This is a genomic window from Polaromonas sp. (assembly GCF_016185115.1).
Classification (GTDB): domain Bacteria; phylum Pseudomonadota; class Gammaproteobacteria; order Burkholderiales; family Burkholderiaceae_C; genus Polaromonas.
On record NZ_JACPOF010000004.1, the window covers coordinates 232,169 to 459,026 of the forward strand.

Here is a 226,858-nt window from a genome sequence, read left to right on the forward strand (position 1 = left end):
AGCCGGCAAGGGCATCAACGAGATGCTGTTGGGGTCTGAGGACCTCTGAGCTCTATCCGCAACATCCATTCAATCTCCGTCACCTGACGAATCTATTGCCTGCCAAGCCTGCGCATTACCGTGCGCAGGGGAGGGCAGCGAAAAGAGGAATCTTCTATGAAACACATCATTGCAGTTTTACTGGAAAACGAGCCTGGTGCTCTTTCCCGGGTCGTGGGCCTGTTTTCTGCCCGTGGCTATAACATTGAAAGCCTGACGGTCGCTCCGACGGAAGACCCGACGCTGTCGCGAATGACGATCCAGACGAGTGGATCCGACGACGTGATAGAGCAAATCACCAAGCACCTGAACCGCCTGATTGAAGTGGTCAAGGTCGTTGACCTGACAGAAGGTTCATACACCGAGCGCGAGCTCATGATGGTCAAGGTCCGCGCGGTTGGCAAGGAGCGCGAGGAGATGAAGCGCATGGCTGATATATTCCGCGGGCGGATCATCGATGTGACTGAAAAAAGTTACACCATTGAGCTGACCGGCGACCAGTCAAAAAACGATGCTTTCCTTGAAGCAATTGACCGCAGCGCCATTCTGGAAACTGTCAGGACCGGTTCCAGCGGGATCGGCCGCGGAGAGCGAATCCTCAGAGTCTGATTTTCAGTTGTCCGTGCGCGCGTTTCGACAGGCTCAACGCGAACGGATTGGAAGAGTGGCGATAAGTGTTTGCCGTTCGCCCTGAGCCTGTCATGGGGCATTTCGCCAGAACCTTTTTTGAATTATCCGGAGAGAAAAATGAAAGTTTATTACGACAAAGATTGCGACCTGAGCCTGATCAAGGGCAAGACAGTGGCCATCATCGGTTACGGCAGCCAGGGTCATGCGCATGCACAGAACCTGAACGACAGCGGCGTCAAGGTCCTCGTCGGCCTGCGCAAGGGTGGTGCATCGTGGGACAAGGTCGGCAAGGCCGGCCTGACCGTGATGGAAGTCAATGATGCCGTGAAAGCTGCGGATGTCGTGATGATTTTGTTGCCTGATGAACAGATCGGCGAGGTGTACACCAACAACGTCGCTCCAAACATCAAGCAGGGTGCCTCGCTCGCGTTTGCCCATGGTTTTAACGTTCATTACAACCAGGTCACGCCACGTGGCGACCTCGACGTCTGGATGGTAGCGCCCAAGGCCCCGGGTCATACCGTGCGTAACACCTACACGCAAGGCGGTGGTGTGCCACACCTGGTTGCCGTGCATCAGGACAAGACCGGCAAGGCCCGTGATTTGGCCCTGAGCTACGCCATGGCCAATGGCGGCGGCAAGGCCGGCATCATTGAAACGAATTTCAAGGAAGAAACCGAGACTGATCTGTTTGGAGAGCAGGCCGTTCTTTGCGGTGGTGCCGTTGAACTTATCAAGATGGGTTATGAGACATTGGTGGAAGCTGGCTACGCCCCTGAAATGGCCTACTTCGAGTGTCTGCATGAGCTCAAGCTGATCGTGGACCTGATCTACGAAGGCGGCATTGCGAACATGAACTACTCGATCTCCAACAACGCGGAGTATGGCGAGTACGTCACCGGACCTGAAGTCATCAACGACCAGTCCCGTGCAGCCATGCGTGCGGCGCTGAAGCGCGTTCAAAGTGGTGAATACGCCAAGATGTTCATCCTGGAAGGCCGTACCGGCTACCCGAGCATGACTGCTCGTCGTCGCCTCACAGCCGAGCATTCCATTGAAAAAGTGGGTAGCCAGCTGCGAGCCATGATGCCCTGGATTGCGAAAAACAAGCTGGTTGACCAGACCCGCAACTAGTCATATCGCGGGTTTTGTCCTGCAAAAAGCCGCGCAGCCCTCCTGCGCGGCTTTTTTAATGCCCTTGCAACAATCAAACATGCGGTTTGTTATCCTTGGATGCGTCAGCCTTTGTTTACTATCAATTCGATAGCATATTGCGCGCACAAAGTTTGAATCGGGAGTACTTTTATGCATGATGGTCATGAAGCCAGTCCAGCGTCCGAAGAGGTCGTTGTGCGCAAGCGCCGCAAAGGCATATACATACTGCCCAATCTGTTTACCCTGGCCGCGCTGTTTGGCGGTTTTTACGCGATCGTCATGGCCATGAATGGCCGTTTCGACCAGGCTGCCATCGGTGTCTTCTGCGCCATGGTGCTTGACAGCCTGGACGGCCGCATTGCGCGCATGACCAACACGCAAAGTGCCTTTGGCGAGCAAATGGACTCTCTATCGGACATGGTGTCGTTTGGTGCGGCGCCTGCGCTCATTGCATATGTGTGGGCATTGACCAGCCTGGGGCGCTGGGGCTGGATTGGCGCATTTGTTTATTGCGCCTGTGCAGCCTTGCGTCTTGCGCGCTTTAACGTCAACACCGGCGTGGTGGATAAAAGATTCTTCCAGGGCTTGCCCTCTCCGGCCGCCGCCGCGCTGGTCGCAGGGTTTATCTGGCTCATGACGGATGCGGGGATTGCGGGTTCGGAGGTGCGCTGGGTGACCTTCGCCCTGACCCTGTATGCCGGCCTCACCATGGTCACCAACGTGCCGTTTTACAGTTTTAAGGACATCAGCATGAAACGCAGCGTTCCGTTTGCCGTTATTGTGTTGATAGCACTGGGCATAGCCGTGATCAATATTCACCCGCCGACGGTGATGTTTGGCCTGTTCATCCTGTATGGCCTGTCCGGTTATGTGGTGTATGGCTACAGAAAAGCCAAGGGTTTGCAAACCAGCGTGATCTCTACTTCAACCGATGAACCGGACGAGCGTGGACTTCACAAATAATTGTGATAGTATTTAAGGCATGAACAAGATTTCGCTAGCACTACTGCTATCTGCCAACGGGCGGAGACGGTAGCGCACGCGTTCACCAGATTCAACGGCCCGTATGCACCAGCAGCGGGCCGTTTTTCTTTGGGCTGCTGGTTTCTTTCCACCACCCAGCCACTGAGAGACAAGATCATGTTGAAAAATCCATCCAGCAAATATCGTGCATTTGCGCCAGTGCACCTTGCAGACCGTATATGGCCTGATGCGGTGCTGACCCGGGCTCCCGTGTGGTGCAGCGTGGATCTGCGCGATGGCAATCAGGCGCTGATAGAGCCTATGGATATCCCGCGCAAGCTCAAGATGTTCAAAGCCCTTGTGGAGATTGGCTTCAAGGAAATCGAAGTCGGTTTCCCGTCTGCCTCGCAGGTCGAGTTTGATTTTCTCCGCAAACTGATTGATGACGGGCTGGTACCTGATGATGTCACCATACAGGTGCTGACCCAGGCCCGCGAACCGCTCATCCGCCGCACATTTGAGGCGCTGCAGGGCGCACGGCGAGTGATCGTCCATTTGTATAACGCCACCGCGCCGGTTATGCGAAAAGTGGTGCTGGGCCTCGACGAAGATGGCATTGTTGGACTTGCAACCAGCCAGGCGCGGCTTTTCAACGAATTGGCTGCCGGGCAGCCTGAAACACAATGGACTTTCGAGTATTCACCAGAGATGTTTTCGGGGACTGAACTGGCTTTTTCCAAGCGTGTGGTTGATGCAGTCACGGACGTTTGGCAGGCGACACCCCGTAAAAAATGTATCGTAAACCTGCCATCGACGGTGGAGCACTCAACGCCCAATATCTTCGCCGACATGATCGAGTGGATGCATCGCAACCTTGCACGCCGTGATTCCATCGTGTTGTCTGTCCATCCCCACAATGACCGCGGTACCGGCACTGCTGCTGGCGAGTTTGCAGTCATGGCTGGCGCTGACCGCCTTGAAGGCTGTCTCTTTGGCAACGGCGAACGGACTGGCAACCTTGACCTGGTCAACGTTGCCCTCAATCTTTACACCCAGGGTGTAGACCCCCAGCTGGACTTCTCTGACATTGATGAAATCCGGCGCACGGTGGAGCATTGCAATCAGTTGCCCGTACATCCCCGCCATCCCTATGCCGGCGATCTTGTCTACACCTCGTTTTCCGGCTCTCACCAGGACGCCATTAAGAAGGCCCTTGCAGCCCGCAAGGATGGCGACATATGGGATATGCCCTATCTGCCGGTTGACCCGAAAGATCTCGGACGCAGTTATGAAGCCGTCATCCGCGTCAACAGCCAGTCTGGCAAAGGGGGAATCTCCTACCTGCTCGAAAGTGAATACGGCCTTGAGCTCCCGCGTCGCCTGCAGATTGAGTTCAGCCAGGTCGTCCAGGCGGTGATGGATACCACGGGCAAGGAACTGACGGCGCAGGACCTGCATGACCTGTTTGAGCGCGAATATGGCGTGAGCACAACGCAAACACCGGCTCACCAGATTGGGACCTCCAGCGCGTCGCCGGACAAACCGGTCACACTGACGGCAGATGTGGATCTGGCCGGTCGCGCTGTCCGGATTCAGGGTTCCGGTACCGGTCCGATAGATGCATTTGTGGACGGCCTGGGCAAGGCCACTGGTGAGACGGTTCGCGTACTGGACTACCATGAACACGCCATTGGCTCTGGTGCCCATGTGCAGGCTGTGGCATATCTCGAACTGCGGGTCGGTCAGCAGACGGTTTTTGGCGTTGGGCGTGACGCAAATATCGTGTCCGCTTCATTGAAAGCTATTATTTCGGGCCTGCAGCGTGCCCAGCGCGCTGGCACAACAACACGTACCCCACAAACACAGGAGTCAGCATGTCCGACAAATTAATCATTTTTGACACGACCTTGCGTGACGGTGAGCAGTCTCCCGGCGCATCCATGACGCGTGATGAGAAACTCCGCATTGCCCGGCAACTGGAGCGTCTGAAGGTTGATGTGATTGAGGCCGGATTTGCCGCCAGTTCCAACGGCGATTTTGAGTGTGTCAAAGCGATCGCCGAAGCCATCAAGGAGTCCACCATCTGCTCACTGGCCCGAGCTAATGATCGTGATATCTCGCGTGCCACTGATGCCCTGAAGCCGGCAAGATCTGCCCGGCTTCACATCTTTCTTGCGACCAGTGCGCTGCACATGGAAAAGAAGCTGCGCATGACCCCCGATCAGGTCTTTGAGCAGGCCAAACAGTCTGTACGCTTTGCGCGCAACCTGCTGGATGACATCGAATTCAGCCCCGAAGATGGCTATCGTTCAGACCCGGACTTCCTGTGCCGTGTGCTTGAGTCGGTCATCGCAGAAGGTGCCACGACGATTAACGTGCCCGATACGGTTGGTTATGCGATTCCGGAGCTTTATGGCAATTTCATCAAGAATCTGCGGGAACGTATTCCCAACAGCGACAAGGCCGTATGGTCAGTGCATTGCCACAACGACCTCGGTATGGCCGTGGCCAATTCACTTGCCGGTGTCATGATCGGCGGTGCGCGCCAGGTGGAGTGCACGATCAACGGCCTCGGCGAGCGTGCCGGCAATTGTTCACTTGAAGAAATAGTGATGGCAGTCAAGACCCGCAAGGACTATTTCAATCTCTCCCTTGGCATCGATACCAAACACATTCTGGCCACGAGCCGCATGGTCAGCCAGACAACCGGTTTTGTCGTGCAGCCGAACAAGGCGGTGGTGGGGGCCAATGCTTTTGCCCATGCATCGGGCATTCATCAGGACGGCGTGCTCAAGGCTCGTGACACCTATGAAATCATGCGTGCCGAAGATGTAGGCTGGAGCGCCAACAAGATCGTGCTTGGCAAACTCAGCGGCCGCAATGCCTTCAAGCAGCGCCTGCAGGAACTCGGCGTTGCCATGGAAAGCGAAGCCGATGTCAACAGTGCCTTCATCAAGTTCAAGGACCTTGCCGATCGAAAGAGCGAGATATTTGACGAGGACATATTGGCGCTCGTCAGCGACGAAAGCATCAGCCACGACAACGAGCAATACAGTTTTGTTTCCCTGTCCCAGCACAGCGAAACCGGGGAGCGCCCCCAGGCGAGTGTTGTTTTTACTGTGCTCGGCAAGGAGGTTAGAGGCCAGTCGGATGGAAACGGACCGGTGGATGCGTCACTCAAGGCGATTGAGTCACACGTGAAAAGCGGTGCCGAAATGGTGCTTTATTCCGTCAATGCCATCAGCGGATCGACGGAAAGCCAGGGCGAAGTAACAGTCCGGTTACAAAATAGCGGGCGCGTTGTGAATGGCGTGGGCTCGGATCCCGACATTGTTGTGGCTTCCGCCAAAGCTTATCTCAGTGCTTTGAACAAGCTTCAAAGTAAAGCTGACAGGGTCGCTGCCCAGGGTTGAGTTACAAATTTTGAAAATTAAGCTTTTAAATTCAAGTACTTGGCGATATCTCATGCCAAAACCTATGGTCAGGTAGGCCAAATCCCACTCATTTGACCCAGTTTTTAGAAAAGTCACGCAAGTTTTTGATATTGCGTGACTTTTTCTATTTGTATACACTCCAGCCCATGCGTTTAATTGCAACTACCAACAGGGGCGCCCATGTCTAAATTCGTTTTTAGTCGCACATTTCAAGTTTTTGGCTTGGTGGCTCTGTTTGCGGCGCTGAGCTTGCCATCGCCAGGGCACGCAGCAACAAAACGTGGTGCCAAGAAGGTGCAGATTACAAAAGTTGCAAGCTCCAAGAAAGTTGTGACACCCCGTAAGACGGCGCGCTTTGTGGTCGGCGCGAAACGCGGATCTGTTATCAGGGTTTCTGCGCCGGCTGTGCCGTCTTATGGACAGATGGCGGGCCTTCATTCCGCGCAGGATCCACTGGACTTGAAGTCAAGCGTGGCGTTGGTGATTGACCAGGACACGCGTGAAGTCCTTTTCAGCAAGAATGACCGTGCCGTCCTTCCCATTGCATCCCTCACAAAGTTGATGACGGGCGTGATTGTCAGTGGTGCCAAGTTGCCGATGGACGAAGTCATCACGGTCACGCAGGATGATGTAGATACCGAAAAACACAGCAGTTCCCGATTGAAGGTGGGGACCTCGCTGACGCGTGGAGAACTGCTGCATCTTGCATTGATGTCCAGTGAAAATCGTGCTGCCCACGCCCTGGGCCGCACTTATCCCGGCGGCATGTCAGTGTTTGTGAGTCTCATGAATGCCAAAGCCAAGCTGCTGGGCATGAATGACACAAGCTATGCAGAGCCTACGGGGCTGTCCAGCCGCAATCAGTCGAGTGCCCAGGATCTGGCGACGCTTGTCGGCGCTGCCCACGGTGATCCCATGCTCCGCGAACTGACGACATCTCCCGGTTACCAGGTGGCGGTTGGAAGCCGTACCCTGCAGTACAACAATACCAACCGGCTGGTCAAAAATCCTGAATGGGATATCGGCCTCCAGAAAACCGGCTACATCTCCGAAGCTGGCCAGTGCCTTGTCATGCAGACCAAAATTGCGGGTCGCAAGCTGATCATGGTGTTCCTGGACTCCGCAGGTAAATTAAGCCGTCTCGGTGATGCCGAGCGTGTTCGTCGCTGGGTCGAGGCCAATCCGGTTGCGGGCAAGGTCAATCTCAGTGCGTCGGCCAAGCAGGTCAACGGCTGAAAAACAGGCCACGTCCCATTAAAAAACCGGCTGAGGCCGGTTTTTTTGTGTCCTGATCGCGCTATCGCGGTTTGTACCCCAGCGCGGTAGATATCTCGGCGGCGGTTGCCTGCAATTTCGGTAACCAGTGCTCGTCAAGCCGGTCTGCGGGCGCGGAAATCGACAGGCCCGCCACCAGATTGTTCTGGTCGTCATAGATGCCTGCAGCCATGCAGCGAACGCCCAGCTCAAGCTCTTCGTTGTCCCGGGCAATGCCGTATTGCCGCGCCTTGGAGAGTTCGCGTTCAAGCACCGGCAATTGCGTGATGCTGTTTTTTGTTTGCCCTGAAAGTCCGGTACGCGTTGCATAAGACCTCAGGCGCTGAGGATCGTCAAATGCGAGAAACAGCTTGCCGACCGATGTGAGGTGTAGCGGTGCCCGCCCACCAATGGCGCGCACGACCTGCATGCCCGAGCGTTCACTGAAGGCGCGCTCTACGTAAATGATTTCATCGCCCTGGCGCATGCTGAGGTTCACCGGCTGCTGCGTCAGCTTGTGCAGTTCACGCATGGGCGCCAGCGCAGCGTCGCGCACATTAAGCCTCGCCTTGACCAGATTTCCAAGTTCCAGCAGGCGCATCCCCAGGCGGTAATTTCCTGCAACCGGTCTATCAACAAACCGGCCTGTTGCGAGGTCGTTAAGTATGCGGTGCGCGGTGGACGGGTGGAGGCCGGATTTCTCGCTGATTTCCTTGAGCGACATCGCTTCTTCACGATGGGCCAGAATTTCCAGCAAGGTAAACATCCGCTCTATAACCTGGACGGTGGGGGTTGCAGGAAGTGCACTATCAGACTTTTTCATATGCAGGCTTTCTGCTTATGATTTTATCCTATGAAATTACGCTGCACCTGCTGGTTGGCGGCTTTCACTGCTGTGTGCAAGTGGTCAGTCCTCGCGGGCCGCTATCCATTCATCATTAACCCGTATCTGGTGCGGCCTGAATCCCGCCTTGTAGTTCATTTTCTGGCTTTCAGCGATCCAGTAACCGAGGTAAACATAGGGCAGTTCCAGCCGTTTGGCCTGCTCTATCTGCCACAACACGCCGTAGTTGCCATAGCTGGCCCTGGCATCCGGCTCGTAGAAGGTGTACACGGCAGAAATCCCGTCTTCAAGCACATCCAGGATGGACACCATTTTCAGGGCCCCGGGTTCGCCGTTGGAAAGCGTCTCGCGAAATTCCACAAGCCGTGAGTTCACCCGGCTTTGCAGCAGGAACTGCGTGTACTGGTCAATACTGTCGTGGTCCATGCCCCCACCGGCATGCCGGCCGGTCTGGTAACGCAGGTAAAGCTCATAGTGTTCAGGGATGAAGCAAAGCTTGAGCACCCTTGCCGTCAGTGTCTTGTGACGATTCCAGGCGCGGCGCTGGCTGCGGTCTGGCTGGAAATCATTCACCGGAACCCGCAGCGGCACGCAGGCCTGGCAGCCATCGCAATAAGGGCGGTAAGTGAACATTCCGCTGCGCCGGAAACCGTTGGCAACCAGTTCTGAGTACGCGTCGTTATGAATCAGGTGGCTGGGGGTGGCGACCTGCGACCGGGCCTGCTTGCCCGGCAAATAACTGCAGGGGTAGGGCGCTGTGGCGTAGAACTGCAGGGTTTGCAGCGGCAGGTCTTTGAGGTGCGTCACGGTGGCTTTGTGGTCTGCTTTGTAGTCCGTATTGACAGTAATTCGTTCCAGTATACGGGGTCAAATCGCCAGACAGGGGCGGCTTTACCGACCGTATTACCAAGATGCGTGACGAAATCCCCGCGGTCCATTTCCGCAGCCCCCAGCGATGCAAGGTGTCTTGTGTTTTGCTGGCAATCAATCATGGCTATGTCACTCACCCTGCAAAAGGCGACCAGCGCCGCCAGGGCGATTTTTGATGCATCGGTGCGGTGCGCAAACATGGATTCACCAAACACCATCCCGCCGAGATTCACGCAATACAGGCCACCCGCCAGTTCGCCATCGATCCATGTTTCCACGCTGTGCGCATGGCCGGTCTTGTGCAGGGCGATGTAGGCGTCCACCATGGAGGGCAATATCCATGTGCCGGGTTGCCCCTCGCGCGGCTTGCTCGCGCAGCTGCGAATGACCTCACCAAAGCAGCTGTCAAACCTCACCTCGCAAGCTGCGTCGTTACGGAAATTGTTCAATGTCTTGCGCAGTGAGCGATGCATCCTGAAATGCCGTGTTTCCAGCACCATGCGTGGGTCGGGGGACCACCAGAGCACGGGCTGGCCTTCACTGAACCACGGGAATATCCCGCGTGAATACGCGTCAACAAGGGTCGGCACATCAAGTATTGCGCCTGCAGCAAGCAACCCGGGCGCAGGCGTGGTGTGGCCCCATGCCTGGTTTGTGGAGGGGAATTCTTGCCCGGCATCAAGCCAGGGCAGAGGAGGTGTGGGCTTTGCCATTGATTTGCCGCAAGGTGCCATCACACCAGCGAATGCAAATGGTAGTCGAGCCACTGAGGTTTGGCCTTGCCCAAATGCCGTTCCCAAGTAAAAAGGCCCGTGCAGCAATGCACGGGCCTTCGTCTTGTTGGTGGCTCCTCAACCTGGGCTCGAACCAGGGACCTACGGATTAACAGTCCGGCGCTCTACCAACTGAGCTATTGAGGAATACAGCCTAAGATTATAGCGTTTATTTCTTCACTTCCCGGCTTGCCTGGGTTGTGCGGTTGATCCTCGCAGAATGATCGTCGGTTGCAGCACCACTGATTCGGGTGCGCGGTCCGGTGACGCAATATGCTCGAGCAGCACGCGGGCAGCCTGAGCGCCCATCTCGCGATGCTGTATGCGCACCGTTGTCATGGGTGGTGACACCATGTCCATGAGCGGCATGTCGTTGTGGCCTATCACGGACACATCGCGCGGACATGAAAGGTTCATGCCCTGTAGTGCGTCGTAACAGCCAAGGGCCAGCAGATCATTGGATGCAACGATGGCGGTGATATCGGGTGCTTTTGCGAAAAGCTTTTCACACCCCGACTTGCCGGCTTCGCGCGAATAACCTGTGCAATTGACGATGCTGCCTGCGGGCAACCCGGCCTCACGCATGGCCGCTACAAAACCGGCGCGCCGTACAAAACCGGTTGACAGGTTCTGGGGGCCAGCAAGATGCGCAATATGCCTGTGCCCCAGCGAGACCAGGTGCTGTACTGCCAGTTGTGTACCCAGCCGGTCATCGTTGACGACCATTGACAGCTCGCGTGCGTCGGCTCCGCGATTAACCAGAACAAAGGGCACACGTTGCTCGATGCAGCGTGCCACCAGAAGGTCGTCCCGAGCGGCAGTCGCAATGATGAGTCCGTCCACCCGCCGGGCCAGCATCTGCTCGAATACTTCTGCCTGCGAGGCCGCATCGCCGTCGGCATTGGCCACCAGAGCCACACATCCGGCTGCACGCAATGTTTCCTCTATGCCCTTGACGATGGGGGGGAAGACCGGATTGGTGATGTCAGGCAAAAGAACGCCTACCGCACCCGATCTGCGCGTGCGCAAGGCAGCGGCCAGCTGGTTGGGCCTGTAGCCCAGAGCCTGCGCCGTAGCCTCGACACGCTTGACCACGGCGTCGCTGATGAGGGCGCGTTTTTTGGGGTCGAGTGCCCGCGAAACGGTAGAGCGGTCTACGCCTGCCTTCAGTGCGACCTGTGTGATGGTGACGTTTTTGCTGGGGATGTCGCGCATGGTCCTATTGTTACAAGAATCAGATGCTGCTCCTTTGCGTGCCGTAGGGCCACTTTCTCATGGTTCCGAAATGCATGCGGGAAAGCACCAATCCCGCCAGTTAAAAAATCTTTGCAATCGGTTGCATAAACGGATATATTCTCATCATGAACAGGCCTGCGGTAGGTCGTTCGCTGAAAAGAAATCATTGGAGTGATATGACACAACGTATTGGATGGATAGGTCTGGGCCGCATGGGCGAGGCCATGGCGAAGAAGCTGGTGAAGGCCGGGTATGACGTCAATGTATGGAACCGCACGGCGTCCAAAGCAGAGCCGCTGGCTGAATACGGTGCAAAGATTGTGGGCAGCAAGCAGGACCTGGCTTCCTGCGACATGGTCTTCACCATGGTCTCCACGACAGATGACCTGAAGCAGGTGCTGTTTGGCGAGGGTGGTCTGGTGACCGGCAAGGTCAAGCCCAAAGTTGTGGTCGACAGCTCCTCCATTTCCGAAGAAGGCTCTGCTGAAATTCGTGCCCTGCTTGAAGCCGCAGGTGTCGGTTACCTCTGCACGCCGGTGTCAGGCAACGCCAAGGTCGCCAAAGCCGGCAAGCTGCTGCAGGTGGCTTCGGGCCCCAAGGCGCTGTACGTGCAGGTCGAACCCCTGCTGCAGGCGATGGCTGCCAAGGTCATGTGGGTAGGCGAGGGCGAACTGGCCCGCGTCTGGAAGATCGCCCACAACACCATGTTCGGCGTGATCATCCAGAACCTTTGCGAGATCACCGTCATGGCCGAGAAGGCCGGCATTCCGCGGCATGTGTTTTTGCAGAGCATCAACGATTCGGTGCTGGGTTCCATGTACACGCGCTACAAGACGCCGATGTTGACCAACCTCACGTTTGACCAGGTCACATTCACACCCAAGCTGCTGCTCAAGGACATGGACCTGGGTCTGGGCGCCGCCAAGGCTTATGGCGTGCCAATGCCCTCTGCTGCGGCAACGCGTGAGTCGGTTGCGCGCATGGTGGGCCGTGGTTATGGCGAAATCGATTTTGCCGTGCTCCTGCAGGAAACCGCCAGTGACGCGGGCCTTGTGCTCAAGTCCGAAAACGTCAAGGTCAGCGACGGCCTGGAGGCTTGAGGGATGAGCGCCGCGCCTGCAAGAACCTTACTGCGCGGCGCATCCATCATCACGATGGATGCGCAGGGCGACCTGCCTGTGGGCGACATACTGGTAACGGGCGACACCCTGACTGAGATTGCGCCGGCCATCAAGGCTGATGACGCGCAGGTCGTTGACGCCACCGGCTTCATCATCATTCCAGGCCTCATCAATGCCCACATGCACACCTGGCAAACCGCCCTGCGCGGGCTGTCTGCCAACTGGACGCTGCTTGAGTATTTCCAGAAGATGCATGCGGGGCTGGCGACGGTCTTTCAGCCAGAAGATCTGCATATCGCCACGCTGGTCGGTGCGCTGAACCAGATCAACTGCGGCACCACCACACTGGCGGACTGGTGCCACAACAACCCGACGCCCAGGCACAACGATGCGGCGATTGATGCCCTGCTGGCCTCAGGGATTCGCGCTGCCTTCTTTCACGGCACGCCCAAGCCCGACCCCAAACCGGGGCAAACGCCGTTCTGGGAAGTGCCGCATCCACGCGCCGAAATCGAACGCCTGTTGAATGCGCATCAGGGCCAGCCGCTGCTCACCATTCAGGCGGCGGTGCTCGGACCGCACTATTCAACACTCGAGGTGGCGATGCACGATTTCGCCATGGCCAGGGACCTGGGACTGATCGCTTCGCTGCATCAGGGCGGTGGCCCTGCACGCACGCCTGATGGCTGGGAAAAGCTTGAAGCTGCAGGCCTGCTGGGTGACCACATCAACATCGTGCATGGCCATGCACTCAATGATGCACAGCTCAAACACTTCTGCGAACTGGGCATGAGCTTTTCAGCCACGGCTGAAAACGAAATGACACAGGGACATGGCTACCCCATCACCGGCAGGCTGCGTGCTTTCGGCCGGGCGCCGTCGCTGGGCGCTGATCTTGAAAGCGTGGTCAGCGGCGACATGCTCACCCAGGCGCGCGTGGCGCTGGCCATGCAGCGCAGCCTGGACAACTTTGCCTTCCGCGAAGCGCATGGCAGTATTCCCCCGACATCAACTGTCACCACACGTGAAGCCCTGTCGTGGGTGACGATTGAAGGCGCGCGCATGCTCAAGCAGGCGCACCGCGTTGGCTCGCTCGCAGCCGGCAAGCAGGCCGACCTGGTGATGATCCGCGCGACCGACCTCAACATGCAGCCGGTGCACGATGCCGTGAATACCGTGGTCATGCAGACCTCACTTGCCAATATCGACAGCGTGATGATTGCCGGCCGCTGGAAAAAGCGCCATGGGCAGTTGCAGGATGTTGACCTCAAGCCGCAGCTTGAAGCCTTGAGGGCTTCCGGGGAAAAGATTACGAAGGCAATGGCCCTATGACGTAAAAAGCCTTGATCGTATGCAGATGGTTTGATATTAATTACAGGAGACAAGACATGAAAAAACGCATCTTTATCGCGACAACCGCAGCGCTGCTGGTCAGCAACGTATGGGCCCAGGCCCCTGCAGGTCAGGACTACCCCAACAAGATCATCAAGATCGTCGTGCCTTTCACGGCAGGCAGTGCCACCGACATCATGGCCCGCATCGTGGGTGAAAAGCTCAGTACCAGCATGGGCCAGGCGGTGGTGGTAGAGAACCGCCCCGGCGCCGGTGGCACCCTGGGTGCTGCGCAGGTGGCCAAAGCTGATCCTGACGGCTACACGCTGCTGGTGGTGTCAACCGGCCATGTGGTGAACCCTGCGCTCTACGGCAGCCTGCCTTACGACACGGTGGCTGATTTTGCCGGCGTCACGCCGCTGGCCGCACTGCCCAGCGTGCTCGTGGTGGGCGCGGGCAGCCCGATCAAATCGGTCAGTGAGCTGATCGCCACGGCCAAGGCCAACCCCGGCAAGCTCAACTATGCGTCTGCCGGCGTAGGCAGCGCCACCCACGTCAATGCCGAGAAGTTTCGTGCTGTGTCTGGCATACAGCTGACGCATATTCCGTTCAAGGGTACGCCGGAAACGATTGTCGAAGTCAGCTCCGGCCGGGTTGATTTCATGTTCACGCCGGTGCTGGCGTCCATCCCGTCGATTCGCGACAACCGCATGCGCGCACTGGCCGTCAGTACGGCCAAACGCTCCACCGCCTTGCCTGACGTGCCAACGGTTGCAGAAGCCGGGGTGCCGGGTTTTGTGTTTGATTTCTGGATAGGCTTGCTGGCACCCGCGAAAACGCCGCGCCCCATCGTCAACAAACTCAATGCTGAAGTGCGCAAGGTCATGGCCCAGCCTGATGTGATAGAACGCATGGCCAAGCTGGGTGCAGAACCCATGCCGATGGCGCCTGAGCGTTTTGATGCCTACATCAAGGAAGAATTCAACACCCTGGGTGCGATCATGAAGGCAGCACCGAAGTAAATGGCCCCCACGCTTGCCACTTCGTGTGCTGCGCTGCCCCCCCAAGGGGCTGTGCTAGCTTGGGGCGGCCCGGCGCGGCGCACCATGGCCACCACGCTTGTCACTTCGTGTACCGCGCGAGGCCTTGCAGGCCGCGACTCGCGAGACGCTTCGTCCCTGTCGCCTGTGGCCCGGCAGAGCCGGTTCCACGGCTCGACTTGCGAAGATGGTCGCTTTTGTATTCCCGCTCGTCCTGAGCCTGTCGAAGGATGCTTGAGGCGGCCCGGCGCTGGCGGCCGTCTGTGTCGACATTGTTTGAAGGCGTTTTATGGCTACCCGGAAGTTTGACCTGCAGATAAATGGTGGCAAGCGCACCGTTGAAGGCGACGAAAACACGCCGCTGATCTACATCCTGCGCAACGATTGCGCCCTCAAGGGCACGCGTTTTGGCTGCGGCGCGGGGCAGTGTGGCTCATGCCATGTGCTGGTCGACGGCGTGTCGGTGCCGTCCTGCGACACGCCGCTTTGGGCGGCAGAGGGCAAGCCCGTCACCACGGTTGAGGGGCTTGCTGTCGGTGATGCCTTGCATCCGCTGCAGCAGGCCTTCATCGACGAGCAGGCTGCGCAGTGCGGTTATTGCCTCTCCGGCATTCTGGTGCGGGCGGCGGCACTGCTCAAAACCAATCCTGATCCAGCCGAGGCTCAGGTGCGCGAGGCGCTTGACCAGCACCTGTGCCGCTGCGGTACACACAACCGCATTGTTCGAGCGGTCTTGCGTGCTGCGCACACCATGCGGGTTGCAGCATGAGCGGCGTACCTGTCGCCCTGCCGGGCAGCCTGAACCTGAACCGCAGGCTGTCGCAATGGCTGGCCATTCATGCTGACGGCACCGTGTCGGTATATACCGGCAAGGTTGAACTCGGGCAGGGCATCCTGACGGTACTGGTGCAAATCGTTGCTGAAGAGCTGGATATCGGGGTGTCGCGTGTACGCCTTGTCGCGGCAAGCACGGGGGCCGGTCCGCATGAAGGTGTCACGGCGGGCAGCATGTCCGTGCACGACTCCGGCGGTGCCTTGCGCCAGGTGTGTGCCGAGGCGCGCGCCATCTACCTTCTGGCGGCTGCCGGCCGCCTGAACCTGGCACCTGATGCCACTGCAAAGCTTGAAGTCAACGATGGGCAGATCAGCGCGGGCGACGGCAAAGTCACCAGCTACTGGGATCTGGCCAATGATTCGCTGCTAGATTGCGAGGCTTGCGGCGTGGCAGTGCCCAAGCCTGCAGGGCGTGCGCAGTTTGCGGCGCAGCGTGTGGACATTCCTGACAAGGTGATGGGGCATGCGCGTTTTATCCAGGACATGCATTTGCCCGGCATGCTGTATGGGCGCGTCCTGCATCCACCGTCGCCGGGCGCAGTATTGCAGCCCATCGAGCTTGAGACCATCAATGCCTTGCCGGGTGTGGTGACGACATTGCGCGACGGCAGCTTTCTGGGCGTCGTTGCAGACAACGAATACGCTGCGGTAAAGGCGCTGGCCAGGCTGGCACGGCTTGCGACCTGGGCTGAAATATCAGCCCTGCCCGACATGAATGCCATGCCGGATTTTTTGCGTTCGCAGCCCGCAGAGACGACTGTATTTGCCGAGAAGAAGGGCGCAGACGCAGCGGCCGGTGCACGTGCGTTTGCAGCTGCTTATTCGCGTCCCTTCCTGGCACATGCATCCATCGGTCCTTCCTGCGCTGTGGCGCTTTACCAGCCATCAGCGCTGCAGATCTGGACGCACAGTCAGGGTATACACAACCTGCGGGCTGACCTTGCCGTGATGTTTGACATCCCTGCAGACAACATCGCGCTGCAGCATGTGGAAGGCGCGGGCTGTTACGGGCACAACGGTGCTGACGATGCGGCTTCAGACGCCGCGCTGCTGGCGCGCGCCGTGCCGGGTCGGCCGGTGCAACTGCAGTGGACACGTGAAGATGAATTGGGTTGCGCGCCCTATGGTGCGGCCATGGCTGTTGACCTCAAGGCAACAGTCGATGCCAGCGGCCGTATTGCAACCTGGCAGCATGACGTGTGGTCTACCGGCCACAGCATGCGGCCCGGGCGCAGCAAGATACCTGTGCTCATGGCAGCCAGCCTGCTTGAGAAGGGCTTTGAAAAGCAGGTGGCCATCAACATGCCCACCGCGTCAGGCGGTGGTGCAGAGCGCAATTCAGCGCCGCTTTACGACTTTGAGCAATGGCGTGCAACCAGCCATCGCAGTCTGGTGATGCCGCTGCGGACATCGTCCCTGCGCTCGCTGGGCGCGCACTGCAATGTGTTTGCCGTCGAGTCCTTCATGGATGAGATAGCCGTTTCGTTTCAGCTTGATCCGCTGGACTTTCGCCTGCGCCACCTTTCGGACCCCAGGGCGCTCGAGGTGCTCAACGCCGTGGCTGAGATGTCGGGCTGGCGCAATCGTGCCGAAAAGAAGGCCGGTGGCGAGGGCCGCGGCATGGGCCTGGCTTTTGCCCGGTATAAAAGCACCGGGGCCTGGTGTGCAGCGGTGGCCCTGATTGATGCAGGCCAGGAGCTCAAGGTTGAAAAGTTGTGGCTGGCTGTTGATGTGGGCCGCGTGGTCAATCTGGATGGCGTCGTTAACCAGATTGAAGGTGGCGCCATCCAGACTGTGAGCTGGGTACTCAAGGAGCAGGTGCAGTTTGACCGCACGCGTGTGCTCAGCAACACCTGGGAGACCTATCCTATCCTTCGTTTCTCCGAGGTGCCTGCCGTCGAAGTGAAGGTGCTGGACAGGCCCGACCAGAAATCAATAGGTGCAGGCGAACCCACACATGGCCCGGTTGCCGCCGCCATAGCCAATGCACTGGCCGACGCACTCGGCGTGCGGGTACGCAACATGCCGCTCAGCACAGACAACATCACGCAGGCCGCGCTGGCTGAAGAAATTGCATAGAACTGAATCAGGACAACAAATGAAGCTTCGCGTCAATATCTTCAACACGTCCAGCAACCTGCCTTTGTTTGCAGCAGTCGCCAACGGTGCTTTTTCACGCCGCGGGCTGGAGATAGAGATACAGAACACGCCCAATTCGGATGAACAGCGTTCAGGGCTGGCAGGGGGAAAGTTTGAGATTGCCCATGCCGCGATAGACAACGCGGTCGCCATGATCGAGTCCGGCCAGGATGCAGTCATTGTCTGCGGCGGCGATGCGGGCATGAATGATTTCATGGTGCGCCCAGAGATCAACGCCATGGCCGACCTGCGTGGCAAGCTGCTGGCTGTCGATGCACCCAACACGGCCTACGCACTGGCCGCCAAAAAAATACTCAAGCTCAATGGCCTGCTTGAAAACCGCGACTACAGCGTGAAGCTGGCCGGCGGCACCGGCCCGCGTTCTGCCGCCATGGTGGCTGACCCCTTGCTGGCCGCCGGCATGATCAACCCGCCGTTTTCATTCACCGTGCGCGAGAAGGGCCTGAAAAGCCTGGGCACGCAGTTTGATCTGCTGGGCCCATACCAGGCTACAGGCGCTTTTGTGATGCGCAAATGGGCAGAAGCCAACGCCCAGGCGCTGACCGACTACCTCGCCGCCTATATCGAAGGCCAGCGCCACGTGCTCAACCCGGCGCTCCGAGCTGACATGATTGCCTTGCTCGCAGAGCGCTTCAAGCTGTCGCCCGCCGTGGCCGAAGGAACTTATGAAGCCGTGGTTGCGCCTGGATCGGGACTGGCCACGGACGCAGCTTTCAACAACGAAGGGTTTGTGACGGTGCTGGCCATACGCGCCGAGATGGAGGGCATGTGGGGCGGACAGCCGCCATCGCCGAGCCGTTACCTTGACCTGTCGCATTACGCAAAAGCGCTTGCCCGGATGCAGGCCGGCTGATACGCCAGTCAACCCCAGGAGAATTTCATGGATCAACCACAACGCCTTCCGTATATCGACCCGGCCCTGATCACCGACCCGCGCATGCTGGCCGAGTTCGAGCGCGCCGCACGTGAGGGCGCGCCCAGGCCCGAAAGCCATGCCATGCGCGCCAATGTGCCGGCGGTGTTCTGGGCGTTTACGAACGCGTGGAACGACACTTTCGTCAACGGCGTCTGTGACCACGCGATCAAGGAGTTGTGCCGGCTTTATGTCTCGCAGGCGGTCAACTGCAACTACTGCGGTAACCAGCGCTCGGTGAAAGCGCAGGAGCAGGGCCTGCTGGAAGCCGACGTCAAGGACCTGCTCGACTTCGACAAGTCGACGCGATTTACGCCGCGCCAGAAAGCCGCGTTAAGGCTTGCTGAAGCCATCACCTGGGGGCTTGAGTCCACCGATGAACTCTGGCAGGGCCTGTATGACAACTTCGACACAGGCGCCATCGTCGAGCTCGGCTTCTTCATAGGCCTGACCATGGGCCAGCAGCGCTGGAACCGCCTGATCAATATGCAGCACAACCAGTTCATGCCGGGCACTGCAGGCGGGTTGGCGCCTGCTGCGGCACTGAAGGCCGCATGAAGATCCATTTCATCGGCGTCGGCAAGATGGGCCTGCCCATGGCCACACATTTCCTTGCTGCAGGACATGCGGTCAGCGTGTACGACCCCAGCGATGAGCGCCTGGGCATGGCGCGTGTGCATGGGCTCGAAATTTCAAGCAATACAGCAGATGCCGTAGCCTCATCCGACGCGGTTTTTTCGTCACTGCCCAACGACAAGGCCTTGCGCGAGGTGGCCAGCGAGGTCACGGCACTGGCCACGCGCGGCGCTGTGTTTGTGGATACCAGCACGGTGTCACAACAGGCATCAAGGCACGTCGCAGACCTGTGCCGCGCTGCAGGCGTGCATTACCTGCGCACCACCGTCTCGGGCAATAACAAGATGGCCGAGGCCGCGCAACTGACGGTGATGGCTTCCGGCCCGCGTGCGGCCTATGACAATCTGCTTCCTGTACTGCAGCTGCTGGGGCCTAACCAGTTTTACCTGGGTGATGGCGAGCAGGCGCGGCTGATGAAGCTGGTCGTCAACCTTATGATCGCGCAGACCAGCGCCATGCTGGCCGAGGGCCTGGCGCTGGGCCGCAAGGGCGGGCTGGACTGGCGCGACATGTGGCAGGTGCTGGGCGCGAGCGCTGTGGGCTCGCCCATCCTCAAGGCCAAGGCTGTGCAACTCAGTGAGCGCGACTTCACGCCCACCTTCACGGTGCACCAGATGATCAAGGACCTGGACCTGATTCTTGGCGAGGGTGAAGCCCTTCATTCACCTTTGCCGCACACCGCGCTGGTCCACCAGCAGATGCATGCCGCCGTGGCACAGGGTGATGGCGAGGACGATTACGCGGCCATCATCAAGGCGCTTGAGCGCAGCGCCGGGCTGGACATTCCTGAACGCTGAAAAGTGTTTATGCGCTTGTAATCGGCAGATTTGCAGCGAACCCCTCATCATTTTTTAGTCTTGGCTTGTTCTCAACCTGATCGGGTGTGAGCATGCGAAACTGAATGATGGAGGGCTGAAATGAAACATTATTTTTTATCCGTTGCTCTGGCTTTGCAGGTTTCAGGCATTTTCGTGCCGGTAATTGCGCAGCAAGAGATTCCCGCACTCAGGAACATGAAGGTCTACTCACCGAATCTGATCTCCAGCGGGCAGCCCGATAGAAATAACTTTGACGCGCTGGCGAAGGCGGGTGTTCAGCTTGTGATTAATCTGGCGCCTGCACAGGAGCGAACATCAATAAAGGATGAGGAGCAGCTTGTGCGTGGAAACGGCATGGAGTATGCGTATATACCTGTGGACTGGAACAAGCCTGATAAAGAAGGGTTCAAAAACTTTATGGAGGTAATGGACCGTAGCAAAAACATGCATGTACTTGTTCACTGTTCATTCAACTCAAGGGCATCTGCGTTTGTATATTTGTACCGACGGTCAGCTACGGCGGGAAGTAAGGATCAGGATTACCAGGTGATGGAAGAGATCTGGGAAAGGAACCGTGGGTATGAATTGCGTAGCAGTCCTCAATGGATCAGCTTCATCAACGAAATGTCCGTATCCGGAGTCAAATAGGCAAAACACGCATTCACCATATTTGATCTCTGGTTTGGGTATTGCAGATAGCATTGGCGCATGACAAACCAGGTTTTTGAATTCGAATACCCGCGCGTGCTCAGCATCGCGGGCTCAGACAGCGGCGGCGGCGCGGGCATACAGGCTGACCTCAAGACCTTTGCGGCGCTGGGTTGCTACGGCATGACGGCCATTACCGCGCTGACGGCACAAAACACACTGGGCGTGCGCGCCATCCACGGCGTGCCGCCGCAGATGCTGCGCGACCAGATTGACGCGGTGGTCGAGGACATCGGCGTTCACGCCGTCAAGATCGGAATGCTGCACGCGCCCGAGATTGTTCATACCGTTGCAGAAGCCATAGACCGCCATGGGCTGCAGCACGTGGTGCTGGACCCCGTGATGGTGGCGACCAGCGGTGCCGTGCTCATCGACAACCCGGCGATTGCCGCGCTGGTCAAGGAACTCTTTGGCCGCGCCGTTGTGGTTACGCCCAACCTGGATGAAGCGTCATTGCTGGTGGGCCGCAAGCTGAACAATGAGGATGATATGGAAGCCGCCGCGCATGAGTTGCTGGCCAAGGGTGCGAACGCCGTGCTGCTCAAGGGCGGCCATCTGGCCGGTGAAGTCGTCAGCGACCTGCTGATGGGCAAGGACGGCACACCGCACTGGATGCGGGCAGCGCGCATCCACAGCGCCAATACGCACGGAACAGGCTGCACGCTGTCATCGGCGATTGCAGCCCACCTGGCGCTGGGCCATACGCTGGTCAATTCTGTGGAAGCTGCGCGCAGCTACATACGGCTGGCGCTGGAGGCGGGTGCCAGGGTCAGGACAGGGGCGGGAAGCGGCCCGCTGAACCACAGCCACGCGCCGCACGCCATGCTGCTGACCCCGCTGAAGGCGTGAGACAGCTCAGGCGGTAGCTACAGTCCTGACCGGTGTGTCGCTGGTAAAGCGTGCCAGCACAAAGGTCAGCACCAAAGTCGGCAGCGCGGCGCCCAGGCTGGGCATCAGCTGCGCGCAGAGGTGGTAGCAGAGCACACCGGTAAACCAGATCGCCACGGCGCTGTAGTTCACCTTTCTTTCGCCCACCAGCCGGGCGATGTTGCCCCGACCGGTCAGACGGGCGAGGATCACGCCATACAGCGGCACAAACACGGAGCTCAGCATCAGCAAAAACGGCTCCAGGCTGTGCATGGGCAGCACCATGGCCAGGGCGGTGCACACCACGGCCATGAGCACGCCCCAGCGGCGTACCGTCCAGCCCGGCTTCAGGCTGTGGCCGGCGACAGAGCCCGAGTACAGATCGCCATAAGCGTTGTCGACCTCGTCGATCAGGATCAGGCCGAGCGCGATCAGCCCGCCTTGCGCCAGCAGCAGTGCGGTGACCAGATCGGTGCTGGGCGTGGTGATGGCGACCAGCACGCCGAGGCCATAACACCAGATGTTGGCAATCGCATAACCCAGCCAGGTGCCGCGCAAGGTGTTTTTGCCGTCGCGGCCGTGGCGCGCAAAGTCCGCCACCAGCGGCAGCCATGACACAGGCATGGCGATCACCAGGTCCAGCGCCGACAGGGTGCTCATGCCGCCGTCGCCGGGCTTGTTCCAGAGGGCGCCAAGACCTTGTGCGTTGGCTTTGGCAAGAAACTGCCAGGTCAGCCAGAGCAGCGACAGGATCACGAGCGGCAAACCGAAGCGGCCTATGAACTTGCGCACCAGGCTGACCATGGAGCCCGACAGCAGCGCAATCAACACGCCACCCCACAGCAGGGTTGCCAGCAAGGGCCAGAGGCTGGAGGCAAAACCGCCTGACTGGCGCGCAATCGCCACCGTGCCGTCGCGCATGACGACCAGCTCGAAGGTCGTCCAGCCGACCAGTTGAACCATATTGAGCAGCACTGGCAGTTTTGCAAAACTGCTGCCGTAAGTCGCGTGCATGAGGCCGGAACTGGAGAGCCCGCTGTCGCAGCCAAGCTTTGCCGTCCAGGCCAGCAAACCTGCACCGAGGATGGAGCCCAGAACAATCACCATGGCCGCCTGTTTTGCGCCCAGCGCTGGCACCAGGTAAGCGCCTATCTGCATGACCAGCAGGCCTACGCCCAGGCTTAGCCACAGCGATGCATGGTCGCGAAAGCCGAAAGAACGTTCGCTGGCGGGCAGCGGAGTGAGCGCGGTGTTGGCGCCGTCGGCATTTGGAGATGTGTGGGTTGTCGCCATGTTCTGATCTTTGATTTTTGATTCACGCGACGCTATCAATTCAGTAGCTGCCCACGTGCGTATCTATTGGTCTGGAGGCCGATTTGATGCCTGAAACTGGCCTTTTTGAAGCCCTTTTCAAGCATTTTGACACTCGGTACGCGTCACTGGATGCCCGAAAACAGCTGTAATAGCTAATATAGCTGTTTTGACGCCTGCGATGCGCTTGTCAGGCGGGCGGGGTATCGGGCGCAACGCCCAGCAACTTGTGCAGGCGCGGGCTGGTAGTGGTGTATTGCAGCAGGGTTTCCTTGCCGGGGAAGACAATCTCTGCCGCACCGAAAGCAGCCAGCGCGCTTTCATGAAAACCGCTGAGGATGAGTTTCTTTTTGCCGGGGTAGGTGTTGATGTCACCCACCGCAAAGATGCCCGGAATGCTGGTGGCAAATGTGGCAGTGTTGACCTTCACCTGCTTGCGTTCCATGTCCAGGCCCCAGCCAGCGACCGGCCCGAGCTTGGGCGACAGGCCCTGCATTACGAGCAGCGTATCTGCCGGCAGCGGGGCGATATTGCCGTCGACATCAGTGACCAGGGCCGCAGTCAGTTGGCCGCCTGACTCTTCATACGCCGTCACCTGGCCGACCTTGAACTGCAGTGCGCCGCCTTCGCGCAGCGCCTCGATCATCAGCACCATGTCGGCATCGGCCTGGAAGACATCGCGCCTGTGCAACAGCGTCACGCTTTTGGGCTGGTCGGCATCGAGCGTGGCCAGGCGCATGGCCCAGCCGAGGGCGGTGTCGTCACCGCCGACAACCAGCACATCCTTGCCCGCAAAATCGCTGGTGTTCCCGACGCGGTAAAGCAGCTGGCTGCCTTCAAACCTGTCCAGGCCTTCGACGCGCAGCTTCTTCGGCTGGAAGGCGCCTACGCCGGATGCAAGGAAGATGGTTTTGGCGAGGAAGTGCGTGCCACGGCTTGTTTCCACGTGGAAGCGACCATCGGGCTGCTTTTCAACAACGCTGACTTCCTGCTCCAGGTGAAAAGGCGGGGTAAAGGGCGTCAGCTGCCTGAGCAGGCTGGCGACCAGTTCGCGCCCGGTGCAGTGCGGCGTGCCGGGGATGTCGTAAATCGGTTTGTCGGGGTAAAGCTCGATGCACTGGCCGCCCACATACGGCAGTGAATCAACCACGTGGGCCTTGATGTCCAGCAGACCCAGCTGGAAAACCTGAAACAGGCCAACTGGCCCCGCGCCGATAACCAGTGCGTCGGTGGAGATCATTTCGTGTTGCCAGCGGACACCGCGGAACCGGCTTTGCCGGGCCGCTGGTGTCGCCCCCTGCAAGGGGGGTAGGTGCTACACGAAGTGAGCATCCGGAGGGGGTGTTACCGGACAAGCTCGTCGAGCTTGCCAACCTTGTCTTTCCAGTCATCAGCGTCAGGCAGTGGGTCCTTGCGCTTGGTGATGCTTTTCCAGCCATCAGCGCGTGCCAGATCGGCATTGATCTTGATGAAGTGCAACTGGTCTGCAGGCACATCTTCTTCGGCATAGATGGCGTTGACCGGGCATTCGGGGATGCAGACCGCGCAGTCTATGCACTCGTCCGGATCGATCACCAGCATGTTGGGGCCTTCGCGGAAACAATCCACGGGGCACACGTCCACGCAATCGGTGTATTTGCAGCGGATGCAGGCGTCGGAAACGATGTGAGTCATGGTGTGTCTATCGGGGCGGATCGGTGGAAACCCTAGATTTTAAGGGCTTTCCGTTGGCATTTTCTGAAGGGGTTAAACCAGGATCAAAGAACGAGCAAAGCGCCCGAGGTCTTGTGCGACGCGGTGTCTACCAATACCAGCGATCCCAGCACGCGCGATTGCTTGTAGGGCAGGGCGGCAATCGGCTCCAGCAGCGCGAGTTCAATCACGCCGATGGCGTTGGCATCGAGCTGGGCGGCGTCATGGCTTTCCAGCGTGTTGATGTTGATGTGGCTCACGATGCGTTTGACCTTGGCCTTGACCCAGCGGTGCCCATGCAGCGCAAGGTACATGCGTCCCGGCACCAGCGGTTCTTCGTCCATCCAGGCCACAGTGGCGGTGATCTGGTTTGAGCCCAGCGCGGGTTCGAAACCACCTGCAGCCAGCAACCAGTCGCCGCGCGAGACATCAAGCTCGCGGTCCAGGATGATGCCTGCGCTGTGGCCGGCCTTCACGTCCTTCGGCTGGCGTGCGTGGTCCAGCACCTGCGCCACTTTGGCGGTTTTGCCGCCCGGCAGCACGGTGATCTCCTGGCCTGGTTTGACATCACCACTGGCTATGCGGCCCCAGAACACGCGGCGGCCCTGCGAGGTGTCCGAGCTTGAAGAAAACTTCTCGACCCACTGCACGGGAAAGGCAAACGGCGCAGTGTCTGCCGGCGTCGCAGGCAATTGCTCAAGCAGCTGCAGCAGGCCGGGGCTGTTGTAGCCGCACCAGCCGGGGTTGGCATCGACCACGTTGTAGCCGATCAGCGCCGACACCGGGATGATGGCCTTGACGGGGATTTGTGCTTCGTCTGCAAACCTGTTGAGTGCCGCGCTGATGTGGGCGAAAGCGACGTCCGGCTTTTCAACCGCATCCAGCTTGTTCACGGCGAACACGATGGAGGTCACGCGCAGCAGGTTGACCAGCAGCGAATGGCGGCGGGTTTGCGGCAACAACTCTGGCAAGGCAGATTGCCAGTCGAGCTTGGTCGCATCGACCAGCACCACGGCGGCGTCGGCGCTTGAAGCCGCGGTGACCATGTTGCGGGTGTACTGCTCATGGCCCGGCGCGTCGGCAATGATGAACTTGCGTGCGGCGGTGTTGAAGTAGCGGTAGGCCACGTCAATCGTGATGCCCTGTTCACGCTCGGCCTGCAGGCCGTCGGTGAGCAAGGCCAGGTCGGTCTGGCCGCCGCGCTGAACACCGGCCAGCTGATCCTGCAGCACGGTCTTGCTGTCAACCAGCAGGCGACCGATCAGCGTGCTCTTGCCGTCATCGACGCTGCCGCAGGTGACAAAACGCAATGCTGCGCGGGTGTCCTGCTCGGTGGCCGCGGCGGTATTCTGTCGTTCGTCGAGGACTGCTGCTTGGATAGTCGAAGTGTTCATGTTGATCTCAAAAAATGCGGTGTCTTCGCCAGTGGGGGCCGAGGGTCCGGCTTTGCCGGCCCCAGGCGCCGCCCCTGGGGGAAGCGGGCATAGCCCGCTACGGGGAGAGCCTAAAAGTAGCCTTCCTTCTTGCGTTTTTCCATGGACGCATCGGACGTCTTGTCGTCCATGCGCGTCGCGCCGCGCTCGCTGACATCGGCGGCCAAAGTTTCGAGCACCACATCGGATGCATTGGCGGCGGGGCTGTCCACAGGGCATGTGCAGGTGATGTCACCCACGGTGCGAAAACGCACGGTCTTTTCGACCGCCACTTCGCCGTCTTTCAGAGGCGTGAGTTCAGTCACCGGGACCAGCAGGCCCTTGCGCTCGACGACCTGGCGCTGGTGCGCGTAGTAGAGCGACGGCAGTTCGATGTTCTCGCGTTCAATGTATTGCCACACATCAAGCTCGGTCCAGTTCGAGATCGGGAACACGCGGAAATGCTCGCCGGGCTGCAAACGGGTGTTGAACAGCGTCCACAGCTCGGGGCGCTGCGCCTTGGGCTGCCACTGGCCGAAGGCGTCGCGGTGCGAGAAGATGCGCTCCTTGGCGCGTGCTTTTTCTTCATCACGGCGGGCTCCGCCAATCAGCGCATCAAAGCGGAACTCGTCGATCGCTTCCAGCAGCGTGACCGACTGGTGCACATTGCGCGACTCGCCCGGGTGGGCCAGGCGCACGGTGCCGCGCTTCATTGAATCTTCAACACTGCGCACGATGAGGTTGGCGCCCAGTTGTTTGGCACGGTAGTCGCGGAAGTCGGTCACTTCATGGAAGTTGTGGCCGGTGTCAATCATCAGCAGCGGGTAGGGAATGCGGCCTTCGCCAAAAGCTTTTTCCGCGCATTTGAGCAGCACCAGCGAATCCTTGCCGCCCGAGAACAGCAGGGTGGGGCGCTCAAAGGCGGCTGCCACTTCGCGCAGGATGAAGATGGCTTCTTCTTCCAGCGCGTCGAGGTGGGCATTACTCAGGTGATTGAGGTGGCCCAGCAATTGGGGTTCTGTTCTGGCGTTCATAGGGGGGCTTTTCGGTAGGAGCAGAAGGTCAGTGCTGGACGTGCAGGCCGCATTCGCGGTTGTCTTCGCCCTTGGTGGGGTCCACGTAGTCAAAATTGTTGGGCAGACCGTGGGCCGCGCAATACTCGTAAAGGTCTTTCGAGGACCAGTGCAGCAGCGGCGCAACCTTGATCAGGCCGTCGGGGTTGACGCTCACAGGGTCCATCTGCGCGCGCACGGCGGTGTCGGTGGCGCGCAGCGCGGTGAACCAGACCTGAGGTGCAGTTTCGTGCAGGGCGCGGGTGAAGGGCTCGAGCTTGACTTCTTCGGTGAAGGCCGCGTGGCGCGGGTCGTCCAGCGCCGGGGTCGCACCTTCGACTGCTTCGCGGTGCGCACGCGAACGGCGCGGCAGGTAGATGTGCAGGTCCAGATTGAGCAGCTTTGTCACTTCGTCGGCGAAGCGGTAGGTGGCTTCGGTGTTGTAGCCGTTGTCCATCCAGATAACCGGAACTTTCGGATTGGCGCGGGTCACCATGTGCAGGATGACGGCCTCGAAGGGACGGAAGTTGGTGGTGACTATGGTGGGCTTGTGCAGGCCGACAGCCCAGTCCACCAGGCCCTGCGCATTGCGGCCCAGCTCTGCGTTGATGTGTGCGAGGTCCATTGGCTTTTCAATTACTTCGGTCATGTCATGCCTCCACAGGATGGGCAAAGTGGGGTTCGGCCTGCACCGCATCGCCCTGGTATTTGCCGGCCTGGTAACCGGGGTAGTTGCGCAGCACGCGCTCGGCGACGGCCAGGTCCTGGTCGGCGCGCAGCACAGCGGTGGTGAAACCGCTCCGTTCCATTTGTGCGAGCTGGTCGACCAGTACGTCGCCGGTGGCGCGGATCTCGCCCTTGAAGCCCAGGCGGCGGCTCAGCAAAAAAGCCTGGCTGAAGGCGCGGCCGTCTGTGAACTTCGGAAAGTGCAGGTCAATGCGCGTCACGCCATCAAGGGAGACATCCCTCGGGTCTGCGTCGTTGGCGATCTGCAGGCTGTTCTGGCCAGCGGCGGCTTCGTGTGCTGAAGAGGCAATCAGTTTCATGATGTTGTGTTCTTTCAGGCGGCCTGTTCAGCCAGCTCGGCGTTCTTGCCGGTGACGGCAAAGCGCGCACCATTGGCCGCAGCCTTGAAGGGTTCGACACCGACGCGGCGCAGGGTGTCGATAAAGGTTTCCTGTTTGTCGCCGGTGGCAATGCGGTGTTCACGGTAGGTGTCCAGCACGGCCTCAATCACTTCAGGCACTTCGGCTGCAGAGAAAGACGGGCCGACAACCTTGCCGGTGGCAGGCGCGCCCGACAGCGTCGAGCCATCAGAGCCGCCCAGCGTGATTTGGTACCACTCCTTGCCGTCCTTGTCGACGCCCAGGATGCCGATGTGGCCGCTGTGGTGGTGGCCGCAGGAGTTGATGCAGCCGCTGATGTGCAGGTCAATCTCGCCCAGGTCGTGCAGTTCATCCAGGTCCTGGTAGCGCAGCGTGATGGCTTCGGCCAGCGGCAGCGAGCGCGCATTGGCCAGCGAGCAGAAGTCACCGCCGGGGCAGGCGATCATGTCGGTCAGCAGGCGGATGTTGGGGCGTGCAAAACCGGCCTTGCGGGCGGCTTTCCAGAGCTCGGGCAACTGGTCGCAGCGCACCCATGGCAGCACCAGGTTCTGGTCGTGCGTGACGCGCACTTCACCGGCGCTGTACTGGTCTGCCAACTGAGCGGCGAGCTCAAGCTGGTCGGCGGTGGCGTCGCCAGGCGCCTGGCCCAGGCGCTTGAACGACAGCGTGACGATGCGCAGGTCGGGGTTTTTGTGCGGCGCCACGTTCTGCTGCAGCCAGCGGCCGAACTCAACGTCGTCCTCTGCAGCGGCGCGCAGGATGTTGGCAATCTTGGCTTCTGCATCGGTACGGTTGCAGCTCAGGTCTGGTGCTTCAAAGGATGCTGAGACGCGGTCCAGCTCGGCCTGCGTGATGGTGTGCGGCGCACCGTCGAGCTCGATGATGTCCTTGTACTCGGCCTCGACCTGGTCGGTGAACTTCTGGCCTTCGGCTTTGACCAGAATCTTGATGCGCGCCTTGTACATGTTGTCGCGGCGGCCAAAGCGGTTGTAGGCACGAACCACGGCTTCGAGGTAATTGAGGATCTGGTTCCACGGCAGAAACTCGCGGATGACCGTGCCCAGGATGGGCGTACGGCCCATGCCGCCACCGACCATGACACGAAAGCCCAGCTCGCCGGCGTCGTTCTTCAGCATGTGCAGGCCCACGTCATGCCAGGCCGTGGCGGCGCGGTCTTCAAGGGCACCGGTGATGGCGACCTTGAACTTGCGCGGCAGAAAGGCGAACTCGGGGTGCAGCGTGCTCCACTGGCGCATGATTTCTGCGTAGGGGCGCGGGTCGGCCAGCTCGTCAGCAGCAATGCCTGCACGCTCGTCGCTGGTGATGTTGCGTATGCAGTTGCCGCTGGTCTGTATGCCGTGCATGTTGACGCTGGCCAGCAGGTCCATCACGTCGGCAGACTTGTCGAGCGGGATCCAGTTGTATTGCACGTTCTGGCGCGTCGTGAAGTGGGCGTAGCCCTTGGTCAGGTGGGTGTGGACCGATTTGCCTCCGGGGAGCGGTATGGCGCCGAGCTTGTCCTGCGCGGCCTGGGCTTCTTCAAACAGCGCGTTGTTGGGCTGGTCATAGTCGCGGGCAATTTTCGCCAGCACACGCAGTTGGGCGGTGGATAGCTCGCCGTAAGGCACGGCCACGCGCAGCATGGGCGCATAGCGCTGCACATACCAGCCGTTTTGAAGGCGCAGCGGGCGGAATTCATCTTCGGCAAGGGTGCCGGCCTTCCAGCGGGTGAGCTGGTCGCGGTACTGGTTGGCGCGCGCCTGCACAAACTGGCGGTCAAATTCTGTGTATTGGTACATGGCTATCGATATTTCAAGCAGGGATACGAGAAAATTTTGCTTTTAATTAGATGGAAATCAGTTTCGCGCCGGCGTAGGCCAGCAGCATGGACAGCAATGAGCGAATCACCCTGTCAGGCGTTTTGTGCATCAGGAATGTGCCCAGCCAGATACCGGGGAGCGATCCGGCCAGCAGCTTGAGCAGCAAGGGCCAGTCTACCGAACCTATGGACGCATGACCCAGGCCCGCGACCAGCGTCAGCGGCACGGCGTGGGCGATGTCGGCGGCCACAATGCGCGGCAGCGGCAGGGCGGGGTAAAGCAGCATCAGCACAATCACGCCTATGGCACCGGCGCCCACGGACGTCAGCGTGACCAGCGTACCGATCACGGCGCCAAAAGCGATGGGCAGGGCCCAGTGACGCGCGCGGGTGGCCTGATCCAGCAATTCGGGTGCAATGCTGGTCGGGGCGGCCTTGCCGCGCAGGGCCTTGTAGAGCGTGGCGCCGGCCGTCAGGATGAGCGCAATGCCCAGGGTTGTGGTCATTACCGCCTGCGTCGCCGGGTTGGCGGGGCCCACGCGGTTGAGGATGTAAAGCGTGAGCAGCGTGGCCGGAATGCTGCCGGCAGCCACCTGGCCCACGATGCGCCAGTCCACCACTCTGGACCTGGCCAGGCTGACCGTGCCGCCAAACTTGGTGGCGGCTGCAAAAAGCAGGTCGGTGCCAATCGCCAGATGCGGTTTGATGCCGAAAAAGAAGATCAGGATGGGCGTCATGAGGGAGCCGCCGCCAACCCCCGTCAGGCCAACGACCAGGCCCACGGCAAAGCCGGCAAAAACAAAGGCAAACTCATGCATAGGCAGTGAATGTAGGGGTATACCTTATGGGAACAAACTACAAATTTGTTCTGCCGTTATGTGGATAAGCTTATTCACCAGTGTTCATGCGGGTTTGCGGCCGCTGGATGGCCTTGCCGGGCGGGGTTGTCCGTGAGGCCGTTTCACGGATAAATATCTCCCGCATAATCCAGACCCATGCAAAACACGGGTGGTGGGGACGTCAGGCGGATTTTTGTCAAGGTGTTCGGGTTCAGTGACGTCGAACGCCACGCCCTCAACACGGTTTTTCGCCTGTCCGAATCCCGGCCCGTGGTCTATGCCCACTGGAACGAAGACGCCCCCGAAAAAGCCCAGGTGGCGCTGGTCGATGGTGACAGCTGGGAGGCCACCATAGAGCTGGCCAACCCGGGCAACGACAAACTCACACTGATCTGGGTCGGCGAGCGGCCAGCCAGCAACGCCGCACTGGTTTTTGAGCGCCCGCTGCAGTGGGTAGCCATTCTTGAAGGTCTGGACGGTATTTATGCCCCGGCGGCCGCCCTTGATTTTGACGTTTCGGCACCGGTGTTGCGGGATCTGGACTTTGATCTCGACCTTGATGCCATACCGGATGGCCATGGCAGCGATGCCGACACGACGACAGAACCGGCCCAGCTGGAGGAGGCCGCGCCAGAGCAACTGGGCGAACGCGTCCTGGTGTTAGAGGCCGATCCGGATGCCCGGCTCTACCTGCGCGCCAAGCTGGCCAATGCCGGGCTGCTTTTTGTGGATGAAGCCGTCACCGGGGCCCAGGCGCTGGCTTTTTTGGCCACCCACAGCTATGTACTCGCCCTGATTGATGTGGGTGTCGCCGATATGGACGGATGGCAGCTGGTGGGCAAGGCCAGCGGCAAGCTGGAGGGCACAGGGCATGTGGTCGTGATGCGCGAGAAACTCTGGTTTCTGGACAAATGGCGCGCCCATTTCGCTGGCGCGAAGGCTGCGCTGGTCAAGCCTCTGCATCCGCGCGAACTCAAGCGCCTGCTGGCAGACATCGGGCGGCCGGTGCGGCAGCACTGAAGCTCCTCAAGCGCCCTGTACACCGCTTGCCGGGCGACACACCGGATAGTGCGCGCATCTCAAATGCTACAAAATCAATAGCTGCGCACGTGCGTATCCATTGGCCTTACGGCACTTTTGACCCCTAAAAATGACTCTTTTCCGGCTTTTTGATCGCCGGCAGACCTGTTTTAGGCGTGTCTGGACAGTATTTAAAGATAATGCATCATGAATAAAGCCTTATCGATTAATGATTTATATTTGACTCATTAAGTCGATGAGGCCATCACCGCGCATACCTGTGGCTCAAAAAATGGCAAAAAATCGGCTCCAAAGTGCCATTTTTGAGTGCCATTTTGGCCTCCAGCCCTTTAAATACGCACGTGAGAAGCTATTGATTTTGTAGCAATTTCGGGCCGGACCGGTCAACCCGACACCCCTGTCAGGCCCTATCGGGCGCGGTTTGCAGCGCTCTGGCCAGCCGCAGCTCCAGCGGCAGCGGTTCACCATGCAGCCGGGCGGCCATCAGCTCCGCGCAGAGGTAGGCAAAGCTCAGGCCGCGAGAGCCCATGCCGGTGCAGAGCCAGACCTGCGCCTGATTTTCTGAAGCGATGGGCGACAGCACCGGTAGCCTGCCGGGCGTTGCGCAGCGTACGCCTGCCCAACCCTGAACATCAGCGGGCTGGGGCAAATCCAGACCCGGGAGCAGCTCGCCCAGTTTCAGCAGGTTGTCGATGTGATCCTGCGGTTTGAGGTCTTCGCGTTCTTCGTCCCGCTCGAACGTCGCGCCAAACATGGACACCATTCCCTGCGCCAGCGGCACGGCGGGGATAAAACTGCCGTGGCCATTGACCGGCATCTGGCCTGCGCCAGCCATAGCGTCCGACCACGACACCTGGCCACGAATGGCCTGCAGGGCGGGCGGCTTGCCCGTCACGCTTGCAGCAAGCCCCAAGGAGCCGAAGCCTGCAGCGATGACCACCAGTTCTGCTTCTGCCAGGGTATGGCCGACTTCGTCCTTGAGCTGCCAGCTTCCCTTGTCTGAAACAAGACCCGCCACTTTGGCCTTGCCGCGCCAGCTCACACCGGGCGTTGCCAGCCAGGCTTTGACCAGGCTGGCAGGCTTGACCCACGCTGCGGCTGAATGCCTGAAAGCCTTGTCGCTGACCGTCAGGCCGTTGGCAGCAAGCTCCCCGGCATCAGCCATGCGGCTCCAGTCGCTGGCTGCTTCAGGCCAGGCCTGGGTGAGGTCTGTGGGCAGGTGTTTGTCCGCATCGGGCATCACGCGCTGCAGCACGCCGGTGTGCTGCCAGTCTTCTTTATCAGTGAGCAGTGCCTTGCATTGATGCAGTGTCATGCGCGCACCGTTGCGCGACAGCCGTGACAGCAGGCTGTCGTCGGGCGATACATGCGGCGCCACCAATCCTGCAGGCAGGCCGGATGCGCCTGCGGCCGGGACGTCGGCCTCATCGAGCACATCCACACGCCAGCCGCGCCTGGCCAGGCTGGCGGCGACGGCTGCACCTGCAAGGCCGCTACCCACGACCACGCAATGTCCGGGTTGAAGCGTCGCAATCGGGTGGGTGTCGGCCGGCAGTTTGGGTTCCCACGCCGGGTTGTATTCACCCTGCAGGTTGTCGCGCTTGGGCGGAATGCCCGGGGTCTTGCGCACCACAAAACCGGCCTGCGACAGCGCATCGCGCACGGCGCGTGCAATCGTCCAGGTGGCGATGCGTGTACCGCGCCGGCAGCAGCGCGCAACGGCCTTGAAAGTGTGTATGTCCCAGATGTCCGGATTCTTCTGGGGGCTGAAACCGTCCAGGTAAACCGAATCGGCTTCAAACTGCTGCTGTTTCAGCACGGCCTTGGCGTCGCCTATGCAGAGCGTCAGCAACACGCGGCCTTGCTCAAAACTGAGGCGGTGAAAGCCCGGCAGCAGGCCCCACAGGTGAGAGTGCAGTTCGGTCGCAAACGGAACAAGGTGGGGGTGGGCCTGCGCGCTGCGCAGCACATCGTCAGCGCTGGCGGGGAAGGCCTCTGTCGACACGAAGTGCAGCATGCGCGGCCGGTCAGGGTCGGCCTTCCAGGCCTGCCAGGTGACCAGAAAGTTCAGGCCCAGGCCAAAGCCGGTTTCAAGAATGCGCCATTGCGGCTGGCCCTTCCAGGCTGCAGGCAACCCGCAACCGGCCAGAAAAACATCACGCGCCTGCTCCAGGCCGCCCAGTTCACTGCGGTAGCGGTCGCCAAAACGGGGGCTGTAGGGTGCGCCGCTGGCCGTGCCGTCTTCCAGCCAGTCGATCACTTCAGCCATGGCTGATCAGTATGAGATTAACTTTTGGCGACGACGCTATTAACTTCAATCCGAGGCAAGCAGGGGCCGCGGAACCGGCTTTGCCGGGCCGCAGGCGCAGCGGCCCCCTCGGGGGGCAGCGCAGTACGCGAAGCGACAAGCGTGGGGGCCTTATTGTGGAGGAGGCACGTAGCCTTGGACAGCGTCGGCCCCTTCGCCGAAAAAGTGCTTTTCCATCTGGCGGGCCAGGTACTGGCGGGCGCGCAGGTCGGCCAGGTTCAGGCGGTTTTCATTGACCAGCATGGTTTGCTGCTTCATCCACTCTGCCCAGGCCTGCTTGCTGACCTCTTCCCAGAGGCGTTTGCCCAGGGGGCCGGGGTAGGGCGGAAAGTCCAGTCCTTCGGCTTCTACGCCGAGCTTGATGCATTTGACCATTCGTGCCATGTGGGGTCTTCTTTCTGCTGTTGCGCCGCTTGTAGGCGCTTATCTTAGGATGATTTAGATATAAAGAACTGAATATTTATTCGTTCCAGTTTTCAAGTCCTGCTTTCAGAATCCAGTTTGTTCGCTAATAAACGTATCACCTGGAAGAAAGAACAAGCCATGACTTCACGCCGCCACTTTATCAATGTTTCAGCCCAGACCGCCCTGACCGTCGCTTTGGGCGCATCGCTGGCAGGGTCTGCCTTGCCGGTTTTTGCACAGGCAAAGCCGCCAGTAACGCTGCTCAATGTGTCTTATGACCCGACACGCGAGCTGTATGTCGAGTACAACGCCGCCTTTGCCAAATACTGGAAGGCCAAGAGCGGCCAGGACGTGACCATCAAGCAGTCGCACGGCGGCTCGGGCAAGCAGGCGCGCTCCATCATCGATGGCCTGGATGCCGACGTTGCAACGCTGGCCCTGGCAGGTGATACCGACGCGCTGGTAAAAAACGGCGGCTGGCTGGCTCCCGACTGGCAGAAAAAACTCCCGCACAACGCGTCGCCCTACACCTCGACCATCGTGCTGGCTGTGCGCCAGGGCAACCCCAAGGGCATCAAGGATTGGGATGACCTGATCAAGCCCGGCATCACCGTCATCACGCCCAACCCCAAGACATCCGGCGGCGCCCGCTGGAACTACCTCGCCGCATGGGAGTTCGCCAAACGCAAGTACGGCAGCGATGCCAAAGCTAAAGAGTTTGTCGCCAAGCTGTACGGCAACGTCTCGGTGCTGGACACCGGCGCACGCGGCTCCACCATCACCTTTGCACAGCGTGCACAGGGCGATGTGCTGATCGCCTGGGAGAACGAAGCCTACCTGCTCGAAAAAGAGTTCGGCGCCAAGTTCGACGTGATCGCACCGTCACTGAGCATCCTGGCCGAGCCTGCAGTGGCCGTGGTCGACAAGAACGTCGACAAGAAGGGCACACGCGCAGTGGCCGAGGAATACCTCAAGTACCTGTACTCCGAAGAAGGCCAGGACATCGCCGGCAAAAACTTCTACCGCCCTGCGGTGTCGCAGAAAGCCATTGCCAAGTACGCCAAGCAGTTCCCCAAGCTGAACCTGTTCACCATAGACCAGGCCTTCGGTGGCTGGACCAAGGCTGACAAGGAGCACTTTGCAGACGGTGGCTCCTTCGACCAGATCTACACGAAAAAATAGGCACGCCCCGTAGCGGCCCCTGGCCGCTTCCCCCTTGCAGGGGCGCCAGCTGCGGCCCGGCGAAGCCGGTTCCGCGCTGGCACTTGCGAAGACGGGGGAGTGGGTCAATGGAACGTCAAGACAAATCAGGGAGAACAATTAAATGAGTACGCAGCCCACCGTGCTGCTGATTGCAGGCAGCCCCTCCGAGCCTTCGCGCTCGGTGGCACTGCTTGATTCGGTAGGGCAACGTTTGAGTCGTGTGCCGGGGCTGTCGCTTGACCGCCTGAACATACGCACGCTGCCTGCTTCGGCCTTGCTGCTGGCCGACTGGAAACACCCGGCGGTCATCTCGGCGATTGAGCAGGTGGCCAGGGCCCAGGTGCTGGTGATTGCTACGCCGGTCTACAAGGCCGCCTACAGCGGCTTGCTCAAGGTGTTTCTTGATCTGCTGCCGCAAACCGCGCTGGCGGGCAAGACGGTATTGCCGCTGGCCACAGGCGGTAGCCCCAACCACATGCTGGCGCTGGACTACGCCTTGCGGCCGGTGCTGCAGGCGCTGTCGGCACGCCACATACTGCCGGGCGTGTACGCCACCGATACGCAGGTGCCGCAAGCCGCCGACAAGACTTACGCCATAGGTGCGGACATCACCGCGCGGCTCGACGATGCGGTGGTGAACCTGATTTCCGAAGGCCTGCGTTTGCCGGCCACCACGGGCTTTGAACCTGTGCCGTTTTCAAGGGTGCGATGTAGCGTTTAACGCTTTCTGCAGCGCACCGCCGGGTGCCTGCGCCACTCCTCCCGTTCACTGAATATTTTGCAAGCGCAAGAAGCATACGAAGCGCAGCAGGGCAGAGCCTTGCCGGCACCGATTGAAAACACAAAAAGGAATCGAAAAAATGACACGTACATCCAACCCTTACAGCCCCCTCGGCAATGAGCCGGCAAGGCGCACCCGACTACAGGCCCTGAAAGACAGCGCACTGGCCGTGCTGCTGGTGGGCGCTGCAGCGCTTGCGGTCAGCCTGCTGTCCATGCCTGTCGCCCGGGCACAGGACAAGGTCGAGCTGCGCATTGGTTACCAGAAGTCTGCCAGCCTGTTTGTGCTGCAGAAGGCGCAGGGCACGCTTGAAAAGCGCCTGCAGCCGCTCAATGCCACGGTGAAGTGGGTGGAGTTCCCCGCAGGTCCCCAGCTGCTTGAAGGCCTGAACCTGGGCGCGGTGGATGTCGGGTATGTCGGCGAAGCACCGCCCATCTTTGCCCAGGCCGCAGGCGCCAAATTTGCCTATATCGGCTACGACCCGGCAGCGCCCGAGGCGGAAGCCATCCTGGTGCCCAGGGATTCCACCATCAAGTCGGTTGCCGAACTGAAGGGCAAAAAAGTGGTGCTCAACAAGGGCAGCAATGTGCATTACCTGCTGGTGAAACTGCTTGAGAAAAACAGGCTCAAGCTCAGCGACATCAATGTGGTCTACCTGCCCCCTGCTGATGCCCGCGCAGCATTCGAAAGCAAAAACGTCGACGCCTGGGTGATCTGGGACCCGTTCTCAGCCGCAGCTGAAAAAGCCATTGGTGCACGCGTGCTCGCTGATGGCACCGGCGTGGTCAACAACTACCAGTACTACCTTGGCGAGCGCAACTTTGTGGGCAAGAACCCCAAGGTCATACAGGCGCTGTTTGACGACTCTGTCGAGCGCGGCAAGTGGCTCAAGGCCAACATCAAGCAGGCGGCTGCGCAGATTGCGCCGCTGCAGAGTCTGCCGGTCGACGTGGTGGAACTCAGCCTCAAGCGTTACGAGTTCAACGTCAAGCCCGTGCCCGACAGCGTGATCGCTGACCAGCAGAAGCTGGCCGACACCTTCTTCGACCTCAAGCTCATTCCCAAGGCAATTGCCGTCAGGGATGCCGCATACAAACCTGCGCCCTGAGCGCCTTGGCTTAAAGGGAAATCACCATGAGCAACATCACACCGTTCCAGTTACGCCGCCGCTTCCTGAAGATCGCAGCGACTACCGCCGGCCTCTGGGGCCTTGGCCTGAGTGGCGCGAAAGCGCAGACCAGCAAGGCGCCAGAGCAGCTGCGGATTGGCTACCAGAAGTCAGCCGTCAACCTGGTCATCCTCAAGCAGCAGGGCGCGCTCGAAAAGCGCTTTCCCAATACCAGAATCACCTGGGCGGAATTCCCCGCCGGCCCGCAGTTGCTTGAAGCACTGGCCGTCGGCAGCCTTGAGTTCGGCCTGACAGGCGATTCGCCCCCCGTCTTTGCGCAAGCCGCCAGCAAGGAACTGCTCTACGTGGGCGCTGAGCCGCCCAAGCCCGACAGTTCGGCCGTGCTGGTGCTCAATGATTCGCCCATCAAAAACCTGGCCGGGCTCAAGGGCAAAAAGATTGCCTTGCAGAAAGGCTCGAGCGCGCACTACCTGCTGGTGCGGGCGGTTGAAAAGGCCGGCCTCACCTGGAACGACATCCAGCCGATTTACCTCGCACCGGCCGATGCGCGTGCCGCATTCGAGCGCAAGAGCGTGGACGCCTGGGCCATCTGGGACCCGTTTTATGCAGCAACAGAACTCGCCATCAAACCGCGCGTGTTGGCAACCGGGCGCGACCTGTCGAGCAACAACTCGTTTTATCTGGCATCGAAACCGTTTGTCACGCAGCACGAGTCGACCTTGCTGGTGCTGCTGCAGGAGCTGACGCGCGCTGACGGCATCGCGCAAAACAACCGCAAGGAGGCCATCAAGCTGGTCTCTGATTTCAGCGGCCTGGATGCCGGTGTGGTCAGCCTGTTCATTCAGCGCAGGCCGGCTTCACCCGTTGGGCCGCTCAGCGCCACCACGGTGGCAGACCAGCAACGTGTGGCCGATGCGTTTTTCAAACTTGGGCTGATTCCCAAACCCGTCAAGGTCGCAGACATCGTGTGGCGAATTGGGGTTACCCCCCGAAGCGGCCTGGCGGCCGCCTCCCCCTCAAGGGGGCGCCACCTGCAGCCCGGCGAAGCCGGTTCTGCGGTGGCACTGGCGAAGTCCCCTGTCACCGCTACATCAAGGAGTCTCTGATGCAGGTTTTCTGGTTTATTCCCACCCACGGCGACAGCCGGTATCTGGGCACGGGTGAGGGCGCACGCCAGGTCAGTTTTGACTACCTCAAGCAGGTCGCAGTCGCTGCAGACACCCTGGGTTACGAAGGTGTGCTTATCCCGACAGGCCGCTCGTGCGAAGACCCCTGGGTGGTGGCATCCAGCCTGCAGGCAGTGACCAAAAACCTGAAGTTCCTGGTGGCGGTGCGGCCCGGCCTGCACCAGCCCGCCCTGGCGGCACGCATGGCGGCCACCTTCGACCGGCTCTCGGGTGGCCGCCTGCTCATCAACCTTGTCACGGGCGGTGACAAGGCCGAACTCGAAGGTGACGGCGTTTTCCTGGATCACGCCGGGCGCTACGAACAGTCGGCCGAGTTCATCCGCATATGGCGCGAGATCATCGCGCGCAGCCATGCGGGTGAGAGTTATGACTTTGAAGGCAAACACCTCAGCGTCAAGGGCGCGAAGCTGCTGTACCCGCCCTTGCAGCAACCGTACCCACCGGTGTATTTCGGCGGATCGTCCGAGGCTGCACATGAGCTGGCGGCAGAGCAGGTCGATGCCTACCTGACCTGGGGTGAACCTCCCGCAGAAGTTGCCAAAAAGGTGGCTGATGTGAGGGCGAGGGCCGCAAAGCTCGGCCGCACCATCAAGTTCGGCATTCGCCTGCACGTCATCGTGCGCGAAACCGATGATGAGGCCTGGAAGGCGGCTGAAAGCCTGATCAGCAAACTCGATGACGAGACGGTAAGCCGCGCGCAAAGCGCATTTGCAAAGATGGACTCTGAAGGCCAGCGGCGCATGGCTGCCTTGCATGCGGGTGGCAGCAAGCGTACCCGCGCTGACCTCGAAATCAGCCCCAACCTGTGGGCTGGTGTCGGTCTGGTGCGCGGCGGTGCCGGCACTGCGCTGGTGGGCGACCCCAAAGCCGTAGCCGCACGCATTGAGGAGTACGCGGCGATTGGCCTGGACACCTTTGTGCTGTCGGGCTACCCGCACCTTGAAGAGGCCTACCGCTTTGCCGAGCTGGTGTTCCCGCTGCTGCCGCGCAAGCTGCAGGAGAAATTGCCTGGTACAGCCCTTAACGGCCCGTTTGGTGAAGTCGTCGCCAACAACTACCTGCCACGCAACATCGCTACCGCGCCCTCGCTGCGTGTGTCGCAAAGCTGAACTGAAAGATCACCATGACAGAACACGCAAGAGAGCTTCAGGTCACGCCGTTGCCGGACGCGGTCGATGCACCCGGTCTCGGGTTTCTGACAGCCGGCACTGTCGCGCCTGGCTACACGGTGTCGGCATTCCTGCGCGACTTTTTCCAGCGCGCCTTGCCCTGGGTCGTACCGGTGGGCCTGATCGCGCTCTGGCAAATTGCTTCGTCGCTGGGCTGGCTTTCAACCCGCGTGCTGCCCGCGCCATTGGAGGTCATCAAGGCCGCATGGACGCTGGCCGAATCGGGCGAACTCTGGACGCACGTCAAGGTCAGCGCCGGACGCGCGCTCGCCGGCCTCGCGATTGGCGGCGGCCTTGGCCTGGTCGTTGGCCTGCTCACGGGATCGGTCAGGTTTTTTGAAACCCTGCTGGATTCCACCATCCAGATGGTGCGCAACATTCCCGCGCTGGCGCTGATCCCACTGGTCATCCTGTGGTTCGGCATTGACGAGACGGCCAAGCTGTTTTTGATCTCGGTGTCGGTGTTCTTTCCCATCTATATCAACACCTTTCATGGCATACGCAATGTGGACCCGGGGCTGATCGAGATGGGCCGTACCTATGGGCTCACGCGCTGGCAGCTGTACCGCGAGGTCATCCTGCCGGGCGCGATGTCGTCCATTCTGGTGGGCCTGCGCTTTTCGCTGGGCCTGATGTGGGTGATCCTCATTGTCGCTGAAACCATCTCGGCGCAGGCCGGCATTGGCTACCTGACCATGAATGCGCGTGAATTTCTGCAGACCGATGTGGTGCTGGTCGGCATCCTGCTGTATGCGCTGCTCGGCAAGTTCGCCGACGTGTTTGCCCGCGGGCTTGAGCGCTACTGGCTGCGCTGGCACCCCGGCTACCAGAACCCCGGCGTTTAAGCGTTACAGGAGCCATCATGAGCATTGCTGAACTTAAAACCCCGCACCGGCAGTTTTCGCCATTTGAGGCAGAGGTCGCTGAAGGGCTGGCCGATACGCACAGCCCTGCGCCCACACGGGCTGCCAATGCAGGCAAGGGTGTGCGCCTTGAAATTCGCGGCCTGTCCAAAAAATACGGCGCGCGGCAGGTACTGCAGCACACCGAGCTGGTGATCGAGCCGGGCGAGTTCGTGGCCATCGTGGGGCGCAGCGGCTGCGGCAAATCAACCCTGCTGCGCCTTGTGGCCGGGCTTGAAGAAGCCACCGCAGGCACGATTCGCCTCGACGGCAAGGATGTGAAAGGCCTGAGCGACGACACCCGCATCATGTTCCAGGACTCGCGCCTGCTGCCGTGGCGGCGCGTGATTGACAACGTCACGCTCGGCCTCACCAAAGGCAGCCACGCCGCTGCCGCCGATGTGCTGGCCCAGGTAGGTCTCGCAGAACGCCAGCCCGACTGGCCAGCCAAACTCTCGGGCGGCCAGCGCCAGCGTGTGTCGCTCGCGCGTGCGCTGGTACACAACCCCAGGCTGCTGCTGCTGGACGAACCGCTGGGCGCGCTTGATGCGCTGACCCGCATAGAGATGCACCAGCTCATCGAAGGCCTGTGGCAGCGCAGCGGCTTTACCGCCTTGCTGGTCACCCACGATGTGCAGGAGGCCGTCGCCCTTGCTGACCGCGTGATATTGATTGAAGACGGCCGCATTGCGCTTGATGAACGCATCAACATCGCGCGCCCACGCCGCCATGACGACCCGCGCTTCGGCGAACTTGAAAGCCGCATCCTCAACCGTGTGCTGCAGCGCGCCAGTGACGACCTGCCTGAGCCCGACCGCTCATGGCCCGGTCCTGCGGCAGGTGGTCTGCGCTGGGCTGTCTGAACCTAAATTCGATTTTTTAAACCAGAGTTCAAGGAGAACCCTTCATGTCCATTCAAGCCATCAACGTCCGCAACCAGTTCCGCGGCAAGGTCAAGGAAATCATTCGCGGCGACGTCGTCTCCGAGATTGATGTCGAAACGCCATGGGGCATCGTTACCTCTGTCATCACCACCCGCTCCGTCGACCAGCTTGAGCTGGTCATAGGCAGCGATGTCGTGGCGCTGGTGAAATCCACCGAGGTGTCCATCGCCAAGCTGTAAGCGGCCACAGGCCTGTGGATTTGCGGCAGGCGTGGATGTGTTTTTGCCCGCACGCGACACAAAAAGGCCTGCTATTTCCTTGTTTCATGAGTGAAACTTCTTCGCGTGTACGCCTGATCAGCGTCACCAGCTATAAAATGGATAGCGATAACCCCCACGCGGGGACTCCCGGGAGCGGGTAAAATGGAGGTTGCAGCGCTTGAATTTGGGGCTAAAACCCCCAATTGCTCTCCATGACCGCTACCCACACACCCACCTCCACTTCAGGCCATAAAGCCGATCTCACCAACACTTTTGTGCTGGCGGAGTTGCTTGAGCGCCTGGACCACAGTGCAATCCCGGTGGATGCTGCGCAGTACCGTATCGTGGCAGAGCACCTTGCAAGCGAATTCAGTGAAGTCGAGCAGGGCGTCGAGCTACGAGCGCTGCTGGACACGCATCCCGCAGCCGCCGAGCTGTATGAAAACCTCAACTACCAGTACGCAGGGCTTTGCCGCTCTGCGCTGGACGCTTCGCTGGCTTCAGAAAAGCTGGCGAAACAGGCCATAGCCAACGCCATGCGCCAGAACCACCGTTCAACCACCCAACCCAAGGAAGATCCACAACATGGCAAGAGCTGACGCAAAAACCGCTGTACTCGCTGACGGCCTGCGCTACAAATCCAAGGTGTCGGGCTCACCCTTTGCGGCTACCACGTCTTTTGGCGCTGCCACCATGTCCTGCTTCATGTGCGGCAAACACCGCGCACGTTCGCTGATGGGCACACGCAAGGTGCTGGGCAAGTCCCAGGCCGTTTGCTCGCCTTCATGCAAGGAGCTTGACGCACAGCTGGAGGCAGCAGCCAAGGGCTGATCTGCCTTTCCAACATGGCAAACCGCTTCACGCCGGACCCCACCGACCATGTCGATGGCCCGGCGTCAGCGCGAGTCACACTGCTTGAATACGGCGATTACGAATGCCCCTCGTGCCTGCAGGCGCAGGGCGCACTCAGGGTCTTGATGCCGCACTTCGCCGGGCGCATCCGTTTTGCCTTCAGGCATTACCCCCTGCGCGAAGTACACCCCCATGCCGAACTGGCTGCCGAGGCGGCTGAAGCCGCCGCCGCGCAGGGCAAGTTCTGGCCCATGCACGAGCTGCTGTTTGCCAATCAGCACCAGTTGAAAGAAAAACACCTGCTCGCCCATGCGGCGCAAATCGGCCTGGACATCCCGCGTTACCAGAACGAAATGAAAGACCACGTCTACCTGCAGCGCGTGCAGGAGCACCTGCAAAGCGGCCAGGCGGCGGGTGTGCGGTCAACGCCTTCGTTCTACGTCAACGGCACTTTTGTGGATGTGTCCTTCGGCCTGCAGCACCTGCACGAAGCCTTAGACAGGGCATTGGCAGCCAGCGCCTGAGCAGGCCGCAGCTCCCTGCGGCTTCAGGCCATCGCGCCGCTTGCGCGCAGTGAAGCAATCCGTTCATCACTGAAGCCGGCTTCTCTTAACACTTCATCGCTGTGCTCGCCAACGGTGGGCGCATGCCGCCTGATGCTTTGGGGTGTCTCGCTGAAGATGGCGGTGGGGCGCATGGAGGTGATTTCGCCCTCCGTCGGATGTTGCATGCGGCCGAACAGGCCGACCTGGGTGAGGTGGGGGTCCGTCAGCAGTCCCTCGACCGATTGCACCGGAACGTGGGGGATGTCCAGTTCTTCGAGCATCACCACCCATTCGGCATTGGTGAACATTCGCGCGACCTCATCGACAAAGCCATAGACCACCGTGATGTTGTCCGAGCGGCTGCTCTGGGAACTGAAGCGCGGGTCGGCCAGCAGGTCGGTGCGCTTGAGTCTGGTCAACAGCTTTTGCCAATGCTGGTCGACATAGGGAATGATGCACATGTAGCCGTCTCTGGTGGCAAAGGGCCTGCGGAACTGAGTCATGATGCGCGCGTAACACATGTCTCCCTCATCGAAGTCGTAGGTGCGCCAGCCCAGGTGGTCGCCAAGCACAAAGGTGGCCATGGTTTCAAACATTGGTACTTCCACCGACTGGCCCTTGCCGGTGCGCACTTTTGCCACGACGGCGGCGAGGATCGAACTCAGCAGGTGCAGGCCCACTACGCGGTCGCACAGATTGATGGGTGCATAGCTCGGCTTGCCGTTGCCGTAGGCGCGTGATGCGAGGTCGGCCAGGCCGCTCGCTGCCTGGATCACGTCGTCAAATGCAGGCCGCGCGGCATAGGGGCCGTCCTGCCCGAAGCCGAACGCGCCTACATAAATGATGGATGGGTTGACCGCCTTGAGATCTTCATAGGTCAGCCTGAGCCTCGCCATGGCCGCGGGGCGCACGTTGTAGACCAGGATATCGGCGGACTTTGCCAGTTCGAGCAGCGCTTCACGTCCGTCGGCTTTTTTCAGGTCCAGCACCAGGCTGCGCTTGTTGCGGTTGGTGTTCATGAACATCGGGCCCATGCCGTGATGACGTGCGGGGCCCGGGAAGCGGAAGGTGTCTCCGCCTGGCGCTTCGATCTTGATGATGTCCGCGCCATGGTCGCCCAGTATCTGCGTGGCGTAAGGCCCCATCAGCACGGTGGTGAGGTCGAGCACGCGCAGGCCTGCGAGGGCACCTGCGGCTTGTTGCACCGTGTCTTGCGGTGTTGCGGAATGGTGATGTTCAGGCATGGCGAATTGAGGGTTTACGTTGAGTCACTATACCTTCATTGACGATAACATACCGCACGGTATGGTGAAAACCCCGGGCAGATTATTCAGGCTGCACGGCATGCCAGTCTTTTGATATTTCGCCCTTGTTGATATCCACATGACCCAGGAGACCCCATGACCTTCCGCAGATCATTTCTTTCGATACTGGCGCTGAACGTGGTGGCGGCCGTGCCCGCCCTCGCGCAGGTCGAGGCGGGCTATCCGTCACGCCCCATCAAAATCATCGTGCCCTACGCGCCGGGCGCCACCAACGACATCCTGCCGCGCATCATTGCGCCGCACATGGCCGAAATCCTCAAGCAGCCGGTGATTGTCAAAAACAAGCCCGGCGCCGGTGGCGATATCGGCGTGGCGTTTGTCGCCAAGGGCAAGCCCGACGGCTATACGCTATTGATGACTTCCAACGTTGCGGGTGTCAGCGCTGCCACCAAGCGCACGCCGCCTTACGACATTCCCACAGAGCTCATGCCTGTCGGCCTGATCGGCAACCAGCCCATGCTGCTGGTCAGCGCCAACCCTGCGCCTTTCACGTCGCTGCAGGATTTTGTGCGCCAGGCCAAACCGTCGCCCGAGAAATTCAGCTACGGCACGCCCGGCGTCGGCACGCTTCACCAGGTTGCTTTCGAACAGATGGGTGCTGCTTACGGCATCAGGATGATTCATGTGCCTTTCACGGGCATCACGCAGGCGCTGACTGAAACCTCTACAGGCCGCGTCACGCTCACCTTCGGCACACCGGCATCAGCAGGCGCGCTGCTGCAGAAAGGCAGCATCAAGGTGCTGGCCGTGACCACGAAGAACCGCTTGCCCGCCTATCCCGATGCACCCACCTTGACCGAGTCTGGTGTACCGGGCATGGAAGCCGGCTTCTGGTACGGCTTCACCATGGCGGCAGGAACGTCGGCCCCCATTGCGGCAAAACTGCAGGACGCGTTTGCAAAAGCCCTGGCCAACCCCGAGGTGGCTGCTGCCGTTCGCAAGCTGGATGTGGACGTCATGCACATGACGCCTGCCCAGTTCGGTGACATGATGGTGGCCGATTACCGCAAGTGGAAAAAGATCGCCACTGATGCAAACCTGGTGAACTGAGGCCCTTGCGACCGGGGGTGGCGACTGAAGGCCGGCCGTCAGCCGGGCTGCGGACAACAGGGCGGGTACGGGCGGTTCAGGGCAGTTCAGGTTCGGTAAGAGCTGCGAGCCGATAATGGCGTGTTAAGCGGTGCCGTCTTCGGCTTTCGACCGCATGTGCACATACCCAGGCTCCCATGAAAAAAACCTACCAGCTCAACATCGAAGGCAAAAACCGCGACCGCCTTCTTGATGCCGCCAAACACGACATCCGCAAATACGCCAAGCGCGAGCGCGCCAAGGCCCTGCCCAAGGGCGTGGACTTCTGGGACTTCGACTGCAAGGCCGGCGCCAGTGATGCGACCGCTGCGCCCGTGCACTTTGCCGAAATCATGGGTGCGGTCGATGCGCTGGTCAAGGACGGCGCCGATCGCTTTTACGTCGAGATCACCAGCAAGCCCGGCCATCGGGCAGCCCGTGCAGACAGCGCACCAGAAGCGCAAGCCCTGCGCGACGACGGTTTTGCGGATGACGGCGAACAAGCCTGAACGGACACACTTGACCAACGACCCCTACAGCGCACTCGAAGACACTCTCAAAAGGGAAGGCCTCAAGGCCGGCCTGGCGTGGCTCAACAGCCGCGTTCCGCATCGTTTCACTGCGGTGTACCTGCTCGACAAGCTGGTGCTCAAGAGCAGGGCAGTGGTCGACAAGGACGGCGAAGCCGCCACCCCGCCCGTGCTGGCGGAGGTGCCTCTGGAAACCAGTTTTTGCCAGTATGTGCTCAGGGATGGCCACTTCATCACGGGCGAATCAGGCCAGGACAAGCGGCTTGACGGCCACCCCTACCAGGGCGTGATGGGCAGTTATGTCGGCCTGCCGCTGCAGGGCGGCGGTGACAGCCTCATGGGCACCTTCTGCCATTTTGATTTTGAAAACCGCCAACTTCCTGAAGACGAGTTTGCGTTCCTGCAGCGCGTTGCGCGCTTGTTGCCGCGCTACGTGTAAGGCGACTTGCGCTGCGCGGACGGTTTTAGTAAAGCCCGGTACGCGCGGCCAGTGACTCGACTGCCGCACGGCTGAGCACTTCAAGCTGCTCGATCTGATCTTTTGACACCTGCCTGGGAACGGTATCGTACACACACAGCGTTCCTACCGTGTCACCTTTCACCGCCAGGCGCGCAGCCGCGTAAAACCTGACCCGGGGCGGGCCAACAACCAGCGGGTGGCTGGCAAAGCGCGGGTCTTTGGTGGTGTCCTCAACAATCACGATGTCTTGCGGCGACGTTAAAAACACCTCGCAAAATGACGTTTCTGCAGGGGATTCACTGAACGGCAGCCCCAGGCATGACTTGAACCAGTCGCGGTCTGCATCCAGCAGGTTGACCATGGCAATCGGCACCCCAAAGGCCCCGGCCACGGTTCTTGTCAGGTCATCAAACACAACCTCCGGCGCCGTGTCGAGAATGGTCAGTTGCTTGAGCGTGGCGAGGCGGGCAGTGTTGTGGCGCATGGATGGCAGTTTAAGCGCCGCACCCCGCGTTACCAGAAACCTTCCTTGACCTGCAGCTTCGCATGTTCATAGGCATGGTCACGCGCCTCTTCCATCGTGCTGTAGATGCGGTCGTCAATCGTGTGGGTCAGCTCCATCTGCTGGCCGTTTTCAATCCACTTGCGGGTCACGCCTGCCTTGAAACCGCCACCTTCATGGCTGCCCGTCACGTTGGCCACAACGTCGTATTTTCCGATTTGCATGGCTTGATCCTGTGCTGTTTGCGTTGATAAACCACTTTGTACATCGCGCCCCAGGCCATGAAAGCGGGCCGGCGGGCAGCATTCCTGTCAGTATTTGACGCCATCAGGCACTGAATTTCTGTATTTGGGCCATCAATTGCGGAGATACCTGTGTTTTTAGGCCCCCAGTACACATTTCAGGGCGCATAATCCGGAGGTGCGGTAATTTACCTGCACATGTTGGTGATCGGTCAGTTTCGCGCGCTACGGCGGTACTTTTGAGTTTGTTGTGCTTTCGGGACCCCATCGCTTTGTGTTTTATGTGTTTTTGAGGAGTCCTTAATGGGCAACAAACTTTACGTCGGCAATCTGCCATACACCGTCCGTGACGAAGACCTGCAACAGTCCTTCGGCGAATACGGCTCTATCACCAGCGCCAAAGTCATGATGGAACGTGACACCGGCCGCTCCAAAGGCTTCGGCTTTGTGGAAATGGGCAGCGATGCTGAAGCGCAAGCTGCTATCGCTGGCATGAACGGCCAGTCCCTCGGCGGCCGCAGCATCACTGTGAACGAAGCCCGTCCGATGGAAGCTCGTCCTCCACGTACCGGCGGCTTCGGCGGCGGTGGTGGCGGTTACGGCGGTGGTGGCGGCGGCGGTGACCGCTCCGGTGGCGGCGGCTACGGCGGCGGCGGTGGCCGTTCCGGCGGTGGCGGCGGCTACGGTGGTGGCGGCGGCGGACGCGGCGGCTACTAAGCCCTCGTAACCCCCAATCTTCAGCTTCGCGCTGAAGACGCTTTAAAAGGCTTCAGGACTTCGGTTTTGAAGCCTTTTTGCTTTTTTGGGTAGATAACATGGAGTTTTAGTCAGAATCAAGTTGCTAATGCTGGACGCTTTTATATCCATTTAATATCCACGGTGCCGTTCGCTTGGCCTTGTCACTACCGCTCCATATTGCATTTAGTAGTTCCTAAAAAGATGCTGCTATTACCTGCATAGCTCAAATGCCAATGGTCGCAGTAGAGTGCCCTTAGTTTGTTTGCTGCGACTTGGCCTTATACTTACCTCAATGATCGAAGTTTCATAATATGAGAAAAATCTTCAAGGCAGCTCATGAGTAAAGGCATGCTAAGTTTCTGGAGTGCTGATCACTTCCGGATTTCTTTGTTTAGCAATGAAAGTTGGAGCATAAACTCGGATCGAATTTTTTTCGAGATTACTAGCAGTGAGCCCAATTCGATAAGCGAGAGGAAATCGGTTGGTGAATCGATTTCCACTGGGGCTTGGGATTCACTTACGCTCGAAGTCAAAAGATCTCTAAACAGAGTCGACTTTTTAATCCGACCGGTGCCTGATCCACAACAGGATTCGCCTGTCGCAGTCATCCTGGATATTGAGGCTCGATTTAATAAATTCCTACCACTTGTAAAAAGGTGGATGCTCAACCAGTCGGTTGCAGTTAATCGAATAGCAATTGGATGCGGGGCATTGTTGCCCGCTACTGATGTGGAAGATAGCTATAAAAAGTTGAAGCAATTCATAAAAGTTATAGACATTGATGCATCGCGATTTCGTGAGATGCAATTCCAGGTCAACTTGCCTATTCCGTCGAAGTCTGAGTCGCCTATGGTGCTAAATCGAATTACCAGTTGGGCATCCATAGGATTCCAGTCTGGAACTATCGGAAATATAGTTGACCAAGGACCTGCCATCGCCTCTCATTTCGCCGTATGTAATATTGATGTCAGCTCCGATGCGGCTCGCAAAATACCAATCTCAACTAGTGTCTTGGAAAGCTTGTTATCGGAGGTTTCCAGTGAAGTTCTAGGTATTCTCGATCAAGGTATTTCCTAAGTGAATTATTTAGATACTCTTTGGTCTCGAAATCGCTCTGTCATTTCGGATGACGGCAATCCAAAACTGAGACCTCGATTGGACAATGTTGCTACGGGCGACTTGTGCAGAAACATGAATTGGACCGCAGCGTCCGATGCTGCCTTAGAGCCGCCTGCATTCATATGTGTGGTCGCCAATTCATCCTCCACCAGTATCCTATTTCAATCTGCACTGCAACGGCTACAGGCAACCCAAGATGCGGAGCTACACACTGCCGTTGAGAAAAAAGAAGCTGCCATTTTGGCTACGTTAACTGGCGTATATGAATTAGACGCATCTGGACAGAATCGATCCGCTGCGAGGGAAATGATGCTGTTCATCGAGACCAAACTTAGCAAAAATGCTTTTTCTGATGCTAATCAGTTATTGGCGGACGTTAAGGTTACGCATCTGAGTAGCAGAAGTATGATAGGAATGATTCGATCTACATACCGCGTAAAGAAAAGCCTACCTGCTTGGAAAAAGGCTTATCGTGACTCATGGGATCAGGTGTTAAAGCTAGGAAAAAATCCTAAAACTCTCTTTATTGGAATGCCGAGTGCTGTAGAAGATGACGCCGCTTCAGCTTCCAACTAGTACTCCACTTGACACGCATTCATCAATTGCAATCGGTATAGCCGGTTCCAATGTGACTGGCGACAAAAAGCAGAAACATGTCGCTTTTATTCATCAGAATCCCCTTCCCAATCCTTGGTTGCTACATCTTGCTTGGCACCGTAGGTTGTTTCACCATCCTTGGGATGGGCAATACTATTGGATAGGGCTCTCCAGAATTGATTCCGAGGTTCAAGAGGAGTTCTCTGACTGGGCTCGAATTGTTGCAGGCCGCTCCAAAGACTTGGAAATACCCTACAGCGTATTTTTTGTTCCCGATGGTAACTTCGACGTTGACGGTCAATTCATCGACAGAGGGGATGGCAGTGGACTGACCTGTGCAACATTTATTCTCGCTATGTTTGCTGACTACGGGTTACCTCTGCTACGGATAGATTCTTGGCCAAAATCTCGACCTGGTGATTTCAGCTGGATGAGAAAGATACTAAAAGCTCTTCGTCCAGTGTTAACTCGCTCGGAGTTTTTGAGTCAAATAGCAAGGCGCCATGAACTAAAGCGTTTTCGTCCAGAAGAAGTAGTTGCGGCGGCTTCAATTTTTGAAGGGGTGCCACTTGAGTTCGATGAAGTTGTGCCAGTGTCCAAAGTAGTCCTCACTCAAGTTCCACGTTAACGGTGGTCGATCCCATGGGTATCGCACCTGTGTTGGGCGGAGATCTCCATATAAATGATGAGCCGTTAGTCGAAAAGCCATGCGAGTAGATGTTCATCCACAACTTGGATGCTTCTCGTTTTAATACATTCAAAATTACAAAACGAATTGACGTCGCGGCTAGGTCTCAGTTGTATATGGTGGCTCTTAACAGAGTTGGACTTTGAGCTACGGATTAACAGCCATCTACTCACATTGACGTCGCAGCCCGCAACTTATCCTTCTTGCTAGGCCGCTTCCCCTTCACGCCCCCAGTCCCCAACGGGTCAGCCGCATTCACTGGCGCGACTTCCACAGGCTCAAAGCCAGCCACCTGCTCCATCACCATCTTGATGGCATGCCGCTTCTCAATCAGTTTGAAATGCGCTCTAGTGGCAGCACTCACAAAACTGATGGCGATGCCGCTTTCGCCTGCGCGGCCGGTTCGGCCTATGCGGTGGGTGTAGTCGGTGGCTGAGCGGGGGAGGTCGTAGTTGACGACCACTGGAAGTTCCTTGATGTCTATGCCGCGGGCTGCGACGTCTGTGGCGACGACCACCTGAACGGCCTTGGCCTTGAAGTCCATCAGCACCTGGGTACGTTTGCCCTGGCTGAGTTCGCCGTGAAAGGGCTCGGCGTGGATGTCTGCCTTGCGCAGCTTGTCGGCGACGATTTCAGCGGCGTGTTTGGTGGCGACGAAGACGAGCACGCGGCTCCACTTTTCAGTTTGAATCAAATGGCGCAGCAACTGCGTGCGCCTGGGCGCATCGACGGCGATGGCGCGTTGGGTGATGTCGGGTTCGCCTTCGGGCTCTGATGTGATTTCTACCCGCAGCGGGTCACGCAGCATGCTGCTGGCCAGCGCTTCAATCGCAGGCGGAAAGGTTGCCGAGAAGAACAGGGTCTGGCGTCTGGCGGGCAGCAGGGCGAGGATGCGCGCGAGTTCTTCGCCAAAACCCAGGTCCAGCAGGCGATCGGCTTCGTCCAGTACCAGCATCTCGACCTCGCCGAGTTTTACGGCCTTGTGTTCAATGAGGTCTATCAGGCGTCCGGGTGTGGCGACGACGATATCTGCGCCGCTGCGCAGGCCCATCATCTGCGGGTTGATCGATACGCCGCCAAACACCACCGTCACTTTTGGCAACTGCGGCATGTATTTGCCCAGAGCCAGCAGCGATGCGCCGACCTGCGCGGCCAGCTCGCGCGTGGGCGCCAGCACCAGGCCGCGCACGGTGCGCGTTTTGGTGAGCGGTGCGTCTGCCAGCGACTGCAGCATGGGCAGCGCAAAGGCTGCTGTCTTGCCCGAGCCGGTTTGTGCGGAGCCCAGCACGTCGCGGCCCTGCAATATGGCCGGAATGGCGGCTGACTGAATGGGCGTGGGCGTGGTGTAGCCTTTTTCTTCAAGCGCACGCAGCAGGCCGGGCAGCAGGGGCGGCGTGAGCGGGGGCGAAAAAGCGGAGGCAAAACCCGGTGAAGTAGGAGTCATGGCGTTGGGTTTTGTGAAGGGCGCTTGCCGGGAGTGGCGTCGCAGGCTGGTGCGGCACCTGAGCCCCCAAGTTTAAGCCCATGCCCCTTCGCAGCCGCCAATAAAAAAGGCCTGCAAAAGCAGGCCTTGGGTTCAGGTCAGCCGCAGGGCAAGCCTGCCATGCCTTGCCCAATCAGATGGCGCTGTTGCCGCCCAGGTTGGCGTGGGCAGCCAGCACGGCTTCGTTGCGCACTTCAGCGCGGCTGACGTTGCTGGTGGCTGGCTGGTTCTTTTCAAACGCTGCTGCAGCGAATTCGCCGTTCTGGCCAGGGTTGGTGATGGCGCTTTGCACTTCGGCGCGGGTCAGGGTGCTGACGGAGACGTCGGGGCGAATGGCCAGGGCAGCTTCAGGGTTGAGGCTGGACTGGGCAAAAGCGCTGGCGCCGGTCAGGGCGGAGAGGGCAACAACGGCAGAGGCGATAAATTTCGAGTTCATGATGATTTCCTTGTTTCAGTTAAACAAACGGTCCCAAAACATTCAGGGCCGATACCTGTCCAGTCATCGTCGCTTTGGGGTTTGTGCCCCTGGCTGTCCAACTGGCCTCGGTGAGTCGCTTGTTTGGTTTCGGCTCATCGATGCCTGTACTTTAGGGTTTACCCGCAAGAAGAAAAACCCCAAAACCGACAATGCATAGTTACTGTTTACGCAACAATGAATCCGCTGGATGCCAGGAGTTGCGAAAGCGGGAATATTCCGGCCAGTCGGCGGCGTTGTGTCCTACGCGCCCAGCGTTGGTCGGGAATATTTTGGGGGATTTGTGGGCCCTAATTGCTATCGAATAAATAGCTGCTCACGTGCGTATTTATTGGCCTGCAGCCGATTTAATGCCTGAAAACGGCCTTTTTTGGGCCCCAAAAGCACCCCTGAACGGATTCTGAAGTGCCCAAAAGCCCGATTGATACGACCATGGTTGCAATAAGGTCGCTATCGATGTTTTTGAGCGTCACTCTTACATGCTGCGTAATAATGGCTTTATGGATCTTGTCAAATCAATGCAGATATATGTGGCGGTTGTGGATGGCGGCAGCTTTGTGCATGCGGCGGAGAGGTTCGACACCTCGACGGCCTCCATTTCGCGGCAGATTTCTGCGCTGGAGGAGCACCTGGGCGCACGCCTGCTGCAGCGCACGACGCGGCGGCTGTCGATGTCGGAGCCGGGCCGGGCTTTTTACGAGCGCGCCCAGCAGATATTGACCGACATTGCAGAAACCGAAGCCGTCATCGGCCGCGAAGCCACCCAGCCCAGTGGCCTGCTGCGCGTCAGCGTGCCGCTGTCGTACGGGCTGCGCGAGTTCTCCCGCATATTGCCGGGCTTCCGGGAGCGTTACCCCGGGTTGCGGCTGGACATTGACCTGAGCGACCGCACGACAGACCTCGTCAATGAAGGCATAGACGTGGCGGTGCGCATAGGCGCCTCGCCCAGCCAGAACCTGATCGCCCGCAAGATCGCGCCTATACGCATCCTGGTCTGCGCCGCGCCTTCATACATCTCGCGCAAGGGTGCCCCCGAAACGCCTGAAGACCTGGCGGGCCATGACACGCTGGCTTATTCGCTGCTGGCGACGGGTGACAGCTGGACCTTTCGCGACGCCAGCGGCGGCGAACAGACCGTGCGCATCGAACCCAAGGTGCATGCCAACAATGGTGACCTGTTGCGTGAGCTGGCCGTCGCTGGCGGCGGCATCATTTCCCAGCCGGATTTCATCATTGCAGATGGCCTGGCCAGCGGCGCGCTGGTGCCGCTGCTGACCGACTGGCAGCGTGACGAGTCGCATATCTACGCGGTCTACCTGAGCCGCAAGTTCCTCTCGCCCAAGGTGCGTGTGTTTATCGACTACCTGGTTGAGACGCTGGGCGGTACAGGCAGCGCTGGCGTGCCTGCGCTCTAACGGCAGCGCCAGTTTCAGTTCCAGTTCCAGTTCGGGGCAGGCTGCAGCGCTGCACGCGTCCCCTGTTGTTTTTTTCACAAGCTGGTGGCGCAAGGGCATTTGTCTGACACGCCCATGTCACTGCCTCGCGGCAAGATGACAGCCATGATCCGCACCCACACCATCGTCCCGCAGGAAGCCGCGCTCGTCGCGGTTTCGGCGCTGGACGAGCTGGTGACGCATCTGGTGAAGGCCTGCCCCATCAGGCTGTCGTCGCAGTTTCTTGACTGGGTGGCAGACCACGCCACCCCGCTGGTTGAAGACAAGGTGCAATCGGCTTTCGCCCACCCTGCATTCGCAGCCACGCTCAGGCAGGGTGATCACCGCATTGCGCTGTCGCGCTGGGTGAACCACTGGGTGTGCCCGCGCATCTCCGCAGGTTTTGCGCAACTGGCCGAACATTTGCCCAGAGATGTTGCAGCGCCTGCCGACCTGACGCCGGTGTACGTCGTGACCGTGCCCGCCCGTGTGACACAACCGCAGCGCCCCGTACGTATTGCGCCGCACCCGGTAGCTGCTGCGGTGCAGGCGGCTTTCTAAACCTCCGTTCGGGCAGAGCCTGTCGAAGCCTGTATCAGGAGCCCTTAGACAAGCTCAGGGTGAACGGTTGGCAGGCGTAGCGTGTCCGATTGCGGCCAGCACGTGCGTTGCCTGATGCGTAAGCTTCGGCCATGCAAGCATCTAACCTGGAACAACTGCAGGTCCACGGCAGTACCGTCATCCCGCAATTGCTGACCCCGGCGCAATGCCTGGCGTTGAGCAGTCTCTATCCGCAGAGCACAAACTTCCTCAGCCGCGTGGTGATGGCGCGGCACGGCTTTGGCAAGGGTGAGTACCAGTATTTCAGCTACCCGCTGCCGCCGCTGGTGCAGCAGCTTCGCAGTGCGCTTTACCCGCAGCTCGTGGATGTGGCTAACCGATGGAATGGGGCCATGGGCATTGACGTGCGCTACCCGCAGACACACGAAGAATTCCTGGTGCGCTGCCATGCCGCAGGGCAGCTCAGGCCAACGCCACTGCTGCTGCAGTACGGCGAAGGTGATTACAACTGCCTGCACCAGGACCTGTATGGCGAGCATGTGTTTCCGATCCAAGTGGCGGTGCTGCTGTCGCGGCCGGGCGAAGATTTCACCGGCGGCGAATTTGTATTGACAGAGCAGCGCCCGCGCATGCAGTCACGGCCCGAGGTTGTGGCGCTCAATCAGGGTGATGCCGTCGTCTTTGCGGTGCACCACAGGCCTGTGCAGGGCGGTCGGGGGTTTTACCGCGTCAACATGCGGCATGGCGTCAGCACCTTGCGTTCAGGCCGCAGGCATACGCTGGGTGTGATCTTTCATGACGCGCAGTGACCGAGAAGGCTTAGAGCTGTGAGTGCAAAAGGGACGTCATGCGCTCATGCAGCTTTTCGCTCAAGGGTCTGGCTTGCCATTGCTCAAGCGTGATGCGCTTCGCCCGGGTCAGGTCCTGCTCGAAGACCCCGGTTTGCCGCGTTGCAAACGCCGCGTCGTAGATGTTGAGGTTGGCTTCGTCGTTGAGCCGGAAGGAGCGGCTGTCGAAATTGGTGGAGCCGACGGAGACCACCAGCTTGTCAACAATCATGACCTTGCAGTGGTACATGGTGGGCTGGTATTCATGAATCTCTGCGCCGGCCTGAAGAATTTCGCCCCAGGTGGCGCGTCCGGCGGCCCTGACGGTTTCGGTGTCGGTGATGGGGCCTGCGGTGATGATCCTGATGCGCACGCCGCGCTTGAGGGCATCACGCATGATGCGCAGGCTGAGCTCGTCGGGCACGAAGTAAGCCATCGAGAGGTCAATGCTGCTTTGCGCCGCCGTGAGGGCCATGTGGTACATCAGTTCCATGCTCTCGGCGCCGCCCGAAGGCGAACTCGAAAACATCTGCGCAGCACTGTTGCCGGCGGGCGTGATGGCGGGGAAGTAGGGTTCGCCATGCAATACCTCGCCAGTGACCTTGACCCAGTTGTCCAGGAAGGTGGCCTGCATCTGCGCGACAACCGGGCCTTCGGCGCGAAAGTGCGAATCACGCCAGTGCTCTGCGTCCTGGCCGGCGCCCGTCCATTTGGGGGCGATGCCGACGCCGCCCGTGAAGCCGGTGCGGCCGTCCACCACCAGCAGCTTGCGGTGGGTGCGGTTGTTGATGCGCGCCAGGTTGTACCAGGCGGGCTTGTGAAATTTTTTCACCTGCACGCCCGAGGAGGTCATCTGCTCAAGCAGTGCGTCGTCTATCTTGCCGCTGCCCACCCAGTCGAGCAGCACATGCACCTTCACGCCGGCGCGTGCCCGGTTCGAGAGCGCATCGGCGAACTGTTTGCCAATGTCGCCGGCCCAGTAGATATAGGTCTCGAACGTGATGGTCTGCTTCGCGCTGTTGATGGCTTCCAGCATGGCGGGGAAAATCTGCTCGCCGTTGAGCAGTTCTGTAACCTTGTTGCCGCCCACAATGCCCGGCCCCAGCAGGCCGCCCATGGCGCGCATGAACTGCGGATCGGCCGTGTTGTAGAACTTTGTCAGTTGCTGCGAGACATGCTTTTCGCCGGCCGTGAGGTTCAGGGTCAACAGGACTGCCGCACATGCGGCACTGAAGGATGCGAGGGCGACAAGAAGGGTGCGGCTGCGTTTTTGCATGAGGCATTGTGGTTTGGGCGCGCGGCCATCGAGGTAGGCGGGGGCCGCTTTTTGCGCGAGGCATTTGGAGGCCTGAGGAACCCGGGGATGGATTCCGGATCGAGTCAGGGATGACAGGTACGCGGAATGTCATTGCGGACCTGATCCGCGTCCATCCGGGTGAAGGTGATCGCCTGTTACCGTATGGCGTGGATCCCGGAGCGGGCCCGGAATGACGACCCCAACATATGACCGCCGACCTTTTTGACGACCAATCGCCCGAGCGCATGGCCCAGCCCATGGCGCCGGGCGCCATGTTGCTGCACGGCTTTGCCCTGGACATGCAGGCTTCTTTGCTCGCCGCTTTTGAAGAGGTGATTGCGCAGGCGCCGCTGCGGCATCTCGTCACACCGGGCGGCTACACCATGTCGGTGGCCATGACCAATTGCGGCGCGCTGGGCTGGGTGTCTGACAGGCGGGGCTACCGTTACCAGGAGACAGACCCCTTGTCGGGTCAGCCATGGCCGCAAATGCCTGACGCCTGGCGTGAGCTGGCGGTGCGTGCCGCCACAGAGGCCGGGTATGCAGATTTCAAACCAGATGCCTGTCTTGTCAACAGCTACCAGCCGGGCGCAAAACTCTCATTGCACCAGGACCGCGACGAGGCCGACATGGCCGCACCCATCGTGTCCGTATCGCTTGGGTTACCCGCGACATTTCTCTTTGGTACAGAACGCCGCGCAGACAAGCCGCAGCGCTATCGTTTGCTCAGTGGTGATGTTGTGGTGTGGGGCGGTGCATCGCGCCTGGCCTATCACGGCATTGCGCAGCTGCCTGATGGCGGCCATGCGCTGACCGCCAGGCGGCGTATCAATCTGACTTTTCGCAAGGCTGTTTAAGGCGCGGCCTGGTTTGCGGGCTGTGCCAGGTGCGGTGACTCCAGTAATTGCCTGGCGGTGGCCTTCAGGTGGGCTGTCATCAGGTTTTGCGTCTGCAGGATGTCGTGGTTGAGTGCGGCGTCGAGCAATGCCTTGTGTTCGGCATTCACGTCGCGGTCACCCCCCTTGAGCGGCGCAGTCAGCTGGCGGTAACGCTCGCTTTGCTGGTAGAGCGTTTCGTGCATGCGCAGCAGCCAGCGGTTGGGGCAGCCGATAACGACTGCGCGGTGAAAGTCGGCATGGGCTGCTGCCCACTCGGGGTTGAGCAGGCCTGGTTCGCCGGCCACACGTTCGGTCGTGCGTGACAGGCGGTGGTAGGCCGCCACAATGCCGCCTTCCCATTCAAGACCGCCGTTGCGTATGGCTTCGGCGATGCAGAGTTTTTCAATTTCAATGCGGGCCTGCACCAGTTCCTGAAGCTCGGCCAGCGAGACCGGGCTCACGCGGTAACCGCGTGCGGGTTCTGACACCACCAGCGCCTCGGCCTCAAGCATGGCCAGACCTTCGCGCACGGCGCCCGCGCTGACCTGTATGTCTTCAGCCAGTGCCGCGATGTTGAGCTTGGCGCCCGGCGGCAATTTGCCGCCCAGGATGTCGGCGCGCAGGCGCTCGAACACATGGCGGGTCTGTCCTTTTGTTTTTGATGGGGTGCTTAGGTATTCACCCATAGATAGAAACCCTTAGAAGATTTGATTTTCTTGCTTATATAGTATCGTACAAATAATATATTCTTTCAACCCACCAAGCTGGAGAGAAAAATGAGCACTCAGTTTAGAACCGAAAAAAGCCAGGGGCGTGCAGCCTTGCATGGCGTTCACTCGCTGGACCGCTTTGTATTTACCGTTCCCGACCTTGACGAGGCGAAGCGCTTTTACGACGCTTTTGGGCTGGATGCGCGTAGTGAAGGCAGGCAGCTCGACCTGTACACCTTTGAGCACGCGCACCGCTGGGGCTCCCTCTTCCAGGCGCCCGGCCCCAAGAAGCTGCAGTACCTGCGCTTTGCGTGTTTCGCCGATGACCTTCAGCCGATTCGTGACCGCATCAAGTCTCTGGGCATTGCCGAGCGCGCACCGCACCCGTTGGGCAATGACGAGGGTTTCTGGATCACGCACCCCGATGGTTACGCCATCCAGGTGGTGGTCAACTACAAGAGTTCACCAGACACCGAGTCCGTCCCATTGCCCAAGCGTCAGGTAGAAAAGGGTGCCGGCAAGGCCTGGAACCGCAAGATTGCACCGAAAGTGCGTCCGCGCCGCCTGTCGCATGCACTGATGTTCTCGCCTGACGTGATTGCCGCCACGAAGTTTTATGAAGACACGCTGGGCCTGCGCCTGAGTGACCGCTCTGAAGACGTGGTGGCATTCATGCACGGCGTGCACGGCAGCGATCATCACCTGATTGCGCTGGCCAAATCGAATGCCGGTGGCATGCACCACGCCAGCTGGGATGTGGGCAGCATTGATGAGGTGGGCCTGGGCATGGAGCAGATGCTGTCTGCCGGCTACACGCGCGGCTGGGGCGTGGGTCGCCACGTGCTGGGTTCCAACTACTTCTACTACGCACGCGACCCATGGGGCAGCTACTTTGAGTACTCCTACGACATTGATTTTGTGCCCGGTGACTTCGACTGGAAATCATCCAATAGCCCCCCGGAAGATTCGTTCTACGTATGGGGCCCTGCGGTGCCGGCCGACTTTGTGACCAACTTTGAAGTGCAGCCCGCAGCAGAGCTGCCGCCTGATGAGGCGAAGAAAGTTTCACAGGCCGTGGCCTCTGCCTGACTGTTTTTTTATTTTCTGTTTTTCTTTTTAACTTTAGCGACACCACAACATGCGACTTATTGCTTTCAGCCACAATGGCAAACCCGCCCTCGGCATGCGTATCGGCCAGGAACTCGTCAACCTCACCGCAGAGGGACAACCCGCCACGCTGGACGAACTGCTGCGCGGCGGCGCTGAGGCCATGGCCGCAGCAAAGCGTGTCGGTGAGGCGTCAAAAAACCGCATCCCGCTGGCCGGCATCAAGTACCTGCCGCCTGTGCAGGCACCTTCAAAAGCGATTGCCGTGGGCCTGAACTTCACCGATCACGCCGCTGAAAGCAAATTTGCAGCGCCGACTTACCCTGTGCTGTTCCACCGCTTTCCCAGCTCATGGGTAGGCCACAACGTGGCGCTGGAGCGCCCGCATGTGTCGACCCAGTTCGACTATGAAGGCGAACTGCTGGTCATCATCGGCAAGGGTGGCCGCTACATCAGCAAGGACAAGGCGCTGGACCATGTCGCCGGTTATTCGGTGTTCAATGACGGGTCCATCCGCGACTACCAGATGAAGTCTGCGCAGTGGATGATGGGCAAGAACTTCGACCGCTCGGGCTCCTTCGGCCCCGAGTTTGTCAGCGCCGACGAGCTGCCACCGGGCGCCAAGGGCCTGAAGCTGCAGACCCGCCTCAACGGCGAAGTGCTGCAAAACGCCAACACCAACGACATGATTTTTGATGTGGCCACGCTGGTGTCGGTCTGCTCCGAGCCGTTTGAACTGCAGCCGGGCGACATCATCATTGCCGGCACGCCTGCCGGCGTGGGCATGGCGCGCAAGCCGCAGGTCTGGATGAAGGCTGGCGATGTCTGCGAAGTCGAGATCGAGAAGATCGGCATTTTGTCGAACACCATCGTCGACGGCGCCTGAGCCGTCAGTGTGACCTTCAGTCCTTGATGGGTGCGCCAGTAAAGAGGGGCGACAGCACGGGGATCTGCGCCGGCATCAGCAGCTTGCTGTCCCAGGCCTGCACGCTGGCGGAAATGCTGTCCACGAAGCTGGCCCACTGCGGGTTGCGGGCAAGGGCGGCACGCTGTTTCTGGCGCGCATCGAAGTCCGTGAAGTAGCGGTACATCACGACCTCATGCTGCCGGCCGACGAGGGTGTTGAAACAGGCGATCAGGCCGGAAAGTGCATCGTCGCCAGCGGCAAGACCTGTTTTTTCCCAGGCTTCCCAGTAAGCGGGCAGGGTGCCGGGGTTGAGCCTGATGGTGGTTTCCTCTACGAGGATGTTTTCAGTCAGTTTGGGAAGGCCTGGATACGCGCCGTTGGCGGGCAGCCAGTCCTTGTTGTCACCCCAGACAGGGTTCAGGCCCTTGACGGGTGAGAGGGCGAGAAATTTGGTCTCCTGCATGAGGAGCATGGGACGGACCTTTTTGAAGTAGTCACCCAGCTGCGGGACTTTGGCCAGGCCATGAAGGCGGGTGGTCCAGTCTTCGTAGTTGTTGTAGCGGTAAACGTGTACGACCTGCTGGTCGGCGCCGGAGACAGTGGAGAAATAACCGAACATGCGTTCAAGGATGGGCCTCATCAATTCGAATCCGCGGTCATGCTGGGCTTGCCAGAAGGTCTCAAGTGCACCGGGTTTCAGGGTGTAGGTGCGTTGCTCGAATAACATGTTTTTTCTTTCTGCCTGTGAGGGGCGTTGACGGGCTGCGGCGTGGCGGCAAGCGGACCCGGGCGAATATAGCGACAAAGAAATGGATGCGCGTATAGGGTAAGTACTGGCCGTGTGACGCATCAAGCAGCTTGCGGACATGAACTTTTTTTAACGCAGGGAGACACCTTCCAATGACAGACACCAGAGCCCCGCCACCAATGAAAAATGCGCTAGTGAGAAACCCTTGCGTATTTCTACACCTGTTAAAAATCGCCGTGATTCTGTAGAGTCACGGAACCCTTGTTCGCGCTTCGCGCGATACGGGTTTCAGTTTTCGTTCGCACTATAAATATTTGGCCAAAAACCAGAACTCAGGAGACAAGCATGACCATTGATCGTCGTTCATTCGTTACTGCCGCGGGCGCCATCGCCAGCGGCGCCTTGTGGTCGTCCGGCGCAAATGCGCAGACGCCTTCCGGCGCACCCATCAAGGTGGGCGGCTCGCTGGGCCTGACGGGGCCATTGGCTGCGACCGGCCTGGTCCATAAACTGGTGGGCGAGATTTATGTCGAGTCGCTCAACAAGCGCGGCGGGCTGCTGGGCCGTCCGGTTGAATGGGTGCTCAAGGACGACCAGTCCAAGCCCGACATGGCCCGCACGCTGTACGAGCAGCTGGTGACCACCGACAAGGTGGACCTGCTGATCGGGCCCTATGGCACCGGCACCATCCTGAGCGCCATGGGCGTGGCACAGCGCTACAACCGCACGCTGGTGCACCACACCTTCGGCATCCCGAGCCTGGCCAAGTATGACCAGCAGTTCCCGTCATGGTCCATGGGCCTGAACCCCGAGGTCAGCACCCCCAACCTGGTGTTCGATGCACTGGCATCTGCAGGCAAGACGCCCAAGACTGTGGCCATCGTGACCAGCAAGTTCCCGTCAGTGCATTTTGTGTCGCTTGGTGCGCGCGAAGTCGCCAAAAAACGCAACATCAAGGAAACGCTGTTTCTTGAATGGGATTTCGGCAACCGCGATTACGGCCCCATCGCCGGCCGCATCAAGGAGGCCAATGCCGACTTCCTCTGGGTCGGTTCGCTCGGCCTTGAGGGTGTGCAGTTGCTCGATGCACTGAAGAAGATCGACTACAAGCCCACGACGCATGCCTACCTATATCCGGCGCCCGGCCCCATACTGAAAGTGCCTGAGGCCAATGGTGGCCTGGCGATGACGGTGTTTGAAGACCACCCGCCGTTTACCAACAGCCCCATCGCTGCGGAATTCGTCAAGACCTTCCGTGAGCGCGCCACCAAGGCCAACCTGCCCGACACCTCGGTAGAGACACAGGCCGCTGCATCGTTTGCTGCCTGGCAAATCATCGAAGCCGCGGTCAAGGCGACCAAGTCGACGGACGACAAGACCCTGGCTACCTGGATCAAGGCCAACCAGATCGACACCATCGAAGGCAAGCTGCGCTTCAATGAAGCCGGCAACTACGGTGCCGACCTGAGCAAGGTCAAGCAGATCCAGAACGGCAAGTGGGTCACGGTCTGGCCCAAGGAGTGGGCGGCGCCGGGCGCCAAGGTGCAGTAAGTCTTTTTAAAAACAACAATGAAAGGGGAGGGGACTGCCGATGTATTTTCCCAGTGCCACATTGCTCGCCCAGGCTGTCCTGGCGGGCCTCTTTACGGGGGCCCTCTATGGTTTGCTTGGGCTGGGCCTGAGTCTTTCGTGGGGAATGCTCAAGCAGATCAACCTCGCCCATTTCGCGCTCGCTTTCCTGGGCGCCTACCTGACTTACCAGCTCTCGACATACAACGGCTTCGACCCGCTGATGACGCTGCTGCTGATCGTGCCGCTGTTCTTCGTGCTGGGCGCGGCCCTGCACTGGGTGCTGGCGCGGTTCAAGGTCAATGCTTTCAACTCGATGCTGGTGACCTTCGGCGTCACCGCCATCATTGAGGCACTGCTGCAGTGGATCTGGACGGCAGACTTCCGCAAGCTGGAGTCGAGTTATGGCGAACACAAGCTCAAGATAGGCGCCCTGTATTTCCCCCTGCCTGAAATGATTACCCTGGGGTTGGGCGTGGGCATCGCAGTGGCGGTGTGGTTCGCCCTGCGCCGCACAGATCTCGGCAAAGCCATGCGCGCGGCAGCAGAGGATGCGCCGATTGCGGCTGCCTTCGGTGTCAACCAGAAGGCGCTGGCGCTGATGTTGTCGGGCCTGAATGCGGCGCTGGCCGGCATAGCCGGCGTTTGCCTGGCGCTGACTTACACGCTCGCACCTTCGCAGATCTACACCTGGATAGGCGTGGTCTTTGCCTGCGTCATGCTGGGCGGGCTGGGCCGGCCGCTTGGACCGCTGATTGCGGGCTGCATCATTGGCGTGACGGAGGCTCTCACCATGGCCATCACTGCACCGGCCTGGGCGCCGCTGGTGTCCTTCTCGCTGTTGATCGTCGTGCTGCTGGCACGGCCCGGGAGAGCATGATGCGCCGCTCCATCATCATCGTGCTGCTCGTGGTGCTGGCCCTGGCCGTCGTGCCCTGGCTGCGCCTGCCGGCCTTCTATGAAGCGCTGCTGTACATCATCCTGCACTGGATAGCGCTGGCGACGTCCTGGAATTTGCTGTCCGGCTATTCGGGGTATTTCTCTTTCGGTCACGGTGCGCTGTTCGGCATCGGCATGTACACCACGACGACGTTGACGGTGCAGATGAACATGCCCTTCATGTGGACGCTGCCGTTTGCGGCTATTGTGGCGGCGCTGTTCGGCACCTTGCTGGGCGCCATCGCCTTCCGGGTGCGCAGCGTGCGTGCCGAGTTGTTCTCGCTGCTGACCCTGGCGATGGCCTTTGTCATGGCGACCATCATCCTCAACACGCGCATAGACGGCGGCCCCGGCGTGTCCATGGCGGGGGTGGCTGTGCCCGTTTTTGCGCCTACGGCCTCGGGCACCTTTTACCTGCTGGCGCTGGGCGCCACGGCGATCACCATGGTCGCCGCCATCTGGGTGTTTTATTCACGTCTGGGCACAGGCCTCTTTGCCATTCACGATGATGAAGATGTGGCCGAGGTCATGGGTGTGCCGACCTACCGCTACAAACTGCTGGCCTTTGCGTTGTCGAGCGCGTTGGCCGGGCTGGGCGGCGGCATTCATGCGCTCTTCATCAACTACGTGACGGCAGGCGATGTCTTCAACATCTCGCTGCCGCTGACTGTGATCCTGATGACTGTGCTGGGCGGTACGCGCCACTGGGCCGGCCCGGCGGTGGGCGCCACGCTGATCACGCTGCTGCTTTATTCCTTTACTGGCGGCGACAGCGCCGTCATCGGCAAGGCGGTGACCGGTGTCGTACTGATCGCCGTGATCCTGTTCATGCCGGAGGGCGTGCTGGGTCAGGCGCTCAAGTGGTTTGGCGCGAGGCGCGACAAAAAAGCGGCCGGCAAAGTCGAGGCCGGCGAAGCTGTCGCCCCTGTCACCACAGCACCTGCTTCCGCGAAGACCGTGAGTTCGACGCCTTCTTCGGCATCTGCGGTTGCTGCCGGTGAAGTGCTGCTCAAGGCGCGCGGCGTCGTCAAGCAGTTCAAGGGTGTGCGTGCCCTGCGTGGCGTTGACCTGGAAGTGCGGCGCGGGGAAATCCTGGGCCTGCTGGGCCCCAACGGCTCTGGCAAGTCGACCTTCATCAATGTGGCCAGCGGGCACTTTGCGGTGACCGAAGGTGTGATCGAGTTCGGCGGACAGCGCATTTCTGATGCGCCAGCCCACCTCATCGCACACGGCGGCATCGCCCGCACCTACCAGATCCCCCGGCCGTTTGCGCATTTGACTGTGCTGCAGAACGTGGCCTTGCCTGCCATGTTTGGCGCCGCCTCTCTTGACCGCAAGACGGCTGAAGACGAGGCCTGGCAGTGGCTGGAATTTACAGGCCTCACCAGCCGGGCACACGCCTTGCCAGACGCCCTGAACCTGCATCAGCGCAAGTTTCTGGAACTGGCGCGCGCGCTGGCTGCAAGGCCGCAGATCTTGATGCTGGACGAGGTGCTTTCAGGTCTCACGCCATCAGAAATTGACGAGGCTGTGGCGCTGATACGGCGCATTCGGGACCAGGGCGCGACCATTGTGTTTGTCGAGCACGTCATGCGTGCGGTGATGGCGTTGTGCGACCGCATCGTGGTGTTTGAAAGCGGCTCTGTGCTCGCGGAAGGCGCGCCGCATGATGTGATGCAGCGGCCTGAAGTCGTAGCGGCCTACCTCGGCGATGCAAAAGCTGCAGCAAAAAACAAACCTGGCCATGCCGCGCCTGGAAGGGAGGCGGCCCATGCTGCTTGAACTTGACAATATTCGTACCAGCTACGGCCAGGCGACAGCGCTGTGGGATGTGTCGCTGTCGGTCGCCGAGGGCGAACTGCTTTGCGTGGTCGGCCCCAACAGCGCCGGCAAAAGCACCCTCATCAACACCATTGCCGGCCTGCTGCGCATCAATGCAGGACAGCTGAAGTTTCAGGGCGAGGACATCTCCACATTGCCGTCGCACAAGTTCTGCGAACGCGGCATTGCACTGGTGCCCGAAGGCAGGCGCCTGTTCACCGAAATGACGGTGCGTGAGAACCTGGAGATGGGCAGTTACCTGCCTGCTGCCAAACGCGAACGCGCGCGTTCGATGGAGCAGGTGGTGTCGCTTTTTCCGGTGCTGACTGAAAAGCTGGACCACGCCGCCGGCACGCTCTCGGGTGGGCAGCAACAGATGGTGGCGATTGGCCGTGCGCTGATGGCCAAGCCGCGCGTGCTGCTGATGGACGAACCCTCACTCGGGCTGGCGCCCAGCATCGTGCTGGACATGTTCAGCGCCATTCGCGAGATTCATTCGCAGGGCATTGCCGTGCTGCTGGTCGAGCAGAACGTCTCCATGGCCATGGAGGTTGCAGAACGCGCTGCCGTGCTGGAGGAAGGCCGCATCGTAGCCATGGGCAGCCCTGAAGACCTGATGGCGCAACCCGTTTTGCGCCGTGCCTATCTGGGCGTGGACACCGAGGCTGCAGCCCACTGACGCGCTGCGGTTGAGGTGTCAGTGGCACATGCCGTATGCGCCGGTTTCGAGGCGGAAGTGGTCCCTGTGCACGACTTTGCGTGCATTGCGTCCACGTCAGTTGCTGCGACGACTCCAAAAACAAACAGGCCACCCAACACCACGCAGCCACCGGCCACGCGGTGATCCGCTCACTTGAGCCGGGTGAAAGCTGGATGTGGTGCTACGAGCACGAGCTGCAGGTGGGTTAGCGCCGCTGCGATAAGTCTTTGTGGGGCTTCGTGAATAAACACGGTATGTCCACTTTCCGTTGGGAGTGCACTACTTGGTTTTATCCAGAAAAACATCCGGTTAACAGACTAATCTCTGGCGACCTCGAGGCGCCACAGAACGCGCAAGTTTAAAAACGTAGCGCACTAAGATTTTGTTAGATCGATTTCAAGTGACTTCCAACGTATTGCAATTTCCTCGCACGCTGCTTGCAAAGCGGTCATCCTGGCCTTCGAGGCCTTTGGAGCAAAGACGACTTGCTTCGTCGGAGTCGAAATAGAAAGGCACCTCTTGTGTTCAACACCGACGCCGTACTGCTCAACCAAATACGCTCTAACTAAAGTCGCTACAAACTCGCACCCCTCTTCAGACAGGGGTTGCTGCTTATTAAAGGAAAATTTCAGTCCTCCACAAACCATCCCAGCTGAATCCAAGATGAGAAATTCCGGTCGCACTGAAACTCGGACGCCGGCTAGCATCATGGGATGTGTATCGCTGCTCTTGGGGGTTGGGACTATCTTGACATCATTCGTGTCGATCAGTTCGATGATGTCTGCGCAAGCTAAAAGTGCATCGGCTGAAAGATTTTTATCCTGCAGTGACCATTTGGTACCACCTTTGGTGTTCCGTAGCTCTAGTGCACGCTCATGAAAGAATGAATCTGACGGTTCCGCAAAATATTCTTCCAGTGCGTGATGAACGTCCCTGTAACGCGCAACAATCATTTCGCCGGGGGGGGCGATCTGGGCCTTTACTATCGCCCGGCGGCGACTTGCGCTTGCGTCCATGTATTCGGCGAGTTTGTTTACAGAAATACGCGGCTGTTTACTTGGCATTTCGGATCCTTTTGAAGCGTTGAACAAAAAGAACCAGACGACGTAGACAGCACAACGTACGCATGACAAAATCACGCTACCAATACTGGTCCAGTCTTAACCGCCTGGCAGGTCGGTCAATCAGTGGAATGGTTGGCCGACCTTTTTTCTTTCTACTTGTCGATACCTGGCTGGTCAATCAACCGAGCAGATTCTAGGACTCCCAAAATATTTGACAAGTCCACAGCTGGATAAAAAGCTAGCTATTTCTGTGGATTTCTGTGGATAACTTGTCAAAGACCACGTAAACAGGAACTTTGGAGGGGTGATAATTTTTACGGTACCAGAGCCGACGTCGAGCTTATCAACAGTTTTTAACACATGCACGCAAGGAGGCTAGTTAAAGAGGTGAGTTTGAAATCTCGTATAACTCTTTGATAACGTTATGGTTTGGTCTCGGACCGTGTTTTGGCTGGCGATCAACCTTTCAACTCGCATTTTCGCTAAATTTAGATGCGAGCGTTTCGCATCTGATAAATTTGTAACAATTTGAAAATTATCAAATTATCCCAATATGCGTTGAGCAAGCGTTGATCTAAACCAGCCGCCGAATAGACTTCTTTTTCCAAACCAGCCGGTAATACGCCGTCTGCAACCCCAGCATGGCAATGAAGGCGGCGGGATAGGCAATCCAGATGCCGTTGATGCCGATGCGGTGGCTCATGAACCACGCCACCGGCACTTCGACCAGCGCGATGCAGAGTATGGAGATCGCTGTCGGCACCAGTACCGAGCCACTGGCGCGCATGATGCCTGACAGCACCGAGGCCATGCCGAAGATGATGCTGCTCCAGAGCATGATGTGCAGCAGCGTCTGGGCCAGGTCGATGACCGGGCCGCTGGTGATGAAAAATCCCATCAGGTGGCGTGAGAACAAATAGCCGAGCACCACCAGCACGCCCGTCAGCGCCAGGTTCATCAGCAGGCCCGTGCGCGCAATGGCGCCCAGCTTGTCAGAGCGGCCGGCACCAATCGCCTGTGCCCCAAGGATGGAAGCAGTGATCGCAATCGAGATCGCCGGGAACTGCACATAAGCCACCACCTGGTTCACCGCACCGTAGGCCGCCGTGGCATTGGAGCCATAGCTGTTGACCATCGAGAGCAGGGCGACTTCGGCCAGCGAGATCACGATCATCTGCACACCCGTCGGCACGCCGACCTTGAGCACGGTTTTCAGTATCGGGAGGTTGATACGCAGCTTCTGCACAAACTCGGCATCGGGTGCCAGCGGGCTTTTGATCTTGCGCAGCCGGAACGCCAGCCAGACCATGGCGACCAGCATGGACAGCACAGACGCCACTGCACCGCTGGCCACGCCGAGCTGCGGCAACCCGCCCCAGCCGCGTATCAGCGCCGGTGTGACCAGAAGGCCGACCACGGTAGAGATCAGCAGTGTGTAGAGCGGGGTAACGGTATCGCCCACACCGCGCAGCATGGCGGTTGAGAGCAGGAACATGAAAAGCCCCGGGCCGGCCAGCATCATGATGCGGGCATAGAGCGTGGCTTCAAGAAGGATGTCGGCGGGCGTGCCCAGTGCCTTGAGCATGGGGCCGGTGAAAGTGCCGCCAAAGATGGCGACCAGCACGCCGAAAGCCACGCCCACGGTCAGCGTGGTGCCGGCCACCGACTTGACCTTGCCGATGTCGCGCGCCCCCCAGGCCTGACCGATCAGCACAGACGCGCCTGCGCCCAGGCCTATGGTGAAGGCGATAAAAAAGAACAGGATGGGGAAGAAGCTTGAGACCGCCGCCAGCGCGCCCACGCCAATCATCTGGCCGACATAAACGTTGTTGAGCGTGCCTGACAGTGACTGCAGGATGTTGCTCAGAAGCATGGGCGCCAGGAAGGCGATGAAGGTTTTCCACAGCGGTATGCCGTCGGACATGGGCGGGCGCCTGTGCGCCGAGGCGGGCGGCGTGGCCAGCGGCGGCACAGGGTCGGCCACGGTTGCCGGCGGCGCTGCAATCTCGCCAGCCACGCGCACATCTTCTTCGCAGACATCGGTTTCCAGTTTGTGGTCGAGTGCGCTGATGTCGGCGCCCAGGGTTTGGTTTTTCATGTTGTTTGTTTCCAGCTGCCGGCGGCTAATTTGCCCAGGTAATTTTTTACGTCTTCAGGCCACGCGGCCACAAGCGACGCAAAGCGCGCCTCGTCGTCGGCGAACAGCGCACGCGTGGCTTCTTCAAAGCCCGGCAGGTCGCCCGCCATTTCGGTCATGAAGCGGTAGGCCGCCTCACGCGAGGCCCGCGCCGCATCGCGGCCTTCGTTGCTGCGGCGGGCATCTTCAACCAGCTTGCGCAGTGCGACCGACGCGCCACCCGGCTGGCTGGCCAGCCACTCCCAATGACGCGGCAGCAGGGTGACCTCACGTGCGACAACGCCCAGTTTGGGTCGGCCTACGGCTCGGGTGGCCGGGCTTGCCTGCGGATCTGAGGCGGGTGCGTTGCTGTCGGTCGCATTGGCTTCGTCGACTGCTGTATCCGGTTCAACGGCTTCCGGCCGCAGGTCGAAGTCCAGCCGTGAGCCCGTAGCGTCATCGAAAACGCGAACAAGGTCCTGGGTTGGCGGCAGTGCCCGCAGCATTTTGAGAACTTCGGCGCGGGGGCCGGCGGTAATGCGCTGGAAACCGGCAAATGCGGTGAGCAGGGTCGGGGAGGGCGTAGATGCGTGCACAGAGGCTCTCGTTAATTCATTAAAACCCAATATTACCCGGGTTAAATTGTCGCGTCAATTAAATCCGGGTAAAAATACAAAATTCCATGTTTTAACTACATAAAAATCTAAACTATCAATTTAATATTCTTTTGGGTTTTAGAAAAATGACTTTACATTCCTTTCCTGTTCAAAAAGAGCTGGTTACTTCCACAAGAAGACACCGGCCACATCAAGGTCTGGCTGGTTCGCATGATTGAGCTCAAGGGTATTTTTCAAACTTACAAGGGGCAGTCCGGCCCGGTCGAGGCCCTCAGGGACGTCGATCTGCACATCAGGCCGGGGGAGGTCTTTGGCATCATCGGCCGAAGCGGCGCCGGCAAAAGCTCGCTGGTGCGGGCCATCAACCTGCTGAACCGCCCGACGGCCGGGCAGGTGATCGTCGGTGGCCGCGACCTGACAACGCTGGACGGCGATACGCTGCGGGTTGCCAGGCGTGACATCGGCATCATCTTCCAGCACTTCAATTTGCTGTCTTCGCGCACGGTGTATGACAACGTGGCCCTGCCGCTGGAAATCGCCGGGCTCAGTGCTGGCGAGATCAAAACCCGCATCACGCCGCTGCTCGACCTGGTCGGTTTGTCTGCGCTCAAGGACCGCTACCCCGCCCAGATCAGTGGCGGGCAAAAGCAGCGTGTGGGCATTGCGCGCGCCCTGGCCAACCGCCCACAGGTGTTACTGTCAGATGAGGCCACCTCTGCGCTTGACCCGGAAACCACACGCTCCATCCTGGCACTGCTCAGGCAGATCAACAAGGAGTTCGGCCTCACCGTGGTGCTGATCACGCACCAGATGCAGGTCATCAAGCAGGTCGCCGACCGTGTGGCCGTGATCGACGCCGGGCGCATTGTCGAAAGCGGGCCGGTAATCGATGTGTTTACCCGTCCGCAGCATGACACCACACGCAGCCTGATTGACGAGATCCTGCCGCAGGACTTGCCCGAGAGCGTGCTGGCGCGCATACGCACCTTGCAGCAGGCTGAAACTGCCGTGCCCGGGCACGAAGGGCGGCTGTTGCGGCTGTCGTTTGCGGGTGATGACTCTGACAAGCCGCTGCTGTCGGATGTGATCCGCAACTTTGGCATTGACCTGTCCATCGTGCATGGCCAGGTCGACGAGATCCAGGGCAAGCCCTTCGGCTCGCTGGCGGTGTTTGCGCGTGGGCACAACGAGCAGCTTGATGCGGCGCTGGTGCATCTGCGCGCGGCGGGTGTTCATGTCGATGAAGTGAATGATTTGTCAGCCAAAGTCCTGGTGGGAGCAGTGCGCAGCGCCGGGCCGCCCCAAGCAAGCACAGCCCCCTCGGGGGGCAGCGCATTACACGAAGTGAAAAGCGTGGGGGCTATTAGTCATGTTCGGTAATTTTTCAGAAGCCCTGCTGGCGCTGTTTGCGACCTCGCTCTGGGAAACCATCGTCATGGTCGGCATCTCCGGTTTTGTAGGCGCGCTGCTGGGCATTCCACTCGGGGTGTACCTGCGGCTCAGCGACGAAGGTGGCGTGCTGCAAAACCGTGTGGCCAATACCGCTGTGGGCGGCATCGTGAATGCCGTGCGCTCTACGCCCTTCATCATTTTGCTGGTGGCCATCATCCCGATGACACGTTTCATCACGGGTTCGTCGATAGGTACTGCCGCCGCCGTGGTGCCGCTGACGATTGCTGCCGCGCCCTTTGTGGCCCGGCTGGTCGAGGCATCGCTGCGTGAGGTCGACCACGGCCTGATTGAAGCGGCGCTGGCCATGGGCGCGACCACGCGGCAGATCGTATTCAAGGTTCTGCTGCCCGAAGCCTTGCCCGGCATCATCGCGGGCCTGACCATCACGTTTGTCAGCCTGACCGGCTATTCGGCCATGGCAGGCGCCATTGGCGGCGGCGGGCTCGGTGACCTGGGCATCCGTTACGGCTACCAGCGCTTTTTGCCAGAGATCATGCTGGCCGTGGTGCTGGTGCTCATCCTCTTCGTGCAAGCCGTACAAAGCCTGGGCGACTGGGCTGTAAGAAAGCTGAGCCACAAATGAAAGCCCTCATGCACCTGCCCCATCACCGATGTTGATGCAGCGCCTTCAACCCTCAAACATATTTCGAATCAACTTACCCATCCAGAGAAAGTCATCATGAACAAACGCACCCTTATCCAGTCCGCCGCCGCGCTCGCGCTCTCCATCGCCTTCACCGGCGCAGCCCTGGCGCAGGACAAACCGCTCAAGATTGGCGTCACCGCCGGTCCGCACGCGCAGATTTTTGAGCAGGTCAAAAAGATTGCCGAGAAAGACGGCCTGAAGATCCAGATCGTCGAGTTCACCGACTACGTGCAGCCCAACGCAGCGCTCGCCGCCGGCGACCTTGATGCCAACAGCTACCAGCACAAGCCTTACCTCGACCAGCAGGTCAAAGACCGCGGCTACAAGATCACGAATGTGGGCTACACCGTCAACTTCCCGATCGGGCTGTACTCGAAAAAGGTCAAAAGCCTGGCCGAACTGAAAGAGGGCGCACGTTTCGGCATCCCGAATGACCCGACCAACGGCGGCCGTGTGCTGCTGGTGCTGCAGGACAAGGGCCTGATCAAACTCAAGCCGGAAGCCGGCCTCAAAGCCACGCCGCTGGACGTGATCGACAACCCGAAGAAGATCAAATTCGTTGAGCTCGATGCCGCCCAACTGCCACGTTCGCTCGACGACCTGGATGCCTCGGCCGTCAACACCAACTTTGCGCTGTCTGCCGGCCTGAACCCGAAAGACGCGATTGCCCAGGAAGCTGCCAAATCGCCATACGTCAACCTGTTGGCCGTGCGCGAGCAGGATAAGACCAAGCCGTGGGTAGCCAAGCTGGTCAAGGCCTACCAGTCTGAAGAAGTCCGCAAATTCATACAGACCGAATTCAAGGGTGCAGTGCTGGCCGGGTTCTGAGCCTTTCCGCCACTTCCTTGAAAAAGCCTGCCTTACGCAGGCTTTTCTTTTGGGTTGTAATCGCAGGCTGTACTTCTGAATGCACCCCACTGACGAATAGCAAGGACTGGTGATGGCCGTTTTTGATACCCGCGAGATTGTTTCCGCCCTGAATGGCCTGCGGGCCGACTGGCGAGAATCGCAAAAGCGATCCCTGGAGCCGGGCGGCCGCGAGTTCCCCTCACGCGACGCGCTGGCCGCCATCGTCGAGCAGCTCAAGGGCGCGCTCTTTCCCATGCGGCTGGGCCCTACAGACTTGCGCCACGAGAGCGAAGATTTCTACGTCGGCTACACGCTGGACTCAGCCCTTCATGCGCTGCTGGTGCAGATGCGGCTGGAACTGGCCTACAGCGCACGCCAGCAGTCGCGCACGGAAGCAGACATAGAAGCCGACGCGGTGAAGGCTGCGCGCAGTTTTGCGGCGGCGCTGCCCGGTATTCGCAGCCTGCTCGACAAGGACGTGCTGGCCGCCTACAACGGTGACCCTGCGGCGCGAAGTGTTGATGAAGTGCTGCTCTGCTACCCGGGCGTGCTGGCGCTGATCCACCACCGGCTGGCACACCAGCTGTACGGCTTGGGCCTGCCGCTGCTGGCGCGCATTGTGGCCGAGCTGGCGCACAGCCAGACGGGCATAGACATTCACCCCGGCGCGCAGATCGGCGAAGGTTTTTTCATGGACCACGGCACAGGCGTGGTGATAGGCGAGACCGCAGTGATCGGCAAACGCGTTAGGCTCTACCAGGCCGTGACGCTGGGCGCCAAACGCTTCCCGACCGACCAGGAAGGCAACCTGCAAAAAGGTTTGCCGCGCCACCCGGTGGTTGAAGACGATGTGGTCATCTACGCCGGCGCAACCGTGCTGGGCCGCGTGACCCTGGGCAAAGGCGCGACCATAGGCGGCAATGTCTGGGTGACGCATGATGTGCCGGCCGGCGGCAATGTGACCCAAGCCATATCTCGCGAAGCCACCGGACGCGGAAACTAGGATTTGCGCTCAGCACGATTGCGCTTGCTGTTGCAAAATGCCCCGTCGGGCTTTCACGGCCTGTCTTCCCTTCAACTTTCAGGAGCACCCATTGGCCCAGATCAAGATCGCCGTTGTCGTCGGCAGCATTCGCAAGGACTCGTTCAACAAGAAGCTGGCCGTGGCACTTGCCAAACTGGCACCGTCAGATGTGCTGCTGGAACAGGTACGTATTGACGACCTGCCGCAATACAACCAGGATGATGATGGCGCCCCGACGGCAGAGATCACCCGCCTGCGCAACCATATTTCATCTGCCCAGGGCGTGATTTTTTTGACGCCTGAATACAACCGCTCGATTCCCGGCGTCCTGAAAAACGCCATCGACCACGCTTCTCGCCCCTGGGGTAAGAGCGTGTGGAAGGGCAAGCCTGCTGCCGTTGCCGGCATCACCGTCAGCCCCATGGGCACGTCCATGGCACAGCAACACCTGCGCAACATCCTGTCTTACCTCGACATGCCGACGCTGGGCCAGCCTGAGATCTTTTTGACGGTGAAGGAAGGCTTCTTCAATGAGGACGGCAGCGTCAACGAAGGCAGCCAGAAGTTCTTGCAGGGCTTTATGGACACCTACGTGGCATGGGTCAGGAAGCACATCTGAACGCCATCTGAATTTCCTTCAGGTCTACGCATGACCAAAGAAAAAGCCCGCATCAGCGGGCTTTTTTGATGAAGGCGTGAAGTCCTCAGGCAGCGAGTGCGGCCTTGGCTTCGTTGGCAGCAGCCTGCTGGGCCTTGATGTCGGCTTGTGCAGAAGCAATCGCGGCCGCCTTGGCAGCGTCACCCATGGCCAGGCCTTCAGCGCGCACGATGCGCACATCGGTGATGCCAAGGAAACCGAACACGGTCTTCAGGAAGCTCTCCTGGTGTTCCATCGCATTGCCGGCATCGCTGGTTGAATAAGCGCCGCCGCGGGTGGACGCCACGATGACGGTCTTGCCGGTAGCCAGGCCGACCGGGCCTTTTTCGGTGTATTTGAAGGTGCGGTTGACCTGCGCCACGCGGTCGATCCAGGCCTTGAGCTGGGTCGGGATGGTGAAGTTGTACATCGGTGCGCCGACCACGATCACGTCGGATGCCAGCAACTGGGTGACCAGCGCTTCGGACACGGCGTTTTCGCGCTTTTGTGCATCGCTCAGCACGGCGTCGGCAGGCAGGCGAAAGCCCAGGGATTCGGCGGACAGATGGGTGGGCGTGTTGACGGCCAGGTCAAGGTAGCTGACTTCGGTACCGGGATGTGCGGCACCCCAGGAAGCGACGATTTGTGCGGTCAGCTGGCGCGACACGGAGTTGCTGCCAAGAATGCTGGAGTCAATGTGGAGAAGCTTGCTCATGATGATGTCCTGTTCGAAAAGCGGGTTGATAAAAAGGGTTGGCTGTATTTTTTAGCCATGGATAGATTGTGCTGGTAGATTGATTTACTGATAAGTTGGCAAAATTGCGATAGATTGTCCTGCCAGTGAGACAATGAATGATGAAAAGGGGGCACCATGGAAGACCTGAATGACATGCTGTATTTCGCCGAGGTGGTGGAGCGGGGTGGTTTTGCCGCGGCCGGGCGTTCACTGGGCCTGCCAAAATCCCGGCTGTCGCGCCGGGTAGCCGAGCTGGAAGGGCGTCTTGGCGTACGTTTGCTGCAACGCACCACCCGAAAGCTGTCGGTCACGGCTGTCGGCGAGATTTACCTCAGGCATTGCGCCACCATGCGTGACGAGGCCCTCGCCGCCGCTGAAGCTGTGGCGCACATGCAGGTCGAGCCGCGCGGCACGCTACGGGTGACCTGCCCTGTGACGCTGGCCCAGAGCACTCTGGGCTACCTTGTCCCCAGCTACCTCGCCCAGTACCCGCACGTGAAACTGGACATGCGGGTCACCAACCGCGTGGTTGACCTGATAGAAGAGGGTGTGGACATTGCGCTGCGGGTGCGGCCCACGCTCGACGACAGCGGCAGCCTGGTCATCAAGCAGCTGGGGGCGTCCAGCGCCTTGCTGCTGGCCAGCCCTTCGCTGCTGCACAGGCAGGGTACGCCGACCAGACCTGAAGACCTGGCAAAGCTGGACACCGTCGCCATGTCTGCGACGGACGGACGCAGCACCTGGGAGCTTGTCGACCCGGCTGGCCAGACTTATGAGTTTCAGCATCAGCCGAGGTATATCGCAGACGACCTGCAAACCCTCAAGCTCGCGGTGCTGGCCGGCACCGGCATCAGCTTTCTGCCAGAAATGCTGAGCAGGGCGGAATTGCAGGCACAGTTACTGGTGCCGGTATTGCCCGGCTGGACCATGAGGTCGGGCATGGTGCACGCCGTATTCCCGTCGCGGCGGGGGCAGGTGCCGGCCGTGCGCAGTTTTCTCGACTTTATGGGTGAACATATGTTGGGTGACCAGTTGCGATAACAGGCTGCCGACAGTCGGCACTCGTGTCTGCAACCTGACTGGGTAGATCATCTCAATCAAAATTTGCTGTATACGTTAAAAAATTGATGTATACATTAAAAATATGTAAAAAGTTAACTCTCATATTAACTTTTGGGTGGTTTTCGCTGTTTCAGGGCTCCAACTCACGCCAGAAACGCCTGGAAATGGCCGTTTTCAGGCACTAAAACAGCTGCAGGCCAATAAATACATGCGTGAGCAGCTACCAAAGTAATAGCAAATAATGCATCACTGGATGTTTTGGCGGTGCTGGCGTTTTCAGGCTGGCGATTCTTCATCAGATGTTTAGGCCATGATTTACTGAGTCGTTATGTGCTTATGCGGATAAATTAAGAGCTATATATTCTTTTGAGTTTGAACGCTTGCTCCCCACAATGACTGTCTCGGCGCCTTCACATCGACTCGGCGCCCCCTCATTCAGGAGCAAACATGGCAACCCTCAGGCTTGGCGATACCGCCCCAGACTTCACGCAGGACTCCACTGAAGGCAGGATTTCCTTCCACCAATGGGCGGGTGATTCATGGGTGGTGCTGTTTTCCCACCCGGCTGACTTCACCCCTGTCTGCACGACCGAACTCGGTAAAACCGCCGCACTGAGCGGTGAATTCGCCAAACGGCATGTCAAGCCCATCGCCGTCAGCGTGGACCCGCTGGACAAGCATGGCGGCTGGGTCAAGGACATCAACGAAACCCAGAACACCACCGTGAACTTCCCCATCCTGGCGGATGCCGACAAGACGGTGGCCAACCTGTACGACATGATTCACCCCAACGCCTCGACCACTGCGACTGTGCGCAGCGTCTTCATCATTGACCCGAAAAAGGTCATTCGCACGACCTTCACTTACCCGGCCAGCACGGGGCGCAACTTCGACGAAATCCTGCGTGTCATCGATTCGCTGCAGCTGACCGACAGCCACAAGGTCGCCACACCGGCCAACTGGAAAGACGGCGATGACGTGGTCATCGTGCCCAGCATCCAGGACCCGGCTGAACTGGCAGAGCGCTTTCCGAAAGGTTTTAAAGCCGTCAGGCCTTACCTGCGCATCACGCCTCAGCCCAACAAGTAAATATGGCCCCCACGCTTGTCGCTTCGCGTAATACGCTGCCCCCCGAGGGGGCCGCTGCGTCTGCAGCCCGGCAAAGCCGGTTCCGCGGCCCCGGCCTGCAAATTCCTGCAGCTGCGTTTTTGCCCGTGGTTCGCAAGTTGCACGCGTCCTCCATCCGCTAAGGATCATCACTTTGCGTTTCATCATCGTCCCCGGCTGGCGCGATTCCGGTCCCGGCCACTGGCAAAGCCTGTGGGCCGAGCGGCTCGACGGTGCCGTGCGCGTCCAGCAGGACGACTGGGTTGCGCCTGCGCGTGACGCCTGGGTGGCGTCGATTGCCAAAACCATCTTGCAGCAGGACGAACCTGTGGTCGTGATTGCCCACAGCCTCGGCTGCATTGCCACCACCCATCTGCCCAAAGAGGCCACTGACCGCATCAGCGGCGCATTGCTGGTGGCGCCGGCTGACCCTGAGCGGCGCGCGGTTCTCAGCGACTTTGCTCCCGTGCCTTACCAGCAACTGCCTTACCGCAGCATTCTGGTGGCCAGCAGCAACGACCCGTTTTGTCCGGTGCGCCTGGCAGGGGCCTATGCAAGGGCCTGGGGCAGCGAGTTTGTGCGCATGCAAAATGCGGGGCATATCAACATCGAGTCCGGGCACGGCGAATGGCCGCTGGGCGTTGCGCTTCTGCAGTCGCTGGCCGGTGACGTCTCTTTCTCGGCCAGCACGGTTCATTTTTCATCTTCATCATCCTTCGGAAATCTGGAAACAGCATGACTTCACAAAAACTGAAAATCGCTCTTGCCACGCTGGCCTTCGCTGCCAGCGGCATTGCCTCTGCACAAACCCTGCTCAATGGCTCATACGACGTGGCACGCGAGTTCTACAAGGACTACAACGCGGCTTTCATCGCGCATTACAAAAAGACCACGGGCAAGGACATCAAGGTTGATCAATCCCACGGCGGCTCCAGCGCCATTGCGCGCTCTGTGGCTGATGGCCTGGATGCTGACGTAGTGACCATGAACACAACAACCGATGTTGATTTCCTCGCTGGTGCCGGCCTGGTGGCAAAGGATTGGGCCAAAAAATTCCCCGGCAATGCATCGCCTACCACCTCGACCATGCTCTTCCTGGTGCGCAACGGCAACCCCAAGGGCATCAAGGACTGGGATGACCTGATCAAGCCCGGCATCCAGGTGGTGGTCGTCAACCCCAAGACTGGTGGCAACGGCCGTTATGCCTACCTCGCGGCCTGGGGTTATGCGAAGAAGAAGGGCGCCACAGACGTGCAGGCTGCAGAGTTCGTCAGCAAGCTCTACAAAAATGTGCCGGTACTGGGCAAGGGCGGCCGTGATGCCACCACCGTCTTCCTGCAGCGCAATATCGGTGACGTGCTGATCACGTTTGAATCGGAAGTGCTGTCGGTCAACAAGGAGTTTGGCGAAGGCAAGGTCGATGCGATCTACCCGTCCATCAGCATCGTGGCCGAGAACCCCGTCGCCGTTGTCGAGCGTACCGTCAACAAAAAAGGCACGGCTGAACTTGCCAAGGCTTACCTAGACTACCTGTATTCAGACGAAGGTCAGGAAATTGCTGCACGCCACGCACTGCGCCCACGTTCGCCTGCCGTCCTGAAGAAATACGCCACGACCTTCAAGCCGCTGCAGCTCTTCACGGTGCAGGAAGTGTTCGGTTCGCTGGGTGAGGCGCAAAAAGTCCATTTCAATGATGGCGGCCAGTTCGACAAGATCTACACAGTCAAGTAACCGGACCCCCACGCTTTTCACTTCGTGTAATGCGCTGCCCCCCGAGGGGGCTAATTTTCCTTGGGGCGGCCCGTCGGAAAATTCATGTCATCTCCGTTAACGGATGTATGACTGGCAGTGCCAAGGCTATAAAAATTGTTTAAAAAATCATCTAAACGGGTACTGCCCGGTTTCAGGCTTACGCTCGGCTACACGGTCCTGTACCTGAGCCTGATTGTGCTGATTCCGATTTCTGCGCTGTTCTTCAAGACCTTCACGCTCACGCTTGACCAGTTCTGGTCAGCGGTGACGTCACCCCGTGTCATGGCGTCGTATCGCCTGACTTTCGGGGCTTCATTTTTTGCGGCGCTGGTTAACCTGGTGTTTGGACTGTTGCTGGCCTGGGTGCTGGTGCGCTACAAATTTCCGGGCAAAAAGATTGTTGATGCACTCGTTGATTTGCCCTTTGCATTGCCAACCGCAGTCGCCGGCATTTCGCTGACCGCGATTCTGGCGGGCAACGGCTGGATAGGCCAGTACCTGGAGCCCATGGGCATCAAGCTGGCCTTCACGCCGGCCGGTGTTGTCATCGCGCTGATTTTTATCGGCCTGCCTTTTGTCGTGCGAACCGTTCAGCCGGTACTTGAAGACGCTGAAAAAGAGCTTGAGGAAGCCGCCACATCGCTCGGTGCGAACCGCCTTCAGATTTTTACCAAAGTGATACTGCCGCACATCATGCCGGCATTGCTCACAGGTTTTGCAATGGCCTTTGCCCGTGCGATCGGTGAGTACGGCTCTGTCATTTTTATCGCCGGCAACATGCCCATGATTTCTGAAATCACACCGCTGATCATCATCGGCAAGCTTGAGCAGTACGACTATGCGGGTGCGACTGCTGTCGCTGTGGTGATGCTGGTGGTGTCGTTTCTGCTGCTGCTTGTGATTAACGGTCTGCAGGCCTGGCAACGTCGTCATACCGGAGCACCAGCATGAGTGGTTTGAATTCCAATAGGCGCGAGACGATCAGCACGACAGAAGCCCCATGGGTTCGTTACACGCTGACAGGCATAGCGCTTGTATTTGTGGTGCTATTCCTTATCCTGCCGCTGGCCGCCGTTTTCACCGAAGCCCTGCGCAAGGGTTTCGGTGCCTATCTTGAAGCCCTGAAAGAACCCGATGCATGGGCTGCCATCAAACTGACCCTGATTGCTGCGGCCATTTCAGTGCCCATGAACCTGGTGTTTGGTGTGGCGGCTGCATGGGCCATTGCGAAATACGAGTTTCGGGGCAAGTCTGTTCTGACGACCCTGGTAGACCTGCCGTTTTCGATCTCACCTGTGGTGGCTGGCCTGATTTATGTATTGATCTTCGGTGCACAGGGCTGGTTCGGCCCCTGGCTGCTGGCACATGACATCAAGATCATTTTTGCCGTGCCCGGTATCGTGCTCGCGACAGTGTTTGTGACCTTTCCCTTCATTGCGCGCGAGCTGATTCCCTTGATGCAGGCGCAGGGCAATGACGAGGAGCAGGCCGCCATTGTGCTGGGCGCCACCGGCTGGCAAACCTTCTGGCACGTGACCCTGCCCAACATCAAGTGGGGGCTGATTTACGGCGTGATCCTGTGTAACGCACGGGCCATGGGTGAGTTCGGCGCGGTGTCGGTCGTGTCCGGCCATATCCGCGGGCAGACCAACACATTGCCGCTGCATGTAGAGATTCTGTACAACGAATACCAGTCTGTCGCAGCCTTTGCCGTGGCCTCTTTGCTGGCAATCCTGGCGCTGGTCACACTGGTCATCAAGTCAATCGCCGAATGGCGCCACGAGCAGGACATGAAAGCCGCAGCAGACCTGCCACCCGAGCAGCCTCGCGCCATCGCACCTGCTGCCGCAGCCAGCTAAAGAGAATCAGGAAACACCATGAGCATAGAAATACGCAACGTCAGCAAACATTTCGGCAACTTCCAGGCGCTGGGCGACGTCAGCCTCGATATTCATTCCGGCGAACTGGTTGCGCTGCTCGGCCCCTCGGGCTGCGGCAAGACCACCTTGCTGCGCATCATTGCCGGGCTCGAAACGGCTGACCAGGGCAGCATTCTTTTCAGCGGCGAAGACACCACCGACGTGCACGTGCGCGAGCGCCAGGTCGGTTTCGTGTTCCAGCACTACGCGCTCTTCCGCCACATGACGGTGTTTGAAAACGTCGCCTTTGGCCTGCGCATGAAACCGCGCAACCAGCGGCCCAGCGAAGCGCAGATCAGGGAGAAAGTGCATTCGCTGCTGAACCTTGTGCAGCTCGACTGGCTGGCCGACCGCTTCCCCTCGCAGCTCTCGGGCGGCCAGCGCCAGCGGATTGCCCTGGCCAGGGCCCTGGCGGTTGAACCCAAGGTGCTGCTGCTCGACGAACCCTTCGGCGCGCTCGATGCCAAGGTGCGCAAGGAGTTGCGCCGCTGGCTGCGCCGCCTGCATGAAGACCTCAACGTCACCAGCATTTTTGTCACGCACGACCAGGAAGAAGCACTTGAAGTGGCCGACCGTGTGGTGCTGATGAACCAGGGCAAGGTCGAGCAGATTGGTTCACCGCAGCAGGTCTGGGATCATCCGGCCAGCCCGTTTGTCTATGGCTTTCTCGGTGATGTGAACCTGTTTCATGGCCGTGCCCATGAAGGTGAAGTGCAACTGGAAGGCATACGCATCGACTCACCCGAACATGCAGGTGCCAAAGATGCCAAAGCCTTTGCCTACGTTCGCCCGCACGATTTTGATGTGCAGCGTTACTCACCAGGCGCAGAAGGTATTGCCGCGCAACTCGTGCGCGCAATCGTCATTGGCCCGACGGCCAGGCTGGAACTGATTCCAGAAGAGCAGAAGCAGACCTCCAAAGGGTCTGACGAGGGCCTCATCGAGGTGCAGATATCCTCGCAGCAATACAAGGACATGGGCCTGCGTGAAGGCGACATGCTGGTTCTCACCCCTAAAAATGTGCGTGTGTTTGTGGAAGAGGGCGCGGGTATTTAAAGAGCCCGCCCACCCGCTTCGGATTTGCCGCACAGAAGAGGTCGTCCATGCCCTACAAGACGCCCTGAAGGTTCATAGTGAAATATTTGAAGAGGCCCGGGACGCGTTGCCCCAAGCAACTCTCCAGGGCTCCTCTGTACAACATTCACTTTTGAGAGGGCATTCCCATGTACAAACACACCACCATCGCTATCGCATTTGTTTCGCTCGGTATTCTTGGACTTACAGCTTGCGACGTCAAAAAAACCCAGGAGGGTGACGTGACCTTGCCCAAGGTCGAAATCAATAAAACACAGGAAGGCAATGTCACGCTTCCCAAGTACGATGTGACCACCCCTGATGTCAAAGTGACCACCACCGAGAAAACGGTGACGGTGCCGACGATCAAGTCGGAAGAAAAAACGATTGAAGTGCCCAAGGTAACAGTCACGCCGGCAAAGTAAGCGGCATCCCGCTGGAAGCGCCCTCTTCATGAGGGCGTTTTCATTCATATGTGGCGTGTCCGGTTTTGTTCATTGCAAGGCCGGTTGCGCGACTCTTTCGGACATTACGTTTGCCTTCTGCGGGAACTAATCTCCAACACTGCTCACGAACTCCCAGACAATCCATAAAATGCTCGATAAAGAGGGATTCTGATGTTCTTGAAGTATTTCGATGCCATGCCGCGCCGCGTGCTGGCGCTGACCGCAGTTGTATGTGTGGCGATGCTGGCTTTTGGCCTTTACCTGCAGCATGTGGTGGGCCTTGAGCCTTGCCCCATGTGCATCGTTCAGCGTTACGCGCTGGTGCTGGTGGCTGTTTTTGCGGGCCTGACGGCCATCGGCAAAAGCCGCGGTGTGTTGATCGGCGGTTCTGCGCTGACACTCGTCATTGCCGGCTTTGGCGCTTTTGTTGCTGCACGACAAAGTTTTTTGCAGTGGTACCCGCCCGAAATAGCATCATGCGGCCGGGACTTCTACGGAATGATCGAAACTTTCCCGCTCAAGCGCGCCATTCCCATGATTTTCAAGGGCAGCGGTGACTGCACCAGGATTGACTGGACCTTCCTGGGTGGCTCGATTGCCAACTGGTCCTTTGTCTGTTTTGTGGTCATCGCGCTGGTGATGCTGGCGCTGATAGTGCGCCAGGCCTCAAGGCGCTGAGCTTCCGCCCGCAAGGGCATATCCCGTCGCCCGGGCCCGTCCGGAACATATGACGCACCCATCGGGCTGAAGCATTCTGTTTGCCAAATTTCAGGCAAGCCATATACTGTACATAAATACAGTATTTGTGTGGTCCTGAACTTTGTCCATTTTTTCATCCCAACCCCTGGACTGTGTGCTGTCCGATCCCGCCCATGCCGGTGTATGGCGCGCTGGAGAACTGGGCAGCGCCAGTGTCGTGACGGTGTGTACCGGCTATGCGGCACTGAACCGCGTGCTGTCGGGTGAGGGTTGGCCTCAAGGGGCGCTGATTGAGGTTTTACAGCCGCAGGCAGGCCAGCATGAGTGGGGTTTGATTGCGCCTGCGCTGGCTGCCTTGCAGCTTCAGGAGGCCGCGAAACTGCTTGTACTGGTTGGCGCACCTTACCTGCCTTTTGCGCCTGCACTGGGTGCGCGGCAAATCCACATGCAGCGCATGTTGTCCATCCATGCCCCAGCCGGCCAGGCGCCTTCACTGCTCTGGGCTACGCGTGAGGCATTGCAGTGCGCCGATGTGGCCGCTGTACTGGCCTGGCTGCCTGATGCACGCAGCGCGCACCTGCGCCGCCTGCAGATTGCAGCACATGCGCACAACAAGCTGCTCTTTGTCTTCAGGCCGCTGCGTGCACAAACCGAGTCCTCACCGGCACCGCTGCGCCTTCTGCTGGAGGGCGCCGTCGATGATGGTGGCAACCTGCTGGTTCATGTGCTCAAGCGCCGTGGCCCGCCCCTGGCTGCGCCTGTGCTGTTGGACACACGCCCGGCGCGGCTGTCCGGGCTGATCGCTGCGAGTCGTGAAAGGCTGCGCCTCAAGCGTGAGGAAACCTCCCCCACGCTGCCTTCTTTTGTCTCTGCTTCACCGTCGATTGCCGTTCATGCGTTGCTGGATCGCATTGCACACCTCGATCATCACTGAGGCTGCGCAGCCGGTGATGGACGAAACCACTGCACAGAAGGCGGTGGCCAGCATCGCGCTGGGTTTCACGCCCCGGGTGGCGCTGGTGGATGAGTCCGTGCTTATGGATGTGACCGGCAGCCTGCGCCTGTTCGGTGGGCTTGCGTGCCTGATGCAGCTGCTTGAGCGGCAATTGAAGGTTTTTTTTGAATCAAACCGGCTTGATGCACTGACCGTGCGGACGCAAGGCGCGACATCGCTGATTGCGCTGGGCCGTTTGCGGGTGCTGCAGGAGCAGGGTGCCCGGCCTGACGCCGCCAGAAAACGGGTGGCTGATCTGCCCATGCACACGCTGACAGCCGCGCGTGCGCACCTGGGCGTGCTGGAGCGTATTGGTTGCCGTACCTGGGACGACCTGCTTCGCCTGCCGCGCGACGGCATGGCGCGGCGTTTTGACGCTGCACTGCTGGAGGCTCTTGACCGGGCACGGGGCGCTGTAGCTGATGACTACGCATGGCTGGTGTTGCCTGAACACTTTGAAGAAAAGCTGGAGCTTGATGCGCTGGTCGAACACGCGCCTGCGCTGATGGCTGGCATCGAACGTTTGCTGGTCAAGCTGCAGGCCTGGCTGCTGGGCCGGCAGAGCGGGCTGTGCGCACTGAAAGTCACCTGGCATCTGGACAAACGGCGCGATGTTGCGCCCACGGGTGAACTTGACATCCGCACCGCCAACCCGGCGCAGGACCTGCGCCACATGACGCGGCTGGTCTCAGAGCATCTGGCGCAACAAACGCTGCCTGCGCCCGTGCACTCGGTGAGCCTGCAGTCGCTGATCACCGAGTCGCTGGCTGATGCAGCTGCAGCTACCGGCAGCCTGCTGATGGAGGCGCGCAAGCATGGCGATGGTGCGCTTGAGCTGGTCGAGCGTTTGAGTGCGCGTCTGGGCGATGACAACGTGCTGGCCTGGCAAGCATGCGCAGACCACAGGCCGGAAGAGATGCAGCGCTGGATTCATGCGCGGGATGCCATCAGGTCAATGACGCTTCCCGCACGCCTGGCAGGCAGCAGAAAACGGGGGCGTGATGAAAAAAATCCTGAAGCTTCTGCGGCCGGTACAAGAACTGATGCGTTGTATCCCGCCTGGCTGCTCAGGCAGCCACTCAGGCTGAAGTCCGCCGGTGAAAGCCCGGTGTACCAGGGGGCATTGAGGCAACTCGCAGGCCCGCAGCGGCTGGAGGCCCCCTTGTGGTTGCGCTCAGGTGGCGAAACAAGGCCGCGCGTACTGCGTGACTATTTCATCTACCGCAGCGAGCAGGGCAGCCTGTTGTGGATTTTTCGCGAGCGTCTGGGGCGGCCTTCCGACACGCTGCGGCAGCACGCCTGGTACCTGCACGGCTTTTTTGCCTGAATACACATGCTGCCCGGCCTTCTGCCCGAATATGCCGAGCTGCACGCGCTCAGCAACTTCAGCTTCCAGCGTGGCGCATCCCATGCGCAGGAACTGGTGGAGCGTGCATCGGCATTGGGCTACCGGGCTCTCGCCATCACCGACGAATGTTCCGTGTCGGGTGTGGTGCGGGCGCATGAAGCCGCCAAAGAGACTGGCCTGAAGCTCATCCCCGGAGCGGAATTCCTGGTGCAGGCAGGCAGTGATTCTGAAAACTTCCGGCTGGTGGTGCTTCCCCACAATGCGCAAGGCTGGGGCAACCTGTGCGAGTTCATCACCACTGCCAGGCAGATCGGGGATGGCGCGGGGAAGCACGTGGAGAAGGGCGGCTATCGCGTGGCTCTCGGCATCACTGATTTTGCTGTCCTGGCCGATTGCGAGGTGCTGCTTTCGCCGCTGCCCGGGCCTGTGGATGTGGGCGCCCTGTGCCGTCATGCGGAGTGGGCTCTCGATATTTTTGGCCAACGCTGCTGGCTGGCGATAGAGCTGTGGCAGGGCATGGACGATGCACTGCGCCTGTCGCAGTTGCGCGAAGTGTCGCGCTGCAGCGGCCTGCCCGCGCTGGCCGCAGGCAATGTGCACATGCACCAGCGTTCACGCAAGCCGCTGCATGATGTGCTTACAGCTATCAGGCTTGGCAAGACGGTGCATGAGTGCGGCTTTGAACTGCAGGGCAATGCCGAGGCACACCTGCGGCCCCGCATGCGGCTGGCCGATATTTACCCGGCAGACTTGCTGCGCGCCACGCTGGAGGTTGCCTCACGCTGCACCTTCAGCCTCGATGAAATCCGCAATCTCTACCGTTACCCGCAGGAAGACATGGTGCCGCCTGAAGAAACCCCGGCCTTTTGCCTCAGGCGCATCACCTGGCAGGGCGCCCACAAGCGCTACCCCGGCCGCATCCCCCGAAAAATCTGCAGGCAACTGAGCCTTGAACTGGCCCTGATTGAAGAGCTTGAATACGAGATGTTCTTCATCACTGTGCATGACATCGTGCGCTTTGCACGCAGCCAGGGCATTCTTTGCCAGGGCCGGGGGTCGGCCGCCAATTCGGCGGTCTGTTATTGCCTGGGTGTTACAGCCATCGACCCCTCCGAGAGCAATCTGCTGTTCGAGCGCTTCATCAGCCGCGAACGCCGCGAGCCGCCCGACATAGATGTGGACTTTGAACACCAGCGGCGTGAAGAGGTCATCCAGTACATCTACGGCAAATACGGCCATGACCGCGCAGCCATTGCGGCCACGGTCATCTGCTACCGTGCGCGCAGTGCAGTACGCGACGTCGGCAAGGCGCTGGGGGTTCCGCTTGAGACGATCGAGAAGTATGCGGGTGAGCATTTCTGGTTCGACGGCAGCAAGGTGCTGCGCGAAAAGCTTGAAGAAACCGGCCTTGAAGGCGGCGCAGGCCAGGTGCTGCAGTGGCTGGAGCTTTCACTGCTGTTGATGGCGTATTACCCTGACCCTGAAGATGAAATTGCCGAGGCGGATGACGGCAAAAAACGCGAACAGGCCAGGCCCGCTTTCCCGCGCCATTTAAGCCAGCACGTGGGCGGTTTTGTTCTCACGCAGGGGAAGCTGACAAGGCTGGTGCCGGTGCAACCCGCCAGCATGGACAACCGGCGCATCATTCAGTGGGAGAAGGACGACCTGGAAGCCATGGGCCTGCTCAAGGTTGATGTGCTCGCGCTGGGCATGTTGTCGGCCCTGCAAAGATGTTTTGCCCTGGTGAACCAGACCCGGGCTACCGACCTGCAGATGCACACCCTGCCGCTGGAAGATCAGCCAACCTACGACATGATTTGCGAGGCCGATACGGTCGGCGTGTTCCAGATTGAAAGCCGGGCGCAGATGTCCATGTTGCCGCGCCTGCGGCCGCGCAACTATTACGACCTGGTGGTGGAGGTTGCCATCGTGCGGCCGGGCCCCATACAGGGCGGCATGGTGCATCCTTACCTCAAGGCGCGCGAGACCCTCAGAAACGGCGGCGAGATCAAATCTGAATATCCGGCACTCAACCCGGCGCTGGAGCGCACTTTTGGCATCCCGATTTTTCAGGAGCAGGTGATGCAGATCGCCATGATCGCGGCCGACTTCACACCCGGCGAGGCCGATGCCCTGCGCCGTGCCATGGCGGCCTGGAAGCGCAAGGGCGGGGTAGGGCACTTTCACAGGCGGCTGGTCGATGCCATGGTTAAAAACGGCTATAGCCTTGAATTTGCCGAGCGCATCTTCAGCCAGATCAAGGGTTTTGGCGACTACGGCTTTCCAGAAAGCCATGCCGCCAGTTTTGCCAAGCTGGTGTATGTGAGTTGCTGGCTCAAATGCCATGAGCCCGCGTGTTTTCTGGCGGCCATGGTCAACTCCTACCCGCTGGGTTTTTATTCACCGGGGCAACTGGTGCAGGATGCCCGCAACCATGGCGTTGAAGTGAGGGCGGTGGATGTCATGCACAGCGAATGGGACTGCACGCTGGAGCCTGCGGCACAGGATGCGATGCGTGAGCGCTATCCGGCCATCCGTGAAAACCAGCCCGCAGTGCGCCTCGGTTTGCGATTGGTGGGCAGCCTGCCCGAAGCTGCAGCCGTGCGCATCATGCAGGCGCGGGCACAGGCTGCTTTCACCTCGACCGAAGACCTGGTATCACGTGCCCGCCTCAGCACCCTTGAGATCAACGCACTGGCTGCCGCCGATGCGCTGATGGCGCTGGCCGGTCACAGGCGCCAGCAGGTCTGGGAGGCCTCGGCCATCAAGCCCGCACCGCTGCTCCTGAAATCAGTACCTACCTTCGAGACTCCTTTGGCCCTGCCCGATACCCCCGAGGGCGAAAACATCCTGTTCGATTACAAGTCCACAGGCCTGACCCTGCGCCGCCACCCTCTGGCCCTGCTGCGCCAGAAACTGGCCAAACGCGGCCTGCTCAATGCGGGTGAACTCAATGCCCTGCCTGACGGTGTTGAAGTCTCAGCTTGCGGCATCGTTACCGTGCGCCAGCAGCCACAAACCGCCAACGGCACGATATTTGTGACGATTGAAGACGAGACCGGCCCGGTCAATGTCATCGTCTGGAAATCCCTGCGCGAAACCCAGCGGATGGAGGTGCTGCATGCCCGTCTGCTGGCGGTGCATGGCATCTGGCAGCGCAGCGAGGAAAGCGGCACCGCCAAAGGCTACGGCGCGGTACGCAATCTGGTTGCCCGGCGGCTGGAAGACCTGACGCCGCTGCTGGGGCGGCTGGGCACCAGCAGCCGTGATTTTCATTGAAGCGCCATAGCGCCGAACTTTTGTAACGACCCTGAATCAACTACCTGTGGCCTTCCGCTATTCTTGGGCCATTGCTTTCAATTACGGGTCATTTTTCGTCACTCTTCACCTCCAGAACAACATGAACTCCAGGATCTTTTCGGCTTTTTCTTCCGCGCTTGTACTGGTTGCCAGCGTGTTTCTGGCCGGCTGCAACAACTCTTCTACCAGCGAACCTGTCAAGACCACGTCTGCAGTGGTGTCCATAGAAGCCATCACCGCTGGCGCCAAGGGGTTTACTGTCGGTTCGCCCATGAGCGCACGTACGGTGTATGTGTTTTTTGATGCCCAGTGCCCGCATTGCAGCGCGCTCTGGTACGCCGCAAAACCGCTCAAGTCACAGGCTAAATTTGTCTGGATTCCGGTCGGCATACTGAACGCCGCCAGCACATCCCAGGGGGCGACCATACTCGCAGCCGCAGACCCTGTCGCAGCCATGGAGACGCATGAGACGTCCATGATGTCCAAAGGCGGCGGCATCAGCGCCACCGCCGATGCAGATGCACAAAAAGACGCCATCAGGAAGAACACCGAACTGATGACCAGCTTCGGGTTTGCATCCATCCCCAGCATCGTGGCCAAACATGCGCAAACGGGTGAACTGGTCAAGCAGGAAGGCGCCATGCCTACTGCCGCCCTGGCCAGCTTTCTGGGTTTGCAGGTCCCTGCACAATAATTTTGAGGTCAGGTATTTGCGCGGCGAAACACCGCGAACAGGCCAGCGCCTGCGGAGCGCTGCCGGAAATCCTGCCTGTCCAACAAGGCGACTAGTGCAAAAGGCTGCAGGTAGATTGACTGCCTATACTGTCCTTATGTGCGATAGCGTACATATGAAACACGTCATAGTGCCTATACTGGGAACTCGACCCACGCCACCTCTACGGCAATGCTCCCCGCAGGGTATTTGCCCAGAGTTTCATGACAGCCAGCCCTTCCAAAGACAAAACCACACCCCGCCAAAATCGCCTGCTTGCTGCCTTGCCTGACGCCGAGTGGCAACGCTGGCTGCCCTTGCTTGAATGGGTGGACATGCCGCTTGGGCACGTGCTTTATGAATCAGGCAAGACCCTGAGTCATGTGTACTTTCCAACGACATCCATCGTGTCGCTGCTGTATGTGATGGAAAACGGTGCATCGGCTGAAATCGCCGTGGTAGGTCGTGAGGGCCTGGTGGGCGTGTCTCTCTTCATGGGCGGTGGCTCTACACCCAGCCGTGCCGTGGTGCAAAGTGCAGGCGAGGGCTTTCGCCTCAATGCCCAGGCGATGAAGGATGAGTTCGATCGTGCCGGGCCAGTGTTGCACCTGTTGCTGCGCTACACCCAGGCGCTCATCACGCAAATGGCGCAAACGGCCGTGTGCAATCGGCATCACTCGCTTGACCAGCAACTGTGCCGCTGGCTGCTGCTCAGCCTCGACAGGCTTTCTGGCAATGAACTTGTCATGACCCAGGAGTTGATCGCCAATATGCTGGGTGTCCGACGTGAGGGGGTGACAGAAGGTGCCCTGAAGCTGCAGGAGGCCGGGCTGATCAAATACGCGCGCGGGCGTATCACGGTGCTTGACCGTCCGGGCCTCGAACAACGCACGTGTGAGTGTTATGCCGTCGTCAAGAAAGAGTACGACAGGCTGTTGCCAGTTGGCCCGGCGCTCTGAATCTGCTCATTCGCGTTCTGTGCGCCAGCGGATGGTTTTGCCACCCCGTATCCTATAGACTCGGTTACCGATCAAGACTGCTACCTCCAGCAGCAGGGCCGTGGCTCATCCTCTCATCCCGAGGGACAGCAGCACACCAGAGAGCTTCCATGACTGCCCCCGAAAATCACCTGATTGCGCTGCTTCCGCGCAAAGACAGGCTTCGCCTGCTTGCAGCCTGCAAACACATCGAGTTGCCGCTGGCCGAGGTGCTGTGCGACCCCGGCAAACCCACCAAATACGTGTATTTCCCTACTGAGGGGTTTATTTCGCTGATTTCCGTGATCCCGGGCAGCCCTGGCGTCGAGGTGGGCATGGTTGGGCGTGAGGGCATGCTCGGCGCGCAGCTTGCACTGGGGGTGGTCACTGCGCCCTTGCACGCGCTGGTACAGGGTGCGGGGACCGCGTGGCGCATAGGCACACGTGCATTTCGTGCAGAGCTTGCAGCCAGTCCGGCGCTGCAGAGCGGCCTCAACAGGTATTTGTATGTGCTGATGGCCCAACTGGCGGAATCAACCGCCTGTGTACGCTTTCACCAGATAGGCCCGCGCCTGGCGCGCTGGCTGCTCATGAGCCAGGACCGTTCGCAGGCCAGCAGCTTTCATGTCACGCAGGAGTTCCTCGCTTACATGCTGGGTGTCCGGCGGGTGGGAATTACTGCCGCAGCAGGCGGGTTCCAGAAAGAGGGGCTGATTGAATACAGCCGCGGTGAAATGACCGTGCTTGATCGCAAGGGCCTGGAGAACGCGGCCTGTGGCTGTTATGCGGCTGACCGCAAGGCCTACACGCAACTGCTGGGCTGATCAGCCCACAGGATCGTGTCAGACGGTGGTTCCAAACACCGCTCCGACGCCGGCGGTGATAATCATGGCCAATGCCCCCCAAAATGTGACTCGCCAGGCGCCTGTCAACGGGCTGGCACCTCCCGCACGCGCAGCAATGGCGCCCAGAAGGGCCAGGAACACCAGTGAAGTTCCGGAAATCCACCAGGACAGGCCTGCTCCAGACGCGAAAACGGCAACCACCAGTGGCAGCGCCGCACCTACCGCAAAACTTGCAGCGGATGCCAGTGCAGCCTGAACGGGGCGTGCGCTCAAGGCCTCCGAAATACCCAGCTCGTCCCGTGCATGGGCACCGAGCGCGTCGTGTGTCATCAGTTGCGCGGCGACCTGCTGCGCCAGATGCTGATCCAGGCCACGACCCACATAGATGGCCGTCAGTTCGCGATTTTCAGCTTCAGGGTCTGCAGCCAGTTCTGCCTTTTCACGGGCCAGGTCCGCGTTCTCGGTGTCTGCCTGAGAATGAACGGACACATATTCGCCAGCAGCCATCGACATCGCACCGGCGACCAGTCCGGCAATGCCGGTGACCATGATGGTTTGCTGGCTGGCATGTGCGGCCGCTACCCCCAGCATCAGGCTGGCTGTCGAGACAATGCCATCGTTGGCACCCAGCACCGCGGCACGCAGCCAGCCAATGCGGGAAGTTCTGTGGCGTTCGATATGTCGCATCGTGTAAGAGCTCCGCAATTTATGGGTGATGTGGTGATTTTGACCCGGGAAGCATCCGGCGCAAGGTGTTGTCGCGCAGGAAATAGTGGTGATACAGCGATGCGACTGCATGCAGCCCCACGAGAAAGTAGCCCGCCGTCGCCCCGATCTCATGGACTTCCTTTATCCAGCCTGCGGCATTCCTGTTTTCAGCGATCAGTGCAGGCAACTGCAATCCAAAAAACGGGATGACCTGGCCTTTTGCACTGAGCAGAAACCAGCCCGCCAGAGGCAGGCCAATCATGAGGGCATACAGCGCCAGTTGCACCAGCTGCGAGAGGCGTTGTTGCCAGACCGGGGGAGGTGGTTCAATAGCCGGCGTTTCCCCCGTCAGCTTCACCGCCAGCCGGATCCAGACCAGCACGAAGACTGTCAATCCCAGCATGTAGTGCCAGGTTTTAAGCGCTGCGCGCATGTCGCTGCCTTTGGGAAAGTTGTCGCTCAATTCCATGCATGCATAAACCGCCACCAGCAGTAGCAGCATCAACCAGTGCAGGATGACGGCGGGTAAACCATAGCGGGCGGTGGTGTTTCGCAAGTTCATGATTTTCTTTGTAGTCGATATGGATTTTCAGGTCTGGCGCGGTGCAGCCACTGACGTATCAGCAGCTTGCGCAATTCGCTGTACGCGAGCACCGTGCTGGCCATGGCAGCACATACCAGCCACTGGTTTGCTGACAGCGGCACCGTACCAAAAGCAATATTCAGCACGGGTACATGAACGACTGCAACCTGCAACAGCGCCGACAACGTCACCGCGCCGAACAGCCAGGGATTCACAAACAGATTGGCAAAAGCACTGCGTGTTTCTGATCGTGCATTGAAGCAATTTAACAGGTGCGCGATCACGAGGACGGTAAACCCTGCGGTGCGGGCGGTAGCCAGGTCTCCTGCCCCCTCGACAAGGCCACCAGGAAGATAGATATCCATAGTCAGAAGTGTTGCGACGGCGATGACTGCACCGATCTCAAAGACGCCAGCCCACATGCGGCCATCCATCACCCGGTCATTCACGCGCCTGGGTTTGCGATGCATGACGTCGTCCGTCGGTGGGTCAATCCCCATGGCCAGTGCCGGCCATGAGTCGGTGATCAGGTTGAGCCACAGGATCTGCGTGGCCAGCAGGGGCAGCACGACGGCAGTACCCGGCTGGGTCAGACCGATCACGCTGGCGCCTACAACGCCCAGGAAGACCGTCAGTACCTCGCCCATGTTGGACGACAGCAGGTAACGCAGGAACTTGCGGATGTTGTCCAGAATGCTGCGACCTTCGCGCACGGCTTCCACTATGGTCGCAAAGTTGTCGTCAGCAAGAATGACTTTTGCCGCATCCTTGGCGACTTCGGTGCCGGTCACACCCATGGCGATGCCGATGTCGGCAGATTTGAGGGCGGGGGCATCATTCACGCCATCGCCAGTCATGGCCACGATGTTGCCGTCGGCCTGCAAGGCATCAACAATCCGCAGTTTGTGCGCTGGCGATACCCGCGCGTAGACCGATGTGGTGCGGACGGCCGCTGCAAAAGCGGCTTTGTCGAGGCTGTCGATCTGCAGCCCTGTAAGCGCGCTTGCGCCGGGCTGGACGAGACCCAGGTCTGACGCGATACGCGCAGCGGTCCGCGGGTGATCGCCTGTGATCATGATGACCCGTATGCCCGCCTGCTGCGCCTCCCGGATAGCCGCTGCGGCTTCTTCGCGCGGCGGGTCCATCATGCCGACCGTGCCGATGAACACCAGGTCAAGTTCAAGAGCCGCTGCGCCTTGCAGGTCATCGTGCACCAGCAGGGGACGATATGCCACCGCCAGCGTGCGAAGCGCCGAGTCCGACAGCGCATCAACCTCCGACAAAATCCGTGCGCGCTGTGTATCGTCCAGAGGAACGATGTCTGGCCCTTTCTGCAGGCGGTTGCACCGCTGGAGCAGCACATCCGGCGCACCCTTGGTGATGAGGATGACCTGACCGCCACGTTCATGGTCGATTTCCAGCGTGGACATCATTTTGCGTGTGGATGTAAACGGGATCTGACCGACACGCTCAAAGCGTTGCTCGCGTCCTGCGGTGACACCCAGCTTGCGCTCTGCAACCAGAAAGGCCGCCTCGGTCGGGTCGCCCTGAATCGTCCAGCTGCCATCCGCGTCCTGCTGAAGGCTGGCATTGCCTGCAAGACATGCCCCGCTCAGCATCATGCGCTGTTCGTCAAACAGGGCGCCAGGGCGCAACGCTGCGCCGTTGTGTTGAATATGACCATCAGGCGCGTAACCCACGCCCGTCACGCGCGTGCTGCCCGATGCGGTCATGATGCATTCGATGGTCATTTCCGAGCGGGTGAGGGTGCCTGTCTTGTCTGTGCAGATGACGGTTGCAGAACCCAGCGTTTCCACGGACGACAGTTTCTTGACGATGGCCTGGCGCTTTGCCATGCGCCTGACACCCAGCGCCAGCACCACAGACAGGATCGCGGGCAAACCTTCAGGGACTGCGGCCACAGCCAGGGCTACACCCAGCAGCAACACCTCAACCACATCGCTGGCAGAGCGGATGTCGGACATCAGCAAAATACTGGTGACCACGATGGCCGCAATCGCCAGCACGGCCATGCCGAGCATGCGCCCGATGCGCGAGACCTCTTTTTCAAGCGGCGTTGGCGCCTCGGTAGTGGCTTCCAGCATGCCCGCGATGGCCCCCATTTCGGTCTGCCTGCCGGTGGCCGTGACGATGGCGTGGCCGTGGCCCTGGACGACCATGGTGCCCTTGAAGACCATGTTGACACGGTCCCCGATGGCTGCCGCCGAAGACAGGGTGCTGATATCCTTGACCACGGCCTGGCTTTCACCGGTCAGCGAGGCCTCCTGCAGGTGCAGGGCTGTTGCATCGACCAGGCGTGCATCGGCGCCCACTGCATCACCCTCGCCAAGCACCAGCAGGTCGCCGCAGACGAGCGCTGCACTCGGCACGCGCATCAAAAGCCCGTCGCGCACCACGCTTGAAGTGACCTGCGTCATGCGAGACAACGCAGCCACTGCATCACGCGCCCTGGCTTCCTCCAGATAGCCGAGCGCGCCATTGAGCAGCACCACTATCGCGATGACCACGGCATCGACGGGCCAGCCCTGCATGCCATCCACGCCCCAGGCCACCAGAGCAATCGCGATGGCGACCATCAGGAGATAGATCAGCGGGTCCTGGAATTGCGCCAGCAGGCGACGCCATGCCGGGGCAGTGGGCGCTGCACGGAGCTCATTCGGCCCATTTTGAGCAAGCCTGCGCTCGGCTTCGCTGGCATTCAGCCCGGTTTGAAGGTCTGTACTGACGGCCTGTACGACGGCTTCAATGCTCTGGACGGAAGGGTCATCAAGCCCGCCGGACTGTGTCATGTCCTCACATCGCTTTGCTCATGTAGCCCATCCACGGCCAGTAGGTCAGTGCAAACACCACCAGCAACACAGCAGCAGCCAGCGTGATGACCAGGCCTGTGCGCACAAAGTCTTTGGCATCAAAGGTATCGGTACCGTAGGCGATCATGTTTTGGGGCGCGTTGACCGGCAGGATAAAACCGAAGCTCACCACAAACTGCAGCAGCATGGTCATGCCGATCACGTTGATGCCCGGGGTCTGCACCGCCAGCATCACACTGATGATGATGGGAATCATGGTCGATGCAAGGGCAGTCGCGCTCGCAAAACCGAGGTGGATCACGATCAGAAAGAGCGACAGCAGCATCAGGATCACAAACGCACTGGCGTTTTGCAGGCCGAGGTTCTGCACGATCAGGTTGGCCAGCCAGCCGGCGGCCTGAGTACGGAGCAGGGCCGTGCCTATGCTGATACCGACCGCAAACAGGATGACTGTTCCCCAGGGGAACCCGCGCTGTGAAGCCTTCCAGTCCATGACGCCAATGCGCGGCAGCAGCATCAAGGCAATGGCGGCGATGGTGGTGGACGAGGTGTCGAAGTCATGCAGCACCTTCTCCGTCGACCAGAATCCGAGCAGGGCCAGCACGATGGTGAGCAGCTTCCACTCATTCAGGGTCATGGGACCTATGGCCAGGAGTTGCTGCCGTATGGTGGCCTGCCCGCCGGCGATTTCTGTCATCTCCGGTTTCATCATGCGGGTCATGATGAAGTACACCGCGATGCTCAGAAGTGCTGAAAACGGAGCGCCGGCAATCAACCATTCCGTCCAGCTGATGCTGGTGCCGAACTGCTTTTCAATAAAACCGATAGCGACCATGTTTTGCGCAGCCGCCGTTTTGATGCCGACGTTCCAGACGCTGGCCGTCTGGGCTGCAGTGATGACCAGCAATCCCGCAAACCGGGCGCGCTTTTCAACCTTGAAGGCCATGATGAAACCCATCATGATGGGTACCAGGCAGGCGACGCGGGCCGTGGTGCTGGGTACGATGAACGACAACAGGAAGCCGACCGCCATGGCGCCCATCACGATATGGTGTGTGGAAGCATCGACCTTTGAGAGCACGACCAGTGCAATTCGCCGGTCCAGGCCGGTCGCGGTCATGGCTGCCGCAATAAAGCAGGCCGCCGCCACCAGTGCAACGGCACTGTTTGAGAATCCCGACAGGGCCAGCCCCAGCGCAGCTGTGGTTCCCATGCCGGCACCCAGAGGTTTTGCCGCGTCAGGTACCCAGGCCAGCAGAAAGATCATCAGCGCGCCTATCACCACGGCGCTCACGGCATAGTCAAGTGCCTCCGTCATCCAGACGATCACCGCAAACGCAAGAATGCCCAGCATCACCTGGCCGGAGGCAGGCAGTCCCTGCAGGGGCGGCATGGCGACAACTGCTACCAGTGCGGCCAGTGCAACGCCCAGGGCTATGCGTTTGCCGGTGGTTGCGCCTGATGCCGGCATGGACGGCACAGCTGGCGTAACGCCGTTCATGCTGCGCTCTCCTCAGGCGCCTCAATGATGACTTTCAGGGCCCTGGTGTCGGCGGCCTTGCCGAAGGTCTCGTAGGCCTGCATGATCTCCGACAGCATGAAGCGGTGAGTGATCAGCTGTTTCGCATCAATGCGGCCGGATTGAAGTGTCCTGAGCAGCATGGGCGTTGAGACGGTGTCTACCAGCCGGGTGGTGATGCTGATGTTGTGGGACCACAGCCGTTCAAGGTGCAGGTCGGCCTTGACGCCGTGCACGCCGACATTGGCAATCACGCCGCCAGGCGCAACGATCTCCTGGCACAGGCCGAAGGTTGCGGGAATGCCCACCGCCTCGATGGCGGTATCGACACCGCGGCCTGCGGTGAGCGCCACGATTTGTTCTGCCGCCTTGCCACTTGCGCTATTGATGGTGGCTGTCGCGCCAAAACGCCTGCCAACGGCGAGCCGGTTGTCGTCAAGGTCAACCATGATGATCTGCGAGGGCGAATACAGCTGAGCGGTGAGCAGGGCTGCGAGCCCGATAGGGCCGGCGCCCACGATGGCGACCGTGCCGCCGGGCTGTACCTTGCCATTGAGCACCCCGCACTCAAAGCCGGTCGGCAGAATGTCGCTCAGCATCACCAGCGCCTCTTCATCGGCGAGAGACAATCCGGCGGGAATGGGGTACAGGCTGGTATCGGCGTGGGGTATTCGTACAAAACCGGCCTGGGTGCCGTCTATGCTGTTGCCCAGAATCCAGCCGCCTGTCGTGCAATGCGAGTACATGCCCTTGCGGCAATACTCGCAGCGGCCACATGAGGTGATGCAGGAGATCAGCACCTTGTCGCCAACCCGGAAGCCTGTCACGCCTGGACCGACGGCATCGACGATGCCAATGCCTTCGTGGCCAAGAACGGTGCCCGGCTTGCAGGTGGGCACGTCGCCCTTGAGGATGTGAAGGTCGGTGCCGCAAATCGTCGTGTGTGTGATCCTCACGACGGCGTCCGTGGGCGCAATGACAAGCGGCCTGGGCCGCTCTTCAAGGCTCTTCTGGCCCGGGCCGTTGTAGACAAGTGCTTTCATGGCGGCCCTGGTGTGATGCGGGCTTACTTGACCAGCAGTACGGGAATCTCGCTGTCGGTCACTACGCGCTGGGCAATGCTGCCCATGATGGCCCGGCCCAGCCAGCCATGGCCGTGTGTGCCCATCACGATCAGCTGTGACGACTCTTTCTTGGCTGCAAAAATGATCTCATCGACCGTTGAGCCGATCACTGCATGGGCCCGGTAGCGTATGCCCTGCTTGTCGAGAAAGGCCCTGATGGGTTCCAGCACCTTGTTGGCTTCTTCTGCGTGATAGGCTGCAACTTCGGCAGAGCCCAGCATGGTCGTCACCCGTCCCGGTACGGGGGTTTGCACATTCAGTACCAGAAGCTCGTCCTTGTCCAGCATGGCCTTGTTGGCGACCACAAAGTCAAGGGCTTTCTGGGTAAACGGGCTGCCATCTGCTGCGAGGAGAATTTTCATGGTGTTTCCTTTGTAGGGGTGGTGACCTGGCCCGGTTGATTCTGCCCATATTGGCATCAGTGCCCGGGGGCCGGGTTGATGTGAATCAAACGGAATTCAGAAAGACGTGATTCTATGTGCGTGGGGCTGACCGCCCCGACCACCCGTCAAACACCACTCAAACAATCATCGAGCGCCCGCGCCCTGTGCGCCGTGTATGGCTGCGAGGCGTGTGGGCGCAGTGTCCGACGCATCCTGCTGCATGGCCATTTCCAGCAGTTTGCTGTAGTTGTCGATTTTTTTGTACAGCAGGCGCACTTCAAGCATGTTGTAGATGCGTGTTTTGACCTCAAGCAGATCAAACGGCTTGCTGATGAAGTCCTTGGCTCCCGCCTGCAGGGCCTGCAGTTTGTGCCTGGGCTCTGCCGTCAGCACAATGACCGGCAAATAGGGGTCTGTATCGGTGGCCTTGAGTTGGGCCATCACCCCGAACCCGTCCATGACGGGCATGTTCAGGTCCAGCAGTATCAGGTCGTAGGCATTGGCTGTGTGCAGGGGGCAGACGGCAGTCGGGTCCATCGTGACGGTGATGTTGGTGTAGCCCGTGTCACGCAGCAGTTGTTCCAGCAACTGGACGTTGGCAGCACGGTCATCGACGATGAGGACGCTGGCATTGAAGATGGCAAATTCCTCAATCAAGATGCGTCTCCTTCTGCTTGCACCAGGTCTGCCCTGACTTTTGCGAACTTGAGTGTCATGTCCAGCGTTTCCATGAATTCATTGATCTTGATGGGTTTGGTCAGGTAGCGGAAGAAGCCTGCTTCCAGGCCTTTTTCAATGTCGCGCGGCATGGCATTGGCGCTGAGCGCCACCACCGGAATATGTGCTGTGAGCGGATCTTCCCGCAGGATCTTGAGCGCCGTGATGCCGCTGATGCCGGGCAGGTTGATATCCATGAGTATGAAGTCCGGCAGTGATGCTTTTGCAATCGCAATACCGCTGATGCCGTCACGCGCCGAGAGCAGGCGCAGGTCTGGCCTGCGTGCGATCAGGTCTTCAACCAGCATCAGGTTGGCCGGGTTGTCTTCGACGTAAAGCACTGTGCGGGCATGGGCAAGCACTGCGGGCAGGGGGCGTGAGGCCAGGGCCAGGTCAATCAGTTCGGCAGAAGGTTGCCTGTCTGCGGTGACGTTCATGTCAATCCAGAAGGTGCTGCCTTTTCCCGGCACACTTTCCACGCCGATGGCGCCCCCCATCAGTTCGACCAGGCGTTTGGTCATGACCAGGCCAATGCCCGTGCCCTGTTCAGCGCTGGTTTGCTGGCCCAGCCGGTTGAAGGGCTGAAAGAGCTGGCCAATCTGCTCAGGCCCCAGGCCTGCACCGGTATCTTCAACACTGATGCGGATGTGTTCCGGGCTTGATTCGCTGCACGTGAGCACCACCGATCCGCGTTCGGTGTTGTACTTGATGGCATTGGACAGCAGGTTGATCAGCACCTGTTTGAGCCGGGTGCGGTCGGCCTTGACGAAGCAGGGCTGGCTGAACTTCGGGAAGTTGACGCTGATGCCGCGCTTGTCGGCCTGCGACTCGATCATGGTTTCGCACTCGTGCATGACCTCTGCCAGCGATACGGGCTCAAGTGACAGCGACAGCTTGCCGGACTCGATCAGCGCCAAATCAAGGATTTCATTGATCAAATCCAGCAGGTACCAGCCAGCCTGCAGGATCTGGTCGACGCTGCGTTTTTGCGAGGGCGTGGGTTGCGGCGTGCCGGATTCGATCAGCTGTGCAAAACCAAGAATCGCACTCAGCGGGGTGCGCAGCTCATGGCTCATGCTCGACAGAAAGTCAGACTTGGCGAGGTTGGCTTTTTCTGCCACTGCCATGGCTTCCTTGAGCGCCACTTCGACCTGTTTGCGCACCGAGTTGTCGGTGCCTATCAGCAGGTAGCCGATGATGGCGCCGAAGTCATCACGCAGGGCGGTGATGGAGATGATGCAGGGAAAGCGGCTGCCGTCCTTGCGGATATAGGTCAGCTCGTAGATGTCTTCAATGCCGCGCGAAGCCTTGAAGGCGAGTGCTTCGAAACCGGGGGTGATGGTGGTGCCCAGCTCCTGGCTCAGGGCCTGGGCACGCGCCATCACCTCTTCAGGGTCATGGATGTCGCTGGGGTTGATGCGGTTGACGACCTCGGCTGCCGCATAACCCAGCATGCGCTCTGCGCCGACATTGAAGAGCTGGATGATGCCCTTTTCGTCGGTGGCGATGATGGAAAAATTTTCGCTGGTGAGAATTGCCGTTTGCAGCGCGCCTGTCTTGAGCAGCGCCTCCTGGCGTTTGACCTCAATGCCGTCGGCTCTGGCGGCCTCGTCCGGTGCGCCTGGCTTGGTCTCTGTGATGGGCATTAAGCATTTCTTGAAGTCGCAATCACGTAAAGACTGCCTCGCATATTAGCCTGTTCAGGGGGCCTGTGTCTGTATGCCACCGCACACAGGGCGCGAAACCCCTGCCGCTGCGGCTAGAACAACACCCGGCTGCGAATCGTGCCCGGCACGTCGTGCAGCCGGGCCAGCGCCACATCTGAATGTGTGGCATCGATGTCGATCACCACATAACCCACCGCCTCATTGGTCTGCAGGTATTGCGAGGCAATGTTGATGTTGTTGGCGGCAAAGACCTTGTTGATCTCTGACATCACGCCCGGCACGTTTTTGTGGATATGCAGCAGGCGGTGCTTGCCCGGGTGGGCGGGCAGGGCGACTTCAGGGAAGTTGACCGACGAGGTTGAGGTGCCGTTGTCGCTGTACTTGACCAGCTTTTCAGCAACCTCGATGCCGATGTTTTCCTGGGCTTCCATGGTTGAGCCGCCCACGTGCGGCGTGAGGATGACGTTGTCCAGCCCGCGCAGCGGCGACTCGAAGGTGTCCTTGTTGCTTTTGGGCTCGACGGGGAAGACGTCGATCGCCGCGCCCAGCAGCTTTTTGGCGCGCAGGGCCTCGGCCAGCGGCTCGATCTCGACCACGGTGCCGCGCGAGGCGTTGATGAACACGGCGCCCGGCTTCATCGCATCTATCTGCTCTTTGGCGATCATCCACTGGGTAGCCTGGGTTTCGGGCACATGCAGGCTGACGATGTCTGCCTGCGCCAGCAAGTCATTGAGCACCGGGATCTGCCGCGCATTGCCCAGCGCCAGTTTGGTCACCACGTCAAAAAACACCACATGCATGCCCAGCGCTTCGGCCAGCACGGAGAGTTGCGTGCCGATGGAGCCGTATCCGACGATGCCCAGCGTCTTGCCGCGAATCTCGAAAGCGTTGTCAGCCGTCTTGAGCCAGCCGCCGCGATGGGCGACGGCGCTTTTCTCCGGCACGCCGCGCAGCAGCAAGATCGCCTCGGCCAGCACCAGCTCGGCCACAGAGCGGGTGTTTGAGAACGGCGCGTTGAAAACGGCGATGCCACGTTCGCGGGCGGCGTTCAGGTCGACCTGGTTGGTGCCTATGCAAAAACAGCCGACGGCGACCAGCTTCGAGGCATGGGCAAAAACATCGGCGGTCAGCTGGGTACGTGAGCGTATGCCGACAAAATGCGCGTCGGCGATTTTGGCCTTCAGCTCATCGCCTTCCAGGGCACCGGTCAGCGCCTCGATCTGGGTATAGCCGGCGGCCTTGAGCACCTTGACGGCGGAGGGGTGAATGCCTTCGAGCAGCAGGAATTTGATCTGGGCTTTGTCTAGCGAGGTTTTTGGCATGAAGCGGTGATGTTGTGTTCGGGTTGTTGGCAGCCTGCCGGCAGCTGGGGCGCGGGCTCAGGCCTGCGAATGGACAAGTATGAGGCAAAGCTTTCAGCTGGTGGCTGCCAGGCTTTTTTGACCGTGACGCTGCGGGTTTAATCGGGTTTTAATGTGTACGGCAAATATTTAACGTAGACATTAAAAATTTAACGTGTACGTTAAAAATTCAGTTTTCAGCCTTCGACGCTGGCCTGAAACCTTAACAACAGGCCAAAAAAGTGCCATTTTTAGGCATTAAATCGGCTGCAAGCCAATAAATACGCACGTGAGCCGCTACATATTCAATAGCAATTGCTGGTCACCGCCTGCTTGCACTTCGCAGTTCACGGCCATACCGGTGGTCAGTTGCCCGCCCGACAGCACGCGCGCCGTCAGTCCGCCGTGGCCGCGCATGGCGTTGTAGCCGCCGGGGCCCAGAAGCTCCTCCATGCGTGAGCAGGGCTCGCAGGGGCCGGTCACTTCAAGCACTACCTCGCCGATACGCAGCACCATGGGCTGGTCGCGAAACAGGCTTTTGGCCGCCAGAAGATTGATGCCCGAGACCAGCAGGTTGCGGCGAAGGCTGGCCGCATCGATTTGCGCAAGGCCGGCCAAAGCGGTGATGACAGGCAGATGCTCGGCCTGGATCAGCGTAACTTGCCGTTTGCCGCCGCCCCTGGCTGCAGTGCCAGCCGCGCTGCGGTCGCCTTGCAGGCCGAGCCCGGCCAGCGCCATCGACGTGGCAACCGTGACCACAGGCGCGCGCCGGGCAGGGCGGAGGTAAATGGCCTCCAGCCTGCCAGCACGGGGGAACTGACGTGTCAGCGAGCGCAGGTCACCAAGGCCCTTTGCGGAGGCCGTCATTCAAGCAGTTGCCCGGTGGTGGGGTAGCGGCGGGTCAGGATTTGCTCATTCGTGAGCTCCGGCCCCTGCCAGACCACCACGCTGGAGGCACCTATGCCGCGCGCCAGGTCATGCAGGGCCCGAATCTCGACCTGGGTATAGCCACCGGCCGGTTCACCCTGGGGGTGCAGCACGATGCGATGCGCCAGCCTGAAGCGGCTGCGTTTGCCCAACTGGCGAACAAAGGCCTTCAGTACCCGTTTGCCGGTGCTGAAGTCGGACACCAGCGAACGCGGATGCGCAAAGGGGTTGATGACGATGGCCGTTTTGGACGATTTGTGCAGCGCCGCCTTGTCGCCGATGTCGAGTACGCGGGGGTTGGGACCGCGGCTGAGCGCGATTTCCGGCACCTCATTGATGGATAAACCGGTCTTGACGTTGCGTACCGATAGTTTGAATGGGGAGATGCGGATGTAAAGCGGCGCTGCAAGAAAATCAAACATGAATGGGCAGTCGGTGAGAGGTGCGAGGAAAAAGTGCAGAGATGCAAAAAGTCAGAGAAGCGAGGTTTTGAAGTCGCGCCAGGTGCGGCTTGTCCACAGCTTTACACGGTTCCTGATCTCTTGCAACTTTTGCCACGGCGCGGAACGGCGCAGTTGCCCCAGCTTGCGGTCTTTCCATGTCTTCCATGGCAGATAGAGACGCGCGAACCACCTGATTTGCAGCAGTGCAGGCTCGGTCAACTGAAAAAGTCGTGCGGCAATTGCAGTGCCCGCCAGCTTGACCACAACAATCATGGTGAAACTGGTCGCCATATGGCCTTCAGCAAAAAGATAGAGCGCCAGCAACTTGACCGGAAATAGGGCCAGCACAGGGATGCCAAAGACCAGCAATGCACCCCACGGCGGCAAGGAGCGAATCCATCGTTCGGCAGCGCCCCAGCCGGGGTGCCTGCCCAGCGCGGCAAAGCAGCGCGCCAGGGGTTCCCAACCCCACTCTTCAAACAGCAGTATGAAAAGAATCGGTGCCAGCAACAGCCAGCAACAGCCAGCGACACACGGTTTTGAAATGCTTCAACAGCGCCCCTGAATGCAGCCGGAGTGGCGCAATGGCGGCAGTTTAGCCACCCTTCGCGGCCGGCGATTAGGCAAGTCTTAAACCGTTGGCGCGGGGAGTTGCCCTGGACATCCTCTGAATCAAGCAGTAGGTACGCCCCCGTCAAATACCCCTAATCGACCCTGGCGCCCGACTGTTTGATGACGGCCGCCCATTTGACGGTTTCGGTTTTCATGAGCTGGCCCAGTTGCTCTGGCGTGCTGGTCAGGGGCTCCAGCGCGGCGGCGGCAAAGCGCTCGCGGATTTCAGGCAGGCGCAGCACGGCCGTGATCTCGGTGTTCAGCCGCGCTACGACGGCTGGGGGCGTACCTGAAGGGGCGAGGATTGCGAACCAGCCCGATGCGTCGTAACCCGGCACGCCGCTTTCGGCCAGCGTGGGCATCTCGGGCGCCAGGCCTGAGCGCTCTTTACCCATGACGCCGATGACCTTGAGCCGTCCTGATTTGAGCTGCGGCTGGATGGAGGCGATGTCCGCAATCGCGAGCGATGTCTCGCCCGACATGACGGCCAGCACTGCAGGCGCGCTGCCGCGATAAGGTACATGCAGGATGTAGCTGCCCGTCATGGACTTGAGCAGTTCGCCCGATAAATGCATGGCGGTACCGCTGCCGCCCGATGCATAGCTGAGCTTGCCGACCTGGGCTTTTGCCAATGCCACCAGTTCCTTGGCGTTGCTGGCGGGCAGCGACGGGTTGGCCACCAATACAAATGGGCTGGTGCCAAACAGCGTGATGGGCGCGAAGTCACGTGCCGGGTTGTAGGCCAGGTTGGGGTAAAGCGTCGGGTTGGCTGTGAGCCCGCCAGCCGATGCCAGGACGATGGTGTAGCCGTCGGCGGGTGCTTTGGCAACAAGGTCCAGTCCCAGGCCCCCACCGGCGCCGGGGCGGTTGTCAATCACCACGGGCTGGCCCAGACGCTCGGCCAGCCGGGGTGCCACGATGCGCGCTGCAGCGTCGCTGCTGCCGCCAGCGGGGAAGGTCACGACGAGGCGAATGGGTTTGGTCGGCCAGGAGGCTGCGGGCTGCGCGTGTGCCAGGCTGGCGATGCCTGCCAGACCTAGCAGGGTGATGGCGCGTCGAATGTTACTGGGTGTGTTCATGATTTTTCTGCTTTCACAGCTTGAACAGCGCTTCAGCATTGGTCTGGAAAAACATCTTTTTGTGTTCGTCGCTCAGGGGCAGGTTGTCCATGGCGGTGACTTCTTCGGCCACGTACTGGTAAGGGTAGTCCATGGCATAGAGCACGCGGTCGTGGCCCATGAGCTTTTGCACGTAGCTGATGGGCGGCTCCCATGCCATGCCGCTGTTGGTGTAATAAAAATTGTCACGCAGGTAGTCGCTGGGTTTTTTCAGGAGCGGTTTGACGCCTTCGCTGCGGTTGGCGCGAACAATGCCGGCGTGCATGAAGTCAATGCGGTACAGCCAGTAAGGCAGGCCCTCGCCGAGATGGCCCAGCACAATGCGCAGCTTGGGGAAGCGGTCGAACACGCCGCTCAAAATCAGGCGCAGTGCATGCAGGCCGGTTTCAGCGGCAAAACCGTAGATGGCGGCGTCCAGGCAGCGCGACAGAAACGGCTCGATCATCTGCGGCGACGGCGTGTTGGGATGGATGTAGACAGGCACGTCCAGCGCCTCGGCGGCGGCAAAAATGTCCCAGAATTTTTCGTCGTCCATGTATTCGCCCTGGGTGTGCGAGTTGATGACGACGCCTTTCAGCCCGAGTTGCTGCACGGCACGCTCGAGTTCTTTGGCGGCCGCCTGGGGTGCCTGCGGCGCAACTGCCGCCAGTCCGGCAAAACGCGTGGGGTGCTGGCGTATGGTCGCGGCCAACTGGTCGTTGGTTGAGATTGCCAGCGCGGTGGCTGTAGCGGCGTCAAACACCTGCACACCCGGTGAGGTGAGCAGCAGCAACTGCATGTCAATGCCGGCGGCGTCCATATCGGCGAGGCGGCGTTCGCCCATGTTCTGGATGCGGTCAAACAGGTCGCGGGCCCGTGGTGCCTGGCTCTGCCCAAAAAACCCCCAGAGGTTGTAGAAGCCCGGGTCATTGATGGACTTTGTTTCCAGAATCCTGACGTACATCTGCATCATTTCAGGCGTGGCCCAGCCTTCTTCGGTAGCGATGCGTTTGTAGGCGCGGGGCGCCGGTGTGGGAATGCTCAAGATGTTGTCTCCTGCGGGTTGATTTTTCGGCCTCATTGTCTGGTTTTGGGATCGATTGGAGAGCATCCTCATTTGTTTGTAAATCGAAAAATTGTGGACTATTTATAATTTTTATTCATGAATAACGGCTTCTCACCCACCATCAAGCAGTTGCGTGCTTTTCTGGCGGTGTACCGGCTGCGCAAACTGGGCGCAGCGGCGGTGCAGCTGTTTGTCACGCAGTCCGCTATCAGCGTGCTGATACGCCAGCTCGAAGAGGGACTGCAGGCCCGCCTGTTTGACCGCACCACGCGGTCACTGCAGCCAACCCAGGCGGCGCACGACGCTGCTGTGGTGGCAGAGCGCATCCTGCGTGATGTGGATTCGCTCGGTACGGCTTTTGGAGACCTGACGGTATTGCGGCGCGGCCGGGTGTGCTTTGCCATCACGCCAACGCTGGCCGGCATGCTGTTGCCGGAGGCGATTCGCCGCTTCGCGGTCTTGCACCCGGAGGTCCAGTTGGTGGTGGACGACTGTGCGCCGGAGCAGTTTTCAGCTCGCGTGCTGGGCGATCATGTTGACTTTGGAATAGGTACACCCGAGCGGGCCGGCGGTGAGCTGGAACTCCAAACCCTGATGCGTGACCAGCTTTGCCTGGTGTGCCTGCCTGAACACCCGTTGGCCAGCATCAGGAACCTGCGCTGGGTAGACCTTGAAGGCCACCGCGTAATAGCCGGCCGCCCAGGTTATGGGGTGCGCCAGCTGGTGGACGTTGCCGCGGCCAACGCGGGTGTCTCGCTGCAGGTGGTCAATGAAATTTCTTTCCTGTCTACCGGGCTTTGGATGACGGCCAGCGGCATGGCGCCGTCCATCATGCCCTCGGCTTACGCCACCTATTCCCAGTACGCTTACACCCGGGAACTGGTGGTTCGCCCATTAGGCCAGCCCAAGGTGTCGCGCGATATTTTTGTGGTGACAAAAAAGGGCCGCTCACTGTCGTCGGCGTGCGAGAGTTTTCTGGAAGTTCTGCGCCTGCAGTTAAGGCAAAACCTGCCTTCAGGCCTTGTTGTCCACTAGGTGCTGCACGACTAGGCTGCGCATTGCAAACTGACCGCCTGCAGCGTCTTGCCGGTTTTTGTGTCAAACACCACCAGGTTCACCTGCCGCTGGTGACCGGGCGTGGCCGCGATGCTTCTAAAAGACAGCTTTTGCGGTGTTGCATCGCTGGTTTTGTAGTCGCCAGCCTGGGTGTACTGGCGCACCACAAAGTCATGTTTGAGGAATTCACCCTTGTTCTCACCGGCCTTCACTTTGGAGTTGTGCCCATGCTCGGTGATGGTCCAGTAAGCCGACCATGAGGGCGACAGTGCCAGCGCGCTGACCGGGGTGACGCTGGCTTCAAACTGGTCGGCGCCCAGCTGTTTCAGGGCAATGCCGGCACGCGCCGGCTCGCGCGCTGCGCTGCCGCCAAAGGGCTGGCCACCCCAGCCGGGCCAGTCCTTGCCGTTGAGCACCGCCTGCGGGGTGTAGATGTTGCGCAGGCTGTTTTTCATCGCCACCTCGCGCTGCCGGTTGGTGTAGGCCGGTGCGGCAAAGCGGTCTACCCAGCCAATGTAATCCCAGTACCCGACATGAAAGGCCTGCACGACCACGCCTTTGTCTTTAAGGGTTGAGGCCCATTTGTCAGCCGGTGGGCAGGAACTGCAGCCTTCAGAGGTATAGAGCTCGACGACGGGGGTGGTGGTGGGGCCGGAGGTGATGCTGCACTGGTTGCCTGGGCTCCCCTGGGCTATGGCGCTGGTGGCAGCCAGAAGAAAGCTTGCGGTTGTGGCAAGTCGGGAAAAGGGCGAATGGGGTGCGGGCATGAGAAATCTCCTGTATGCGACTTTGTCGCGCTCACGGGAGCTTTCTTACACCCTGCTATCGGTTACCCGCATTAACCTTTAACGTGCGAGAAGTGCGCCATGGGCATTCACGTTTGCACGCTGCAGCCTGTCTTCAAGCTGGCCCATGTAGGCGGCTGTGGCATTGTCGGATTGTTCGAGGCGGTTGAGCAGTGCGGTCTGGGTTTGTGCAAGGCGTTCTGCCAGCACCGTATTGCTGGCGGCTTCCCGTTGCAGGGAGGCTACTGACTGGCTTTCGATGAAAGTGCGCAGCTCGGTGAAGCGAGAGGCCTCCGCCTTGTCGGCCAGTTCGCGCTGGACGGCGAGTTCACGGGCGTACTTGCGCGTCTCCAGAAGGTTGGCGCTTTGCATGTACACGGTGCTGGCCAGGAAGGCGACGGTCGCGATGACCAGCAACAGCAGCATCACCAGTCCCAGCGGTACCTGGATGGTCGTGAAGCCAAGACTGAGCACGCTGGCGCGGGTAAATTCATCGACGTTGAGGGCTGCGAAGCCCGCCACCAGCACGATGGCGAGGATCAGGATGATGGTTCTTGCGCGCATGTTGAGCACTCCTTGAAAGCGGTTTTTGTACAGCAACGAGTGTCGTTCGCTGGGGCAGTTTTGGCTGTGGGACAATGCCCCCGCGCCACGTCAGGTTGCGCCAGACACACCCCATTTTCAGAAGAGAGCATGCAAAAAATCATTCGCCAGATCGCGGCAGAAATCAAGGTCAGGGAAGACCAGGTCAGGACAGCCGTAGAACTGCTCGATGGCGGCGCCACAGTTCCGTTTATCGCCCGTTACCGCAAGGAGGCCACAGGCGGACTTGACGACATCCAGTTACGTGAACTTGAATACCGCCTGGGCTACCTGCGCGAGCTTGAAGAGCGGCGTGAAGCCGTACTCAAAAGCATAGAAGAGCAGGGCAAGCTGACACCGGAGCTGCGCGCTGCGGTTGAGCTTGCCGCAACCAAGCAGGACCTCGAAGACCTTTACCTCCCCTACAAACCCAAACGCCGCACCAAGGGCCAGATCGCCCGGGAAGCGGGCATAGAGCCCCTGGCTGACAAACTGTTTGCAGACCCGTCACTGGTGCCGGCTGATGAAGCGGCGGCTTTCGTCAAGCCCGGGAAGAACGAGGCCGGCGACGACTTAACCACCGTGCAGGCCGTGCTGGATGGGGTGCGCGACATTTTGAGCGAGCGCTGGGCGGAAGACGCTGCGCTGGTGCAGTCGCTGCGCAACTGGCTCTGGAACGACGGGCTTCTGTCGTCCAAACTGGTGGCCGGCAAGGACGAGAACAACGCCGACAATTCCAAGTTCCGTGATTATTTTGATTACGACGAGCCTATTGGCCGTGTGCCGTCGCACCGCGCGCTGGCCGTCTTCCGCGGTCGCACGCTTGAGATTCTCGACGCCAAGCTGATCCTGCCCGAACAGCCAGAGCCCGGCCAGCCCAGCATTGCTGAGGGCAAGATTGCCTTGCACCTGGGCTGGAGCCACAAGTCACGGCCTTCAGACGATTTGATCCGCAAGGCCGTGGCCTGGACCTGGCGCGTCAAGCTCAGCCTGTCGCTGGAGCGTGACCTGTTTACCCGCCTGCGCGAAGAGGCCGAAAAGGTCGCCATCAAGGTGTTTGCCGACAACCTGCGCGATTTGCTGCTGGCTGCACCCGCTGGCCCACGCGTGGTCATGGGCCTGGACCCGGGCATACGTACAGGCGTCAAGGTGGCGGTGGTTGACAGCACCGGCAAGCTGGTCGAGACCGCCACGGTGTACCCGCACGAGCCGCGCCGTGACTGGGATGGCTCCCTGCACACGCTGGGTAAGCTCTGTGAAAAGCATGGCGTCAACCTGATTGCCATCGGCAACGGCACGGCCAGCCGCGAGACCGACAAGCTGGCTGCCGACCTGATGAAAAAGATCGATGGCATGCAGCGTGTGGTGGTCAGTGAAGCCGGTGCCTCGGTGTATTCAGCGAGCGAGTTCGCATCACAGGAAATGCCCGATGTGGATGTCAGCCTGCGCGGCGCGGCCAGTATTGCCCGCCGCCTGCAGGATCCGCTGGCCGAACTGGTCAAGATTGACCCGAAATCAATAGGCGTGGGCCAGTACCAGCATGACGTGAACCAGAGCGACCTGGCGCGCAGCCTGGACACCGTGGTTGAAGACTGCGTGAACAGCGTGGGTGTGGACCTGAACACGGCCAGCGTGCCCTTGCTGGCGAGGGTTTCAGGCCTGAGCCAGACGGTGGCGAAGTCTGTGGTGCGCTGGCGCGATGCCAACGGTGCGTTTGCCTCGCGTGCCGACCTTCTCAAAGTCACCGGCCTGGGCGCCAAGACCTTCGAGCAGAGCGCCGGCTTTTTGCGCCTGCGCGGTGGCAGCAACCCGCTGGACATGACGGGCGTGCACCCCGAAACCTATCCCGTGGTCGAGCAGATCATGGCCAAAACCGGCAAACCTGTGGCCGAGCTGATGGGGCGCGCCGACATGCTCAAGACCCTGAAGCCCGAGCTTTTTGCGAATGAAAAGTTCGGCGTGATCACGGTGAAGGACATCCTGGCCGAGCTGGAAAAACCGGGCCGCGACCCGCGCCCCGACTTCAAGGTGGCGCGCTTTAACGACGGCGTGGAAGATATCAAGGACCTGAAGGAAGGCATGGAGCTCGAAGGCACCGTCAGCAATGTGGCGGCCTTTGGTGCCTTCATTGATATCGGGGTGCATCAAGACGGCCTGGTGCATGTGAGCCAGCTGGCCGACCGTTTTGTCAGCGATGCGCGGGAGGTCGTCAAGACTGGGGACATCGTCAAGGTGCGTGTGACCGAGGTTGATGTGGCGCGCAAGCGGATCGGGCTGACCATGAAGCTGGGCGCGCCCCAGGCCAGACGCGAAGCGCAGGGCCACAGGGAAAACCGTTTTGAAGGCGTACGCCAGGGCCAGAACAACCGCGGTCATTCGGCACCGCCTGCAGCGGACAACGCCATGGCATCGGCGTTCGCCAAACTGCAAAACCTGCGTAAATGACGGGGCAGGGCGCTCGCAGCAATCTTGCGGGGGCCCTGTCATCGCAGGAAAGGGTTTTCGGCTGGGATTTGCTGCGCGGGCTTTGTGCCTTGCTGGTGGCAAGCTACCACCTGCTGTACTGGACAGACCTTGCGCAATTGCATGTCTTCGGCAGCTACGGGGTCTACCTGTTTTTTGTACTTTCTGGTGCGAGCATGGCCTATACCTATGCCGGGCGGTTTGAGGCCGGCAGCTTTCGGTATGGTGAGTTCCTTTTTGTGCGTTTCTGGCGGCTGGCGCCGCTGTATGTTCTGTTGATGCTGGCCGTGGTGCCGACCATGGCCATCTGGTACGGGCCGGCTGGCCGACTGCTGCAGGTGATGTTTCTCAATGCCAGCATGCTGATGGGCCTGTATAACCCGTCGGGTTTTGCGCTGCTGACCGGCGGCTGGTCACTGGGGGTTGAAGCGGTGTTCTACCTGCTGTTTCCGCTGGCGCTCTGGTCTTTGCGGTCATGGCCACGCACGATGGCACTGTTTATTTTTTGCATTGGGCTGCAGGTGTGGTGGATTGCGCAAACGATGGGGGCCGAAGGCATGCCTGCAGCCGGGCAGGCGCTGGCGTACCACAACGCTCCTGCTTTTTGTGCTTACTTCGTGGGCGGCTGTGTACTGGGTCAGCTGGCGCGCACGGGGCAGCTTCGCCAGTGCCTGCCGTCTGCCGCCGGGTTGCTGGTGCTGTTCGCCGGGTTTGTGCTCATGTTGTCACTCAACCCTGAGCAGGGCACGCAGGAGCTGACGGGCTGGCGCGGCTGGCTGCTGGCACCTTTTTGCCTGCTGATGGTGGGTGTGGCCTCTAAGCTTCGCCTGGGTGGGCGCTACCGCGCGCTCGCGCAGCACCTGGGTGATGCGACTTACGGCGTGTACCTGATTCACCCGGTGCTTTATTTTTACGTGACGCCGCTGCTGGGTCTTGAAGCCCTCAAAACCGGGGCAACCCAGGGCCGCATGTTGCTGGCAGTTGTGATTCTGGCGGCATCTGTTGTGCTGGCCCTGATCAGCGAGCGCCTGTTCGAGCAGCCCTTGCGCCGCTGGAGCAAATCGCTTTTGGCTCCCCGTCAACCAGCAATCACCGGGCCATGACATGGCGAGCATGAAAGCCCTGCGCATTTACGCCGGCCCCAAGGCCATGGCGCACATTGAAAAGAAGGGCTTGCAGCCTCGGGATATCGGTGTTGTTCCTGGCGCAGCGGGCGGTCCCAAGGGACTGATCCTCGGGCCGCTGGATCGTTTTATCTTCGGTGAGTGGTTGAGCCGCACCGACCATCCGGTGCACCTGGTGGGCGCATCAATTGGCGCCTGGCGCATGGCGACGGCCTGCCTGAATGACCCAGCAGCTGCATTCCAGCGGCTGGAGCATGACTACATCCACCAGCACTATGAACTGCAACCGGGCCAGAAGCGGCCAACGGCAGATTTTGTAAGCGAGCAGTTCGGCGCCAGCCTGAAAAGCTTTTACGGGGGCAGGGTGCAGGAGGTGTTGTCGCACCCGCGTTACAAGCTGCACATCGTGACCTCGCGCGGCCGGCACCTGCTGGGCCGTGAACACAAAATCGCCACGCCACTGGGTTACTTTGGCGCATTTTTGGCCAATGGCCTGCACCGCAAGGCCATGGGTGTCTGGCTTGAGCGCGTGGTGTTTTCAACGCCCGACACGCCGCTGCCCTTCCTGACCGGTGATTACCGCACAAGGCAGGTGGCGCTGGACGAAGCCAACTTCAACCCGGCCCTGCAGGCCAGTTGCTCCATCCCCTTTGTGCTGCGCTCCGTGCATGACATACCCGGTGCCCCGCCCGGAGCTTATTGGGATGGCGGCATCACCGACTATCACCTGCACCTGAATTACGCCGCGGGTCTGGCATCGGACATGCCGCAGGCCGGGCTGGTGCTTTACCCGCACTTTCAGAAGGCAGTGGTGCCGGGTTGGCTGGACAAGGGTTTCAAATGGCGGCACAAGGCCACGCACTTCCTGGACAACATGGTGCTGCTTGCACCTGACCCGGCCTGGGTTGCGACGCTGCCCAACCGCAAGCTGCCGGACCGCACTGACTTCAATCGCTACGGCCCGGATCTGCAGGCGAGGGTCAAGGCCTGGCAGGCGGCGACCAGTGCAAGCCGCCAACTGGCCGATGAGTTCAACCAATGGCTGGAGGCGCCAGATATCGGGGCTGTGCTGCCCCTGTAAAGGCCGCGCTACAACGGGTTGCTCCGGGCTTTCGGGTACTAATACGCGATTCGTGTTTGTTTATTCCTGCACCAGGCAAAGGTCTGCGGAGGGCGCTGGTAAAATTCACAGTTACATCTACAACGCGGCCCCTCGTGGCTCGACAACGAAGTTGCCTCAAAGTATGACCGCCGATCCGGCTCTGTCCTTGCGCCTTTATGAGGCCATGTTGCGTATACGGCGAACTGAGGAGCGAATAGCTGACCGCTACGCCGACCAGCAGATGCGTTGCCCCACGCACCTGTGCATAGGCCAGGAAGCCATTGCAGTTGGCGTCTGTGCCGCGCTTGATGACGAGGACACCGTTTTCAGCAACCACCGTGCCCATGGCCACTACCTCGCCAAAGGTGGCGACATGGGCCGCATGATTGCCGAGTTTTATGGCAAAAGCGATGGCTGCTGTGGCGGACGCGGCGGCTCCATGCACCTGATTGACAAATCGGTAGGCTTTCTGGGTTCAACCCCCATAGTGGGCGGCACAGTCCCGCTGGCTGTGGGTGTGGGCTGGTCCCACAAGCTGCAAAAGAAGCCCCTCGTGTCGGTTGCTTTTTTTGGTGATGGCTGCTTTGAAGAAGGCGTGGTGCATGAGTCGCTGAACTTCGCAGCCCTGCACAAGCTGCCTGTGGTGTTTATCTGCGAGAACAACGAGTTCTCGGTCTACACGCACCTGAGCGAACGCCAGCCTGATCGGCCCATTCACGCCATTGCAGCAGCCCATGGCTGGACAACGCATCATGGCGACGGCAATGACGTCATGGCCGTGCATGCTGCAACCGAAGCCGCCGTCAGCAGGGCGCGCAATGGCGAAGGCCCGCAATTCCTGCAGTTTTCTGTTTATCGCTGGCGCGAGCACTGCGGTCCGAATTTTGATGACCAGCTTGCCTACCGCGATACTGAAACCATAGACACAGGCATGGCCAGCTGCCCGGTCACCCGGATGCGCAATATCTTGGCGGGTGGCGGCTTGACCGAGCAGCAGCATGAAGAAGTAGCATCACGCATTGAGCGTGAAATTGATGCCGCCTTTGCGTTTGCGATGGCCAGCCCGGCCCCGACTTATGAAGATTCCAGGAGCCACGTTTATGCAGCGTGACGCTCTTGTGCAGAAAATCAGCTACGCGCAGGCCCTCCACCAGGCCACGGACCAGGTGATGGCGCGCGACAGGCGTGTGATCGTGATCGGCGAGGGCGTGCCCGATCCGAAGGCGATTTTCGGCACCACGGCCAACCTGCGTGAAACCCACGGTGCCGAGCGCGTGTTTGACATGCCGCTGTCTGAAAATGGCCTGACAGGTGTCTGCATCGGTGCGGCGCTGGCTGGCATGCGCCCCTTGATGATTCACCAGCGCATCGATTTCGCGATGCTGGCCATGGACCAGCTCATCAACAACGCAGCCAAATGGCACTACATGTTCAATGGCCAGTCCACCGTGCCTCTGGTGGTGCGCATGATCATCGGGCGCGGATGGGGGCAGGGGCCGCAGCACTCCCAGGGCCTGCAGTCGCTTTTTGCGCACATTCCAGGGCTGAAGGTTGCCATGCCCAGCAATCCTTATGACGCAAAAGGCATGCTGATTTCTGCACTTGAAGACAACAATCCGGTGATCTTCATTGAGCATCGCTGGGTTCACAATCTCGTCGACGATGTACCGGTGGACGAGTACAAGGTAGAACTGGGTAAAGCCAGGGTGTTGCAGCCCGGCAACAAGCTCACGATTGCAGGATTTTCCTTTGCCATTGTGGAAGCCCTGCAGATGGCGCGTGAACTGGCCAAATATGGGGTTGATGTCGAGGTGGTGGACATGCGCAGTGCCCGGCCGCTGGATGTCGAGACATTGTCGCAATCGGTACGCAAGACCGGCCATCTCATTGCGGTAGATGCGGGTTGGGCATCATGCGGACTGGCGTCGGAACTGGTGGCGTTGATGGCCATGCACGAGTTTGCCAGCCTGAAAAAAGCACCAGCCTGTGTGACGTATCCTGATCATCCGTCACCGACATCCACGCACATGGCGGGTGGATATTTCCCCGGTCCGGCGGATTTGTTGGATACAGTGATGAAACAGCTGGATTCACCGCTGGACGCCGCGCAACTGGCAAGTGTCAAAAGTGCGATTTCCCGCAGCGGCAACCTTGATGTGCCCAGCGCCAGTTTTACCGGCCCGTTCTGAAGTTCTGATTTTTCTGAAGAGAGTTGACCATGAGCAAACCTACCCGCGAAACCAACCGATTCGGTAACGATGTGGTGACCTCCATCCCCAGCGATGCCGCGCTGGCGGACAAGCCGGGCCACAAGCTGCGTACCTCCAACACCATCGTCGACCGTACGGTTGAGGTTGAAGGATCTTCAGTCGGTGCCCCTGCAGCTGCTGAACAGCTGCTCGACAGCACCAAGCTCAAAAAGCTGGAAGGCCAGGAAATCAAGTTCTACAAGGAAGCTGGCCAGGTCGGCGTGGTGCGTGTTGACCCAACCTGGAAAACCGACGACCAGATTCCCAACCTGTTCACGGGGCCGAGCTATCGCAACAAACACGAGCGTTTTCGTTTTGATGGCCACAAGATGATGCATCACCTTGATCGCATCGCAGCCTGGCAGAAAGGTGAAAAGTTCGCGCCCATCCACATTGATATGGGCCTGACCAAATTCTGCAACACCGCCTGCCTCTATTGCTATGCGGTTGTGCAAAACATGACACGCGGCACCATGATCGAGCGTGAAGCACTGCTGCGTTACATAGAGGATTGCGGCAAGCTGGGCGTGCGCTCCATTGGTTTCATCGGCGACGGCGAGCCTACCCTCAACCCAGCCGTGTATGACGCGACCGTGCTGGCGCGCAAGCTGGGTGTAGATACCTCCATGGCCACCAACGGCCTGCTTTTTGACATGGACCGTGCGCACGACATGCTGCGCGACATGACCTGGATCCGCTTCAACCTGTCCGCCGGCGAACGCGATGGTTTCCAGCGCGTGCATCAGTCCAAGGCCAGCAATTTTGACGAGCTCGTTGAAAAGATCCGGGCACTGGTCAAGATCAAGAAGGACAACGGCTACAAGTGCACGATCGGCCTTCAAATGGTGCTGATCCCGGAATGCTATGACCAGGTCATCAAGGAAGCCCAACTGGGCGCGGAACTGGGCGTGGACTATTTCGTGATCAAGCAGTGTTCCGACTCCGAATACAAGGAGATAGGCATCGACTACAAGGATTACCTCAGCATTGCCGATGTACTCAAGGAGGCAGAGACCTATTCCAACGAGAACTACGTCGTGCAGGCCAAGTGGGACAAGATCATGGCGGGCGGCGAAACGCCGCTGTACAAGGACGGCTATCGCAAATACGACCAGTGCCACGGCACGCCGTTTTTGCTGCAGGTGTCCGGCAATGGCAAGATTTACCCTTGCGGTCCGTTCTTCAACAAGGAACGCTTCTACATCGGTGACATTCACGATCAGTCGTTCTTCGACATCGTGATGGGCGACCGTTACTGGGAAGTTCACAACGACGTGGTGAATTCTGTCGATGTGCACAAGGATTGCGCCGTCGGCTGCCGCCAGGATTACGTCAACAAGTTCCTCTGGGACCTGAAGAGTCCTCCTGAGCACATCAACTTCATCTGATCTCGCCGCCAGGGCTGTGCGCTGATGGGTTCGGTTCTCGCAGCAGGCGTTGGGGCTTTTCTGGTCCTGCTTGCCGTTCAGGTTTTTCTGTGGCGTGTGCCTGGCGTCAGGCGCGAAATGCTGGGCCTGGCGGTGGTTTACTTGCTGCTGCCATTTTTCGTATTTCTGGCCGCGGCGCTTCTGACGAACACTGACCTGCTCGACCTGATTCTGGCGGGCTTCCTGTACCTGGCTTTGGCCTGTGGCTACATTCAGACTTACCCGGCCCTGCGGGAAGATATTCCTTCGTTTCGGATCCTGTTTGCGATTGATGCTGCCGGGCCTGCAGGCTTGAGCGAGGAGGGCGTTATTGCCGCGCTTGGAGCCGACAATCTGCTCTTCAAAAAGATGGACGATCTGTCGAGCGACCGTCTCATTGGTGTCGATGCAGACGGAAAATTGCATCTTCTTCCAGCCGGGCGCTTTCTTGCCATCGTGTTCAGGACGTACCGCAAAACCCTGGGCCTGCAGCGTGGGCTTGGCTGAAAATTTACATGAACAATAAAAATCATGACGAGGAATTCCCCACCATCACGGTGGTGATGCCGTGCCTGAACGAGGAAGCCAACATCGCCGATGCGGCCACATCCACACTGCGGGCGCTGGACCGCAAAGGCATTGTGGGAGAGTTGATCATCGTCAATGACGGCAGCAGCGACGGCACACAGGCTGTAGCTGAGCGAATTGCGGCTGCGGACTCCCGGGTGAGGATCATCCGGCATCCGGAGCGCCAGGGCATAGGGGCCTCATTTTTTGACGGTGCACTGGCTTCGACCATGGACTACGTCACCATGTTTCCGGGCGACAACGAAAACGACCCGGACGATGCGCTGACCTACTTCAGCATGACACGTCACGTGGACATCATTGTTCCGTTTATCTACAACATCGAGATCCGTTCGCGCATGCGCCGTATTGTGTCTTCAGGCTACCGTTTCATCATCAACATGAGTTTCGGTACGAATCTCAACTACACCAACGGGACCGTGATCTACAACACTGCCATCCTGCGTGAGGTGGAACTGGAGTCCAAGGGTTTCTTTTACCAGGCAGAGCTGTTGATCAAGCTGATCCGCCGTGGCTACCTTTATGCGGAAACTCCGCACTTTCTGGGTGATCGCCAGTCCGGCAAGACCAAGGCGCTGACCCTCAAGTCATTACGCGAGGTGATGATGGCTTATCTCAGACTAGTCAAGGAAGTTCACATTACACGCAGCAGCGGTGCCACTGGCCTGCCGCTCAATCCGCGCTCTGCCACATACAAACGCATGGCCGCAAAGGGTGGTGATGGCAGATATTAGGAGTTTGACTCTGGTCTGTACCCTGATCGCATGTGCTGCACTGGTGCTTGTACATGCCTTGATGGCTCGTCTATGGCTTTCAGGGAATTCCGGGGCCTCACCACAAAAAGCTACCGCATTGCTTGGTCTTGTACTGAACGTCCCACTGGTTATTGGGTTGATGACTTGGGGCGTGATGCTGAAAACCCCCATTGGAGAGTTGCTGCTGGCCTGGGTTTATGCGGCACTTGCTTATAACAGTGTGGCGTACTCCTATTTCCATTTTTTCAACCTCAGTGAAACGGGGCGCCGTATCCGCGTGTTGCTGCAACTGCTTGAGGGGGAGCATATTGGCATCAATGATGCCCGGGCAACGACCTACAGCGGGCAGACCATGATCAGGCAGCGCCTGGCCAGACTTCTTCAAATGGGGCAGCTAGGCACCGCAGGCGGGCGATACACGATCAAGGGTCGTTTTCTGTTGCGTGCCGCCAGGCTGGTGCGCTCGATTGGCCGGTTGACCACGGGCCGTGCCGATGTGCTACCGGGCAGGGCCTTATGAGCAATCGCATCGTTGGGCTTGTCAGGGGCGTCTTTCACGGTGAGCACGCCGCCCAGCAATTGATACGTCATCTCATTGTGGGTGGCAGCGGGGTGGTTTTTAACTGGGTCGCCTTCAGCGTGCTGCGGCACTTCACTGCGTTGGGCACCCTGCAATCGACCCTGCTTGTGCATGCCGTACTGCTGGCAACGATTTTCCCCCTGCAGAAACTGTTCACCTTCAAGAAAAAAAAGCACGGCAGCCGCCAGGCTATCCGTTTTCTGATCAATGATGTGGGTTACATCACGCTGGACTATCTGCTGGCGGTGGCGTTTATTGACATGCTGGGCCTGCCCATCTGGTTCGGCAAGGGATGCGGGCTGGCCATACTTACACCCCTGAGTTTTTTGTCCCAGCGCTTGTGGGTGTTTTCGGATGCATCAAAGCCGGAGCAACCTGAGGCGTAGACCTCCCGGCGGCTCCTATTTGAGCAGGGTTGTCACATATTTGTAGAGCATGGGTTGCTCTACGGGCTCGCGGTTGCAGACGATCTGTACATCGATGGCCGCCGCTGCGCTGCCCACAAATGCCGCCACCTGTGAGGACAGCTTGCCGCCCAGGCACAGGCCCGCAAGAGACAGGAACGCGTCACCGGCGCCGATACGGTCGACCACCTTTGTGGACAGGGCAGGGATGTTATGCACGACCTTGTTGGGACGGTCCCAGATCATTACGCCCTTCGAGCCGCGCGTGACTGCAAGGTAATCGGCACCGACGCGGTCAGCGACCTGCTCGGCGACTGCCTCGACAGGGTCGTGCCTGTTGTGGGCGGCCAGACGAAGTTCAGGTTCGTTGAGTGAGACAAAGTTTGCGCGGTTGTACCGGTTGATCACGTGGAAACCGCGATTGCCGCTATTGACCTGCGTATTGACCGCGAGAAAGGGCGCATGCTCGCAAAGGGCCTTGACCATGGCTGGTGCAATGAAGCCATTGCCGAAGTCGGGCACGATGACGACGTCATAATTCGCAAGTTCGTCACGCAGAACTTTGGCTACCGTCTCGTCATGAGGGCTGTCTTGCGTCGCATCGCGATAAAAATATACTTCGAAAAACTTGGCCAGGTCACTGTCCACAAAACGGCGCTTGACCACAGTCGGTGCGTTGTCGATGTAGAAAAACCGCGGTGTCACGTTGGGCTTGAGCTTGGAGCGGATAAATTCTTCGTGGGTCTCCAGTTTGCCCAGCCCCGTCATAAGGGTCACGCTGTCCGCAAAGGATGCCAGGTGGTTGGCCACCGCCAGTGAACCGCCCGCGAACTGCTCTTCCGAGTCATAACGGACGGCCAGGATATTCCCCTTGCCGGTCTGGCCCAGCGGGGACACATAGTGATACTGGTCAACGATGGCATCGCCCACGACCAGCACGCGAAGTTTTCGCAGTGAGTCGAGTTGGGCGAAGATGCTTTTGTCGCTGGTGCTTTCCGCAAATCGCTCCAAATACTGTTTCGTTTCCGGGGGGAACACGCCGAAATGCTCGTTTAGGAGCGAGCTTGAGCTGAAGGTAATCTCATCCGTGTAGAAGATGCGGCCGCCATGGGACTGCGTCGCATTGATCTCGCGCAGGATATTGCCTGTGACATCGTCCGATACGGACTGGTAGTCGCTTCCCTTGGCATAGATATGGGGTCTCACATGCTCAATTGGTGTCAATGCCGTGTAATCGGCATTGACTGCGACATAGTCGACACAAGCCAGCGCAGCGAGGGTTTCGGCACGAAGGTCCTCACTGAACACGGGCCGGCCCGGTCCTTTGTTCACGTACTTGTCCGCAGTCAGGCTGACGAATAGAACGTCGCCCTCCTGGCGCGCCCTCTGCAGGTGGCGGATGTGACCGGTATGCATGAGGTCGAAAGTGCCGTGGCAAAGCACAACGCGTTTACCCAGCGCTTTCAGGCGCGCTGACTCAATGCCTAACTGCTCTATGGAACATATCTTCCCTGGTGTGCTCATTTTTTATTACCCTGCAGCCTGAAGTTTTGCCGCGATGCGGTCGGACAGGTTGTGCAGCACAAACTGGTGCCCGATTTCCACGATGCCGTAGTTGTCGGAGTCCAGCCAGACATTGAGATCACCCAATTGCCGCAAGGGGTTGTCGGTCTTGAAGCCGGAGAGTGTCAGCACCTTGCCGCCGCCAGCTCGCCGAAAGCCTTCAACCGCATTGCATATGTTGGGAGACTTGCCTGAACTGCTGATGGCCACCAGCATGTCGCCTTCGCCCGCATGCATTGCCAGCATGCGCGCGAAAGCGACCTCATAGCCATAGTCATTGGTCATGCAGGTCAGTAGTGAAGAATCGTGCAGCGTGAAGGCCGAAATCTTTGCCATGTTGACGAAGTCTGTCACCGCGTGGGAGGCGATGGCCGCACTGCCGCCATTACCCACGATGTACATGCGCTTGCGTGATTTCTTCAGCTCGTCGACCCAATCCATAAATGTCGCAGCGCCAGCGTTGGAGGATATGTTTTCCCCTGTGGGGCCTGCCCATGCCGACATGCTGACAACACGGGCGAACTCCGCGGTTCGGGATGCGAGATCTAGAGTCAAGTGGATGCCTCGTTACCTAAAAATTTAAACCACGGAGCCGTCGCCTGCTGGATGGATGCCGTACTCCACACCGGCGCATCACGCCAGTCAGAGAGATGTTCCAGCATGAGCGCAACACCCTCTTCAAAGGAAACTTGCGGAGACCAGCCGAGCAGGCCGCGGATACGTGTCGTATCGCCAAAAGTGCAATCCGGCTCACCCGGACGTTTGGGTATATGAACGACATCACCCCCCAGCAGTTCCACGAGTCGATTGACGCTGTAGTGATTGCCGCTGCCGACATTCATTGCGACTGCGCTGATATCGGATTTGGCCGCAGCCAGAAATGCCCTGACAACATCCGTGACGTATGTGAAATCGCGTGTCTGGCGACCGTCGCCCACGACGGTAAAGGGCTGACCATGAATTTTCTGTGCGAGAAACACGCCGAACACGGCGCCATAGGCGCCTGTAGTACGCGAGCGGGGGCCGTATACATTGAACAGGCGAAGGGATACTGCCGGCAATTTATAGGTTTGCGCCCAATGCAGAACCAGCTCTTCACCCATGTATTTGGTGAGCGCATAAGGATATTGCGGCTGGATGGGTGATGTTTCAGGCGTTGGGTACGTGTCCGGGATTCCATAGCTTGATGACGACGCCGCGTATACCAGGCGTTTGACACCTGCGGCCCTGGCACACTCCAGAACATTCAGCGTACCCTGCACGTTGGTCTGAAAATACGCGCCTGGCGCTTCGATGGAGGGGACAATATCTGCGAGGCCGGCCATGTGAAAGACCCAGTCAACGCCCTCAAAACATGCCCCCAGCGCGGAGGCGTCCCGTATATCGACCTGGTGAAAGGTCAGTCGCGGTTCTGTGCCCAACTGCTTGAGGTTTGCTGTGCGGCCACTTGCCAGGCTATCGACAGCCACAACTTCGTGACCTTCTCCGAGCAGCAACTCTGCGAGATGGCTGCCAATAAACCCTGCCCCACCTGTAATCAGTGCCATCATGCGGCATCTCCCTATGTGGGCTTAAATGAAGTTCACGTGTTCGACGTTGCCAGCCGTCAGTTTGTCCAGATAGCGGTTGACTTCATCCATGCGGCAGTTCTTGCGGCAATCATTGATGTCAAGATCGTGGCGCACATAGCGGAAGTTCTCGCGGCGTTTGTCGCTTTGCCAGACTTCCTTGAAAGATTGCTCCATCATGTTGCCGTAAGCGAAGCGCTCATCCAGCAGATAAGCACTGCAACCGTAGACCTGTCCATCGGCCATCACATATGCCCACGAGAACGGTGTTGCATTGCACTTGCTGTAACGCTCGCCCTCCGCCTCCACGTATTTTTTCATCGTATTGCTGCGGAAAACAAGCTGGAAGTCATCGGTTGAAAAGCCCTCAAACCGTTGCTCCATGCCGATGTAATTCTTGTAGTTAACCTTTTCGTAAAGATGGGTCGTGCTGAACTTGTGCTGTGAGTAGGGCTTGACGACAAGGTAGTCAAGGCCGATTTCGTCGCGGCAAAGAATGGCCAATTGCTCGATTTCGTCTGCGTTCTCGGGCAGTAGCAGCGTCTGGGCGCCTATCGTGCAGTTGATGTTGTTGGCGCGCTTTGCCGCCACGGCGCGTTTGAGGTTTCCGACAACGCGATCAAAATCAGACTCTTTGGTCTGATGGATTTTGGCGTAGGTTTCTTTTGTGCCTGCGTTCATGGATACCTTGATCCACGAGGTCAGGGGCAGTGCTTCGGCGATGAATTTTTCGTTCAGCACCGTTGCGTTGGTCGTGAACGAGACGTCCATGCCCGCAGCTTTTGTCGCCTTGACGATATCCACGATGCGCTTGTGCAGCATCGGCTCGCCTTCTCCGGCGTACATCACACTTTTGACACCCAATCTGCCCATTTCCTGGAGTCGTTCCGAGAGAATGTCTGCATCAAGCATGCGGGCTTTATAGCCTATATAGTCCACAGCGCAAAATGTGCATCGATGGTTACAGGCTCCGACTGGCGACATCTCGACATAGATGGGATACACATCCTTGGCCCGCTCCCAGTCGTCGCCAACGTCCAGCAAGTTGGCAACCCACCGGGGGTGATACACCAGTTTGTGACTGTCGATTCCATACTTATCGGCCATACTTGAGAAATCCAGGAACATTCATTGGAAGAGGGGCTTCTGTCGGGGCTGGAAGCCGCACAAGTGTACCTGTGCAGGACGCCCGCAGATCGGTCAAATTTTAATCAAATGCAGCCCTGCACACCGGGACTTATACGCCGGGGGTGTGAATAAATAGACAAGTGGAGCCCCGTCTGGCCCGGAAAAACGGGCTCTTACATGCAGGGGTCAAGCGGAAGGGGCATTTTTTCGATGGTGATGCGATCCGCTGCCTGGTTTTTTTGCCATTGGCGGAAAGCGTCGGGATCCCAGGCCGAACGGAAATACCATCCCAGCGCCCGCACGAACCAGCTTGAGGAGGGCTCGGCGACATTGACCTGGCTGACGTCGCAAACACCCTCAATACGGCCCACCATTGCATGGCCTTGCAAGCCGCGTATGTGGACGCGCATGTAGTCCTGTGTCAGTACAGGTTGTGCGGCAGGTGCCCAGCCCATGCGCTGTCGGAGCTGAAAGCGCCAGCGGGTCCATGTCGACTCGGGCTCTTGTGGAGAGGCAATAGCCACCACGCTTTGAGGTTTGCTCAAGGCCCTCTGAAGCAGTCCTGTCCACTCAACGTCCCGCAGTGGCGCCGCAATGACATCGGTTTTATCGTCCACCAGAATGACTTTTGTCTGACTTGCCAGGGGTGAAGCGGAAACCGCCTGGACCACCATGTCTTCGTGAACGGTCCGAACGGCGAAAAAGGGCCAGCGCAGAAGCAGTCCGGCGATGACAGCGAGCGTCAGCCAGCCTGCCACAGGGCGAGTGACCGAAATCCGGCCATCCCGCTCCCTGCTGGAGGCCAGATAGGCGAGCAACCACGCAAGTGCACTGCCGAAGTAGTAGAGATAACGCAAGCCCCACCCGGCAGGGCTGGCCAGCCTGAGTGCTGCTATGTATGGCGACAAGGTAAACACTGCCGTGCTGATCGTCAGCAACAAAAAAAAGTACCGTCGGTGGTCAAGGCTGCTGGATTGGTGGCTTGCCCGACTTTTTTTACTTTTAATCTGCATCCATGCGATTGCAAACCAGAGCGGAAGCCATGCCATGAATATGGTTACAAGGAATGTCGCCAGCGATAGCATGAGTTGCAAAGGATGGAAAGACAGGCGGCGCTCGCTGGCCATCTCTGCGCCGATTGGCGGAAACATGACGAACATGGCTGCAAATGCGCCTGCACCGATCACAAAGGGAGCACTCCGTTTTATCAACTTAACGCCGATATGCCGCCAGTTAACCGCAATCCCCGGGGCTAGGGTTCCGTCAATCAGCAGGGTAACCATGGGATATAGCACGAGCATGGGCGCCGTTGCTTCTCCGAGCAACGCCGATAGAGTCCCAAATATGCAGGCAAGCAGGTAAGCAGCCATGCCAAATGCCGTACGCGGGCGCAGATGGGCCTCAAGAAAAAGCCACATTCCCAAGGCAAAAAAGGCATGGGCCGATACAAAAATAACTGTCGGTGTGGAGAGGATGATCTGGTTGGCTGGCGTCACAGCCGAAAGTACGGCCATGGCGAAAGCCAGCCTCGGCGAAATACTTCCTGTACGCATGAAGGTCATATACCAGGCAGCGCCTGCGATGACCGCTCCGAGTACTGCCAGCCAGATGGCCCCGTGTGCAAAACCGGTAACCGTCATGGCGTGCAGATTCAGCCAGCCAGCCACTGGTCGTCCGTTGTCCATCAGCCGTTTGAATATTTCCCCATACGTGCCTTGCTCGTAAAGAAGGGCGTGGATCCATCCGTCCTGGAATTCGCTCTGAAACAGCGCGAACGGCAAATGGGCTGAAAATATGACCAGCATTGCCAGCACCAGCCAGCTGAGATCTACAGCTGCGGGTTTGCCTGGCATTGGGACGTTGGTCATTGCCTGAAAGTCGTTATCCACCGATCAAGACTCGTCATTAACCCAGTTTTTTCACCAGCACCTGACTTTTACGGTCCCAGTTGTATTTACGTTTGCGTGCTTCGGGCAGCCAATCCGGATCCACCTGGACAAACCCCCGTTTGATAAACCAGTGCATGGTACGGGTGGTCAGCACAAAGATGCTCTGCAGGCCTGCCGCGCGGGCGCGCTGCTCGATGCGTTTGAGGATTTTTTCGCCATCGCCCTGACCCTGACTTTGAGGTGAAACCGTGAGCGCTGCCATTTCAGCGGTTTTTGCTTCGGGGTAGGGGTAAAGCGCTGCGCATGCAAAGATAACGCCGTCGTGTTCAATCACGGAATACAGTTCGGCGTCACGTTCAATTTCGGTGCGGCCACGCTTGACCAGTGTTCCGTCCTTTTCGAAAGGTTCAATGAGTTGCAGTATGCCGCCGACGTCGTCCGGGGTGGCTTCGCGCAGGCTTTCGAGCTTTTCGTCAATGACCATGGTGCCGATGCCATCATGGACATAAATCTCAAGTAGGAGGGCCCCGTCGATCGAAAATGGCAGGATGTGGCTACGCTCGACGCCTGCCTTGCAGGCCTTGACGCAGTGCTGCAGATAAAACGCCGTATCGGTGGGGCGTTCGGCGGGGGAGAGGCTGTCGAGCAGCTTTTCAGCGGCTGCAAGCGGTAGTTCTGTATCAATCGGGTTGTCTTCGCTCTCGGGCTTGTCCGGCTCAATGCGTATACCTGGAATTTCGGTCAGGAAAATCAGTTTGTCGGCCTGAAGTGCAATGGCGACGGATGTCGCCACCTCTTCCATGGTCAGGTTGAATGCTTCCCCCGTGGGCGAAAAGCCGAAGGGCGAGAGCAGCACCATGGCACCGTAGTTCAGTGTGGTTGTTATGCCCGCAACATCAACTTTGCGCACCAGTCCGGAGTGCTGGAAGTCCACCCCGTCCATGATGCCTACTGGTCGCGCTGTGATGAAGTTACCCGAAATGACGCGTATGGTGGCGCCAGCCATCGGCGTGTTGGGCAAGCCCTGACTGAAGGCAGCCTCTATCTCGTAACGCAATTGGCCTGCAGCTTCCTGGGCACAGTCCAGGGCGACTTCATCCGTGATCCGCATGCCATGTGAATACCGTGCTGTATGACCCTTGGCCTGGAGTTGCTCGTTGACCTGGGGCCTGAAACCATGCACCAGCACAATCTTCACACCCATACTCTGTATGAGCGCCAGATCCTGTGCAATGTGTTGCAGTTTCCCGGCGGCTATCGCTTCACCTGCAATGCCTACTACGAAGGTTTTACCCCGGTGCGTGTGGATGTACGGTGCCACCGAACGGAACCACGGTACAAAGGTGAAATTGAACACGGCAGACATGGGCGCGCTTTCGGATTCAGGAGGTGCAAAAAAAGTGGCGGCGAGGACGTCGCAGGCAGACCCCTGCAAACGCCCTGGATACCGCGAAATGAGTGTACGACACGAAATGCAGCCGGAAAGGGTCCAAATCATCCGGAACTCCCGCTGCGGGTTGCCGTATCTCGCCGGGCCGGGTATCTTCAAGCTACATGGACAAATTGATTATTGGTCTTTGGGGATGCTTTTTCGGCACGACTGTCCTCATTTTGGCCGGTGCGGCGCTTGCCTTCCATCGTTCGCTACACCGTATTTCGCGCAATGCTGCCCTGACAGCCGTCGCTGCTGCATTCTTTGCGATCGCCTTTCTCGGTGGCCTGCCGATTGAAGATCCGGACGCCCTGGCGCGGTTTCTCGCCGCGCTCGCCGTTATCACATCCAGCATGTTGACCTACCAATTGTTTGCGACGCTGGGTTTGCTGAAACGGCGCAGGCTGCGACAGTACGTCATGCTGGCTTTGTCCCTGGTGTGCATCATGGTATTGACCGTGGGTTGGTGGCTGCCCGCCAAACTCTTCCTGGCAATGGGCATCGCTGTTGGTTGTCTTCTGGCACTGATGGCTCTTGGCACTTGCCTGCGCAGCGCGTGGTACGGCGAGCGTCTGGCTTGGGTCGCGGTGACAAGCGTTTTAGCCATTCTGGTCGCGTTACTCGGCTTTGGCTGGATCGCACTGCATCGCAGGCAATCCGTTGGAGCGGTTCACATCGTAACGGCTGTGGCTTCCATGTATTACGTCTTCACGTTGGCCTATGTGCTTTGGAGCCGCTACGCCTATCTGATTGAGTTGCATGCCGTGATGGCTTACGGTCCTGGTTATGACCCTGTTACGCGCATGCGTTCGAATGCCGAAACCGGCAAGTTGGTCAGCGAGGTCTTTGAGCGCTTTCGCGAACGTCCCGCCCCTTTGGGTATTGTGGTGCTGACCATCGCCAATTTGTACGCACTTGAGCGACTGCATGGCGCGGCAGCCGTCAACAGCGCATTTTTTGTATGCGCCGGGCGCTTGCGGAGGCTGGTACCTGCGCATATAGAAATGGGTAGACTGGGCAAGGACGGCTTTTTGCTCATCATGCAAAACTGCAGTAGCAGCAAGCGGATAATTGATCTGGCAAGATCGGTTGAATCCCGCTTGCGCCGCTCTGTCTCGCTCAATACCAATCGAGATGCATCCAAGCTGGAGACGGGGAACACCGTATGGGTGGCGGAAATTGGTATAGGTGTGCTGGTTGTGTCCGACCCCGAGGTACGCGGCTCCGGTGCCGTTGCCATCGGACGGGCCATGTCGCGCACCGCCATCAGTTATGCAAGCCGCATTGCCTGGCTGGACCAGTCCAGTGGTGAAACCGTTGAGATACCCGAGGTGCGGCCAGGGCAGCATTAGCAGAGACCGTCATCGCAATGCCCGAGCGCTGATAATCCCATGACAGCTTCCAATTTTACGGCCCCCCGCTTTTGACCCAGCTCTTGCCGCCACCACCAATATCTTCTGCGCAGCCCGGGCTCGTCATCGACTTCCCCGAAGCGCTTCCTGTTTCCGGCACGCGCGATGAAATCACCGCTGCCATCGCGGCGCATCAGGTCATCATTGTCTGTGGAGAGACGGGGTCCGGCAAAACCACACAGTTACCCAAGATTGCCCTCGCCATGGGACGCGGCAAGCTTAACTACCCCGCCGGCCAGCGGGGCAGGTTGATCGGCCACACGCAGCCACGCCGCATTGCCGCATCCAGCGTTGCCAAACGTATCGCGGAAGAGCTCAAGACGCCGCTGGGCGATGTTGTGGGTTACAAGGTCCGCTTCCAGGATCGCCTGAGCCGTGATGCCTCGGTCAAGTTGATGACTGACGGTATTTTGCTTGCGGAAACGCAGACCGATCCGCTGCTCCAGGCTTACGACACCATCATCATTGACGAGGCCCATGAGCGCAGCCTGAACATTGATTTTTTGCTAGGTTATCTGCGGCAGTTGTTGCCACGCCGACCCGATCTGAAAGTGGTGGTAACGTCCGCGACGATCGACGCCCAGCGTTTTGCAGATTACTTTGCCTCCAGCAAGGGGCCAGCTCCCGTCATCATGGTGTCGGGCCGCATGTTTCCGGTAGAACAGCGCTACAGGCCTTATGAGGAGTCCCGTGATTACGATCTGAATGATGCGATTTCTGATGCGGTGGATGAACTCTGGCTCAGCCCGCATAGCGCCGGTGACATCCTCATTTTCCTCCCCGGTGAGCGCGAGATTCGTGAAGCGGCAGACCATTTGCGAAAACACCTGGCTCACCAGCCCCTGAATCGCAACGCGGAAGTATTGCCGTTGTTTGCACGGCTCAGCCAGGCTGAGCAAGACCGCATATTCGACGGACATAGTGGCCGGCGGATTGTGCTTGCAACCAACGTGGCGGAAACCTCTCTTACCGTTCCTGGCATACGGTATGTGATCGACGGGGGCACTGCGCGCGTCAAACGCTACAGCTTCAGGAACAAAGTCGAGCAGTTGATGGTCGAGCCAATCTCGCAGGCTGCGGCCAACCAGCGGGCAGGGCGGTGCGGACGCGTCGCAGATGGCATCTGCATCAGACTGTATGACGAGCAGGATTTCACAGGCCGCCAGCGGTTTACTGACCCTGAAATCCTCCGGAGTTCACTTGCGGCTGTGATTTTGCGAATGAAGGCGCTTCGTTTGGGGGCAGTGGAGGATTTTGCGTTTATCGAACCACCACAGCGTCGTGCCATCACCGATGGCTACCAGTTGCTGGCCGAGCTTGGTGCTGTGGACGACGACAACGAACTGACACCCGTGGGGCACACGCTGGCGAAACTTCCGCTGGACCCCCGCGTCGGACGCATGATTCTGGAGGCCAAATCGAGGAGCGCGCTTGATGAGGTCCTGGTGATTGCCAGCGCACTGAGTGTTCAGGATGTGCGCGACCGCCCGATGGACAAGCAGGCACAGGCAGATCAGCAACACGCCAAGTTCGACGATGAGAAGAGCGAATTCAGCGGTTATCTCAAACTCTGGAAGTGGCTGGGTGATTCGCGCGGTGGGCATGAGGGTACCCATAAACTGTCCAATCGCCAATATGAGAACCTGCTGCGCGAAAACTACGTCAATATACGCCGCGTACGCGAATGGCGTGACATCCATTCACAGCTGCATACGGTTGTGGGTGAGCAGAAGTGGGTATTGAATGCCAAGCCGGCTTCCTACGAACAACTGCATTTGTCCATGTTGTGCGGCCTCCTTGGCAACATCGGCTGCAAAAGCGACGAGGAGGATTGGTACCTGGGTGCGCGTGGCATCAAGTTTTACCGTCATCCCGGTGCCAACCTGAGTAAAAAGCCCGGCCGCTGGATTGTCGCTGCCGAACTGGTTGAGACAACCCGCCTGTTCGGGCGCGGCATCGCGAACATAGAGCCTCAATGGATAGAACAGGTCGCCGGACATCTCCTGAAAAAGCAGCTCCTGGATCCCCATTGGGAGAAAAAAGCGGCGCAGGTAACGGCACTTGAGCGCGCGACCCTTTACGGCCTTGCGGTTTATCACGGACGGCGCGTCAACTTTGGCAGGGTCGATCCATCTGCTGCCAGGGAAATTTTCATTCGGGAAGCCCTTGTCGCAGGTAATTGGGAAACCAAACTGCCTTTTCTGGCTGCCAATAAAAAACTCATTGCCCGTGTGCAGGAGCTGGAGCACAAGGCGCGGCGTCAGGATGTGCTGGTCGACGAAGAGCTGATCTATGCCTTCTACGACCAGCAACTGCCGCCGGATGTCTTCAGTGGCGCAAGTTGCGAAAGCTGGTACAAAACCGAAGTCCGGAAGCAGCCCGAGCTGTTGTTGCTGACACAGGACGAACTGATGCGGCACGAGGCCGCAGGCATCACTACGCAGTCATTTCCCAAAACCTTGCGACTGGGCGGCGTCGACTGCATGGCTGTCTATCTGCATGACCCGGGAGACGCGCGTGACGGCATCACTGTTGATGTCCCTCTGTTTGCATTGAATCAGGTCAATGACGAGCGCTGTGAGTGGCTGGTGCCCGGCATGCTCAAGGACAAAATACAGGCACTGCTCAAGACGTTGCATCAGCGGCCGCGTTCCCGCCTAGTGCCATTGCCTGAAACTGCTGCGCGCATGGCCGAACAACTCAATCAGCCTCAGTTCTTTGGTAATGGCTCGCTGACAGATGCGGTGCTCAAGCTTGTCCGTGATGCTACATCGCTGGATATAAAGCGCGGTGACATAAAGCTCGATATGCTGCCTCCCCATTTGTTCATGAATTTCCGGATACTGGATGAGCATGGTCGCCAATTGGGAATCGGGCGCAATCTGGGAGGATTGAAGGGTGAGCTGGGCGCCCAGGCCAGGGGCGCATTTCAGGCGCTTGCCGCGCTTAAAAATCTTCCTTCCGTTTCGGTGGCGGAGCAACCAGTAAACTTGCCTTCAGGCCCGGCAGAAAAAACATCTGTGCGTGGCGGCGCGAGGCCGGATGCCACGAAGGGTGCGACAGTCGGCACACCCGAACGCGCCAGGGTGCCAGACAGGTACACCAGCTGGAGCTTTGGCGAATTGCCCGAACTCATGGAGATTGGCCAGGGCACCCAGACAATGATTGGGTTTCCGGCACTGATTGACCTGGGTGATGCCGTCACGATTGAAGTGTTCGACGAACCGGACCTGGCGGCTACCAGGCATCGTGCCGGGCTCCGGCGGCTGTTCAGTCTGCAGATCAGGGATGCGCTGAAGTATCTTGAGAAAAACCTGCCGGATCTGCAAAAAATGGCTACGGCTTTCATGCTTGTGGGCCGGTCCGCCGACAATTCCGGCGGCGGAACGATGGAAGAACTCCGGGCACAAATTATTGAAGTTGCGCTTGACAGGGCTTTTCTTCTTGAACCTCTGCCTGCCAACGAGGCGGAATTCAGGAAACGCGTTGAAGAAGGCCGCGGACGCCTGACGCTGATTGCCAGCGAGGTCGCGCGCCTTGCCTCTGGCGTCCTGCTTGAGTTTGCATCTGCCCAACGCAAGATACGGGACACAAAAAACGCCACTGAGGCGGCAGGTGATGCCGTCCAGCAATTGCAGCGCCTGGTGCCCAAAAATTTTCTTGCCGTCACGCCCTACACCCAACTGCAACACTTCTCCCGATATCTGAAGGCCATCACCTTGCGACTTGAGAAGTGGCGTGCTGACCCGGCGAGAGATATGGCACGAATGGCCGAGCTGAAACCGCTGGAGCAACGTTTTTGGCGACTCGTCGCCGAACGCAAGGGGGTCACGGACGCACGCATGCAGGAATTTCGATGGCTGCTTGAAGAGTTGCGGGTGAGCTTTTTCGCCCAGGAACTCCGTACGCCGCAACCTGTGAGCATCAAGCGCCTGGACAAGGCCTGGCAGCAACTCAATAGTTAGCGGGCAAAAAAAATGGCCATGCAGCAATGCACGGCCATTTTTTGAGAATGTGCTACTTCGTCAGATTTTTCCCATCAGCAGCAGGATCACCAGAATTATCACTATCAGGCCGAGGCCACCACTCGGACCATAGCCCCAGCTGCGACTGTGACCCCATGTTGGCAGTGCCCCCACCAGGATGAGGATAAGGACGATAAGAAGAATGAGCGAAATAGACATATGGACTCCTTGTTTTGTTGTTTCGATTCTTGCGTGATGTTGCAAGCAATCCAACAGGAGCAAGCCGCGTCAGTCCGTCATCCAAAGGCTGACAGTCGTGACCTACAGTTTTGCCAGCCGCTCCAGGGCGGCGTTCAGGGTCTCATCTTTTTTCGCAAAACAGAACCTCACCACGCGCTGGTCAAAGCCATCGCCGTAAAACGCTGAAAGAGGAATCGCCGCAACGCCGATCTCCGAGGTCAGCCATTTGCAGAAATCTGATTCGTTCAAATCGCTCACGTCAGAAATATCAACACACTGAAAGTAGCTCCCCTCGCTGGGCAGGAGCTTGAAACGGGTTTTGGCCAGTCCTTCACGAAAAAGGTCGCGCTTGCGCTGGTAGAACGCCGGCAGGTCAAGGTAAGGTCGTTCATCGGCCATGTAACTCGACAGCCCATACTGCACGGGTGTGTTGACCGTGAAAACATTGAACTGGTGTACCTTGCGAAACTCTGATGTCATGGCCGCTGGCGCAGCCACATAGCCCACCTTCCATCCCGTCACATGATAGGTTTTGCCAAAGCTGCTGACGATGAAGGCGCGGGCCGCGAGACCCGGAAAGCGAACGGCGCTCTGATGAATTTGCCCCTTGTCTGCATCAAACACCATGTGTTCGTAGACTTCATCGCTGATCAGCAGAATATCGGTGGGTGCAAGAATTTCCTGGAGTTGAAGCATGTCTGCTTCGGACCAGATTGTGGCGCTCGGGTTGTGCGGTGAATTGATCAAGATGGCCCGCGTATTCGCCGTAATGGCCGCGCTGATTTTATGGAAGTCAGGCCTGAAGGTCCCTGGGGTGAGCGGCACCCGGACCGCTACGCCACCAGCCAGCTCGATGTTGGGTACATAGCTGTCATAGCAGGGTTCGAGCACGATAACTTCGTCGCCGGGATGCACCACAGCCAGGATCGCCGTGATGATGGCCTGAGTGGCGCCGGCTGTCACGGTAATCTCGCTGGCAGCAGCGTATTTGCGCCCGTGCAGTTTGAATATTTTGGCTGAGATGGCTTCCCTGAGCACTGCGACACCGGCCATGGGTGGGTACTGGTTCAGGCCCAGTGTCATCGCTTCGGTCACAGCGCCGACAAGGCGCGGGTCACATTCAAAATCCGGGAATCCCTGACCAAGATTGACGGCATTCTTCTCTGCCGCCAGACCGGACATCACCGTAAATATGGTGGTGCCGACCGCCGGAAGCCTTGTTTTCAACTCTGGTGTGCGTTCAATAGCGTTGTTCATAATGGGTTTGCCAAGGTCAAACTTCGTAGTCACTGACATGGCCTGACATGACTTTTTCAATCACGCTCCGGTCCAGCCTGTCGCTCAGTAGGTTGGCGAAGGTATAGACAAAGTTGCGCAGATAGGCGCTTCGCTTGAAAGCCACGCGTGCGATATTCACACCAAAAAGTGGGCCTGCAGGAATCGCCAGCAGGTCGCTGTTGGTGCCGTCGTCCTTGATGGCCATTTCGGCCACGATACCAACACCAAGACCCAACCTAACATAGGTCTTGATCACGTCCGAGTCAATGGCCTCCAGGGCGATTCGTGGCTCGAGTCTTTTTGCTGCAAAGGCCTCGTCAATTTTGGTACGACCTGTAAAGGATGGATGGTAGGTGATGAGCGGCTCGGCGGCCAGATCTTCCAGCGTGATGTTGTCCTTGCCAGCCAGCGGATGCGCGACGGGCAGCACCAGCATGTGCTGCCACTCGTAGCAGGGCAAGGTCACCAGTTCGGAATAGTGCGTGAGCGACTCGGTTGCAATACCGATTTCCGCGACTTCATCAATCACCATCTTGGCGACCTGGTCAGGCGAGCCCTGATGGAGGCTCACATTGACCTTGGGGAAAGCTTCCCTCAGTTTTGCGACCGGTTGCGGCAATACGTAACGCGCTTGTGTATGGGTGGTCGCAATGGACAGGGTGCCGCTGTCCTGGGCAGAGAACTGCTCGCCGATGCGGCGCAGGTTGCCGACTTCGCGCATGATGACATCTATGCTTTTGAGCACGTGATCACCGGGCTCGGTAACCCTTTTCAGGCGTTTTCCATGCCGTGCGAAGATTTCAACCCCGAGTTCTTCCTCCAGTTCGATGATCGCCTTGGAGACGCCAGGCTGGGAAGTGTGCAGTGCTCGGGCTGTTTCAGTCAGGTTGAGGTTGCGGCGAACAGCTTCCTGAACAAATCGGAATTGGTGAAGGTTCATATCGAATCCAGGCTAATTATTGATTTTATTATGCCTTAATTGTACTAAAGACCTTGCGTCCATGTTTTCATGTGAGGGCGATATCTGCAATCAGTGCCGTCAGTTGCGGCAATTCACCCACTGCTGGGAGCAACTCGATCTCCACGCCTGGATGCGCCTCGCGGATTTGGTCCACCAGCTTCGGCAAGTCTTCTCGCGCATGTTTTCCGACACCCAAAAAAAGCGGGAAGATCCTCACCCGCTGCGCGCCTCGGTCTATTAGATCGGTGGCGGCATCCCCAAGGACAGGTGCGCAAAGTTCGAGGTAGGCGCATTGCACAAGCGTGCCCGGTTTATGCTGAAGAATGCGGGCTGCCACGGCCTCAATAGGCCCCCGCCATTGCGGGTCGCGAGAGCCATGGGCGAAAAGAACAATGCCTGTGATCAAGATAGTCACCGTCTGAGTACCAGCCATCCAAATGCCCCCAGCGAGATGGCCATGTAGAGAAGTCCGGGCGTGGCGGCTGCGACCCATGGCTGCCAGTTTTGCAGGTTGCCGACATATCCGAACACGTTATTCAGCAGGAAAAAGCTGATGCCAATCATGACTCCTGCAAATACGTAAGCCGCAATTCCTCCGGAGCGGAAGTGCAGATATGCAAAGGGGAGGGCGAGAATGACCATTACTAGGCAACTGAGCGGATAAAAAACCTTCTTCCAGAATTCAATCTCGTAGCGTTGGGCTGTCTGGCCGTTCGTATCAAGATGGCGAATATAGGTAAACAGGTCCACCGTGCTCATGCGCTCGGGTTTGAGCAACGCCACCGACACCATTTCCTGCGAGATTTCCGTAGGCCAGCGAAAGGTTTCAAGATTGATGCGCGTCACTCCGGCCACAGGCTTGCCCTGCTCAATTTGCAGGTTACCTGCCGAACGGATATCAAACTCGGAGCGGGTAGCCTTTTTCAGTTGCCAGGAGTCGTCGTCTCCAAACGTGGCCAGGGGAGCCTGCGTGATCGACACCACCAGCCCCTTGTTGTCAAATTCGAAGATTTGCACGCCCTGCATTTCATTGCGTGGGGTGAGAATTTTGACGTTGGCCACGTAGGTGTTGTAAGCCTGTTTTTCCTTGAGCCACGCACCGGTCTGGCCCACCGTCGTAGCACTTTGATAGCGTGCCTTGAGAAGTTGTGCGGCACGTTCACTCGCTGGCGCTACATAGTCCCCAATCAGGAAGCTCAGTACGACGAAGATGGCCCCCACGCCCAGCAACAGCTTCAGAGCGCGCCATGGATCAAGGCCGCTGGTTCGCAAAATCGCGTATTCGGAGCTTTGCGCCATCCGCGACATGACAAAAATGGTGCCGATGAGAACCGAAATCGGCAGCAATTCATAAAGGTGGTTTGGTACCAGCAATGCAACGTAAAACAGTGCATGCCTGATCTGGTAGATGTCATTGGCATTGGGAAGCCCGTTGGTTCTTCCGAGATACTGCAACTCGTCTACCAGGTCGAAAAAGAAAAACAGGGCCAGAAAACCCAGCGCAACCAGCGCTATAGATGCGAGCACCTCGCCGTAAATCAGTCGTCGTATGGTTTTCATGCCGGGTTACTCCGCACGCCTTGAGGTCGCCTCAAGGCAGCACGTAAAGTCCAGTTGTTATGCCGCTTTGCCAGCCACGCGAGGCCAAGTAGCAGAGCCCCGCCGTGCAGCAAGACCATCAGGTTGCCAAAACCTATGAGCCCGCCAAATATCCAGCTTTGGCCCAGGTTGATCATATTGTTGTAGACCAGAAAAGTCAGTACAACAAAAGCCAGATTGCCACTTCGTCCGCCACGTGGATTCACACTGGCAAGAGCCACTGCCAGCACTACAAAATTAATGGCCGCGAGAGCCAGTCCGAGACGCCATGCCAACTCACTGATATTGGCAGGCGTCGGCGTTTTGAGAAGTACGGGCATCGAAAGCAGCTTGGCCTCCGTCACATCGGTATTCAACGGTGCAGCTTCACCCGTATTGCTGCCGTACTCTTCAAACTCGCTGATCTTCAGCGCCGACTTGCCAATTTCGTTTTCCATACGCTGACCATTTTCAAGGACCAGCATCTGGGTATCGCCCTTGGTTTCAATCCTGCCTGTGCGCGCGGCGGTGACTGAGCTTTTCCCCCGTTCGTTGGCCGCAATGAATACGTTGCTGCTCGACTTTGTGGCGGTAGATGCGTCGCGGTCGATAAAAAACACGCGATTCCCGCTGGAGGATTCCTGGAATTGACCTGGCGCAATCCTGTCCAGGTCGCTGCGACCCTCGTAGCGCTCCTTCATGTCTTTGGTTTGCTGGTTGGTCCAGGGCCAGACAAACAGTGAGGTCAGCGCGATGATCAGCAGAACTGGCCAGGAAAAGCGGAACAGGGGACGCAAAAAACCGGCCAGTCCCAGCCCGCTGGTAAACCAGACAACCATCTCGCTGTCACGATACATGCGCGACAGAGTCCCGACCATGGAGATGAACAGCGACAGGGTGAGGATGGTCGGTAGCCGCCCCAGCGCTGAATACGCCATGAACAGCATGACATCCTGCGGATTGATGATGCCGCGTGACGCCTGGCCCAAGGTGCGGATCAGCACAATGGTCAGGACGATGGTGATGAGGACGACGAGCGTGGCGCCGAAGCTGCGCGCAAGCTCTCTGCGGATCGAAGATTGGAATAACATTGACTAAATAATCGCTTTTGGCTCACAGGCCCGTTTGGGTCTTTTTGGCTTGCTGCCCAACCCCTTACTTTTTTATCTGATCGGCCAGACCTTCAATTATGGACTTTGAACTCAAATCAAGCAGCCTCGCCCGCATTTGCTCCGAAAAATGCGATGTCCTGGTGGTATTGATAACCCACGAGGCGAAGTTTTCTGGTACCGGCGATGATGCCATCTCCCGGATGACAGGTCTCGCCATGAAGGCCGGTGACTTCGATGGCAAGGCCGGCAAGTTGCTCGGTAGCTATCGGCCAGCAGACATTGCCGCGAAGCGTCTTGTGATAGCCGGGGTGGGCGACGGCAGCCCGAAGAATGTGCGCACCGCTGTAGCTGCCGCCATGAACAGTGTGAAAAACGGCAACGCCAAACGTGTGGTGGTGAGCTTGTCTGCACTGGCCAGCGTGGCTGGTGACAGCGTACGGGCGGCCGTCCTGGCCTGCGCTGATGTTTCCTACACCTACACGGCCACGAAATCAAAAGCAACACCCTCTTCACTTGAGCGCGTGGTGTTTGCGGTGAACAACATCGGTGCGGTGCGGACGGGTTTTGACAAGGGCGTCGGGCTGGCAAAAGGCGTCGCCCTGGCCAGGGAATGGGGAAACCGCCCGTCCAATCATGCTACGCCAACATTACTGGCGAATGCGGCGAAGGAGCTGGCAAAACTGCCGAAAATCAAGGTCGATGTCCTGGGACCCAGGGAGATCGCCAAATTGGGTATGGGGTCGTTCATAGCCGTTGCACAGGGATCCGCCCAGCCGCTGCGTTTTATCGTTTTGCGTTATGAAGGTGCGGTCAAGGCAGAAGCCCCCGTGGTGCTGGTGGGCAAGGGCATCACTTTCGATACCGGCGGTATCTCCATCAAACCTGCAGGCGAGATGGATGAGATGAAATTCGATATGTGCGGAGCAGCCAGCGTGCTGGGCACCTTCAGGGCTCTGGCCGAGCTGAAACCTGCGCTGAATGTGGTGGGCCTGATTCCCGCCTGCGAAAACATGCCCGACGGCCAGGCTATCAAGCCTGGCGATGTGGTGACCAGCATGAGCGGGCAGACCATAGAAATACTGAACACCGATGCTGAAGGACGCCTTGTGTTGTGCGATGCACTGACTTACGCAGAGCGCTTCAAACCCAGGGCCGTGGTGGATATCGCGACCCTCACCGGTGCCTGTGTAGTCGCGTTGGGCGCAGTACGCAGCGGCATGTTCACCGCCGATGAGAAGCTTGCCAAGGCACTTCACGATGCGGGCGAAACGTCCCTGGATTTGTGCTGGCGCCTGCCCCTCGACGATGAGTATTCGGAAGGCCTGAAAACGAATTTTGCCGACGTGGCCAACGTTGCGGGCCGGGCCGGGGGGGCCATCACTGCTGCGAAATTCCTCCAGCGTTTCACTTCAAAATTTCCGTGGGCGCATCTGGATATTGCAGGTACCGCGTGGAAGGGCGGTTCGGCCAAGGGTTCGACAGGCCGCCCTGTACCGTTGTTGATCGACTTTCTGCTCGGGCAGGCCCTCGATAAACCTGCGTCCGCGGTACCAAGAGGGAAACCGGGCAAGAAGGCCCCTTCGAAACCTGCAACCAGGCCCCGCGCTGCATGAAGGAAATAGAGTTTCACTTCAACGTACCTGACAAGCTGGACTACGCATGTCGTCTGCTGCGCAAGGTGCATCACAGGAGCATGCGTGCGCTGGTAACTGCCGAGACGGAGGTTCTGGCGGAACTTGACAGGTTTTTGTGGCAGTTCTCGAGTACGGAATTTCTTCCGCACTGTATGGCTACAGCAGGGGCGACCTTGATCCATTCGACCTCAATAATTCTGGCGGAGGAGACTGGGACCTGGGCTGAAGAAGGCGTGCTGATCAACCTTGGGCGGAAAATTCCCGCAGGATTCGAACGCTTTGAGCGTTTTGTCGAGCTGGTTTCGGAGCAGCCGGAAGACCGGATTGCCGGTCGCGACAGATGGAAAACCTACAAGGATGGCGGATTTGAGTTGAAGCGCCACGATGTTGCTGCTGCAAGGGAGACGCCTTGAACAGCAACCAGACACCTCCACGTTTTGTGCCGACGCTGACGGAGGTTGTGCAACCGGGCTCACAGCAGGATTTGTCCCCTTCATCACCTGCAACGGCATCGCTCGAGCAGTTTGAAGACCAGATGGTCCACCGTGTGATGCAGCGCGTGGATCTTGTGCTCGAAAGACGGCTGCGCGAAGCTGTAGGCCAGCTCATCCTGACGCACACCCAGGCACTGGGGCCCCGGTTACGTGAGGAAATAGAACTGGTGGTGCGCGAATCGGTCAGTCAGGCCGTGGCGCAGGAACTCCCGCGCGGTCCTGGCGACTATCCTGCTTGAGATGCGGTCCGTGATGGGTTCCGGGCACGGGCACCTGCATCTTTCTGTAACCCGGTCGCTGCTTATTTGACACGGCTAGGGGCGTTGCTATGGCATGGGCGCGAAAATTGCGATATGTTCCAGTGCGCAGGGCAAGAAATTGACCTCAATTTTTAAACAGGATTTTTAACCGGAGTGTCCTTATGCAGATGAAATTGAAACTGACGGCAGTAGCAGCGGTCGTGGTGCTGGTTGCAGCCTGCGGCAAAAAAGAGGAAGCCGCCCCAGTTGCCGCAGCTCCAGCGGCATCGGCTCCCGCCGCGGCGCCTGCCGGTGGCGAACTGATCGTCAAAATCGGCCATGTGGCGCCCCTCTCCGGCGCGCAGGCGCATTACGGCAAGGACAATGAGAATGGCGTGCGCATGGCCATTGAAGACCTGAACAAGCAGGGCTTTGAAATCGGTGGCAAAAAAGCGAAATTTGAAATCGTCGCTGAAGACGATGCGGCCGATCCAAAACAGGGCACCGCCGCCGCACAGAAACTGTGCGATGCCAAGGTCGCCGGCGTGGTCGGTCACCTCAACTCCGGCACCACCATCCCTGCCTCCAAGGTCTACAACGACTGCGGTATTCCACACGTGACAGGTGCGGCGACCAACCCCGACCTGACAAAGCCAGCCTACAAGACCACCTATCGCATTATTGCCAACGATCTGGCGCTGGGTTCAGGTCTGGCTTTTTACGCTGCCGATACCCTCAAGCTGAAAAAGGTCGCTGTGATCGACGACCGTACAGCCTACGGCAAGGGTGTTGCCGAGATATTCACTAAAACCGCCAAGGAAAAAGGCATGACCGTGGTGGATGAGCAGTTCACCAACGACAAGGCCACTGACTTCATGGCTATCCTGACGGCCATCAAGGCGAAAAATCCGGATGCCATCTTTTACGGCGGCATGGATCCACAAGCCGGCCCCATGCTGCGCCAGATGGAGCAACTGGGCATGGGCAAGCTCAAGTATTTTGGCGGTGACGGCATTTGCACGGCTGAAATTGCCAAACTGGCTGGCAGCCCCAAGACTGTCGAGAACGTGATCTGCGCTGAAGGCGGTGCATCGCTGGCCAAGATGCCGGGCGGCGAGGCCTGGAAAAAGCGCTATGACGAGAAGTACCCCAACCAGTTCCAGGTCTACAGCCCATATACATACGACGCCACCTTTGTCCTCGCCGACGCCATGAAACGCGCTGGGTCCATCGACCCCAAGGTGTACACCCCCGAACTGATCAAGGCCAGCTTCAAGGGCGTCACGACCACCATCGAATTCGAACCCAATGGCGAACTGAAGAACCCCGCCATCACCTTGTACACGTACAAGGAAGGCAAGAAATCAGCATTGAACTGATTTCCTGATGCAATAAAAAAGCCACCGTGAGGTGGCTTTTTTATGCGCGTTGGCTCTCAATGGTTGAACCCTGACGTGATATCAGGATTTGAAGTGACCAGACACAAAAAAGCCCAGACTGGCTGGGCTTTCAGGAGTTTTTGCCATTGCGTGGAAACTCGCAACAACTTGACTATTGGCGGAAGAGGCGGGATTCGAACCCGCGGTAGGTTTAACCCTACGCACGCTTTCCAGGCGTGTGACTTAAACCGCTCATCCACCCTTCCGCGAAGCCTTCGATTGTAGCAGTTGCGCAGGGCTTGTTTTCTGCGGCCTATTGAAGAGCGTTCTGGAATCGGTGCTTTTCAAGCTGCGCCATGGTCACGAAGTTGAGCGCGCTGCTGTGGGTGGATTCAAGTACTACAGGCGCGGCCTTGCCGGCCTCAAGCGCCTCGCGCCAGCGGTTGGCGCAGACGCACCATCGGTCGCCGGGTTTAAGGCCTGAAAAACGGTGTTCGGGCCGGGGTGTCACCAGATCATTGCCCATCTCCGCCGAAAACTCCAGAAACTCGGCTGTCACGCGTACGCAAATGAGGTGCGAGCCCTGATCGGTTTCATCGGTGTTGCAGCAACCGTCCCTGAAGTAGCCCGTCAGCGGGTCGTAGGAGCAGGGCACGAGGTCGGTACCCAACACATTTTTGGCCTCATTCAACTCAAAACTCATGGCTGCATCCCGTTCAGGTCAGATCAATCCCCATTAAACCTTGTTGCCCTGGACCATCTTCATGGCCGAACCAATGAGGGTGGCGACTTCCGTCATGTTGCTGGGCACGATGAGGGTGGTTTTTGCGTCTTTGGCGACTTTTGAGTACGCATCAACAGCCTGTTCTGCCACCTTGAGCTGCACCGCCTGCTCGCCGCCGGGCTGGCGAATCGCTGCGGCCACCAGTTCAATCGCCTTGGCATTGGCGTCGGCCACCGCCATGATGGCCGCTGCTTCACCCTGGGCATTGTTGATGGCGGCGAGCTTTTCGCCTTCCGAGCGGGCAATAAAGGCCTCACGCTCGCCGGTGGCGATGTTGATCTGTTCCTGGCGGCGACCTTCAGACGCGGCAATCAGTGCGCGCTTTTCACGTTCAGCCGTGATCTGCGACTGCATGGCATGCAGGATCTCTTTCGGCGGTGTGAGGTCCTTGATTTCGTAGCGCAACACCTTCACACCCCAGTTCAGCGCGGCTTCGTCAATGGCCGCCACAACCTGTGCATTGATGATGTCGCGTTCCTCAAAGGTCTTGTCGAGCTCGAGCTTGCCGATGACCGAACGCAGCGAGGTCTGCGCCAGTTGTGTCACGGCGACGATGTAATTTGAGGAGCCGTAGCTGGCGCGCATGGGGTCGGTCACCTGGAAATACAGGATGCCGTCCACCTGCAACTGCGTGTTGTCTCGCGTGATGCAGACCTGGCTGGGCACATCGAGCGGGATTTCCTTCAGGCTGTGTTTGTAGGCCACGCGGTCGACAAATGGCACCAGAAAGTTCAGGCCTGGCGTCAGGGAGCCATGGTATTTGCCGAGGCGTTCAATCACCCAGGCGTTTTGCTGGGGCACCACCTTGATGCTGCGCACGACAAAGATGACAGCGATGACGAGAATAACGAGCGCGATTTCCATGGTCTCTTCCTTGGTTTCAGGCCGGGGCAGGGTGCGCCGGTCTCATTTTTCAGATTCGGTGTTACCGGATTCGGGTTGCAGAAGGGGGTCAGCGTTTTTCAATCACCAGCCGGTTGCCCAGCAACTCCTTGATGTGAAACTGCCCGATGGCGCCCGGTTCCATGCCCGGGCTGTCCAGCACGGCCGTCCAGCTTGCGCCGCGGTATTTGACAGTGGCGGTGCCATCGGCATTCCAGCGGTCTATCTGTACCGGCTCGCCGATGTCGATGTGGGCGTCGGGGTTGGACTGTACGGGCTTGCCTGGGGCTCGCCCGCCCGTTTTCAGGTGCCATGCCACCACGGCACCACCGCCAATGACTGCTGCGGTGATGATCTGCGCCGTGAGCGGCAGGCCCAGGTGCGCGGCGATGGCCGCGGCCACCAGGCCAATGGCCAGCATCAAAAGATAAAACGTCCCGGTGGCGAGCTCGATGGCCACGGCTGCACCCGCGACCAGCCACCAGATGGTTGATTCAGACATTTCGGCTTCCTCCTTTGATTTGTAGGTGTTGAGCCACATTTTGGGGCAAATACCCGTCCCGGAAGAGGGATGACCTTTTATTTCCGTACACTTCGCACATTCCGCAAGCCTGAGCTGCAGACAGCAGTTGCAAGCGCTGTCACGTCCCACTGCCAACACGATACACCGCACCTATGAAATTCCGCTTTCCCATCGTCATCATCGACGAAGACTTCCGCTCCGAGAACACCTCGGGCCTGGGCATACGTGCGCTGGCGCAGGCCATTGAAACCGAAGGCTTTGAAGTGCTCGGCGTGACGAGCTATGGCGACCTGTCGCAGTTTGCACAGCAGCAAAGCCGGGCCAGCGCGTTCATCCTGTCCATCGACGACGAAGAGTTTTCGCCCGGCCCCGACCTTGACCCCGCCGTTTTGAACCTGCGTACCTTCATCGAGGAAGTGCGCCGCAAAAACCTGGACGTGCCGATTTACGTCTATGGTGAAACCAAAACCTCTCGCCACATTCCCAACGACATCCTGCGCGAGCTGCACGGTTTCATCCACATGTTCGAGGACACACCCGAGTTTGTGGCCCGCCACATCCTGCGCGAGGCCAAGAGCTACCTCGAAGGCGTGCAGCCGCCGTTCTTCAAGGCGCTGCTGGACTACGCCGAAGACGGTTCCTATTCATGGCATTGCCCGGGTCATTCCGGCGGTGTGGCTTTCCTGAAGAGTCCGGTTGGCCAGATGTACCACCAGTTTTACGGCGAGAACATGCTGCGCGCCGACGTCTGCAACGCCGTGGAAGAGCTCGGCCAGTTGCTGGACCACAATGGCGCGATTGGGGCGAGCGAGCGCAATGCCGCGCGCATCTTCAATGCCGACCACTGCTTTTTTGTGACCAACGGCACCTCGACCAGCAACAAGATGGTCTGGCACCACACCGTGGCGCCCGACGACGTGGTGGTGGTCGACCGCAACTGCCACAAGTCCATCCTGCACTCCATCATCATGACGGGGGCGATTCCCGTGTTTCTGAAGCCGACGCGCAACCATTTCGGCATCATCGGGCCGATTCCCCAAAGCGAGTTCGAGCCGGAGGCCATCAAGGCCAAGATCAAGGCCAACCCCCTGCTGAAAAAGGTCAACAGCGAAAAGGTCAGGCCGCGTGTGCTGACGCTGACACAGTCGACCTACGATGGCGTGCTTTACAACACCGAAACCATCAAGGGCATGCTCGACGGCTATATCGAGAACCTGCACTTCGACGAGGCCTGGTTGCCGCACGCGGCCTTCCATCCGTTTTACGGCACTTATCACTCGATGGGCAAGAACCGCATCCGTCCCAAGACGGCTGTGGTGTACGCCACGCAGTCCATCCACAAGCTGCTGGCGGGCATCAGTCAGGCCAGCCATGTGCTGGTGCAGGACTCGCAGGAGGTCAAGCTCGACAGGCACCTCTTCAACGAGGCCTATTTAATGCACACCTCGACCTCGCCGCAGTACAGCATCATCGCCAGCTGCGACGTGGCCGCCGCCATGATGGAGCCGCCGGGCGGCACCGCGCTGGTGGAGGAAAGCATTGCCGAATCGCTGGACTTCCGCCGCGCCATGCGCAAGATTGATGAAGAGTATGGCGACGACTGGTGGTTCAAGGTCTGGGGCCCGGACAAGCTGGTGGAAGAGGGTATTGGCGAGGCGAAAGACTGGATCATCAAGGGCGAGTCCCGCAGTGCCAAGACCGCCAGAAACGGTGCCAACAACTGGCACGGCTTTGGCCAGATGGCGACCGGCTTCAATATGCTGGATCCGATCAAGTCGACCATCGTCACGCCAGGGCTGGATCTGAACGGCAAGTTCGCCAAGACCGGCATCCCTGCGTCCATCGTGACCAAGTTCCTGGCCGAGCACGGCGTGATCGTTGAAAAAACCGGTCTCTACAGCTTCTTCATCATGTTCACCATCGGCATCACCAAGGGCCGCTGGAACACGCTGCTGACGGCGCTGCAGCAGTTCAAGGACGACTACGCCAAGAACCAGCCGATGTGGCGCATATTGCCCGAGTTCTGCCAGAAGTTTCCCAAGTACGAACGGATGGGCCTGGCAGATTTGTGCCAGTACATCCACGCGCTGTATTCGAAGTACGACATCGCCCGCCTGACCACAGAGGTCTACCAGAGCGACCTGGAACCGGCCATGAAGCCCAGCGAGGCCTACGCCCACATCGCCCAGCGCAAGACCGAGCGCGTCGAGATCGACCACCTCGAAGGCCGCATCACGGTCGGTCTGGTGACGCCTTACCCGCCGGGCATTCCGCTCCTGATCCCGGGTGAAGTCTTCAACAAGAAGATCGTCGATTACCTGAAATTTGCGCGTGAGTTCAATGTGCACTGCCCGGGTTTTGAAACCGACATCCACGGCCTCGTCAGCGAGGTGGATGCCAAGGGCAAGATGCGGTATTACGCGGACTGCGTCAAGAAGTAGGGAATTTCTATAAACCCGTTTTTCGGGCCAATTGCGTCGTTGCGCGGTGCTCGGAATCCTCATGCACTGGAGTGCATTCCGGTGTCCTGCGCTCCGGGCGCCTCCCACTTCATCCCGAAATTCCGGGTTTCTAGAATTTCCCAACAGCGAGAGTTTGTAGCGCGTCTTTAAATCCCGTCTTCCCGCACCCGCATAAAGCTCGCAAAGCGCGGGATGCCGCTGTCGTTGAGGCCGCGGTAGCGGTAGGTGACCAGCGCGCCGACCGGCGGAGGATTTTGCCGTTGTGCATCACTGAAACCTGTCCCCAGCCTGAAGCGCTGCGCAGGTTTGCCGCCTTCGGCCGGCATTTCGACCAGCAGCGCGCCCAGCCGCCCGGAGTTTTTGCCCTTGCCGGCCACATGGCCGACCACGCGGGCTTCGGCGTCTTCATGCGTCTTGACCTTGAGCAGGTCGTCATTGCGCAGGCCCTTGTAGAGTGAATCTCCCCGATGCAGCATCAGGCCTTCACCGCCGAGCTTGACGGTCTTTTTGAGCTGCGCCTGCAGCGCAGCATGGCTGGCCACGCGGTACTGCACAACCGCCACGACCCAGGGCTTGTCGATCTGTGAAACCAGTCCGTTGAGCGCCGGGATACGCTCGGTGAACGGTCCGGACTGCGCCGGCAGGTCAAACACCATAAAGCGCATGCCGCGCCAGGCTGTGTCGTCCGGCACCTGCTGCCGCACGGTGGAAACGGCCCTTGAAAATTGGCCACGCCCGGCCCAGAATTCGCCGTCCATGGGTGTTTTGGGCCAGCCCGCGGTGAACCACGCCGGGGCCATGACGCGCTCGCCGCCCCGGGTGAGCAGCTTCTCGCCATCCCAGAAGCCACGCACGCCATCGTATTTCTCGCTGACCCAGTAGTCGGCCAGCACCACACCGGGGTGATAGACATTGGCCAGCATCAGGGCAGGTTTGCCGATGGCGGATTGGGCCATTGCCGGGGCCAATGAAAGCAGGTTGCCGGAAGCGAGCAGCAAAGCCAGCAGGCTGGCGCGCAGGACTGGCGCCTTGAAAAGTGTCTTCATGATGCTCCCTGAGGGCGTTTGAACGCCTTTTTTTAAAGTTGATTGCTATTCTTTTAATAGCTGCTCACGTACGTATCTATTGGCTTGGAAGCCGATTTTGTGCCTGAAAATGGCCTTTTGGATGCTATTTTCGAGGTTTTAACGGCTTCAAAAGCCCGCCAAAGTGAGATTGTTACGTTAAGTGAATCAATTTATTTGGAAATTCAAATTCCATCTGAATTGATACATTGCACGTAATAATTGCCTGTCAAGACTCTGCTGGCTCGGCAATCCCGCCCACCACGTTGCTGAAACCCCCATCCACGTAAGTGATCTCGGCGCTGACGCCGGCTGCCAGGTCGCTCAGCAAAAATGCAGCAACATTGCCTACGTCTTCGATGGTGACGTTGCGGCGAATGGGGGAGGTTTCCGCCACCACACTCAAAATCTTGCCAAAACCCTTGATGCCACTGGCGGCCAGTGTCTTGATCGGGCCCGCGCTGATGCCATTGGCGCGCATGCCCCGATTTTTGCTGCCGAGCGATTCGGCCAGGTAGCGCACCGATGCTTCCAGGCTGGCTTTGGCCAGGCCCATGGTGTTGTAGTTGGGCACAACCTTCTCTGCGCCCAAATACGACAGCGTCAGGACTGACGCCTTGTCATTGAGGTAGGGCAGGGCAGCCTTGGCCATGGCGTGGAAGCTGTAGGCGCTGATGTCGTGGGCGATACGAAAGGCCTCCCGGCTCAGACCGTCCAGAAAGTCGCCTGCAATCGCCTCGCGCGGCGCAAAGCCAATGGCGTGTACAAAACCGTCAAAGGTGGGCCAGGTTTTGGTCAGGTCCGTCATCAACTGCGCAATCTGCTCATCGCTGCCAACGTCGCAGTCAAACACAAGCTTGCTGCCAAAGTCTGCGGCAAATTCAGTGATGCGGTCTTTAAAGCGTTCGCCCTGGTAGCTGAAGGCAAGCTCTGCGCCCTGCGCGTGGCAGGCCTTGGCAATGCCGTAGGCAATCGAACGGTTGGACAGGACGCCGGTGATCAGCAGTTTTTTGCCGGTGAGAAAACCCATGTGTGTTGCTCCAAGTAATGAATGCCCCCACGCTTTTCACTTCGTGTAATGCGCTGCCCCCCGAGGGGGCTCATTTTTCTAGGGGCGGCCCGTCGAAAAATGGCCGCTCAGGCTCCAGCACGGCGTGAGGTAAGGCAGAATTGTCGCATGCGGGATTTGTCTCTTTTGAAGGCTTTGATGCTGGTGAGCTTTGCTTTGCTGGCGCCCGCATCGCATGCCGCCCATGCCTACGCCCAGTTCGGCGACATCAAATACCCCGCGGGCTTCACGAACTTCAGCTACGTCAATCCGAACGCGCCCAAGCAAGGTGAAATCCGCATGGTGCCGCCCACCCGGCCGACCAATTTCGACAAGTTCAACCCCTTCACCCTCCGGGGTACTGCACCCTACAACATAGGCGGGTTGCTGCTCGAAAGCCTGCTTACCGGCAATTCGGAAGAGCCCACCACGGCCTATGGTTTGCTGGCTGAGGATGTGGAGGTCGCGGCTGACAAGCTCTCTGCCACTTTCCGGCTGAACCCCAAGGCGGTTTTTCACAATGGCAAGCCGGTGCTGGCCGCTGATGTTGTGCATTCCCTCAAGACGCTGATGAGCAAGGAAGCCGCGCCGCAATTCAAGACGATTTATGCCGAGGTGAAAGACGCCATCGCGGTGTCGGAGCGTGTGGTGCGCTTTGACTTCGCGACCCCCAACCCCGAACTGCCGCTGGTGGTCGGTGGCATGGCGGTATTCAGCCGCGACTGGGGCATGGCGGGCGGCAAGCGCAAGCCGCTGGACCAGATCGTCTCGGAGCCGCCGATTGGCTCGGGCCCCTACAAACTGGCATCGTTGGCCATGGGCCGCGACATCACCTATGTGCGCGATCCGAAATACTGGGCGGCCGACCTGCCCACACGCAAGGGCCTGTACAACTTTGACCGTGTCACCTACAAGATTTACCTGGACGACACCTCCAAGTTTGAGGGGCTGAAGGCTGGCGAATACGATTTCATGCGCGAGTTCACCTCGCGCAATTGGGCGCGCCAGTACAAGGGCAAGCAGTTCACCTCTGGCGAGGTCGTCAAGCGCGCTTTCGAGAACAAAAATCCGGGCGACTTTCAGGGCTACATCTTCAACCTGCGCAGGCCGCAATTCCAGGACATACGCGTGCGCAAGGCGATTTCGCTGGCGATGGACTTTGAGTGGATGAACCGCCAGCTGTTTTACGGCATTTACAAACGCGTGGACGGCTACTTTCCCAACAGCGAATTTCATGCAGAAGGCCTGCCCAAGGCGGATGAGCTGGCCCTGCTGGAACCCCTGCGCAGCCAGCTCAGGCCAGAGGTGTTCGGTGCAGTACCCAAATCTGCAAGCACGGCGCCACCTGGCAGCCTGCGTGAAAACCTGCGCCAGGCCCAGGCATTGCTCAGGGAAGCCGGCTGGACATACCGCGATGGCGCCTTGCGCAATGCGAAGGGCGAGGCCTTCACCATGGAGTTCCTCAACGACCAGCCTTCACTGGTCCGCATCGTGGGCCCTTTCCAGAAGGCGCTGGAAAAGCTGGGCATCACAATGACCTATCGTGTCGTGGACTTTTCGCTCAGCAAACAAAAAATGGACGCCTTTGACTTCGACATCACCACCACGCGTTTGCCCGGCAGCACCGCGCCTGGCGGCGAACTGCTGGACCGCTGGGGTTCTGCAGCGGCAAAAACACCCGGATCATCCAACGTCTGGGGCATTGCCGACCCGGCGGTCGATGCGCTGCTGCAAAAAGTGGTCACGGCAAAGACCCGGCCCGAACTGGGTGCCGCCATGCGTGCGCTGGATCGTGTGCTGACGACGGCGTATTACTCGGTGCCGCAGTATTACGGCGATGCTTTCCTGATTGGCTACCGCCCCAAACCGTTTGTGTTGCCTGCGGTAATCCCGCCTTACTACGAGGCCGACACCTGGGCCATGAGCACCTGGTGGGCATCCGAAAGCAACAAATAACATGGCCAGCTACATCCTCAAACGCCTGCTGCTGATGATTCCGACCCTGTTCGGCATCCTGCTGGTGACGTTTGCCATGGTGCAGTTTGTACCGGGCGGGCCGGTGGAGCAGATGGTGTCGCAGCTGCAGGGCCGTGATTCAGGCGGCGAGCGCGCGACGGCATCCGGCGCGGGTTACAGGGGGCGTCAGGGTGTGGACGCCAAACGCATAGAAGAAATCAAGGTGCTCTACGGCTTCGACAAGCCGGTGCATGAGCGGTTTATCCAGATGCTGGGCCAGTTTGCCCGCTTTGACCTGGGCAACAGTTTTTACCAGCGCAAGGATGTGTGGCAACTGGTGAAGGAGAAGCTGCCGGTCTCCATCAGCCTCGGCTTGTGGACCTTTTTCATCAGCTACCTGATAGCCGTGCCGCTGGGCGTGGCCAAGGCGGTGAGGGCGGGGACGCGCTTTGACTTCATCACCACCCTGATTGTGCTGGTGGGTTACGCCATTCCGGGCTTTGTGCTGGGCGTGGCGCTGGTGGTTATTTTTGGCGGGCAGTTGCAGTGGTTTCCCTTGCGCGGGCTGACGTCGAGTAATTGGGAAACCTTGAGCTGGGGAGCCAAAATCACCGATTACCTGTGGCACATCACGCTGCCCGTCATTGCCATGGTGCTGGGCAGTTTTGCCGTGACGGCGGTGCTGACCAAGAACTCATTTCTGGAGGAAATCCGCAAGCAGTACGTGCTGACGGCGCGCGCCAAGGGCCTGAGCGAGCGGCAGGTGCTGTGGAAGCACGTGTTCCGCAATGCCTTGATTCCCATCATCACGGGCTTCCCGGCAGCGTTTATCGGCGCTTTTTTCACGGGTTCGCTGTTGATCGAAACCCTATTTTCGCTCGATGGGCTGGGCCTGCTCAGCTATGAAAGTGTGATACGGCGCGACTATCCGGTGGTGCTGGGCACGCTGTATTTGTTCACGCTGATCGGGCTCGTGACGAAACTCATCAGCGACCTTTGTTATGTCTGGGTAGATCCAAGGGTGAAGTTTGACTAGCTTGACCACCCGCCCCGAAATGGCCTCTGGCCATCTCCCCCCCGAGGGGGCGCCGCTGGCCGCCGGGCAGAGCCCGATCCGCGGCGGCCCTGGCAAAGACATCGCGTCTGTTGTCAGCCTGAGTCCAGGCCGCCGCGCCTGGAACCGCTTTCGGCGCAACAAGCTGGGCTTCTACAGCCTGGTTCTGTTCTCGAGCATGGTCGTCCTCAGCCTGTTTGCAGAAGTTCTGTCAAACGACAAGCCGCTGGCGGTCAGCTATAACGGTACGCTGTACTTCCCGCTGGTGAAAGACTATTCAGAAAAGACTTTCGGCGGTGACTTCGAGACACCCGCAGACTACCTCGACCCGTTCATCAAGGACAGGATCAAGGGTGGCGACAACTGGGCCATCTACCCGCCCAACCCCTACGGGCCGCGCACCCTCAACTACTTCGCCAAAGAGCCCAACCCGTCAGCACCTTCGCGTGACAACTTCTTCGGCACCGATGACCGGGGGCGTGACCTTCTTGCCCAGCTGATTTACGGCTTCCGCCTCAGCGTCCTGTTCGGGCTTGCCCTGACACTTATCGGGGTAGTCATAGGCGTCATTACCGGCGCCATTCAGGGTTATGCCGGCGGCAAGACCGACCTGGTGTTTCAGCGCTTCATGGAAATCTGGAGCTCCATGCCCGAGCTCTACCTGCTGATCATTTTCAGCGCCGTGTTCTCGCCCAGCGTCGCCTTGCTTCTTTTCCTGCTCAGCCTGTTCGGCTGGATGGGCCTGTCGGACTATGTGCGCGCCGAGTTTTTGCGCAACCGCCAGCTTGACTACGTGCGGGCCGCGCGCGCCCTTGGCGTGAGCAACCTGCAAATCATGTGGCGGCATATCCTGCCGAACAGCATGACGCCTGTGGTGACGTTTTTGCCCTTTCGCATGAGCGCCGCGATTCTGGCGCTGACTTCTCTGGACTTTCTGGGCCTGGGCGTGCCGCCCGGAACGCCGTCGCTGGGCGAACTGCTCAGCCAGGGCAAGGCCAATATCGACGCGTGGTGGATTTCGCTGTCGACCTTTGCGGTGCTTGTCGTGACCCTGCTTCTGCTGACTTTTATGGGCGATGCGCTGCGTGATGCGCTGGACCCGCGCAAGGTAGATCAGGCATGACGAAAAACCTGATTGACGTTCAAGACCTGCGGATTGCCTTTGCAGGCAAGGAGGTGGTGCATGGCATCGACTTCCACATTGCCCCCGGTGAAAATCTCGCCCTGGTCGGTGAATCCGGCTCCGGCAAAACCATCACGGCCCTGAGTCTGTTGCGCCTGGTGCAGAACGCCGCCGTCAGCGGTAGCGCGGTGTTTGACAGCCATGAAGGGCCGGTGGACCTGCTGGCGCTTGAGGAAACCCGCCTGCGAGGTATTCGGGGCCAGGAGATTTCCATGATCTTCCAGGAGCCGATGACCGCGCTCAACCCGCTGTTCAGCGTGGGCGACCAGATCGGCGAAGTGCTTCAGCTTCACAAAGGCCTGACCCGCACGGAAGCCTGGGAAGAGGCCATCAAGTTGCTGGCTGATACCGGTATTTCAGAGCCTGAGCGCCGCGCGCTGTCCTTCCCGCACCAGCTCTCAGGCGGGCAACGGCAGCGCGCCGTCATTGCCATGGCACTGGCCTGCCAGCCCAGACTGTTGCTGGCCGACGAACCCACCACGGCGCTCGATGTGACCGTTCGCGGCCAGATTCTGGACCTGCTCGCCAGCCTGCAGCAGAAAAATGGCATGGCTGTGCTCATGATCACCCATGACCTCAACCTGGTCCGGCGCTTTGCCGACCGGGTGGCGGTCATGGAAAACGGCTACATCGTGGAACAGGGCAGGGTAGGCGAGGTTTTCGCCAACCCGCAGCACCCTTACACCCGCAGGCTGATTGACAGCACCCCGGCGCGTGACCTCCAGGAATCGCAACCCAATGCCGCACTGGCGGGCGTAATGAATGCGCAAAACCTGCGCGTGAGCTACCCGGTTGCCGTGGGAGGCATCAAGGGCTGGTTCAAAAAGGGCGAGTTTGTGGCTGTGAAGGGCGCGAGTTTTGACATTCCTGCCGGCCAGACCCTGGGCGTGATTGGCGAATCGGGGTCGGGCAAATCCAGCCTCGCGCTGGCTGCGCTTGGCCTGCATCCGCATCAGGGCGAGTTGCAGGTAGTCGGCAAGGCCTGGGGCACCAATGCGGCCAACGACAAGGCTTTGCGCCGTGCCGTGCAGGTGGTCTTCCAGGATCCGTTTTCATCGCTTTCGCCGCGTATGACGATTGAGGCTATCGTCGGGGAAGGCTTGCTTGTTCACCATCCCGAACTGAATGCTGCCCAGAGGCAGGAAAAGGTTCTGGCAGCTTTGGCCGATGTGGGTATGCTGGAATCGCCAGATGTCGTCGCCGGGCCGCCCCAAGATGCATCGCACCCCCTCGGGGGGCAGCGAAATACACGCGGTGATGGAGTGCGGGGGCAGTATTTCCCGGGGTTGCTGCAGCGCTATCCGCATGAGTTTTCTGGCGGCCAGCGCCAGCGGCTGGCGATTGCCCGGGCCCTGATGGTCGACCCGCAGTTGCTGGTACTGGATGAACCCACCAGCGCGCTGGATGTCACCATACAAAAGCAGGTGCTGGCCCTGCTGCAGCGGCTGCAGCGGGAACGCGGGCTGAGCTATTTGCTGATTACACATGACGTGGACGTGATCCGGGCCATGGCCCACCAGGTCATGGTCATGAAGGACGGCGAAGTGCTGGAATCCGGCACCTTGAGCGACATCGTCGACTTCCCGCAGCACCCCTATACCCGCACGCTGGTGGCAGCACATTCGCCGGCACCCGTGGCTTAAAGGGCATCCGGGCACGCAAAGTGCTTGCGCGAGCCTGTTTCACAGGTTACAATAAGAGCTTCACGACCAAATGGGCGGGTTCACACCGCCCATTTTTTTTGGGCGTTTGTTTTTGATGGGTTGCTGGCGAAAGGCGCCAGGCCCTTGATTTTTACGGCATTGCTTTTAGATACTGAATGGCTTCACCCAGCACCAACGAAACGATTGAGCAGACCGTCACGGGACTCGGTTACGACCTTGTCGACATCGAGCGCACCACGGGTGGCTTGTTGCGCGTGACGATTGACATGCCTTACGTCGCTGATGCCGAGCAGTTCATCAATGCCGAAGATTGTGAAAAAGTCACGCGCCAGCTGCAATTTGTGCTGGAGGTCGAAGGTGCGGCCTATTCCCGGCTTGAGGTGAGCTCGCCGGGCATAGACAGGCCGCTGAAGGGTGAAAAGGATTTTGAGCGTTTTGCCGGTGAACTGGTAGACCTCACGCTCAAGGCGCCCATCGGCGTCAAGGCCAGTGCCGGTTCGACCGTGTCGGCCAACCAGAAGAAGTTTCGCGGAACGCTGGAGCGGGCAGGGGATGCATGGCAGATCGTCTGGAGCGACGAGCCGCCGGTAAAGCCCGGCCAGCGGGTCAGCAAGAACCGCGTGCCGGCGCCTTTGCAGGCACTGGGTTTCACGCTCGATGAAATACAGCAGGCGCGCCTGGCGCCAGTCGTGGACTTCAAGGGGCGCAAGCCCAGGGGTGCGAAGGCCGCGCCAACTGCCGACGAGCAGGCAGAAGATTGATTTTTGGAATTATTTTGAGTGAAAGGCTTGTGAAATGAATCGCGAAATGTTGATGTTGGTTGATGCCATCTCGCGCGAGAAGAATGTCGAACGCGACGTGGTTTTCGGCGCGGTCGAGCTCGCCCTTGCGCAAGCCACCAAAAAAATCTATGCCGGTGAAGTTGACATCCGCGTTGCGGTTGATCGCGACAACGGCAATTACGAAACCTTCCGCCGCTGGCTGGTCGTCCCCGACGAAGCCGGCCTGCAGAACCCTGAGGCCGAAGAGCTGGTCAGCGATGCGCGCGACGAAATCCCCGACATCGAGGAAGGCGACTACATCGAAAAGCCGGTTGAAAGCCTGCCTATCGGCCGTATCGGCGCGCAGGCTGCCAAGCAGGTCATCCTGCAGAAGATCCGTGACGCCGAGCGCGAAATGCTGCTCAACGAGTTCATGTCGCGCGGCGACAAGATCTTCGTCGGCACCGTCAAGCGCATGGACAAGGGCGACATCATTGTTGAATCCGGCCGTGTTGAAGGCCGCCTGCGCCGCAGCGACATGATCCCGAAAGAGAACCTGCGCTCTGGTGACCGCGTTCGCGCCATGATCATGGAAGTCGACACCACCCTGCGTGGCGCGCCCATCATCCTGTCACGTTCCGCGCCTGAATACATGATCGAACTCTTCCGCCAGGAAGTGCCCGAGATCGAACAGGGCCTGCTGGAGATCAAATCCTGCGCCCGTGACCCCGGCTCGCGCGCCAAGATCGCCGTGCTGTCGCATGACAAGCGCGTTGACCCTATCGGCACCTGCGTCGGCGTGCGCGGCACCCGTGTCAACGGCGTGACCAATGAACTCGCCGGTGAGCGGGTTGATATCGTGCTCTGGAGTGAAGACCCGGCCCAGTTCGTGATCGGTGCACTGGCCCCGGCCAATGTGTCGTCCATCGTGGTGGACGAGGAGCGTCACGCCATGGACGTGGTGGTCGACGAGGAAAACCTGGCCATCTCGATTGGTCGCGGCGGCCAGAATGTGCGCCTTGCCTCCGAACTGACCGGCTGGAAAATCAACATCATGACGGCTGACGAGTCTGCCGAAAAGCAGGCCACCGAGACCGACTCCAGCCGCAAGCTCTTCATGGAAAAGCTGGACGTGGACGAGGAAATCGCCGACATCCTGATCTCGGAAGGTTTCACCAGCCTGGAAGAAGTCGCCTATGTGCCGCTGCAGGAAATGCTGGAAATCGAATCTTTCGACGAAGACACTGTCAATGAGCTGCGCACCCGTGCCAAGGATGCGCTCCTGACCATGGAAATCGCCAAGGAAGAAAATGCCGAGGGCGTCTCGCAGAACCTGCGCGATGTCGAGGGCATCACGCCTGAGCTGATTTCCAAACTCACAGAGGCGGGCATCAACACCCGCGACGACCTGGCCGACCTGGCCACGGACGAACTCACCGATATCACCGGCCAGTCTGCAGAAGACGCCACGGCCCTGATCATGACGGCCCGCGCACATTGGTTTACCGATGAGCCCGCAGCCGCCGAAAATACCGCCGCGACCGCAGCGGCGGACTCAAACACCGCTGCGCCCGCAGCGGTGGACGAGCAATGATCATGGAGGCCAGTCAGGAAAACCACATATGTCCAGTACCACTACCGTCGCTGAATTCGCAGCTGAACTCAATAAATCCCCTGCAACCCTGATCGAGCAATTGACCAGTGCAGGCGTCGCCAAGGCGCAAGCCAGCGACCCTCTGTCGGAGTCCGACAAGCAGAAGCTGCTCGGCTTTTTGCAGGCCAGCCATGGCACTGTCTCGGCCGAGCGCAAAAAAATCACCCTGGTGAAAAAATCCACCAGCGAGATCAAGCAGGCCGACGCCACGGGCAAGGCGCGCACCATCCAGGTCGAAGTGCGCAAGAAGCGCACCTTCATCAAGCGTGAAGACGGCACCGACGCGCCGCCGGAAGAAGCACAGCCCGAAGTGGCAGCCGCGCCGCAGGCGCCCGTTGTCGATCAGGCCGAATTGCTGCGCCGTGAAGAAGAAGCCAACCGCCACGCAGAACTGCTGCGCCGCCAGGAAGCCGAACTGACCGAAAAACGCCGCCTGCGTGAAGAGCAGGACGCGAAAGAAGCCGCCCAGGAACAGGAGCGCCAGGCCGCAGCAGAAGCTGTGCAGGCCAAGGCAAAGGCTGATGCCGAAGCAGCTGAAAAAGCCAAACCTGCCATCGGCAAAAAAGCAAAGGAAACGCCCGCAGCCGCTGCTGCCGCTGCAGAGGCGACCAGGGCATCCGAAGCCGCCGCCGTCGAGCAGGCCGGCAAGGCTGCCGATGCTGAAGCGCAAAAGGCTGCTGCAAAGGCCAAGGCCACGGCCGAGTTCCAGGCGGATGCCGCCAAGACACTTGACCTGCAGGACCGCCGCAAAAAAGCCGAAGCCGAAGCAGCGGGCATTCGCGCCATGATGAATGCGCCCAAGCGGGTGCTGGTTCCCCACGTGGACCCGAAAGCCGCCATCAAGGGCACGCTGCACAAGCCGGTTGGCTCGCCGGGCGCCGCCAAACCTGCAGCAGGCGCGCCAGCCGCCCCTGGTGCAGCCGGCAAGAAGGAAGTCAAGTCGGAGAACCTGTCCTCGACCTGGAAAGAAGACGCCGCCAAGAAAAAGGGCCTGCCAAGCCGTGGTGCGACGCCGGTACCGGGCCGTGGCAATTTCCGCAGTGGCCCGCGCGGCCGCCGTGGCAATGACCGCGATTCGCGTCCTGAATCAAACTTCGTCGCGCCGACCGAGTTCAAGGCCATTGAAGTCCATGTGCCTGAAACCATCACCGTGGGCGAACTCGCCCACAAGATGAGCGTGAAGTCCAACGAGGTCATCAAGCATTTGATGAAACTCGGCCAGATGGTCACCATCAACCAGCCGCTGGACCAGGACACCGCCATGATCGTGGTGGAAGAAATGGGCCACAAGGCCGTCACTGCCGCACTGGATGATCCCGAAGCGTTCACCGATGAAGATGTCCAGGGCCAGCAGGCAGAGTCGCTGCCGCGTGCACCGGTCGTGACCGTCATGGGTCACGTCGACCACGGCAAGACCTCGCTGCTCGATTACATCCGCCGTGCGAAAGTCGCTTCGGGCGAAGCCGGCGGCATTACCCAGCACATTGGCGCTTACCACGTTGAAACCGAACGCGGCATGATCTCCTTCCTCGATACCCCGGGTCACGAGGCGTTTACCGCCATGCGTGCCCGTGGTGCCCAGGCCACCGACATCGTGATCCTGGTGGTTGCAGCCGATGACGGCGTGATGCCCCAGACCAAGGAAGCCATCAAGCACGCCAAGGCGGCAGGTGTTCCCATCGTCGTGGCCATCAACAAGATCGACAAGCCCGATGCCAACATGGACCGGGTCAAGGGCGAGCTGGTGACGGAAGAAGTCATTCCCGAAGAGTTCGGCGGCGATTCACCCTTCGTGCCGGTCTCCGCCCGCACAGGTGCAGGTATCGACCAGCTGCTTGAGCAGGTGCTGTTGCAGGCCGAAGTGCTTGAATTGCGCGCACCGGTTGATGCACTGGCCAAGGGCCTGGTCATTGAAGCGCGCCTCGACAAGGGCCGCGGCCCGGTCGCGACCGTGCTGGTTCAGTCCGGTACGCTGAAGGCTGGCGACGTGGTGCTGGCAGGCTCTACCTTCGGCAAGGTTCGCGCCATGCTGGATGAAAACGGCAAGCCCATCAAGACCGCTGGCCCGTCCATCCCGGTTGAAATCCAGGGCCTGACCGAAGTGCCGCAAGCCGGTGATGACTTCATCGTCATGCTGGACGAGCGCCGTGCACGTGAGGTCGCGACCTACCGCGCCGGCAAGTTCCGCAACACCAAGCTGGCCAAGCAACAGGCATCGAAGCTGGAGAACATGTTCTCCGACATCAATGCCGGCGAAGTCAAGATGCTGCCCATCATCATCAAGGCCGACGTTCAGGGCTCGCAGGAAGCGCTGGCCCAGTCGCTGCTCAAGCTCTCGACCGACGAGGTCAAGGTGCAGCTGGTGTACTCGGGTGTCGGTGGCATTTCCGAATCCGACGTCAACCTGGCGATCGCCTCCAAGGCCGTGCTGATCGGGTTCAACACCCGCGCAGACGCCCAGGCACGCAAGCAGGCTGAAGGCAACGGCATCGACATTCGCTACTACAACATCATTTATGACGCTGTAGACGAACTCAAAGCCGCCATGTCGGGCATGCTCACGCCGGACAAAAAGGAAGAAGTCATCGGTACCGCCGAGATCCGCCAGGTGTTCAAGGTCAGCAAGATCGGCTCCATCGCCGGCTGTATGGTCACCTCCGGTGTGGTCCGCCGCGCCGCCAGGTTGCGCCTGCTGCGCGAGAATGTGGTCATCTTCACGGGTGAACTCGACTCGCTCAAGCGCTTCAAGGACGATGTCCGCGAGGTCAAGGAACAGTTCGAGTGCGGCTTGAATATCAAGAACTACAACGATATTCAAGAAGGCGACATCCTCGAATTCTTCGAAATCAAAGAGGTCGCGCGTACCCTGTAAGCGCCTTGCTCCATGCGTAAAAAGTCATCCACCCCCAACCGCGGCTTTCGTGTCGCCGATCAGATCCAGCGTGACCTGACGGAGCTGATCGCGCGCGAGCTGAAGGACCCGCGGGTGGGGATGGTGACCATTCAGGCTGTCGAGGTGACGGCCGACTATGCGCATGCCAAAGTGTTTTTCAGCGTGCTGGTAGGCGACCCGACGGAATGTGAAACGGCGCTTAACCAGGCCGCCGGTTTCCTGCGCAACGGGCTGTTCAAGCGCCTGATGACGCACACCGTGCCGACACTGCATTTCCACTTCGACCGCACCACAGAACGTGCGGCCGACATGAACGCCCTGATTGCCAAGGCGGTTTCTTCCCGCGCCCAGGACGACTGAGCCAGCGCCGTTCCCCTTGGACAGGTTCAGGGGACAACGGTGCCAACCGGCGTTCGGCTTGTGCCGGGCGCTGAGCCTGTCGAACCCTTATGACGCAACCCTCCGTTCACCGCCAGAAAATACAGCGACGTCCCGTGCATGGCGTGCTGCTGCTCGACAAGCCACTGGGCCTGTCGAGCAACCAGGCGCTGCAAAAAGCCAAATGGCTGCTGCGGGCGGACAAGGCCGGCCATACCGGCACGCTGGACCCTCTGGCGACTGGCGTGTTGCCGTTGTGCTTTGGCGCGGCCACCAAGTTCAGCCAGATCCAGCTGGATGCCGACAAGACCTATGAAGCGCTCATCGTGCTGGGCAAAAAAACCAGCACCGGCGACGCCGAAGGCGACGTGATTGAAACCCGCCCTGTGCCCGCCATCACGCCCGAACTTCTGGCGGAACTGACCCAACGCTTCACCGGCCCGCTGGCGCAAATCCCGCCCATGTATTCGGCGCTCAAAAAAGACGGCAAGGCCCTTTACGAGTACGCGCGCAAGGGTGAAGAGGTCGAGCGCGAAGCCCGCCACATCGTCATTCATGAACTGAAACTCGCCCCGGCCACCGATGTGTCCGGCCAGCCCGCCGTGTGGCTGGTGGCCCGGTGCAGCAAGGGCACTTACATCCGCACCCTGGGGGAAGACATTGCCGAGGCCATGGGCTGTGGCGGTCACCTCGGCTCTTTGCGCCGCATTGAAACCGGCGGTTTTGTGGCCGACGGCTGCGTCAGCCTGGCCGCGCTGGAAGCCATGACCGAGCCGGAACGCGAGGCGCGCCTGCTGCCACCCGAGTCGCTGGTTGCCGCGTATCCCTCTGTCACACTGGACGCCGACAATGCAGGGCGTTTCCTCAGCGGGCTGCGCCGCCGCGGTGAGCCGGGCCAGTTTGGCGCCGATGCGCCGCTGGTGCAGGTTTACGGGTCCCAGCCAAAAGCATTTTTGGGTTCAGCCCATATCACGGCCGATGAATTGATTCCCCAGCGTCTGCTGAGTCCCATCGAGATACAGGACATCCTTCAGGCCGCTGCAGCCAACGCAGCACCCGTCGCTGCCCTCCAACATTAACCACCAACGATTTTTAGTTTCCAGCCTCCAGAAAGCGAACCATGAGCCACAAACAAATCCGCAATATTGCGATCATTGCCCACGTTGACCACGGTAAAACCACCATGGTTGACCAGTTGCTGCGCCAGTCCGGCACCTTTGCCGAACACGAAAAAGTTGTCGACACCGTGATGGACAACAACGCGATCGAAAAAGAACGCGGCATCACCATCCTGGCCAAGAACTGCGCCGTGACCTGGGAAGGCACGCACATCAACATTGTCGACACCCCGGGCCACGCCGACTTCGGCGGTGAAGTCGAGCGTGCGCTCTCCATGGTCGACGGCGTTGTGCTGCTCATCGATGCGAAGGAAGGCCCCATGCCGCAGACGCGTTTTGTGACCAAGAAGGCGCTGGCCCTGGGCCTCAAGCCCATTCTGGTCGTCAACAAGGTCGACAAGCCTGGCGCACGCCCTGATTACGTGGTCAATGCTGCGTTCGACCTGTTCGACAAACTGGGCGCAACCGATGAACAGCTCGACTTCCCCGTGGTTTACGCTTCGGGCATCAATGGCTGGTCGTCGCTCGAAGAAGGCCCTCCGAACGAGCAGTGGGGTCCCGACATGTCGGCCCTGTTCAACACCATCCTCAAGCATGTGCCGCCGCAGAAGGGGGACCCTGCCGCGCCGCTGCAACTGCAGATCTCTGCACTCGACTTCTCGACCTTTGTCGGCCGCATTGGCGTGGGCCGTATCAGCCAGGGCACCATCAAGCCCATGATGGACGTGGTTGTCATGGAAGGCCCGGACGGCAAGGCCGTCAAGGGCCGCGTCAACCAGGTGCTGACATTCCAGGGCCTGGAGCGTGTTCAGGCCACCGAAGCCGGCCCCGGCGAAATCGTGCTGATCAACGGCCTGCCGGAAATCGGCATCGGCGTCACCATCACCGACCCGGCCAACCCGTCACCGCTGCCCATGCTGAAGGTCGATGAGCCGACCCTGACCATGAACTTCTGCGTCAATACCAGCCCGCTGGCCGGCCGCGAAGGCAAGTACGTTACCAGCCGCCAGATCTGGGACCGCCTGCAGAAAGAACTGCAGCACAACGTGGCGCTGCGTGTCCGTGAAACCGACGAAGAGGGCATTTTCGAAGTCATGGGCCGCGGCGAGTTGCACCTGACCATCCTGCTGGAAAACATGCGCCGTGAAGGCTTCGAGATGGCTGTGTCCAAGCCGCGCGTGGTGATGAAAGAGGTCAACGGCGAGAAGCATGAACCTATTGAGCTGGTCACTGCCGACATCGAAGAGCAGCACCAGGGCGGCGTGATGCAGGCACTCGGTGAGCGCAAGGGCGAGCTGGTGAACATGGATCCGGACGGCCGCGGCCGCGTGCGCCTGGAATACCGTATCCCTGCGCGTGGCCTGATCGGCTTTACCAATGAGTTCCTGAATCTGACCCGTGGTTCGGGCCTGATCAGCAATATTTTCGACCGCTATGAAGCCCACAAGGGCGACATCGGCGGCCGCAAGAACGGCGTGCTGATCTCCATGGACGCCGGTGAAATCTTCACCTACGCACTCGGCAAGCTCGATGACCGTGGCCGCATGTTCGTCAAGGCGAACGATCCGGTGTATGAAGGCATGATCGTTGGCATCCACAGCCGCGACAATGACCTGGTCGTCAATGCAACCCGTACCAAGCAGCTGACCAACTTCCGCGTGTCCGGCAAGGAAGACGCGATCAAGATCACGCCGCCTATTGAATGCACGCTCGAATACGGCGTTGAATTCATCGAGGAAGATGAACTGGTCGAAATCACGCCGAAGTCCATCCGCCTGCGCAAGCGTCACCTGACGGAGAGCGAGCGGAAGCGCGCTGGGCGCTGAGCCCCCACGTTCGCTCACTTCGTGTAGCTCTCTGCCCCCCGAGGGGGCCGTTCGCCTGCGGTCTGGCGGAGCCAGTCCCGCGGCTCTGCTTGCAAAGGCCTCGCTTCGCTTGTGGGCAGTAATTTCCTCTCCGTTCGGGCCGAGCTTGTCGAAGCTCTTCCTTGAAGGCCTATTACGCTGATGAAACTCACCCACGCCAAAGCCGTCGCCCTCATGGTCCTGGTGACCCTGATGTGGTCGATTGCGGGTGTGGTGACGCGGCAGCTGGAATCGGCGCGCAGTTTCGAGGTCACTTTCTGGCGCAGCTTTTTTACCGTGCTGTCGCTGCTGATCATATTGCCGATGTTTCAGGGCAGGGCGGTGTTCTCGAAAATCCGCAACGCCGGCCCTTACCTGTGGTTGTCGGGTGCTTGCTGGAGCGTGATGTTCACCGCCTTCATGGTGGCGCTCACGATGACAACCGTGGCCAACGTGCTGGTCACGATGGCCATCAGCCCCTTCATCACGGCATTGCTGGCACGTGTGTTTGTCGGTCACCGTATCGCGCCGCGCACCTGGCTGGCGATTGCCATGGCCGGTGCTGGCATCGCCTGGATGTACGGCGCGCAAGCCGATCTTTCGCAGCACCTGGGCGGCACGCTGGTCGCGTTGCTGGTACCGCTGGCCAGCGCCACCAACTGGACGGTGGTGCAGCACAGCCGTGCGCATGGCGAGAATATCGACCTGGTGCCTGCGGTGCTGGTGGGTGCCGTGATTTCATCGCTGGCCACCTTGCCGCTGTCGCTGCCGTTTTCAGCTACCCAGCATGACCTCGGCCTGCTGGCCTTGCTGGGCCTGGTGCAACTGGCGATACCCTGTGTGCTGTCGGTGCTGTGCGCCGGGGTGCTGAAAGCACCTGAAGTGGCCTTGCTGGCGCTGCTGGAGGTTATCTTTGGCATCCTGCTCGCCTGGCTGGGTGCGGGTGAGGTGCCGGGCGCCAGTGTTTTAAGTGGTGGTGCACTGGTCATCACTGCCCTGATAGCGAATGAATTGATTGGATGGAGACAAAAGTCATGAGCGAACAAGCACCGAATACGGAAAACAAAAGCGACGTCATCGCTGAACGCCGGGGCAGCGCTGGCCTGCTGACGCTGAACCGGCCCAAGGCGCTCAATGCGCTCAGCCTGCAGATGGTGCGGGACCTGACGGCTGCGCTTGTGGCCTGGCGTGACGATCCTGACGTCAAGCTGGTGGCCATTCGCGGCACCAACAAGAAAGGCCAGCCCGGCAGCCCAGAGGCCCTGTTTGGCGGCTTTTGCGCAGGCGGCGACATTCGCTTTTTCCACCAGGCCGCGCTGGCTGGTGATATCGCACTTGAAGACTTCTTCACCGACGAATACAGCCTCAACCACCTGATACAGACCTACCCCAAGCCTTTCATCGCCTTTATGGACGGCATCGTCATGGGCGGCGGCATGGGTCTTTCACAAGGAGCGGCGGTCCGCATCGTGACCGAGCACACGAAGATGGCCATGCCCGAGACCAACATCGGCCTGTTCCCGGACGTAGGCGGCGGTTACTTTTTGAGCCGTTGCCCCGGCCACGCAGGCGAATACCTGGCCCTGACGGGCGAGGTGATTGGTGCTGCAGAAGCGATTGGTTTTGGTCTGGCCGACATCAAACGCGATGCCGCACAACTGCCCGCCATCTGGGAGTCGCTGGCCAGCCAGAACTTTGCGTCGGCTGAAGCTGCCCATGCGTGGATTGCCAAAGAGTTGCCTGCCGATGCGGCTCGCGGCAAGGCCGATACCGCGCACATCGACAGCTTTTTCTCGCTGCTGCGCGTCAAGCACATCGTCGATGCACTCGAAAAAGCGAAAGACGATGCCTGGGCAGCCAAGGTCGCCGGCATCCTGCGCAAACGCTCACCGCTGATGCTGCACGTCACGCTGGAGCAGATCCGCCGCGCCCGCGGCATGAGCCTGGCCGACGACCTGCGCATGGAGCGCGACATGGTGTACCAGTGCTTTCACCACCGGCCCGGCGTGGCCAGCGAAACCGTCGAAGGCATTCGTGCGCTGGCGGTCGACAAGGACTATTCGCCCAAGTGGAACCCTGAGCGCATAGAAGACGTCAAGCCTGGCATGGCCGACGCGTTTTTTGTGAGCCCGTGGGCGGTAGCGGAGCACCCGCTGCGTGCGCTTGGCACCTGATTTGCTATTATTTCAATAGCTGCTTACGCCCGTATTTAAAGGGCTGTAGCCAGATTTGATGTTTTTTTTGGGGTTTTTTGAGCCTTCAAGACGTTCAAAAGGCTGTTTGGGCTCAAATTGTTAATATGGAAGTTAACATTGTTAAGTTCTATATTAACAAACAGGCATTTCAGCCCCGTCGTACATCAAAGCTGCTGATACACCAACTGGGCCAGTTTCATCAGCTCCTCTTTTGACACGGGCCCGCTGAGCGCATAACCAAAACCCTGCTCGACCCAGTAAAACGAGGGCACAGGCCCGTCAGCGCTGTAGCGGAAGGCGGTTTCCTGGCTGTTCGGCTTTTCGGCCGGTGGTGTTGCCGTTGCCGTACCTGGCTTTGCCGGGTTGCCGTCCACCGAACCGAGATACAGCGTCAGGCGCAGACCTGCCTGATTCTGGAACATGAACTGCGCCCGCGCGCCACCTTCGCCGGGCAGCAGCCGCCCACCGACCAGTTCATAACCCTGGCTGGCCAGCACCGGTACCTTGAGCGGCTTGCCCACGCGTTTTGACAGCCACTGCACCAGATGCTCCTGCTGCGCGGCAGTGACTTCAACCGGATGCCGCACTTCAGGGGAATACACGGCATGGGCCAGCGACGCCTGGTGAATAAACCCCTGCGGCGCCTTGCCGGCAGCCATCAGTTGCGCCGGGGTATTTGAAAGCTGGCCATGGGACAACCAGCCCACGCCGAAAGCCAGCGTGACGGCCGCAGCCATGCCGCCCCAGCGCCACCACTGGTCAAGCTGCTGGCGGCTTTGCCGGCCGCGTCTTGCGGCTGCCAGCAGTGCGTCGGGGATGGCCTCGTCAAGCAGCGGGCGGTGCAGGGCACGCAGGGATTCGCGCTGCGCCTGCCATGCGTGCAGGGTGTCCAGTGCGTCGGCATCGCCGCCCAATTGGGCTATCGCTTTGGCCTGCTCGTCAGGTTTCAGGCGGCTATCGACCAGCGCGTTGATACGGTCGTGAAGGAAGTCGTCGTTCTTGTCCATGATCTTCAGGCCCTTATTTCATTCGCCGCAACACGGCAGGAGAGGCGGCCTGCGCGGGCAGGGCAGGGGTGGCCGGGTTGTCCATCAGCTCGCGCAGCCGGCTGCGGGCGCGCGACAGGCGCGACATCACCGTGCCCACCGGCACGCCGGTGATTTTGGCAACTTCTTCATACGAGAGGTCCTCCAGGCTGACCAGCAGCAGCACCACACGCTGTTCTTCGGGCAGGCGCAGCAGGCAGCGCTGCAGGTCTATCGCCTGTGCATCGCCAGCTTCGGGCGCGACCAGCTCGTGCTCAACGTCATCAACAGCAACAGCTACTCCTGCTGAAGATTGGCGCACGGCACTGCGCACCTGGTTCACATAAACGTTGTGCATCAAGGTAAACAGCCAGGCGCGCAGATCGCTGCCGACCACCCACAGCCGCCATTTGGAACAGGCGCGCTCAAGGGTGTCCTGCACCAGGTCATCGGCCTTCCACGCGTCGCCAGTCAGTGAGCGTGCGTAACGCCTGAGCCCGGGAATGTAGTCCGTGAGGGGGAAGTCCGTCATGTCCTGCCCGTTGAGTGAGGTTTATGCCGGTGTACGTGGTTCATTGCCAGCCCGGCAGGCAGCAGCCCTTCAAAAAGCGCGCTGATTTTTGCAAGTTGCAGGCTGGCCTCCCGCTCACCGAAGCGGGCAGAAAAAACCCGCATCAGCTCACTGCGCATGTACCAAAGCGTCAGTACATCGTCGCACATCCGGATGCGCAGCCGCAAGCGGTCGTCATCTGTCAGCCGCCCGTCCCGTGGGACGTCCAGGCACTGCAACATCAGTTGTTTGATAGGCTCGACTGACTGTGTGAAGCCCGGTGGCCGGGGGGATGTCCGCAGCGCGGACAACCAGTCCCTGACACTTTCTGACCAGCGCATGGCGACCTGCATGACCAGCGCCTGTTGCTGGACTCAGGGCCTGGCGACGTGCCAGATGTTCATGAAGTTGTCGCCGGTCTTGTCGCCCGGCTTGCTGTCCTTGGCCCAGTAATACAGTGGCTTGCCTTTGATGGCCCACTGTTTTTTGCCGTCGTCGCGCGTGATGACCATGTAGTCGCCCATGGCCTTGTCCGCGTCCGCTGCCATCAGCGGCGGCCAGTTGGTGGCGCAGGGGCCGTTGCAGACCGACTTGCCGCTGCCGGCGGTATCGCGGTCAAAGACATAAAGCGTCATGCCGTTGGGGCCGACCAGCATGCCGTCGGTGACCTTGGCTGGGCCGTTGTCGGCCATGGAGGCGCAGCCGCCCAGCAGGGCCGCCGTCAGGACGGTAAGGGGGAGCAGTTTGTGCAGCAGCTTCATGGAAATCTCCGGTCAGGTGGTTGGCGGGTGTTGTCTGTCGGTGGCAGGCCTGAAGGGGCCTGTACCGGGATAAACACCGGCCGTGACTGGTTTATTCCATGATTTGGAAAATAAAACCGCAGGCGACTCCCTGCGGGAACCTTCGACAGGCTCAGGACGAACGGAAATAGGGAAAGCGAGCGTGGCTTCGCAAGCAGGGGCCGCGGAACTGGCTTCGCCAGGCCGCAGGCGCAGCGGCCCCCTCTGGGGGCAGCAGGTTATTGGGGTCAGACGCCAATTTCGCTTCAGTGCAAAGCACTGCACCCTTGGGGCGAGCCGAAGGCTCGGCGAATTTGGACTCTGACCCCAAAAACCTGCGTGGGGGTCATTACCGGCGATTGTTTTTCATCGCGCGTTCAACCTCGCGCTTGCCTTCGCGGTCCTTGATGGTGTCGCGCTTGTCGTGCTCGCCCTTGCCCTTGGCCAGGCCCACGTCACATTTGACCTTGCCCGCCTTCCAGTGCAGGTTGAGCGGCACCAGGGTGTAGCCCTTCTGCTCGATCTTGCCTATCAGGCGGCGGATCTCGTCCTTGTGCATGAGCAGCTTTTTGGTCCGCACCGAGTCCGGCCTGATGTGGGTCGAGGCGGTGCCCAGCGGGTTGATCTGGCAGCCGATGATGAAAAGCTCGCCATTGCGGATGACCACATAGCCGTCGGTCAGCTGCACCTTGCCTTCGCGCAGGGACTTGACTTCCCAGCCTTCCAGCACCATGCCCGCCTCGAAGCGCTCTTCAATGTGGTAGTTGAACATCGCCTTCTTGTTGTCGGCAATGCGCACGGCAGCCGCCGCGGCTTTGGGTGACACATTCGCAGGCCGATTGTTTCTGGATTTCCCGGACGATACGGCGTCGGACTTCTTGGAGGGTGATGCTTCTTTGGTGGCCATAAGGTGAAGATATGGGCGCCCATTGAAAAGTACAGTGACTTATACAATTGCGCCCAACTCTCTATTGTATGAAAACAGTCCACAAGTCCGTCCTCATCTGGTACAGCGCTGCAGAAATGTTCTCCCTCGTCACCGATGTGGCCAGCTACCCCGAGTTTTTGCCCTGGTGTGACGAGAGCACGATCATCGAGGAAGACGCCAGCGGCATGACGGCCAAAATCGGTCTGTCCATGGCGGGCATCAAACAAAGCTTCACCACCCGCAACACCCACGTCAAGGACAGCAAGGTTTCGCTCAGGCTGGTGGACGGGCCATTTTCCAAACTCGACGGCCAGTGGGAGTTCAAACCCGTTGGCAAGGCTGAAGAGCGCGCCTGCAAGATTGATTTCACGCTGGGTTATGACTTCGACAACGCCGCGCTGGCGGCGCTGGTCGGCCCGGTGTTCGACAAGATCGCAGGCAGCCTGGTCGATGCCTTTGTCAAGCGTGCCGGTGAAGTCTACGGTGAACCCTGAACGGGAGGCGATGCTGAAGATTGTCCTTGTCTATTCACCTGCACCCAAAGAGGTGAGGGCGTGGCCGCTGGACATGGCGGCAGGCAGCACCGTCGCAGATGCGTTGAAAAGCTCAGGCCTTTTCGACGAATTTCCCGGTCTCGAATCAATGCCCCTGCTGGTCGGCGTATGGGGCAGGCGCTGCGACCCGGCGCAGGTATTGCAAGACAGGGATCAGGTAGAGGTTTATCGCGGCCTGAGGGTGGACCCGAAAGTTGCCCGCCGGGAACGCTTCAACAAGCAGGGCATCAAGCGCGCCGGGCTTTTTTCGTCAACCCGGGCCGGGGGCAAGGCAGGTTACTGAAGCCGGCTTTGGCGAGAGGGCCTTACAGCCCGCCTTTGCAGCTTGAGTCGATGATGTCCTGAATCCGCTTTGTTTCCGCAGCACGCCTGGCGTCATCAAACACCTCACGTTCGCCGTTTGCATTGAGTGACGAGACGCGCACACCTGACTGCAGCGTGGTCATGGCAGTTTTGGCGCGGGCGCAGTTTTCAAGCCTGGCCTTGTTGGTCTTTTCCTCGTCAGCCTTCTTTTTGGCGTTTTCTTCTTCTTCGGCTTTCTTCTTGCGCGCTTCGAGCTCGGTGTCGCGGCCGGACAGTTTGGGGGCGCTGGCTTTGGGCGCCGCCGCCGTTGCGCCGCCCCCTTGCGCGGCTGCATCGGCTGCCTCCGCTGCCGGTACAGCGCGCGCCGCCGAGCCCGGAGGCCGCTTCAGAATGCTTTTTTCGGGAATGTCACCGGGCGGCGAGCGGTCGCTGAATACCTTGCGGCCGTCCTTGTCCAGCCATTGCCACTGGGCCACGGCTGCAACGGTGAAAGATCCGGCTGCAAGGGCCAGAACGAGGGTTTTCAGGAGCTTTGTGACTTTCATCTGCCCAGTTTAACGTCGCAGCCCATGGTTTGGATGGCAACAAAGCGCACGAAATGCCGCAAGCTTACATGCCTTCACAAGCTGAGGGGTTGCCCTCAGGGTTAGTACGGACCGGTCCGGGCGCAAGGGTACAATCGTGTTTTTGGAGCCATCCCTATGCGCCTACTCGGCAAAGCGCTCACCTTCGACGACGTATTGTTGGTGCCAGCGTTCTCCCAGGTCCTGCCCAAGGACACCTCACTTTCCACCCAGTTTTCCCGCAATATCCGCCTGAACCTGCCGCTCGTGTCGGCAGCCATGGACACCGTCACCGAGGCCCGGCTGGCGATATCCATCGCCCAGGAAGGCGGTATCGGCATAGTCCACAAGAACTTCACGCCCCAGCAGCAGGCCGCTGAAGTCGCCAAAGTCAAACGCTACGAGAGCGGCGTGCTGCGTGACCCGGTCGTCATCACCCCCACGCACACGGTGCGCCAGGTCATGGCGCTGAGCGAGCAGCTCGGCATCTCGGGCTTCCCCGTCATCGACGGCGGCAGGGTGGTCGGCATCGTCACCGGCCGTGACATGCGCTTCGAGTCGCGCATGGATGTACCTGTCAGCACCATCATGACGCCGCGTGAGCGCCTGATCACCATCTCGGAAACCGCCTCGCTTGAAGAAGCCAAGGCACTGCTCAACAAGCACCGCCTTGAACGCGTGCTGCTGGTCAATGACAATGATGAGCTCAAGGGCCTGATCACCGTCAAGGACATCACCAAACAGACCACCTTTCCCAATGCGGCGCGTGATGCGCGCGGCCAGCTGCGCGTGGGTGCTGCAGTCGGCGTGGGCGAGGGCACCGAAGAGCGCGTCGAGGCGCTGGTCAGGGCCGGCGTCGACGCCATCGTGGTCGATACCGCCCACGGCCACAGCAAGGGCGTGATTGACCGCGTGCGCTGGGTCAAACAGAACTACCCGCACATCGACGTCATAGGCGGCAACATCGCCACCGGCGCTGCAGCGCTGGCCCTGGTTGAAGCCGGCGCAGACGGCGTCAAGGTCGGCATAGGCCCCGGCAGCATTTGCACCACCCGCATCGTCGCGGGTGTGGGTGTGCCGCAAATCATGGCCATCGACAACGTGGCCACCGCGCTGCGCGGCACCGGCGTGCCATTGATTGGCGACGGCGGCATCCGCTACAGCGGTGACATCGCCAAGGCGATTGCCGCTGGCGCCAACACCGTGATGATGGGCGGCATGTTTGCCGGCACTGAAGAAGCGCCCGGCGAGGTGATTTTGTTCCAGGGCCGCAGCTACAAGAGCTACCGCGGCATGGGCAGCATTGGCGCCATGCAGCAGGGCAGTGCCGACCGCTACTTCCAGGAATCGACCACCGGCAACCCGAATGCCGACAAGCTGGTGCCCGAAGGTATTGAAGGCCGGGTGCCCTACAAGGGCTCCATGGTCGCCATCATTTATCAGATGGCCGGCGGCCTGCGTGCCAGCATGGGCTACTGCGGTTGCCCGACGATTGAAGACATGCGCGACAGGGCGGAGTTCGTGGAAATCACTTCCGCCGGCATTCGCGAGAGCCATGTGCACGACGTACAGATCACCAAAGAAGCCCCCAACTACCGGGCTGACTGAGCCCCCACGCTTGTCACTTCGTGTACTGCGCTGCCCCCCGAGGGGGCTAATTTTCCTAGGGGCGGCCCGTCGGAAAATTGACGCTTCGTTTTAGGCCCCGGGTAGCGACTGAATAAATCAATGCAGCACCAGAAAATCCTCATCCTCGATTTCGGCTCACAGGTCACCCAGCTCATCGCACGCCGCGTGCGCGATGCCCATGTGTTTTGTGAAGTTCACCCCTGCGACGTCAGCGACGACTGGGTGCGTGAATACGCGAAAGACGGCACGCTCAAGGGCGTCATCCTCTCCGGCAGCCATGCCAGCGTGTATGAGGACACGACAGACAAGGCGCCAGCCGCCGTATTCGATCTGGGCATCCCCGTGCTGGGCATCTGCTACGGCATGCAGACCATGGCGCACCAGCTGGGCGGCAAGGTCGAAAGCGGCCACAAGCGCGAGTTCGGCTCGGCCGATGTTCGCGCGCGCGGCCACACTGCCCTGCTCAAAGACATTGCCGACTACACCACGCCCGAAGGGCAGGGCATGCTCGACGTCTGGATGAGCCACGGCGACAAGGTCACCGAAATGCCGCCCGGCTTCAAGCTCATGGCCTCGACCGATTCCTGCCCGATTGCTGGCATGGCCGATGAAGAGCGGCGTTTCTACGCCGTGCAGTTCCACCCGGAAGTCACGCACACCAAGCAGGGCAACGCCATCCTCAAGCGCTTTGTGCTGGACATCTGCGGCACGCGTCAGGACTGGATCATGGGCGACTACATCAGCGAGGCGGTTGAAAAAATCCGCGCGCAGGTGGGCGATGAAGAAGTCATTCTGGGCCTGTCCGGCGGTGTCGATTCATCGGTTGCAGCCGCGCTGATTCATCGCGCCATCGGCGACCAGCTGACCTGCGTGTTTGTCGACCACGGCCTGCTGCGCCTCGATGAAGGCGACATGGTCATGGAGATGTTTGTGGGCAAGCTGCACGCGAAAGTCATTCGTGTGGATGCTGCAGACCAGTTCCTCGGCCATCTGGCCGGCGTGAGCGAACCGGAAGCCAAACGCAAGATCATCGGACGTGAATTTGTCGAGGTCTTCAAGGCCGAGGCTGCCAAACTGAAAGCCGGTACCGGCGGGCACAAAGGTGCGAAGTGGCTGGCCCAGGGCACGATTTACCCCGATGTGATCGAGTCTGGCGGCGCCAAAAGCAAGAAGGCCGTCACCATCAAGAGCCACCACAACGTCGGCGGCCTGCCGGAGCAGTTGGGTCTCAAGCTGCTCGAGCCGCTGCGCGAACTGTTCAAGGACGAAGTGCGCGAGCTCGGTGTCGCCCTCGGCCTGCCGCACGACATGGTCTACCGCCACCCCTTTCCCGGCCCGGGCCTGGGCGTGCGCATCCTCGGCGAAGTCAAAAAGGAATACGCCGACCTGCTGCGCCGCGCCGATGCCATCTTTATCGAAGAACTTCGCAACTTCAAGGACGAATCCGGCAAGACCTGGTACGACCTCACCAGCCAGGCTTTCACCGTGTTTTTACCGGTCAAGAGCGTGGGCGTGATGGGCGATGGCCGCACCTACGACTATGTGGTTGCCCTGCGCGCCGTGCAGACCAGCGACTTCATGACTGCAGACTGGGCCGAGTTGCCCTATGCGCTGCTCAAGAAGGTGTCGAGCCGCATCATCAACGAAGTGCGCGGCATCAACCGCGTGACCTACGACGTCAGCAGCAAGCCGCCTGCGACGATTGAATGGGAGTGAGAGGGCTGCTCCCGGTCATTTAATGACCGGGAACAACCGGGCTGTTTGTATGAACTTGCTCGCAGGTCTGGGATTCAAGGCACCCTGAGTTTGATGCGCATCAAAGGCGGTGCAGCAATAAAGGAAGTCTTCATAAGATCTATTTACAATACATCTTATGAATATGACGACATCTTCAATGCCTCAGGGCGCTACGCCCGGACCCGGCCTTTGCACCGAGGCCGAGGTCTACACCCTCGTGCACGCGTTCTATGCAAACGTCCGTCAGGACGAAGTGCTGGGGCCGATCTTTAACGCCCATGTCAATGACTGGAACCTCCATCTGGCGAAGCTGGTGGATTTCTGGTCGTCCATCCTCAGGCGATCCGGCAGGTTCTCGAGTGCGCCCATGCCCAGGCATGCTGCACTGCCGGGTCTCTCGGCCGCGCTGTTTCAGCGATGGTTGCGGCTGTTCCGGGAGAATGCGGCGGCGCAGTCCAATCAGGCGATGAGCGGGCTGGCCTGTGCGACGGCGGAGCGCATCGCGCAAAGCCTGTGGATGGGCTATCAGATCAGCCGCGATCCTGACGCCGTGCCCACGGAGCTTGCCGGTGGCTGAGTTGCTGCAGATCCGGGAGCCCGGGATGCCGAAGCCTAGTGCCCCCCAATGGGCCGCCTTTCTTGAACTGGGCTTCCGGCCGCTGTACCTGGCCGGCTGCTTCTGGGCCGTCGTGTCGGTGGCGCTCTGGGTATTCGCGCCCCAGTGGCTGGGTGGCTCCCTCACGGGCGTCATCTGGCATGCGCATGAAATGCTCTGGGGGTTCATCGCCACCATCGCGACAGGCTTCCTGCTCACGGCGGGCAGCAACTGGACGGGGATCAATCCGCTCAAGGGGCCGGCGCTCGGCGGCCTGTGTCTGCTCTGGGTTCTGGCAAGGACAGCTTATCTCGTACCCGGCACTACAGCCTTCGCGCTGGCCGCGACCAGCGAGCTTCTGTTCTTCGTCTGGTCAGCCCTGTCTCTGGGTCGTGCCATTTACGGGACGCGTAACCGGCGCAACTATGGGGTGCCGTTGCTGGTACTTGCGCTTGGCCTGGCCCATGCCCTGTTTCAGTGGGCGGCGTGGCAGGGCGACCATGCACTGCTCATGCATTACTTCAACACCGGTCTGCAGTGCATGGCGGTCATCGCTCTGCTCGTGGCGCGGCGAGTGATCCCGTTTTTCGCGATGCGTGCGGTCCCTGGCCTGCAGATTCCGATGCACACGCGTACCGGCCATTGGCAGCTGGTTGCGGGTGGCCTTGCCATTGGTTGCGGCCTGCTGGGCTGGGCGGGTGCAACGGCGCTGTTCCTGTCCGTTGCGGGCGTGATCGCCCTGGTGCAGTTATGGGGCTGGAAGCCCGTTGCAGTGCGGCGCGTGCCGTTGCTCTGGATCCTCTATGTTGGCTACGCCGCCCTCGGTTTGGGCTTGCTTGTGGCAGGCGCGCATGCAGCGGGGTTCATACTGCGCGCTGCCTGGCCGGCGCATGTGATCGGCGTGGCGGGGTTGTCGGTGCTGATCATGGGCATGGTGACGCGCACGGCATTGGGTCATCTGGGGCGGCCCCTGCGCGCGGACTGGCTCGTCGTATGCTGCTATGGGCTTGTAATCACCGCCGCTGCCTTTCGCCTTTTCGCGCTGCTGCCCACTGGGCTGGCATCCGGCGCTTTGCACGCTTCCGCCGGCAGCTGGATGCTGGCCTTTGCCCTTTATTTGTGGCGATTCTTTCCGATGTTGATCCGTCCGCGCAGCGACCAGGCTGCAACGCCAGCTCCCAATGCCGGAAAGATCCCGGTGCGCCCGCACCCGCCGCAATGACCGGAGCTTGTCCATGCGACTGACAACGATGACCGACTACGCTTTACGCCTGCTCATGTACGTGGCGCAACGACCCGAACGCCTGTGCACCATCTCGGAGATCGCCCAGGCTCATGTCATCTCGGAAGCACACCTGATGAAAGTCACGCACCAGCTCGGACTGCAGGGCTGGATAGCGACCGTTCGCGGAAAGGGCGGCGGCATGCGCCTGGCTCACGCGCCGGGAGACATCAACCTGGGTGCGGTGGTACGCAGCATTGAACCGGACTTCGCGCTGGTCGAGTGTTTCGCGAGCGGAAACCAGTGCATGCTTCAGGGCCAGTGCCGCCTCGCCGATGTGCTGGGCGGTGCCCTGCAGAGCTTTATGTCGCACCTTGATGGTTTTTCGCTGGCCGATCTGTTGCCCGGTACCGATCTGCCCGCGGCGACCGGTCTGCACATGCAGCTTAAGCCCGTGCGAATGCCATAAACAATGTGTTGCCTGTTGCTGCGACAGAACGCACTCCGTAAATACTTCATGAATTCCGGTTTTTCAGGCTCTCCTTTAAATCTGCTCGGGCTGTGCCGGCGTACACCCAGGATAAAACGTCTCGAACCTAACCGGATTTCGCATGCTCGCCGCACCTGTCCCTGAGAATGACGCCCAGCGTCTGGCCGCCTTGCGCGGCAGTTTCTGCGCTTACGCCCCCCGTGAAGAGCGCTTTGACCGCATTACCCGCACCGCCAAACGGCTGCTTCATGTGCCCATTTCGGTGATTTCCATCGTCGAGCAGGACGAGCAGTGGTTCCGCTCGGTGCAGGGTCTGGAGGTAGACCACACGCCGCGTGACGTGTCTTTCTGCGGCCATGCGATTGCCCTGAACAGGCCGCTGTGTATCCCGGACACCTGGGACGACCCGGACTTTCGTGATAACCCGTTGGTGACGGGCGCGCCTGGCATTCGTTCCTACCTCGGCTGGCCGTTGTACATCGCGCCGGGTATGGCTGTGGGATCGCTGTGTGTGATTGACACCATGCCCCGCCAGTTCGGACCCGAAGATTTCGAAGCGCTGGCCGACCTTGCGGCCATGGCCGAGGCAGAGCTTCGCATCAGCGCCATGTCCGACATCCAGAACCGGCTGATGCTCAGGCTGAGCGCCCTGGAGCGCAAAGGCGCGCTTGACCCGCTGACCGGCTGCTGGAATATCCGCGGCTTCCGTGATTTGCTGGCCATTGGGGTTGAAGACGCCCGCAGCCGCGGCACAGACCTGGCCATTTGCAGCATGCGCATCGATGATTTCGACGCGCTGGCTACCGCCGCCGGCGTGACCAACGCGGATGCCGTCACGCTGATGCTTGCGCAGGTGCTGCGCCAGCGCCTGCCGCACAGGGGCGCACTGGCACGGCTGGGGCCAACACACTTCTGCGCGCTGGTGCCGGCGCAGTCGCCTATGGAACTGGAAAACGAGCTCGGCAAGCTCACGTTTCCCAAAGCCACCATCAACCTGCCGGACAGCAAGATATCCATCGAACTGCCATTGGCCATCAAGATATCGTGGCTGGCAGAGATGGACCCCAAGGCCGGTCCCGAAGCACTCTGGGCGCAGGCGCTCAGCGCCAAGGGCTGACCCGCCGCACAGGGTGGCTGGCAGAATGGGCGGTCCAGAGACCAGCCCACAAGAGGCCAGCCCCATGTACCTTCCCCCGCAATTCAAGGCCAAAGACGACGCGCATGCCTGGGCGCTGATACGCAGCCACCCCTTTGCGCAGCTGATTTCAACCGACGATGAAGGTCTGCCTTTAGTCACGCTTTTGCCGCTGCATCTTGAGTTGGCCGATGACGGGCAGGCCACACTGCTCGGCCACTGCGCCAGACCCAACCCGCACTGGCGCTACCTTGCAGCCCGGCCCAAAGCCGTGGTGACCTTCATGGGCCCGCACGCCTACATGACACCCCGCGTCTACCCGGACCTGCTGCGCGTGCCGACCTGGAACTACCTGGCCGTCAACTGCACGGTCGAGGCGCGGTTGATAGAAACCTTCGACGACAAGGACAGGCTGCTCAAACACCTGATCCATGACCATGACCCCGCTTATGCGGAGCAGTGGAAGTCATTACCTCTCGACTACCAGCAAAAGATGATGACCGGCATCGTGGCGTTCGAGCTCAAGGTGCTGGAGGTTCAATGCAAGATCAAACTCAACCAGCACCGGCCCGAGGCGCATGCAGCCATGCGGGCGGGTTACGCGGCAGGCAGCGAGGATGAGCAGGCGCTGGCCCAGTGGATGGACAGGCTGGGTTTGGGCGCTTCTGGCACGATCTGACGGATGTGTGATTGCTATCGTTTCAGTAGCTGCTCGCGTGCGTATTTATTGGCCTGCAGCCATATTTGGCACCTGAAAATGGCATTTTCAGGGCTTTTTTGAGCATTTTTTGTGTTCGCAGCACTGCTGAAAACAAAAAAGTTAATATGGAAGTTAACTTTTTGCTATTTTTTAACATCTACATTAAAAAATTAACGTAGATATTAAATTTGTTCCTGAACCGACAGATCACCGCCTCCTGCAGCCCTGACAAAATAAACGCCTCATGACCACAACCCAATTTATGCAGCTGGCCCTGGCCCAGGCGCGCGAAGCCGCCGCCGCAGGCGAAGTGCCGGTGGGCGCGGTGCTGGTGCGCAATGGCGAAGTCATCGCCACAGGGCGTAACGCCCCGATTGACGGGCACGACCCCACCGCCCACGCCGAGATCGTGGCCCTGCGCGTCGCCGCGCAAAAACTGGGCAACTACAGGCTTGAGGATTGCGAGCTCTACGTCACGCTGGAGCCCTGCGCCATGTGCGCCGGCGCCATGCTGCACGCCCGCCTGAAGCAGGTGGTGTTTGGCGCGGCAGACCCCAAGACCGGCGCGGCCGGATCGGTTGTCAACCTGTTTGCCGAACAAAAGCTGAACCACCAGACCCAGGTGACGGGCGGAGTGTTGGCCGAAGAAAGCAGCGCCTTGCTGCAGGGATTTTTCCAGCAACGCCGCAGCGACCAGCGCGACGCGGCAAGGCGACTGCACCCGCTGCGCGACGATGCGCTACGCACACCCGATGCCGCGCTCGAAGATTTGCCTGGCTACCCCTGGGCGCCCAACTACATCAGCGACCTGCCGGCGCTTGGCGGCCTGCGCATGCATTACCTGGATGAACAGGGGCAGGGTAGTTCTGCCGGCCTGACCTTCCTCTGCCTGCACGGCAACCCGGCCTGGAGTTACCTGTACCGCAAGATGATTCCCGTGTTTCTCGAAGCCGGCCACCGCGTCGTCGCGCCCGACATGCCCGGCTTCGGCAAAAGCGACAAACCCAAGCGCGAAAGCTTTCATACCTTTGACCAGCACCGGCAGACGCTGCTTGAGTTCGTCGAACGGCTGGATCTGCAGAACGTCGTGCTGGTCGTTCAGGACTGGGGCGGCCTGCTCGGCCTGACCCTGCCCATGGCCGCGCCGCGGCGCTACATGGGGCTGCTGGTCATGAACACCATGCTGGCTTGCGGTGATGCGCCTTTGTCCAAAGGTTTTCTGGCCTGGCGGGAGATGTGCGCCAAAAACCCCGAGTTCGATGTCGCACGCCTCTTTTCACGCGGCAACCCACAGATGACAGCGGCAGAATGCGCAGCCTACAACGCACCTTTCCCCGACCGCGGCCATCGCGCCGCACTGCGCGCGTTTCCGTCCATGGTGCCGGAATTTGAAGATTCGGGCGGCGCGGCGGTATCGCGTGAGGCGAGGGACTTCTGGCGCAGCCGCTGGTCAGGCCAGACCCTGATGGTCGTCGGCGCGCAGGACCCGGTGCTGGGTTTGCCGGTGATGCAGCAATTGAAGGCCACGATTCGCGGTTGCCCGGAGCCTGTGGTGATTGAGGAGGCTGGGCATTTTGTGCAGGAGCATGGGGAGGCGATTGCGCAAATGGCTATTGGCGTGTTTGACAAATCAACTTGAGGCACAGCTCGTTCACATGCATTCCATCCGGATGATGACCATTGCCGACCACGACGCAGTGGTCAGGCTCATGAAGGAAACACCGGGCGTCATGTTCAGGGATGCCGACTCGCAGGAGTCAACAGCCCGGTATCTCCAGCGCAACCCAGGTCTGAGCTTCGTTTGTGAAGTGGATGGCCAGCTCGTCGGCTGCATCATGTGCGGCCACGATGGCCGACGTGGCTACCTGCAACATCTCATCGTCCTCCCGGCGCACAGGCGCAAGGGCATCGCGAATGCGCTGGTCGAAAGCTGTGTTGATGAACTTGAAAAACTGGGCATTTTCAAGAGCCATGTTGATGTGATGAAGACCAACACCTTGGCTGCGGCGTATTGGGAAAGCCAAGGCTGGAAGCTGCGATCTGATATTGACCGCTTTTCTCTGGTTCGCTCTGGCGCCGCTAACGCCTGATCTGCCAGGCAGGCTGTCTATCGCGGCAACTGAAACACCGGCAATCCCCACCCCAGAAAAATCGCACTCAGCCGCAGCGCCACCACGGCGATCATCCCAACCCAAAACGCAAGCGGCTCGCGCAAACCGAGTGCCTTGAGCGCCAGGTAAAGCGAGATGCCGGCAATCGCGGCGCTGGCGTAGATGTCCTGACGCAGCAGCAGCGGAATCATGTTGCTGCAGATATCACGCATCACGCCGCCCGCCACGCCGGTCATGGTGCCCATGAGGACGACGATGATGGGCGAGAGCCTGGCTTTCTCGGCCAGTTGCGCGCCCGATAGCGCAAACAACGCCAGCCCGAGCGCGTCGGCAATCAGCAAGGCCTTGGAAGGAATCGGAAAGACCTGAACATAGGCAACGGTGCCCAGCGCCGCCGCCAGGATGACCCACAGATAGACCGGATTGCCCATCCAGAACACGGGGTGGCGGTTCATCAGCACATCGCGCAGGGTGCCGCCGCCAATGGCGGTGAGTGATGCCAGAACAATCACGCCAAGTAAATCGAGTTCAAGCCGGCCGGCGGCGAGCGCACCGCTGACGGCAAAAACAGCGACACCGGCGAGATCGAGGAAGTAGAGCAGCATGGTTGAGGCCGTTTATACCGCGCCGGACGCGGCTCCCAGCGTTGCGGTGGGATACTTGCAGCCGTGAAAAAACATATCTACATCTATTCGCCGTCGAGCGCCGTGCGCGACAAGGCCGCTTTCAAACGGGGCGTGAAGCGCCTGCAGGCCCTGGGCCATGAGGTTGAGGTCGATGAGGCGGCGCTGGCCAAGTACCAGCGTTTTGCTGGTGATGACGCTACCCGCCTGGCTGCGATTGACCGGGCTGCGGCCAGCGGCGCCGATGTGGCACTGATAGCGCGTGGCGGTTATGGCCTGACGCGCATCCTGCCGGCCATCAACTACAGGGCCGTCGCCAAAGCCATAGACAAGGGCACCCGTTTTGTGGGTCTCAGCGACTTCACAGCCTTCCAGATGGCGCTGCTCGCCAAGACCGGCGCCGTGACCTGGGCCGGGCCTGCGGTGGGCGAGGATTTTGGTACACCCGATACACCTGATGACATCATGGAAGCGTGCTTTGACGACCTGATCACGGGGCAGGGCGAGGGCAGCGGCTGGACCTTGCCGAAAACTTCAGCCTTTGACAAGTCATTTCAGGTGAAGGATGCAGTGCTCTGGGGCGGCAACCTGGCCGTGCTGGCCTCACTGGTGGGCACGCCCTACCTGCCCGCCATCAAGGGGGGCATTCTGTTTGTCGAAGACGTGGCAGAGCACCCCTACCGTGTTGAGCGCTTCATGACGCAATTGCTGCATGCCGGTGTGCTCGCTTCGCAAAAAGCCATCATCTTCGGCCAGTTCAGCAACTACAAACTGGTGCCCGGTTATGACAGTGGCTTCAACATGGCGGCGGTGGTGGCCAGGCTGCAAAGCCAGGTTAAAGCGCGCATCCTCACAGGGCTGCCGTTTGGCCACGTGGCCACCAAGGTGTTGCTGCCGGTAGGTTTGAAGACAACGCTGGCAGTGGAGGGCAGGGATGCGTTTGTATTGTGGGGGCACCTGCATGCCGGCGGCGACGGGCTTCACGGTCATCACCATCACCCCTGATGGTCAAGGCGAAACGCCCATAAAAAAACCGCCCCGGAGGGCGGTTTGAAGTCCTTGGTGTCTCTTATTATCGAAATCTGAAACTGGCCTTGCCGCTCAGGCTCTTGGGCAGAAGGCCCTTGAACTGGCCACTGATGTCGGCAATCTTCTCGCGTGCCACTGTCTCGCCATGGGTATTGGCAAGAATCGCCATCACGTCACTGCGCGCATACCAGAGACCTTGAATATCTGGCGCGTAACGCACACGGCGGGTGACTGCCGGAAACTTCTTTTCACCGTACTCACCGAGCTCCTTCAACATGCGCTGGCGGATGGCTTCAATGCGGTGTTCTAGTGCCACAGGCGCTGGGTCGCTACGCCCCAGAAGGGCCATGTAGCTGCTTTTAAGCTGGGGCAGGAAAGAGGCGGTGAGTGCGCGCATGGCTTGCTGTAATACTTAAATGGTTCACTGAGGAAACTATTCTTCTGTAAGATTAAGACTACATGAGGTTTCCGGCAAGGGGATTGCCACCAGTCCGTGTTGCTCGAACAACATATAAATCAACGAGTTAGTAACCAAATGTCAAGTTGATTCTGGCTTTGGACAATGTTCAGGGCAGCAAACCTGCCTGCTACAGGGCTCGAACCAGCAAAACCCGCCCGTACTTACACATACAAAAAATGACAAACACTACCGTTTACCCGTCGCACTACATCAACGGCCAATGGGTCAAGGCAACTTCTTCAGAAACCCTGCCTGTCCATGACTCCAGCACTGAAGAACTGATGGCGACTGTGCCCTCAGGCACTGCTGCTGAAGCCGAGGCTGCCGTTCTGGCCGCACGCAAGGCATTCGACAGCTGGTCGGCCTTGCCCGTAGAGACACGTGCTGCCTATATAGACAAGGTGGCAGCAGGCGTGAAAGCCCGGACGGAAGAATTGGCCGTGGCGATTGCACGCGAAGTAGGCATGCCGCTGAAGATGGCACGCGCCGTGCAGGTCGGCGGCCCGGCCTGGCACTGGGGCAACTTCGCAAAGATTGCACGCAACTTTGAATGGGAAAAGAAAGTTGGCAATTCGCTGGTGGTGCGAGAGGCGATCGGGGTGGTCGGCTGCATCACGCCGTGGAACTTCCCGCTCAGCCAGATCACACTGAAGATCGCGCCCGCCATGGTTGCCGGTTGTACGGTGGTGCTCAAGCCCAGCGAGATCGCGCCGGTCAACGCCATGATTCTCGCTGAAATCATTCATGAGGCGGGCATTCCCGCCGGCGTCTTCAACCTGGTCAACGGCAGCGGCCCCGAGGTGGGCGAGGTGCTTGCGACACACCCGGAAGTTGACATGGTGAGTTTTACCGGCTCGACCCGCGCCGGCAAGCGTGTCAGCGAATTGGCCAGCCAGACAGTCAAGCGCGTGGCACTTGAATTGGGTGGCAAATCGGCCAGTTTGATTCTTGAAGATGCCAATCTGGAAGCCGCCGTCAAGGGCACCATAGGTGCCTGCATGCTCAACAGCGGCCAGACCTGCTCGGCCCACACCCGCATGCTCGTGCCCGCCAGCCGCTACGAGGAAGCCAAGGCGCTGGCGCAGGCAACCATCGCCAAATTTGGCATTGGCCCCAGCCTTGAGGAAACCAGCAAGCTGGGCCCTCTGGTCAGCGCGGCCCAGCGCGACCGCGTGCTCGGGTTCATCAAGACCGGCATTGACGAAGGCGCAGACGTGATTGCAGGCGGTGCGGAGCCACCAAAAATGGACAAAGGCTATTTTGTGCAGCCCACCATCCTGGGCATCAAACCGACTGATACGCTCGCCCAGGAAGAAATCTTTGGCCCGGTGCTGGTGGTCATTCCATACAAGGATGAAGAAGAAGCCGTGGCGATTGCCAACAGCACCATTTATGGGCTGGGGGGCGCGGTCTGGGGTGGCTCGGATGAACGCGCCATCCAGGTGGCCCGCCGTATGCGAACCGGGCAGGTGGACATCAACGGCGGCCCGTTCAATGCGAACGCGCCGTTCGGTGGCTACAAGCAGTCGGGCAACGGACGCGAAAACGGGGTCTACGGCTTCGAGGAATTCCTTGAGTTCAAGTCGCTCCAGCTGAAGCCGGTTGCCGTCTGAATCATCTGGTTCTGGTCACCCGGGCTGCTTTTTGCACTGCTGCCCGCGCCTGTCACGGGACGTGTGATTTAATAACTTGAGTCACACTTTCCAACAAAAAACGAATGGCTGAAGTTACCGTCGTCTTTGCCGACCTTACCGGCAGCACAGGCGTTTTTGAATCGCTGGGCAATGCAAAGGCAACCCAGGCGATTACCCGTTTGACCCAATGGATAGGGAAGGTGTGCACCGCACAGGGCGGGGAAGTCGTCAAAACGCTGGGTGATGGTGTGTTGATGGTGTTTGCCGACAATACGGCCGCCATAGAGTCCGTCACCGAAATGCAGCGGGTCCACTCCGAGCGCATCAAGACCTGGCCTGACAAGCTCAAGATGCATTTGCAGGTAGGCATGGCACGCGGCGAGGTCATAGAGCAGAGCCAGGACTATTTCGGTGATGCAGTAAATGTGGCGTCGCGGCTGTCGGACCTGTCCGGCCCGGACCAGATTCTCGCGACTGACGTGGTCATCGACAGCCTGGCGCCTGACAGCCTTGTGCGCTTTCGCAGCCTGGGCGCGATGGACATACGTGGCCGCAATGAAAGTTGCAACGTCTACCGCGTGGAATGGCAAAACGAGGTGCTGTCAGACTTTTTCACGGTGCCCGCGCCGCTTAACATTTCGCCGTTTGCGCCCAAGGGCACACCGCAATTGGGCTCGATAGCGCTGTCCTGGCTGGACGTCGATGCTTCGTTCACGGCCGAGCAACTGCCCGTGCATCTGGGCCGTGACGCCGATGCGCAATTCGTTGTCAATGACCCGCGCGTGTCGCGCCTGCATGCCAAGATCATGTGGCGCGCCGGCAAGTTTTACCTTGAAGATGTCAGCAGCTACGGTACCTGGGTACGTTTTGCCGGCGGCGATGCCATCATTGCCCTGCGCCGGCAGGAATGCGTGCTGCTGGTTGAAGGCGAGATTGCGCTGGGTGCGCCTTTCGAGGATTTCACCGTGCCGACGGTGAGTTTCAAGTTTCCGTCTGCTGCCCGCGCACGCTGACAAGGCACAAACAGCGTACCGGCTGCGCGGCACATTACCTGAAATCCCCACACATGATCTGGTTCAAACGGGTTCTCTGGTCTGTGTTGCTGCTGCTTCTGCTGGCGGCCGCCTTCATCGCTTTTTATATCTACCGGACCTTCCCGGCGCTGGACGGTGACCTGCGCGCAGCCGGCCTGCAAGCGCCGGTCAGCGTGGCACGCGATGGCGCTGACGTCACCCACATCAGGGCGCAGTCGCCGCACGATGCCTGGTTTTCACTCGGTTATGTGCATGCACAGGAGCGCGGCTGGCAGCTTGAGTTCAACCGCCGCGTGATGCACGGCGAGCTGTCTGAAGCTTTCGGCCCTGCCACGCTGGAGACCGACAAGCTGCTGCGGACCCTGGGCATCATGCGCGCGGCAGGGCAGCAATGGCAGAAGCTGCCGCCGGAAGGCAAGGCGGCGCTGCAGGCCTACAGCGACGGCATCAGTGCCTTTTATGCAGGCTCGTCGCAGGCGCTTTCGCCGGAGTTTCATATCCTGCGCGTCAAGCCGGGCGGTGCATCCGGCAAACCCTGGACACCGCAGGACGGGATAGGCTGGTCGCTGATGATGGCGCTGGATCTGGGCGGCAACTGGGGTACCGAGTTTGCACGCCTGACCGCCGCCAAAAGCGTGAACACCGCAACGCTCTGGCAGCTGTTCCCCCCCTATCCGGGCGAGCAGCCTGCTTCAAACACCGACTTCTCAAAGCTTTACACGGGCCTGAATATCTACCGCAAGGCGATACCTGATCCGGCTGCCGTGAAAACCAGCGCAGGCGATTTGAACAGCGCAATGGTCGCCATGGCCGGTGGCATCAACGACTGGGCGCGCGGCCTCGGCATTGTTGACGGCAAGGGCTCCAACAGCTGGGTGGTGGCAGGCGCCCGCACCGCCAGCGGCAAACCGCTGCTGGCCAATGATCCGCATCTGGGCCTTTCAGCGCCTGCCATCTGGTACTTTGCGCGCCTGTCAGCACCGGCAGGCAAAGCGGCCGACGGCAGCATGTCAGCGCCCATAGACGCCATGGGCGCAACCCTGCCGGGCCTGCCATTTGTGGTGCTAGGCCGCACCAGCAAAGTCGCCTGGACATTTACCAATACCGCGCCGGACGTGCAGGATCTTTATCTCGAGCAGATCAACCCCGCCAACCCGCGCCAGTACCGCGTGCCTGCGCCGGGCGGCGCCGTGGCCTGGGAAGACTTCAAAACCCGCGACGAATCCATCAAGGTCAAGGGCGAGGCGGATGTGCTGCTCACGGTGCGTGAAACCCGCCACGGCCCTGTGCTCAGCGATGCGCAGAAGCCGCATGCCGAACTGCTGGACACGAAACGATTTGTGCTGGCGCTGGGCTGGGGCGCGCTCGAGGCCGACAACCAGACCATTCTTGCCGGCCTGCGCGCCAATCAGGCCCAGTCGGTCGATGAGGTGATTGCAGCTTTCTCGGCCTACCACTCGCCGATGCAGAACCTGGTGACGGCCGATGTGTCGGGGCAGATGGCTTTCAAGGCGATTGGCAAGGTGCCGCTGCGCAAGCCTGAGAACGACATTCTGGGCCTGGCGCCGTCGCCCGGCTGGGAGGCGCGTTACGACTGGGCCGGTTGGCTGCCCTATGCCCAGACGCCTGAAACCCGGCAGTCCGCGATCGAGGCCAAAGGCTGGCTGGCAACAGCCAACCAGCGCATCACGCCGCCGGGCTATCCCTTCTTTATTGGCCAGGACTGGACGGTTCCCTACCGCCACGACCGCATAGACCAGTTGCTGGCGGCCAGACCGAAACACGACATGGCCAGCATGCAGGCGGTGCAGGCTGATGTGCTGTCACCCGCCACCGTCCGGCTTTTGCCTTTTCTGCAAAAGTCATTGCAGCAAGCCGCCGCGTCACCGCTGACAGATCAGGTGCGGCGTGCCATGCAGGGCTTTGACGGCAGCATGCGCGCCGGGCAGGCTGCACCGCTGGTGTTCGCGGCCTGGGCCGACGAGCTGACGCGTGGCGTGCTCGGCGGCAAGCTGGGCAAGGATCTCTTCGGCACGCTGTATGGCAAACGCCATTTCCGAAGCACGATTGAAGCCATCATGGAGGCGGATGACGTGGCCTGGTGCGGCATTGCAGGTTGTGCCGCGCAGTCTGCTGCGGCGCTTCAAAGGGCATTGAACAGGCTGCAGGCCGAGTACGGCAGCGACATTGGTCAATGGACCTGGGGCAGGGCGCACCAGGCGCTGTCTGCCCACCGTCCCTTTGCCAATGTGCCGCTGTTTGCCAGATTTTTTGATGTGAAGGTGCCCACCGGGGGCGACACCTTTACCGTCAACGTGGGGCAGTACTGGTCTGTCGACGGCAAGACGGCCTTCACCAGCCGGCAAGCGGCATCGATGCGGGCGGTTTACGACATGGCGGATCTGGAGAATTCGCGTTTTATTTACCAGACCGGGCAGAGCGGGCTGGTGTTCTCAAGCCGCTATCGCGACATGCGCGATACCTGGGCGGAGGTGGGCCACCGTCCGCTGCAGATGAACCCGGCCGTCATCGCGCATCAGCTGACCCTTATTCCCTGAGGCCCAGAGGCGCCCAACCTTGCCTTAAAGGGAATTTGAGGCAGCAGAAATGCTATAAATAATATAGCTGCCCACGTATGTATCTATTGGCCTGGAGCCACTTTTTGGCATCAGAAATGCCCATTTGGGGCTCCTGAAAGCGGTTTTTAATCGCCTGAATCCAATGCCAAAGCCATAAAAACAGCTATATTAGCTGTTTTTATGGCTTTTTTATGCCGGATTCTGCTGGCAGGCCAATGCAGTAAGGGTTTTTTTGCTACTGAATTAGTAGCAAAAATCCACATCAGGCGGGTACGGCGTCCACATTAGCCCTGTCCCAATGCCGGTGCTGGGCCATTGCAGCCATGAACTCCTGCGCCAACTGGCCTTCAGGTGCCTTGCGCGCATCGCCGACGATCACGCCTGCGGCCGGCTGGGTGACCTGTTCGGCATTCTTGCCCTGGGAAAAACCAAGTGAAGCCAGCAATTGAATACCTTCGTTCACGGCACAAATCGGCTTGCAGTGTTTGTAGGCTTCCAGCACAAAGTGAACTGCTTCGCCCATGGCACACATCGCCGCGGCACTTTGCGCGCCGCCTGCGACAAGCACGGCATCAAACATCACCGATGGCATGTTGGTGAACGTATGGTCCACCGGCAGTTGCCTGCCACTGCCAGTACTGACACTGCCCAGATGGGGTCCAATGATCTTGCACACCACACCCGCCTGAACCAGGTCGTGCTGAATGTGCTTGATGGTGGCGGGCTCCACACCGTCAGCTACCAGGATGGCGACCTTGCGGGTCTTGATGCTGCCATCAGGGCGGCCGACCATGCGCAGGGCAGGGTCCTCGTCAACCTTGTTGGTGATGCGGTAATCGCGAAAGCCAAGGCGTCCAGCGGCGGCTTTGGCGTCAGGGGCACCAATGCCCAATGGGGCGGCCACGCGGGTGGCCAGCTTCTGGTCGACGTGCGCCAGGTTATCAACCATGCGCTGGCGGATTTCAGGCACTTCAACTTTTGACAGCTCAAAGCGGAAAGCCGCCACGATATGGTCTTTTTCTACCGCGCTCTGGCTGTTCCAGAACAGTGTGGCCTGCGAAAAGTGATCGTCGAAGGAAGGGCTGCGTGCACGTACTTTGGGTGATTCAAGCTCTTCCTTGAAAGACTGAAAGCCCTGAGCCGAGCCATCAACCCTGAACTCTGTCCCATCGCCCAGCGTATTGGGCTCATAGGCCACGCGACCCTTGTTGACCGTCTGCCTGTGAATGCCGTCACGCTGGAAATTGTGGAAAGGGCAAACGCCCTTATTGATGGGAATCTCATGAAAGTTTGCGCCGCCCAGTCGCGAGAGCTGGGTATCTGTGTATGAAAACAGTCGGCCCTGCAGCAGGGGGTCGTTGGAAAAATCGATGCCGGGCACCAGGTGGCCAGGGTGAAAAGCCACCTGCTCGGTTTCGGCAAAAAAATTGTCAGGGTTGCGGTTGAGCACCATCTTGCCGATGAGTTGCACCGGTACCTGGGATTCAGGAATCAGTTTGGTCGGGTCAAGAATGTCAAAACCCAGTTCACCTTCCTTGCCTGCATCCACGATCTGCACGCCGAGTTCCCACTCAGGGAAATTGCCGCTCTCAATCGCCTCCCAGAGGTCTCGCCGGTGAAAGTCGGCATCCTTGCCGGCAATTTTCTGGGCTTCGTCCCATGCCAGGCCATGAATGCCGAGCTTGGGTTTCCAGTGAAACTTTACAAAGTGTGAATCGCCACGGGAATTGACGAACCTGAAGGCGTGGATGCCGAAGCCCTCCATCATTCGGTAGCTGCGCGGTAATGCGCGGTCCGACATGGCCCACATCAGCATGTGGGTGGATTCCGGCATCAGTGTTGCAAAATCCCAGAAAGTGTCGTGTGCGCTGGCTGCCTGCGGCATGCCATGGTGCGGCTCAGGCTTCACGGCATGGATCAGGTCCGGAAACTTGATGGCGTCCTGAATGAAGAAGACTGGGATGTTGTTGCCGACGAGATCGTAGTTGCCCTCAGCCGTATAGAACTTGACGGCAAAACCACGCACATCGCGCACCGTGTCCGCAGAGCCGGTGGAACCAGCAACGGTTGAAAAACGCACAAATACCGGGGTTTCGATGTCCGGGTCCTGCAGAAAACCTGCCGTGGTGTACGGAGCCATCGACTTGTAGGGTTTGAAATACCCATGGGCGCCCGACCCCCGTGCGTGCACCGCGCGCTCAGGAATCCTCTCATGGTCGAAATGCGTGATTTTCTCGCGCAGTATGAAGTCTTCAAGAAGGGTGGGCCCGCGCGCACCCGCCCTCAGCGAGTTGTGGTTGTCAGGGATGGCGAGGCCCTGGTTGGTTGTCAGTGCGTGGACGGTCGTCTCTGTGTAGCTTTCAAGCTGTTGCTGCTTGGCTTTGGCGGCTTCAGGGAGTTTGGTGGCGCCGGCAGCTTTGCGCTTGGATACAGACATGAATATTCCTGGTGAAGGGGGTGGGAAGGAAGGTCAGGGGGTGGACAGGCAAGGGTGACCTGCGCTGGAAATCTGCGCGATTTAACCGAACCTGAAACCGGACCTAAAAATCAAGAAGGCTTTCAATGAGCTTGATGCTCGCGGACAGGGTGACTGCCACGGGTGCTCCCACAAACTCCGGCAACTTGCCATATCTTCTGGTGGCCTGAATTGAACGAGGCACCGCGCCTGAATGTAGGGCTGCAATGTTCATGATGGTTCCCGGTTGGTGACGTGAGGAGCTTTGTATCAAGCTGCCAGGTGACGATAACCATCAGGTTGACCGCGCAAGGTAGCCGCAGGGCTGTGCGCGATGTAGGGAGGCTCTGCTAGCGTTGTAAGACAGCACCGCACTGGCGGTGGAGGCGGTGGAGGATGCGGCATTCACCGCAAGAGGCTCAGTTTGAGGAACCGTTCTGCTGACGCCTGTATTCGTTGTGCTTCATGAGCACATAAGAGCTCTTGTCGACTTCATGCAGTTGCCGGGCGTACTGCTCAGTGGCCTTGAACCAGTGATCGAGGCGCGCATTGAATTGCTGTTCAGGTGGACGGCCGAGGGAGGCGAGGTAGGCCTCTATGGCCAGGTAGTAGCGCATGGTGTTGCGTTCCACGGCCCCTCGCATGCCTCCTACATAGCCCTGCTTCTGGCCCTCGCCGACCTGCGTAAATCCGACCTTTCCACTGCCAAGCGTGGCAAGGTAGCCCTGCATGGCGATCCTGCCCGCCATGCCGTACCCATAGGAATAGCGGAGATGCATAAAGGTTTTCCCGCCGGGAAGCGGTGCGGCGCGTAATTCGATACGGTAATTGCTCGTACCCAGCGGCCCTTTGTCGGCGTTGAGACGGACGTGGAGGAAATCGGGCGTGCTTGAGGCCAGGCGGAAAGAAAATTCAAGTGCGAACGCGTCGGCAAGCTCCTGTTCGGTCTTCTTGCCAATATTCACGTTCAGAACAGCCGGGCTGGCGTCTGTGGACGCCTGACAATATTTGGTATTGATATGCAGGATCATCACGTCGCACCAGCGCCTGGGGCTTTTGAGCGTCGAGCTGACCGTGCCGAACGGCGAATCGAGCACGGCGTAGGCATTGCCATTCACCATGCTTGAGGTCTCCGACGACTCAAGGTACAGAGGCCGTCCGTAGGCGTTGCTGGTCAATTGGGCGGCCAGCTCGGAATGCTTTTCAAGAAGGGTTGCCGCAGTTTGTGCGGGCTCTTGTGCTGTCGGCATGGTCTGTGCAGTTGTTGGTCCGGTTATCGCGGCTGCAGCAACCAGGGTTAGTGCTGCGAACGAACGTGCCAGGGCCACGAGGTTTGCTATGGACCGACCCGGTCTGGCAGTCATTTTAGTGAAGGCTATTTCTTTCATCAAACAAGTTTGCCAGCCCGGGCGGGGGAATGTGTCAATCGTCAATTCTGTCCTACAGGTATTGGCCGTTTATTTAATTTAACATAATATACATCGTAGAATATATAATCCAACAACTCCCAATGGGTGGTCCGGGATTTCACGCCATCCTGATTGCTGATTGGGCGCTGCGATCAAGACCTTGGCGTCGGCTGGCTACAAGCCCCCGTGCAGGTTTCCAGGGGTCCTGGACGGAACCATCAACAGATGCGCTACTCATGCGCTACATCAAATACCCAGGCTCCTTTCCGGCATAAGCTCCAAACATGAATATCCAGTTCCTGGGTGCCACCGACACCGTCACCGGTTCCAAATATTTGATCCGGTATCGCGACGCCACCGTGATGATCGACTGTGGCCTGTTTCAGGGCTACAAGCAACTGCGCTTGCGCAACTGGTCACCGTTGCCCGTCCCACCAGCCAGCATTGATGCCGTCATCCTCACGCATGCCCATATAGACCACAGCGGATATCTGCCGCTGCTGGCTCGCCAGGGCTTCAGGGGCAAGGTGTTCTGTACGCAGGGTACTGCCGACCTGTGCCGCATTTTGCTGCCGGATTCGGGCCACCTTCAGGAAGAGGAAGCCCAATACGCCAACCGGCACGGCTTTTCAAAGCACTCGCCCGCGCTACCCTTGTACACGCGTGAAGACGCGTTGCGCTGCCTCAAACTGCTGCATGTGGTGCCCCATGGCAAACAATGGCATCCCGTACCTGGTCTCACCGCCGGTCTTGCGCCTTCGGGCCACATGGTGGGGTCTTCGTTTGTGCGACTGGACAACGGCTCCCGTTCTATCCTGTTTTCCGGGGATATAGGCCGTCCCAACGACCTTGTACTCAGACCGCCTTCGCAGATGGATGGAGCGGATTACCTGGTCGTGGAGTCCACATATGGCGATCGCCTGCACAAGGACTCCGACCCCATGTTGGCACTGGGCCAGGTGATCAACCGCACGGCGGCGCGCGGCGGTGTGGTGGTGATACCGGCCTTTGCGGTGGGAAGAGCGCAAAGTCTGCTGCACTGCATCGAAATTCTCAAAACCCAGGGTGTTATTGCGCGCAAGCTGCCGATCTACCTCAACAGCCCCATGGCGGCCAATGCCACACAGGTGTACCTGAAGCATCGGGCCGAGTTGCGGCTGACATCGGCTGAGTGTGAAGCCATGGCGCATACGGCGCACATCGTCCAGTCACCGGACGAGTCCCGCCTGCTGAATACCAAACATGGTCCCATGGTCATCATTGCCGCCAGCGGCATGGCCACAGGTGGGCGGGTCGTCCACCACCTGAAGGCCTTCGCGCCTGACAAGCGCAACACCATCGTGTTTGCCGGGTTTCAGCCTGGCGGCACACGCGGCGCCCTCATCGCCGGGGGCGCGCCCACGATCCGCATCCATGGGCAGGACGTGCCGGTGCGCGCTGAAGTTGCGATGCTCGACGACCTGTCAGCCCATTCGGACGCTGCCGAGATCACCGACTGGCTGCGCGGCTTCAAGTCCGCGCCGAGACAGACATTCATCACCCATGGTGAACCGGCTGCAGCAGATGCCATGCGCCAACGGATCGAACGCGAACTCCATTGGCAATGCAAAATCCCGTTCTATCTGGAATCAGCCAGGCTCGATTGATGCAAGGCTTCGTGCCTTGATCACCCCGAAATCGGACTGCCCGTCAACCTGAACAGGAAGTTGGTGCCTGAGGCATTGTGACCCCCGGTGCCATTGATGTAGTGGGGGGTGAGTTCAATATGAGTTGCATTGAGAACGTGTCGGAGTTGTTGTCGGCGCGCACATGAAAGCCAATCGAACGCGCCAGCCCGGCCATGGCGGTGTTTTCGCGTAGGCACTGCCCTGCAACCTCTCTTGTACCGCGCTCGCGCAAGTAGTGCACCAGCCTGTCCAGGAGCAGTCGGCCAAGCCCTCTGCCCTGCCACGCTACGGCGACCTGGATCGCAAACTCCGCGCGGTCGTTGTCGGGATCACAGACGGCCCGCACTTCCCCCACCATATCCGCTTGGCTGCCCTCTTCCGGCAATAGCGCGATAAAGGTCATTTCCCTGTCGTAGTCGATCTGGCTGTACCTGGCGAGTTCCGAGCGCGGTACCTCGCGGCGTGTCATGAAGAAGCGCAGGCGCATATCGCCCGGAGTGGCATCGGCATAAAAGGAGGCCAGGCGCTGGCCGTCCTCCGGCCGGATGGGCCGCAACACAAGGCTGGCGCCATCAAGCTGCACCACGGTCTCAAGGTGCGCAGGGTACGGACTGATGGCTGGCGGCAATTGCGCCGCCCCTGCTGCCCGAAGGCTCATTCGGGCATCGACAGCCAGTACTCCGCGGTGGTTCACCAGCAGGGGATTGATGTCGAGCTCGGCGAGCAGCGGCTGGTCGCATGCCAGTTGTGACACCTTTTGCAGCACGTCGCGCACGGCCGCCGTATTTGCTGGTTTGCTGCCCCTGTAGCCTGCAAGGAGAACATCCATCCCCGACCGGGAGATTAGGTCCCCGGCGAGTGCATCATTCAAAGGCGCCAGGGCTACTGCGTGCCGTGCGTTAAGTTCAACGGCGGTGCCACCTTCACCGAACAGGATCACCGGCCCGAACACCGGGTCGCTGGACTTGCCTGCAATAAGTTCCAGCGCGCCAGACCTGTCAGCCATGGCCTGAACGGTGAACCCCTGTAACTTTGCATGAGGCGCCAGCTGCGCCAGGCTGGCGATCATCCGGGATGCAGCAGCCAGAACTTCATCGGCGGACGTGAGTCCGATCTCGACCCCGCCTACATCGGATTTGTGAACGATGTCAGGAGACCTGACCTTCAAGGCCACCGGGAACCCCATGCTTTGTGCAAGCGCCGCCGCCTCGCTTGCATCAAGGGCGTGTTCTACCCGCAATGTCGGAATGCCGTAGGCCTGCAAGATTTGTTGAACCTGCACTGCGTCCAGCCATTGATGTCCATCGGCGTGTGCCTGCTCCAGTATTCGGCGCGCCGCGCCGGCATCTGGCGGGTCAGCCTGATGCCCAAGTCCCGGCAATTCACGCAATGCGGCCTGGTTACGGGCGTAGGCTGCAAGGTGCAGCCACGCCTTTGCGCTGCGCTCCGGGGCATCAAAGCAGGGAACCCCTGCGGTCGAGAATAGCGCACGGGCCGAGGCTACCGAGGGCCCTCCCAGCCAGCATGCCAGCACGGGCTTTTGATGCGTGATGAGCGGGAGGCAAGCGGCGGCGATGTCGTGTGCAGGGACGATAGCCGTCGGCGCATGCATGAAGAGCACGCCGTCTACCTCTGGCGCTGCCAGCAGAATGCGCAGGGCATCCTGGTAACGTGAAACCGGTGCGTCGCCAACAATGTCAACGGGATTTCCCCGGGACCACGTAGCAGGCAGGCAGGCGTCGAGCGCGGCCAGCGTTCCCTGAGAAAGTTCAGCCAGTTTGCCGCAACCAAGGTCCAGCATATCTGCCGCAAGTACGCCAGCGCCGCCCCCATTTGTCAGTACGGCCAGCCTGTCACCCACCCATGGTTGCCCGTGAGCAAGGGTTTCTGCCGCTCCGAACAGGTCTTCCAGCGTGTCAACGCGCAACATGCCGGCACGCAGCACGGCCGCATCGAACACAATGTCTGATCCGGCGAGCGCCCCGGTATGGGACGCAGCTGCCCGCGCAGCATCGGGTGCTCGCCCCCCCTTGACGACAATCACGGGTTTGTTGCGGGCTGCAGCCCGCGCCGCTGACATGAACTTGCGGGCGGACGTCACCGACTCCATGTACATCAGGATCGCCCGCGTGCCCGGATCGCTGCCCAGATAGTCGAGCAAATCACCGAAATCCACGTCGGCGACATCGCCCAGAGATATGAAATGGGAAAACCCGATGCCGCGCCCGTTGGCCCAGTCGAGCATGGCTGTAGCCAATGCGCCGGATTGAGTGACGAACGCGATATTGCCGGTCAGGGCGTGACCGGGCGCGAAGCTGGCGTTCAGGCCTATACCCGGAACCAGCACGCCAAGGCAGTTCGGTCCGGCGATGCGAAGCAGGTAGGGTTTTGCGGCGCCAAGCATGAGGGATTCCAACGTCTGGACGCCCTCTTCCCGTGCCTGCCGAAAGCCCGCTGACATGACGATTGCGGCACGCGTGCCCCGCTGCCCAAGCTCTTCAACGATGCCAGGAACCCTTGCTGCAGCTGTGCAAATTATCGCCAGATCAGGTGTGCCAGGCAGAGACGCCACGTTGGGCCAGGCCGTCGCTCCGCCTATGAGCGCTTGAGTCGGGTTGACCGGCCAGACAGGACCCTTGAAGCCGCCGGTCTGCAGGTTGCGCATAACAACGGAGCCCACACTGCCCTGCCGATCGGAAGCACCAATCAAGGCAACCGAACGGGGCTGAAGCAGTGCCTCAAGGTTACGTACGCTCACGGTGAAATCCGGATCGGAGTTTCACCGGCGGCCCCCTTCCGGCAGACGGCAGCCGGAAGGATGGAGGTGTATTACAACGTTGACGGCCATTCGTCAGTTACTTGCTCGCGCCTGCATTCGCGGCCTGCTCTGCCGCCCGCTTGCTGGCTTCCGCTGAGTCTTGCGCTGCCTTTTCAGCGCTCTTCAGGGCATCCTGAGTTGCTGTCACCGCTTTCTGCGTTTCCGCCAGGTCCTTTTGAGCCGACCTGCGCAACGCTTCTTCGGCGGCCCCGGACGCTGCGCGAACGGCGGATGCTGCCCGCCTTGCTGCTTCTGCGGCCTTTGCCGCCAATGCTTTCATGTCATCCGTAGCCGTGGCGGCGGCTTGCTCGGATTTCTCCCTGGACTTTCTGACAGCTTCGTCGGCCTTGAGTACGTGCTCCCGGATATTGGCGGCGGCCCGATGTGACAAGTCCCGTGCCGCAGTTTCAGCCAGCTGCAGCGTGAGCTTGACCAGGTCGGCCGCCGCGCGGGCGGAATCAGCTGCCTCTTGGGCGGCTTTTTGGGCGGCTGCCTTTGAGCGGGCAGTCACGCCTGCTGGTGCGCTGGATTTTCCTGCTGCGACCGGAGCCTTTTCAGGAGCTTGGGCGATGGCATTGCTGACCATGCAGGCGACGGCGCAGATGGAGAGAGCCGCAGAGATCATGAGTTTTCTGGTGTTCATGCTAGGTCTTTCGACGGAGTTGAATGCACCAATGATGACCATGTCTGGCCGCAACGTATTTGACTTAGCGCAACTTGCGCGCAATCACATATTCACGCAGGAATGGAGTCGTCACCTGCCGACATGGGCTGATGAGTTTCCCGGCTAATCCTGGCTTGCGCCAGATCAATACGGCGCGCTGAGTCATGGCGAGAATCAGGGCTCAAGCAGACGTTCCACTTTTTTCAGGTCATATCATGAAGCACTATGTGAATTCACTTGCCGGGCATTTCGGTCATATCCTTGCGGAACGTGAAAGGGAGTTGAGGGGCGCCCTGGAAGCAGGCAAGGACAATGAGGTCGCGAACGGCCTGGCTGCCGATGGAGAAGTTCAGGACTTCAAGGATCTGGCGGAGCGGGAATCACAATCCGATATGGCCGCCCTGGATGCGGCGCGTCTTGCGGAAGAGCTTGCCGGGGTCATCGCTGCCCGCGAACGGCTGCGGGACGGAACGTTCGGTCAGTGCACCGCATGCGGAAAACCCATTGACCTGCGCCGCCTGGAAGTGTTGCCCGCCGCATCATTTTGTGTGGCCTGCCAATCCGCCGGAGAAGAAACTGCGGGTGCCCACCCCCAATCACACAGGACTTGACCCGCTTCAATGTCGCCCCAATACTGCCCGCATTTACGCCGCTTTACGCAAAGGAGTTACCCATCATGTTCAAGCGAATCCTGATTCCCGTGGACGGTAGCGACACCTCCAATAAGGCCCTCGTCTCCGCACTGCAGATGGCGCGTGAGACTGGCGCCAGTGTCCGGGTGGTACACGCCGTCAATGAAATGGCCTTCCTGGGCGGCATAGACCCATATGGCACCTACTCGGGTGACCTGGTTGGCATGATGCGCGAAGGTGGTGCCAGGGTTCTGACCGATGCCATGGCGGTCGCCCAGTCAGCTGGTGTGGAGGTCAGCCAGGCGCTTCTCGATGAGCCCGGCCAGCGTCTCGGCGAGTCAGTTGCCGAAGCCGCGAGGCTCTGGAGCGCAGACCTCATCGTGGTGGGTTCCCATGGCCGGCGCGGCATTGGGCGCGTGCTGCTGGGTAGTGGTGCTGAACAGATCTTGCGGCTTTCGCCTGTGGCGGTCCTGGTGATCCGCAGCGGGCCTGTGGGGGACGGTAATCACGCAGCAGACTGAGCCGGGCGCGCCAGATATAGACCCGGGCTGAGTTCGGCAAGCTTCCTGCGACAACTCACCACTGGCCAGCTGGCCGTTTGCTGCGCACAGACCTTGCAATCATGTCTGCCACGTCCTGGCGGTTAACGCGCTGGGCAAACTGGGTGGCCGTCAGGCCTTGCTGGTTCCTGAGCAGAGGATCTGCACCTTCATCAAGTAGCAGCCTGACGGCCTCGGCGCTGCCGTACATGCTGGCCATCATGAGCGGCGTGCTGCCGTTGGGTGACTCTGCGTCTATATAAGCATGGTTTTCGATCAGCAGACGTATGAGCGGCACGTGACCCTTGGTGGCCGCGTAATGAAGCGGCGTCCAGCCGGTCTTGTTGACGTCCGCCCCTTTTTTGATCATCTGGCTGGCCAGATCAAGATCGCCATTGAAGACCGCCAGCATCAGCGGACTTTCGCCCTTGGCATTCAGCGCATTCAAATCGAGATTTGGGGCCGCCAAAAGCGCCTTGATGACTTTTGGGGAGGGTTCGCGGATGGCCAGAATCAGCCCGTGCTGGACTTGGGGATCAAGCGTGTTGGGGTCAAACCCGCGCGCCAGCAGGCTTTGTATGGTGCCGGCATCGTCGGTTTTTATGGCTTTGAAGAAGTCTTCGTATGAACCCGCATGGGAAATATTAAATCCAATTAAAACAAATAGATATATTGAATATTTAATGTAATTTATCAAGATATTTCTCACGCCAGAACCCCTTTGAAAAGTGTTTCAAAGTTATGACTCGTGGCTTGCGCGATGGTTTCTACACTTTGTTGCTTGAGTTCTGCAATAAGTTTGGCCACATAAGGCACATAAGACGGATTGTTGGTTTTGCCGCGATACGGAACGGGTGCCAGATAAGGGCTGTCAGTCTCGATCAGAATGCGGTCCATGGGCACAAACCGGGCAACCTCTCGCAGGTCGGCCGCAGTTTTAAAGGTCAGGATGCCCGAGAAGGAAATGTAAAAGCCCAGATCGAGCGCAGCCCTGGCCACCGCTTCCGTTTCCGTGAAGCAGTGGAAGACGCCACCAGCCCTGCCGGGGGCGTCGGCGCCCTCGCCCTCTTCTTTCAGGATGGCGATGGTGTCATCCGAGGCGCTTCGTGTGTGGATGACGAGGGGCTTGTCGACCTGCCGCGCAGCCCGAATGTGTACCCGAAAGCGCTCACGCTGCCATTCCATGTCGGCAACGGACCGTTCGCCCAGCCGGTAGTAGTCCAGGCCTGTTTCACCGATGGCCACCACCTTGGGCAAACCCGACAGGCGCACAAGTCCGGCCACATCCGGTTCGGTCACGCCTTCGTTGTCGGGATGCACGCCCACGCTGGACCAGAAGTTGTCATAGCCCGTAGCCAGGGCATGAACATCTTCGAACTCTTCAAGGGTGGTGCAAATGCACAGGGCCCGATCTACGTGCGCTTCGCTCATCGCCTGACGGATTTCAGGCAGTCTGGCCTTGAGCTCAGGAAAACTGAGATGGCAATGGGAGTCTGTGAACATATAAGCAAGAGCCGGTTTGCGGCTCTAGAAGCCGGGTCGTGGCCTAGATTGTCTGCGTAGGACGGTCCGAGGCCAGATGGGCGCCCAGGATTTCCTCGATCTTGAGCTTGAGCAGCCGTGATTTTTCGTCATTGGGAAAGCGCACACCGACACCCTGGGTGCGGTTGCCGGCGGCTTTGCCGGGGGTCACCCATGCCACCTTGCCGGCTACGGGGTAGCGCTGCGTGTCTTCAGGAAGCGTCAACAAGACGTAGACGTCGGCACCCAGCTGGTATTCACGCGCCGTTGGAATGAACACGCCGCCTTCCTTGAAAAGCGGAATGTAGGCCGCGTAAAGGGCAGCTTTTTCCTTGATGGCCAGCTGGACGACACTGGGTCGTGCTGCACCGGCTGCGCTGGCGGGGGGCGTTGTGCTCATGAGCCTAGTTTATAGGTTTGCAGGTTTTTGGGAATACGGCATGACTCGTTTCATGCCTTATTTGGTGTAAGTGCAATACGGGCGCGGCTTGCGAATGCCTCGAGCATCAAACCCGGGTTGTAGGGATGCTCGACAGTCCTGGCGGCCTGGGCGAGATCCTTTGACCAGGCCGCCAGCGCATAGGCGCTGTTTCTGGTGGGATTTCTGGCCGGCAGGTCTTCGGCCCTGAAAAACCGGGGGAGTGCGCCGTTGTTCACGGCCCAGACATCATGACAAAGCTTTTGAAGCGCATCCAGCGCCTGGGCAGGCGCCCAGTCGGCCAGAGCGGCAACATCGCCCCTGGCCATTGCTTTTGGGAGGCCTTGCCAGGCCCGTGCCAGTTCTCCGGCATTCTGATTCTGAGTCCAGGCCAAGGCATCAGCGGGACGCCCTCCCGCCGCGATCAACAGCGTCCTGAGGTCATCCGGGGAAAGCGGTTTGGCTGCCTTTTTCCCGCCGCCATCGCCTTCCGGCACCTGGCTCATCGTCTGCAACCATACCAGAGCTTCTTCAAAATCAGGCCAGTGCATGGTGTGGCCAAGGCAGCGGCTGCGAATGGTGGGCAGCAGCTGGTGAGCTGCCTCGGTCGCCAGAATGAACTTGACAGCCCCTGGTGGTTCTTCGAGGGTCTTGAGCAGCGTGTTGGCCGTGATGCCGTTCATGCGTTCGGCCGGAAACACCAGGACGACCTTGGTGTCACCGCGTGAACGTGTGAACTGGGTAAAGGACACGGCTTCGCGCGCGGCATCGACCTTGATTTCCTTGCTGGGCTTGCGCTTTTTGGCGTCCAGGTCATCCTGTGTTTTTTCGTCCAGTGGCCAGCCCAGTTCCAGCGACAGTGTTTCAGGCAAAAGCATGCAAAGGTCGGCATGCGTATGCACTTCAACCGCATGACAACTGCCGCAAACGCCACATGCGCCGTCTGCTGCCGGGTTTTCGCAGAGCCAGGTTTTTGCCAGTGCCAGCGCCAGTTCAAATTGGCCAAGCCCTGAAGGCCCGCTCAAAAGCCACGCATGGCCGCGTTGGCTCAAAAGGCTTTCAAGCTGTGTTTTCAGCCACGGCGCCAGCACAGGATTGGTCACGGCAGCCAGCCTTTCGCCACGAATACATGCCTGACATCGGCCCATACCGCTTCCCGGGACTGCGACGCATCTATGCGGGCGAATCGCCGGGGGGCAGATTTTTGCCTGTCTGCATAACCTTGTGCCACGCGGCGGAAAAATTCGACGGGCTGGGCCTCGAACTTGTCCGGCAATCTGGCGCCAGCAAGGCGTCTGGCTGCTTCCTCGGGTGAAAGGTCAAACCACACTGTCAACTCGGGCTGGATCAGGGCTGCACCGCTTTCCGTGCCCTGTACCCATTGTTCAAGCGTTTGCAGCGTTGGCAGATCGAACCCGCGCCCGCCACCCTGATAAGCAAAAGTAGCGTCGGTAAACCTGTCGCATAACACGACCTCGCCACGCGCGAGCGCCGGTGTGATGATGTTCACCAGGTGATCCCTGCGGCCGGCAAAAATCAGCAGGGACTCCGTCAGCGGGTCCATGGCGTCATTCAGGACCATGGCGCGCAGCTTTTCTGCCAGTGGCGTGCCGCCAGGCTCACGGGTCAGCGTCACCGTTCGGCCGGTCATGCGAAAGGCCTCGGCCAGCGCATCAATGTGCGTGGACTTGCCTGCGCCGTCAATGCCTTCAAAGCTGATGAATAGCCCTGTTGTTGCCATGCTCACTGTCCTCGCTGGTATTTGTTGACCGCGCGGTTATGGTCGTCCAGGTTGCTGCTGAATTGGCTCGTACCATCGCCGCGGGCGACAAAATACAGGGCCTTCGTGGGCGCGGGCTGAACCGCCGCCAGGAGGGCCGCTTTACCAGGCATGGCAATAGGCGTGGGAGGCAAGCCAGTACGTGTATAGGTGTTGTAGGCCGAGTCGGTCTGCAGGTCGCGCTTGCGCAAGTTGCCATCAAACCTGTCGCCCATGCCATAAATAACCGTGGGATCGGTTTGCAGAGGCATGCCTGCACGCAGCCGGTTGGTGAAAACCCCGGCAATCTGCGCTCTGTCAGCAGGCTTGCCGGTCTCTTTTTCCACAATGCTGGCGAGAATCAGGGCCTGCTCGGGCGTTTTTAGAGGCGTATCAGGGCTGCGTAATGCCCATGCAGCTTCGGCCCGCTTGTCCATGGCTCTTGCTGCGCGTTTTAGTACGGCCAGATCGCTCGCACCTTTGGCGTAGGTGTAGGTGTCGGGGAAAAACCGGCCTTCAGGATGGACTCCCGGCCGCCCGAGTTTTTCCATGATGGCCTCGGCGCTCAGGCCTTGTGTGTCGGGTGCAAGCTGCTCTGCTTTTTGCAGCGCGGCCCGCACCTGCGAGAAATTCCAGCCTTCGACAAATGTGACGCTTTTGAGGGCCTCTTCGCCGCGCACCAACATGCTCAACAGCCTGCGCGGCGTTGTGCCGGGCAAGATCTCATAGCTGCCGGCCTTGATTTGTCTTGCCTGTCCGGACACACGGAACCAGAGCTGGAGAAAAGACACGGGTACATCAACCCCACTGGTGACGATGGCTTCTGCCACGGCGTCGGCCCTGCTGCCGGGCTCGATTTCAAGGTCCAATACCTGGGACCCAGGCTGCAGCTTCAGCGGGAGGGGTTCGTGCAGCCACCACAACCCGGCGCCGAAAACAAGCAGGGCCGCAACAAACAACAGTACCAACAGACTTGTAAAAACGCGGCGCAAAACCCAACAACCTTTCCGGCTACTTTTCTTCCTGCACAGACAGGACGCCGGCCAATGATAATTCAGTGCATGAACACACCGATATCTGCGTCTCAGCCTGCAGGCGTTTCAACTCAGTCAACGTTGCCTTCGCCGCCAGAGCTGTCCGGCGTTGTGCCGCTCGGGGCTCTTCTTGGCGTGATCCGTGTGACGGGCGAAGACGCTGTCAAATTCCTGCAGGGTCAGTTGACACAGGATGTTGCACTGATGGGGCTGCGCGAAGCCAGACTGGCGGCTTTCTGCAATGCAAGGGGGCGCATGCAGGCAAGTTTTGTGGTGTTCAAACGCAGCGAAGAGGATGTCCTGATGGTCTGCAGCAAGGACATCCTGGCCCAGACGCTGAAGCGCCTTTCCATGTTTGTACTGCGTGCCAAGGCAAAGCTGAGTGATGCCAGCGCTGATTTTGTACTTTCAGGACTGGCAGGGGATGCCCTGTCTTTCCTCGTCAAGGGTACATCGCAGCCCTGGTCCAGGCAGGATCATGAGGGCGCCAATATTGTGTTTTTGTATCCTGGCGCTGGTGTGGCGCGTGCCTTGTGGTGCGCGCCGTCCGGAACCGTGGAACCGGAAGGAAAAATATTGCCGGAAAGCGTTTGGGCATGGCTTGAAGTCAAGTCCGGCATTGCCATGATTACGCAGCCGATCTTCGAGGCGTTTGTCCCCCAGATGCTGAACTATGAATCGACAGGGGGAGTCAGCTTCAAGAAGGGTTGCTATCCCGGGCAGGAAATCGTCGCCCGCAGCCAGTTCCGCGGAACCCTTAAACGCCGCGCTTATCTGGCGCACAGCACTGTGGCTGGCGCCGTGGCAGACGAAGTTTTTCACGCCAGCGATGCAGACCAGCCCTGCGGTTTGGTCGCTGCCATTGCAGCAAATCCCGCTGGCGGCTTTGATCTGATAATTTCCATTCAGGTTTCCGCTGCAGCAGACTCAGCGGACGGAACGCTGACCTTGGGAAAACCGGGTGGCCCCCCCCTGTTGCTTGAGCCGCTACCATATCCACTCTTGGAAGATATCTGACCGGCGCAGCCGATTCGTTTTAGAACCATTGGCCTCACGATGTGCCTTGTTGCCTTTGCCATCAATGCCTCGGCGCGCTGGCCGCTGGTCATAGCTTCCAATCGCGACGAATCCTTTGAACGCCCTACCCTGCCCCTGCAGCGATGGGAGAGTCCATCAGGCCAGGCCATCATTTCAGGCAGGGATATGCATGCAGGGGGTGCCTGGATGGGGGCAACCCCGGAAGGCAGGGCCGCATTCCTGACCAATGTGCGTGAACATCCGCTGGCAAGACATCCCGCCCCCAGATCCCGGGGCGAACTGGTCACGCGCTGGCTGGACGGCGGACAGACTGCGATGGACTTTATGGGCGCTGTTGACCCTGCAGAATACGGCGGTTTTAACCTCGTGGTTTGCGACTGGCGGGAAAAGGCCTGGACATGGCTTGGTAACCGCCCTCAAGACAACAACCACAATGGCTCTTCCCGCGCATCATGGGTTTACCGTCACCTGACTGACGGCATCTACGGCCTGTCCAACGCAGCACTCGATACGCCCTGGCCCAAAACACTTGCCTTGAAAGCCGCATTGGACAATGCGCTGGGTGATGCGGAATCCGAAGAGTCCTCGGCCCGGCTCGAGAACCAATTGTGGCAGGCACTCGCCAGCCGGCAGCAGGCCGTCCCCGGGTCACTGCCAGGCACCGGTGTTCCTGTGGCTTGGGAAAAAGCCCTGTCCAGTGCTTTTGTCTATGCGCCTGAGCGCGCTTATGGCACGCGGTGCAGCACTTTGCTGATCGCAGAACGCGATGCCGGGACAAGTAAGGGGAAAGAAGGCATGAGCCTGAAAATTCAGGAAAAGACGTTCCCCCCAGGCTATGAGCCGAATTTGCATGACCAGGCAAAGATCAGTGTATCGATCACAAGCCAGACCTTGTCCTGGGCAGGCTGACCCGCCCTTACGGCTTATGACCTAAAACCTGGCCAGGTAGGCAGGCGGGATCTGCTTGCGCATCGCATCCTTGTTGGGGTCCGGCGTTTCTTCAACAGCCGCCTTGAATGCAGCGAGGGCCTTGGCGTCCTCCTTGCGGGCGGCATAGATCACCCCCATTTTGAGGAAAGCATCGTTTTTCAGGTTGCCCCAATGCTTGTTGCGTATTTCCAGACTCCTGATCGCCGTATCGAAGTCACCCTTGCGCACGCTCAGCACGTAAGCCGCGTTGATCAGGTCAAAGTCATAAGTGCCTTCATCCAGATACTGCTTGGCAAGAATCGCGGCTTCGGCTTCCTTGCCGCTACGACTCATCAGAATCACCTTGAGGGAGCGTACTGAAGTAGCCTTGGGCTGCAGCTTTTCACAGCGCGCCAGGAACTCAAGTGCCTTTTCGTTGTTGCCCATCTGGGCATAGCCTCGCGCAATGTTGGACATGATCGCCACCACATAAGGACGCGAGATGGCCACTGATTCCCAGATCCAGACTGCGTTCTTCCAGTCCCCCCACTTCGCAAACTCGTCTGCCACCATGGGGGTTATCTTGCGGTAATGGGTGTTGATCGCGACCGCATCCTTCGTGAGGGTCAGGATGTCTTTTTTTGTTTTATCCCATTTGGGGTTGTTGAAGTCGCCGGATTGCGAGATCCCCAGGGACATCTTCACGGCACGGACTATCTTTTGCTCTACAGCCGCCGACTGTACAGAGATGTACACGGTCAGCGCCATGGCTGCCATCATGAAAACGGCCAGAACCTGGGAATAGGCGGGACGCCAGTTAAGCCGGGTTGCAGCGACCGGACCGCGAATCTGAAGCCGGGCGTCTGATGCGGCCAGTAGCGCAAGTCCCAGGGCGAAAAGACAACCCGTACTCGCCAGGCGCCATGGAAACCCGATGTTGCTGACAATCAGGAAGGCCATCAGGCTTGCCAGTGCAATGGCCCGCATGGGCGCTTCGGCGAAGCCCTCGGGCGTTCGATTACGCAGGGTGCGCCAGGCCGCATAAAGGAGGTATCCGGCAAGGGCCAGCAGAAAAATCAGCCCTGTCAGACCATATTCAGCCAGCAACTGCAGAACTTCGTTGTGCACGTAGTAGTCGGTTTCAAGCTGTGAGCCTTCTGTCTGGTACAAAGGCAGCATGGCTTCCCATGCGCCGGCTCCTACGCCGGTCAGCGGCTTCGCTTCAATAATGCGGCCTGTTGCCTTCCACATGATCAGGCGGATGTTCAGTGAATAGTCACCCGTCGAGATAGAGGCCGTTCGCCGGAACGCACGATCAAACGCATTGCTGTAATCGACGGCGATTTTCGGGTTGCCGGTGTTGATGATGCCAAGCCCGACCACGGTGGTGATGAGTATGCCGCTGGCCAGGATGCGCCGGCCTGCATCCCATTTGAGAAACGCAAACTGCTTGCGGTACAGCACTGCAATCACCGGGATCACGACGCCAAACAACAGCCACATGGCCGTCAGAGCGCCCCGGGTGCCGGTCATCATGAGCGCAACAATGTTAAAGCCGAGTGTGAACGACAGCAGCGCGATGCGTGCAGTTCCCCTGGCCTGGAACAACAGGTAAACCGTAAAGGGCATGGTGCAAACCACGAATTCCGCAAAAAAGTTACGGTTAACGAAAGTCGATGCCGGGTTGGGTCCTTGCGGAAAATAGCTGAAATCAAACAGGAACTGCAGCACGGCCCAGAGGGAGGCCACAACAGCACCCCAGTGAATTCCTTCTGCCAGGTAGGGAATGCGTTCCCGTGACAGGGTATTGAGGCCAAGCCAGAGAATCAGGCTGAAAATGAACCAGCGTATGGCCTCGACGCCACCCAGATAGGTATGCGACCAGACCATGCTGCCCAGGGCGTAGACCATCAGTGCCAGGGGCAACCACATCACAGCGTGCCAGCGCAGGCCTTCGCGCCGGTTACGCTGTTGCCAGAAAAACAGCAGCCCAGCGGCAACTGCTGCGAAAGATGCGACCATGGACTTCAGCGTGTCCTGAAGCATTTCCTCATTGGGCACGCCAATCGCTGGCGTGAGGAACATCATGAACGCCAGGATGGTGACGGTCCAGTCGTTGCGCACGACTTCTGCAGGTATGACCGCGGAGATCAGGCTTTTTGCCGCGGCTTTTGCCTTGCTTGCGGCTGAAGCGCCGGGCTTGGCCGCTTCGGACGGTACAGATATGGCAATTGACGGATTGCTCATGCCGTTGTCGGCATTGACGCCCCTGCCACTGTTAATACGTTTTTTCTTGGCCATGAAGGTAGATCGGCTTTCTGACACCGGGAAAATAAGACGACCCGGTCGGTTCAACCCCCTATTGTCGCCGCTGGGAAGCGGGGTTTCCCGCCTGTCCCGACAAATCCGCGAGGGATTTGTCGCTTTTTACAGGCTTTTGAACATTTCGATGTGTGGGATTCCGGCCTCCTCAAAAGGTTCTCCCCGGGTGGCAAAGCCGGCGCGTTGGTAAAAATCACGCGCTGACAATTGGGCATGAAGCAGAACCCCGCCACAACCAAGTCGTCTGGCCTCCTCCATCAGGGCGTGCAGTACCTCACGCCCCAGTTGTGAGCCTCGCAACACGCGTTTCACGGCCATTCTTCCTATCCGGCCTGTGCCCGGCGCCTGCATGACCAGCCGGCCAGTTGCCAGGGCAGTACCGAAGCCGTTGAAGCACACCGCGTGTATTGCTTCGGTGTCGAACTCATCCCACTCCATGTCCAGCGGTACGCCCTGCTCCTCTACAAACACCTGCACACGCACCGGCGCCGCGTCTGCGCCCAGTTCTGTCCATGCTCCGAGTTTTATTTGGGTCATTGCCTGCCCATCCTCAAACTGAGTCAGGATGCTACGCAGTGAATCGGGCACAGGTTTTGAGGTCTGGGTTGCGGGATCAGCAAAGACATAGACAAGCTCGGCGGTGACAAGCAGCTCGTCGCCACGAAATATGGCACCCGTAAAGAGGATGGACGAATTGCCGATGCGCGAACAGCGCAGCGCGACGTCCAGACGGTCATCAAAACGGGCCGACCCGTGGTATTCGACAGAAGCCTTCTTGACGTAGAGGTCCCCCCCGAGGCTGTGCATGGCCTCTTCATACGGCAGGGCCAGGGCGCGCCAATAGTCCGAGATCGCCGTGTCAAAGTACATCAGGTAATGCGCGTTGAAGACGATTTTTTGCATGTCCACCTCCACCCAGCGGACGCGAAGTGGGTGGAAGAACCGGAAGTCCTGTCTTTTCATGATGACAAATCCTGACTGAATGCCAGTATCAGCGCCCGGGCCGCGTCCGAATGGGCCTTGCGCGCTTCGGGAATGACGCGCCCCATCTTGATGAATTCATGGGTGACACCACGGTAGATTTCAAGGTCAACCACAACGCCCGCGGCCCTCAATTTATCCGCGTACAGCACACCTTCATCAACGAGCGGGTCGCATTCGGCCAAGCCTATCCAGGCCGGCGCTACATCGTCCACATCCTCGGCATTGAGCGGCGCAAAACGCCAGTCGTCGCGGTCTGCCGGGCTGCGCACATACTGGCTGAAAAACCAGGTGATCTGTGCTTCACCCAGTACAAAGCCGTTGGCGAACCGCTTGTGGGCGTCTGTATCCTGATGTGATGCGCAACCAGGGTAAAACAGAAGCTGCAAAGAGAGCCTGATCTTCGCATCGCGCGCAAGAATTGCACACATGGTGGCCAGGGTTCCCCCTGCGCTGTCCCCGCCTACGGCGACGTGCCTTGTGTCAAGGCCCAGGGTAGCCCCGTGACCAACGAGCCACTGAAGGCTGTCCCATGCATCGTTTGCAGCCGTGGGGAACTGATGTTCGGGCGCGAGGCGGTAATCCACTGAGACAACTGCACAATGCGCGAGGCGAGCCAGTTGGCGACAAAGAGCATCATGCGTGTCAATGCTGCCGACAGTGAAGCCACCCCCGTGAAAGTACATCAGCACAGGTAAAGCACCATGTTCAGGCGCATAAAGTCTCGCCGCCACACGATGGTTGTCCCGCATGGTGATTTCAAAATCTTCCACCCGTGGCAGGGTAGCCCTTGGAATTTCGAGCACGCCTGAACCCGCTTCATAAGCAGCACGGGCCTGATTGGGCGAAAGTTTGTCGAAAGATGGGCGGCCGGCCCGCTCCATGCGCACAATCACGTCGCGCATGGCATGCGTGAGCAGGGATGAGGGACTTGTCCAGGGGGGGGTCATGAGTCTGCGGGTTCAGGCATTAAAGTAAGGGATTCTGGAAGGCTTCCGGATGCAATTTAATCGCACAGCACCTGAAGCCGGCACATCGTACAACGTCCCGCGAGCCCACAAACAACCATGTCCCTCATCTACTACGTTACCCAGATCCAGTTTGACTTCGGCGCCATCAAGTTGCTGAAGGAGGAATGCGCACGTGTCGGCATCACCCGGCCGCTTGTCGTGACCGATGCGGGTGTCAAGGCCGCCGGCGTCCTGCAAAAGGCTCTGGATGTACTGACGGGCATGCCCGTCACCGTGTTTGACCAGACACCTTCAAACCCTACGGAGGCTGCAGTCATGGCTGCGGCTGCACTTTACAAATCAAGCGGCTGCGACGGCCTTATTGCTGTTGGCGGTGGATCTGCCATTGACTGCGCCAAGGGTGTCGCGATTGCAGCGACACACGAGGGTTCATTGACTACTTACGCCACCATCGAAGGCGGTTCGGCAAAAATCACGGAGCGAGCTGCCCCGCTGATTGCTGTGCCCACCACCAGCGGCACCGGCAGCGAGGTGGCACGAGGCGCCATCATCATTGTTGACGACCACCGCAAACTGGGCTTTCACTCCTGGCATCTGGTTCCCAAGGCTGCCATCTGCGACCCCGAGCTCACATTCGGCCTGCCTGCAAAGCTGACCGCAGCCACAGGCATGGACGCCATCGCGCACTGCATGGAAACCTTCATGTCCGCGGCCTTCAACCCGCCCGCAGACGGCATTGCGCTTGACGGTCTGGAGCGAGGCTGGGCACATATCGAGCGCGCGACACGTGATGGCAGCGACCGGGAGGCCCGGCTCAACCTCATGAGCGCATCCATGCAGGGCGCCATGGCTTTCCAGAAGGGCCTGGGCTGCGTGCACTCCCTCAGTCACAGCCTGGGCGGTGTCGACCCCCGCCTGCATCACGGCACGCTCAATGCGATGTTTCTGCCGGCCGTTGTCACTTTCAACTCGGGTGCCGAATCAGTCCAGAGGGACAAGCGACTGGCGCGCATGGCCCGTGCGATGGGTCTGGCTTCAGCAGGCGATATCCAGGAAGCCATTCGCGACATGAACGGCAGGCTGGGCCTGCCCTCCGGGCTGAAAGCCATGGGCGTGGAGACTTCGATGTTTGGAAAAATCATCGAGGGCGCGCTGGCCGACCATTGTCACAAAACCAACCCGAGGCTGGCGTCGGTTGCCGATTACGAGCGAATGCTCGAAACATCAATGTAATCAGCTGGATCGGATGGCATGAAAGCTGCTCAGTCCGAACCCTGCAATTTGCGATCAAACAACTGGGAAATCATGGCTTCAATCAATTTCATGGGTGGCGAAAAAGGCGGCGTGGGCAAGTCAGTTACCGCAAGGGTGCTGGCGCAGTACTTCATCGACAAGGGCGTGCCCTTCATGGGTTTTGACACCGACCGGTCGCACCATTCCTTCAACCGTTTTTATGCGGACTACGCCTCACCCGTCGTGGTGGACAGCTACGAGGGCCTTGACCTCATCGTTGCGGCTTTTGAAGACAACCCGGAGCAAAGCGCGATTGTTGATCTGGCGGCCCAGACTTCTGCGCCCCTGGCGCAGTGGATCAAGGACGCCAGCCTCTTCGAGGTGTTTGCCGATATGGGCGTTACCGTGAACCTCTGGCACGTGATGGACGATGGCCGTGATGCTGTCGACCTACTGGGCAGGCTGGTCGACACCTACGGGCCTGGACCCAACTACGTGGTCGTGCAGAACCATGGCCGCGGATCAAACTTTTCACTGCTGCAAAATTCGCTGGCCTTGCAGAAGGCGGAGGCTGTGGGCGCCCAGGTGATCGAGCTGCCGCGCCTGAACGATGCCGCCATGCGCAAGATAGACCAGCACAATACCAGCTTCTGGAAAGCCATCAATGACCGGGACAGCGAAGAGGCATTGGGCCTGCTGGAGCGGCAGCGGGTCAAGACCTGGCTGAAGAACTGTTACGAGGTTTTTGACAAGGTGTTTGCCGGGGCACGCTAATCTCCGCTCTCCAGACAGGCACGGGCCATGAATGCTCCCGCACTCACGGCCCGTCCCCCCATCTTTCTCCTTCTTCTCTTTCCCGGCTTATTGCGGCTGCAGACCAAGTTCCTTGACAGTTTTGGCCCATGCCTGGCGCTCCGACGCCATGAAATCAGCAGCATCCTTGACTGAGCCAGGTGTGGTGTAAACGCCCAGGTCAGCCAGCTTCGCCACCACATCAGGCATCTTCAACACCGTGTTGATGTCTGCATTGACCTTGTCGATGATGGCTTGCGGTGTGCCCTTTACGGCCAGCAGGTTGAACCAGCCAATTGCCTGCACGCCCGGATAGGTTTCACTCACAGACGGTACCTGTTCGTAACCGGGCAGTCTCTGCTTTGAGGTGACTGCAATCGCACGCAGCTTGCCTGCCTTGATGTGTGGCACCAGCGCAGGAAGGCCATCCACCAGCACCTGGCTCTCACCCGCAAGCGCCGAGGTGACTGCTGCTGTCGAGCCGTTGTAGGGCACCACATGCAGCTTCATGCCTGCTGCGGCACTCACCATTTCACCAGCCAGGTGGGGTGTGCTGTTGGGCAGTGGAATGGCGAAGTTCAGTTTGCCGGGCTGGCTTTTCGCAAGTTTGACGAAGTCTGCAAAGTTGCTCACGCCGGTCGAAGGGCTCACCGCAATCATCATCGGGGATGTGCCTATGGTGGCGACAGGCACCACGTCGGTATCGAGGTTGTATTGCGGATTTTTGTACAGGTGCGGGGTCAGTGTGGCCACGGTGGCAACAACCAGCGCAAAGGTGTAGCCGTCGGCGGGCGAGCGCACAAATGCGCTCATGGCTGGAATGCCGCCTGCACCGGCGCGGTTCTCGATCACAACGCCCTGCCCCCATGCGGGTGTCAGCTTCTCGCCAACGATGCGGGCAACAATGTCAACGGCCGATCCGGCTGGCAAGGGGACTATGAATTTGACGGGCTTTGTCGGCCACGTCTGTGCGCTGACCGTACCAGCCAAAATGCAGGTCGCGACAAGCGCCAAAAGGCGGGAAGTTTTAAAAGTGTTCATTGTCTCTCCTTGAAGTCATTGGTTTTATCCAGGCAACACCTGTCACTGGCACCCTCCGGAACCATGCATGACAGGCTTGCGATTTATATGTGGCGTGACCTGCTTGCGGTAACGCCTTCCCTGAGCGGTATGTTTTTTAGTAGGCGCCTTTGGGCTCAAGCCCAAGCATGTGTTGGCCGACCAGCGTGCTGACGGCATCCCAGTTCAGGGTGATGTGCTGGGCGATCGCATTACCGTCACGCCACATGCGCTGGATGGGCTGGTCAAGCGCCAGGCCGGTTGCCCCGACAGTCGTGAAGATTTCCTGCAATGCCGCGTGTGAGCGTTTGGCAGCGTAGGCATGGCCACGACGGTTGCGGATGCGTTTATCCACACTGATGCCCTGCCCTGATACGGCCATGCGTTCGACTTCTGCGGTGTCACGATCCAGAACCAGACGTGCTGCATCCACGTCGGCCGCTGCTTCGGCCAGCCGCGACTGCACGTGCGCAAACTGGTTCAGGCGATTGCCACCGCCACCTGCACCACCACGCGTGACCCGCGTGCTGCAAAGCTCTACAAACAACTCAACCGCGCCCTGTGCATTGCCGAGCAGTGGCGATACCAGGCAAATCGGCATGACAGACAGGAAGGGAATGCTGTACATCGGGTTGGCGTTCACCTCTGCACCTGGTGGTTTTCCGGAGGACGCCTGGGGGAAAGTCAGCTTGCGGTGGGCCGGTACAAAGACGGGCTTCTGAATCAGCACTGCCTTGGAACCCGTCCCGGCCTGCCCCGCGTTAAACCAGTCATCCTCTATCGTCCAGTCCGAGCGTGGCACCAGCAGAAAACACCCGGTGGGAGGCGCACCTTTTTCTGCGGGCGGCAACTGCACACCCAGGACTGCCCATTGGGAGTTGTCCACATTCGACGCCCAGCGCCATTTGCCGTGGATCATGTAGCCGCCATCCACAACCTCAGCCATCATCACTGGCGCATAGGAACCGCACATCAGGGCATTGGGATCCTGGCCCCAGACATCTTCCTGAGCCTGCGCCGGAAACAGCGACAGCAGCCACTGGTGAATGACGCCGAGCGAGCAGGCCCATGCCGATGAAGAGCAGCCGCGACCCAGTTCGCTGATCAGGTCGATCAGGGCGGTGAAGCCGTATTCGTAGCCACCATAGCGGCCCGGTTGCAGCAGCTTGAAAAAACCGGCCTCACGGAAGCGGTTGCACATTTCTTCGGACAGCCGGCGGTTGGCCTCCGTCTGCTGGCCCAGTGCGCGAAGCTCAGGCACCATGGCAGCCGCTGCGGCAACAAGGCTTTCGATGGTGGGTGCGCCAGCCACCGGGCTGATGCGGCCCGGCGCATTGACCGCATTGGCGGCCTGGTTGGTGATGTTGAAACTCATGTCTTGTCTCCTTGATTCAGTTGTGGTGTATCAGGCGTAAACCGGGGCGATGTCGAAATAGATACGCAGTGAGCTCACCAGGTCACCTTGCCGCTCCAGCATCGTCACAACGGGAATCGTGACCTGCTTGCCATCCTTGCGCAGGTATTCGACTTTCGCTTCGAGGCATGTGATGCCCTTGGCTTCAACGACATTCACGAAGTTGTGCTTGATGCCGTTGATGGTCGAAAAAAGGTAACCGATGCCACCTTTGGCAGCCTCACGGCCTTTCATGGGCGGGTTGTTGCCCACCTTTAGTTCAACGTCCGGTGTGAGGCCCGCAACAAAGGCGTCGAGGCGCATGGCATCCACATTCGCATACAAATCCGAGAACCAGTGTTTCATGATGTTGTTTCTTTCTGTGGTTGGTTGAATCAGGCGGGCTGCGTAGCGGCCGTCATCTTGCGAATGGCTTCCAGCGTGGCGCCCACGGCCTTGAGGTAGTCTTTCTCCATGCTCTCGCGGAACTCGCGCTCCTTGTCGCTGCCCGACGCAGCGTCTACCAGTTGCAACGCGAAACTGAAACGCAAACGCATGTCATCGCCGTCACCCAGCACTTCATTGACGATGAATCCGTCTGCGTTGCCTGACTCACGCACGAACACCACTTTTTCTTTCGGGAAGAAGGTGATGCGTTCGCGGGCGTCTTCACCACGGAAAACAATGTCGCGCACCAGGCCGTTCGCCGTACGCTGCACCACCTCGCATTTGGACATGCTGGGCACAAAAGGCAGCGCATTTTCAGCCTTCATGAGAAGACCTTTCCAGACATCGTTCTTGCTGAGTTTTGGCAAAGCCGGGTCGTTATTGACCATTACTTCGCTTGATACGTAAATCATTTCATCTCCTTGTTAATTGTGTTGAACGCTCCCCTTGCGCCTCACCGGGGACCGGACATGGCGGACCTTTTTCTGCAGCGCCAGCTGTAATAGTTCAAGTCGCCAGCACAGCAGAACGGGCTGAATAATATTTCTGGGCCTGCAGGCCGTACAGGCAGGTTTATGAATGTCTGGCATTGACGGACTTGATTGGTTTGTCGCCGTCACTGAAGCGCCAGAGGCGTGGCGCGGGTTTACCCGGGATGCCCATGCGTTTGGCAAATGTGATCCATTTATCAAGCACGTGTGCACAATAAAAAACCTGCAGCGCCCTTTCACAGGTGCTGCAGGTTTTTTCATTTTTTGCGTGACTGCCCGCCGCTGGCAGGCCAGGTATCAATCAGGACAATTCGATGTCACCCGCTGTCATGTAGGCCCACAGACGTTCGGCAATCCTGCCGTCCCACGTCGCGCGATTTGCAGCGGAAGCTGCATCGGCAAACGTCACGTGGGCTTCTCCTCTTGCAGCGCGCACGGCAAGCTCCACACGTGCCGAGTCTTCGAGCAGCCATGCCAGCGAAACGGCTTTCTGCATCGTGTCTGCCGCAGTCACGGCCCCGTTCACGCCGACGATCACAGCGCTGGCATCGCCCATGACATCTGCCACACCACTGGCTGCAGCGTCGTTGCGGACCAGTGCCGGGTCCATCCACATCGGAGCCTTTGGATAAAAATAGGATGAAAAGCCGTGCCGGGCGGACGGGCTGTGCCCCATGGCCGCAAGTGCCATGACCTGGGGTGACAGGAAACGGCAAATGGCTTTTATCTCCTTGCGCCGGCGGTAGATCTGCTGGTGCATGCGCACCTCACCCAGCACACCCTCAGGCAGCGGGCCATCAATAGTCACAACCGTCCCTGGTTCACCTGCCTTGATCAGGCCCATGGGTTGGGGCGCACAGACCAGAAACTCGTCATCGGACAGCCGCTGGCTACAGTGGCCAAATGCTGTTACCAGACCCGCTTTGGCCAGTGCCCTGGCCGCAATCCGGACAAGGCGCTGCTGCTCTTGCGTGGCAACAATACTCATGCTGCTTTTTGACTGGTGGCTTGCGTATCCCGCTGCTTGAGCAGGTCAAGTGCGACATCGACGATCATGTCTTCCTGACCTCCCACCATGCGCCTCTTGCCCAGCTCGACCAGGATGTCCACCGTCGGTATGCCGTATTTTTTTGAGGCGACTTCAGAGTGGCGCAGGAAGCTGGAATACACGCCGGCATAGCCCAGCGCCAGCGTCTCACGGTCCACCCGCACAGGGCGGTCCTGCAAGGGGCGAACAATATCGTCAGCCGCATCCATCAGGCGATAGAGGTCGCAGCCGTGCTTCCAGCCCAGGCGATCTGCCGCAGCGATGAACACTTCGAGCGGTGCGTTGCCTGCGCCTGCACCCATGCCGGCCAGGCTGGCATCTACACGGTCGCAGCCCTCTTCCACGGCAACGATGCTGTTGGCTACACCCAGGCTGAGGTTGTGGTGGGCGTGCATACCTGTCTCGGTCTCAGGTTTGAGGACCTCCTTGAAGGCTCGGAAACGATCACGCACGTCGTTCATGCTCAGTGCGCCGCCGGAGTCGACCACATAACAGCAGGTCGCACCATAGCTTTCCATCAGCTTGGCCTGTTCCGCCAGACCCTTGGGCGTCTGCATGTGGCTCATCATCAGAAAGCCGACTGCCTCCATGCCCAGGTTGCGGGCGTATTCGATGTGCTGGCGCGAGACATCCGCTTCGGTGCAATGCGTGGCCACGCGCACCACGCGTGCACCTGCGTTGTACGCGGCTTTGAGGTCATGAACGGTCCCGATGCCGGGCAAGAGCAAGGTAGTGATCTTCGCGCGCTTGACGACGCTGGCCACGGCCTCGATCCACTCGAGGTCGGTGTGGGCACCAAAGCCGTAATTGAAGCTGCCGCCCTGCAGGCCATCGCCGTGCGCGACTTCGATGGAGTCAACACCCGCCGCATCCAGCTCGGCCGCGATCTGGGCTGCCTGGGCCGTGGTGTACTGGTGTCGGATGGCGTGGCTGCCATCGCGCAGCGTGACGTCGGAGATATAGATTTTTTTGTTGATGTTCATGGTCTTGGTCATGCAATTCAGGCTGGTTGGGCCAGGGCGTCGCCTTTTGCGCCTTTTGTCGCCAGCGTCGGGGCAATGCGTTCAGCCGCGGCCATGGCTGCCGAGGTCATGATGTCGAGGTTGCCGGCATAGGACGGCAGGTAGTGCGCAGCACCTTCTACCTCCAGGAAGATGGAGGTCTTCAAGCCCGAGAACGTACCCAGGCCCGGGATGTGCAAGGGCTTGTCTGCGGGGATGCGCTCGAACTGCACCTTCTGTTTCAGCCGGTAGCCGGGCACGTAGCTGTGCACCGCCTTCACCATGGCTTCGACCGACGCTTCAACCGCGGCCTCGCTGGCGTCTTCGGACAGGCAATAAACAGTGTCGCGCATGATGAGCGGTGGCTCGGCCGGGTTCATCACGATGATGGCCTTGCCCTTGCCTGCCCCGCCTATCACTTCAATAGCTTTGGAGGTTGTTTCGGTGAATTCGTCGATGTTGGCGCGTGTGCCGGGGCCTGCTGACTTGCTGGCAATGGAGGCGACGATCTCGGCGTAATGCACCTTTGCCACGCGCGAGACCGCTGCGACCATGGGAATGGTGGCCTGGCCGCCGCAGGTGACCATGTTGAGATTGGATGCCGCCAGGTGTTCATCGAGGTTGACGACCGGTATGCAATAAGGGCCAATGGCCGCCGGTGTGAGGTCAATCACCCGGATGCCGGGTTTGGCCTGACGCAGCAGCTTTTCGTGCTGGACGTGCGCGCCGGCGCTGGTCGCATCGAACAGGATATCGATGTCCCTGAAGATGGGCAGCTTGATGAGGCCTTCAACGCCGCCGTCGCAGGCCTCGACGCCCATGCGCCGCGCGCGGGCAAGGCCGTCTGATGCCGGGTCTATGCCCACCATCGCACCCATCTCTATGTTTTTGCCGTGGCGCATGACCTTGATCATCAGGTCCGTCCCGATGTTGCCCGACCCCACGATGGCTACCTTGATTTTCCTGCTCATAAATTCTTTCGCTGTCTGTTGTCTTCAAAACTGTTGGGGCGAGTCAGGCCCTGATGGAGAACTCGAATTCACCGATGTTTTCTATCCACTGTTTAACCACGTCACCAGGCCGAAGGAATTTCTTGCGCGCCATGCCAACGCCGGCGGGTGTCCCCGTCAGGATGACATCGCCGGGCTGCAAGGTGATGCAGGACGACAGATGTTCTATCTGGTCTGCGATGTCAAAAATCATCTGGCCGGTATTGGAGTCCTGCATCAACTCGCCATTGACCCAGAGCTTCATGCCCAGGTTCATCGGGTCACCGATAAATCGTGTCGGCGTGATGGCCGGGCCCATGGGGCAGGATCCGTCAAAGGACTTCTGCCCTATCCAGTCCCACTTGAAGGGCGACTCCACCGGCACCCCGTCGCGGCCCACATGGTCACGGGCCGACAGGTCGTTGGCAACGGTATAGCCCGCCACGTAGTCCGCGAAGTCCTTTGCCGCCACATTCTTCGCAACCTTGCCGATGACGACCGCCAGTTCAAGCTCCCAGTCCAGCATCTGTGTGCCGCGCGGCAGGGCAACGACTGCGCCCGGCCCCACGACCGTCGGGCCGGTCGCCTTCAGGCTGAACCATGGTTTGAGGCCCCTGGCCTTAGGGTCGGCATCGAGCGGCATGCCCAGTGTCGCTTTCATTTCAGCAACATGGTCCTTGTAGTTGGCGCCTGCGAAATAGATATTTCGCGGATTCGGCAGGGGCGCGAGAAATTTCAGCGCTGCGACCGGTTCACGCCCCGCCAGTTTGGCTGCCAGACCATCGAGTTTGGAATCGGCATCGGCCCAGTCGGCGAGGACTTCCAGTGTGTGCGTGAACCGGCCCGACGGATAGGCCTTGTTGCCGCTCAACAGGCCGGTCTTGCTGCCTGCGGGCGTTTCAAACGTGACGAGCTGGAGCATCAGGCGAGTTCCGTCCGTACCCTGATTTCTTCAAGGGCTTCAAATGTGCGGCCGTCTTTCATGGCAAAACGATCACCGTAGTCGAACAGGTCGTCGTGCTGGAAACCGCTTTCGTAATACTGGATCTCCCACCAGTTGTGGTCCAGGTCAATCATGTAAAACGAATACACGCCATGCATGTCCTGAGGTGGCAGGACCTTGCGTATCTTGTATTCGTCCTGGTACTTCACGGCGTTTTCATAGGCCTGGTCGACCTCTTCCCTGGTCTTGACGTCCACGCCCCAGTGGTTGAGCAGGTGAACCGGTTTGAGCTGGTCGCCGACCTCCACACAGACGATGTGAAAGCGCATCGCCAGGCGAATCGCCATGGCGGGCTTGCCGTGTCGTACACATTCCAGTCCCAGGAACTCCTCATAAAAGCGCCGTGACTCAACCAGGTTGTAGCACTCCAGCGTGCCATGGCTCAGGCAGAAAGGCTTGACGATGGATTTCGTTTTGGGAAGGTCGACGCGGCAATTCGGTGGCAGTGTCAGCATGGGTGTCTCCTTGATGGCAACAAAATTTCAGGCGGCCTTGTCGGCCGTGGTGAGGAAGGCATCGGCGTAGAACGCGGCCTCGGGCAGTTTGCAGTTCGCAGCGAAGTCCCGCCGGGCAGAGTCGATAACCACGGGTGAACCGCAGGCATATACCTCCAAACCGCTCATGTCCGGAAAGTCCTGCATCACGGCCTGGTGAACAAAACCGGTGCGCCCTGTCCATTTGTCTGAGGCGGCCGGTTCGCTCAACACCGGTATGAAGGTGATGTGCGGATGCGTTTTGGCCCAGCCTTCAGCCAGCTCGCGCATATAAATGTCTTCCCTGCGGCGTCCGCCCCAGTAGAGCGTGATGGGCCGGGTGAAGCCTTTGCGAAGGCTGTACTCGATGATGGACTTGATGGGCGCAAAGCCCGTGCCGGACGCCAGCATGACGATGGGCTTGTCGCTCTTTTCACGCAGGAAGAAGGAGCCCAGCGGGATTTCAATCCGGTGAATATCCCGCACCTGCATTTTGTTGAACACATAGTCTGTGAACTGGCCGCCCGGCGTCAGGCGCACATGCAATTCAAGCTGCCGCACGCCATTGTTGGTGGGCGGGTTGGCAATCGAGTAACTGCGGCGGCTGCCGTCCTTGCGTATGAACTCGACATACTGGCCGGCGCGGAACACCAGCGGCTCGTTCATCGGCAAGCCGACCCTGACCAGCATCACGTCAGGTGCAACCTTCTCGGCCCTGAGAATACGGGCCGGCATGTATTTGGACCTGATGGCATCGCCGGCATCAATCTCCGTGACCTCAATCACCAGGTCTTCCAGCGGCGTAGCGCAGCACAGCAGCGCATAGCCTTTGGCCTTGTCTTCTTCAGACAGGTATTTGGGGTGTACAGGCCCAAAGTCGACCTTGCCCTTGACGACCTTGCCTCTGCAGGTATTGCAGACCCCCGAGCGGCAGCTGTAGGGCATGAAGAGACCGGCATCGAGTCCGGTTTTCAGGATGGGGGCGCCCGTCGGGCATTCATAACTGTGGCCCGAGGGCTGTAGCGTGATCGTAGGCAATTTGTCTCCTGCTGTTTATCTGGTCTTTGTCGGTTTATTTTCTGAACTCCGGGATGTCGGGCCTGGAACCCCACATGCAAAAGGAACTAGGTTCGAACGGGAACTGGCGCGGCTGGTAGCCCGGGTCCGTGATGGAGCATACGCCGCTCGAATACTCATACACAACCCCATCCGGCCCTTCAAAGTAGAGAAACATCGCCCCGGACGTGGGATGCCTGCCAGGCCCGAAAACAACCTTGATCCCTTCTGACTGCAGCAAATACCACGACCGCATGATGTCGTCGATGGACTTGACCTGATGGTTGATGTGCTGCACGCCGGCATGGGACGACGGGAAGAGGGCTATCTTGTGATGCACCTCGTCAATGCGTAGCAGCGGTGCCTGGCCAATGCGGTCACTGACCCTTGCACCGAGAATTTCCGTCCAGAAAAGTTCGTCGCGTACAGCATCGGTGGTGCGCATGCCTACATGTGAAAAGCCCTGGTTGCCCGAATCGCGGGTCGGAAAAAATCGCTCGCCGCCGTGGTGGGGTCCGGCGACCAGGTCTATTGAGTTGCCAGTCGGGTCCCTGAAATTGATGAAGGCGCGGACACGGCGCTCGTCGCATTCATCCGCCGTTCCGCGATGAACGCTGTGGCCGGCGTTTTCAAGTTCGCTGGCAGCGGCCTCCATGACCTTTTCATCGATGACTTCAAAGCCCGTCGTATGGTCATGCGGGTCACCATTGAAGTACACCAGTGTGTGGTCGCGGTCATCGCTGCGAAAGTAAACCTGCTCAGATGTTTTGGGGTTGCCGCGCCTGGCCCCTTCCCTCAGGCCCAGTATTTTTTCTGCGTAGCGCGTTGCTCCGGTCAGGTCGGCCGTACCCAGACGGACGTACCGAATATCATGCAAATGGATCACGTTGCTCCTTGGCAATGGAGGGTCAAGATTAGTTGACCGCAACGTTATCAGCGCCCCCTGGACTCCACCAGCCAGCCAGCCGAATTCGCGCTATTGAGCGCTTGAATGTTTGCAGGTATACCGCCGCTCCGGAGCCCCATCAACCCTGAAAGTTCGCCTGGAACTGTGACCGCAGCCACTGAATGGCCGGGTCCTGATGGAAGCGCGCGTGCCAGTACTGGTTGATGTCGATGCGCGGCACATCCAGCGGCAGGTCAAACAGCTGCACGTCCACCAGGCCAGAGAAGGCCTGGCCCAGGCGTGACGGGATGGTGAGGACAAGATCGGTGCCCGCCACTATGCTTGAGAGACCCATGGAGTGCGCGACACGCAAACCTACCCGCCGCTTGACGCCATGCTTGGCGAACTCCGTGTCCAGCATGGCTTCGAGTGTGTGGTGGCTGGCAGCGGCAGGCAGGTAGACGATGTGTGACGCATCAAGGTAAGCCTCGAGTGTCAGGCTGCCGCTGCTGGTGGCCGCATGGCCTCGCCGCAGCATCACCACATAGTTCTCCTGGAAGATGCGCTGCGCATAGAAGTTGGGGCCGAAATCGGCAAAGTAACCGATAGCCAGGTCAATTTCACCGGTGCCCAGCGCCACCTGGGTATGGTCGGGAAACATGTCCACGGTGGCAAGCTGTACCCCCGGCGCCACTGTCTGGAAGCTGCTCATCAGTTGGGGCAAAAATACCCGCTGCGCCACCTCCGTCATGCAGACCCTGAAGCAGCGGGTTGATGTTTGCGCATCAAAATGCCGCTTGTCTTCGAGTGCCTGCCGCAGCTGCAACAGGGCCTCCTGCACAGGGGCGCCCAGCCGCAGTGCCAGCGGCGTGGGCTGCATGGAGCCCTGGGTGCGGACAAAGAGCTGGTCGTTGAAGTATTCCCGCAAACGTGTGAGGGCATTGCTCATGGCGGGCTGCGACAGCCCTACATCGTCAGCCGCCCGCGTGACGCTTTCGGTTCTGAGGATGGCGTCGAACACCAGCAGTAAATTGAGATCGAGGGAATTGAGTTTCATAGGTGAGTCACTGGGCCGCTATCTTGCCATCGGGGCCGTGTGAAAAGCCCTTGCAGCCCATTCAATTGGCGAATAGTTGCCATTTCCTCCGCGCAATGGACAAGGCCGGATCACGCATGGACACTATCTTCCGTTGGCCGGGTATGCCAGTCAATTAGCGACTACCCGAAGCAGGCCGTGGCCGGTGCGCCAGCAAAAAACGACAAGACCGAAAAGAAATACATGACATCCAGCGTAAAGCAGACACAGCAATTCATAGACGGACAGTTCACGCCGGGCACATCAGGCAAGACCTTTCCCAACATCAACCCCATCAACGGAAAGCTCAACAGCAATATCTGCGAGGCCTCCAAAGCCGACGTGAACGCGGCGGTGGCTGCTGCGAAGGCGGCACTGACAGGTCCGTGGGGCAAGATGCCTGTCGAGGCGCGGACCAACATGCTGCATGGCGTGGCCGCAGAAATCTCCCGCCGCTTCGACGACTTCCTGCAGGCTGAAATTGCCGACACCGGCAAGCCCACCAGCATTGCCTCGCATATCGACATTCCGCGCGGTGCAGCCAACTTCAAGGTCTTTGCCGATGTGGTGAAGAATGTGCCGACCGAAAGCTTTCACCTCGATACCCCTGATGGCCGCGGCGCACTCAACTACGGCGTGCGTGTGCCCAAGGGTGTGATCGGCGTCATCAGTCCGTGGAATTTGCCGCTGCTGCTGATGACCTGGAAAGTCGGCCCGGCGCTGGCCTGCGGCAACACCGTCGTCGTCAAACCATCTGAAGAAACACCCTCCACCGCCACCCTGCTCGGCGAGGTCATGAACACCGTCGGGGTGCCGCCCGGCGTGTACAACGTCATCCACGGCTTTGGCCCGGACTCTGCCGGTGAGTGGCTGACCCAGAACCCCGATGTCAACGCCATAACCTTTACCGGCGAAACCCGTACCGGCGAAGCCATCATGAAGCAGGCTGCCAACGGTGTGCGCCCCGTGTCGTTCGAACTGGGCGGCAAGAACGCCGGCGTTGTCTTTGCCGATGCGGATTTTGAAGCGGCCGTTGATGGCATCTCCCGCGCGGCCTTTGCCAACAGCGGCCAGGTCTGCCTGGGCACAGAGCGTGTGTTTGTGGAGCGCAGCATCTTCGACAGGTTTGCACAGGCGCTGAAGAAAAAAGCCGAAGGTTTTGTCTTTGGTGACCCCATGAACCCGGCCACCACCATGGGCCCGCTCATCAGCAAGGAACACCGTGACAAGGTGCTGGGCTATTTTGCGGCCGCCAAAACCCAGGGCGCCACCATCATCGCCGGCGGCGGCATACCCAGGGTAGCGGCTGAATATGAAGGCGGCCATTGGGTGCAGCCCACCATCTGGACCGGCCTGCCGCAGGATTCAAGCGTCATACGCGAAGAAATCTTCGGCCCTTGCGTACACCTGGAGCCCTTCGACGCGGAGGAGCAGGCCGTCAACATGGCCAATGACACGCCTTACGGCCTGGCCACCACCATCTGGACGACGGACCTGGCGCGCGCGCATCGCGTGGCGGGCAGGATCAACGTCGGCATCACCTGGATCAACTGCTGGTTTCTGCGCGATTTGCGCACCTCATTTGGCGGCCAGGGCCTTTCCGGCATAGGCCGTGAAGGCGGAGTGCATTCGCTCGAGTTCTACACCGAGCTGCGCAACGTCTGCGTCAAACTGTAAGAACGACACAAGGACAACATGGCACTGAACCACAAACTCTGCGACGAGCTCGGTGACGAGCTTTATGACGCCTGGCGGGGCAACCGCATGCTGGCGCCGCTGATTGAGCGCATTCCCGGCATCACGGTAGACGATGCCTACCGCATACAGCTGCGCACCATTGCGCGCCGCATCGAGGCGGGTGAGCGCCACGTCGGCAAAAAGGTCGGCCTGACGGCGGGTGTGGTGCAGCGCATCTTCGGTGTTGACCAGCCAGACTTCGGCCACCTGCTGTCCGGCATGAGTTACTCCGACGGCGCCACCATCGACAGCAAAAAGTTCATCCAGCCCAAGGGCGAAGGCGAGCTCGGCTTCATCCTCAAGCGCGACCTCATGGGCCCGGGCATCACCAATGCTGACGTGATTGCCGCCACCGAATGTGTGGTGCCCTGTTTCGAGATCGTCGATTCGCGCATACAGGACTGGAAGATCAAGGTCCAGGACACCGTGGCCGACAACGGCTCATCTGCGGCATTTGTAGTTGGCGACAAAGCGGTCTCGCCGACCAAACTCGACCTCACCACGCTGGGCATGGTGCTTGAGAAAAACGGCGAAATCATCGGTACCGGTGCGGGCGCCGCCACGCTGGGCAACCCGGCCAATGCCGTGTCCTGGCTGGCGAATGCGCTTGGCGCTTACGGCATCGGCCTGAAGGCTGGCGAGCTGGTGTTGTCGGGTTCGCTCTCCATCATGTTCCCCATTGCGGCCGGTGACCACCTGCGCATGACCATCGGCAAGCTGGGTTCAGCCTCCTGCCGGTTCTCGTAGACCTCAGGAAAATATTCATATGTCTCTCGATCAAAAAACAATCCTCGCGCTGGCAGAGCGTCTTGAAAACGCCGAGCTGCAGCGCAGTGACATCGTCAAGATCACCGACGACCACCCCGACATGGACTGGGAAGACGCCTACGCCATCCAGTACGCCATACGCAAGCGCAAGCTGGACCGCGGCAGCAAGCTGGTCGGCCTGAAGATGGGCCTGACCTCGTTTGCCAAGATCAAACAGATGGGCGTTGAAGAACCCATCTTCGGCTTTCTGGTCAGCGACTATGTCCGCCAGGACGGCGGCGCCATCGAGTTCGACCAGCTGATCCATCCCAAGGTCGAGGCCGAGATTGCCTTTGTGCTGAAGTCTGCACTGTCAGGCCCGGGCTGTCATGTCGGCGACGTGCTGGCCGCCACCGATTTCATCGTGCCGGCCATCGAGGTGATCGACTCACGCTACCGCGACTTCAAGTTCGACCTGAAAAGCGTGGTGGCCGACAACTGCTCGTCAGCCCGTTTTGTGACCGGCGGCCATGCGCGCAAGCCCCAAGACCTGGACCTGCGCAACATGGGCATCGTGCTTGAGAAAAACGGCGAGGTCATCGCCACGGCGGCAGGCGCTGCGGTGCTGGGCCACCCGGCTGCCAGCGTCGCCATGCTGGCCAACATGCTGGGCAAGCGCGGTGAACACATTCCGGCCGGCACCTTTGTCATGACCGGCGGTGTGACCGAGGCTTACGCTGTGGCGCGTGGTGATTCGATCACCGCCCGCTTCCAGGACATCGGTTCCGTATCCATGCGCTTTACCTGAGGAGCCGCCATGCCATTTCTGCTGGTCAAGATCATGGAAGGCCGCCCGCCTGAAAAAATTGAAGCGCTGATTGAAGCGCTGACTGAAACCGCTGCGCGCACGCTGGATGCACCCAAAGAAACCGTGCGTGTGCTGGTCGAGGAAGTCCCGAAGACGCACTGGGGCATTGGCGGCAAGAGCGCCAGGGCGCTGGGGCGTTAACCGCAAGACACAGTCACAGCCCGGGAGGGGCTTGCGGTCACATATCCGGGGCATCTTGCCCGGGATTATTGCGACATGTCACATCAGAAGAACCTGCGGGCAATGAACCCGCAGCACCCGGACATACCGGGTGACACAGGAGACACAAGATGAGAAAAAACATTGCCCACATGGTGGCGTGCGGAGCGCTGCTCGCCTCTTCCCTGCTTGCTGCCGCCCACAGCCTGGCGCAGGATCTGGTCGTCGGCCAGATTGGCTCGCTGACGGAGAAACCTGTGCCCGAGGTCGTCCAGCTGGGCGAAGGCATGAAAGCGCTGTTTGCCGCAGTCAACGAGCGTGGCGGCATCAACGGCAAACGCATTGATTTCTTCCAGCTTGACGATGCGCTCGACCCCGACCGCTTTGTCGCCCGGTTTGCCGAGGCCATGAAACGCAAGCCCATCGCCCTGCTCTCGCCTTATGGTTCGCCTGCCGTGCAGCGCATGCTGAGCGACAAGCTGCTGGACAACGCCGATGTGGTCGTGCTCAACGCCGTGCCGGGTGCGGAGGCCTTCCGCAAGCCGGGCCACGCGAAGCTGTTTCATGTGCGGGCCGGTGACGGGCAACAAATCCAGCGCATCACCCAGCACATCAAGACCCTGGGCATTGCACGGCTGGGCGTGTTGTATGTGGATGCACCCGGCGGATCGTCGGGCTATTCGGCGGTGGTCGATGCGGCCAGCCAGCTGGGCGGCCTGCAGGTCACGGGCGCCAAAGCGCCGCTAACGCCGGAAGGAATTGATGAGGCAGCCAGGTCGCTGCTGCAGGCCGGGGTACAAAGCACCCTGGTCATTGGCCCGCCGAAGTTCATGGCTACCGGCGTGGCCGCGATGCGCAAGGCCGGCGGCACACAAGCCATCTTCACCATGTCCTACCTGTCACCCGCCGAACTCGTGGCGCGGGCCGGTGGCAGCGCCAAGGGTGTCGGCGTAGCGCAGGCCTTTCCCAACCCCATGGGGGTGACCATGCCGCTGCAGCGTGAGTTCCAGGCCGCCATGCGCAAGGCCTTTCCCGACCTGAAGACCTACTCGGCGTTTCACATGGAAGGTTATATCTGCGCAAAACTGTTTGCCGAAGTCGCCAGAAAAATGAAGCGGCCTTCCGCAGCCGAATTTGCAAAAACACTTGCCAGCATGGGTGAAGTCAACCTGGGCGGTTTCCGGGTGGACTTCTCCGGCGGTTCTGCAGGCAGCCGCTTCGTCGACATTGCAGTCATGAGCGAGGACGGGCGCCTGCGCTACTGAGGTTTTCCAACACTGAACACAAGCGAGCAAAACATGTACTCATGGACAGACATCACCGGCGATGAGCCGCAGACCCTGGACGCCGCGCGCCTGCGCCGGACCTTGGGTTCGTTTCCGACCGGCGTCTGCCTGGTCACCACGGTCTACGAGGGCAAACGTGAGGGCATGACCATCAACTCGTTTGCGTCCGTCTCGCTCTCGCCGCCGCTGGTGCTGTGGAGCATCCGCGACGATGCGCGCAGCGCTGACGCCTTCATCAGCGCGCCCAACTTCATCATCACCGTGCTGACAGACAAACAGCAGGAGCTGGCCATGCACTTCGCCAAACCCGCCGCCGACAAGTTCGAAAAATACGAAGACGAGTTTGCCAACGGCCTGGGCGGCTGCCCACGTTTGAGAGACAGCGTGGCGAGCTTCGAATGCACGACTTACTCACGCTACCAGGAGGGTGACCACACCATTCTTGTGGGCCGGGTACAGGACTTTTCAGGCAGCGATGCCAACCCGCTGATGTTTCATGCCGGGCAGGTCGGGTCTGTGCAGGAAGTGGCTGCAAAGATCGCCAAACAGGCTTGAAGCCTGGGCCCTGGCGGGCCGTGGCAGCTTTCCAGGCAAGCTGATTGCTATATTTTCAATAGCTGCTCACGCACGTATTTATTGGCCTGCAGCCGATTTGATGCCTGAAAATGGCACTTTCTAGGCGTTTTGAACGCCTTTTTCAGACCTGACAAGCGCCAAAACTGGCAAATGTTAACTTCCATATTAACGATGTTAAGTTATGTATTAACATTTGACTCAAAACGATCTGTTTTGGTCTTTGCCCGCTCAAACGGCCCGGCTAGCGTCGAAGGGACTGAGCTGGCAACCAAGTCTTGTCGGCAGGACGTTTAATCTGGAGTTCACGCCAAGCGTTCGTCATTTTTCCGCCACGCATGGCGTTCGAGAGTTGCGCAAACGACGCGTAAATTTCACCGTTCCAAACAATGCTCTCATTCTCGATAGTCGCAATCTTCACCTCGCTGAAATACGTGGTGCGTATCTGAGTTTTTTCGGGCAAAAACAAGGCTTCCCAGTACACCCCGCCGGGCAGTTGCTCTATACCCAAGCTCTCCTTGTTCCTGTCCAAGAAATCAGCCATCACGTCCTCAATTAACCCGCTGATCCCGTGCGGGTGTATTCTGAGCAATGTCGTAACAAGAGAGGTAGGGAGTGGGATCGCTACGAATGCATTGAGATCAGTAGACATATA

222 protein-coding genes and 2 tRNA genes (1 of these 224 only partly in view) are annotated in these 226,858 nt (G+C 59.5%); 125 read left to right on the forward strand and 99 right to left on the reverse strand.

Annotated elements, in window-relative coordinates:
* From HYX42_RS01815 to HYX42_RS01845, 7 genes are all read left to right on the forward strand, one after another.
* A protein-coding gene (locus tag HYX42_RS01815; protein WP_293398893.1) for an acetolactate synthase 3 catalytic subunit crosses the window boundary here: on the forward strand, positions 1–49 show its final stretch. The gene continues 1,742 nt to the left of window position 1, outside the view; only the last 49 of its 1,791 coding nucleotides appear in the window; its start codon lies off the left edge, out of view; it ends in the stop codon at positions 47–49.
* A gap of 107 nt (positions 50–156) precedes the next feature.
* Positions 157–648 (forward strand): acetolactate synthase small subunit, encoded by a 492-nt coding sequence (ilvN, locus tag HYX42_RS01820; RefSeq protein WP_293398895.1) that lies wholly within the window; start codon positions 157–159, stop codon positions 646–648.
* 138 nt (positions 649–786) lie between these two features.
* Positions 787–1,803 carry a ketol-acid reductoisomerase gene (ilvC, locus tag HYX42_RS01825; RefSeq protein ID WP_293398897.1) on the forward strand — a complete coding sequence of 339 codons (1,017 nt, stop codon included), beginning with the start codon at positions 787–789 and terminating at the stop codon, positions 1,801–1,803.
* Between the two features lie 171 nt (positions 1,804–1,974).
* A complete protein-coding gene (pssA, locus tag HYX42_RS01830) occupies positions 1,975–2,787 on the forward strand; it encodes a CDP-diacylglycerol--serine O-phosphatidyltransferase (protein WP_293398899.1) in 813 nt (270 codons plus the stop codon).
* 177 nt (positions 2,788–2,964) lie between these two features.
* Positions 2,965–4,677, forward strand: a complete 1,713-nt coding sequence (leuA, locus tag HYX42_RS01835) for a 2-isopropylmalate synthase (RefSeq protein WP_293398901.1) — start codon at positions 2,965–2,967, stop codon at positions 4,675–4,677.
* Positions 4,662–6,200: a 2-isopropylmalate synthase gene (locus HYX42_RS01840; protein WP_293398903.1), complete on the forward strand. Its 1,539-nt coding sequence runs from the start codon at positions 4,662–4,664 to the stop codon at positions 6,198–6,200. Before leuA ends, HYX42_RS01840 begins: the two co-directional genes overlap by 16 nt.
* A 201-nt stretch (positions 6,201–6,401) precedes the next feature.
* Entirely contained in the window at positions 6,402–7,457 is a 1,056-nt protein-coding gene (locus HYX42_RS01845) for a serine hydrolase (protein WP_293398904.1), read from the forward strand.
* A gap of 61 nt (positions 7,458–7,518) precedes the next feature.
* Here HYX42_RS01845 and HYX42_RS01850 read toward each other — a convergent pair whose 3' ends face one another.
* The 5 genes from HYX42_RS01850 to HYX42_RS01870 form a co-directional block, all read right to left on the reverse strand.
* Complete coding sequence (locus HYX42_RS01850; protein WP_293398906.1) at positions 7,519–8,298, reverse strand: IclR family transcriptional regulator; 780 nt, start codon at positions 8,296–8,298, stop codon at positions 7,519–7,521.
* Between the two features lie 84 nt (positions 8,299–8,382).
* Positions 8,383–9,126: an arginyltransferase gene (locus HYX42_RS01855; protein WP_293398908.1), complete on the reverse strand. Its 744-nt coding sequence runs from the start codon at positions 9,124–9,126 to the stop codon at positions 8,383–8,385.
* Positions 9,123–9,902, reverse strand: a complete 780-nt coding sequence (gene aat / locus HYX42_RS01860; RefSeq protein ID WP_293398910.1) for a leucyl/phenylalanyl-tRNA--protein transferase — start codon at positions 9,900–9,902, stop codon at positions 9,123–9,125. The genes HYX42_RS01855 and aat overlap by 4 nt, the downstream gene beginning before the upstream one ends.
* A gap of 131 nt (positions 9,903–10,033) precedes the next feature.
* Positions 10,034–10,109, reverse strand: a tRNA-Asn gene (locus tag HYX42_RS01865).
* A gap of 30 nt (positions 10,110–10,139) precedes the next feature.
* A complete protein-coding gene (locus HYX42_RS01870) occupies positions 10,140–11,177 on the reverse strand; it encodes a LacI family DNA-binding transcriptional regulator (RefSeq protein WP_293398912.1) in 1,038 nt (345 codons plus the stop codon).
* 197 nt (positions 11,178–11,374) lie between these two features.
* Here HYX42_RS01870 and HYX42_RS01875 point away from each other — a divergent pair, with 197 nt between their 5' ends.
* From HYX42_RS01875 to thiD, 10 genes are all read left to right on the forward strand, one after another.
* The gene (locus HYX42_RS01875) at positions 11,375–12,298 is read left to right on the forward strand and encodes an NAD(P)-dependent oxidoreductase (protein ID WP_293398914.1); all 924 of its coding nucleotides are present in this window, start codon (positions 11,375–11,377) and stop codon (positions 12,296–12,298) included.
* Positions 12,299–12,301: 3 nt separating this feature from the next.
* Complete coding sequence (locus HYX42_RS01880) at positions 12,302–13,651, forward strand: amidohydrolase family protein (RefSeq protein WP_293398916.1); 1,350 nt, start codon at positions 12,302–12,304, stop codon at positions 13,649–13,651.
* 56 nt (positions 13,652–13,707) lie between these two features.
* A complete protein-coding gene (locus tag HYX42_RS01885; RefSeq protein WP_293398918.1) occupies positions 13,708–14,673 on the forward strand; it encodes a tripartite tricarboxylate transporter substrate binding protein in 966 nt (321 codons plus the stop codon).
* Between the two features lie 307 nt (positions 14,674–14,980).
* Positions 14,981–15,460, forward strand: a complete 480-nt coding sequence (locus HYX42_RS01890) for a (2Fe-2S)-binding protein (protein ID WP_293398920.1) — start codon at positions 14,981–14,983, stop codon at positions 15,458–15,460.
* Positions 15,457–17,604: a molybdopterin cofactor-binding domain-containing protein gene (locus HYX42_RS01895; protein ID WP_293398922.1), complete on the forward strand. Its 2,148-nt coding sequence runs from the start codon at positions 15,457–15,459 to the stop codon at positions 17,602–17,604. Before HYX42_RS01890 ends, HYX42_RS01895 begins: the two co-directional genes overlap by 4 nt.
* A gap of 19 nt (positions 17,605–17,623) precedes the next feature.
* Positions 17,624–18,538, forward strand: a complete 915-nt coding sequence (locus HYX42_RS01900) for an ABC transporter substrate-binding protein (protein ID WP_293398924.1) — start codon at positions 17,624–17,626, stop codon at positions 18,536–18,538.
* A 27-nt stretch (positions 18,539–18,565) separates the two neighbouring features.
* A complete protein-coding gene (locus HYX42_RS01905) occupies positions 18,566–19,156 on the forward strand; it encodes a carboxymuconolactone decarboxylase family protein (RefSeq protein ID WP_293398925.1) in 591 nt (196 codons plus the stop codon).
* Entirely contained in the window at positions 19,153–20,031 is an 879-nt protein-coding gene (locus tag HYX42_RS01910; protein WP_293398927.1) for an NAD(P)-dependent oxidoreductase, read from the forward strand. The genes HYX42_RS01905 and HYX42_RS01910 overlap by 4 nt, the downstream gene beginning before the upstream one ends.
* Positions 20,032–20,151: 120 nt before the next feature.
* Entirely contained in the window at positions 20,152–20,700 is a 549-nt protein-coding gene (locus tag HYX42_RS01915) for a protein tyrosine phosphatase family protein (protein ID WP_293398928.1), read from the forward strand.
* A 60-nt stretch (positions 20,701–20,760) separates the two neighbouring features.
* Positions 20,761–21,609: a bifunctional hydroxymethylpyrimidine kinase/phosphomethylpyrimidine kinase gene (gene thiD / locus HYX42_RS01920; protein WP_293398929.1), complete on the forward strand. Its 849-nt coding sequence runs from the start codon at positions 20,761–20,763 to the stop codon at positions 21,607–21,609.
* 6 nt (positions 21,610–21,615) lie between these two features.
* Here the strand turns inward: thiD and HYX42_RS01925 are convergent, their stop codons facing one another.
* From HYX42_RS01925 to HYX42_RS01965, 9 genes are all read right to left on the reverse strand, one after another.
* The gene (locus HYX42_RS01925) at positions 21,616–22,920 is read right to left on the reverse strand and encodes a cytosine permease (protein WP_293398930.1); all 1,305 of its coding nucleotides are present in this window, start codon (positions 22,918–22,920) and stop codon (positions 21,616–21,618) included.
* A gap of 208 nt (positions 22,921–23,128) precedes the next feature.
* A complete protein-coding gene (locus HYX42_RS01930) occupies positions 23,129–24,178 on the reverse strand; it encodes an NAD(P)/FAD-dependent oxidoreductase (protein WP_293398931.1) in 1,050 nt (349 codons plus the stop codon).
* Positions 24,179–24,282: 104 nt separating this feature from the next.
* The gene (gene fdxA / locus HYX42_RS01935) at positions 24,283–24,612 is read right to left on the reverse strand and encodes a ferredoxin FdxA (protein ID WP_293398933.1); all 330 of its coding nucleotides are present in this window, start codon (positions 24,610–24,612) and stop codon (positions 24,283–24,285) included.
* Between the two features lie 83 nt (positions 24,613–24,695).
* Entirely contained in the window at positions 24,696–26,024 is a 1,329-nt protein-coding gene (locus HYX42_RS01940) for a GTP-binding protein (RefSeq protein ID WP_293398935.1), read from the reverse strand.
* A gap of 110 nt (positions 26,025–26,134) precedes the next feature.
* Positions 26,135–27,076: a sulfate adenylyltransferase subunit CysD gene (gene cysD, locus HYX42_RS01945; RefSeq protein ID WP_293398937.1), complete on the reverse strand. Its 942-nt coding sequence runs from the start codon at positions 27,074–27,076 to the stop codon at positions 26,135–26,137.
* Between the two features lie 28 nt (positions 27,077–27,104).
* Entirely contained in the window at positions 27,105–27,743 is a 639-nt protein-coding gene (locus tag HYX42_RS01950) for a phosphoadenosine phosphosulfate reductase family protein (protein ID WP_293398939.1), read from the reverse strand.
* Between the two features lies 1 nt (position 27,744).
* Positions 27,745–28,140, reverse strand: a complete 396-nt coding sequence (locus HYX42_RS01955) for a DUF934 domain-containing protein (protein ID WP_293398941.1) — start codon at positions 28,138–28,140, stop codon at positions 27,745–27,747.
* Between the two features lie 14 nt (positions 28,141–28,154).
* Complete coding sequence (locus tag HYX42_RS01960; RefSeq protein WP_293398943.1) at positions 28,155–29,999, reverse strand: nitrite/sulfite reductase; 1,845 nt, start codon at positions 29,997–29,999, stop codon at positions 28,155–28,157.
* 46 nt (positions 30,000–30,045) lie between these two features.
* A complete protein-coding gene (locus tag HYX42_RS01965) occupies positions 30,046–30,837 on the reverse strand; it encodes a sulfite exporter TauE/SafE family protein (RefSeq protein ID WP_293398945.1) in 792 nt (263 codons plus the stop codon).
* A 177-nt stretch (positions 30,838–31,014) separates the two neighbouring features.
* Between HYX42_RS01965 and HYX42_RS01970 the strand changes: the two genes are divergently transcribed.
* Complete coding sequence (locus HYX42_RS01970) at positions 31,015–31,878, forward strand: response regulator (RefSeq protein ID WP_293398947.1); 864 nt, start codon at positions 31,015–31,017, stop codon at positions 31,876–31,878.
* Between the two features lie 421 nt (positions 31,879–32,299).
* On the opposite strand, the gene mnmC is transcribed toward HYX42_RS01970, so the two are convergent.
* Together mnmC and HYX42_RS01980 are read right to left on the reverse strand one after the other, a co-directional pair.
* Positions 32,300–34,168: an FAD-dependent 5-carboxymethylaminomethyl-2-thiouridine(34) oxidoreductase MnmC gene (gene mnmC / locus HYX42_RS01975; protein ID WP_293398949.1), complete on the reverse strand. Its 1,869-nt coding sequence runs from the start codon at positions 34,166–34,168 to the stop codon at positions 32,300–32,302.
* A gap of 150 nt (positions 34,169–34,318) precedes the next feature.
* On the reverse strand, positions 34,319–34,591 hold the full coding sequence (locus tag HYX42_RS01980; protein ID WP_293398951.1) for an oxidative damage protection protein: 273 nt from the start codon (positions 34,589–34,591) through the stop codon (positions 34,319–34,321).
* Positions 34,592–34,750: 159 nt separating this feature from the next.
* Between HYX42_RS01980 and HYX42_RS01985 the strand changes: the two genes are divergently transcribed.
* From HYX42_RS01985 to HYX42_RS02035, 11 genes are all read left to right on the forward strand, one after another.
* Positions 34,751–35,794: a sulfate ABC transporter substrate-binding protein gene (locus HYX42_RS01985; protein WP_293398953.1), complete on the forward strand. Its 1,044-nt coding sequence runs from the start codon at positions 34,751–34,753 to the stop codon at positions 35,792–35,794.
* A gap of 142 nt (positions 35,795–35,936) precedes the next feature.
* Positions 35,937–36,536 (forward strand): NADPH-dependent FMN reductase, encoded by a 600-nt coding sequence (ssuE, locus tag HYX42_RS01990; RefSeq protein ID WP_293398955.1) that lies wholly within the window; start codon positions 35,937–35,939, stop codon positions 36,534–36,536.
* Positions 36,537–36,675: 139 nt separating this feature from the next.
* Complete coding sequence (locus tag HYX42_RS01995) at positions 36,676–37,704, forward strand: sulfonate ABC transporter substrate-binding protein (protein WP_293398957.1); 1,029 nt, start codon at positions 36,676–36,678, stop codon at positions 37,702–37,704.
* 26 nt (positions 37,705–37,730) lie between these two features.
* Entirely contained in the window at positions 37,731–38,831 is a 1,101-nt protein-coding gene (locus HYX42_RS02000; RefSeq protein ID WP_293398959.1) for a sulfonate ABC transporter substrate-binding protein, read from the forward strand.
* Entirely contained in the window at positions 38,831–40,021 is a 1,191-nt protein-coding gene (ssuD, locus tag HYX42_RS02005; RefSeq protein ID WP_293398961.1) for an FMNH2-dependent alkanesulfonate monooxygenase, read from the forward strand. Before HYX42_RS02000 ends, ssuD begins: the two co-directional genes overlap by 1 nt.
* Positions 40,022–40,035: 14 nt before the next feature.
* Positions 40,036–40,926: an aliphatic sulfonate ABC transporter permease SsuC gene (gene ssuC, locus HYX42_RS02010; RefSeq protein WP_293398963.1), complete on the forward strand. Its 891-nt coding sequence runs from the start codon at positions 40,036–40,038 to the stop codon at positions 40,924–40,926.
* A gap of 17 nt (positions 40,927–40,943) precedes the next feature.
* On the forward strand, positions 40,944–41,846 hold the full coding sequence (locus HYX42_RS02015; RefSeq protein WP_293398965.1) for an ATP-binding cassette domain-containing protein: 903 nt from the start codon (positions 40,944–40,946) through the stop codon (positions 41,844–41,846).
* A 44-nt stretch (positions 41,847–41,890) separates the two neighbouring features.
* Complete coding sequence (locus HYX42_RS02020) at positions 41,891–42,106, forward strand: molybdopterin-binding protein (RefSeq protein ID WP_293398968.1); 216 nt, start codon at positions 41,891–41,893, stop codon at positions 42,104–42,106.
* A 233-nt stretch (positions 42,107–42,339) separates the two neighbouring features.
* Entirely contained in the window at positions 42,340–42,726 is a 387-nt protein-coding gene (locus tag HYX42_RS02025) for a hypothetical protein (protein ID WP_293398970.1), read from the forward strand.
* Positions 42,713–42,958 carry a hypothetical protein gene (locus HYX42_RS02030; RefSeq protein WP_293398971.1) on the forward strand — a complete coding sequence of 82 codons (246 nt, stop codon included), beginning with the start codon at positions 42,713–42,715 and terminating at the stop codon, positions 42,956–42,958. The genes HYX42_RS02025 and HYX42_RS02030 overlap by 14 nt, the downstream gene beginning before the upstream one ends.
* A 14-nt stretch (positions 42,959–42,972) precedes the next feature.
* Entirely contained in the window at positions 42,973–43,503 is a 531-nt protein-coding gene (locus HYX42_RS02035) for a thioredoxin domain-containing protein (RefSeq protein WP_293398973.1), read from the forward strand.
* Positions 43,504–43,526: 23 nt separating this feature from the next.
* Here HYX42_RS02035 and HYX42_RS02040 read toward each other — a convergent pair whose 3' ends face one another.
* Positions 43,527–44,768 carry a CoA transferase gene (locus HYX42_RS02040; protein WP_293398975.1) on the reverse strand — a complete coding sequence of 414 codons (1,242 nt, stop codon included), beginning with the start codon at positions 44,766–44,768 and terminating at the stop codon, positions 43,527–43,529.
* A 156-nt stretch (positions 44,769–44,924) separates the two neighbouring features.
* Here HYX42_RS02040 and HYX42_RS02045 point away from each other — a divergent pair, with 156 nt between their 5' ends.
* The 3 genes from HYX42_RS02045 to HYX42_RS02055 all read left to right on the forward strand — a co-directional run bounded on the left by HYX42_RS02045 (position 44,925) and on the right by HYX42_RS02055 (position 46,886).
* On the forward strand, positions 44,925–45,899 hold the full coding sequence (locus HYX42_RS02045) for a tripartite tricarboxylate transporter substrate-binding protein (RefSeq protein WP_293398977.1): 975 nt from the start codon (positions 44,925–44,927) through the stop codon (positions 45,897–45,899).
* Between the two features lie 176 nt (positions 45,900–46,075).
* A complete protein-coding gene (locus HYX42_RS02050; RefSeq protein WP_293398979.1) occupies positions 46,076–46,426 on the forward strand; it encodes a DUF6172 family protein in 351 nt (116 codons plus the stop codon).
* 10 nt (positions 46,427–46,436) lie between these two features.
* Positions 46,437–46,886 carry a GAF domain-containing protein gene (locus HYX42_RS02055; RefSeq protein ID WP_293398981.1) on the forward strand — a complete coding sequence of 150 codons (450 nt, stop codon included), beginning with the start codon at positions 46,437–46,439 and terminating at the stop codon, positions 46,884–46,886.
* 25 nt (positions 46,887–46,911) lie between these two features.
* On the opposite strand, the gene HYX42_RS02060 is transcribed toward HYX42_RS02055, so the two are convergent.
* Positions 46,912–47,391, reverse strand: a complete 480-nt coding sequence (locus HYX42_RS02060) for a GAF domain-containing protein (protein ID WP_293398983.1) — start codon at positions 47,389–47,391, stop codon at positions 46,912–46,914.
* Positions 47,392–47,420: 29 nt separating this feature from the next.
* Positions 47,421–47,633 (reverse strand): hypothetical protein, encoded by a 213-nt coding sequence (locus HYX42_RS02065; RefSeq protein ID WP_293398985.1) that lies wholly within the window; start codon positions 47,631–47,633, stop codon positions 47,421–47,423.
* Between the two features lie 321 nt (positions 47,634–47,954).
* On the opposite strand from HYX42_RS02065, the gene HYX42_RS02070 reads away from it, so the two are divergent.
* The 4 genes from HYX42_RS02070 (at position 47,955) to HYX42_RS02085 (ending at position 50,733) form a co-directional block, all read left to right on the forward strand.
* A complete protein-coding gene (locus HYX42_RS02070) occupies positions 47,955–48,368 on the forward strand; it encodes an RNA-binding protein (protein ID WP_293398987.1) in 414 nt (137 codons plus the stop codon).
* Positions 48,369–48,725: 357 nt separating this feature from the next.
* Positions 48,726–49,466, forward strand: a complete 741-nt coding sequence (locus tag HYX42_RS02075) for a hypothetical protein (RefSeq protein WP_293398989.1) — start codon at positions 48,726–48,728, stop codon at positions 49,464–49,466.
* A gap of 114 nt (positions 49,467–49,580) precedes the next feature.
* Entirely contained in the window at positions 49,581–50,084 is a 504-nt protein-coding gene (locus HYX42_RS02080; RefSeq protein WP_293398991.1) for a hypothetical protein, read from the forward strand.
* Positions 50,059–50,733: a hypothetical protein gene (locus HYX42_RS02085; protein ID WP_293398993.1), complete on the forward strand. Its 675-nt coding sequence runs from the start codon at positions 50,059–50,061 to the stop codon at positions 50,731–50,733. Before HYX42_RS02080 ends, HYX42_RS02085 begins: the two co-directional genes overlap by 26 nt.
* Before the next feature lie 229 nt (positions 50,734–50,962).
* On the opposite strand, the gene HYX42_RS02090 is transcribed toward HYX42_RS02085, so the two are convergent.
* A complete protein-coding gene (locus HYX42_RS02090) occupies positions 50,963–52,237 on the reverse strand; it encodes a DEAD/DEAH box helicase (protein WP_293398995.1) in 1,275 nt (424 codons plus the stop codon).
* Positions 52,238–52,409: 172 nt separating this feature from the next.
* Positions 52,410–52,712 (reverse strand): hypothetical protein, encoded by a 303-nt coding sequence (locus HYX42_RS02095; RefSeq protein ID WP_293398997.1) that lies wholly within the window; start codon positions 52,710–52,712, stop codon positions 52,410–52,412.
* 539 nt (positions 52,713–53,251) lie between these two features.
* Here HYX42_RS02095 and HYX42_RS02100 point away from each other — a divergent pair.
* The 3 genes from HYX42_RS02100 to HYX42_RS02110 all read left to right on the forward strand — a co-directional run bounded on the left by HYX42_RS02100 (position 53,252) and on the right by HYX42_RS02110 (position 55,554).
* Complete coding sequence (locus tag HYX42_RS02100; RefSeq protein ID WP_293398999.1) at positions 53,252–54,166, forward strand: LysR family transcriptional regulator; 915 nt, start codon at positions 53,252–53,254, stop codon at positions 54,164–54,166.
* 114 nt (positions 54,167–54,280) lie between these two features.
* Positions 54,281–54,745, forward strand: coding sequence for a hypothetical protein (locus HYX42_RS02105; RefSeq protein ID WP_293399001.1), 465 nt, complete (start codon positions 54,281–54,283; stop codon positions 54,743–54,745).
* Positions 54,746–54,876: 131 nt separating this feature from the next.
* Positions 54,877–55,554, forward strand: a complete 678-nt coding sequence (locus HYX42_RS02110; protein ID WP_293399003.1) for a 2OG-Fe(II) oxygenase — start codon at positions 54,877–54,879, stop codon at positions 55,552–55,554.
* Between the two features lie 10 nt (positions 55,555–55,564).
* On the opposite strand, the gene HYX42_RS02115 is transcribed toward HYX42_RS02110, so the two are convergent.
* Positions 55,565–56,848 carry a phosphatidylserine/phosphatidylglycerophosphate/cardiolipin synthase family protein gene (locus tag HYX42_RS02115; protein ID WP_293399005.1) on the reverse strand — a complete coding sequence of 428 codons (1,284 nt, stop codon included), beginning with the start codon at positions 56,846–56,848 and terminating at the stop codon, positions 55,565–55,567.
* A 227-nt stretch (positions 56,849–57,075) separates the two neighbouring features.
* Here HYX42_RS02115 and alkB point away from each other — a divergent pair, with 227 nt between their 5' ends.
* Complete coding sequence (alkB, locus tag HYX42_RS02120; RefSeq protein WP_293399007.1) at positions 57,076–57,726, forward strand: DNA oxidative demethylase AlkB; 651 nt, start codon at positions 57,076–57,078, stop codon at positions 57,724–57,726.
* Here alkB and HYX42_RS02125 read toward each other — a convergent pair.
* On the reverse strand, positions 57,723–58,433 hold the full coding sequence (locus HYX42_RS02125; protein WP_293399009.1) for an FCD domain-containing protein: 711 nt from the start codon (positions 58,431–58,433) through the stop codon (positions 57,723–57,725). The two genes, alkB and HYX42_RS02125, sit on opposite strands and share 4 nt — an antisense overlap.
* A 90-nt stretch (positions 58,434–58,523) precedes the next feature.
* On the opposite strand from HYX42_RS02125, the gene HYX42_RS02130 reads away from it, so the two are divergent.
* The gene (locus HYX42_RS02130) at positions 58,524–59,546 is read left to right on the forward strand and encodes a VOC family protein (protein ID WP_293399011.1); all 1,023 of its coding nucleotides are present in this window, start codon (positions 58,524–58,526) and stop codon (positions 59,544–59,546) included.
* Between the two features lie 49 nt (positions 59,547–59,595).
* The gene (locus HYX42_RS02135; protein WP_293399013.1) at positions 59,596–60,450 is read left to right on the forward strand and encodes a fumarylacetoacetate hydrolase family protein; all 855 of its coding nucleotides are present in this window, start codon (positions 59,596–59,598) and stop codon (positions 60,448–60,450) included.
* 16 nt (positions 60,451–60,466) lie between these two features.
* On the opposite strand, the gene HYX42_RS02140 is transcribed toward HYX42_RS02135, so the two are convergent.
* Positions 60,467–61,198 carry an NIPSNAP family protein gene (locus HYX42_RS02140; protein WP_293399015.1) on the reverse strand — a complete coding sequence of 244 codons (732 nt, stop codon included), beginning with the start codon at positions 61,196–61,198 and terminating at the stop codon, positions 60,467–60,469.
* Between the two features lie 366 nt (positions 61,199–61,564).
* Between HYX42_RS02140 and HYX42_RS02145 the strand changes: the two genes are divergently transcribed.
* The 5 genes from HYX42_RS02145 (at position 61,565) to HYX42_RS02165 (ending at position 66,457) form a co-directional block, all read left to right on the forward strand.
* Positions 61,565–62,770 (forward strand): amino acid ABC transporter substrate-binding protein, encoded by a 1,206-nt coding sequence (locus HYX42_RS02145; RefSeq protein ID WP_293399017.1) that lies wholly within the window; start codon positions 61,565–61,567, stop codon positions 62,768–62,770.
* Between the two features lie 40 nt (positions 62,771–62,810).
* Positions 62,811–63,668: a branched-chain amino acid ABC transporter permease gene (locus tag HYX42_RS02150; protein ID WP_293399019.1), complete on the forward strand. Its 858-nt coding sequence runs from the start codon at positions 62,811–62,813 to the stop codon at positions 63,666–63,668.
* Entirely contained in the window at positions 63,668–65,509 is a 1,842-nt protein-coding gene (locus HYX42_RS02155; protein ID WP_293399021.1) for a branched-chain amino acid ABC transporter ATP-binding protein/permease, read from the forward strand. Before HYX42_RS02150 ends, HYX42_RS02155 begins: the two co-directional genes overlap by 1 nt.
* Positions 65,499–66,227: an ABC transporter ATP-binding protein gene (locus HYX42_RS02160; protein ID WP_293399023.1), complete on the forward strand. Its 729-nt coding sequence runs from the start codon at positions 65,499–65,501 to the stop codon at positions 66,225–66,227. Before HYX42_RS02155 ends, HYX42_RS02160 begins: the two co-directional genes overlap by 11 nt.
* An 80-nt stretch (positions 66,228–66,307) precedes the next feature.
* Positions 66,308–66,457 carry a UBP-type zinc finger domain-containing protein gene (locus tag HYX42_RS02165; protein WP_293399025.1) on the forward strand — a complete coding sequence of 50 codons (150 nt, stop codon included), beginning with the start codon at positions 66,308–66,310 and terminating at the stop codon, positions 66,455–66,457.
* A 165-nt stretch (positions 66,458–66,622) separates the two neighbouring features.
* On the opposite strand, the gene HYX42_RS02170 is transcribed toward HYX42_RS02165, so the two are convergent.
* The 3 genes from HYX42_RS02170 to HYX42_RS02180 all read right to left on the reverse strand — a co-directional run bounded on the left by HYX42_RS02170 (position 66,623) and on the right by HYX42_RS02180 (position 70,024).
* Complete coding sequence (locus HYX42_RS02170; protein WP_293399027.1) at positions 66,623–67,312, reverse strand: hypothetical protein; 690 nt, start codon at positions 67,310–67,312, stop codon at positions 66,623–66,625.
* A gap of 574 nt (positions 67,313–67,886) precedes the next feature.
* Positions 67,887–69,236, reverse strand: a complete 1,350-nt coding sequence (locus tag HYX42_RS02175) for an MATE family efflux transporter (protein ID WP_293400002.1) — start codon at positions 69,234–69,236, stop codon at positions 67,887–67,889.
* Positions 69,237–69,406: 170 nt separating this feature from the next.
* On the reverse strand, positions 69,407–70,024 hold the full coding sequence (locus HYX42_RS02180; RefSeq protein WP_293399029.1) for a DUF2239 family protein: 618 nt from the start codon (positions 70,022–70,024) through the stop codon (positions 69,407–69,409).
* Between the two features lie 231 nt (positions 70,025–70,255).
* On the opposite strand from HYX42_RS02180, the gene HYX42_RS02185 reads away from it, so the two are divergent.
* The 5 genes from HYX42_RS02185 (at position 70,256) to HYX42_RS02205 (ending at position 74,635) form a co-directional block, all read left to right on the forward strand.
* Positions 70,256–71,425, forward strand: a complete 1,170-nt coding sequence (locus HYX42_RS02185; RefSeq protein WP_293399031.1) for a methionine ABC transporter ATP-binding protein — start codon at positions 70,256–70,258, stop codon at positions 71,423–71,425.
* A complete protein-coding gene (locus HYX42_RS02190; RefSeq protein ID WP_293399033.1) occupies positions 71,415–72,080 on the forward strand; it encodes a methionine ABC transporter permease in 666 nt (221 codons plus the stop codon). Before HYX42_RS02185 ends, HYX42_RS02190 begins: the two co-directional genes overlap by 11 nt.
* A gap of 96 nt (positions 72,081–72,176) precedes the next feature.
* Complete coding sequence (locus HYX42_RS02195) at positions 72,177–72,971, forward strand: MetQ/NlpA family ABC transporter substrate-binding protein (protein ID WP_293399035.1); 795 nt, start codon at positions 72,177–72,179, stop codon at positions 72,969–72,971.
* A gap of 112 nt (positions 72,972–73,083) precedes the next feature.
* Entirely contained in the window at positions 73,084–73,995 is a 912-nt protein-coding gene (gene epsC, locus HYX42_RS02200) for a serine O-acetyltransferase EpsC (RefSeq protein WP_293399036.1), read from the forward strand.
* 91 nt (positions 73,996–74,086) lie between these two features.
* On the forward strand, positions 74,087–74,635 hold the full coding sequence (locus HYX42_RS02205) for an NAD(P)H-dependent oxidoreductase (RefSeq protein WP_293399038.1): 549 nt from the start codon (positions 74,087–74,089) through the stop codon (positions 74,633–74,635).
* 85 nt (positions 74,636–74,720) lie between these two features.
* On the opposite strand, the gene HYX42_RS02210 is transcribed toward HYX42_RS02205, so the two are convergent.
* Positions 74,721–75,368, reverse strand: coding sequence for an NAD(P)H-dependent oxidoreductase (locus HYX42_RS02210; protein WP_293399040.1), 648 nt, complete (start codon positions 75,366–75,368; stop codon positions 74,721–74,723).
* Positions 75,369–75,524: 156 nt separating this feature from the next.
* Here HYX42_RS02210 and HYX42_RS02215 point away from each other — a divergent pair, with 156 nt between their 5' ends.
* Complete coding sequence (locus HYX42_RS02215; RefSeq protein ID WP_293399041.1) at positions 75,525–76,430, forward strand: LysR family transcriptional regulator; 906 nt, start codon at positions 75,525–75,527, stop codon at positions 76,428–76,430.
* A gap of 164 nt (positions 76,431–76,594) precedes the next feature.
* On the opposite strand, the gene HYX42_RS02220 is transcribed toward HYX42_RS02215, so the two are convergent.
* Positions 76,595–76,747 carry a hypothetical protein gene (locus tag HYX42_RS02220; RefSeq protein WP_293399043.1) on the reverse strand — a complete coding sequence of 51 codons (153 nt, stop codon included), beginning with the start codon at positions 76,745–76,747 and terminating at the stop codon, positions 76,595–76,597.
* Between the two features lie 151 nt (positions 76,748–76,898).
* Between HYX42_RS02220 and HYX42_RS02225 the strand changes: the two genes are divergently transcribed.
* From HYX42_RS02225 to HYX42_RS02290, 14 genes are all read left to right on the forward strand, one after another.
* Positions 76,899–77,540: a peroxiredoxin gene (locus tag HYX42_RS02225; protein WP_293399045.1), complete on the forward strand. Its 642-nt coding sequence runs from the start codon at positions 76,899–76,901 to the stop codon at positions 77,538–77,540.
* A gap of 166 nt (positions 77,541–77,706) precedes the next feature.
* Entirely contained in the window at positions 77,707–78,297 is a 591-nt protein-coding gene (locus HYX42_RS02230) for an alpha/beta hydrolase (RefSeq protein ID WP_293400005.1), read from the forward strand.
* On the forward strand, positions 78,294–79,289 hold the full coding sequence (locus tag HYX42_RS02235) for a sulfate ABC transporter substrate-binding protein (RefSeq protein WP_293399047.1): 996 nt from the start codon (positions 78,294–78,296) through the stop codon (positions 79,287–79,289). Before HYX42_RS02230 ends, HYX42_RS02235 begins: the two co-directional genes overlap by 4 nt.
* A gap of 135 nt (positions 79,290–79,424) precedes the next feature.
* On the forward strand, positions 79,425–80,261 hold the full coding sequence (cysT, locus tag HYX42_RS02240) for a sulfate ABC transporter permease subunit CysT (protein ID WP_293399048.1): 837 nt from the start codon (positions 79,425–79,427) through the stop codon (positions 80,259–80,261).
* Positions 80,258–81,169, forward strand: a complete 912-nt coding sequence (cysW, locus tag HYX42_RS02245) for a sulfate ABC transporter permease subunit CysW (protein ID WP_293399050.1) — start codon at positions 80,258–80,260, stop codon at positions 81,167–81,169. Before cysT ends, cysW begins: the two co-directional genes overlap by 4 nt.
* 18 nt (positions 81,170–81,187) lie before the next feature.
* The gene (locus tag HYX42_RS02250) at positions 81,188–82,285 is read left to right on the forward strand and encodes a sulfate ABC transporter ATP-binding protein (protein WP_293399052.1); all 1,098 of its coding nucleotides are present in this window, start codon (positions 81,188–81,190) and stop codon (positions 82,283–82,285) included.
* 167 nt (positions 82,286–82,452) lie between these two features.
* The gene (locus tag HYX42_RS02255; protein ID WP_293399054.1) at positions 82,453–82,728 is read left to right on the forward strand and encodes a hypothetical protein; all 276 of its coding nucleotides are present in this window, start codon (positions 82,453–82,455) and stop codon (positions 82,726–82,728) included.
* A 192-nt stretch (positions 82,729–82,920) separates the two neighbouring features.
* Positions 82,921–83,427 carry a disulfide bond formation protein B gene (locus tag HYX42_RS02260; RefSeq protein ID WP_293399056.1) on the forward strand — a complete coding sequence of 169 codons (507 nt, stop codon included), beginning with the start codon at positions 82,921–82,923 and terminating at the stop codon, positions 83,425–83,427.
* Between the two features lie 175 nt (positions 83,428–83,602).
* Complete coding sequence (imuA, locus tag HYX42_RS02265; protein ID WP_293399057.1) at positions 83,603–84,382, forward strand: translesion DNA synthesis-associated protein ImuA; 780 nt, start codon at positions 83,603–83,605, stop codon at positions 84,380–84,382.
* Positions 84,342–85,769, forward strand: a complete 1,428-nt coding sequence (locus tag HYX42_RS02270; protein ID WP_293399059.1) for a DNA polymerase Y family protein — start codon at positions 84,342–84,344, stop codon at positions 85,767–85,769. The genes imuA and HYX42_RS02270 overlap by 41 nt, the downstream gene beginning before the upstream one ends.
* A 6-nt stretch (positions 85,770–85,775) precedes the next feature.
* Positions 85,776–89,069 (forward strand): DNA polymerase III subunit alpha, encoded by a 3,294-nt coding sequence (gene dnaE / locus HYX42_RS02275; protein WP_293399061.1) that lies wholly within the window; start codon positions 85,776–85,778, stop codon positions 89,067–89,069.
* Positions 89,070–89,190: 121 nt separating this feature from the next.
* The gene (locus HYX42_RS02280; RefSeq protein ID WP_293399062.1) at positions 89,191–89,784 is read left to right on the forward strand and encodes a DsbC family protein; all 594 of its coding nucleotides are present in this window, start codon (positions 89,191–89,193) and stop codon (positions 89,782–89,784) included.
* A gap of 242 nt (positions 89,785–90,026) precedes the next feature.
* Positions 90,027–90,761, forward strand: coding sequence for a Crp/Fnr family transcriptional regulator (locus tag HYX42_RS02285; protein WP_293399063.1), 735 nt, complete (start codon positions 90,027–90,029; stop codon positions 90,759–90,761).
* Between the two features lie 149 nt (positions 90,762–90,910).
* Positions 90,911–91,603, forward strand: coding sequence for a Crp/Fnr family transcriptional regulator (locus HYX42_RS02290; RefSeq protein WP_293399064.1), 693 nt, complete (start codon positions 90,911–90,913; stop codon positions 91,601–91,603).
* Positions 91,604–91,621: 18 nt separating this feature from the next.
* Here the strand turns inward: HYX42_RS02290 and HYX42_RS02295 are convergent, their stop codons facing one another.
* The 14 genes from HYX42_RS02295 to HYX42_RS02360 form a co-directional block, all read right to left on the reverse strand.
* Positions 91,622–92,311 (reverse strand): VIT family protein, encoded by a 690-nt coding sequence (locus HYX42_RS02295; protein ID WP_293399065.1) that lies wholly within the window; start codon positions 92,309–92,311, stop codon positions 91,622–91,624.
* 19 nt (positions 92,312–92,330) lie between these two features.
* Positions 92,331–92,894: a cytochrome b gene (locus HYX42_RS02300; RefSeq protein WP_293399066.1), complete on the reverse strand. Its 564-nt coding sequence runs from the start codon at positions 92,892–92,894 to the stop codon at positions 92,331–92,333.
* Positions 92,891–95,725, reverse strand: a complete 2,835-nt coding sequence (locus tag HYX42_RS02305; protein ID WP_293399067.1) for a cation-translocating P-type ATPase — start codon at positions 95,723–95,725, stop codon at positions 92,891–92,893. Before HYX42_RS02305 ends, HYX42_RS02300 begins: the two co-directional genes overlap by 4 nt.
* A 4-nt stretch (positions 95,726–95,729) precedes the next feature.
* The gene (locus tag HYX42_RS02310; RefSeq protein ID WP_293399068.1) at positions 95,730–97,247 is read right to left on the reverse strand and encodes a DASS family sodium-coupled anion symporter; all 1,518 of its coding nucleotides are present in this window, start codon (positions 97,245–97,247) and stop codon (positions 95,730–95,732) included.
* Positions 97,244–98,308 (reverse strand): zinc-dependent alcohol dehydrogenase family protein, encoded by a 1,065-nt coding sequence (locus tag HYX42_RS02315; RefSeq protein ID WP_293399069.1) that lies wholly within the window; start codon positions 98,306–98,308, stop codon positions 97,244–97,246. The genes HYX42_RS02310 and HYX42_RS02315 overlap by 4 nt, the downstream gene beginning before the upstream one ends.
* 23 nt (positions 98,309–98,331) lie before the next feature.
* Entirely contained in the window at positions 98,332–98,751 is a 420-nt protein-coding gene (locus tag HYX42_RS02320; RefSeq protein WP_293399070.1) for a universal stress protein, read from the reverse strand.
* A gap of 165 nt (positions 98,752–98,916) precedes the next feature.
* Positions 98,917–99,429: a response regulator gene (locus HYX42_RS02325; protein ID WP_366931134.1), complete on the reverse strand. Its 513-nt coding sequence runs from the start codon at positions 99,427–99,429 to the stop codon at positions 98,917–98,919.
* Complete coding sequence (locus tag HYX42_RS02330) at positions 99,426–101,135, reverse strand: ATP-binding protein (protein ID WP_293399071.1); 1,710 nt, start codon at positions 101,133–101,135, stop codon at positions 99,426–99,428. The genes HYX42_RS02325 and HYX42_RS02330 overlap by 4 nt, the downstream gene beginning before the upstream one ends.
* Before the next feature lie 113 nt (positions 101,136–101,248).
* Positions 101,249–102,478, reverse strand: a complete 1,230-nt coding sequence (gene serA / locus HYX42_RS02335; protein ID WP_293399072.1) for a phosphoglycerate dehydrogenase — start codon at positions 102,476–102,478, stop codon at positions 101,249–101,251.
* A gap of 315 nt (positions 102,479–102,793) precedes the next feature.
* Complete coding sequence (locus tag HYX42_RS02340) at positions 102,794–103,363, reverse strand: MOSC domain-containing protein (protein ID WP_293399073.1); 570 nt, start codon at positions 103,361–103,363, stop codon at positions 102,794–102,796.
* The gene (locus HYX42_RS02345; protein WP_293399075.1) at positions 103,360–103,845 is read right to left on the reverse strand and encodes a rod shape-determining protein; all 486 of its coding nucleotides are present in this window, start codon (positions 103,843–103,845) and stop codon (positions 103,360–103,362) included. Before HYX42_RS02345 ends, HYX42_RS02340 begins: the two co-directional genes overlap by 4 nt.
* A 51-nt stretch (positions 103,846–103,896) precedes the next feature.
* Positions 103,897–104,376 carry a hypothetical protein gene (locus tag HYX42_RS02350; protein ID WP_293399077.1) on the reverse strand — a complete coding sequence of 160 codons (480 nt, stop codon included), beginning with the start codon at positions 104,374–104,376 and terminating at the stop codon, positions 103,897–103,899.
* 194 nt (positions 104,377–104,570) lie between these two features.
* On the reverse strand, positions 104,571–105,557 hold the full coding sequence (locus HYX42_RS02355) for a tripartite tricarboxylate transporter substrate binding protein (protein ID WP_293399079.1): 987 nt from the start codon (positions 105,555–105,557) through the stop codon (positions 104,571–104,573).
* A 13-nt stretch (positions 105,558–105,570) separates the two neighbouring features.
* Positions 105,571–106,620 carry an amidohydrolase family protein gene (locus tag HYX42_RS02360; RefSeq protein WP_293399081.1) on the reverse strand — a complete coding sequence of 350 codons (1,050 nt, stop codon included), beginning with the start codon at positions 106,618–106,620 and terminating at the stop codon, positions 105,571–105,573.
* 117 nt (positions 106,621–106,737) lie between these two features.
* Between HYX42_RS02360 and HYX42_RS02365 the strand changes: the two genes are divergently transcribed.
* Positions 106,738–107,676 (forward strand): LysR family transcriptional regulator, encoded by a 939-nt coding sequence (locus HYX42_RS02365; RefSeq protein ID WP_293399083.1) that lies wholly within the window; start codon positions 106,738–106,740, stop codon positions 107,674–107,676.
* Between the two features lie 11 nt (positions 107,677–107,687).
* On the opposite strand, the gene HYX42_RS02370 is transcribed toward HYX42_RS02365, so the two are convergent.
* Positions 107,688–108,464 carry a DUF1223 domain-containing protein gene (locus HYX42_RS02370; protein ID WP_293399085.1) on the reverse strand — a complete coding sequence of 259 codons (777 nt, stop codon included), beginning with the start codon at positions 108,462–108,464 and terminating at the stop codon, positions 107,688–107,690.
* Between the two features lie 78 nt (positions 108,465–108,542).
* Positions 108,543–109,046 (reverse strand): hypothetical protein, encoded by a 504-nt coding sequence (locus tag HYX42_RS02375; protein ID WP_293399087.1) that lies wholly within the window; start codon positions 109,044–109,046, stop codon positions 108,543–108,545.
* 129 nt (positions 109,047–109,175) lie between these two features.
* Between HYX42_RS02375 and HYX42_RS02380 the strand changes: the two genes are divergently transcribed.
* From HYX42_RS02380 to HYX42_RS02425, 10 genes are all read left to right on the forward strand, one after another.
* Positions 109,176–111,509 carry a Tex family protein gene (locus tag HYX42_RS02380; RefSeq protein ID WP_293399089.1) on the forward strand — a complete coding sequence of 778 codons (2,334 nt, stop codon included), beginning with the start codon at positions 109,176–109,178 and terminating at the stop codon, positions 111,507–111,509.
* Positions 111,506–112,630, forward strand: coding sequence for an acyltransferase (locus HYX42_RS02385; RefSeq protein ID WP_293399091.1), 1,125 nt, complete (start codon positions 111,506–111,508; stop codon positions 112,628–112,630). Before HYX42_RS02380 ends, HYX42_RS02385 begins: the two co-directional genes overlap by 4 nt.
* A 10-nt stretch (positions 112,631–112,640) precedes the next feature.
* Positions 112,641–113,732 (forward strand): phospholipase, encoded by a 1,092-nt coding sequence (locus HYX42_RS02390; RefSeq protein ID WP_293400008.1) that lies wholly within the window; start codon positions 112,641–112,643, stop codon positions 113,730–113,732.
* Positions 113,733–113,895: 163 nt separating this feature from the next.
* Positions 113,896–114,864 carry a thiamine pyrophosphate-dependent dehydrogenase E1 component subunit alpha gene (locus HYX42_RS02395; protein WP_293399093.1) on the forward strand — a complete coding sequence of 323 codons (969 nt, stop codon included), beginning with the start codon at positions 113,896–113,898 and terminating at the stop codon, positions 114,862–114,864.
* The gene (locus HYX42_RS02400; protein WP_293399095.1) at positions 114,854–115,942 is read left to right on the forward strand and encodes a transketolase C-terminal domain-containing protein; all 1,089 of its coding nucleotides are present in this window, start codon (positions 114,854–114,856) and stop codon (positions 115,940–115,942) included. The genes HYX42_RS02395 and HYX42_RS02400 overlap by 11 nt, the downstream gene beginning before the upstream one ends.
* 29 nt (positions 115,943–115,971) lie before the next feature.
* Entirely contained in the window at positions 115,972–117,390 is a 1,419-nt protein-coding gene (locus tag HYX42_RS02405; RefSeq protein WP_293399096.1) for a radical SAM protein, read from the forward strand.
* Positions 117,391–117,507: 117 nt separating this feature from the next.
* Positions 117,508–117,915 carry a hypothetical protein gene (locus HYX42_RS02410; RefSeq protein WP_293399098.1) on the forward strand — a complete coding sequence of 136 codons (408 nt, stop codon included), beginning with the start codon at positions 117,508–117,510 and terminating at the stop codon, positions 117,913–117,915.
* An 8-nt stretch (positions 117,916–117,923) separates the two neighbouring features.
* A complete protein-coding gene (locus tag HYX42_RS02415; RefSeq protein ID WP_293399099.1) occupies positions 117,924–118,730 on the forward strand; it encodes a glycosyltransferase family 2 protein in 807 nt (268 codons plus the stop codon).
* Positions 118,717–119,271, forward strand: a complete 555-nt coding sequence (locus tag HYX42_RS02420) for a hypothetical protein (protein WP_293399100.1) — start codon at positions 118,717–118,719, stop codon at positions 119,269–119,271. Before HYX42_RS02415 ends, HYX42_RS02420 begins: the two co-directional genes overlap by 14 nt.
* Complete coding sequence (locus tag HYX42_RS02425) at positions 119,268–119,717, forward strand: GtrA family protein (RefSeq protein ID WP_293399102.1); 450 nt, start codon at positions 119,268–119,270, stop codon at positions 119,715–119,717. Before HYX42_RS02420 ends, HYX42_RS02425 begins: the two co-directional genes overlap by 4 nt.
* A 15-nt stretch (positions 119,718–119,732) precedes the next feature.
* On the opposite strand, the gene HYX42_RS02430 is transcribed toward HYX42_RS02425, so the two are convergent.
* From HYX42_RS02430 to argA, 6 genes are all read right to left on the reverse strand, one after another.
* Positions 119,733–121,259, reverse strand: a complete 1,527-nt coding sequence (locus HYX42_RS02430) for a PfkB family carbohydrate kinase (protein WP_293399103.1) — start codon at positions 121,257–121,259, stop codon at positions 119,733–119,735.
* 6 nt (positions 121,260–121,265) lie between these two features.
* Positions 121,266–121,739, reverse strand: a complete 474-nt coding sequence (locus tag HYX42_RS02435; RefSeq protein ID WP_293399105.1) for an SIS domain-containing protein — start codon at positions 121,737–121,739, stop codon at positions 121,266–121,268.
* 110 nt (positions 121,740–121,849) lie between these two features.
* Positions 121,850–122,848 (reverse strand): SDR family oxidoreductase, encoded by a 999-nt coding sequence (locus HYX42_RS02440; RefSeq protein WP_293399107.1) that lies wholly within the window; start codon positions 122,846–122,848, stop codon positions 121,850–121,852.
* 21 nt (positions 122,849–122,869) lie between these two features.
* Positions 122,870–123,973, reverse strand: a complete 1,104-nt coding sequence (locus tag HYX42_RS02445) for a radical SAM protein (protein ID WP_293399108.1) — start codon at positions 123,971–123,973, stop codon at positions 122,870–122,872.
* Between the two features lie 194 nt (positions 123,974–124,167).
* Positions 124,168–125,862 carry a hypothetical protein gene (locus HYX42_RS02450; protein WP_293399110.1) on the reverse strand — a complete coding sequence of 565 codons (1,695 nt, stop codon included), beginning with the start codon at positions 125,860–125,862 and terminating at the stop codon, positions 124,168–124,170.
* Between the two features lie 37 nt (positions 125,863–125,899).
* Positions 125,900–127,249 carry an amino-acid N-acetyltransferase gene (gene argA, locus HYX42_RS02455; protein WP_293399111.1) on the reverse strand — a complete coding sequence of 450 codons (1,350 nt, stop codon included), beginning with the start codon at positions 127,247–127,249 and terminating at the stop codon, positions 125,900–125,902.
* Between the two features lie 188 nt (positions 127,250–127,437).
* Between argA and HYX42_RS02460 the strand changes: the two genes are divergently transcribed.
* Complete coding sequence (locus tag HYX42_RS02460; protein ID WP_293399113.1) at positions 127,438–128,667, forward strand: diguanylate cyclase; 1,230 nt, start codon at positions 127,438–127,440, stop codon at positions 128,665–128,667.
* A 71-nt stretch (positions 128,668–128,738) separates the two neighbouring features.
* A complete protein-coding gene (gene hrpA, locus HYX42_RS02465) occupies positions 128,739–132,692 on the forward strand; it encodes an ATP-dependent RNA helicase HrpA (RefSeq protein WP_293399115.1) in 3,954 nt (1,317 codons plus the stop codon).
* Positions 132,693–132,752: 60 nt separating this feature from the next.
* Here the strand turns inward: hrpA and HYX42_RS02470 are convergent, their stop codons facing one another.
* From HYX42_RS02470 to lptF, 6 genes are all read right to left on the reverse strand, one after another.
* A complete protein-coding gene (locus HYX42_RS02470; RefSeq protein ID WP_293399117.1) occupies positions 132,753–132,911 on the reverse strand; it encodes a DUF3309 family protein in 159 nt (52 codons plus the stop codon).
* Positions 132,912–133,013: 102 nt separating this feature from the next.
* Entirely contained in the window at positions 133,014–134,189 is a 1,176-nt protein-coding gene (locus tag HYX42_RS02475; RefSeq protein ID WP_293399119.1) for a pyridoxal phosphate-dependent aminotransferase, read from the reverse strand.
* A 16-nt stretch (positions 134,190–134,205) separates the two neighbouring features.
* A complete protein-coding gene (locus tag HYX42_RS02480; protein ID WP_293399121.1) occupies positions 134,206–135,150 on the reverse strand; it encodes a CysB family HTH-type transcriptional regulator in 945 nt (314 codons plus the stop codon).
* A gap of 67 nt (positions 135,151–135,217) precedes the next feature.
* A complete protein-coding gene (locus HYX42_RS02485; RefSeq protein WP_293399123.1) occupies positions 135,218–135,577 on the reverse strand; it encodes a CbiX/SirB N-terminal domain-containing protein in 360 nt (119 codons plus the stop codon).
* A 5-nt stretch (positions 135,578–135,582) separates the two neighbouring features.
* Positions 135,583–136,731 carry an LPS export ABC transporter permease LptG gene (gene lptG / locus HYX42_RS02490; RefSeq protein ID WP_293399125.1) on the reverse strand — a complete coding sequence of 383 codons (1,149 nt, stop codon included), beginning with the start codon at positions 136,729–136,731 and terminating at the stop codon, positions 135,583–135,585.
* Complete coding sequence (lptF, locus tag HYX42_RS02495; protein WP_293399128.1) at positions 136,728–137,840, reverse strand: LPS export ABC transporter permease LptF; 1,113 nt, start codon at positions 137,838–137,840, stop codon at positions 136,728–136,730. Before lptF ends, lptG begins: the two co-directional genes overlap by 4 nt.
* A 98-nt stretch (positions 137,841–137,938) precedes the next feature.
* Between lptF and HYX42_RS02500 the strand changes: the two genes are divergently transcribed.
* The 4 genes from HYX42_RS02500 (at position 137,939) to HYX42_RS02515 (ending at position 141,607) form a co-directional block, all read left to right on the forward strand.
* Positions 137,939–139,474, forward strand: coding sequence for a leucyl aminopeptidase (locus HYX42_RS02500; protein WP_293399131.1), 1,536 nt, complete (start codon positions 137,939–137,941; stop codon positions 139,472–139,474).
* The gene (locus HYX42_RS02505) at positions 139,471–139,908 is read left to right on the forward strand and encodes a DNA polymerase III subunit chi (protein ID WP_293399134.1); all 438 of its coding nucleotides are present in this window, start codon (positions 139,471–139,473) and stop codon (positions 139,906–139,908) included. The genes HYX42_RS02500 and HYX42_RS02505 overlap by 4 nt, the downstream gene beginning before the upstream one ends.
* A complete protein-coding gene (locus HYX42_RS02510) occupies positions 139,905–140,228 on the forward strand; it encodes a hypothetical protein (RefSeq protein ID WP_293399137.1) in 324 nt (107 codons plus the stop codon). The genes HYX42_RS02505 and HYX42_RS02510 overlap by 4 nt, the downstream gene beginning before the upstream one ends.
* Positions 140,229–140,410: 182 nt before the next feature.
* Positions 140,411–141,607, forward strand: coding sequence for a branched-chain amino acid ABC transporter substrate-binding protein (locus tag HYX42_RS02515; protein WP_293399139.1), 1,197 nt, complete (start codon positions 140,411–140,413; stop codon positions 141,605–141,607).
* A gap of 176 nt (positions 141,608–141,783) precedes the next feature.
* Here the strand turns inward: HYX42_RS02515 and HYX42_RS02520 are convergent.
* The 4 genes from HYX42_RS02520 to HYX42_RS02535 all read right to left on the reverse strand — a co-directional run bounded on the left by HYX42_RS02520 (position 141,784) and on the right by HYX42_RS02535 (position 143,775).
* Positions 141,784–141,873: transfer RNA gene (locus HYX42_RS02520), tRNA-Ser, on the reverse strand.
* A 47-nt stretch (positions 141,874–141,920) separates the two neighbouring features.
* The gene (locus HYX42_RS02525) at positions 141,921–142,310 is read right to left on the reverse strand and encodes a DUF2237 domain-containing protein (protein ID WP_293399141.1); all 390 of its coding nucleotides are present in this window, start codon (positions 142,308–142,310) and stop codon (positions 141,921–141,923) included.
* Positions 142,311–142,343: 33 nt separating this feature from the next.
* A complete protein-coding gene (locus tag HYX42_RS02530) occupies positions 142,344–143,255 on the reverse strand; it encodes a stomatin-like protein (protein WP_293399143.1) in 912 nt (303 codons plus the stop codon).
* A gap of 88 nt (positions 143,256–143,343) precedes the next feature.
* Positions 143,344–143,775, reverse strand: a complete 432-nt coding sequence (locus HYX42_RS02535; protein ID WP_293399145.1) for an NfeD family protein — start codon at positions 143,773–143,775, stop codon at positions 143,344–143,346.
* 173 nt (positions 143,776–143,948) lie between these two features.
* Between HYX42_RS02535 and HYX42_RS02540 the strand changes: the two genes are divergently transcribed.
* Positions 143,949–146,237 (forward strand): arginine/lysine/ornithine decarboxylase, encoded by a 2,289-nt coding sequence (locus tag HYX42_RS02540; protein WP_293399147.1) that lies wholly within the window; start codon positions 143,949–143,951, stop codon positions 146,235–146,237.
* 167 nt (positions 146,238–146,404) lie between these two features.
* On the opposite strand, the gene HYX42_RS02545 is transcribed toward HYX42_RS02540, so the two are convergent.
* Both HYX42_RS02545 and fabI read right to left on the reverse strand, forming a co-directional pair.
* On the reverse strand, positions 146,405–147,304 hold the full coding sequence (locus HYX42_RS02545) for a DNA ligase (RefSeq protein WP_293399149.1): 900 nt from the start codon (positions 147,302–147,304) through the stop codon (positions 146,405–146,407).
* A gap of 247 nt (positions 147,305–147,551) precedes the next feature.
* Positions 147,552–148,352, reverse strand: a complete 801-nt coding sequence (gene fabI, locus HYX42_RS02550) for an enoyl-ACP reductase FabI (RefSeq protein ID WP_293399152.1) — start codon at positions 148,350–148,352, stop codon at positions 147,552–147,554.
* A 147-nt stretch (positions 148,353–148,499) separates the two neighbouring features.
* On the opposite strand from fabI, the gene HYX42_RS02555 reads away from it, so the two are divergent.
* From HYX42_RS02555 to HYX42_RS02610, 12 genes are all read left to right on the forward strand, one after another.
* A complete protein-coding gene (locus HYX42_RS02555; RefSeq protein ID WP_293399155.1) occupies positions 148,500–150,326 on the forward strand; it encodes an extracellular solute-binding protein in 1,827 nt (608 codons plus the stop codon).
* A gap of 1 nt (position 150,327) precedes the next feature.
* The gene (gene yejB / locus HYX42_RS02560; RefSeq protein WP_293399157.1) at positions 150,328–151,362 is read left to right on the forward strand and encodes a microcin C ABC transporter permease YejB; all 1,035 of its coding nucleotides are present in this window, start codon (positions 150,328–150,330) and stop codon (positions 151,360–151,362) included.
* Entirely contained in the window at positions 151,355–152,503 is a 1,149-nt protein-coding gene (locus HYX42_RS02565) for an ABC transporter permease (RefSeq protein ID WP_293399160.1), read from the forward strand. Before yejB ends, HYX42_RS02565 begins: the two co-directional genes overlap by 8 nt.
* Positions 152,500–154,206: an ABC transporter ATP-binding protein gene (locus HYX42_RS02570; RefSeq protein ID WP_293399163.1), complete on the forward strand. Its 1,707-nt coding sequence runs from the start codon at positions 152,500–152,502 to the stop codon at positions 154,204–154,206. Before HYX42_RS02565 ends, HYX42_RS02570 begins: the two co-directional genes overlap by 4 nt.
* A gap of 176 nt (positions 154,207–154,382) precedes the next feature.
* Positions 154,383–154,988 carry a ribosome maturation factor RimP gene (gene rimP / locus HYX42_RS02575; protein ID WP_293399166.1) on the forward strand — a complete coding sequence of 202 codons (606 nt, stop codon included), beginning with the start codon at positions 154,383–154,385 and terminating at the stop codon, positions 154,986–154,988.
* 34 nt (positions 154,989–155,022) lie between these two features.
* Positions 155,023–156,582, forward strand: coding sequence for a transcription termination factor NusA (nusA, locus tag HYX42_RS02580; protein WP_293399168.1), 1,560 nt, complete (start codon positions 155,023–155,025; stop codon positions 156,580–156,582).
* A gap of 28 nt (positions 156,583–156,610) precedes the next feature.
* Complete coding sequence (infB, locus tag HYX42_RS02585) at positions 156,611–159,514, forward strand: translation initiation factor IF-2 (RefSeq protein WP_293399171.1); 2,904 nt, start codon at positions 156,611–156,613, stop codon at positions 159,512–159,514.
* Between the two features lie 12 nt (positions 159,515–159,526).
* The gene (gene rbfA, locus HYX42_RS02590; protein WP_293399174.1) at positions 159,527–159,895 is read left to right on the forward strand and encodes a 30S ribosome-binding factor RbfA; all 369 of its coding nucleotides are present in this window, start codon (positions 159,527–159,529) and stop codon (positions 159,893–159,895) included.
* 89 nt (positions 159,896–159,984) lie between these two features.
* Complete coding sequence (gene truB, locus HYX42_RS02595; RefSeq protein ID WP_293399177.1) at positions 159,985–160,992, forward strand: tRNA pseudouridine(55) synthase TruB; 1,008 nt, start codon at positions 159,985–159,987, stop codon at positions 160,990–160,992.
* A gap of 41 nt (positions 160,993–161,033) precedes the next feature.
* Complete coding sequence (typA, locus tag HYX42_RS02600) at positions 161,034–162,857, forward strand: translational GTPase TypA (protein WP_293399180.1); 1,824 nt, start codon at positions 161,034–161,036, stop codon at positions 162,855–162,857.
* Between the two features lie 180 nt (positions 162,858–163,037).
* The gene (locus tag HYX42_RS02605; protein WP_293399182.1) at positions 163,038–163,913 is read left to right on the forward strand and encodes a DMT family transporter; all 876 of its coding nucleotides are present in this window, start codon (positions 163,038–163,040) and stop codon (positions 163,911–163,913) included.
* Positions 163,910–165,049 carry an enoyl-CoA hydratase/isomerase family protein gene (locus HYX42_RS02610; RefSeq protein WP_293399185.1) on the forward strand — a complete coding sequence of 380 codons (1,140 nt, stop codon included), beginning with the start codon at positions 163,910–163,912 and terminating at the stop codon, positions 165,047–165,049. The genes HYX42_RS02605 and HYX42_RS02610 overlap by 4 nt, the downstream gene beginning before the upstream one ends.
* A 185-nt stretch (positions 165,050–165,234) precedes the next feature.
* Here HYX42_RS02610 and HYX42_RS02615 read toward each other — a convergent pair whose 3' ends face one another.
* The 5 genes from HYX42_RS02615 to smpB all read right to left on the reverse strand — a co-directional run bounded on the left by HYX42_RS02615 (position 165,235) and on the right by smpB (position 168,331).
* A complete protein-coding gene (locus HYX42_RS02615; RefSeq protein ID WP_293399187.1) occupies positions 165,235–166,077 on the reverse strand; it encodes an anti-sigma factor in 843 nt (280 codons plus the stop codon).
* Positions 166,078–166,090: 13 nt separating this feature from the next.
* Positions 166,091–166,627, reverse strand: a complete 537-nt coding sequence (locus HYX42_RS02620; protein ID WP_293399190.1) for an RNA polymerase sigma factor — start codon at positions 166,625–166,627, stop codon at positions 166,091–166,093.
* On the reverse strand, positions 166,624–166,998 hold the full coding sequence (locus tag HYX42_RS02625; protein ID WP_293399192.1) for a hypothetical protein: 375 nt from the start codon (positions 166,996–166,998) through the stop codon (positions 166,624–166,626). The genes HYX42_RS02620 and HYX42_RS02625 overlap by 4 nt, the downstream gene beginning before the upstream one ends.
* 21 nt (positions 166,999–167,019) lie before the next feature.
* The gene (locus HYX42_RS02630) at positions 167,020–167,337 is read right to left on the reverse strand and encodes a hypothetical protein (protein ID WP_293400010.1); all 318 of its coding nucleotides are present in this window, start codon (positions 167,335–167,337) and stop codon (positions 167,020–167,022) included.
* Positions 167,338–167,773: 436 nt separating this feature from the next.
* A complete protein-coding gene (gene smpB, locus HYX42_RS02635) occupies positions 167,774–168,331 on the reverse strand; it encodes an SsrA-binding protein SmpB (RefSeq protein WP_293399195.1) in 558 nt (185 codons plus the stop codon).
* 68 nt (positions 168,332–168,399) lie between these two features.
* Between smpB and HYX42_RS02640 the strand changes: the two genes are divergently transcribed.
* Positions 168,400–168,846 carry a type II toxin-antitoxin system RatA family toxin gene (locus HYX42_RS02640; protein ID WP_293399197.1) on the forward strand — a complete coding sequence of 149 codons (447 nt, stop codon included), beginning with the start codon at positions 168,400–168,402 and terminating at the stop codon, positions 168,844–168,846.
* A gap of 10 nt (positions 168,847–168,856) precedes the next feature.
* Positions 168,857–169,189: an RnfH family protein gene (locus HYX42_RS02645; protein ID WP_293399199.1), complete on the forward strand. Its 333-nt coding sequence runs from the start codon at positions 168,857–168,859 to the stop codon at positions 169,187–169,189.
* 22 nt (positions 169,190–169,211) lie between these two features.
* On the opposite strand, the gene HYX42_RS02650 is transcribed toward HYX42_RS02645, so the two are convergent.
* A complete protein-coding gene (locus HYX42_RS02650; protein ID WP_293399201.1) occupies positions 169,212–169,754 on the reverse strand; it encodes a DUF4124 domain-containing protein in 543 nt (180 codons plus the stop codon).
* A gap of 156 nt (positions 169,755–169,910) precedes the next feature.
* On the opposite strand from HYX42_RS02650, the gene guaB reads away from it, so the two are divergent.
* From guaB to HYX42_RS02695, 9 genes are all read left to right on the forward strand, one after another.
* Positions 169,911–171,380 (forward strand): IMP dehydrogenase, encoded by a 1,470-nt coding sequence (guaB, locus tag HYX42_RS02655; protein WP_293399203.1) that lies wholly within the window; start codon positions 169,911–169,913, stop codon positions 171,378–171,380.
* A 120-nt stretch (positions 171,381–171,500) separates the two neighbouring features.
* Positions 171,501–173,117 carry a glutamine-hydrolyzing GMP synthase gene (guaA, locus tag HYX42_RS02660; RefSeq protein ID WP_293399205.1) on the forward strand — a complete coding sequence of 539 codons (1,617 nt, stop codon included), beginning with the start codon at positions 171,501–171,503 and terminating at the stop codon, positions 173,115–173,117.
* 163 nt (positions 173,118–173,280) lie between these two features.
* Positions 173,281–173,715, forward strand: a complete 435-nt coding sequence (locus tag HYX42_RS02665; protein WP_293399208.1) for a group III truncated hemoglobin — start codon at positions 173,281–173,283, stop codon at positions 173,713–173,715.
* Positions 173,708–174,955 carry an NnrS family protein gene (locus HYX42_RS02670; protein WP_293399210.1) on the forward strand — a complete coding sequence of 416 codons (1,248 nt, stop codon included), beginning with the start codon at positions 173,708–173,710 and terminating at the stop codon, positions 174,953–174,955. The genes HYX42_RS02665 and HYX42_RS02670 overlap by 8 nt, the downstream gene beginning before the upstream one ends.
* Before the next feature lie 13 nt (positions 174,956–174,968).
* A complete protein-coding gene (locus HYX42_RS02675) occupies positions 174,969–175,424 on the forward strand; it encodes an Rrf2 family transcriptional regulator (protein WP_293399212.1) in 456 nt (151 codons plus the stop codon).
* A 142-nt stretch (positions 175,425–175,566) separates the two neighbouring features.
* Complete coding sequence (locus HYX42_RS02680; RefSeq protein WP_293399214.1) at positions 175,567–176,562, forward strand: GAF domain-containing protein; 996 nt, start codon at positions 175,567–175,569, stop codon at positions 176,560–176,562.
* A 64-nt stretch (positions 176,563–176,626) separates the two neighbouring features.
* Positions 176,627–177,259 carry an FMN-binding negative transcriptional regulator gene (locus HYX42_RS02685; RefSeq protein ID WP_293399217.1) on the forward strand — a complete coding sequence of 211 codons (633 nt, stop codon included), beginning with the start codon at positions 176,627–176,629 and terminating at the stop codon, positions 177,257–177,259.
* A gap of 265 nt (positions 177,260–177,524) precedes the next feature.
* Positions 177,525–178,919 carry a tRNA adenosine(34) deaminase TadA gene (gene tadA, locus HYX42_RS02690; protein WP_293399219.1) on the forward strand — a complete coding sequence of 465 codons (1,395 nt, stop codon included), beginning with the start codon at positions 177,525–177,527 and terminating at the stop codon, positions 178,917–178,919.
* 16 nt (positions 178,920–178,935) lie between these two features.
* Positions 178,936–179,370, forward strand: coding sequence for a GNAT family N-acetyltransferase (locus tag HYX42_RS02695; protein ID WP_293399222.1), 435 nt, complete (start codon positions 178,936–178,938; stop codon positions 179,368–179,370).
* 17 nt (positions 179,371–179,387) lie between these two features.
* Here the strand turns inward: HYX42_RS02695 and HYX42_RS02700 are convergent, their stop codons facing one another.
* Positions 179,388–179,996, reverse strand: a complete 609-nt coding sequence (locus HYX42_RS02700; protein WP_293399225.1) for a trimeric intracellular cation channel family protein — start codon at positions 179,994–179,996, stop codon at positions 179,388–179,390.
* A gap of 63 nt (positions 179,997–180,059) precedes the next feature.
* Between HYX42_RS02700 and HYX42_RS02705 the strand changes: the two genes are divergently transcribed.
* Positions 180,060–181,019 carry an LD-carboxypeptidase gene (locus tag HYX42_RS02705; RefSeq protein ID WP_293399226.1) on the forward strand — a complete coding sequence of 320 codons (960 nt, stop codon included), beginning with the start codon at positions 180,060–180,062 and terminating at the stop codon, positions 181,017–181,019.
* A gap of 67 nt (positions 181,020–181,086) precedes the next feature.
* Here HYX42_RS02705 and HYX42_RS02710 read toward each other — a convergent pair whose 3' ends face one another.
* Positions 181,087–181,440 (reverse strand): hypothetical protein, encoded by a 354-nt coding sequence (locus HYX42_RS02710; protein WP_293399227.1) that lies wholly within the window; start codon positions 181,438–181,440, stop codon positions 181,087–181,089.
* 239 nt (positions 181,441–181,679) lie between these two features.
* Between HYX42_RS02710 and HYX42_RS02715 the strand changes: the two genes are divergently transcribed.
* The 3 genes from HYX42_RS02715 to HYX42_RS02725 all read left to right on the forward strand — a co-directional run bounded on the left by HYX42_RS02715 (position 181,680) and on the right by HYX42_RS02725 (position 186,729).
* A complete protein-coding gene (locus HYX42_RS02715; protein WP_293399229.1) occupies positions 181,680–183,116 on the forward strand; it encodes an aldehyde dehydrogenase family protein in 1,437 nt (478 codons plus the stop codon).
* A gap of 104 nt (positions 183,117–183,220) precedes the next feature.
* The gene (locus HYX42_RS02720; protein ID WP_293399231.1) at positions 183,221–184,150 is read left to right on the forward strand and encodes an adenylate/guanylate cyclase domain-containing protein; all 930 of its coding nucleotides are present in this window, start codon (positions 183,221–183,223) and stop codon (positions 184,148–184,150) included.
* A gap of 53 nt (positions 184,151–184,203) precedes the next feature.
* Complete coding sequence (locus HYX42_RS02725; protein WP_293399233.1) at positions 184,204–186,729, forward strand: penicillin acylase family protein; 2,526 nt, start codon at positions 184,204–184,206, stop codon at positions 186,727–186,729.
* 283 nt (positions 186,730–187,012) lie between these two features.
* Here the strand turns inward: HYX42_RS02725 and katE are convergent, their stop codons facing one another.
* The 3 genes from katE to HYX42_RS02740 form a co-directional block, all read right to left on the reverse strand.
* Positions 187,013–189,187 carry a catalase HPII gene (katE, locus tag HYX42_RS02730; protein WP_293399235.1) on the reverse strand — a complete coding sequence of 725 codons (2,175 nt, stop codon included), beginning with the start codon at positions 189,185–189,187 and terminating at the stop codon, positions 187,013–187,015.
* A gap of 103 nt (positions 189,188–189,290) precedes the next feature.
* Positions 189,291–189,440, reverse strand: coding sequence for a hypothetical protein (locus HYX42_RS02735; protein ID WP_293399237.1), 150 nt, complete (start codon positions 189,438–189,440; stop codon positions 189,291–189,293).
* Between the two features lie 184 nt (positions 189,441–189,624).
* Positions 189,625–190,455, reverse strand: coding sequence for a hypothetical protein (locus HYX42_RS02740; RefSeq protein WP_293399239.1), 831 nt, complete (start codon positions 190,453–190,455; stop codon positions 189,625–189,627).
* Between the two features lie 443 nt (positions 190,456–190,898).
* Between HYX42_RS02740 and HYX42_RS02745 the strand changes: the two genes are divergently transcribed.
* Complete coding sequence (locus HYX42_RS02745) at positions 190,899–192,260, forward strand: MBL fold metallo-hydrolase (protein ID WP_293399242.1); 1,362 nt, start codon at positions 190,899–190,901, stop codon at positions 192,258–192,260.
* A gap of 43 nt (positions 192,261–192,303) precedes the next feature.
* On the opposite strand, the gene HYX42_RS02750 is transcribed toward HYX42_RS02745, so the two are convergent.
* Both HYX42_RS02750 and HYX42_RS02755 read right to left on the reverse strand, forming a co-directional pair.
* Positions 192,304–195,039, reverse strand: a complete 2,736-nt coding sequence (locus HYX42_RS02750) for a bifunctional acetate--CoA ligase family protein/GNAT family N-acetyltransferase (RefSeq protein WP_293399245.1) — start codon at positions 195,037–195,039, stop codon at positions 192,304–192,306.
* A 97-nt stretch (positions 195,040–195,136) separates the two neighbouring features.
* On the reverse strand, positions 195,137–195,742 hold the full coding sequence (locus HYX42_RS02755; RefSeq protein ID WP_293399248.1) for a hypothetical protein: 606 nt from the start codon (positions 195,740–195,742) through the stop codon (positions 195,137–195,139).
* A 236-nt stretch (positions 195,743–195,978) separates the two neighbouring features.
* Between HYX42_RS02755 and HYX42_RS02760 the strand changes: the two genes are divergently transcribed.
* Both HYX42_RS02760 and HYX42_RS02765 read left to right on the forward strand, forming a co-directional pair.
* Positions 195,979–196,374: a TraR/DksA family transcriptional regulator gene (locus HYX42_RS02760; RefSeq protein ID WP_293399250.1), complete on the forward strand. Its 396-nt coding sequence runs from the start codon at positions 195,979–195,981 to the stop codon at positions 196,372–196,374.
* Positions 196,375–196,439: 65 nt separating this feature from the next.
* Positions 196,440–196,916 (forward strand): universal stress protein, encoded by a 477-nt coding sequence (locus HYX42_RS02765; RefSeq protein WP_293399253.1) that lies wholly within the window; start codon positions 196,440–196,442, stop codon positions 196,914–196,916.
* 55 nt (positions 196,917–196,971) lie between these two features.
* Here HYX42_RS02765 and HYX42_RS02770 read toward each other — a convergent pair whose 3' ends face one another.
* From HYX42_RS02770 to mltG, 6 genes are read right to left on the reverse strand one after another with little or no spacing between them, the layout of a single operon-like run.
* A complete protein-coding gene (locus tag HYX42_RS02770) occupies positions 196,972–197,631 on the reverse strand; it encodes an ankyrin repeat domain-containing protein (protein ID WP_293399255.1) in 660 nt (219 codons plus the stop codon).
* Between the two features lie 8 nt (positions 197,632–197,639).
* Complete coding sequence (locus HYX42_RS02775; protein ID WP_293399258.1) at positions 197,640–198,437, reverse strand: TatD family hydrolase; 798 nt, start codon at positions 198,435–198,437, stop codon at positions 197,640–197,642.
* A gap of 43 nt (positions 198,438–198,480) precedes the next feature.
* Positions 198,481–198,855, reverse strand: a complete 375-nt coding sequence (locus HYX42_RS02780) for a PilZ domain-containing protein (RefSeq protein WP_293399260.1) — start codon at positions 198,853–198,855, stop codon at positions 198,481–198,483.
* Between the two features lie 50 nt (positions 198,856–198,905).
* Complete coding sequence (locus HYX42_RS02785) at positions 198,906–199,976, reverse strand: DNA polymerase III subunit delta' (protein WP_293399263.1); 1,071 nt, start codon at positions 199,974–199,976, stop codon at positions 198,906–198,908.
* Positions 199,973–200,614: a dTMP kinase gene (gene tmk, locus HYX42_RS02790; protein WP_293399266.1), complete on the reverse strand. Its 642-nt coding sequence runs from the start codon at positions 200,612–200,614 to the stop codon at positions 199,973–199,975. Before tmk ends, HYX42_RS02785 begins: the two co-directional genes overlap by 4 nt.
* 2 nt (positions 200,615–200,616) lie before the next feature.
* The gene (gene mltG / locus HYX42_RS02795) at positions 200,617–201,624 is read right to left on the reverse strand and encodes an endolytic transglycosylase MltG (RefSeq protein ID WP_293399269.1); all 1,008 of its coding nucleotides are present in this window, start codon (positions 201,622–201,624) and stop codon (positions 200,617–200,619) included.
* Between the two features lie 69 nt (positions 201,625–201,693).
* Between mltG and HYX42_RS02800 the strand changes: the two genes are divergently transcribed.
* Positions 201,694–202,683, forward strand: a complete 990-nt coding sequence (locus HYX42_RS02800) for a folate-binding protein (RefSeq protein ID WP_293399272.1) — start codon at positions 201,694–201,696, stop codon at positions 202,681–202,683.
* Between the two features lie 39 nt (positions 202,684–202,722).
* Positions 202,723–203,613: an NRDE family protein gene (locus HYX42_RS02805; RefSeq protein ID WP_293399274.1), complete on the forward strand. Its 891-nt coding sequence runs from the start codon at positions 202,723–202,725 to the stop codon at positions 203,611–203,613.
* Positions 203,614–203,634: 21 nt separating this feature from the next.
* Here HYX42_RS02805 and HYX42_RS02810 read toward each other — a convergent pair whose 3' ends face one another.
* The 3 genes from HYX42_RS02810 to HYX42_RS02820 form a co-directional block, all read right to left on the reverse strand.
* Positions 203,635–205,914, reverse strand: coding sequence for an O-antigen ligase family protein (locus HYX42_RS02810; protein WP_293399277.1), 2,280 nt, complete (start codon positions 205,912–205,914; stop codon positions 203,635–203,637).
* A gap of 126 nt (positions 205,915–206,040) precedes the next feature.
* The gene (locus HYX42_RS02815) at positions 206,041–206,898 is read right to left on the reverse strand and encodes a YbgC/FadM family acyl-CoA thioesterase (RefSeq protein WP_293399280.1); all 858 of its coding nucleotides are present in this window, start codon (positions 206,896–206,898) and stop codon (positions 206,041–206,043) included.
* Entirely contained in the window at positions 206,895–207,866 is a 972-nt protein-coding gene (locus tag HYX42_RS02820; RefSeq protein WP_293399282.1) for an alpha/beta hydrolase, read from the reverse strand. Before HYX42_RS02820 ends, HYX42_RS02815 begins: the two co-directional genes overlap by 4 nt.
* Positions 207,867–207,983: 117 nt before the next feature.
* On the opposite strand from HYX42_RS02820, the gene HYX42_RS02825 reads away from it, so the two are divergent.
* Both HYX42_RS02825 and HYX42_RS02830 read left to right on the forward strand, forming a co-directional pair.
* Positions 207,984–209,120 (forward strand): iron-containing alcohol dehydrogenase, encoded by a 1,137-nt coding sequence (locus HYX42_RS02825; protein ID WP_293399284.1) that lies wholly within the window; start codon positions 207,984–207,986, stop codon positions 209,118–209,120.
* Positions 209,121–209,192: 72 nt separating this feature from the next.
* Positions 209,193–209,894, forward strand: coding sequence for a mobilization protein (locus tag HYX42_RS02830; protein ID WP_293399286.1), 702 nt, complete (start codon positions 209,193–209,195; stop codon positions 209,892–209,894).
* 87 nt (positions 209,895–209,981) lie between these two features.
* Here HYX42_RS02830 and HYX42_RS02835 read toward each other — a convergent pair whose 3' ends face one another.
* The 13 genes from HYX42_RS02835 to HYX42_RS02895 form a co-directional block, all read right to left on the reverse strand.
* Positions 209,982–210,953 (reverse strand): tripartite tricarboxylate transporter substrate binding protein, encoded by a 972-nt coding sequence (locus HYX42_RS02835; RefSeq protein WP_293399288.1) that lies wholly within the window; start codon positions 210,951–210,953, stop codon positions 209,982–209,984.
* Positions 210,954–211,089: 136 nt separating this feature from the next.
* On the reverse strand, positions 211,090–212,346 hold the full coding sequence (locus tag HYX42_RS02840) for an acyl-CoA dehydrogenase family protein (RefSeq protein ID WP_293399291.1): 1,257 nt from the start codon (positions 212,344–212,346) through the stop codon (positions 211,090–211,092).
* Between the two features lie 30 nt (positions 212,347–212,376).
* Positions 212,377–212,730, reverse strand: a complete 354-nt coding sequence (locus HYX42_RS02845) for a nuclear transport factor 2 family protein (RefSeq protein WP_293399294.1) — start codon at positions 212,728–212,730, stop codon at positions 212,377–212,379.
* Between the two features lie 29 nt (positions 212,731–212,759).
* On the reverse strand, positions 212,760–213,224 hold the full coding sequence (locus HYX42_RS02850) for an SRPBCC family protein (protein ID WP_293399297.1): 465 nt from the start codon (positions 213,222–213,224) through the stop codon (positions 212,760–212,762).
* Positions 213,225–213,384: 160 nt separating this feature from the next.
* Positions 213,385–213,507 carry a hypothetical protein gene (locus HYX42_RS02855; protein WP_293399300.1) on the reverse strand — a complete coding sequence of 41 codons (123 nt, stop codon included), beginning with the start codon at positions 213,505–213,507 and terminating at the stop codon, positions 213,385–213,387.
* A gap of 96 nt (positions 213,508–213,603) precedes the next feature.
* Complete coding sequence (locus HYX42_RS02860) at positions 213,604–214,290, reverse strand: class II aldolase/adducin family protein (RefSeq protein ID WP_293399303.1); 687 nt, start codon at positions 214,288–214,290, stop codon at positions 213,604–213,606.
* Complete coding sequence (dmpG, locus tag HYX42_RS02865; protein WP_293399306.1) at positions 214,287–215,333, reverse strand: 4-hydroxy-2-oxovalerate aldolase; 1,047 nt, start codon at positions 215,331–215,333, stop codon at positions 214,287–214,289. The genes HYX42_RS02860 and dmpG overlap by 4 nt, the downstream gene beginning before the upstream one ends.
* 17 nt (positions 215,334–215,350) lie before the next feature.
* A complete protein-coding gene (locus tag HYX42_RS02870) occupies positions 215,351–216,322 on the reverse strand; it encodes an acetaldehyde dehydrogenase (acetylating) (RefSeq protein ID WP_293399309.1) in 972 nt (323 codons plus the stop codon).
* Positions 216,323–216,365: 43 nt separating this feature from the next.
* A complete protein-coding gene (locus HYX42_RS02875) occupies positions 216,366–217,262 on the reverse strand; it encodes a fumarylacetoacetate hydrolase family protein (RefSeq protein WP_293399311.1) in 897 nt (298 codons plus the stop codon).
* On the reverse strand, positions 217,262–217,798 hold the full coding sequence (locus HYX42_RS02880) for a VOC family protein (protein WP_293399314.1): 537 nt from the start codon (positions 217,796–217,798) through the stop codon (positions 217,262–217,264). The genes HYX42_RS02875 and HYX42_RS02880 overlap by 1 nt, the downstream gene beginning before the upstream one ends.
* Before the next feature lie 27 nt (positions 217,799–217,825).
* Positions 217,826–218,854, reverse strand: coding sequence for a CDP-6-deoxy-delta-3,4-glucoseen reductase (locus tag HYX42_RS02885; RefSeq protein ID WP_293399316.1), 1,029 nt, complete (start codon positions 218,852–218,854; stop codon positions 217,826–217,828).
* A 34-nt stretch (positions 218,855–218,888) separates the two neighbouring features.
* Entirely contained in the window at positions 218,889–219,758 is an 870-nt protein-coding gene (locus HYX42_RS02890; RefSeq protein ID WP_293399319.1) for a VOC family protein, read from the reverse strand.
* A gap of 139 nt (positions 219,759–219,897) precedes the next feature.
* On the reverse strand, positions 219,898–220,815 hold the full coding sequence (locus tag HYX42_RS02895) for a LysR family transcriptional regulator (protein ID WP_293399322.1): 918 nt from the start codon (positions 220,813–220,815) through the stop codon (positions 219,898–219,900).
* Positions 220,816–221,037: 222 nt separating this feature from the next.
* Here HYX42_RS02895 and HYX42_RS02900 point away from each other — a divergent pair, with 222 nt between their 5' ends.
* The 6 genes from HYX42_RS02900 to HYX42_RS02925 all read left to right on the forward strand — a co-directional run bounded on the left by HYX42_RS02900 (position 221,038) and on the right by HYX42_RS02925 (position 226,185).
* Positions 221,038–222,510 carry a 2-hydroxymuconic semialdehyde dehydrogenase gene (locus tag HYX42_RS02900; protein WP_293399325.1) on the forward strand — a complete coding sequence of 491 codons (1,473 nt, stop codon included), beginning with the start codon at positions 221,038–221,040 and terminating at the stop codon, positions 222,508–222,510.
* 18 nt (positions 222,511–222,528) lie between these two features.
* On the forward strand, positions 222,529–223,317 hold the full coding sequence (locus tag HYX42_RS02905; RefSeq protein WP_293399327.1) for a fumarylacetoacetate hydrolase family protein: 789 nt from the start codon (positions 222,529–222,531) through the stop codon (positions 223,315–223,317).
* Between the two features lie 19 nt (positions 223,318–223,336).
* Entirely contained in the window at positions 223,337–224,125 is a 789-nt protein-coding gene (dmpH, locus tag HYX42_RS02910) for a 2-oxo-3-hexenedioate decarboxylase (protein ID WP_293399330.1), read from the forward strand.
* 9 nt (positions 224,126–224,134) lie between these two features.
* Entirely contained in the window at positions 224,135–224,326 is a 192-nt protein-coding gene (locus HYX42_RS02915; protein WP_293399332.1) for a 4-oxalocrotonate tautomerase, read from the forward strand.
* A gap of 149 nt (positions 224,327–224,475) precedes the next feature.
* Entirely contained in the window at positions 224,476–225,609 is a 1,134-nt protein-coding gene (locus HYX42_RS02920; RefSeq protein WP_293399335.1) for an ABC transporter substrate-binding protein, read from the forward strand.
* Between the two features lie 33 nt (positions 225,610–225,642).
* Positions 225,643–226,185: a flavin reductase family protein gene (locus HYX42_RS02925; RefSeq protein ID WP_293399338.1), complete on the forward strand. Its 543-nt coding sequence runs from the start codon at positions 225,643–225,645 to the stop codon at positions 226,183–226,185.
* Between the two features lie 262 nt (positions 226,186–226,447).
* Here HYX42_RS02925 and HYX42_RS02930 read toward each other — a convergent pair whose 3' ends face one another.
* A complete protein-coding gene (locus HYX42_RS02930; RefSeq protein WP_293399341.1) occupies positions 226,448–226,855 on the reverse strand; it encodes a hypothetical protein in 408 nt (135 codons plus the stop codon).
* Between the last annotated feature and the right edge of the window lie 3 nt (positions 226,856–226,858).

Excerpts from the sequence above, each read along its gene's own strand:
- ilvN (WP_293398895.1), top strand. The coding sequence starts at position 157 with ATGAAACACATCATTGCAGTTTTACTGGAAAACGAGCCTGGTGCTCTT.
- ilvC (WP_293398897.1), top strand. The coding sequence starts at position 787 with ATGAAAGTTTATTACGACAAAGATTGCGACCTGAGCCTGATCAAGGGC.
- pssA (WP_293398899.1), top strand. The coding sequence starts at position 1,975 with ATGCATGATGGTCATGAAGCCAGTCCAGCGTCCGAAGAGGTCGTTGTG.
- leuA (WP_293398901.1), top strand. The coding sequence starts at position 2,965 with ATGTTGAAAAATCCATCCAGCAAATATCGTGCATTTGCGCCAGTGCAC.
- HYX42_RS01840 (WP_293398903.1), top strand. The coding sequence starts at position 4,662 with ATGTCCGACAAATTAATCATTTTTGACACGACCTTGCGTGACGGTGAG.
- HYX42_RS01845 (WP_293398904.1), top strand. The coding sequence starts at position 6,402 with ATGTCTAAATTCGTTTTTAGTCGCACATTTCAAGTTTTTGGCTTGGTG.
- HYX42_RS01850 (WP_293398906.1), bottom strand. The coding sequence starts at position 8,298 with ATGAAAAAGTCTGATAGTGCACTTCCTGCAACCCCCACCGTCCAGGTT.
- aat (WP_293398910.1), bottom strand. The coding sequence starts at position 9,902 with ATGGCAAAGCCCACACCTCCTCTGCCCTGGCTTGATGCCGGGCAAGAA.
- HYX42_RS01870 (WP_293398912.1), bottom strand. The coding sequence starts at position 11,177 with ATGCGCGACATCCCCAGCAAAAACGTCACCATCACACAGGTCGCACTG.
- HYX42_RS01875 (WP_293398914.1), top strand. The coding sequence starts at position 11,375 with ATGACACAACGTATTGGATGGATAGGTCTGGGCCGCATGGGCGAGGCC.
- HYX42_RS01880 (WP_293398916.1), top strand. The coding sequence starts at position 12,302 with ATGAGCGCCGCGCCTGCAAGAACCTTACTGCGCGGCGCATCCATCATC.
- HYX42_RS01885 (WP_293398918.1), top strand. The coding sequence starts at position 13,708 with ATGAAAAAACGCATCTTTATCGCGACAACCGCAGCGCTGCTGGTCAGC.
- HYX42_RS01890 (WP_293398920.1), top strand. The coding sequence starts at position 14,981 with ATGGCTACCCGGAAGTTTGACCTGCAGATAAATGGTGGCAAGCGCACC.
- HYX42_RS01895 (WP_293398922.1), top strand. The coding sequence starts at position 15,457 with ATGAGCGGCGTACCTGTCGCCCTGCCGGGCAGCCTGAACCTGAACCGC.
- HYX42_RS01900 (WP_293398924.1), top strand. The coding sequence starts at position 17,624 with ATGAAGCTTCGCGTCAATATCTTCAACACGTCCAGCAACCTGCCTTTG.
- HYX42_RS01905 (WP_293398925.1), top strand. The coding sequence starts at position 18,566 with ATGGATCAACCACAACGCCTTCCGTATATCGACCCGGCCCTGATCACC.
- HYX42_RS01910 (WP_293398927.1), top strand. The coding sequence starts at position 19,153 with ATGAAGATCCATTTCATCGGCGTCGGCAAGATGGGCCTGCCCATGGCC.
- HYX42_RS01915 (WP_293398928.1), top strand. The coding sequence starts at position 20,152 with ATGAAACATTATTTTTTATCCGTTGCTCTGGCTTTGCAGGTTTCAGGC.
- thiD (WP_293398929.1), top strand. The coding sequence starts at position 20,761 with ATGACAAACCAGGTTTTTGAATTCGAATACCCGCGCGTGCTCAGCATC.
- HYX42_RS01925 (WP_293398930.1), bottom strand. The coding sequence starts at position 22,920 with ATGGCGACAACCCACACATCTCCAAATGCCGACGGCGCCAACACCGCG.
- HYX42_RS01930 (WP_293398931.1), bottom strand. The coding sequence starts at position 24,178 with ATGATCTCCACCGACGCACTGGTTATCGGCGCGGGGCCAGTTGGCCTG.
- fdxA (WP_293398933.1), bottom strand. The coding sequence starts at position 24,612 with ATGACTCACATCGTTTCCGACGCCTGCATCCGCTGCAAATACACCGAT.
- HYX42_RS01940 (WP_293398935.1), bottom strand. The coding sequence starts at position 26,024 with ATGAACACTTCGACTATCCAAGCAGCAGTCCTCGACGAACGACAGAAT.
- cysD (WP_293398937.1), bottom strand. The coding sequence starts at position 27,076 with ATGAACGCCAGAACAGAACCCCAATTGCTGGGCCACCTCAATCACCTG.
- HYX42_RS01950 (WP_293398939.1), bottom strand. The coding sequence starts at position 27,743 with ATGACCGAAGTAATTGAAAAGCCAATGGACCTCGCACACATCAACGCA.
- HYX42_RS01955 (WP_293398941.1), bottom strand. The coding sequence starts at position 28,140 with ATGAAACTGATTGCCTCTTCAGCACACGAAGCCGCCGCTGGCCAGAAC.
- HYX42_RS01960 (WP_293398943.1), bottom strand. The coding sequence starts at position 29,999 with ATGTACCAATACACAGAATTTGACCGCCAGTTTGTGCAGGCGCGCGCC.
- HYX42_RS01965 (WP_293398945.1), bottom strand. The coding sequence starts at position 30,837 with ATGCATGAGTTTGCCTTTGTTTTTGCCGGCTTTGCCGTGGGCCTGGTC.
- HYX42_RS01970 (WP_293398947.1), top strand. The coding sequence starts at position 31,015 with ATGCAAAACACGGGTGGTGGGGACGTCAGGCGGATTTTTGTCAAGGTG.
- mnmC (WP_293398949.1), bottom strand. The coding sequence starts at position 34,168 with ATGGCTGAAGTGATCGACTGGCTGGAAGACGGCACGGCCAGCGGCGCA.
- HYX42_RS01980 (WP_293398951.1), bottom strand. The coding sequence starts at position 34,591 with ATGGCACGAATGGTCAAATGCATCAAGCTCGGCGTAGAAGCCGAAGGA.
- HYX42_RS01985 (WP_293398953.1), top strand. The coding sequence starts at position 34,751 with ATGACTTCACGCCGCCACTTTATCAATGTTTCAGCCCAGACCGCCCTG.
- ssuE (WP_293398955.1), top strand. The coding sequence starts at position 35,937 with ATGAGTACGCAGCCCACCGTGCTGCTGATTGCAGGCAGCCCCTCCGAG.
- HYX42_RS01995 (WP_293398957.1), top strand. The coding sequence starts at position 36,676 with ATGACACGTACATCCAACCCTTACAGCCCCCTCGGCAATGAGCCGGCA.
- HYX42_RS02000 (WP_293398959.1), top strand. The coding sequence starts at position 37,731 with ATGAGCAACATCACACCGTTCCAGTTACGCCGCCGCTTCCTGAAGATC.
- ssuD (WP_293398961.1), top strand. The coding sequence starts at position 38,831 with ATGCAGGTTTTCTGGTTTATTCCCACCCACGGCGACAGCCGGTATCTG.
- ssuC (WP_293398963.1), top strand. The coding sequence starts at position 40,036 with ATGACAGAACACGCAAGAGAGCTTCAGGTCACGCCGTTGCCGGACGCG.
- HYX42_RS02015 (WP_293398965.1), top strand. The coding sequence starts at position 40,944 with ATGAGCATTGCTGAACTTAAAACCCCGCACCGGCAGTTTTCGCCATTT.
- HYX42_RS02020 (WP_293398968.1), top strand. The coding sequence starts at position 41,891 with ATGTCCATTCAAGCCATCAACGTCCGCAACCAGTTCCGCGGCAAGGTC.
- HYX42_RS02025 (WP_293398970.1), top strand. The coding sequence starts at position 42,340 with ATGACCGCTACCCACACACCCACCTCCACTTCAGGCCATAAAGCCGAT.
- HYX42_RS02030 (WP_293398971.1), top strand. The coding sequence starts at position 42,713 with ATGGCAAGAGCTGACGCAAAAACCGCTGTACTCGCTGACGGCCTGCGC.
- HYX42_RS02035 (WP_293398973.1), top strand. The coding sequence starts at position 42,973 with ATGGCAAACCGCTTCACGCCGGACCCCACCGACCATGTCGATGGCCCG.
- HYX42_RS02040 (WP_293398975.1), bottom strand. The coding sequence starts at position 44,768 with ATGCCTGAACATCACCATTCCGCAACACCGCAAGACACGGTGCAACAA.
- HYX42_RS02045 (WP_293398977.1), top strand. The coding sequence starts at position 44,925 with ATGACCTTCCGCAGATCATTTCTTTCGATACTGGCGCTGAACGTGGTG.
- HYX42_RS02050 (WP_293398979.1), top strand. The coding sequence starts at position 46,076 with ATGAAAAAAACCTACCAGCTCAACATCGAAGGCAAAAACCGCGACCGC.
- HYX42_RS02060 (WP_293398983.1), bottom strand. The coding sequence starts at position 47,391 with ATGCGCCACAACACTGCCCGCCTCGCCACGCTCAAGCAACTGACCATT.
- HYX42_RS02065 (WP_293398985.1), bottom strand. The coding sequence starts at position 47,633 with ATGCAAATCGGAAAATACGACGTTGTGGCCAACGTGACGGGCAGCCAT.
- HYX42_RS02070 (WP_293398987.1), top strand. The coding sequence starts at position 47,955 with ATGGGCAACAAACTTTACGTCGGCAATCTGCCATACACCGTCCGTGAC.
- HYX42_RS02075 (WP_293398989.1), top strand. The coding sequence starts at position 48,726 with ATGAGTAAAGGCATGCTAAGTTTCTGGAGTGCTGATCACTTCCGGATT.
- HYX42_RS02080 (WP_293398991.1), top strand. The coding sequence starts at position 49,581 with ATGAATTGGACCGCAGCGTCCGATGCTGCCTTAGAGCCGCCTGCATTC.
- HYX42_RS02085 (WP_293398993.1), top strand. The coding sequence starts at position 50,059 with ATGACGCCGCTTCAGCTTCCAACTAGTACTCCACTTGACACGCATTCA.
- HYX42_RS02090 (WP_293398995.1), bottom strand. The coding sequence starts at position 52,237 with ATGACTCCTACTTCACCGGGTTTTGCCTCCGCTTTTTCGCCCCCGCTC.
- HYX42_RS02095 (WP_293398997.1), bottom strand. The coding sequence starts at position 52,712 with ATGAACTCGAAATTTATCGCCTCTGCCGTTGTTGCCCTCTCCGCCCTG.
- HYX42_RS02100 (WP_293398999.1), top strand. The coding sequence starts at position 53,252 with ATGGATCTTGTCAAATCAATGCAGATATATGTGGCGGTTGTGGATGGC.
- HYX42_RS02105 (WP_293399001.1), top strand. The coding sequence starts at position 54,281 with ATGTCACTGCCTCGCGGCAAGATGACAGCCATGATCCGCACCCACACC.
- HYX42_RS02110 (WP_293399003.1), top strand. The coding sequence starts at position 54,877 with ATGCAAGCATCTAACCTGGAACAACTGCAGGTCCACGGCAGTACCGTC.
- HYX42_RS02115 (WP_293399005.1), bottom strand. The coding sequence starts at position 56,848 with ATGCAAAAACGCAGCCGCACCCTTCTTGTCGCCCTCGCATCCTTCAGT.
- alkB (WP_293399007.1), top strand. The coding sequence starts at position 57,076 with ATGACCGCCGACCTTTTTGACGACCAATCGCCCGAGCGCATGGCCCAG.
- HYX42_RS02125 (WP_293399009.1), bottom strand. The coding sequence starts at position 58,433 with ATGGGTGAATACCTAAGCACCCCATCAAAAACAAAAGGACAGACCCGC.
- HYX42_RS02130 (WP_293399011.1), top strand. The coding sequence starts at position 58,524 with ATGAGCACTCAGTTTAGAACCGAAAAAAGCCAGGGGCGTGCAGCCTTG.
- HYX42_RS02135 (WP_293399013.1), top strand. The coding sequence starts at position 59,596 with ATGCGACTTATTGCTTTCAGCCACAATGGCAAACCCGCCCTCGGCATG.
- HYX42_RS02140 (WP_293399015.1), bottom strand. The coding sequence starts at position 61,198 with ATGTTATTCGAGCAACGCACCTACACCCTGAAACCCGGTGCACTTGAG.
- HYX42_RS02145 (WP_293399017.1), top strand. The coding sequence starts at position 61,565 with ATGACCATTGATCGTCGTTCATTCGTTACTGCCGCGGGCGCCATCGCC.
- HYX42_RS02150 (WP_293399019.1), top strand. The coding sequence starts at position 62,811 with ATGTATTTTCCCAGTGCCACATTGCTCGCCCAGGCTGTCCTGGCGGGC.
- HYX42_RS02155 (WP_293399021.1), top strand. The coding sequence starts at position 63,668 with ATGCGCCGCTCCATCATCATCGTGCTGCTCGTGGTGCTGGCCCTGGCC.
- HYX42_RS02160 (WP_293399023.1), top strand. The coding sequence starts at position 65,499 with ATGCTGCTTGAACTTGACAATATTCGTACCAGCTACGGCCAGGCGACA.
- HYX42_RS02170 (WP_293399027.1), bottom strand. The coding sequence starts at position 67,312 with ATGCCAAGTAAACAGCCGCGTATTTCTGTAAACAAACTCGCCGAATAC.
- HYX42_RS02175 (WP_293400002.1), bottom strand. The coding sequence starts at position 69,236 with ATGTCCGACGGCATACCGCTGTGGAAAACCTTCATCGCCTTCCTGGCG.
- HYX42_RS02185 (WP_293399031.1), top strand. The coding sequence starts at position 70,256 with ATGATTGAGCTCAAGGGTATTTTTCAAACTTACAAGGGGCAGTCCGGC.
- HYX42_RS02190 (WP_293399033.1), top strand. The coding sequence starts at position 71,415 with ATGTTCGGTAATTTTTCAGAAGCCCTGCTGGCGCTGTTTGCGACCTCG.
- HYX42_RS02195 (WP_293399035.1), top strand. The coding sequence starts at position 72,177 with ATGAACAAACGCACCCTTATCCAGTCCGCCGCCGCGCTCGCGCTCTCC.
- epsC (WP_293399036.1), top strand. The coding sequence starts at position 73,084 with ATGGCCGTTTTTGATACCCGCGAGATTGTTTCCGCCCTGAATGGCCTG.
- HYX42_RS02210 (WP_293399040.1), bottom strand. The coding sequence starts at position 75,368 with ATGAGCAAGCTTCTCCACATTGACTCCAGCATTCTTGGCAGCAACTCC.
- HYX42_RS02215 (WP_293399041.1), top strand. The coding sequence starts at position 75,525 with ATGGAAGACCTGAATGACATGCTGTATTTCGCCGAGGTGGTGGAGCGG.
- HYX42_RS02220 (WP_293399043.1), bottom strand. The coding sequence starts at position 76,747 with ATGAAGAATCGCCAGCCTGAAAACGCCAGCACCGCCAAAACATCCAGT.
- HYX42_RS02225 (WP_293399045.1), top strand. The coding sequence starts at position 76,899 with ATGGCAACCCTCAGGCTTGGCGATACCGCCCCAGACTTCACGCAGGAC.
- HYX42_RS02235 (WP_293399047.1), top strand. The coding sequence starts at position 78,294 with ATGACTTCACAAAAACTGAAAATCGCTCTTGCCACGCTGGCCTTCGCT.
- cysW (WP_293399050.1), top strand. The coding sequence starts at position 80,258 with ATGAGTGGTTTGAATTCCAATAGGCGCGAGACGATCAGCACGACAGAA.
- HYX42_RS02250 (WP_293399052.1), top strand. The coding sequence starts at position 81,188 with ATGAGCATAGAAATACGCAACGTCAGCAAACATTTCGGCAACTTCCAG.
- HYX42_RS02255 (WP_293399054.1), top strand. The coding sequence starts at position 82,453 with ATGTACAAACACACCACCATCGCTATCGCATTTGTTTCGCTCGGTATT.
- HYX42_RS02260 (WP_293399056.1), top strand. The coding sequence starts at position 82,921 with ATGTTCTTGAAGTATTTCGATGCCATGCCGCGCCGCGTGCTGGCGCTG.
- HYX42_RS02270 (WP_293399059.1), top strand. The coding sequence starts at position 84,342 with ATGCGTTGCTGGATCGCATTGCACACCTCGATCATCACTGAGGCTGCG.
- dnaE (WP_293399061.1), top strand. The coding sequence starts at position 85,776 with ATGCTGCCCGGCCTTCTGCCCGAATATGCCGAGCTGCACGCGCTCAGC.
- HYX42_RS02280 (WP_293399062.1), top strand. The coding sequence starts at position 89,191 with ATGAACTCCAGGATCTTTTCGGCTTTTTCTTCCGCGCTTGTACTGGTT.
- HYX42_RS02285 (WP_293399063.1), top strand. The coding sequence starts at position 90,027 with ATGACAGCCAGCCCTTCCAAAGACAAAACCACACCCCGCCAAAATCGC.
- HYX42_RS02290 (WP_293399064.1), top strand. The coding sequence starts at position 90,911 with ATGACTGCCCCCGAAAATCACCTGATTGCGCTGCTTCCGCGCAAAGAC.
- HYX42_RS02295 (WP_293399065.1), bottom strand. The coding sequence starts at position 92,311 with ATGCGACATATCGAACGCCACAGAACTTCCCGCATTGGCTGGCTGCGT.
- HYX42_RS02300 (WP_293399066.1), bottom strand. The coding sequence starts at position 92,894 with ATGAACTTGCGAAACACCACCGCCCGCTATGGTTTACCCGCCGTCATC.
- HYX42_RS02305 (WP_293399067.1), bottom strand. The coding sequence starts at position 95,725 with ATGACACAGTCCGGCGGGCTTGATGACCCTTCCGTCCAGAGCATTGAA.
- HYX42_RS02310 (WP_293399068.1), bottom strand. The coding sequence starts at position 97,247 with ATGAACGGCGTTACGCCAGCTGTGCCGTCCATGCCGGCATCAGGCGCA.
- HYX42_RS02315 (WP_293399069.1), bottom strand. The coding sequence starts at position 98,308 with ATGAAAGCACTTGTCTACAACGGCCCGGGCCAGAAGAGCCTTGAAGAG.
- HYX42_RS02320 (WP_293399070.1), bottom strand. The coding sequence starts at position 98,751 with ATGAAAATTCTCCTCGCAGCAGATGGCAGCCCGTTTACCCAGAAAGCC.
- HYX42_RS02330 (WP_293399071.1), bottom strand. The coding sequence starts at position 101,135 with ATGCCCATCACAGAGACCAAGCCAGGCGCACCGGACGAGGCCGCCAGA.
- serA (WP_293399072.1), bottom strand. The coding sequence starts at position 102,478 with ATGCCAAAAACCTCGCTAGACAAAGCCCAGATCAAATTCCTGCTGCTC.
- HYX42_RS02340 (WP_293399073.1), bottom strand. The coding sequence starts at position 103,363 with ATGACGGCCTCCGCAAAGGGCCTTGGTGACCTGCGCTCGCTGACACGT.
- HYX42_RS02345 (WP_293399075.1), bottom strand. The coding sequence starts at position 103,845 with ATGTTTGATTTTCTTGCAGCGCCGCTTTACATCCGCATCTCCCCATTC.
- HYX42_RS02355 (WP_293399079.1), bottom strand. The coding sequence starts at position 105,557 with ATGAACACACCCAGTAACATTCGACGCGCCATCACCCTGCTAGGTCTG.
- HYX42_RS02365 (WP_293399083.1), top strand. The coding sequence starts at position 106,738 with ATGAATAACGGCTTCTCACCCACCATCAAGCAGTTGCGTGCTTTTCTG.
- HYX42_RS02370 (WP_293399085.1), bottom strand. The coding sequence starts at position 108,464 with ATGCCCGCACCCCATTCGCCCTTTTCCCGACTTGCCACAACCGCAAGC.
- HYX42_RS02375 (WP_293399087.1), bottom strand. The coding sequence starts at position 109,046 with ATGCGCGCAAGAACCATCATCCTGATCCTCGCCATCGTGCTGGTGGCG.
- HYX42_RS02380 (WP_293399089.1), top strand. The coding sequence starts at position 109,176 with ATGCAAAAAATCATTCGCCAGATCGCGGCAGAAATCAAGGTCAGGGAA.
- HYX42_RS02385 (WP_293399091.1), top strand. The coding sequence starts at position 111,506 with ATGACGGGGCAGGGCGCTCGCAGCAATCTTGCGGGGGCCCTGTCATCG.
- HYX42_RS02390 (WP_293400008.1), top strand. The coding sequence starts at position 112,641 with ATGAAAGCCCTGCGCATTTACGCCGGCCCCAAGGCCATGGCGCACATT.
- HYX42_RS02395 (WP_293399093.1), top strand. The coding sequence starts at position 113,896 with ATGACCGCCGATCCGGCTCTGTCCTTGCGCCTTTATGAGGCCATGTTG.
- HYX42_RS02400 (WP_293399095.1), top strand. The coding sequence starts at position 114,854 with ATGCAGCGTGACGCTCTTGTGCAGAAAATCAGCTACGCGCAGGCCCTC.
- HYX42_RS02405 (WP_293399096.1), top strand. The coding sequence starts at position 115,972 with ATGAGCAAACCTACCCGCGAAACCAACCGATTCGGTAACGATGTGGTG.
- HYX42_RS02410 (WP_293399098.1), top strand. The coding sequence starts at position 117,508 with ATGCTGGGCCTGGCGGTGGTTTACTTGCTGCTGCCATTTTTCGTATTT.
- HYX42_RS02415 (WP_293399099.1), top strand. The coding sequence starts at position 117,924 with ATGAACAATAAAAATCATGACGAGGAATTCCCCACCATCACGGTGGTG.
- HYX42_RS02420 (WP_293399100.1), top strand. The coding sequence starts at position 118,717 with ATGGCAGATATTAGGAGTTTGACTCTGGTCTGTACCCTGATCGCATGT.
- HYX42_RS02425 (WP_293399102.1), top strand. The coding sequence starts at position 119,268 with ATGAGCAATCGCATCGTTGGGCTTGTCAGGGGCGTCTTTCACGGTGAG.
- HYX42_RS02430 (WP_293399103.1), bottom strand. The coding sequence starts at position 121,259 with ATGAGCACACCAGGGAAGATATGTTCCATAGAGCAGTTAGGCATTGAG.
- HYX42_RS02435 (WP_293399105.1), bottom strand. The coding sequence starts at position 121,739 with ATGGATTGGGTCGACGAGCTGAAGAAATCACGCAAGCGCATGTACATC.
- HYX42_RS02440 (WP_293399107.1), bottom strand. The coding sequence starts at position 122,848 with ATGATGGCACTGATTACAGGTGGGGCAGGGTTTATTGGCAGCCATCTC.
- HYX42_RS02445 (WP_293399108.1), bottom strand. The coding sequence starts at position 123,973 with ATGGCCGATAAGTATGGAATCGACAGTCACAAACTGGTGTATCACCCC.
- HYX42_RS02450 (WP_293399110.1), bottom strand. The coding sequence starts at position 125,862 with ATGACCAACGTCCCAATGCCAGGCAAACCCGCAGCTGTAGATCTCAGC.
- argA (WP_293399111.1), bottom strand. The coding sequence starts at position 127,249 with ATGTCTGCCGTGTTCAATTTCACCTTTGTACCGTGGTTCCGTTCGGTG.
- HYX42_RS02460 (WP_293399113.1), top strand. The coding sequence starts at position 127,438 with ATGGACAAATTGATTATTGGTCTTTGGGGATGCTTTTTCGGCACGACT.
- HYX42_RS02470 (WP_293399117.1), bottom strand. The coding sequence starts at position 132,911 with ATGTCTATTTCGCTCATTCTTCTTATCGTCCTTATCCTCATCCTGGTG.
- HYX42_RS02475 (WP_293399119.1), bottom strand. The coding sequence starts at position 134,189 with ATGAACAACGCTATTGAACGCACACCAGAGTTGAAAACAAGGCTTCCG.
- HYX42_RS02480 (WP_293399121.1), bottom strand. The coding sequence starts at position 135,150 with ATGAACCTTCACCAATTCCGATTTGTTCAGGAAGCTGTTCGCCGCAAC.
- lptG (WP_293399125.1), bottom strand. The coding sequence starts at position 136,731 with ATGAAAACCATACGACGACTGATTTACGGCGAGGTGCTCGCATCTATA.
- lptF (WP_293399128.1), bottom strand. The coding sequence starts at position 137,840 with ATGTTATTCCAATCTTCGATCCGCAGAGAGCTTGCGCGCAGCTTCGGC.
- HYX42_RS02500 (WP_293399131.1), top strand. The coding sequence starts at position 137,939 with ATGGACTTTGAACTCAAATCAAGCAGCCTCGCCCGCATTTGCTCCGAA.
- HYX42_RS02505 (WP_293399134.1), top strand. The coding sequence starts at position 139,471 with ATGAAGGAAATAGAGTTTCACTTCAACGTACCTGACAAGCTGGACTAC.
- HYX42_RS02515 (WP_293399139.1), top strand. The coding sequence starts at position 140,411 with ATGCAGATGAAATTGAAACTGACGGCAGTAGCAGCGGTCGTGGTGCTG.
- HYX42_RS02525 (WP_293399141.1), bottom strand. The coding sequence starts at position 142,310 with ATGAGTTTTGAGTTGAATGAGGCCAAAAATGTGTTGGGTACCGACCTC.
- HYX42_RS02530 (WP_293399143.1), bottom strand. The coding sequence starts at position 143,255 with ATGGAAATCGCGCTCGTTATTCTCGTCATCGCTGTCATCTTTGTCGTG.
- HYX42_RS02535 (WP_293399145.1), bottom strand. The coding sequence starts at position 143,775 with ATGTCTGAATCAACCATCTGGTGGCTGGTCGCGGGTGCAGCCGTGGCC.
- HYX42_RS02540 (WP_293399147.1), top strand. The coding sequence starts at position 143,949 with ATGAAATTCCGCTTTCCCATCGTCATCATCGACGAAGACTTCCGCTCC.
- HYX42_RS02545 (WP_293399149.1), bottom strand. The coding sequence starts at position 147,304 with ATGAAGACACTTTTCAAGGCGCCAGTCCTGCGCGCCAGCCTGCTGGCT.
- fabI (WP_293399152.1), bottom strand. The coding sequence starts at position 148,352 with ATGGGTTTTCTCACCGGCAAAAAACTGCTGATCACCGGCGTCCTGTCC.
- HYX42_RS02555 (WP_293399155.1), top strand. The coding sequence starts at position 148,500 with ATGCGGGATTTGTCTCTTTTGAAGGCTTTGATGCTGGTGAGCTTTGCT.
- yejB (WP_293399157.1), top strand. The coding sequence starts at position 150,328 with ATGGCCAGCTACATCCTCAAACGCCTGCTGCTGATGATTCCGACCCTG.
- HYX42_RS02570 (WP_293399163.1), top strand. The coding sequence starts at position 152,500 with ATGACGAAAAACCTGATTGACGTTCAAGACCTGCGGATTGCCTTTGCA.
- rimP (WP_293399166.1), top strand. The coding sequence starts at position 154,383 with ATGGCTTCACCCAGCACCAACGAAACGATTGAGCAGACCGTCACGGGA.
- nusA (WP_293399168.1), top strand. The coding sequence starts at position 155,023 with ATGAATCGCGAAATGTTGATGTTGGTTGATGCCATCTCGCGCGAGAAG.
- infB (WP_293399171.1), top strand. The coding sequence starts at position 156,611 with ATGTCCAGTACCACTACCGTCGCTGAATTCGCAGCTGAACTCAATAAA.
- rbfA (WP_293399174.1), top strand. The coding sequence starts at position 159,527 with ATGCGTAAAAAGTCATCCACCCCCAACCGCGGCTTTCGTGTCGCCGAT.
- truB (WP_293399177.1), top strand. The coding sequence starts at position 159,985 with ATGACGCAACCCTCCGTTCACCGCCAGAAAATACAGCGACGTCCCGTG.
- typA (WP_293399180.1), top strand. The coding sequence starts at position 161,034 with ATGAGCCACAAACAAATCCGCAATATTGCGATCATTGCCCACGTTGAC.
- HYX42_RS02605 (WP_293399182.1), top strand. The coding sequence starts at position 163,038 with ATGAAACTCACCCACGCCAAAGCCGTCGCCCTCATGGTCCTGGTGACC.
- HYX42_RS02610 (WP_293399185.1), top strand. The coding sequence starts at position 163,910 with ATGAGCGAACAAGCACCGAATACGGAAAACAAAAGCGACGTCATCGCT.
- HYX42_RS02615 (WP_293399187.1), bottom strand. The coding sequence starts at position 166,077 with ATGGACAAGAACGACGACTTCCTTCACGACCGTATCAACGCGCTGGTC.
- HYX42_RS02620 (WP_293399190.1), bottom strand. The coding sequence starts at position 166,627 with ATGACGGACTTCCCCCTCACGGACTACATTCCCGGGCTCAGGCGTTAC.
- HYX42_RS02625 (WP_293399192.1), bottom strand. The coding sequence starts at position 166,998 with ATGCAGGTCGCCATGCGCTGGTCAGAAAGTGTCAGGGACTGGTTGTCC.
- HYX42_RS02630 (WP_293400010.1), bottom strand. The coding sequence starts at position 167,337 with ATGGCCGACAACGGCCCAGCCAAGGTCACCGACGGCATGCTGGTCGGC.
- smpB (WP_293399195.1), bottom strand. The coding sequence starts at position 168,331 with ATGGCCACCAAAGAAGCATCACCCTCCAAGAAGTCCGACGCCGTATCG.
- HYX42_RS02640 (WP_293399197.1), top strand. The coding sequence starts at position 168,400 with ATGAAAACAGTCCACAAGTCCGTCCTCATCTGGTACAGCGCTGCAGAA.
- HYX42_RS02645 (WP_293399199.1), top strand. The coding sequence starts at position 168,857 with ATGCTGAAGATTGTCCTTGTCTATTCACCTGCACCCAAAGAGGTGAGG.
- HYX42_RS02650 (WP_293399201.1), bottom strand. The coding sequence starts at position 169,754 with ATGAAAGTCACAAAGCTCCTGAAAACCCTCGTTCTGGCCCTTGCAGCC.
- guaB (WP_293399203.1), top strand. The coding sequence starts at position 169,911 with ATGCGCCTACTCGGCAAAGCGCTCACCTTCGACGACGTATTGTTGGTG.
- guaA (WP_293399205.1), top strand. The coding sequence starts at position 171,501 with ATGCAGCACCAGAAAATCCTCATCCTCGATTTCGGCTCACAGGTCACC.
- HYX42_RS02665 (WP_293399208.1), top strand. The coding sequence starts at position 173,281 with ATGACGACATCTTCAATGCCTCAGGGCGCTACGCCCGGACCCGGCCTT.
- HYX42_RS02675 (WP_293399212.1), top strand. The coding sequence starts at position 174,969 with ATGCGACTGACAACGATGACCGACTACGCTTTACGCCTGCTCATGTAC.
- HYX42_RS02680 (WP_293399214.1), top strand. The coding sequence starts at position 175,567 with ATGCTCGCCGCACCTGTCCCTGAGAATGACGCCCAGCGTCTGGCCGCC.
- HYX42_RS02685 (WP_293399217.1), top strand. The coding sequence starts at position 176,627 with ATGTACCTTCCCCCGCAATTCAAGGCCAAAGACGACGCGCATGCCTGG.
- tadA (WP_293399219.1), top strand. The coding sequence starts at position 177,525 with ATGACCACAACCCAATTTATGCAGCTGGCCCTGGCCCAGGCGCGCGAA.
- HYX42_RS02695 (WP_293399222.1), top strand. The coding sequence starts at position 178,936 with ATGCATTCCATCCGGATGATGACCATTGCCGACCACGACGCAGTGGTC.
- HYX42_RS02700 (WP_293399225.1), bottom strand. The coding sequence starts at position 179,996 with ATGCTGCTCTACTTCCTCGATCTCGCCGGTGTCGCTGTTTTTGCCGTC.
- HYX42_RS02710 (WP_293399227.1), bottom strand. The coding sequence starts at position 181,440 with ATGCGCGCACTCACCGCCTCTTTCCTGCCCCAGCTTAAAAGCAGCTAC.
- HYX42_RS02715 (WP_293399229.1), top strand. The coding sequence starts at position 181,680 with ATGACAAACACTACCGTTTACCCGTCGCACTACATCAACGGCCAATGG.
- HYX42_RS02720 (WP_293399231.1), top strand. The coding sequence starts at position 183,221 with ATGGCTGAAGTTACCGTCGTCTTTGCCGACCTTACCGGCAGCACAGGC.
- HYX42_RS02725 (WP_293399233.1), top strand. The coding sequence starts at position 184,204 with ATGATCTGGTTCAAACGGGTTCTCTGGTCTGTGTTGCTGCTGCTTCTG.
- katE (WP_293399235.1), bottom strand. The coding sequence starts at position 189,187 with ATGTCTGTATCCAAGCGCAAAGCTGCCGGCGCCACCAAACTCCCTGAA.
- HYX42_RS02735 (WP_293399237.1), bottom strand. The coding sequence starts at position 189,440 with ATGAACATTGCAGCCCTACATTCAGGCGCGGTGCCTCGTTCAATTCAG.
- HYX42_RS02740 (WP_293399239.1), bottom strand. The coding sequence starts at position 190,455 with ATGCCGACAGCACAAGAGCCCGCACAAACTGCGGCAACCCTTCTTGAA.
- HYX42_RS02745 (WP_293399242.1), top strand. The coding sequence starts at position 190,899 with ATGAATATCCAGTTCCTGGGTGCCACCGACACCGTCACCGGTTCCAAA.
- HYX42_RS02755 (WP_293399248.1), bottom strand. The coding sequence starts at position 195,742 with ATGAACACCAGAAAACTCATGATCTCTGCGGCTCTCTCCATCTGCGCC.
- HYX42_RS02760 (WP_293399250.1), top strand. The coding sequence starts at position 195,979 with ATGAAGCACTATGTGAATTCACTTGCCGGGCATTTCGGTCATATCCTT.
- HYX42_RS02765 (WP_293399253.1), top strand. The coding sequence starts at position 196,440 with ATGTTCAAGCGAATCCTGATTCCCGTGGACGGTAGCGACACCTCCAAT.
- HYX42_RS02775 (WP_293399258.1), bottom strand. The coding sequence starts at position 198,437 with ATGTTCACAGACTCCCATTGCCATCTCAGTTTTCCTGAGCTCAAGGCC.
- HYX42_RS02780 (WP_293399260.1), bottom strand. The coding sequence starts at position 198,855 with ATGAGCACAACGCCCCCCGCCAGCGCAGCCGGTGCAGCACGACCCAGT.
- tmk (WP_293399266.1), bottom strand. The coding sequence starts at position 200,614 with ATGGCAACAACAGGGCTATTCATCAGCTTTGAAGGCATTGACGGCGCA.
- HYX42_RS02800 (WP_293399272.1), top strand. The coding sequence starts at position 201,694 with ATGAACACACCGATATCTGCGTCTCAGCCTGCAGGCGTTTCAACTCAG.
- HYX42_RS02805 (WP_293399274.1), top strand. The coding sequence starts at position 202,723 with ATGTGCCTTGTTGCCTTTGCCATCAATGCCTCGGCGCGCTGGCCGCTG.
- HYX42_RS02810 (WP_293399277.1), bottom strand. The coding sequence starts at position 205,914 with ATGGCCAAGAAAAAACGTATTAACAGTGGCAGGGGCGTCAATGCCGAC.
- HYX42_RS02815 (WP_293399280.1), bottom strand. The coding sequence starts at position 206,898 with ATGAAAAGACAGGACTTCCGGTTCTTCCACCCACTTCGCGTCCGCTGG.
- HYX42_RS02820 (WP_293399282.1), bottom strand. The coding sequence starts at position 207,866 with ATGACCCCCCCCTGGACAAGTCCCTCATCCCTGCTCACGCATGCCATG.
- HYX42_RS02825 (WP_293399284.1), top strand. The coding sequence starts at position 207,984 with ATGTCCCTCATCTACTACGTTACCCAGATCCAGTTTGACTTCGGCGCC.
- HYX42_RS02830 (WP_293399286.1), top strand. The coding sequence starts at position 209,193 with ATGGCTTCAATCAATTTCATGGGTGGCGAAAAAGGCGGCGTGGGCAAG.
- HYX42_RS02835 (WP_293399288.1), bottom strand. The coding sequence starts at position 210,953 with ATGAACACTTTTAAAACTTCCCGCCTTTTGGCGCTTGTCGCGACCTGC.
- HYX42_RS02840 (WP_293399291.1), bottom strand. The coding sequence starts at position 212,346 with ATGAGTTTCAACATCACCAACCAGGCCGCCAATGCGGTCAATGCGCCG.
- HYX42_RS02845 (WP_293399294.1), bottom strand. The coding sequence starts at position 212,730 with ATGAAACACTGGTTCTCGGATTTGTATGCGAATGTGGATGCCATGCGC.
- HYX42_RS02850 (WP_293399297.1), bottom strand. The coding sequence starts at position 213,224 with ATGATTTACGTATCAAGCGAAGTAATGGTCAATAACGACCCGGCTTTG.
- HYX42_RS02860 (WP_293399303.1), bottom strand. The coding sequence starts at position 214,290 with ATGAGTATTGTTGCCACGCAAGAGCAGCAGCGCCTTGTCCGGATTGCG.
- dmpG (WP_293399306.1), bottom strand. The coding sequence starts at position 215,333 with ATGAACATCAACAAAAAAATCTATATCTCCGACGTCACGCTGCGCGAT.
- HYX42_RS02870 (WP_293399309.1), bottom strand. The coding sequence starts at position 216,322 with ATGAGCAGGAAAATCAAGGTAGCCATCGTGGGGTCGGGCAACATCGGG.
- HYX42_RS02875 (WP_293399311.1), bottom strand. The coding sequence starts at position 217,262 with ATGCTCCAGCTCGTCACGTTTGAAACGCCCGCAGGCAGCAAGACCGGC.
- HYX42_RS02880 (WP_293399314.1), bottom strand. The coding sequence starts at position 217,798 with ATGCTGACACTGCCACCGAATTGCCGCGTCGACCTTCCCAAAACGAAA.
- HYX42_RS02895 (WP_293399322.1), bottom strand. The coding sequence starts at position 220,815 with ATGAAACTCAATTCCCTCGATCTCAATTTACTGCTGGTGTTCGACGCC.
- HYX42_RS02900 (WP_293399325.1), top strand. The coding sequence starts at position 221,038 with ATGACATCCAGCGTAAAGCAGACACAGCAATTCATAGACGGACAGTTC.
- HYX42_RS02905 (WP_293399327.1), top strand. The coding sequence starts at position 222,529 with ATGGCACTGAACCACAAACTCTGCGACGAGCTCGGTGACGAGCTTTAT.
- dmpH (WP_293399330.1), top strand. The coding sequence starts at position 223,337 with ATGTCTCTCGATCAAAAAACAATCCTCGCGCTGGCAGAGCGTCTTGAA.
- HYX42_RS02915 (WP_293399332.1), top strand. The coding sequence starts at position 224,135 with ATGCCATTTCTGCTGGTCAAGATCATGGAAGGCCGCCCGCCTGAAAAA.
- HYX42_RS02920 (WP_293399335.1), top strand. The coding sequence starts at position 224,476 with ATGAGAAAAAACATTGCCCACATGGTGGCGTGCGGAGCGCTGCTCGCC.
- HYX42_RS02925 (WP_293399338.1), top strand. The coding sequence starts at position 225,643 with ATGTACTCATGGACAGACATCACCGGCGATGAGCCGCAGACCCTGGAC.
- HYX42_RS02930 (WP_293399341.1), bottom strand. The coding sequence starts at position 226,855 with ATGTCTACTGATCTCAATGCATTCGTAGCGATCCCACTCCCTACCTCT.